The sequence below is a fragment of the Streptosporangium sp. NPDC002721 genome (genome assembly GCF_042888905.1).
In the GTDB taxonomy this organism is placed as follows: Bacteria; Actinomycetota; Actinomycetes; order Streptosporangiales; family Streptosporangiaceae; genus Streptosporangium.
In genome coordinates this window covers 3,268-185,823 of the sequence record NZ_JBIAQI010000022.1, presented here as the reverse complement: position 1 = coordinate 185,823, position 182,556 = coordinate 3,268, and the positions used below count along the sequence as shown (strand labels likewise).

Sequence of the window (182,556 nt, the reverse complement as noted above, 5' to 3'; positions counted from 1 at the left end):
CGCTGAAACAGCTCCCACAACTCGTCAGGGACCAGTCGCTGAAGGAATGCATCCACGTTGTATCCAACGACTGATCGCCAAATGAGTCACGATCTTAGGCGCCTACTCAGGCTCGCCGAACGGTGAGGACCTTCCCATGTCCCCGTACGGCCTCAGTCCTGAACTCCCACTGAACTTCAGCCGTCCCGCGATCGCCCCTGGTGTAAGAATCGAGACATGGCGGAACTCAACGGGGCACCAGTGACCTCGGAAGCTTTGCAAGCACTGGCCCTCATCAACTATGGCCACTTCACGTCTATGCGTGTTCAGGATCAGCAGGTAAGGGGCTTTTCCCACCATATAGACCGTCTCGCGAACGACTGTCAACTTTTATTCAACACGAGCTTGGACAGGGAGCGAGTACGCGAATTCGTTCGACATGCCGTCAGGGAAGAGCGCGGGGCATTCGTCGTTCGAGTGACCATTTTTGACCCCGCTCTTGAGCTTGGCCACCCCACGTCTTCGGCGGAACCGAGCGTACTCATCACCACACGACCGGCTATGCCGTTGCCCCCTTCTCCGATTCGCGTGCAAACGGTCAGCTATCGGCGTGACCTGCCCGAGGTGAAGCACGTTGGATTGCTAGGGCCGGTATGGCATCGACGGCAAGTTCAGATGCATGGATACGACGACGCTCTTTTTATCGACAATGCCTCTTTCGTGTCCGAGGGAGCAACGTGGAACATCGGATTCTTCGACGGAGAGCGAGTCATCTGGCCAAACGCCGAAGTACTCCCAGGGGTGACGATGAGGCTACTGAACCAGGTTCACGATAATACGATAACCGCACCGGTCAATATCCGTGACGTCCCCGTCATGCAGGCTGCGTTCGCCACGAACACAACAATAGGCGTACGAGCAATCAGCGCCATCGACAGAATAAAGCTGACTGACAACCATCCCATTTTCGAGACCCTCCGGAAAGAGTACGAGGAAATCCCGCCGGAACAACTGTAGGGAGGCAAAAGTGATTCCGATAGTTCAGATATGGTCCGGCGTAGAGATACGAGCCCTCCGGGAGGCGAAGCGGATGAGCATCCGCGCGTTCGCCGCACACCTCGGAGTGAGTGAGCGCATGGTGTCGAAGTGGGAGGCAGGGGGCGAGGGCATCCATCCCCGCCCGGTCAACCAGGCCGCTCTTGATTCATCGCTGGCCGCCTCAAGCTCCGACGTCCAGGCAAGGTTTTCCAGCCTCATCACCACCCCCGGCATGCAAACATCCGGCGAGGCTACAGACGTGATGTCTCCCGGCTCAGAGCCCCCTCTGCCCATCGGTCAGCACCAGGTGCGCCACCCCATTGACGGTAAACTGATGACGCTTATTGACGCCGGGGTCCATCTCCATGGTCCCGCTAATGAGCCGATCTACCTTCCAGCATTTTACAGCGACGTATTTCCTACGACCAACGCTGATTATGCGCGCTTCATAACGGCCACCGAACACAGAAAACCCCAGCATTGGGGAAGCAACGGCGGACCTTCAGACGAGATCTTTGATCACCCGGTTGTGTTCGTCACATGGAATGATGCGTCCGCCTATGCGGAATGGACAGCTAAAACCCTGCCGACCAGCCAGCAATGGGAGAAAGTCGCACGAGGCGTCCGAGGAGATGTCTATCCGTGGGGAAATCAACTCACCCCCGCAAAGTGCAACGTCCGTGAAGCAGGGATCAACAAGACCACGCCGGTAAACCGCTACCACAGCGGCGCCAGCCCGTACGGCGTTTATGACATGTGCGGCAATGCCTGGGAATGGTTGTCCACCAGCTCCAGCCAGGACCGATGCGAACTCAAGGGCAGCGCTTTCACAAGCCCCTTCGTTAGAGCCACTCCATCCACATTTAATGATGCGTCGATTGACATGATGGATGATGACACTGGCTTTCGATGTGTTACGCCCGCCGAAACAATGCGTGCTCTACTGAAGATGACCAGGTAATCCCCGCCGTTGTGTTTGAGGCCTCCAGTGAGAAGCTCCGCACCGGGGTGATCGACAGCGCGGGTTCACGTGGTGGAGCGGTCGATGCCCGCTTGACAATCCTGTCCGCGTCACTCCGGGTAGAGCCTGGCAGCCTGGTGGCGGGTGGGACGAACCGGTTGAAGTCGGCGGTCGTAGGGTGGAGCCCGAGGTCTTGGAGATCTGGAGGTTTGTCATGGAGTACGTGCGCCTGGGGTCCACCGGGATGAAGGTGTCGAGGGTCTGCCTCGGCATGATGAGCTACGGCGACCCCGCCAAGTGGGGCGAGTGGGTGCTGGACGAGGCCGCCTCCGAGCCGATCGTGCGCCGGGCCGCCGACGCGGGGGTGACGTTCTTCGACACCGCCGACGTCTACTCCTTCGGCGCCAGTGAGGAGGTCACCGGCCGGCTGCTCGCGAAGATCTTTCCCAGCAGGGACGACTACGTGCTGGCCACCAAGGTGTTCATGCCGATGGGCAAGAGCGTCAACTCCGGCGGCCTGTCACGCAAGCACATCCACTCCGCGATCGACGCCTCGCTGCGCCGCCTGGGCACCGACTACGTGGACCTCTACCAGATCCACCGCTGGGACCCCGACACGCCGATCGAGGAGACCATGCAGGCCCTGCACGACGTCGTACGCTCCGGCAAGGCCCGCTACCTCGGCGCCTCCAGCATGTACGCCTGGCAGTTCGCCAAGGCCCAGCACGTCGCCGAGACCCACGGCTGGACAAAGTTCGTATCGATGCAAAATCACTACAATCTGCTCTACAGAGAGGAAGAGCGGGAGATGAATCCGCTCTGCCTCGACCAGGGGGTCGGCCTGATCCCGTGGAGCCCGTTGGCCAGGGGGCTGCTGGCCCGTGCCGGATCCGAGGAGAAGACCGTCCGGGCGGGCAGCGACCCGCGCATCGACTCCCTGTACGACGACGCCGACAACGACCGCCTCATTCTCGACCGGGTCGCCCAGGTGGCGAGGGAACGCGAGGTCGCCCCCGCGCGGGTGGCGCTGTCGTGGCTGCTCCACCAGCCCGGCCTGTCGGCCCCGATCGTGGGCGCGACCAGGAACGAGCACGTGGACGACGCGGTCGCCGCGGTGGACCTGTCCCTCACCGAGAAGGAACTCGCCTTCCTCGCCGAGCCGTACCGCCCCCGGCCCGTCAGGCAGTGACCTCGCCGCCCCGGCCCCGCTTCGGCGGGGCGTGAGGCGCGTGCGACGTACGCGGCCCCCGTGCGCGGACGCCTTCCGGGGGCTCAGGTGCCCGAGGCGGCGATCACCTCGGAGACCAGGCGCGGGGAGGTGATCAGGCGGCTGTACTCGGGCTGGCGCAGTTCCCCGCCCATGAACGGGTGGGGGTTGCGGTGCACGGCGGGGCTGGGCGCGTCGACGAGGGCGGCGAAGTGGATCTCGGAGGCTCCGGTCGCCTCGACCACGCGCTGCACGTTGCGGGGTGTGATGCCGCCGCCGGGCATGACGATCAGGTCGTCGCCCGCCCGCTCGACCAGGGAGGCGACGAGCGGCGCGCCCTCCAGGGCGGTGACGTCCTGGCCGGAGGTGAGGACCCGGTCGACGCCCAGGGAGGCGAGGGTGTCCAGGGCGGCGAACGGGTCGGCGGTCATGTCGAAGGCCCGGTGGAAGGTGACCGAGAGGCCCCCGGCCGCGCCGATGAGGCGCTTGGCCACCTCGACGTTCACCTCGCCCGACGGCGTCAGCACGCCGATCACCACGCCCTGCGCGCCCGCGTCCCTGATCGTGGCCACGTCGCGCTCCATCGCCGCGACCTCGTACTCGTCGTAGATGAAGTCGCCACCCCGGGGGCGGACGATCACGTGGACCCGGATCGTCGAGACCGCGGCGAGGGTCGCCTCGACGGTGCCCAGGGTCGGGGTGAGGCCCCCCTCGAAGAGCGCCGAGCACAGCTCGACGCGGTGCGCCCCGGCCTGCTCGGCCGCGAGCGCACCCGCGGTGCTGTCGATGCAGATTTCATAGTTAAGGCTCATTTTTCCTCCAAAGCATGGATTTCACCGACTGGCCGGCCCCCGCCCAGTACCGGGACGGTCGCGAAGTCCGCCGCTCCCGCGACGTCCCCGCCGGCCGCCCTGAGCGCGGCGAGCGCGATCGCGCTCGTGGCCCGCGGGCTCCCGTCGATGACCTTGACGGCCGCCGCGTGCCCGCTGGCGAGCGCGACGACGAGGACCCCCTCGGCCCCGCCCTTGGCCACCGCCCCCGGCAGCGCCCGCATCAGCGAGGTGTTGACGTGCCCGGTCCCGCCGACGTACTCGGGGTGCTCGCGCATCGCGTCGGCGACCGCGCGCTGCGGGGTTCCCGGCTCGGCGACGACCAGGGCCCGTACGGCCCGCGCCAGCCCGGCCAGCGACAGCCCGAACAGCGGGGCGCCGCACCCGTCGACGGCGACGTGGGCCGCCTTCTCCCCCGACAGCTCCTCGGTCACCGCGCGCACCCGCCGCTGCAGGGGGTGGTCGGCGTCCAGGTAGGAGGCGGTCTCCCAGCCGGAGGCGACGGACGCGGCGAGCATCGCGGCGTGCTTGCCCGAGCAGTTCATCCGCTCGCGCGAGGCCCTCAGGCCCGCCCGGATCAGCGTGTGCCGGGTGGCCTCGTCCTCCGGCCAGTCCTCTGGGCAGCCGAGGGCGTCGAAGCCGAGCCCGGCCCCGGCGAGGATGTCGGCGACGAGCCGTACGTGGAACTCCTCGCCGGTGTGGCTGCCGGCGGCGATCGCCAGGCCGGGGCCGCTCAGGTCCGCCCCGGACAGCAGGCAGGCCAGCGACTGGAAGGGCTTGGCCGACGAGCGCGGCAGTACCGGCGCGTCGACCGCTCCCCTGGCGACGGCCACGGTGCCGTCGGGCGCCAGGGCGACGGCGCTGCCGAAGTGCACGCTCTCCACGAATCCGGAGCGCACCACTTCGGCGAGCGGGACGAGTTCAGGCACGGGCGGGTCTCCTTCTGAGGCGGCGGGCCCCCGGGGTGTCGCGGGCGTCGAGGGTACGGGCGAGTTTGGACAACGACGCGTTGACCACCAGATAGATCAGCGCGACGACGATGTAGGTCTGGATGAGCAGGCCGTTGAAGGTCGCCAGCACCTTGCCGCTGTAGAGCAGCTCGGCGTAGCTGACCACGAAGCCCAGCGAGGTGTCCTTCAGCAGGCCGACCGACTGGCTCACGATCGAGGGCAGCACCCGCCGGGCCGCCTGCGGCAGCACGATCAGGCGCATGGTCTGGCCCTGGGTGAGCCCGACCGCGAGACCGGCCTCGCCCTGGCCGCGTTCCACGGACAGGATCCCGGCGCGGAAGATCTCCGCGAACGCCGCGGCGTTCGAGATCGCCAGCGGCACCACGAGCTTCCAGAACAGCGGCAGGTCGAGCCCGTAGCGGGGCAGCGCGAACAGCACGACGTAGACCAGCAGCAGCGCCGGGACGGTCCGCACGACCTCCACGTACGTGGCCGCGGGCAGGCGTACCCACCTGTGCCGTGACAGCCGCCCGAGGGCGAGGGCGAGCCCGGCCGCCATCGCGAGCGCGGCCGAGACGACGGCGGCGAGCGCGGTGGCCCACAGCCCGTTCAGCAGGTAGCGCCACATCGGCCAGGTCGCGTACGGCGACCAGCGGTCGGCGTCGAGCTGGCCGTTGGCGGCGAACTGGCGGACCGCGAGCGCCAGCAGGAGCAGGACCGCGACCGCCCCCACCGCGGTCGCGATCCTTGTCCTGCGCCGGGCACGCGGCCCCGGCTGGTCGAAGAGGAGATTGCTCACCGGACCACCACCAGCCGTCGTTCGAGCCGGCCGGTGACGAAACCGGCGCAGGCGGCGATCAGCGCGTAGGCCAGGCCCGCCCCGACGAAGATCGGGATGGGCTGCGCCTCCGCGAGGTTCACCCTGTTGGCCGCGGCGGTCAGGTCGACGACGCCGACCGCGGCGGCGAGCGAGGTGTTCATCGTCAGCGCGATGAAGATGTTGCCGACCGGCTGGATCACCGTGCGCAGCGCCTGCGGCAGGACCACGTGGCGCAGGGACTGGCCGAAGGTCAGCCCGAGCGCGCGGGCCGCCTCGCCCTGCCCGGCCGAGACCGCGTTGACGCCGGAGCGCAGGGCCTCGGCGATGTAGGCGGCCTCGTAGAGCGCGATGACGATCATGGCCGTCACCAGCAGGTCGGCCTTGAGCCCGATCTCGGGCAGGCCGAAGACGGCGAGCACCAGCAGCACCAGCAGCGGCAGGTTCTGGAAGGTCTCCACGTAGACCGTGCCGATCCCGCGCAGGACGCCGACCGGGCTCACCCGCATGGCGGTGATCACGAGCCCCACGACCGCGGCGCCGGCGAAGGACGCCGCGGTCAGCTGGAGGGTCACCACCAGTCCCTGCCACAGCTCGGGCAGGTGGTCCAGGAGGGCGGACATCAGGACCCCGGCACCGATCCGATCTGCGGCGGGGTGGGAGCCTCGCCCTGCACGACCGTGCCGAGGGAGTTCTTCCAGGTCTTCTGCCAGAGGCCGTCGGCCTGGATCTTCTTCAGCCAGTCGTTGACGAACTTCTTGAACTGGTCGTCACCGTGCTTGAGGCCGATGCCGTACGGGTCCTCGGTGAACGGGCTGCCGACGACCTGGACCGAGGGGTCCTTCTGGGCGTTGGCGACCAGGAGCGTCTCGTCCTGGACGTAGGCGTCGCCGCGCTCCTGCTTGAGGGCCTGCATGCACTCGGGGTCGCTGCCGAAGGTCACGATCTTGGCCTGCGGGGCGAGCTTCTTGATCGCCGAGACGGCCGGGGTGTTGGCTCCGGCGATGACGGTCTTGCCGTTCAGGTCCTCGGGCTTGGTGATGCCCGTGGTGCCCTTCCTGACCGCGAGGCTCAGCCCGGAGGAGTAGTACGGCCCGGCGAAGGCGACCTGCTCGGCCCGCTCCGGGGTGATCGTGTAGGTCTGGAAGACGACGTCCACGGTGCCGTTGGACAGCAGCGCCTCGCGGGTCTCCGAGGCCGAGTTGACGATCTTCACCCTGGGCTCGCCGATGATGTACTTGGCGAGCGCCTTGCCCATGTCGGCGTCGAACCCCTCGACCTCGCCGGTCGTCGGGTTCTGCTGCGACAGCAGCGGCGCGTCGAGCGACCCGCCGACGAGCAGCTCGCCGCGCTGCTTGATCTTCTCCATGGTGGAGCCGGGCAGGATGTCCGCGGCGGCGGCGACCGGCGCCGAGGCGATCAGGTCGTTCCCCTTGGCCTCACCCGGTACGGCCGGGCTTCCCGAATCCGTACCGCCACAGGCCGAGAGGCCGAGCATGGACACAGCGGCGACAGCGACCAGCCGCTTCATGGACACCATCGGGCCCACCATCCTTTTCGATCGATCTGATCAGTGAGTGAGAACTTTGGCCAGGAAGTCCCTGGCCCTGTCTGTCCTGGGAGCCTCGAAGAAGGCGGCGGGCTCGCCCGTCTCGACGATCTGGCCCGCGTCCATGAAGACCACACGGTCGGCGGCCCTGCGGGCGAAGCCCATCTCGTGGGTGACGACGACCATGGTCATGCCGTCGGCGGCGAGCCGGACCATCACGTCCAGCACCTCGCCGACCATCTCCGGGTCGAGCGCCGAGGTGGGCTCGTCGAAGAGCATCACCTTGGGCCGCATGGCCAGCGCGCGGGCGATGGCGGCCCGCTGCTGCTGCCCGCCGGACAGCTGGGCGGGCAGCTTTCCCGCCTGCTCGGCGATGCCGACCCGCTCCAGCAGTTTCCGCGCCGCGGCCTCGGCCTCGGCGCGGCCGTCGCCGCGGACCTTCATCGGCGCGAGCACGATGTTCTCCAGCACGGTCTTGTGCTGGAAGAGGTTGAACGACTGGAACACCATGCCGACGTCGGCCCGGAGCCGGGCCAGCTCGCGGCCCTCCACCGGGGCGGGCACGCCGTCGACGAGGATGTCCCCCGACCCGGCCGTCTCCAGCCGGTTGAGGCAGCGGCACAGCGTCGATTTGCCGGACCCCGAGGGGCCGACGACCACGACGACCTCGCCCCGCGCCACATCAAGGTCGATGTCGCGCAACACGTGATGATCGCCGAACCACTTGTTCAACCCTTTGACCTGAATCATTGCCATCTTCCTTCGAAATCGAAGATAAAGCGGAAGGTAACGGATGATTCTCACGCAAGTCAACACGTTGCCGTAGTAAGTACAGACGTGGTATTCCTCTAGTTCATGTCAGGCAAAGAGCGGCTGCTGGTGCGGGGAGCACAGGGGGACCTTCTGCGTCTCGTCGCCACCGGTCACGCCGAGTCGCGCGCCCAGCTGGCCCGCGTCTCCGGCCTGGCGGCGTCGAGCGTCTCCCTGCGCGTCGAGGAGCTGATCGACACCGGCCTGCTCGTCGAGGAGGGCTCGGGGACCTCCAGCGGCGGGCGGCGGCCCCGGCGGCTGCGGGTCAGCCCGGCCGCCGGCCTGCTCGCGGTGGCCGACCTCGGGGCGCACCACGCCCGCCTCGGCCTGCTCGACCTCAGCGGCGTCCCCCTCGTCGTCGAGGAGCGCGCCTGCGACATAGCGCTCGGCCCCGAGGCGACCCTCGACTGGATGGCCGCCGCGTTCGACGACCTGCTGGCGACCCACGGCCCGGCCGGCGTCCCGCTGCGCGGCGTCGGCACCGGCGTCCCCGGCCCCGTCGACCCCGGCAGCGGCCGGGTGGTCTCCCCCTCGCGCATGCCCGGCTGGAACAACTTCCCCGTCGCCGAGCACCTCGGCGCCCACTACGACCTGCCGGTGCTCGTCGAGAACGACGCCAACCTCCTGGCCGTCGGCGAGGCCCGCTCCTGGCCGGGGTTCGACAACCTCATGGTGCTCAAGGCCGGCAGCGGCATAGGGTGCGGCGTGATCGTCGACGGCCGCCTGCACCGGGGCAGGGGCGCGGCCGGCGACATCAGCCACGTCCGGGTCAGGACCGACTCCTCCACCACCATGTGCTCGTGCGGCCACCCCGACTGCCTGGAGGCCTACGCGAGCGGCGCCGCGCTCATGGACGCCCTGTCCGGGCTCGGCATCGCGACGCGACGCCCCTCCGACGTCGTCGCCCTGGTCGAGGACGGCGTGCCCGAGGCCACCGCCCTGGTCAGGAACGCGGGCCGCCTCATCGGCGAGGTGCTCACCGTCCTGGTCAACTTCATCAACCCCGACGCCATCGTCGTCGGCGGCAGCCTCTCCACCGCCGAGCCGCTGATCTCCGCCATCCGCGCCGCCGTCTACGAGCGCTGCCTGCCCCTGGCCACCCGCGACCTGGAGATCTCCGTGACCCGGGGCGGCCCGGACGCCGCCCTCCTGGGCGCGGGCTCCCTCCTGCTGGACGCCGTCCTCAGCTGAGGGTCCACGGGCGGCAGGTCCTCCCGGACCGGGGGATCACCGACGGTGTGCCCGCCCTCTGAGCGGTACGGGGAAAGCGTTGCGGCTCCCTTGTCCAACGGGACCAAATATGACCTTTTAGCAGGATTTACCACTTATCCCGCCATATCGCCCTATATGTGCATAGACAAGGGAGAGGAAGGTGCTAGCCCCGACCGTGGACCGATCGACGGAGGATTCGATGGTTCGAACAATGATCATTCTGCTGGCCGTCGTCGTGGCCCTGATGTCCGGCACGGCCGGTGCCGCCACCGCCCCCACTCCCAACTCTCTCAGCCAGCAGGACAGGGATTTCCTCATCATGTCGCACCAGGGCAACCTGGCCGAGATCGAGGCGGGCCGGGCCGCCACCCGGAAGGCCGACGACCAGGACGGCGGGAAGGCCGGCCAGGCCGTCCGCGATCTGGGAGAGCACCTCGTCGTCAGCCACATGAGACTCGACAAGATCTTGCAACAGGTGGCCCGGGAACTGGGCGTCGAGCTCCCCGACGGGCCCAGCGCGGCACAGCGCAGGCAGCTCGAAGAGGTGATGGCGCTGAACGGGCGGGAGTTCGACAGGGCCTGGATCAGCATGGAGATCGAGAACCACCGCCAGGCTCTCATCCTCGTGCGGAAGCAGATAGAGAGCGGCTCCGACCCGCAGGTGAGGAAGGTCGCCCTCTACGCCCAGCACGTCGTGCTGGACCACCTGAAGATGTTCCGCGACGCCCAGAAGTCCCTCTTCCCCAGCCCCGCGGCGACCTCCAGCCCTTCGAGCTGAGGCGGGCGGAGATCCAGGCGGCGTACGGGGGCACGGCACGCGTCGTTTCCCGCCGTGCGCGCCACCTCGTAGCCGGCGAAGCCTTCAGACGCGGACCGGCGATAACCGGCGAGAAGCCCGCATTCGAGTCAGCCATGACCGGCGGAACCCTTAAACACGGGTCGGCCTTGACCGGCGGAACCCCGCTCGGATCAGCCGTGACCGGCGGGGCCTCCGGGTCAGGCGAGACCGGTGAAGCCCTCGGGCGGGGCCGTGGAGCCACGTACGACCAGCTCGGTGGCGAGTTCGACGTGATGGGAGTCGACCCGCTCGCCCGCCGCCAGGCGCATGGCCGTGCGCACCGCGACGCCGCCCATCTCCCGCAGCGGCTGGCGGACGGTCGTCAGCGGGGGCGAGGCCATCCGGGCGACCTGGGTGTCGTCGAAGCCGACGATGCTGAGGTCCTCGGGCACGCGCAGCCCCCGCGCCCTGGCCGCCTCCAGCACGCCGAGCGCGATGTCGTCGCAGCCGGTGAAGATCGCCGTGGGGACCTCGGGCAGGTCGAACAGGGCCGCGCCGCCCGTCACCCCCTCCTGGTACTGGAAGTGCCCCTCCCTCACGTACTCCGGGGGGATCCGCGTGCCCGCGGCCTCCATCGCGGCGCGGTAGCCGTGCAGCCGGGCCTGCTCGCAGGCGGCGGTGGCCGGGCCGCCGAGGTAGGCGATCCGGCGGTGGCCGAGCGCGAGCAGGTGCTGCGTCGCGGCCAGGCCCCCGGCGAAGTTCGTCGAGCCGACGCTGGTGACGCCCCTGGTCTGCGGCAGGTTCAGCGGGTCGATCACGACCAGCGGCAGGCGGGCGCGCGACAGGGCGGCGAGCTGCCCGGCGGTCAGGTCGCTGGTGATGGCGATCACGGCCCGCCGCCCGGCCGTGGCCAGGCCGCGGGCCCAGGCCCCGCCGCGGTCGGCGGTCGTGCGGATGCTCACCACGATCGCCGCGTCGAGCTCGGCCCCGGCGCGCACCGCGCCCTGGACGATCTCGGTGGAGTAGGGGTTGAGGTCGGCGTCGAGCTCCACCTCGATCGTGGCCGGCACGGTCGCGTCGTCCCGGTCGCCCCGGCGGCGCTGCGGTGGCGCGACGTAGTCGTGCTGCTCCAGCAGCGACTCCACCAGGGAGCGGGTCACCGGAGAGACGTCACCCCGGCCGTTGAGCACCTTCGACACGGTCGCGATCGACACGCCCGCCGAGGCCGCGACCGTGGCCAGCGTGGCCCGTCTAGGACTGGCCGGCATCTGTTCCTCCCTGCTGTTCGGCGAAAGAGCCCGGTGCCGGTTCCACGTCCACGCGGGTGACCAGTCGCCGCCCCACGCCGACGTGACGCAGCGGGCCGGTCAATCGTATGCGGCCCCGGCAGGGCAGGTCGGACGCCGACGCGCCCACGAACACCTCGACCTCCCCCGGTTCGACGACGCGCCGCAGGTCACGCCCGGTGAACGCGGTCAGGTCCGCGGGCACGGTGAAGGTCACCACGGCGCTCGCGCCGGGCTCCAGGGGGACCCGGGCGAACCCGGTGAGCTGCAGCACCGGCCGGGTCACCTGGGCGACCACGTCGTGCAGGTAGAGCTGGACGACCTCCTCGCCCGCCCGTCCCCCGGTGTTGCGCACCCGCGCCGACACGGTGAACTCCCCGTCGGTGGGCACCTCGGCGTCGCCGATCCTCAGGGAGTCGATCGTGAAGGAGGTGTACGAGGCGCCGTGCCCGAACGGGAACAGCGGGGTCGGGTCGAGGTTGCTGATGCCCTCGCTGTCGGTCCCCAGCGGCGGCTGCAGGTAGGTGCCCGGCTGCCCGCCGGGGCCGCGCGGGATCTGCACCGGCAGCTTCCCGCCGGGCTGCACCCGCCCTGACAGGACCCCGGCGACGGCCGCCCCGCCCTCCTCCCCCGGCATGAACGACTGGACGAGCGCGGCGGCCGCCCTGGACACCTCGCCCAGCGCGTACGGGCGGCCGGAGACGACGACCACCACGACCGGCGTGCCGGTGGCGGCGAGCTCGGTGAGCAGGTCCTCCTGCGCGCCGGGCAGCCGCAGGTCCTCGGCGTCGCAGCCCTCGCCCGAGGTGCCCAGCCCGAACATCCCCGCCAGGTCGCCGACGACGGCCACGCACACGTCGGCCTCCCGGGCCGCCCGCAGCGCGGCGGCGAAGCCGGAGCGGTCGTCGCCCCGCACCTCGCAGCCCGGCTCGTGGACCACCTCGGCGCCGGGCAGCTCGGCCCGCAGCGCGTCGAGCAGGCTGGGCGCGGCCACGCCGAGCCCGAGCCCCGGGTGGCGGGGCAGCACGTGGTTGGGGAAGGCGTAGCAGCCCATGAACGTGCGCGGGTCGTCGGCGCAGGGGCCGACCACGGCCACCCTGCGCGGCTCCGGACGCCCCTCGCCGAGCAGCGGCAGCGTGGTGCCCGCGTCGAGCAGCACGATCGACCGTTCGGCCACCTCCCTGGCCAGTGCCCGGTTGGCCGGGGAGTCGAGGTCCACGGCCCCCGCCCCGGCCACCGACCTCTCCGGTGTCCAGTCCGGGTCCAGCAGCCCGAGTTCCACCTTCTGCGTGAGCAGGCGCCGGGCGGCCCGGTCGACGAGGGACTCCGGCAGCTCGCCCCGGCGCACCCGCCCGGTGAGGTGCGGGCCGAAGCCGAGCGTGTCGGGCAACTCGACGTCGACGCCCGCGGCCAGCGCCCGCGCCCCGGCCTCCTCTGCGTCGGCGGCGACCCGGTGCATCGTCGCCAGGAACGGGATCGCCCAGTAGTCCGACACGACCGTCCCGGTGAAGCCCCACTCGTCGCGCAGCAGGTCGGTGAGCAGCCACGCGTCGGCCGCGGCGGGGACGCCGTCCAGGTCGCAGTAGGAGTTCATCACCGAGCGCGCGCCGCCCTCGACGATGGCGGCCTCGAACGGCGGCAGGATCATGTCCATCAGCTCGCGCCGGCCCATCGGCACCGGGCCGTGGTTGCGGGCCGCCCGGGAGGCGGAGTAGCCGGCGAAGTGCTTGAGCGTGGCGATGACCCCGGCGCCCTCCAGGCCGCGCACGTAGGCCGCGCCGAGCGTCGCGACGAGGTACGGGTCCTCGCCCATGGTCTCCTCGACCCGGCCCCAGCGGTAGTCGCGCACCACGTCCAGCACCGGCGACAGGCCCTGGTGGACGCCCACCGCGCGCATGTCCCGCCCGATGGCGGCGGCCATCCGCTCCACCAGGTCGGGGTCGAACGTCGCGCCCCAGGCGATGGCCGCCGGGTAGACGGTCGCGCCGTAGGTGGTGAAACCGGTCAGGCACTCCTCGTGGACCAGCGCGGGGACGCCGAGCCGGGAGTGCTTGACCACCTCCGACTGCAGGCGCGCCACCTCCGCGGCGCCCTCCGCCGCGGTCACCGGGGCGCTGCCGAAGACACGTGTCAGGTGGCCGAGCCCGTGGCGGACCGCCTCCTCGAACGGCACCGTCCCCGAGGCCGCGAAGAGGTCCTGCAGCGGGGCCACGTTCGCCGTGCCCTCGGCCCCCTCCCCCGGCTCCCCCACCTGATCCGCCTGGTCGGTGCCCATGGTGTTGCCGAGCCACCGGCTGCCGAGCTGGCCGACCTTCTCCTCCAGGGTCATCTCCGCGAGCAGGGCGTCGACCCGCTCGGCCACGGGGAGTGCCGGGTCCTGCCACGGCCGGTGGATCCGGTCCGCCGCGGAGGTCCCATCTAGCGCCGTCATCTGCTCTCCTCAAGAAGATCGCTCCGGCAACTCTTCGAAATATTTCGACGAGTTGCGGTAGTCCTGCCCACATCCTGGCGTACCCGAGGTGACCAGGAAAGTCCCAGATGGGAGCGCCTTGATTCCTTCGCATACCAAGCTCATGCCGAGATGGGATCACCCCTTGACAGGCCGGTAGTAGAAATCTAAATTGACGTGCCACGCGGCCTGTTTCGGAAATGTTTCGACATGCTGGGCTCGGGGGGACGGACGCCCGGCAGCGGAGGTGCCGATCCACGACCGACGGCCACCGTCACCGATGTTTCACCTGAAGTTCCCGCTCAGCCCCGCCCCGGCACTCGACATACGGAGATCAGCGTGGAGTCAACGACACCATCCCGCCGCACCTTCCTCGCCCTGTCCATGGGCATCCCCCTGAGCGCCGCGCTGGCGGCCTGCGGCGGCACGTCCGGCCCCGCCCCGGCGGGCGGCGGCGCGAGCGCCGGAAGCGGCGGGAACGCCGCGAGCAAGGCCAGCTACTGGTTCCTGTCGGTCCAGCCGCAGGAGGGGGTGCGCACCAGGGCCGTGGAGCGGTTCAACAAGGCCAACCCCAGCACGCAGATCGAGTTCACGGCCATGCAGAACGACGCGTACAAGACGAAGATCAAGACGGCGATCGGGGCGGGCCAGGCGCCCACCATCATCTGGGGCTGGGGAGGCGGCACCCTGCGCACGTACGTGCAGGCGGGGCAGGTGGAGGACCTCACCCCGTGGTTCGAGCAGAACCCCGCCATAAAGGACCGGCTGTTCGCCTCCTCCTTCGGGGCGGCCACGATCGACGGCAAGATCTACGCGATGCCGGCCGAGAACATGCAGCCCATCGTCCTGTTCTACAACAAGAAGGTCTTCGATCAGGTCGGAGTGAAGCCCCCGGAGTCGTGGGGCGACATCATGGCCCTGGTCCCCAAGTTCAACGCCGCCGGCATCGCCCCGTTCTCCCTCGGCGGCCAGTCCCGCTGGACGAACATGATGTGGCTGGAGTTCCTCTTCGACCGCATCGGCGGCCCCGAGGTGTTCCAGGCCGTGTTCGACGCCAAGAAGGACGCCTGGTCCCACCCCGCCGCCATCGATGCCCTGACCAAGATCCAGGAACTCGTCAAGGCGGACGGGTTCATCAAGGGCTTCTCCTCGATCACCGCCGACTCCAACGCCGACCAGGCCCTGCTCTACACCGGCAAGGCCGCGATGATGCTGCACGGCGGCTGGACGTACGGCAGCATGTCGACCGACGGCGGCGACTTCGTCTCCGGCGGCCACCTCGGCTACATGAACTTCCCGCCGGTCGAGGGCGGCAAGGGCGACCCCGGCAACACCGTCGGCAACCCCGGCCAGTACCTGTCGATCTCCTCCAAGGCGACCCCCGAGCAGAAGGAGATCGCCAAGAAGTTCTTCGCGACCGCCGTGCTCAACGAGGACGACGTCAAGGAGTGGGCGGGCATCGGCGCGGTGCCGATCGTCAACGGCGCCGAGAGCGCGTTCGCCGGCGCCAAGGACGAGGACTTCCTGAAGTTCGTCTACGGCATCGCCAGCAACGCCAAGTCCTTCGCCCAGTCCTGGGACCAGGCGCTCAGCCCCACCGCGGCCGAGGTGCTGCTCGACAACATCTCCAAGCTGTTCCAGCTGTCGATCACGCCGGAGCAGTTCGTGTCCAACATGAACGCGGTCATCGGCAGTTGAGCGCGCTCGCCACCCCCTCCCGGACAGGGAGGCCGCCGGCCACCAGGCGGAGGGCGCACAGCCGCCTCCTGCCCTGGCTGGCCGTGCCGGCCCTGGTGATCTTCGTCGCCTTCGGGGTCGTTCCGCTGGTCGGGGTCCTGTTTCTCAGCTTCACGTCCTGGGACGGACTCGGCGAGATCCAGATGTCCGGGTTCACCAGCTGGCGGGCCGTGCTCGCCGACCCCGGCCTCCTGCACGCGCTGTGGATAACGCTGCTGGTGATGGTCGCCTCCTGGGCGGTCCAGACGCCGATCAGCATCCTGATCGGGGTGTTCCTGGCCGGACGGCAGCGCTACCGCGCGGTGCTGGCGGTGCTGTACTTCATCCCGCTGCTGCTCAGCCAGGCCGCCATCGCGATCGCCTACAAGGCGCTGCTCGACCCGAACTTCGGGCTCGGCGCCGGGCTGGGCATCGACCTGCTCGTGCAGGACTGGCTCGGCGAGCCCGTCCTCGCCTTCGGTGTCGTGATCTTCGTGGTGTCGTGGCAGTTCGTCCCCTTCCACTCGCTGATCTACCAGGGCGGCGTACGGCAGATCCCGCGCTCCATGTACGAGGCCGCGGAGATAGACGGCGCGGGCCGCGTCCGCAAGTTCTTCAGCATCACGCTGCCGCAGCTCAAGTACACGATCATCACGTCCTCCACCCTGATGGTCGTCGGGTCGCTGACCTTCTTCGACCTGATCTTCGTGCTCACCGCGGGCGGTCCCGGCGACGCCACCCGGGTCCTCGCCCTGGACATGTACAAGCGCGGGTTCCAGGCCAACCTCATGGGACCGGCCAGCGCCATCGCCGTCATCCTCGTCCTCGTGGGCCTCGCCCTCGCGTTGCTCCTGCGCCGGCTCGGCGGCCGCGACGCCAACGCCAGCCAGATGGAAGGGGCCTGACCATGGGCATGACCTGGACGACGGGCCCCAAGACCACGGGATCCAAGACGACGGGGCCCGGGCGGACCGAGACGCTCGGACCGGGACCGCGCGGGCACCGCCGCCGGCCACGGGCGGGCGACGGGCAGCGGACGCGGGCGCTCGGCGAGCGCCCCAACTGGCTCGGCGGGACCGTGAGCTGGCTGTGGCTGCTGATCGTGATCGTGCCGGTCTACTGGATCGTCATCACCAGCTTCAAGGAGCAGAGCAGCTACTACGCCACCAACCCGCTGGCGCCGCCCACCGAGCCGACCCTCGGCAACTACCGGATGGTCGTCGAGTCCGACTTCCCGCTGTACTTCCTCAACAGCCTCATCGTGACCGTCGGCGCGGTCGTGCCGTCGGTCGCGGTCTCCTTCATGGCGGCGTACGCGATCGTCCGGGGCGGCGGCCACCGCTTCCTGCGCTGGGTGAACGCGCTCTTCCTCATGGGGCTGGCCATCCCGCTGCAGGCGACCATCATCCCGATCTACCTGATCATCATCCGGCTGAGCCTCTACGACTCGCTGTCGGCGCTCATCCTGCCGTCCATCGCCTTCGCGATCCCGCTGTCGGTGCTGGTCCTGGCCAACTTCATCCGTGACGTGCCCAAGGAGCTGTTCGAGTCGATGCGGCTGGACGGCGCGGGCGAGCTGGCGACGCTCTGGCGCCTGGCCCTGCCGCTCACCATGCCGGCCGTGGTGACGGTGACGATCTACAACGCGCTGACGATCTGGAACGGGTTCCTGCTGCCGCTGATCCTCACCCAGAGCCCCGACAAGCGCACGCTGCCGCTCGCGCTGTGGACCTTCCAGGGGCAGTACAGCGTGAACGTCCCGGCCGTGCTCGCCTCCGTCGTGCTGACCACGCTGCCCATCCTGCTCCTGTACGTGGTCGGCCGCCGCCAGCTGCTCAGCGGCCTGACGGCCGGTTTCGGCAAGTGACCGGTTCCGACATGTGACGGCGTTCCGCCGCCCGGCGAGCCGGGCGGCGGGTCCGTCACTGCCCGGCCAGGCCGGTGTGGGCGACGCCGCGGATGATCTGGCGCTGGAAGAGCACGAAGACGACGAGCAGCGGCAGGCCGGCCAGGACCACCGAGGCCATGATCTGCGCGTAGCGCACGCCGAAGGTGCCCTGCACGACGTTGGCCAGCCCCACCGGCAGGGTCATCGTGTTCGGGTCGGTGGAGACCAGGAACGGCCAGAGGAAGTTGTTCCAGGTCGTGATGAACGTGAAGATCGCCACCGCGGCGAGCACCGGGCGCGAGAGCGGGAGCACGATGGTGAAGAACACCCGCCAGCGCCCGGCCCCGTCGACGAACGCGGCCTGTTCCAGCTCCGGCGGCACGGCCTGGAAGAACTTGTAGAGGATGTACACGATGACGGGCGCGGCGACCTGCGGCAGGATGACGCCCCACCAGGTGTCGACCAGCCCCAGCGCGACCATCTCGGCGAACAGCGGGGCGATCAGCACCTGCGGGGGGACCATGATCCCCGCGAGGATCGCGGCGAGCAGCACCCGCCGCCCCCGGAAGCGGGTGCGCGCGAAGCCGTACGCCGCCATCGCCGAGAACAGCACGGTCATGAGCGTCACGACGACCGCGGTGACGGTGGAGTTGATCGCCCACTTGACGATGCCGCCGGTGCCCAGGACCAGGCCGTAGGCGTCGAGGGTGACCTCGCTGCCGACCCATCGCAGCGGGACCTGGTTGGTGTCTGCCTCGGGCTTGAGGGAGGTGGCGACGGCCCAGGCGAGGGGCGCGAGCCAGACCACGGCGAGCGCCCCGGTGACGGCGAGCAGGACCAGCTGGCCGGGGCCGAACCGCTTTGTCATCGGAGAGACTCCTCGCGCTTGCGGAACAGCCGCAGCTGCACCAGGGAGACGGCGACGATCAGGATGAAGAGGATGTAGGAGACGGCCGAGGCGTAGCCGACGCGGTATCCCATGAAGCCGATGTCGTACGCGTACTCGATGATCGGGCGGGTGGAGTTCTCCGGGCCCCCGCCGGTCATCAGGTAGATCTGGTCGAAGACCTTCAGCGAGGCGAGCAGCTGCAGCACCACGATGAGGCCGGTGGTGCGGCGGAGCAGCGGCAGCGTGATCGAGCGCAGCTTGTCCCAGGCCGAGGCGCCGTCGATCGAGGCGGCCTCGTAGAGCTGCTCGGGAATGCTCTGCAGCGCGGCCAGATAGAGCAGGAAGTTGAATCCGACCGTCCACCAGACGGTGGTCATCACGACCGACCACATCGCCAGGCCCGGATCGCCCAGCCAGAGGATGTCGGTCCCGAATGTCCCGTTCAGCAGGCCGAAGTCGGGCTGGTAGACCATCTGCTGCCACAGCAGCGAGACCACCGCGGAGGGCAGCAGGAACGGCGCGAAGAACGACAGCCGCCACAGCCAGCGCACGAAGCGCAGGTTGTGCACCAGCAGGGCGAACACCAGTCCCAGGACGACCAGGGGCACGGTGCTCAGCACGGTGAACCGCACGGTGTTCCACAGCGAGCGCCACATCCGGGGATCGGCGAACGCCTCGGTGTAGTTCGCGAAGCCGACGAACCCGTCGCTGGTCCCGGCGATGTTGACACCGGTGAGGCTCATCCTCAGGCCCAGCAGCAGCGGCCAGACCAGGAAGGCCACGTAGACCACGAGGAAGGGCACGACGAACAGCAGCCCGTGCTGGGTCCAGCGGCGTACCACCCCGGTCTCCGCGGCCGGCGAGGCGGTGGCGGGGGCTGCGACGGTGGTCGTCATCGGGGCTCCTCGGGGAAGGGGTTGGGGGCCTCCATCAGCCCGCGCAGCGCGGCCTTGGCCAGGGCCAGGCCCTCCTCGGGCGTGCGCGTTCCGGCGATCACCGGGGAGAACGCCTCACCGAACTCGATCCACAGCCTCGACGCCGACCCGGTGAACCACACCTGCGGGTCGAGCGCCACCTCGGTGATGACCGAGCGGTACTCCGACTGCGGGCTCAGCGACAGGTAGTCCGGCTCCCGCAGCGCGGGGAGGTAGGCGGGGACGTGACCGGCCACCGCCCAGTCGGCGCTGTTCTTGACCAGGTAGGCGATGAACCGGTAGGTCTCCCGCTCGATCCGCGGGTCGCGGTCGCGCTGGTGGGGCACGACGAAGACGTGGCAGTCGGCCTGGGCCGAGGCTCCGCCGAAGACCGAGGGGAAGCGCGCCATGCTGAACGGCGTCCTCGCCAGCTTGAACGTCGTGGTCTCCCAGTCGCCGTTCCACAGGAAGGCCGTGTCCCCGCTCTGGAAGGCGGCGACCGAGGACGCGTAGTCGGTGGTGGGGTCGCACAGTCCCTCCGTGCCCAGCGTGCGCATGAAGGAGAGCGCCTCCAGCGCCTTGGCGTCGTCGATCGTGATCGTGGCGCCGTCGTCCGACAGGAGGGTGCCTCCGCTCTGGGGGTACAGCGACCACCACACCCGCCACGGCCCCACCGTCCCGAGGCCGAGCGCGTCGAAGGCCAGCGGGGGCTTGCCGCCGAGGGCGTCCCTGGCCTTGCGCAGCGACTCCAGCAGCTGGTCGGGCCCCTTGGTCGCCAGCAGCTTGCCGTCGCCGCCGAGCAGTCCGGCCCGGCCGCAGACGTCGGTGTTGTAGTACTGGACCATGGGGTGGGCGTCGAACGGCACCGCGTACAGGACCCCGTCGACGTGGGCGCGTTCCCAGATGGGAGGGCTGAAGTCCTCGGGCCGCAGGCCGTTCTCGGCGAGCAGGTCGAGGTTGATCGGGTCCAGGATCAGGCCGGGACCGATGCCGGGCAGCCTGGCGAGGTGGAAGGTCGCGAGATCGGGGGAACGGCCCCCGGCTCCCGCCATCGCGACCTTGGTGTAGAAGGCCTCGCCCCATTCGAGGACGTTCTCCTCGACGAACAGGCCGGGGTTCTCCCTGGCGAACGCGCCGACCATCTCGTTCATGATGACGCCGTCGCTCGCGCCGAGGAAGTGCCAGTACCTGATGCGGGTCCGGGCGGAGCCCAGGTCCACCGGGAGGGAGCATCCGGAGCCGAGGAGGCCGAGGGCGAGGGCGCCGCCCAGCAGGTTCCTGCGGGTGATCCGGGACGGGACCGACGAGGTCGGCGGGGTCGGCGGAGTGCGGGGTGGGGTCGCTGGAACGTCGTCCACTGCTGCCTCCAGGCGTCTGCGGAAGTCTTTGAGTGTCTCCGGGGGTCTGCGGGTGTTTGCGGGGGGCTGCGGGGAGTGGGACCGGGCGGGGCTACGGGCGGATGAGACGGATCACGTTCCACGAGACGGCGGGCAGCGTGACCCGCAGGGTCCCGCCGTCGAGGCGGGCCTCGGCGTTCGTACGGGGGGCCACCGTGTCCGGGGCGTCGGCGGTGTTGCGGGCGTAGGGGTCGGGACCGGACAGCACCGTGGCCCCCGCGAGCCCCACCGGGCCGAGGGCGCGCAGGTCGGCGGTGAGGGTGAGCGGCCGGTCGGCCGAGCGGTTGACGGCGAACAGCGTGGTGGCGCCGCTCTCCTCGTCGTGGGTGGCGACGGCGTCGAGCGCGGTGACCTCCCCGAACCTCGCGGTCTCGTGCGTCGGCGAGTCGGGCTCGACCCGCAGCACCTGGCCCCTCGCGTACCGGGAGGCCTGGGCGAAGGGGTGGAAGGTGGTCTGCCTCCAGGCCCTGCCGCCCGGCTCGGTCATGATGGGGGCGATGACGTTGACCAGCTGGGCCAGGCAGGCGGACGTCACCCGGTCGCTGTGCCGCAGCAGCGAGATCAGCAGCCCGCCGAAGGTCACCGCGTCGGCCAGGTGGTAGTGGTCCTCCAGCAGCGGCGGGGCCACCGGCCAGTCGCGCGGCGGTTCGGCGTTCTGGAAGCGTGACAGGTACCAGACGTTCCACTCGTCGAACGAGATGTTGATCTTCTTCTTGCTCCTGAGGCGGGCGCCCACGCTGTCGGCCGTCGCCACCACCGCGTCGACGAAGTGGTCCATGTCCGCCGCCGAGGCGAGGAAGCTCACCAGGTCGCCGTCGTGCTCCTCGTAGTAGGCGTGGCAGGAGATGAGGTCCACCACGTCGTAGGTCTCCTCCAGCACCGTGGCCTCCCACGCGCCGAAGGTCGGCATGCTCGAATGGGAGCTCCCGCAGGCCACGAGTTCCAGGTCCGGGTCGATCATGCGCATCGCGCGGGCGGTCCCGGCGGCGAGCCGCCCGTACTCGCGGGCGGTTTTGTGGCCGATCTGCCACGGGCCGTCCATCTCGTTGCCCAGGCACCACATCCGCACGTCGTGCGGCTTCTTCGCGCCGTGGGCGATCCGCAGGTCAGACAGGTGGGTCCCGGACTCGATGTTGCAGTACTCCAGCAGGTCCAGCGCCTCGGCGATGCCCCGGGTGCCGAGGTTGACGGCCATCATCGGCTCCACCCCGGCCTCGCGCGTCCAGGCGACGAACTCGTTCAGGCCGAACTCGTTGGTCTCCGTGCTGTGCCAGGCCAGGTCGAGCCGCCGGGGCCGCCCGGCCCGGGGGCCGACGCCGTCCTCCCAGCGGTGTCCGGACACGAAGTTCCCGCCGGGGTAGCGGACCGTGGTGACGCCCAGCTCGCGGGTGAGCTCCAGCACGTCGCGACGGAAGCCCTCCTCGTCCGCGGTGGGGTGGCCGGGTTCGTAGAGGCCGGTGTAGACGCACCGGCCGAGGTGTTCGACGAATGTACCGAAGGTGCGCCGGCGGACGGGGGCCACCGTGAACGCGGGGTCGAGCGTGAGGTGCGCGGACAGCACGAAGGTCTCCTCAGGTGCGACCCGCGCGGGCTTCCGGCGCGAGATCGCCAGGCTCTTGGATTACCGGGGGGAACGGGCTCGTGGGTTGCCGGGGATTGGGCGGGCTGAGTTGTTAGCGTTAACATCACCAAAGGCCAACCGCTACTTGGCGTGAGTGTTAACGCTCCCATAGAGAGAGTCAAATCACGAAACGGTAACGGCGACGGATTCCCTGCTCATCGCACATGACGTACGACCTGTCGCTTTCATCCGCGCGAACCCCGACCTGCCCCCACGACCGCGAACACGCGACGTGACCGGAACCGGGCCCGCTGCTTTCGCGTTCCGGCGCGGATGAGCGTTTCCGGGCTGATTAAGGAATTCCTTAGGTGGCTGTTGACAGTGTCACCGGCCGGGGGTCCACTGAGCTGCCAAGCACCGGACGAAGGGGTGTCGCATGCAGGTCCCGGCCCCGCTGGAATACGAGCGTGCCACCAGTGTCGACCACGCTCTCGGGCTGCTGGAGCGGCTGGGGAGCTCGGCCCGCCTCCTCGCGGGCGGCCACAGCCTGCTCCCGATGATGAAGCTCCGGCTGGCCAACCCGGAGTACCTGATCGACATCAACGACCTGCACGGCGAGCTGGGCTACATCCGGGTGGAACCCTCCCGGGTCCGCATCGGTGCGATGACCCGCCACCGCGAGCTGCTGGAGTCGGACGCGCTCGCCGGGGCGTTCCCCATCTTCCGCGACGCCGAACGGGTCATCGCCGACCCCGTCGTCCGCAACCGCGGCACCCTGGGCGGCTCGCTGTGCCAGGCCGACCCGTCGGAGGACCTGTCGGCCGTGTGCACCACCCTCGGGGCGAGCTGCGTGATCCGCAACCGGACCGGCGAGCGGGTCGTGACGATGGAGGAGTTCCATCGCGGCCCGTACGAGACGGCGGTCGGGGACGGCGAGATGCTGGTCGAGATCCGCGTCCCGGTCCGGCCGAACGGGTCCAGCGCCTACGAGAAGGTCGAGCGCCGCGCGGGCGACTGGGCGATCGTGTCCGCGGGCGCGGCCGTGTGGCTGGACGGCGAGGTGATCGCCGACGCCCGGGTCGGCCTCGCCGCGGTGGGCCCGAACACGACGGGACTGCCCGCGGTCTCCGAGGCGCTGCGCGGGAGGCGGCCGTCCGAGGACCTCTACGAGCGGGCCGGTGCCCTCGCCGCGGAGAGCTGCGACCCGGTCACCGACATGCGCGGCAGCGCCGACTACAAGCGCCACCTCGCCGGGGAACTCACCAGACGGGCCCTGCGCCGGTCCGTCGCCCGGATCGACGAGAGGATCTGACGTGCAGGTTTCCATGACCGTCAACGGCGAGGAGGTCACCGGGGAGATCGAGGGCCGCCTGCTCCTGGTCCACTTCCTGCGTGACCACCTCGGGCTGACGGGCACCCACTGGGGCTGCGACACGAGCAACTGCGGCACCTGCGTGGTGTGGCTCGACGGCGAGCCCGTCAAGTCGTGCACCGTGCTCGCCGCGTCGGCCGGCGGCCACGAGGTGCGCACGGTGGAGGACCTCGAACGGGACGGCGAGCTCGACCCGGTACAGCGGGGGTTCATGGAGTGTCACGGCCTGCAGTGCGGGTTCTGCACGCCCGGCATGATGATGACCGCGCGGGCCCTGCTCGACCGCAACCCCGACCCCTCCGAGCGGGAGATCCGCGAGGCGATCTCCGGCCAGATCTGCCGCTGCACCGGCTACGCGACCATCGTCCGCTCCGTACGGTGGGCCGCCGTCCACGAGGCCACCCGGAAAACCACCCGGGAAGCCGCTCACGAGGCCGCCGACCAGGCGGACTCGCCGGCGGCCGTCACCACCGGGACCGCGTCATGACCACCGTCGACCAGCGGCCGTCCGCCGAGTTCGAGAACAACGACCAGAAGCCGGTCGGCCACGGCCGGATGCTCCGCAAGGAGGACCCCCGGTTCATCCGGGGCAGGGGCCGATACTGCGACGACGTGCGGCTGCCGGGCATGCTGCACCTGGCGATCCTCCGCTCCCCCGTCGCGCACGCCCGGATCGTGAGCATCGACACCAGCGCGGCCGAGGCGCACCCGAAGGTGAAGGCCGTCGTCACCGGAGCCGCCCTGGCCGAGCTGGGACTGGCCTGGATGCCGACCCTCTCCGGCGACGTGCAGGCCGTGCTGGCGACGGACAAGGTCCGCTTCCAGGGGCAGGAGGTCGCCTTCGTCGTGGCGGAGGACCGCTACGCGGCCCGCGACGCCCTGGAGCTGATCGACGTCGAGTACGACGTCCTCGAACCGGTCGTCGACGTCCGCAGGGCCCTCGACCCCGGCGCGCCCGTGATCCGCGACGACCTGGACGGCAAGGAGAACAACCACGTCTTCGACTGGGAGACCGGCGACGAGGCGGCCACCGAGGCGGTGTTCGCGGCGGCCGACGTCGCCGTCACCCAGGACATCGTGTACCCCCGCGTGCACCCCGCGCCGATGGAGACCTGCGGATCCGTCGCCGACTACGACCGGATCGACGGCAGGCTGACCCTGTGGTCCACGACCCAGGCACCGCACGCCCACCGCACGCTGTACGCCATCGTCGCCGGCCTGCCCGAACACAAGATCCGGATCATCGCGCCGGACATCGGCGGCGGCTTCGGCGGCAAGGTCCCGATCTACCCCGGCTACGTCTGCTCCATCGTGGGGTCGATCGTCACCGGCAAGCCGGTGAAGTGGGTGGAGGACCGCTCGGAGAACCTCGTCAGTACCGGCTTCGCCCGCGACTACATCATGCGCGGCGAGATAGCGGCGACCAGGGACGGGAGGATCCTCGCCGTCCGCACCAACGTGCTCGCCGACCACGGCGCCTTCAACGGCGTCGCGGCGCCGGTGAAGTACCCGGCCGGCTTCTTCGGCGTGTTCACCGGCAGCTACGACCTCCAGGCGGCCTACTGCAAGATGACGGCCGTCCACACGAACAAGGCGCCCGGCGGCGTCGCCTACGCCTGCTCGTTCCGGATCACCGAGGCCGTGTACCTCATCGAGCGCCTGGTCGACTGCCTGGCGTACGAGCTCGGGATGGACCCGGTCGAGCTGCGCGTCAAGAACTTCATCCAGCCCGAGCAGTTCCCGTACCGGACCAAGACCGGCTGGATCTACGACTCGGGCGACTACGAGCCGACCATGCGCAAGGCCATGGAGATCGCCGGTTACGACGAGCTGCGCGCCGAGCAGGCCGAGAGGCGGGCCCGGGGCGAGCTGATGGGGATCGGCGTCTCCTTCTTCACCGAGGCGGTCGGCGCGGGCCCGCGCAAGGACATGGACATCCTGGGGCTGGGCATGGCCGACGGGTGCGAGCTGCGCGTCCACCCGACCGGCAAGGCCGTCGTGCGCCTGTCGGTGCAGAGCCAGGGGCAGGGGCACGAGACCACGTTCGCGCAGATCGTCGCCGAGGAGATCGGCATCCCACCCGCCGACATCGACGTCGTCCACGGCGACACCGACCAGACGCCGTTCGGCCTCGGCACCTACGGCAGCCGGTCCACCCCGGTGTCCGGAGCCGCCGCGGCCCTGGTGGCGCGCAAGGTGCGCGACAAGGCGCGCCTCATCGCCTCGGGGATGCTGGAGGTCTCCGTCGCCGACCTGGAGTGGCAGAAGGGGGCGTTCCACGTCAAGGGCGACCCGTCGAAGTCCGTCACGATCCAGGACATCGCGATGCGGGCGCACGGCGCGGGCGACCTGCCCGAGGGTGTCGAGGGCGGGCTGGAGGCGCAGATCTGCTACAACCCGGAGAACCTGACCTACCCGCACGGCGCCTACATCTGCGTCGTCGACATCGACCCGGGCACCGCCGAGGTCAAGGTGCGGCGGTTCATCGCGGTGGACGACTGCGGCACCCGGATCAACCCGATGATCATCGAAGGCCAGGTGCACGGCGGCCTCACCGACGGCGTCGGCATGGCCCTGATGGAGATGATCGCCTTCGACGAGGACGGCAACTGCCTGGGCGGGTCGCTCATGGACTACCTCCTCCCGACCTCGCTGGAGGTCCCCGACTGGGAGACGGGGTTCACCGTCACCCCCTCGCCGCACCACCCGATCGGCGCCAAGGGCGTCGGCGAGTCGGCGACGGTCGGTTCGCCGCCGGCGATCGTCAACGCGGTCGTCGACGCGCTCAAGCCGTTCGGCGTCCGACACGCCGACATGCCGCTCACCCCCTCGCGGGTGTGGGACGCCATGCGCGGCGTGCCCCGGCCACCGATCTGACCGAATCGGAGCGTTCATGCTTTCCGGCATCTCGACGCGAATGAGGGAACTGGTCGCCGACCGCGTCCCGTTCGTCCACGCGGTCGTGGTCCGCGCCCACTTCCCGACGGCGGTCAACGCCGGTGACGACGCGATCGTCCTGCCCGACGGCTCCATCGAGGGCTTCGTCGGCGGCCGGTGCGCCGAGAGCTCCGTGCGCACGGCGGCGCTCGGCGCGCTCCAGGACGGCCGGTCCGTGCTGCTGCGCGTGCTGCCGGAGGGCGAGCTGGACTTCCCCGAGTCCCCCGGCGCCCAGGTCGTGGTGAACCCCTGCCTGTCCGGCGGCGCGCTGGAGATCTTCCTCCGGCCGCTGCTCCCGCCGCCGGTGCTCTGGATCGCCGGCCGCTCGCCGATCGCCGAGGCGCTGGCCGAGCTGGCCGCACCCCTGGACCTCGCCGTACGGCGGGCGTCGGACGGGCAGGGGTCGAGGAGCGATCAGGGCCCAGTCGGAGGCCAGGGCCCGGTTGACGATCAAGGGCCGGTGGGCGCCACCGCGGTCGTGGTGTGCGGCCACGGACGCGACGAGATCCCCGCGATCCGCGCCGCGCTGGACGCCGGGGTCGGGTACGTCGGCCTGGTCGCCAGCCACCGGCGCGGTACGGCGGTGCTGGCGGAGATGGACCTGACCGAGGCCGAACGCGGGCGGATCCGTTCGCCGGCCGGGCTCCCGATCGGGGCCCGCACCGCGCACGAGATCGCCCTGTCGATCCTGGCGGAGATCATCGCCGCGATCCGCACCCGGGGACCGACCCCGGCACCTCCCCCCTCGACCACCGGTGGATCCACCACTCCGGACCTGCCGGACAACGAACCGGCCACTCCCGCCGCACAGGGCGGCGGACCCGTCGCACCCGCCCCGTCCGACGCCCCGGACAGCGGGCCCGACGCCCTGGACAGCAGACTCGCCGCTCCCGGCCCGCCGGACAGTGGACCGGCCGCTTCCAGCCCTCCGCGCGACGGGCCAGGGGAGGGTCCGAGCGTGCGAGCCGTCGACCCGGTCTGCGGCATGACCGTGACCGTCTCCCCTGACACGCCTCACCTGACCGTCGACGGCGAGGACGTGTGGTTCTGCTGCCCGGGATGCCGCCGTCGTCACGCGGAGAAGGGACGACCACCACGTACCGGCACCGAGGCCACGCCGTGACCCGCGCCCCGTACCGGAGCCGCGTCCTGGACCCGGGCCGGCACCGGATCCGCAGCGGGGCCACGTCGTGACCCCGGCCTTCGCCGACGCCGACGAGGTCCGGCGGCGTCTGGACGAGATGGACTACCTGGTCGACGAGGGCACCGCCTCGGCACTGTTCTTCGCGCTGACCCTCGGCCGGCCCCTGCTGCTGGAGGGCGAGCCCGGCGTCGGCAAGACCACCGCGGCCAAGGCCCTGGCCCGTGCCCTGGTCACGCCGTTGATCCGGCTGCAGTGCTACGAGGGGCTGACGGCGGGCGAGGCGCTCTACGAGTGGAACTACCAGCGGCAGCTGCTCGCCATCCGGCTGGCCGAGTCGCGGCGGGACAGCCTGACCGACGCCGACCTGTTCAGCGAGGAGTTCCTGCAGGAACGCCCGATCCTGCGGGCCGTCCGGCACAGCGGGCCGGTGCCCCCGGTGCTGCTGATCGACGAGATCGACCGCGCCGACGACGAGTTCGAGGCCCTGCTGTTCGAGTTCCTCGGCGAGTCCTCCATCACGATCCCGGAGCTCGGCACGTTCACGGCGAAGCGCCCGCCGATCGTCGTCCTGACCTCCAACCGCAGCAGGGACCTGCACGACGCTCTCCGGCGGCGCTGCCTGTACCACTGGATCGACTTCCCCTCGCCCGAACGGGTCGCGGAGATCCTGCGCCGTTCGGTGCCCGCCGCCAACGAGACGCTGATCCGCTCGGCCACCGAGTTCGTCGGCCACGTACGCCGGTTCGACCTCGACAAGGCGCCCGGCATGGCGGAGACGATCGACTGGGTCTCCGCGCTGTCCGCGCTCGGCGCGACCGAACTGGTCCGGGAGGACGTCGTCCGGACGCTGAGCAGCATCGCGAAGACACCGGACGACCGCGACGCGATCACCGGCGCGCTCGGCCAGGTGGGCCACGCCCCCGGTGCGACCACCGGATCAACGGCTCGGGGATCCGACAGCACAGGGAGAGCCCATGAGGATTGACAACGAGTTCACCGTCGGCGTTCCGATCGACCAGGCGTGGGCGGTGCTCACCGATCTGGAGGGCATCGCCCCCTGCATGCCGGGCGCCCAGCTGACCGGCGTGGACGGCGACGTCTACTCCGGCAAGGTGAGGATCAAGGTGGGCCCCGTCGTCTCCGAGTACGCCGGCACGGCCAGGTTCGTCGAGAAGGACGACGCGGAGCATCGCGCGGTCATCGACGCCAGGGGCCGTGACTCGCGAGGGGCGGGCAACGCCTCGGCGCTCGTCACCGCGCGGCTGCGGGCCGACGGCACGCGTACCGTCGTCACCGTCGACACGGACCTGAAGATCTCCGGCAAGATCGCCCAGTTCGGCGGCGGAATGATCAAGGAGGTCTCCGGGAAGCTGCTCGGCCAGTTCGTGGACTGCCTCGAAGGAAAGCTCACCGGCGGCGTCCCCGGGCCTCCGGCCGCGGCCGCCGCTTCCCCCGAAGCAGCCCCCGAGGCTCCAGCCGGGACCGGCAACACCGGCGAGGCACCTCGGGAAACGGCCGGAACCGGCACGACACCCCGGGAGACGGCCGACGCGCCGCCCCCGGCGACGGACGAGGCCGCGCCCCCGGGCAGGCGCGTCATCGTCTCCGAGGCCGACGCCGAACCGCTGGACGTGGTGGGCATCGCCAGGGGATCGATCTACAAGCGCGCGCTTCCGGTCGTCGTCGTCCTGATCCTCGCCGCCGCCGTCGTCGTCTACCTCGTCGTCTCGTAAGGATGTCCGGCGACCACCCCGTCCCGCCGGCGCTGTTGCCGGCCGTCGACCGCGCGGCGTTCGCCGTCGCGCTCGCGGCCCGGCTTCGGCAGCGTGGCGTGCCGGTCGGCTTCACCGCCGTCGAGAACTTCGTCCGGGCGCTGGGGGTGTCCCCTCCGGGCTCGCTGCCGATGCTGTACTGGACCGCCCGCATCACCCTCGTACGGCAACGCTCGGAGATCGACGTGTTCGACGCGGTGTTCGCGGCGGTGTTCGGCAGTATGGCGCTGGCACTCGACCCGCACGCGCGCCACCGGCCCCGGACCACCACCGGCGGCCGGGAGGGCGACGCCTTCGCCTCCCTGCCCGCGAACTCCACGGACCTGCGGGAGGAGAACGCGCTGCCCTGGGTGACGCTCCCCCCGGTGGTCGCCGACGCCGAGGCCTCGGACAGCCCTCCGGCCGTGCCCGAGCGCCTGCCGAACGACGTCTCCGGGCTGGCGGAGGTGCCCTTCGAGCATCTCGACGCCCGGGAGATGGACCTGCTCGGCACGTGGCTGCGTTCGGCCGTGGCCGACTGGCCCACCAGGAGGAGCAGGCGGCTCGCGGCGGACCCCCGGGGCCACCGCGTCGCGGTGCGGGCCACCGTACGGCGCTCTCGCCGGACCGGCTGGGAGCCGCTGCACCTGGTGCGCGAGCGGGCGGTCGACAAGCCGCGACGCGTCGTCATGCTCTGTGACGTCAGCCAGTCCATGCAGGCGCAGGCGCAGGCCTACTTCCACCTGATGCGCGCCCTGGCGCTCGCCGCCGACGCGGAGGTGTTCGCCTTCGCGACGTCGCTGACCCGGCTGACCACGGTCCTGACCCACAAGTCGGCGGCCGTCGCCGTCGAGCGGGCCACGGACAAGGTCACCGACCGGTTCGGCGGGACGCGGATAGCGACCAACGTGCGGGCGCTGCTCTCCTCCCACCACGGGGGAACGCTCCGGGGCGCCATCGTGATCATCGGCTCGGACGGCTGGGACAGCGACCCGCCGGAGGCCCTGGCGACCGCGATGGCACGCCTGCGACGGCGCGCGCACCGCGTGATCTGGATGAACCCGAGAGCGTCCGCCCCGGGCTTCGAACCACGCGTCGCCGCCATGGCCGCCGCCCTCCCGTACTGCGACCGGCTGCTGCCGGCGGACACCTTCCGGTCCCTGCGACGTGTGATCGCCGAGATCCCGCGTCTCCGCTAGCGCCTAGCCCGGAAACGATCAGCGTGCCGACATGCGGAACACGAAAGTTTCGAAATCAAACAGAAACTTGCCATAGATCCTTTAACTGTCAATAATTGACGATGTAAGCAAGTGCAGGCGTCCGAAGCACAGGCATCAGGGAGGCAACCGTGAATAAGATCCACCGTGCCGCCAGGCTGGCACTCGGCGCGACGGCCGGGCTGGCGCTCGCGCTGCCCGGCACGACACCGGCCTCGGCGGCGACGTGGGAACTGCGCGCCTCCGGCCAGCAGATCTGCGTCCACTCGAACGGCGGCCACCCCGGCACGTACTTCCTCGCCCCGGTCGTCGGAAGCTGGTCGACGCCCGTCCAGATCGAGCTGCGGAACCTGCCCCCCGGTGTGACCAGCGCGGGCGGCACGACGATCCCGCCCGGATCCAACTACCCCAACCCCGGTAACGGGGCGACGACGGTGAACGGCTTCGTCCAGATATCGATCCCGTCACTCCCGGTCGGGGTGTACACCCCGCTGCTGACGGCCTCGGACCACGCGGAGACCCAGTCCGTCCCCGTCACCATCAACGTGAAGCAGAGCTGCTACTAATCGTTCCTTCCGCCTGGTCATGAGTCGCGGGGGCGTCCGGCGCCGTCCTCGAACGCCGGCGCCGGACTTCCCCGTCTCGCTCGCGCGGGTGACCCCCGCGACCGGCACCTACGCGGTGGTACGCCGCCGGACCCGTTCCCTGCTCTCCTCCGGCAGCGCGTCGGCGGCCAGCAGCCGCGGCAACAGCTGCGGTTCCAGCGTCATCGCCCGGAAGAAGAGCTCGACGGTGACGTCGTGGGCGGGCCGGTGCACGATCACGATCGGGTCGGCGGCGCGGATCTCACCGGGTTCGATCACCCGGAGGTACGCGCCCGGCCGGGCGGCCCGCGTGAATTGCTTGATCCAGCCGTCACGCTCCAGCCGGCCCTCGAACGTCGCGCACGGCAGACGCGCGCACGACACCTCCAGGACGACGTCCGGCCCGATCCGCCACCGCTCACCGATCAGGGCGCCGTTGACGTCCACCCCCAGGGTGGTGAGGTTCTCCCCGAAGAGCCCGTTCGCGAGCGGCCTGCCGAGTTCGGACTCCCACTCGTCGAGGTCCTCGCGAGCATGGGCGAGGACGGCCTGGTCGGAGCCGCCGTGGTGCTTCACGTCGTGGGCCCGGTCACCGGCGAGGCCGACCGCGCCGGTGCCCTTGGGGCCGGGGTCGGTGACGGCGACCGGGCCGTCGACGGGCCGCTTGTCGATGCCCGTCGAGGGCAGCCCTTTCCACGGGTTGGGGCGAGGGTGGCCGATGTTGACGGAGAGCAGCTTCATAACGGCGACGGTACGTTCCGCCGCCCGTCCCCGGGCGACACGTTTTCCTACCACCTTCCTGCCACCGGACACCGCCCGCTAGCTCCAGAGGGTGACGTGGACGGAGGGCCGGAACCGGCCGACATTGACGCCCGGACCGCGCAGCATGGCCTGCGTGGCACGCGGGTTGGTGACGAACCGGACGAGTTCGGCCGCCGCCGACGACGCGTCGCGTTCGGCCGGGCTCAACGCGGCCCACACCCCGTCGAACCGCAGGGCCCGCCCGGCGACGCGGACGAGATGGCCGTTGGCCAGGTCCTGCGCCACCGCGAAGGAGACCGTCGGCGCCACGCCGTTGCCGCGCTTGACCTCCTCCAGCGCCGCGGCGTGGCTCTGGAAGATCTGCTGGTGCTCCTCGGGGACGTTGACGCGGCGCAGCAGCGCGGGAATCACGCCGACGTCCGCCGCCGCCGACGGGCCGAGCAGCCACGTCTCCTCACGCAGCTGGTGGGGCCCGGCGTCGAGGTTGGCGAGCGGGTGGTCCGGGCCGGACACGACGATCACCTGGTAGTTGAGAAAGGGCCGGCACGTCAGCGACTCGTCCGGGGTCCCCGCCCGGGGCCCGATCGCCACGTCCACCGCCCGCGAGCGCAGCAGGGCGCCGAACTTCCGGGGGTCGTGCACGCTCAGCTCCACGTCGAGGTCGGCGGCCCGGCCGGCGAACAGCCCGATCAGGCCGGGTGCCGCGTACTCGGCGAACAGGCTCGACGCGGCGACGCGCAGCAGCCGACGGCCGCGGCTCGCCTGGCTCACCTCGACGATCGTGCGCTCCTGCAGGCTGAGCATCTCCGCCGCACGGCTCGCGAGCCGCAGGCCGCCGGGGGTGAAGGCGAGCCCGGACGCGGTCCGCGTGAACAACCGGTCGTCGAACTCCTTGCGCAACTGGCCGATGTGCAACGAGACGGCGGCCTCCGACACGCCGAGCTCGACCGCCGCCTCCTTGACCGAACCGAGCCGCACCACGGCGACGAACGCGCGCAGCTGGGTCGGTGTCACGCGTGGAACGCTACTGCACCGAACTCCCGGTCGACAGTGATGGCTTCGAGAAGAACGAACGCCGGAAAGCCGGATCCAGCGGCGGACCCGGCCCGCCGTTCGCGTACGTCGCCGACCAACGCTTCACGGTCTCCCGCCAAGGCACCGACGCGCAGCCCCGGCAGACGACCGCTGCTCCCGATGCGACGATCGACTTGGATCGACGCTCGATAATGTAGATTGAATCTTAGTAATACTCGATATTACTAAGGTGGAATCGATGAAGTTTGCGGGCAGGTCCTTCGACCTTGACCAGCTGGGCGCGCAGTTGCGGCTCGTGCGGGAGGGGAAGGGAGGGACACGAGGCCGGGCGGTGATCGTCACCGGCCGCAGGCGGGTGGGCAAGTCCCGCCTGGTGCAGGAGTTCTGCGATCGCTCCGGCCTGCCGTACGTCGTCTTCCAGGCGACCAGGGGGCGCGGCCCCGCAGCGGAGCGGAGCGACTTCGCCGAGGCCGTCGCCTGCTCCGGGCTCGCGGGTGGCGAGCTCGTCCAGGGGACGGTGCCACAGGACTGGAACCACGCGCTGCGGTCGCTGGCACTGGCCGCGGGCGACGAGAGCCCGTGCGTCGTCGTCCTCGACGAGGTCCCCTGGCTGATCGAGCAGGACGGGGAGTTCGAGGGGGCCCTGCAGACGATCTGGGACAGGCATCTGTCCACCCGGCCGATCCTGTTGATCCTGGTCGGAAGCGACCTGTCGGTGATGGAGTCCCTGCAGGACTACGGCCGCCCGTTCTTCGGCCGGGCCGCTCGCATGACGTTGAAGCCCCTCGACCTTCATGACGTCGCCGACATGACGGGGCTGCCCGCCGCCGACGCCGTGGACGCGCTCCTCATCACCGGAGGCTTTCCCGAAGTGGTCCGCTCGTGGGAGCGAGGTCTGTCCAGGGTCGACTTCCTGCGCGACAGCCTCGCCAGCCCGCTGTCCGCCCTGCTCGCCTCCGGGGAGTTGTCCCTGCTCGGCGAGTTCCCGTCGGCGACCCATGCCCGGGCCGTGCTGGAGACCATCGGGGCAGGAGAGCGCACCTTCGGCGCGATCGCCGCCAACGTGGGAGGAGCGACGCCGTTGCCGTCCGGCACCCTGGCGCCGATCCTCACGAACCTGGTCGCCAAACGGGTGGTGGCGGCCGACCTCCCCCTCTCCGAGAGGCCCGACACCAAGAACAAGCGGTACCGGGTGGCCGACCACTACCTTCGGTTCTGGCTCGCGTTCCTGCGGCGGGCCATCGCCGACAGCGAGCGCGGCCGTCCGGATCTGGCACTGCGGCGGATCGAGCGTTCGTGGACGACCTGGCGAGGCCGCGCGGTGGAGCCGCTCGTGCGCGACTGCCTGGCCAGGATGCTTCCGGACGACGAATGGCCGGACACCGAGGTCGTGGGCGGGTGGTGGAACCGCCAGAACAATCCCGAGATCGACCTCGTGGGCGTCGACCGGGAACCTGTGGCGAGCCGGATCCACTTCGTCGGATCGATCAAGTGGCTCGACGCGCGCCCCTTCGACCGCCACGACTACGACGCCCTGGTGCAGGGCTCCGCCGCCGTCCCCGGCGTGACCGCCGACACGCCGAAGGTGGCGGTCTCCAGAGCGGGATTCGAACCGGGGCTCCCACTGGCCGCGGCCTGGACACCGGAAGACCTGCTGGCGGCCTGGCGGCACTGAGGCCATCGCCGGCTCCGCTCGTACGCTGGACGAGGCCCCCGCGTGATTCTCTAGGCTCTGCGCATGATCCACCCAGGGTGAGAGGGGACTTCCGTGGCGGAGGAACTGGCAAGGCTGACCGGCCTGCTGTACGAGATGGGGCTGCTCAAGCGGTACAGGCGCACGGGCTGGCTGGTCGCGGGCGTACGGGATCCGGAGAGCATCGCCGACCACTCCTTCCGTACGGCGATCATCGCGAGCGTGATCACCGCGCTGGAGGGCGGAAACCCGGAGCGTGCGGCGTTCATGAGCCTGTTCCACGACACCCAGGAGACCCGGATCACCGACATCCACCACCTCGCCAAGCGCTATCTCACCGCGCCTCCCAACGAGGACGTCACCGCCGACCAGGTGCGCGGGCTCCCCGGGCCGGTGGCGGAGATGGTGAGCGGCGCGGTCGGCGAGTACGAGGAGAAGGCCACCCTGGAAGCCGTCTGCGCCCGTGACGCGGACAAGCTGGAATGCCTGATCCAGGCCATCGAGTACCGCGAGCAGGGACACCAGAACATGCAACCGTGGATCGACAGCTCACTCGCGGCACTGAAGACACCCACCGCCAAACGCCTCGCCGACGAGGCGCTCGGCACGGGCTCGCTGGAATGGGTGACCCGCCTCTTCGGCGAGAACCGGGACACCTGACCCCGAGCGAGACCGGCGAGCGCCGACCCGGCCAATCCGAACAGCGAGATGCCACGAACAGGGAGAAAAGCGACCGGCGGGAAAGCCGGTCATCTCCTGGGAGTTCTCGTGGGTGATCCGCCACCGAAGTCGTGCGCCCAGCGAATCGTCGTCGGCCGCGCGGGCGAACTGCCGGCGTGGCTGCTCGACGGTATGTTCCGCCTGCGTCACGAAGTGTTCTACAAGCGCCTGCGCTGGGACGTCGACAGCGTTCACGGCAGGGAACGCGATCTCTACGACGGCTGCGATCCGGTCTACGTGATCACCTATCGGGTGAACTGCCAGGAGGTCACGGGGTGCTGCCGGCTGCTGCCCACCGACGGCCGTTACATGCTCCCCGAGGTCTTTCCCGAGACGTTGCGCGGTGGCGCCGCTCCTCGTGACCCGGCCGTCTGGGAGCTGAGCCGCCTGGCCACCGGCCGGAGCAGGTCCCGTACCGTGGCGGCGGGTCTTGGCCCCCTCGCCCGCGCGCTGCTCTGGGAGGCGTTCCGCTGGGTCGATCAGCACGGCGAAGCGGTGGTGGCGGTCTCGGGCGTGGCCCTGGAGCGCAGCGTGAACGCGATGGGCGTTCCCACCCGGCGACTGGGCGACGGCAGAGCGGCGCGCCTCGGCAGGCTTCTCTGCTCCGCCTACATCACATCGACCAGGGATTTCCTGGAGAACGCGCCCCCTGCTCCGGAAATGAAGACCGGCTGTCATGGCGGTTGTGCTGCCGCTCGGGACTGAGAGGCGACACGGAGTGCCGTAGGCACCACAGCCGATACGTCCAAGGCTTTGAAGGATGCGCGCAATGCCTTTCAGGCATTCGACCGGCGGCCGAGGGCGTACTCCCCTGGCACACGCCCTCGGAGTCATGTTCTGTCGCCCTCACACAGCGCGATGTACTCGCCGGAGAACATCGCGATCGGCCTGGAGCAGCCCGAGGTCAACACCCTGGTGACCGGCAAGTTCGTGCTGGAGGTGACCGAGGACGCCGAACGCGACCGCCGGCTGACGGTCACCGTCGAGCTGGCGCCCGGCCCGCGCGGCTCCGAAGAGGCCGCTGAGCGCATCGGGCTCTCGATCCTGACCCAGCTGCGCCGCCTCAACAGCGAGTTCGCCAACTACGTCCCCGCGACGAAACAGCCCCCGGTCATCCGTCTCCGTGAGGCGGGTGACCCCGAGTACTTCCCGCCCGGCGCCAAACACCGCTACACCAGGGCGTGATCACTCGTCAGACCACGCGTTCTTTCGTCAGTGCAGCAGATCGAAGGGGTTGACCACGGACACACCCGTCCCCTCGAAGTCCTTGACGTTCCTGCTGACCAGGGGCCATCCGTTCACCCTGGCCGTCGCGGCGATCAAACCGTCTGCCGTAGGGAGCGGGCGGACGGCGTTCAGACGTCCCCACTCCTCCGCGACCTCAGGGGTGACGGGAACAATGCGGTCGCTGAACTGCCGGTGAAGCCCGTGGAGCCAGCGTTCCAGAATCGTCGCCTGCGCGGGATCGCTGCGTCGGCGGCGCTCGACCCCGCAGCGGATCTCACCGACCGTCAGACTGCTGAGGTAGAGCGTGGGCCCATGAGCACCGCCTATCCAGTCCTTGACGTGCGAGTTCCCGTTTCGCTTGCGTACTTCGGAGACCACGTTCGTGTCGAGCAGGTAGCCGATGCCCATCAGTCGAAATCCACCTCTCGGGGAAGGTCCCGGTTCCGGGGGAACTCGATGTCGTCGTCCCAGTCGGGGGCAGCGAGAAGGAACCGCCCGAAGTCGGGAGTCTCACCCCTGAGGCGGCGGTACTCGGCGATGTCGATGACCACGGCCACCTCCTCCCCGTGCCGGGTGACCACCTGGGGCCCCTCACTCACCGCCCGCCGGACGACCTCGCTGAAGCGCTGCTTCGCCTCCTGAACCTGCCACCCGCCCATGAAAACCCCCTGTCTAGACTGTCTAGACTCAGGATAGAGCAATACGAGATCACATACAGCGACAGGCGGCGCTCGGTCGATGCTGATTTGTCAGGTCGCCGTTGATCTGGCCGATTCCGCGGTGATGTGGCCAAGTAGGTGGCCAGTTCGGGGAGATGTGGCCAGGATGATGATCGGGGGAGCGGCGTGTTCACTGGATGTGGTCGAACGGTTTCGAGGCGACGTACGTCGGCGTGGATGGCGTTGAGCGCCGGGTCATGAACAGCGGCCAGATCAATCCGGAACTGACAGTTTGAGCCGGATGGCTCCTTCGCGGTCGATCCGGTCGAGCGATTGGCCCGCACTCCACTGCGGCAGTCGGCCCCGCGCATTGTTAGGATACGACTGTATCCATTCGGGAGATGAGGCCACCATGCGCATGCCTGACCGACCGTCCGCCTTCACCAGCGACTCTGCCCGTGACAAGTACTACGCCGTCTATGACCGGGTGCTCGGCGAGCTGTGGCCGGTGCCGGTGGACGCCATCGACGTGGAGACCCGCGCCGGCACCGTGCGGATCCACCGGGCCGGGCCCGCCGAAGGGGATCCCGTGGTCCTCCTGGCCGGTGCGGGCGGGAACGCGCTGGCCTGGTACCGCTACATCGAGCCGCTGGCGCGCACGCGCCCGGTCCTTGTCGTCGACCCGATCGGCGAGCCGGGCCGCTCGGTCCAGAGGCGACCGCTCGCGACCGGTGCCGAGGTCGGCGGCTGGGTCACCGACGTACTGGCCGCGGTTGGAGCCGAGCGCGCGCACCTGGCGGGTTTCTCCGCCGGCGGCTGGGCAGCGGTGGAACAGCAACTCGGCGGGGGCGGCCGGGTCGCGGCACTGACGCTGGTGGACCCGGGCGGCTTCGCGCCGTTGCCCAGGCGGTTCATCCGCTGGGCCCTCGCCGGCGCCATCGCCTCCACGCTTCCTCGTACGCTGCGACACCGCATGGCCGACGTAGTGGACAACGGGCTGCTGCACGAGGATGGGCTGGTGGAGCTGATGCGGGCCGGCTGGTCCTTCCGCCGGCGTGTGCCCATCCCGCCCGCCTACACCGACGAGCAGATACGCGAGGTGTCAGTGCCCGTGCAGGTGCTGCTGGGCGCCCGCAGCGCACTGCTCGACGCGCGGGCGCTGGCCGCGCGGCTGGCCGACATCGCGCCGTCCTGGCGGGTGGAGATCGTGCCCGGCACCGGACATTCGCTGCCCGTCGAAGCTCCGGACCTGGTCGCCGAGCGGATCCTCACCTTTCCCAGCCAGGCGCGGCCCGGGAGCACACCTCCGAAGCACGGCACGAACAACAGGTAGGAAACGGGCATGCCCCGACAGGTGGATCATGATGAGCGGCGGCGCCAGTTGACCGAGGCGCTGCTGCGCATCGCCAGCACCCGCGGCCTGCAGGCGGTGTCGATGCGTGAGATCGCCGCCGAGGCCAGCGTCTCACTGCGCGTCGTCCAGTACTACTTCACGAACAAGCAGGCCCTGCTTGAGTCCGGCCTCACCGAGCTGGGTGCCCGCATGGACCGCCGGGTGAAGCAGCGGGCCGCCGCCATGGGCGAGCTGACATCACGAGGCGTTTTCGCCGCCGTCCTCGGCACGATCCTGCCCTTCGATGAGCAGAGCACACTGGACTCTATGGCCTGGACCGCCTACTACACCGCCGCCCTCACCGACCCGGCGCTCGCTGCGGTCGGGCTCACCCTGCCCAACGCACTGGAAAACTTCCTCACCGTACGGTTGACCGCCGCACAGCAGGCCGGGGACATCGCCCCCGATCGTGACCCGCGTACCGAAGTCGCCAGCCTTCTGGCTCTCGCCAACGGCCTGACCTCCAGCGTCCTCAGTCAACAGCGTAGCCACGAGGCCGCCACCAAAATCATCGACTACCACCTGGACCGCCTGTTCGGACCGGCGATCTCTTGATCCACGGTACCTCTGATCAGGGAAAATTCTGCTCGTTTGGGGCTGGCGGCACGTTCGTTGGCGGCACCCCGGGTTCTGTGGGCAGGGGCCCGCTCGCCCGAAGGGCGATCACGCGGCAGCTCGGCTGGCCCTTGGGGATTGTACGGTTTTCGGTGTAACTCCTGATCAAGGGGATACACCTGATGAGCACTGTGATTCAGGCATCCGCAGATACGGACCTGGAGGAAGCCGCGGTGACGCGGAAAGACGAGGCGTCGGATCGAGAGCTGGTCGGCCGGCTGGTTGACCAGGCCCGTTCCGAGGGCTTGGAGTTGGTGGGTGAGAACGGGCTGCTGGGCCGGCTGACCAAGCTGGTGCTGGAGTCGGCGCTGGAAGGTGAGATCACCGACCATCTCGGCTACGACAAGCACGATCCCGCCGGTCGCGGAGCAGGCAACTCCCGCAATGGCGCCCGATCCAAGACGGTGTTGACCGATGTCGGCCCGGTGGAGATCACTGTGCCGCGGGATCGAGACGCTAGCTTCGAGCCAAAGATCGTGCGCAAGCGCCAACGGCGGCTGTCGGGCGTTGATGAGATGATCATCTCCCTGTCGGCCAAGGGGCTGACCACCGGGGAGATCTCCGCGCACCTGGCCGAGGTCTATGGCGCGGAAGTCTCCAAGCAGACCATCTCCACCATCACCGACAAGGTGCTGGAGAGCATGGCTGAGTGGCAGAACCGGCCGCTCGATGCCGTCTATCCGGTGATCTTCATCGATGCCATCCATGTCAAGATCCGCGATGGTCAGGTCGCCAACCGGCCCATCTACGTGGCATTGGCGGTCACCGTCGACGGCGAGCGCGACATCCTCGGCCTATGGGCCGGCGATGGCGGAGAGGGCGCGAAGTTCTGGCTGCACGTGCTGGTGCACTCAACCCATCAGCGAGGAGTTCGGCCGTTTCCTGACCGGTCTGGACATCCGCCGCTCCGTCGGCCGCACCGGGGTCTGCTACGACAACGCGATGGCCGAGTCGTTCTTCAGCGTGCTCAAGAACGAATGGCTGCACCGCTTCGTCTTCACCACTCGGGCTACGGCAAGACGGCAGGTCATCCGCTACATCGAAGGGTTCTACAACCGCCGGCGCCTGCACTCGGCGCTCGGCTACCGGCCGCCTTTGGAAGTACTCAACGAGTCCCTTTCCACCCAAACAGCCGCCTAGGCTACGCCCATAAGACGACTGTCCGGAATCACCGTGGCCCCTCAGGGCGTAGATGCCGCCGGACGGCCGTACGCCGTCCAGGACGAGCTGGGACGGCCGGTCCAGGACGTGGCCGAGCTGCCGCCAGTGCACGAGGTCGCGGCTGTGGAAGATCGGGACCCCGGGGAACCACTCGAAGGACGAGGTGACGAGATAGTGGTCCGCGCCCACCCGGCACACCGAGGGGTCGGGGTGGAAACCGGGGATGACGGGATTGGTGTACACGAGACTCCCTTGGTCTGGCCTGGTCTTTCTTCGAGGGCTCCTGCCGCTAAGGAGCCAGGTCCGCGTACGAGGGAATCCTCGCCGGCCCTTCTCGGAGGCAGGTTGAGACGGGCGTGTGAGGGATCCGCCCTGGTTCCTCGGCACGGGTGATCCTCCGGCCGTGGATTTCCGGAGGGAAGTGCCGGGCCCACCCCCCTTAAGGCCGAGCCCGGCACCCCCCGAGGCCGGGTCCCGTCTCAGGAGGGGGACGGGCCCGGCGGTCCGGTGGTCTTGGCTACCTGGCGAGCCGGAGCACCCCCCACCTGGACGTGTCGACGTAGCTCCGCCCGGTCGGGTCGTTCCAGGTCGCGGCGGCCGTGCGGGCGGTGCCCGTGGCGTCGTTGACCTGGACGTCGAAGCCGAGCAGGGCGTCCTGCGCCAGTGTCACGGTGGGCAGCCGGATCGCCGCCTCGACCACGTAGCCTCCGGGGACGAGGGTGGCCGCGCCGGTCAGGTTGTCCTTGACGGCGAAGGCGTCGAAGGTGCCGCCGACGGTCTTCCTGCCGGTGAAGCTGATCCGGTACTGGCCGTCGTCATCGTCGTAGCCCCTGGTCTTGTTGTTCTCCGGGTCCACGAAGATCTCGACGGAGTCCTGTTCCCAGGCGTTCGGCGACTCCTCGCTGAGGACGGGGTCGGTGACGCGGGCCAGGACGTGGAGGGTGCCCGCCTTCCACATCGCCCTCACCCTGGCGGTCGCCCCGGAGGTGCCCTGGATCCGGGTGCCGGTGGTGACCTCCGGGACCCTGCTCCAGGCGGCGTCCATGACGCCGTCCACCACGGGGGTGCCCTTGGGCGCGGTGGTCGTCCTGATCGCCGGGACGGGGACGAGCTCGCCCGTCCAGACGGTCTCCGTCCCGGCCGCGTCCGCCACGGCGACCCGGACGCCGGTCGCCGTGCCGGACGGGAGCAGCGCCTCGACCCGGTAGCCGGTGGCGGTTCTCCTGGTGTGCGCCCTGAAGCCGTGGGCGTGCGTGCCGCCCCGCTGGATCCGGTCCAGAGCTCCGTCCCGCTGGATCCGGTCCGAAGTTCCGTCCCCCTGGATCCGGGACAGGGTGCCGTCCCGCTGGATCCGGTACGGGGTGCCGCCGACGGTGAACGTGACGGTGTCGGTCCTGTTGTCCGTGGCGTCGGTGACCTCGGCCAGCACGTACAGGCCGGTGGAGGTGGTGCGCGCCTGCCAGGACGCCGACAGGTGGCCGGTCCTGGCGACGGGCGCGTCGGGCAGCAGGTCCCACTGCTCGTCCCGCCTGCCGTCCACCGTGACCGTGCCCGCGGGCGCGTTCAGGCGGCGGCTGACCGGGGGCAGCCTGGCCGGGTCGGCGATGCCCCAGTACGCGGGCTTGGCCTGGAGCTCGTCGTCGAAGGGCAGCGGCGGGTTGAGGCGGGTGATCGGGAAGGACGACAGCCAGGTCGCGTCGTCGGCGACGCCCCAGATCGTCACCGACGACAGGTGCCCGGCCTGGCGGCGGAAGACGTCGAAGATCTCCCTGTACCGGTGGCCCTGCAGCGCCAGGACCTCGGCGGGCACCGTCTCGTAGGAGCTCGTGAAGTCGGTGTAGACGCTCACGTCCAGCTCGGTGACCTGCTGGTCGACGCCCAGCCGGGCGAACTTCTCGATCGTGTCCTCGATGTACGAGGCGGGCGGCTGCTCGACGTTGACGTGCAGCTGGTGGCCGACCGCGTCGATCGGCACGCCCTCGGCGCGCAGCTTGCGCACCAGGTCGTACAGGGCCTGCCGCTTGCGCGGGAACTCGGTGTTGTAGTCGTTGATGACGAGCGTCGCCTCCGGGTCCACCTCACGGGCGACCCGGAAGGCGGTCCTGATGTAGTCGAGCCCGGCGATCTCGAACCACGGGGAGCGGCGCAGCCCGTCGGGCCGGTTCTCGTCGACGACCTCGTTGACCACGTCCCAGGTGCCGATCCTGCCCTTGTAGCGGCCCATCACGGTGCGGATGTGGTTCTCCAGCCGCCGCAGCAGGACCTCCTTGGTTGCGCCCTCGAACACCCAGGCGGGGGTCTGGCTGTGCCAGACGAGGGTGTGGCCGCGGAACTCCAGGCCGTTGGCGGTCGCCCAGTCGACCAGGTGGTCGCCGTCGGCGAAGGTGAACTCGCCCTCGGCCGGTTCGGTGGCGTCCCACTTGAGGCTGTTGCCGGGGGTGACGCTCTCGTAGTGCCGGGTGATGAGCCTGGCGTGCTCGCCCAGGGTGGCTCCCCGGTAGAAGGCCGCGCCGACGGTGAACGGCACCGTGTCCTTCAGCGGGGGGATGTCCGTCTGGATGGGCTTCGGCTCGACGTAGGCCATCCGGAAGTCGTCGACGTCGAAGGGCGCCGTCCCCTCAGCCGACTCGACGTAGACGCTCAGGAAGTCCACGTCGTGGGCGAGGGTGTAGGTGCCCGCGAGCTCGGTCCACTCCCCCGCGGCCAGGGCCCTGGGCGCGGCCACCCGCTCGTAGGCGGGGGTGGCGCCCTGCCGCCGCTCGACCGACAGGCCCAGGCTCTGGGCCTCGGCCGTGCGCACCCACACCGACAGGGTGTACTTCGCCCCCTTGGCCATTTTGCCCAGGACGTTCCGCGACGGGCCGTCCCAGGAGGCCTGCCGGTTCGCGACGCCCAGGCCGTAGGAGCCGGTACGGGCGGAGGCGGCACCGGCAGTGAGGGCCGCGCCGCCGCGCGCGGTCCACTCCTGTACGGTGCCGGTCTCGAAGTCGCTGGTCAGGCCGGAGCGGGTGGGATCGGTGTCGGCGGTGACCACGATGTCGTCGAGCAGGAACGCGACGCTCTCCCCTGAGCTCTCGGCGTACAGGGACAGGGTCGAGTCGGCCGCGTAGGTGTAGGCGCCGGACAGCTGGACCCAGGCGGCGTCGGTGACGACGGCCGCCGCGACCCGCTCGTAGACGGCCTCGCCCCCGGCGGGGGTGCGCTGCACGGTGAGCGCGACCGTCGAGGACGGGCTGCCCTCGGCGGCCCGCGCCCACGCCGTCACCCCGTAGGTGACGCCCTTCTCGAACGGCGGCGTGACGGCCGCGCCGTGCCAGGTCGCGGTACGGCCGGTGGTGAGCAGGGCCCCGGCGCCGCCGTGTACGGGGGTCGTGGTGGTGGCGACCGAGACCCCGGAGCCTCGCGGCCCCCAGCCCTGGGTGCCGGACTCGAAGTCGTAGGTGGCGATCGTGGCGGCCGTGGTGACCGTGGCGGCCCGTGCGGCGGGGACCGCCGACAACATGCCCGCCACCAGGGACAGCGCGAGGGAGAGCAGGGCGAGGACCGCCGATCGCGGCGTCCTCACGAGCGGCGTTCCCATGAGCGGCGTTCCCATGAACGACGTCCTCACAAGCGACGTCCTCACGAACGGGATCCTCGCGAGCGGCCGGGGGGTGCGCATCTTTCCTTGGCTCCTCGGTCAGGTAGGAGTGGCGCCCGCGTCAGGCGCCGCGCAGGTTCTCGGCGAGCAGGTCCAGCAGCGGCTGCCGCCGGACGCAGCGGGCGAGGGCGAAGGAGTCGGCCAGGGCGGTCAGCTCCTCGTCGGAGCAGCCGCGCAGCAGCTCGGCGTACTCCGGAAGCAGCGCCTGCGCGATGAGGATGTGCCGGATCAGGTCGTCGACCTGGTAGCGGGCGCCCCACGGGTAGGGGTTCCAGGACGGGAACTCGGTCTCCATCAGCCGGTGCAGCGGGGCCAGCTCGCTCGCCGACTCCTCCATCGTCGAGCCCCACCGGTCGGCGCCCAGCCGTCCCTTCTTCGCGATGAACTCGCCGAACCGGCTCATGTACGGCTCGCCCGCGCTGACCAGGCCCTGCAGCCCGACGTCCTTGTAGGTCCACAGCGACCAGCCGGCCTCGTAGGAGTCGAAGATCTCCAGCTGGTCGCGCAGGATCTGGTAGCGCTGCCGGTCGATCTCCGGGTCTCCGGTGTAGACGGGCCCGAACTCGCCGACCCAGATGGGGGTGCCGGTCTCCCGCTGGAAGATCGTCCGTCGTTCGAAGGATCGCTCCAGCTGCTCCCGGTCCACCCACTCGCCGCGGGTGTGGCCGGGGTAGGGGCCGCCGTGCGCGAACCCGGCCAGGGCGTAGTCGTGGCAGACGAAGACCGTGTTCTCGTACACCTCGCGGAAGATCGAGAAGTCGGTGGAGTAGGTGTTGCCGTCCAGGAACAGCACGTGTTTCGGGTCGACGGCGCGGACGGCCTTGACCAGGCGGTCGTAGAAGGGGCCGACGACCCGGCCGCTCCGGTCGCCCGGCTCGTTGATCGGGTTGTACCCGGCCACCCAGGGGTTGTCCCGGTAGCGGTCGGCCACGGCCTCCCACAGGTGGACGGCGCGGTCCTGGAAGTGCCGGTGCTGCCAGAACGCGGCGACGTGGGTGGGGTTGTCGGAGTGCCAGTGCTGGTTCTGCGCGCCGGGCAGGGCGTGCAGGTCGATGACGCTGCGGATGCCGTGCTCGGCGAGCAGGGCGATCACCCGGTCCAGGTGGCGGAAGCCGTGCTCGACGATCTCGAAGGGGCGCTCGTCGGACTCCAGGTGGCGGTAGTTGACCGGGATGCGCACGCAGTTGGCGCCGAGCCCGGCGAGCAGCGCGGCGTCGTCCGGGCCGAAGAACGAGGTGAGCAGGCGGTCGAAGAACAGCTCGGCCCGGGCCTCCCCCAGCACCTCCCGCACGGCCTCGCGCATCGCGGACTCGTTGGCCGGGTAGCCGGTGATGAAGTTCTCCATGTTCAGCCAGCCCCCGAGGCCCACTCCACGCAGCCGTACCGGGGTGCCGGCCGAATCGACGAGACGGGATCCGGCGACACTCAGGGTCATGGTGTCTCACTCTCTTTCGACGTGGAATCCGGGTCAGCCCTTGGTGGCGCCCGCGGTGAGGCCGCTGATGAGCTGGCGCTCGGCGACGGCGTAGAAGGCCAGGGCCGGGACCATCGAGACGATGACGTAGGCCAGGATCTTGGCCGTGTCGGCCATGTACTCCCCCTGGAACTGCTGCACGCCGAGCGGCAGGGTCCACAGGCCGGGATCGTTGAGGACCACCAGCGGCAGGAAGAAGTTGTTCCAGCTGGCCACGACCGCCAGCACCGAGACGGTGGCCAGGGCGGGCCTTGCTATCGGCAGCAGCACCCGCCAGAAGAAGCCGAAGGGGGTGCAGCCGTCGATGATGGCGGCCTCCTCGACCTCCCTGGGGATGGACCGGAAGAACGTCCGCAGGATGATCACGGTCAGCGGTAGGCCGAACGCGGCCTGCGGCAGGATCACCCCCAGCGGGTTGTCCAGCAGGCCGAACGTGCGCAGCAGGACGAACAAGGGCAGGATCGCCACCGCGAACGGGAACATCAGCCCGACGGCGAACAGCGTGAACAGGAACTCCCGGCCCCGGAAGGCGAACCGGGCGAAGGCGAAGGCGGCCATCGCCGACAGCCCCACGACCAGCACGGTGGTCGCCACCGCGACGAACAGGCTGTTGAGCAGCTGGCGCCAGAACGCGCCGGTCGTGATCACGTCGGTGTAGTTCTCGGTGACCCACGGGGAGGGCAGGCCCAGCGGGTTGACGGAGAGCTGGTCGGAGGTCTTGAAACCGCCGAGCAGCCCGTACAGGAAGGGGATGACGATGAAGACGGCCGCCACCCAGATGACCGCGTGAATCGGGTACGTGCGCAGCCGGGCGATCATCGGCGGTCTCCCATGGTGGTGCTGGCCCCCTCCACGTCCCGGCGCAGGACGAACCGCTGGTAGCCGAGGGCGAAGACGAGGCTGATCAGGAACATGACGATGCTGATCGCGCTGGAGTAGCCGATCTGGGACCGCTTGAAGCCGTACTCGAACATGCTGACGGCCATGGTCTCCGAGGCGTGCGAGGGGCCGCCGCCGGTGAGGATCCAGACCAGGTCGAAGAGCTGGATCGTGCCGATGACGGACAGGAACACGCTGATCCGGATGGTGGGGCCGAGCAGCGGCAGGGTGACGTGGCGGAAGACGGCCCAGCTGCCGGCGCCGTCGATCCTGGCCGCCTCGCCCAGCTCCTTCGGGATGCCCTGCAGGCCGGCCAGGTAGATGATCATGTGGAAGCCGAAGTACTTCCAGGTGATCACCAGGAACAGCGAGAACATCACGGTGTCGGGTTCCGACAGCCACGACCAGGGCTCCAGCCCGAAGGAGATCAGCAGCTGGTTGGCCAGGCCCGCCTCGGGCGACAGGACCAGCGAGAACAGCACGGCGATGATCGCCTCGGAGAGCATGTACGGCGCGAAGAACAGCAGCCGGTAGAAGGCCCGCCCCCGGATGCGCTGGTTCAGCATCACCGCCAGGCCCAGCGAGAGCGGCAGCTGCACCGCCAGGCCCAGCGCGATCAGGATGGCGCCGTTGCGCAGGTCGCCGAGGATGATGTCGCTCTGGAACAGCCGGGTGAAGTTGTCCAGCCCGATGAAGTTGCTCGGCGGGCCGATGCCGTTCCACTTGTAGAAGCTGGTGTAGCCGGCCACCAGGATCGGCACCAGCACCAGGAGGGTGAACAGGATCAGCGCGGGGAGCACGAACAGGATCGCGGTGACCCAGCCGCGTCCCCGGCGCGGGCCGCCCTGTCCCCGTCCGTGCCCCCGCCTCGTGGCGGGCTTCCCCGCGTGCGGGGCCGGACGTGTGCCCGGCCCTGTCATCGTCTCCATCCGGTCGGCTACTCCGACTCCGACTTGGCCGTCTCGGTGACAGCCTGGACGACCTCCTGCGGCGTCTTGGTGCCCCCGATCAGCTCGGCCACGGCGTCGTTGACCTCCTGGCCGACGGCCGGCGGGTACTCCTGGTCGAGGTAGAGCTGGAAGCCGCTCGCGCCCGCCAGGGTCTCGGAGACCGCCTTGATGTGGGGGTCGGTGACGGCCGCCTCCTCACCCGTCTTGAGCACGGGCAGGACCGCGCCGGCCTTGACGGCCCTGCTGTGGTTCTCCGGCTTGAGCGCGAACTTCAGGAAGTCCAGCGCGGCGGGCGGGGCGTCGACGCTCACGGCCAGGCCGCCGCCGCCGCCGAACGCGTCGCCCGCGGCGCCCTTGCCCCCCTCGACCGCGGGGAAGGGGAAGAACCCGAGGTCGTCGCCGAGCCCCTTGCCGGCGTCGGCCTGCACGGACGGGGCCCACTGGCCCATCAGCTCCATGGCGGCCTTGCCGTTGCCCATGGTCGCGCCCTGCCCGTCGGGGGTGGCGTAGTCGGCGCCCAGGAAGCCCTTCTGGAACGGCTGCAGGTCGACGAGCTCCTTGAGCTTCTGCCCGGCGGTGACGAAGTCCGGCCCGGTGAAGTCGTTGGTGGTGCCGGCCTGCTTGAGCGCGTCCAGCCCGGCCACCCGCATCGCCAGGTAGGCCCAGTAGTAGTGGCCGGGCCACTTGGCCTTGCCCGCCAGGGCGATCGGGGTGGTCCCGTCCGCCTTCAGCTTCTTGACCGCGTCCAGATACTCGGTCCAGGTGGCGGGCGGGGTGGTGATGCCGGCCTTCTTGAACAGCGCCTTGTTGTACCAGAAGCCGACCATGCCGATGTCGGTGGGCAGCCCGTAGGTCTTGCCGTCGAACTGGTAGGCGGCCAGGGCCGCCGGGGTGAGGCCGCCGATGACGTCGCCCGCCTCCGACGACAAATCCTTTACCAGGCCCGCCTCGATGTGCTGCTTCAGGACGCCGCCACCCCAGGTGGAGTAGAGGTCGGGCGCCTTCCCCGACTGGGTGAGCGTGGCGAGCTTCGGCTTGTAGGAGTCGTTCTCGATGGCGATGTTCTTGATCGTCACATTCGGGTTGGCCGCCTGGTACTCCTTGATGAGGTCGGCCCAGAACGTCTTGAGAGGTTCGGCCGTCGCCAGGTTCCAGAACTCGAAGGTGACCTTCTCCGAGCCGGTGCTCGCGCCGGGCTGTGCCGCGCCGCCGTCCCCGCTCGTGCTGCAGGCTCCGAGAAGCAGGGCGGACACCGCCAGAGCCACCACGCCTCGCCGACTCAGCATGGGGATCCCCTTTCGGGAGGTTGATTGAAAAGTTTCATTTATTCCCCGAATATTTCGTGATCCGGAGAATAGGTAAATTCCCGGTTACCCGTCAATAGCCCCGCGGTAGCGATCCCGGACGGCGACGGCCACCTCCCCGAGTGGTCTCCGAAAGGTTTCAGTTAGTATTCGCCGCATGCCAAGCAAGCCGCGCGTGACGATCGCCCTGATCGCCGAGGAGGCCGGGGTCTCCGCGCCCACGGTCTCGAAAGTCATCAACGGGCGGCCCGAGGTCGCGTCCGAGACCAGGCAGCGGATCGAGCACCTGCTGCACAAGCACGGCTACCGGCGCAGGACCGGCCAGGGCGACGCCCCGGTCGGCCTGGTCGACCTGGTCTTCACTGAGATCGAGAGCCCCTGGGCGATGGAGCTGGTACGCGGCGTGGAGACCGCGGCCCGCGAGGTCGACGCCGGGGTGGTCGTCTCGGTCCTGCACACCCACGCGGGCCCCGGCAGGGACTGGGTGGAGCGGATCGCCGCCCGGCGCACCGACGGGGCCATCCTGGTCGGCTCCCGCATCAGCGCCGACCAGCACGGCCAGCTGGCCGCCAGGTCCATCCCGTTCGTGGTGGTCGACCCCGAGGGCGAGCCGCCACCCGGGGTCGCCTCGGTCGGCGCCACCAACTGGAACGGCGGCCTGGCCGCCACCCGCCACCTGCTGGAGCTGGGCCACCGCAGGATCGGGATGATCGGCGGCCCCGCCGACATGCTGTGCAGCCGGGCCCGCGTCGACGGCTACCGCGCGGCGCTGGAGACCGCGGGGATCGCGGTGGACGCCGCGCTCATCAAGTACGGCGACTTCCTGGTCGGCTCGGGCCGCGACCACGGCCACGCCCTGCTGTCCCTGGAGGAGCCGCCCACCGCGATCTTCGCGGGCAGCGACATGCAGGCGTTCGGCGTCTTCGAGGCGGCCAGGCAGCGCGGCCTGCGGGTTCCCGACGACCTGTCGGTGGTGGGCTTCGACGACCTGCCTCTGGCACGTTCCGCGTGGCCCCCGCTGACCACCGTGCGCCAGCCGCTCCAGGAGATGGCGGCGCTGGCCACCCGGATGGTGCTCGGCCTCGACCGCGGCGGGCACGAGCCCCGGCGGGTGGAGCTCGCCACCGACCTGCTCGTCCGCGAGAGCACCGCCCGCCTGACCGTCTGACCGCCCGACCTCCCCGCCGTCCCGCCCGGCCCCGGCCCCGGCTTTGGCTTCGGCTTCGGCCGTCCCGCCGGGCGACACCGTTCGATCGCCCCCGCCGGGCGGACCCGCCCGGCGGCATCGCCCGGTCGTCCCCCGGCCGCCCCCGGTGCCTCGATCGGCTGTTGACGACTACTGCTGAAACATTTACGGTACTCGACACGAAATGTCTCGGCAATCTTGTGAAACTTTCGGAAAGCGGGTTTCCGCATGTCTCGACGTCACAGGGCACTGCTGGCACCGATTCTTCTCCTCCCCCTCCTCGGATTCAGTCCCGTAACCATGGAAAGCGCTCCTCGTATCCGGGTGGACCACCACGGCGTCCTCCAGCGGATCGACGGCTTCGGCTTCTCGCAGGCGTTCCGGCGCAACGAGCTGGTCCGCGCGCTGCCCGCCGCCAAGCAGCGCGAGATCCTCGACCTGTGGCTCAGCCCCGAGAAGGGCGCCGGGCTCAGCATCCTGCGTCTGGGCATCGGCTCCTCCCCCGCCGGCAGCCCGTACGACCTGATGACCTCCATCCAGCCCGAGGACCCCGGCGGGCCGGCCGCGCCGCCGAAGTACGTCTGGGACGGCGAAGACGGCGGCCAGGTCTGGCTGGCCAAGGAGGCCAGGCGCTACGGCGTGAACCGCTTCTACGCCGACGCCTGGAGCGCCCCCGGCTACATGAAGGACAACGGCTCCGACAGCAACGGCGGGAAGCTGCTCCCCGAGTGGCGGCAGGCGTACGCGAACTACCTCGTCCAGTACGCGAAGTTCTACGCCAAGGAGGGCATCAGGATCACCGACATCGGGTTCACCAACGAGCCCGACCTCACCGTCTCCTACGCCTCGATGCGGTTCACCCCCGCCGAGGCCGCCGAGTTCGTCAAGGTGCTCGGCCCCACCGCGGCCCGTACCGGGCTCAAGGTGATCTGCTGTGACGCCGCCGGCTGGTCCCAGCAGCGCGAGTACACCGCGGCCATCGAGGCCGACCCCGTCGCGCGGCGGTGGGTCGCCACGCACGCCGGCCACCCCTACGTCAGCCCGGTGGACGGCCCGCTGCCCACCGACCGGCCCGTGTGGATGTCGGAGTGGTCGCCCGACGGGACCACCTGGAACGAGGCGTGGGACGACGGCAGCGGCTACGACGGCTTCGCGGTCGCCCAGCAGATCCACGACTCGCTCACCCTGGGCAAGGCGAACGGGTACGTCTTCTGGTTCGGCGCCTCGCGCGGCACCACCCGGGGGCTCATCCAGATCGACGAGGCCACCGCGACCTACCGCGTCTCCAAGCGGCTGTGGGCGCTGGCCGCCTACAGCCGCTTCGTGCGGCCCGGCGCCGTCCGGCTCTCCGTCGCCTCGGCCGACCCGGCGCTGAAGGTCACCGCCTTCCGCAACGCCGGGGGCTCGGAGGTCGTCGAGATCCTCAACACCGCCACCGTCCCCGTCACCACCTCGATCACCACCCGGCCGGGCCGGGCCACCGCCTACCTGACCGACGGCGACCACTCGCTCGCCGCCACCCCGCTTCCCGGGCTGAGGTCCGGCAGGACCCTCACCCTCGCCCCGCGCTCCCTGACGACGGTGGTGGTGCGGTGACGCGCCCGCCCCCGGACAACGGTGGTGACGCGGTGAGGCACCCGCCCGCGGGCGGTCTCCGGGTCTCCGGTCGCGCATCGTGCTCCCCGCGACCGGAGGCCGGGAGCCCGCCCGCACCCTCCGCGCCTCCCGCACCGTCCGGGCCTCCCGGACCGCCCGAGCCCCTCGCACCGGGGGGAGCCGGATGATCCGGGTGGCGGTCGTGGGCACCGGGGGCATCGCGGGGATCTGCCACCTGCCCGCGCTGCGCGCCCAGGCGCACCGGGCGCGGGTGGTGGCGGCCATGGACGTGGACGAGGCTCGGGTGAGGGCGTTCTGCGCCGAGCACGCGATCCCGGCGGCGTACACCCGCCTGGAGGCGATGCTCGACGCCGAGCGGCCCGACCTCGTCCACCTGTGCACCCCGCCGCACCTGCACGCCGCCCAGGCGGTGACCTGTCTGGAGGCGGGTGCCTGGGTGTGGATCGAGAAACCCGCCTGCCTGTCGCTGGCCGAGTACGACCTGGTCACGGCGGCCGAGGGACCCGGCTACGCCTCGGTGGTCTCCCAGCACCGGTTCGGCTCCGGCGCGCGGCACCTGCGCGCCCTCGCCCCCGAGCTGGGCCGCCCGCTCGTCGCGCTCTGCGTGACCGCCTGGTACCGCGACCACGCCTACTTCGACGTCCCCTGGCGCGGCCGGTGGGAGACCGAGGGCGGCGGCCCCACGATGGGGCACGGCATCCACCAGATGGACCTGATGCTCTCGGTCCTCGGCGACTGGTCGGAGATCCGCGCGATGACCGGCACGCTGGACCGCCGGATCGAGACCGAGGACGTCTCGATGGCCGCCGTCCGCTTCGCCTCGGGCGCGATGGCCTCGGTGGTCAACAGCGTGCTGTCGCGGCGCGAGGAGAGCTACCTGCGCTTCGACTACACCGAGGCGACCGTGGAGCTGCGCCACCTGTACGGCTACCGCAACGCCGACTGGACCTCCACCTCGGCGCGCTGGAACCCGCCCGAGGACCTGCCGAGCTCGCACGAGGCGCAGCTGGCGGAGCTGCTGGACGCCCACGAGCGCGGCGAGCGACCCCCCATGAGCGGCTCCGAGGGACGCCAGGCGCTCGAACTGATCACCGGCCTGTACGCGTCGGCGTTCACCGGCGGGCCGGTGCTCCGCGCCGACCTCACCCCCGGCCATCCCGCCTACCGCCGCCTGGACGGACACGCATGGACCTGACCCACCGTCTGAACGAACACGCATGGACCTGACCCACCGCCTGGACGGACACGCATGGACCTGACCTTTACCGAGCGCGGCGTCGAGATCCTGCGCTACGTCCACCTGCCGGACACTCCGGTCTTCGAGTCGCCCAAACCGTACTTCCACCCGATCAGGACCCTGGCCGGAGACGTGGTCAGCGCCTTCCGCCCGCACGACCACCGCTGGCACAGGGGCCTGCAGATGACCGTCTCGGACCTGTCGGGGGAGAACTTCTGGGGCGGCGGCAGCTACGTCCGCGAGGCCGCCGGGTACGTGGACCTGCCGAACAACGGGACCATGCGGCACGAGGGGTTCCCCTCCCCCGGCGTGCAGCGCCTGACCTGGCACACCCAGGGCGGCGAGCACTGGGTGGACGAGCTGAGGACCTTCGGGGTGCGGGACGTGCTGGAGGACTCCTGGGCGCTGGAGCTGTCCACCGCGATCACCAACGTGCGCGGGCGGGAGCTGGTCTTCGGCAGCCCCACCACCAACGGCCGTCCGATGGCCGGCTACTGCGGCCTGTTCTGGCGCGGGCCCCGCTCCTTCGAGCACGGGCGGGTGGTCGCCGAGAGCGGCGAGGGGCCGGAGATGATGGGCCGGGAGTCGGCGTGGCTGGCCTACAGCGGCCATCATGACGAGGTGGACCGCTCCTCCACGCTGCTGTTCCAGAGCGCGCCGCCCGCCGTCTGGTTCGTCCGCACGACGCCGTTCGCGGCCGTCAACCCGTCCATCGCCTTCCACCGCGAGCTGGTCCTGCCGCCTGGCGCGACGCTGCGCCTGGGCTACCGGGTGGTCGTGGCCACCGGCGCGTGGGACCGCCCCCGGCTGGAGGCGTACGTCAAGGAGCACCCGTGCCCGGAACCGGCGTGAACCGGTCTCGCGCCACGCCCGGCGGGGTACGACCGCCCCCGAGCCGGGGCGTCCGGTGGAAACGCCCGGCGACAGGGATTCTCGACAGGGAGGAGCACCCGTGTTCGGCACCGGCGTGAGCGACCTGACCGTCTACGACTGGCCCACCGAGGACGGCCTGCGCGGGGGTTCGCCCCACCTGCACACGCTGTGCGCCGAGGCGTACACCGTGGTGGCCGGTTCCGGCGCCGTCCAGACCCTGACCTGGAGCGGGTACGAGGAGACGGCGCTGGCCCCCGGTTCCCTCGTGCGGTTCACCCCCGGCACGGTCCACCGCCTGGTCAACGGCGGCGGCCTGCGCATCGTGGTCCTCATGCAGAACAGCGGCCTGCCCGAGGCCGGTGACGCCGTCCTCACCTTCCCTCCCGACGTCCTCGCCGATCCCGCCCGCTACGACCGTGCCGCGCGCTCGGACCCGCGCGAGCGCCGCGACCTGGCCGTGGAGGGGTTCCTGCGGCTGCGCACCGAGGGCCGCCCGGCCTTCGCCGCCTTCCTGGAGGCCGCCGCCGCGATCGTCGCCCCCCGCCTGGACGCCTTCGAGTCGCGCTGGCGCGAGGGCCCGCTGCGCGCCGCCGAGGCGACCGGCGCCCAGTTGGAGGCTCTGCGCGGCGGCGACCTCGCCCACCTGCGCGAGGCCGCGGTCACCCGGGTGCCCGCCGTGCCCCGCGACGGCATGTGCGGCCACCTGATGACCTACCCGGCACACTCCCGCGACCTCCCGGACCGGGACCGGGCCCAAGAGACCCGGGGGGCGTGACACCGGGCGGCGCGGCGGCGCGCGCCGCCCGGTGTCGCGTGACGCCGGGACCGGGAAATGTCGGTGCGATCTTCTAGGCTGGGGCCATGGCACGAGCTAACGACGGCGTCGCCGCCGCCCTGGAGGAGTACGCCGAGCTGTTCGCCATGAGCGGCGGCGACGCGTTCCGGGTCCGCAGCTACCAGAAGGCGGCCAAGGCGATCGCGGGCTTTCCCGACGACATCGCGACGGTGCCGGTGCGGAGCGTGTCCGGGGTGGGCGAGGCGATCGCCAAGAAGGTCGAGGAATACCTGGAGCGGGGCAGCTTCCGCCAGCTCGACGACCTGCGGGAGAAGGTCCCCCAGGGGGTGCGCCGGCTGACCCGGGTGGCCTCGCTGGGCCCGAAGAAGGCCGTCTTCCTCTTCCAGGAGCTGGGCATCGACTCCCCCGAGGCCCTGGTGGAGGCCATCGGGGAGGGGCGCCTCGACGGCGTCAAGGGCTTCGGCGCCAAGACCGTGGAGAACCTGCTCAAGGGCGTCGAGCACCTGGCCGAGCACAGCGCCAGGATGCACACCGGCACGGCGATGGACCTCGCCGAGCGGGTCGTCGCCTCGCTGCCCGGCGCCGAGCGGATCGCCTACGCCGGGTCGCTGCGCCGGATGAAGGACACCGTCGGCGACATCGACGTCCTCGTGGTCGGCCCCGAGTCGCTGATGGACGACTTCAAGGCGCAGCCCTACGTCGCGGAGGTCGTCGCCTCGGGGGCGAAGAAGACCTCGATCCGCACCGCCCAGGGCGTCCAGGTCGACCTGCGCCTCGTCCCCGCCGAGTCGTGGGGCGCCGCGATGATGTACTTCACGGGGTCCAAGGAGCACACCGTGCACCTGCGGGAGATCATCGTGAAGAAGGGCTGGAAGCTGTCTGAGTACGGCCTGTTCGACGGCGACCGGGTGATCGCGGCCGCGACCGAGGAGGAGGTCTTCGCCGCGCTCGGCATGGAGTGGATCCCGCCGACCCTGCGCGAGGACGGCGGCGAGATCGCCGCCGCGCTCAAGCACGAGCTGCCGAGGCTGGTCACCGTCGAGGACCTCAGGGGCGACCTGCACACCCACACCGACCTGACCGACGGCATCGCCTCCCTGGAGGACATGGTCGCCGCCGCCGCGGCCCGCGGCTACTCCTACTACGCGGTGACCGACCACGCGCCCGATCTGGCGATGCACCGGATGAAGCTGGACAAGGCCCTGGAGCAGCGCGAGCGCGTCCGCGAGCTGCAGAAGAGGTATCCCGGGATGCGGCTGCTGCACGGCAGCGAGCTGAACATCGCCCCCGACGGCTCGGTCGACTGGCCGGCCGAGGTGCTGGAGGGCTTCGACGTGTGCGTGGCCAGCGTCCACTCGCACTTCAACCAGTCGCGCGCGGAGATGACCCGGCGCTTCGTCGCCGCGTGCGAGAACCCGCACGTGCACATCATCGGCCACCCGACCACCCGCAGGATCGGCATCCGCCCGCCGGTGGACGCCGACTGGGACGAGGTGTTCCGCGCCGCGGCCCGCACCGGCACCGCGATGGAGATCGACTCCTTCCCCGACCGCTCCGACCTGCCCGCCGACCTGGTGCGGCTGGCGCGCCACCACGGCGTGAAGTTCTCCGTCGACAGCGACGCCCACGCGGTCCCGCACCTGGACAACCAGCGGTTCGGCATCGGCGTCGCCCAGCGCGGCTGGCTCACCGTCGACGACGTGATCAACACCTGGCCGCTGGAGCGGCTGCTCGCCTTCCTCGGCCGCTGAGGCGGCGTCCGGGAGACGTGGGCGTGTCCCCCTTCCCATATTACCCTGTTTGTTGGTAGGAAATACATGTAAGATGGGCGGCACCGGACACCCACGGACGGGTATCACCTTCGGAAAAGATCGCCGGGACGCCTCGCCCTGGAAGCATGTCTACCGTGTGAAATGGGAAGATTACGGAAAGTGATGATCGACAGGTCTCCGCGCCTCGCCTGAGGACGTCGAAAAGACGCCGGAGGTCCTACGGAGGAAACGAGAGGGAAACGTGCCGACGTGATGATGGCAACACGTGTTCTCCGAATTCTCGCATTTTCCGCCAGGAGGCCCGGCCGATGCGCCAGCTGACCGCGCTCGACGCGCAGTTCCTTCACGCCGAGTCGGCGACCACGGCGGCCCACGTCGCGGGCCTGGCCATCCTCGACCCCGCCTGCTCCAGGCTCGGCGCCCTCACCCGCGAGTGCCTGGTCGGGCTGCTGCGCGAGCGGCTGCACCTGGCCCCGGCGCTGAGGCTGCGCCTGGTCACCGTGCCGTTCGGCCTCGACCGGCCGTACTGGACCGAAGATCCCGACCTCGACGTCGCCGGCCACGTCCACGAGGTGACCCTCGCCGGCCCCGGCGACGAGGCCCAGCTCGCCGAGAAGGTGGCCAGGATCCACGAGCGGCACCTCGACCGCGACCGCCCGCTGTGGGAGATGCACCTCATCCACGGCCTGACCGGGGGGCGCGTCGCCCTGTACGCCAAGGTCCACCACTGCGCCATCGACGGGGTGTCGGGGGCCGAGCTGCTCGCGGCGCTGCTGGACCTCACCCCCGAGCCGCGCGCCGTCGAGCGGCCCGCGCACCAGCCGCGGACCACCGCCCCCGGCCTGGCCGGCATGCTCGCCGGGGCCGTGGCCAGGACGGTGCTCCAGCCCGCCAGGACGCTGTACTCCCTGGGCCGCATGGCCACCGAGCTCGACACGATGCCGCTCACCTCCGCGCTGCCCGGCGCCCGGCAGGTGGCCGCCGCCACCCGGATGATCGCGGGCAGGGCTCCGGAGCCCTCGGAGCCGTCGGAGCCGCCCATGCTGACCGCGCCGCGCACCCCGTTCAACGGCCCGATCGGCGCCGAGCGGCGCTTCTCCTACGGGTCGATCCCGCTCGCGGACGTCAAGCGGGTGGCCAGGAGCGCCGGGGCCAGCGTCAACGACGTGGTCATGACGCTGTGCGCCTCGGCGCTGCGCGCGTGGCTGCGCGAGCGCGACGCGCTGCCCGACCGGCCGCTGATCGCCGCGGTCCCGGTCGCGGTCCGCACCGCGAGCGCGCGGGAGGTGGTCGGCAACCAGATCTCCGTCATGGTCACCCCGATCCCGACCGACCTCGACTGCCCCCGCGAGCGGCTGCGCGTCATGGCGGGCTCGATGCTCAGCGCCAAGCGGCGCTTCGCCGGGGCCCCCACGGCCTGGCTGGGCGAGCTGTCGTCCATGCTGCCCTCGGCCGTCACCGCGCTGGCGACCTCCGCGGTGTTCCGGCTGGCCTCGATCGTGCTGCCGCCGATCAACCTGATCGTCTCGAACGTGCCGGGGCCACAGCTCCCGCTGTACCTGTGCGGGGCCAGGGTGCTCGCCTACCACCCCATGTCGGTGCTGACCGACGTGAGCGGCGGGGTCAACATCACCTGCTTCTCCTACGACGGCTCGCTCGACTTCGGCATCCTGTCCTGCCCGGACCGGGTGGCCGACGTGTGGCGGCTCATGGGCCACCTGCGGGAGGCCATGGACGAGCTGATGGAGCAGGTCGACCCGGCCCCGGCCGCGCGGATCGGCCCCGTGGAGCAGGCCGAGCCCACCACGGCCGCGCGGATCGGCCCGGTGGAGCGGTCCGCGCCGGCCAGGGAGATGGTGCCCGCCTGAGAGGCCCACCCTCCCCGGCGCGGTCCGGGAGAGCGATGCCCGCCTGAGCATCCCCGCCGTCCCCGGCGCGGTCCGCGAAGACGGCGCCCGACTGGGAGATCCCGTCGTTCCCGGCGCGGTTCAACCACGCGACAGGTCAAGAAATAGAGTTGGCCCATGAGCTTTTCTGAGCTGAACCTGTTCCCGCTCTGCCTCGGTGGCAACGTATTCGGCTGGACCGCCGATCGGGACAATTCCTTCGCCGTCCTGGACGCCTACGCGGAGGCGGGCGGAAACTTCGTGGACACCGCGGACGTCTACTCCCAGTGGGCTCCCGGGCACGTCGGCGGGGAGTCGGAGACCGTGATCGGCGAGTGGATGGCCTCCCGCCGTAACCGCGACCGGATCGTGGTCGCGACCAAGGTCGGTTCGCTGAACGGCCGCACCGGGCTGTCGGCGGCCAACATCCGCGCGGCGGCCGAAGACTCGCTGCGACGGCTCCGTACGGACCACATCGACCTGTACTGGGCCCACATCGACGACGCGGCCACCCCGCTGGAGGAGACCCTCGGCGCGTTCGACGAGCTGATCACCGAGGGCAAGGTCCGCAACATCGGCGCCTCCAACTACAGCGCCGAGCGGCTCGCGGAGGCGCTGGCGATCTCCGAGGAGACCGGCCTGGCGCGCTACGGGGTGCTGCAGCAGCACTACAACCTCATCGAGCGCGACTACGAGGGGCCGCTGCGCGACGTGGTGGCCGAGGCCGGGCTGACCAGCACCCCCTACTTCGGCCTGGCCCGCGGCTTCCTGACCGGCAAGTACCGGCCGGGGGTCACGGTCGACAGCCCGCGCGCGGGACAGGCGTCGGCCTACCTGAAGTCCGAGCGCGGCCCGCGGGTGCTGGAGGCCCTGGACAAGGTGGCCGCCGCCCACGACGCCGCCCCGGCCACCGTCGCGCTCGCCTGGCTGGCCGCCCAGCCCACGGTGGCCGCGCCGATCGCCAGCGCACGCGACGTCGAGCAGCTCCGGCCGCTGCTCGCGGTCGCCGACCTGACGCTGTCGGAGGAGGAGCTGATTCTGCTCGACGAGGCGTCCCGCTAGCCTCCCTGCCCCGGCGGGCCGTGGGTCTCCCCACGGCCCGCGCCGGGCGCGTACGGGCTCGCAGGGGCGTGTACGACGACGGGGCCCGGCCGCGACGCGGCCGGGCCCCGGGTTCCCGCACCTCCGCACGAGGTGTACGGGGGGTCTGGTACGGGCTCTAGTGGGAGGCGGACTTCTCGGCACCGATGCCGGTGAGCGAGCGGACCTCGATCTCGGCGTACTTCTCGCCGCTGTACTCCTTGCTGAGGCGGGCGCCGATGAACCCGGCCAGGAAGCCGAGCGGGATCGAGACGATGCCGGGGTTGCTCAGCGGGAACCAGGCGAAGTTCGCGTCGGGGAACAGCGCGGTGGCGCTGCCCGAGACGACCGGCGAGAAGATCACCAGGACCAGCGCGGAGACCAGGCCACCGTAGATCGCCGAGACCGCGCCCGCGGTGTTGAACTTCTTCCAGAACAGGCTGTAGAGGATCGCGGGCAGGTTGCCCGAGGCCGCCACGGCGAAGGCGAGCGCGACCAGGAAGGCCACGTTCTGCCCCTGGGCGAGGATGCCGAGCCCGATCGCGACCGCGCCGATGACGAACGCCGAGATCCTGGCGACCAGGATCTCCTCCTTGTCGGTGACGTTGCCGCGCTTGAACACGTGCGCGTACAGGTCGTGGGCGAAGGAGGAGCTGGAGGCCAGCGTCAGGCCGGCGACGACCGCGAGGATCGTGGCGAAGGCGACCGCCGCGATGATCGCGAGCAGGATGGTGCCGCCCACGTCGCCGAAGATGGCCTTGCCGACCGCCTCGGCGAGCATCGGCGCCGCCGTGTTGCCCGCCTTGTCCTGCGCCACGATCGCCTGGCCGCCGACCAGCGCCGCCGCGCCGAAGCCGAGCACGAGGGTGAGCAGGTAGAAGGTGCCGATGATGCCGATGCCCCACAGGACCGACTTGCGGGCCTCCTTGGCGGTGGGGACCGTGTAGAAGCGGATCAGGATGTGCGGCAGGCCGGCGGTGCCGAGGACGAGCGCCAGGCCCAGGCTGATCAGGTCGATCTTGCCCGCGAGGCCCTGCGCCTCGGTGCCGTACTTCTGGCCCGCGTTGAGGAAGGCGTCGCCCTTGCCGCTCTGGGCGGCGGCCTCGCCGAGCAGGCTGGACAGGTTGAAGCCGTAGTGGCCGAGCACCAGCAGGGTGACCAGGGTCGCGCCGCCCATCAGCAGCACGGCCTTGACGATCTGCACCCAGGTGGTGCCCTTCATGCCGCCGACGACCACGTAGACGATCATCAGGATGCCGACGCCGACGATCGTGAGGGCCTTGCCCGTCGGCGAGGTGACGCCGAGCAGCAGGCCGACCAGCGCGCCCGCGCCGACCATCTGGGCCAGCAGGTAGAAGATCGACACCGTGATGGTGGAGACGCCCGCCGCCGTACGGACCGGGCGGGGGCTCATCCGGAAGGCCAGCACGTCGGCCATCGTGAACTTGCCGGAGTTACGCATCAGCTCGGCGACGAGCAGCAGCGCCACCAGCCAGGCGACCAGGAAGCCGATCGAGTACAGGAAGCCGTCGTAGCCCGACAGGGCGATGATCCCGGCGATGCCCAGGAAGCTCGCGGCCGACATGTAGTCGCCGCCGATGGCGAGACCGTTCTGCACGCCGCTGAAGGACCGGCCACCGGCGTAGTAGTCGGTGGCGTCCTTGGTGTTGCGGCTCGCCCAGAAGGTGATGCCCAGCGTTCCCGCGACGAACAGCAGGAACAGGATCGTGGAGAGGGTCTGGTGGCTCATTCGGTCTTCCCCTCGACCTCGTGGCGGATCTCGTCGGCCAGCGGGTCAAGCTTCTTCTCGGCGAAACGGGAGTAGGCCCAGGCGATGCCGAACGTCGACACGAACTGGAGCAGGCCGAAGATCAGCGCCACGTTGATGTTGCCGAAGAGCTTCGTGCCCATGAAGTCGCGCCCCCAGGCGGACAGGACGACGTACAGCAGGTACCAGGCGAGGAACGCCGCGGTCATCGGGAACGCCCAGGTCCGGAAACGCCTCTTCAACTCCTGGAATCGTTCGTCGGTCTGGATTTCTTCGTAGACCGATGAATCATGTTGCCTGGCGGTCACGGGACCTCCCAAAATGTGATCTGGATCACGGACAACGTAGGGCCGGACGCTACCCGTGGAGGAGACCCGCACGCGGACTCTTCGCCGAGGCGCCGCCGAGTCGCGTTCAGTTGGGCCGGGCTTGCGGTGAAAGGTCTGTCTCGTACGCCGAACGGTTCGCGGCGGAGCCCGTTCTCACCTCCCCGGCTCGACAGCCCTCACCTCGTACGGCTCACCCGCGCCGAACGGTTCGCGGCGGAGCCCGTTCTCACCACGGCCCGCCCCGCAGGGCGTAGACCCCGGCGCAGCAGACCGTCAGGCCGACCACCGCCAGCAGCAGGCGGTAGTCGACGAGCGAGACCAGCACGGCGCCCGCGAGCAGGGACAGCAGCTGGGCGAACCCGGCCAGCGACTCGAAGGCGGTGGACACCCGGCCGACGAGGTGGCCGGGGCTGCGGCGCTGCAGCAGGGTCGTCCTGGCCACCCCCTCCAGGGTCAGCCCGGCGCCCGCCAGCATCATCGCCCCCAGCACGACCGTCTCGGCGGGGACCACCCAGCACAGGACCGCCACCCCGTACAGGCCGATGCCCGCGCCGATCGCGAACAGCTCGCCCCGGCGCGCGATCGTCGTGGCGCTGCGCAGTCCCCCCGCGATCGCGCCGAGGCCCATCGCGGTCGAGGTGAACGCGGTGAACTCCGGCGACCTGGCCAGACCGTGCTCGATGACCGCGAAGATCAGCGACTCGGTCGCCCCGGCCAGCGCGAACATCAGGCAGAGCGCCACGGCCGCGCGGCGCAGCGGCGGGTCGGCGGACAGGTGACGGGCCCCGGCCCAGAACTCCTCGCGCCACCGCCCGGAGGCGGCCGGAGAGGCGGGCACGGGGGCTTCCGGCGCGGGGAGCATCATGAAGACCCCCGCGGCGACCAGGAAGGTGATCATGTCGAACAGCACGAGCGCGCCGAGCCCGAAGCCGGTGTAGACGGCCACCCCCAGCAGCGGCCCGAACAGGCGCAGCCCCTGCCGGGTGGTGTGCAGGGCGCCGTTCGCCTCGGCCAGCAGGTGCTCGGGCAGGATGACCTTGAGCAGCCCGCCGAGCGCGGAGAAGATCACCGCGTACGAGCACCCCATGGCCGCCGACACCGGATAGATCAGCCACACCGTGTCCGGCCCGGTGACCGCGACCAGCGGGGCGAGCGAGATCCCCGACAGCACGCAGGTGACGACCAGGAGCCTCCTGCGGTCCACCCGGTCGATCAGGTAGCCGAACAGGGGCGAGAAGCACAGCGGCAGCGTGAAGAAGAACAGGGTCAGCCCGGCGGCGGCGTCGGAGCCGGTGAGGCTCTTGGCCAGGATGCCGGGCACCAGCAGCAGCGAGGCGTCGCCCAGCAGGCTGACGGCCATCCCGAAGTAGATGAGCCGGAACCGGGGCCGGCGCAGGACCTCCGGCATCACCGCTGACCGGCGGACCGGCTCGCCGCCCGGCTGTCGGAGAACGCGACGGCGAGCCAAGATCCTGACCGCTTCCCGAAGAACGCGACAGTGGACCGAAGTCCCGACCGGCTCCCGGGTAGCACGGCAGTGGCGTCGCCGACCTCGGCGAGCGCCTCATCACCGGAGCCGGCGAGTAACAAATCTAGTCAGAACAACCGAAATGTCGGTCCATAAGCGTCATTTCGTCACACCTCGCCGGGACCGTCAAGAGGACCGGGGCCGCCAAGAGGGCCCGAGCCGCAGGAGCGCCAGGACCGCCGGGAGAGCCTGAGCCGTCAGGAGGACCGAGGCGCCAGGAGGAGCCAGGCGTCAGGAGGACCGGGGCCGCCAGTCACCCCGGTCCAGGTTGAGGATCTCGGGGGTGTGCAGGCGCACCATCGTGCGCGCCACGTTCGGCGGGATGCGCCCCGGCGTCAGCAGCGAGACCACCACCATGACGAGGAAGGCGATCGGCACCGTCCACGCGGCGGGCTGCGCCAGCAGGGCACCGACCAGGCCGGTGTGCGGCCCCCCGCCGATCGTCATCAGCACCGCGCCGCAGGCCAGACCACCACCGGCGAGCAATCCGGCCATCGCGCCGGCCGGGGTCAGCCGCCGCCACCAGATGCCCAGCACCAGCAGCGGGCAGAAGGAGGAGGCCGCCACCGCGAACGCCAGGCCCACGACGTCGGCGACCGGCAACGTACGCGCGAAGACCGCGAGACCCAGCGGAACGATCACCGCCAGCACCGCCGCCGCCCGGAACGACCGCACCCCGCCCTTGAGGATGTCCTGCCCGATGACCCCGGCGACCGAGACCGTCAGCCCCGAGGACGTCGACAGGAACGCCGCGAACGCCCCGGCCGTCACCAGCGCCGTCAGCAGGTCCCCGGCCACGCCGCCGATCAGCCGCCCCGGCAGCGACAGGACCACCGTGTCACTGCCCTCTAGCTCCGGGACGTAGATCCGGCCCAGCGCGCCGTACACCGCCGGCAGCAGGTAGAAGGCGCCCAGCAGCGACAGGACCACCAGCGTCGTACGGCGCGCCGCCCGGCCGTCCGGGTTGGTGTAGAAGCGGACCAGCACGTGCGGCAGCCCCATGGTGCCCAGGAACGTGGCCAGGATCAGCGAGTAGGTCGAGTAGAGGCCGTACTCCCTGCCGGTCGCCAGCGGCAGCGCCCATGTGGCCGCGTCCCGCGCGCTCAACCCGGGCGCGCCGCCGCTGCGCCACGCCAGCAGCAGGAACACCAGCGGCACGGCCAGGGCGGTGAGCTTCAGCCAGTACTGGAAGGCCTGCACGAACGTGATCGACCGCATGCCGCCGGACATGACGTTCACCGCGACCACGGCCGCCACCAGCAGGCCCCCCGCCCACTCGGGGGCCCCGGTGATCGCCCGCAGGACCAGCCCCGCGCTCTGGAACTGCGGCATCAGATACAGCCAGCCGATCAGCACGACCAGCACCCCGGCCATCCGCCGCACCGCCATCGACTCCAGCCGCGCCTCGGCGAAGTCGGGCAGCGTGTACGCGCCCGAGCGGCGCAGCGGCGCGGAGACCAGCACCAGCAGCACCAGGTAGCCGCCCGTCCAGCCGACCGGCAGCCACAGCATGTCGGCGCCGTAGGTGAGGATCAGCCCGGCGATGCCCAGGAAGCTCGCGGCCGACAGATACTCCCCGCCGATGGCGGAGGCGTTCCACAGCGGGGAGACCGTGCGGGAGGCGACGTAGAAGTCGGAGGTGGTCCGCGACAGCCTTATCCCGAACGCGCCGATCAGCACCGCCGCCAGCACCACCAGCACCACCGCCGTCACACCGTACGCGGTGCTCATCCGGCGCCTCCCCCGAGGCCTTCCATGCCATCCCCCATGACGTCTTCCGCGAGGTCGCCCATCGCGGGAAGCTCAGGCTCCAGCCGGGAGCCCTCGGCCCCCGGGACGGTCCGCCGCCCGGTCAACGGGCCCTGTCCACCAGTTCGGCGAAGTGCCGCTCGTTGCGTTCCGCCTGCCGTACGTAGAGCCAGGCGCCGATCACGAACGCCGGATAGATCAGGCCGCCCAGCACCGCCCAGGGCAGCGGGATCCCCAGCACGTGGACCGCGCGCAGCTCCGGCACCAGCAGGAACATCAGCGGCAGCCCCGCCACCACGCACCCCAGCACCGTGCAGACGAACAACGCCAGGCGGAACTGGGTGCGGACCAGCGAGCGCATGTAGACCTCGCCCAGCCGGGTCTGCTCGTCGATCTCGCGGCTGACCGGGTAGCGGGGGTGGCGGGGGGCCATCGTGCGAGGACTCGTCACCACCTCACGCCGCGGCCGCTCGTCCCTACGCGAACGCTCGGCGTCCCTGCGCGACCGGTCGGCGATCCACCGGCGCGGCTCGGACGGCTTGGACGATCCAGACGGCTTGGACGGCCCAAATACTCCAGACGGCTCAGACGGCTCAAACGGTCCAGACGGCTCGGACGGCTCGGACGGCCCTGAAAGCCCGGAGAGCCCGGACGGCTCGGACGGCCCTGAAAGCCCGGAGAGCCCGGACGGCTCGGACCCCTCCCCCGCACCGGGGTCGCGGCTCATTCGGGCCTGCCCCGGCGCGCCCTGCGGACCAGCAGGTCGCGCAACTCGCGGGTGTGACGGCGGCTGACCGGGATCTCGGTCTCGCCGATGCGCACCACGCACCGGCCCGAGTCGATGTGCAGCTCGTCGATGTGCTTGACCGCGACCAGGTGGCTGCGATGCACCCGTACGAACCCCGCGGAGGACCAGCGCTCCTCCAGCGTGGCCAGCGAGATGCGCACGAGGTGGCTGCCACCAGCGGTGTGCAGGCGGGCGTAGTCGCCCTGCGCCTCCACGTACCGGACCTCGGTGCTGGCCACGAACCGGGTGACACCGCCGAGCTCCACCGGGATCGTGTCGGGGTCGGCGCGGCCGGGCCCCTCCGTCTCCGGCAGCTCCGCGGAGACGAACACCCTGCGGATCGCCTCGGCCAGCCGCTCCGGCCGTACCGGCTTGAGAAGGTAGTCCTCGGCCTTGATCTCGAAGGCGTCGACCGCGTGCTCCTCGTAGGCCGTCACGAACACCACCCGCGGCGGGTTGGCGAACTGCGAGAGCAACCGGCCGAGCACCACCCCGTCCAGGCCGCGCATCCGGATGTCGAGGAAGACCGCGTCGATCGGCCGCCCGTCGGCGATCGCCCGGTCCAGGACACGCAGCGCCGCGGCCCCGTCCCTCGCGATGGAGACCTCCCCGATGCGGGGGTCGTCGCGGAGCAGGTAGGCCAGGTCCTCCAGCGCGGGAAGCTCGTCGTCCACCGCCAGGACGCGCAGGCCGGTCACGGTCACTCCTCCAGGTCGTTCACGAGGGAATTTCTAGAGGGTGATGAATCAGGCATCGCCTGTCAACTTTTTGGTACGGGGGAAGGGGCGGGCTCAACGGGCGGAGACACCCGGATGATACTTGGGCAGGCGCACACTGACCTTCGTTCCGGCCCCCTTGGCCGTCTCCGCCACCAGGCCGTACTCGTCACCGTAGACCTGACGCAACCGCTCGTCCACGTTCACCAGCCCCACCCCCCCGGCCCCCGAACGCTCGTCGGCGTCACCGGCCAGGATGCGGCGCAGCCGGTCGGGCTCCATGCCGACGCCGTCGTCCTCCACGCTGATCCGGCACTCGGCCCCGGCGTCCTCGGCGACGATCGAGATGCGCCCGATCCCCGGCTTGCTCTCCAGCCCGTGCTGGACCGCGTTCTCCACCAGGGGCTGCAGGCACAGGAACGGCACCGCGACCGCGAGCACCTCCGGGGCGATGCGCAACGTCACCTGGAGCTGGTCGCCGAAACGGGCACGCTCCAGGGTGAGGTAACGGTCGATGGAACGCAGCTCCTCGGCCAGCGTGGTGAACTCCCCGTGCCGCCGGAAGGAGTAACGGGTGAAGTCGGCGAACTCCAGCAGCAGCTCGCGGGAACGGTCAGGATCGGAACGCACGAAGCTCGCGATCGTCGTCAGCGAGTTGTAGATGAAGTGCGGGGAGATCTGCGCGCGCAGCGCCCGCACCTCGGCCTCCATCAGGCGCGTCCTCGACCGGTCCAGCTCGGCCAGTTCCAGCTGCGAGTCGACCCAGTTCGCGACCTCGTGGGCGGCCCTGACCAGACCCGCCGAGGCGTGCCCCCCGTACGCGGCGAGGGAGCCCACCACCCTGCCGTCGGTGGTGAGCGGCGCCACCACGGCGAACCTGATCGGGCACTCGGGAAGGTCGCACGAGACGACCTCGGGCCCCAGCACGCGCGTCCGGCCCCCGGCGAGCGTCTTGGCGGCGTGGGCGAACGCCTCGCGGGCATGGTGGTCGCCCTCGCCGTCGTAGACCAGCAGCCGCTCCTCGTCGGTGATCGCCAGCGCCGGGGAGCCCAGCAGCTCCCGCAGGTAGCGGGACGCCTTCAGCGCCCCCGCCTCGGTCAGCCCCGCCCGCAGCGGCGGCGCGGCCAGGGACGCGGTGTGCAGCGTCTCGAACGTGGCCCGCTCAGCGGGACTGCTGCCCAGCTCCCTGCGCCCGCGCAACACCCGCCACAGCACCAGGGCCGGTACGCCGACCAGTGCGGCGACCAGCAACACGGCAACGAGGGGTTCCACGCTCCGGACCTTATACGCCCGGCCACGTCCGCGCCTCGTCCCCGGAGATCGCGCGAGACCACATCGGGACCTTCACCGCACGATCCTTGACATCGTCGACCGGCCCGGCGCCTGTACAAAGTAGATCAAAACGCCCATCGGAGACGGCCGGACGGTTCAGAGCGCCTCACGGACGCGGCGGGCGTACGACTCGGCCTCGGCGGGGTCCTCGTATTTCGTACGGGGCCAGAAGAAGCCGCGCAGGCCGTCCTTGCGGTTGCGGGGAACGACGTGGGCGTGCAGGTGCGGGACGCTCTGGCTGACCCGGTTGTTCATCGCGACGAACGTACCGGCCGCCTCCAGGCCCTTCTCGACGGCGACGGAGAGCGCGCGGACGCGCTCGAAGAACGGGCCGACCATCGGCACCGGCAGGTCCGCCAGCGTCTCGACATGGACCAGTGGGACCACGAGGACGTGCCCCTTGAAGACCGGCCGCGTGTCCAGGAAGGCGGCGGCCACGCCGTCGGAGAGGACGACGTGGGCCGGTCGCTCCCCCGCAGCGATGGCACAGAACAGGCAGTCGTCACCTGGCACCGCATCAGAAACCGGCATCACGTCAGCATAGGAGGCACCGGGCGGCCGTACGACCTCCCGGCACACGCCCCCGGCGGCCGGTCTTCCGGCGCACGACCTCCCGGCGCGGAAGCGGGCCGCGCCACCGGCCGCGTCACCGGCCGCGTCACCGGCCGTGTCACCGGCCGCGCCACCGCTCCTGTCACCAGCCGAGCTTGGCCGCGCCCGAGATGAGGGACCTCGCGATGACCATCCGCTGGATGTCGTTGGTGCCCTCCCCGATGGCCATCAGGGGCGCGTCCCGGTAGAGGCGTTCGAGGACGAACTCCTGCGAGTAGCCGTAGCCGCCGTGGATCCGCATCGCCTCGGTGGTGGCGCGCAGCGCGACCTCGGAGGCGAAGTACTTGGCCATCGCCGCCTCGGAGTTCACCGCGCCGCTCTCGGAGCGGACCGCGGCCCAGTAGGTCAGCAGCCGGGCCGCCTGGATGTCGGTGGCCATGTCGGCGAGCTTGAGCTGGATGGCCTGGAAGTCGGCGATGGGCTGCCCGAAGGCGTGGCGCTCGCGCGAGTAGCTCAGCGCGGCGTCGTAGGCGCACTGGGACAGGCCGACCGCGCGGGCGGCGATGTTGACCCGGCCGAGCTCCAGGGCCGACAGGGCCTGCTGCATGCCCCGCCCCTCGGTCCCGCCGAGCAGCGCCGACACCGGGACGCGCACGTCCTGCAGCACGATCTCGCACGTCTCGGTGCCCTTGTAGCCGAGCTTGGGCAGGTCGCGGCTGACGGTGTACCCGGGGGTGCCGGCCTCGACGAGGAGGAGCGACATGCCGCGGTGCGCGGGGTCGGTGACGGAGGTCTTGACCAGGACGGGCATCGGGTCGGCGTGCCGGGCGTTGGTGATCCACGTCTTGGTGCCGTTGATCACGTAGTGGTCGCCGTCGCGGACGGCCCGCGTCTGGATGCCCTGCAGGTCGGTGCCCGCCGCGGGCTCGGTCAGCGCGATGCCGGTACGGCGGGCCCCGGTGGCCAGGTCCGGCAGGTAGGCGTCCTTCTGCTCCTCCGTGCCGTAGCGGGCGATCATCCAGGCGGCCAGGGAGTGCGAGCCGAGAACCCCGGCCACGCCCATCCACCCGCGCGCTATCTCCTCGAAGACCAGGGCGAACGACACCCGGTCCAGGGCCAGCCCGCCGTACTCCTCGGGGATCGTGATCCCGAACAGCCCCATCTCCTTGAAGCCCTCGACGATCTCCGTGGGATAGCGTCCGGTCCGTTCCCACTCGGAGGCGACCGGCACGATCTCCTTGTCGACGAACTCCCGCAGGGTCCGGCGGAACAGCTGCTGCTCCTCGTTGAGCTCGAAGTCCATCACGGCGTCCTTTCCGCGAAACGGCCGTCAGGGGGAAGCGGCCCTCAGGGGGTGAGCGGGCCGGTCCTGGCCCGCGGGAAGTAGTTCTTGTCCTGCGGCGCGTCGCGGCGGTAGACCATCACCGTACGGCGCCAGGACATGACCTCGTCGCCGTCCTGGTTGAGGCCGCGGGTCTTGCAGGTGACGATCCCGGCGTAGGGCCGCGACCGCGACTCCCGTTTCTCCAGCACGATCGACTCCGCGTACAGGGTGTCGCCCAGGAAGACCGGGTGGGTCAGCCTGATCTCGTCCCAGCCGAGGTTCATCAGGGCGGTCTGGCTGACGTCGATCACCGAGATGCCGAGCACGATCGCGACGGACAGGCCGGAGTTGACGATGATCTTCCCGACCGGGGCGCGCTCGGCGAAGTGGGCGTTGAAGTGGTTCTGGTTGGTGTTCATCGTCAGCAGGGTGAACCAGGTGTTGTCGGCCTCGCTGATCGTACGACCCAGCGGGTGCTGGTAGACGTCGCCGACGACGAAGTCCTCGTAGTACCGGCCGAGGCCGGGTTCGTGCACGGTCACGGTCTCTCCCCTGGACGCCGGGACCTCGACGCTAATCGTCTGACGTTTCGGCGGTCAATGATCCGTTCCGCCGGGACGGCGTGGTGACGCGGCGGCGCGGACCGGCGGGCGAGCACCCGGGAAGCGCGGTCACCGGGAGATCTTGAGGGGAACGCCGCGGTCAGGGCACGCGCCCGCGCAGGAACGCCGCCGCGATCTCCACCACCCGCCGGGCCTGGAAGTCCATCGCCTCCAGCTGCACCTCACCGGGCGGGATCGTGCCGTTGTCGGAGGTGTGGCTGGTGCCGTACGGGTTGCCGGAGCGGAACTGGACGGGGTCCGCGTAGCCGGGCGGCACGATGATCGCCCCCCAGTGGTAGAAGGTGTTGTTCATCGCGAGGATCGTGCTCTCCTGCCCGCCGTGGGTCGTCGAGCTCGCGGTGAACGACGACACGAACTTGTTCACCAGCAGGCCCTGGGCCCACAGCCCGCCGGTGGTGTCGATGAACTGCCGCATCTGGGCGGTGGGGTTGCCGTAGCGGGTGGGCGTGCCGAACAGGAGCACGTCGGCCCACCTCAGGTCCTCCAGCGAGGCCTCCACGACGTACTGGGTGGCCGCGGCGTGGGCGGCCCAGCCCTGGCTGGACGCGATGGCCTCGGCCGGCGCGAGTTCCCTGACCTTGCGCAGGCGCACCTCGGCACCGGCCTTCTCGGCGGCCGCGGCGGCGGCCTTGGCCAGCGCGAAGATCGTGCCCGTGGCCGAGTAGTAGATGACGGCGGCGTTGACGACCGGTCCGGTCACCACCTCTTCCGTCATCCCCTCATCGGTCACTGCCTCTTCGGTCAACTGCCCCACATCCCTCCGGGCGCCCTTCCGGGATCGTCCTGCCGGAACGTGCCCGACGATCCCCAGGAGAACCCGTCCCGGCCTGCAAAGACTCCTTGACCTGGGTGATCACGGAACGCGCGGGACCGCCGCGCCCCGGGCCCCGCGGAGTTAGCATTCACGCTGATCGAGACACCGAGACACCGAGACACCGAGACACCGAGACACCGAGACACCGAGGAGAGGCCCGTGGAGCAGACCCCCCAGGACTATGACGAGTGGCGCGCGAGTGCCGTCGATCCCGCCTTCAGCGAGTGGCTGCGCTCGCTGAGCGAGCCGGAGTGGACGGCGGTGGTGAGCCACCCGTTCGCCGCGTCGATCACCCGGGGGGACGTGCCCGACGACGACATGCGCCGCTACCTGGTCCAGGACTTCCAGTTCGTCGACTCCTTCACCGCCCTGCTCGGGGCGGCCGTGGCCTGCGCGGACAGCTTCGAGTCGCGGGTGCCGTTCGGCCAGTTCCTGGGCGAGATCGCCACCACAGAGGAGCTGACCTACTTCCACCGGGCCCTCGCCGCCCTCGGCGCCACCCCCTCGGACATGACCTCGCCCGAGCTGGAGCCGGTCACGGCGGACTTCCGCGCTCTGATGGACGAGGCCAGGATCAGCCTGGACTACCCGCTCGTCCTGGCGGTGCTGTGCGTGGCCGAGTGGGCCTACCTGGGCTGGGCCTCCCGCGCCGAGGAGCCGCTGCCGGACAACTTCGTGCACCGCGAGTGGATCGAGCTGCACGAGGGCCCGGCCTTCCGCGCCTGGGTGCAGTTCCTGCGCGGCGAGCTGGACCGGCTGGGCCCCGAGCTGGACGAGGAGGGGCGGCTGCGCGTGCTCGGCTTCTTCCGCCGTGCCGTACGGCTGGAGCTGCGCTTCTTCGACATGGCCGCCGGTTCCTGAGCCCCGCGCCCGCGTGGAGAGGGACCTGTCAGCCCTGGTCCAGATCGCGGGCCGGGGTGGCGTAGGGGGCCTGGCCGGGGCGGTAGACGCCTTCGGTGCCCACCTGGGCGGCGTGGACCTCCTCGTCCGGGGCGTACAGGCGGATCTGGACGCCGTCGGGGTCGGTGAAGCCCATCGCGTGGCCCGAGGAGGCCCGGAAGACCGGCCCGTGCGGGACGTCGAGGGCGTCGAGCCGGGCGGCCCACTCGTGAAGCCCCTCAAGGGTGACCTGGAGCGCGAAGGGGTCGGCGTCGAAGAGCGCCCTGGCCAGGTCGGGGTTCTCGCGCAGCGCGATCTGGAAGGCCGCGCCGGGGACCGTGAAGCTCATGCCCCGGATCACGCCGTCGTCGTCCTCGAAGCTGGTGTGGTGCTCCAGCCCCAGGACCCGTTCGTACCAGGAGCGGCTCCGCTCCAGGTCGCTCACCCAGATCTTGAGGTGGTGCACACCGGTCAGTACGGCGTTCAACTCGTCTCCTCAGGGGGCCTGCGTCGTCGTGACGGTCGTGGTGAAGAGGTGCTCGCAGAATCTCTCCCGTGCCTGCGCCCGGCTGAGACCGAGCTCGGATTCCTTCCTGTCGAGCCCCTCGAAGCTGTCGAAACCGAGCCTGGCCACGGCCCTGGCCTCGGTGCCGGGCGCGAGGCGGGCCGTGAAGACGATCCGCCCCCGGTGCGGGAGGTGGCTCCCGGCGGGGCACCAGACGCCGTCGGAGCGCTCGCGGCAGCGCAGGACGGCGATCCGCTCGCCGGAGCCGTCGAGCAGCACCGCCCGGGTGGGACCCCGCGCGCCCTCGGGGAACCGTCCGCCCACCCAGAAGGCGCCCCAGTAGGGCGCGAAGGAGGGGGTCCAGGTCATGGAGTAGTCGATGGTGTAGGAGACCCGGCCCGCCGAGTCCGGGCGCGGCACGGCCCCGGCCGTCACCTCGATGCCGATCAGCGGCTTGCCCTGGCACTTCCTGGCCTCGGTGACGCAACTGGCCTGGGCCTGTGGCAGCGGTGACAGGGCGGCCGCGATGAGGGCGAGGCCCGCGGCGATCCCGAGAGCGCGGCGCATGAGACCTCCTGTGTGTCCTGCCCCGAGAATCGTTTCCTGCCCGAGAATCGTGTCCTGTCCGAGAACGCTACATGCGCCCGGCTCTTCGCGTGCCCGAGATCAGCATAGTTCGCCTTCCGGGTCGGAAACGTGGACCTGACGGGGCGTCGATGGCGGGAAGGTCCGGGCGGGCGGAGAGGAGGGGGTCCGCCGCCCACCCGGAAACGGTCAGATTACCCCGACAGACATGAGTTTGGCTCGCCTGCGCGCACAGGACTCGGCCGGATCTCCGGTGACCGCCCGCTTCCCGGCGCTCCGGGAGGGACGGCCACCGGGATCGAAGGCGTCCGGCCGTGCCCGGCCGGCGGCCGGGCACGGCGTTCGCGGGAGCCCTGGAAGCCGTCCGGCCCGCCACCGGGGCGATGTTCGTGAGACCCCGGAGGACCGGCGGCCGGGCCGGCGTGCCACCGGGGTCCGGGCCGGCGTTCGCCGGGGCCCGGGTCAGCGTTCGCCGGGGCCCGGAAGGGGGCCGCTCTCGTGCTCCGCCTCGTCCCTGGGCTCGGCGTACGGCTCGCTCTCGGGCGGGTGGCCCCCGGCGATCCGGCGCTCGCGCATGAGCTCGGCGTCGAACTCGGCGCCCAGCAGGATGGCCATGTTGGACAGCCACAGCCAGACCAGGAACACCACGGCGGCGCCGAGCGTGCCGTAGGTCTTGTCGTAGGAGCCGAAGTTGGCGACATAAGCCGCGAACCCGGCCGAGACGACGACCCAGAGCAGCACGGCCAGCAGCCCTCCGGGGCTGATCCAGCGGAACCCCGGCTGGCGGACGTTGGGCGCGGCCCAGTAGAGCAGCATCACCAGGCCCGCGGCGATCAGCACCAGGACCGGCCACTTGGCGTACCCCCAGACGGCGACCGCGGTCTGGCCGACCCCCAGGGCCTCGCCCGCCACCTCGGCGAGCCTTCCCGTGAAGGTGACGGCCACCGCCGACACGGCCATCAGGACGACGAACACCAGGGTGAGCCCGATCCGCAGCGGGGTCAGCTTCCACAGGGGACGCCCCTCCCGGATGTCGTAGATCGCGTTCCCGGCCCTGACGAAGGCGGCGATGTAGCCGGAGGCCGACCAGAGCGCCACCAGCAGACCGGCGATCGCCAGGAAGCCCCTCGCGCTCCCGCTGCCGCGCACCTGGTTCACCTGGTCCGTCACCAGCTTCGTGACGTCGCCGGGGGCGAGCGCCGCGACCTGGGACAGGATGGTGGAGATCACGTCCTGGCCGACCAGCCCGAGCACGGACACCAGCACGATCAGGCCGGGGAAGATCGACAGCACCGCGTAGTAGGTGAGGGCCGCGGCCCAGTCGGGCAGGCCGTCTCGCTGGAACTCCAGGACGGTCCGCTTGAGGACCCCCCACCATGCCCCCCGGGACAGTTGCGAGGGGGTTTCCGGGACAAGGGCGAGCCGCCCCCGCGAATCGTCGGGGGCGGCCCTGTCGGTGCTGCGGGTCATCTACTTCTTCTTGCCTCGCCGCAGGATACGGAAGACGACCAGGGCGAGCGCGGCGAGCGCCGCGATGGTCACGACGGGGCGCTTGCCCGCCTCGGTCGTGACCCTGCCCGCCGCGTCCTTGATCTCGACGGGGGTCACTTCCTTGACCCGGCCGACGACCTCGGGGGCCGCCTCCCTCACCTTCCCGACCATCTCGGGAGCGGCCACCTTGACCCGCTCCACCATCTCGGTGGCCGTGGTGGCGGTCGCCGCCCCCACCTTGCGCAGGTCGTCGCCCACCTGGGCGGCGGTCTCCTGGAAACGGCCCTTGACGTCGGTCTTGTGCACCAGTGCCTCCACTGTGTCCCCTAGTTCGCGGCGGGCTTCCTCGATGTCCCGCCGCACGCTTTCCGTGTCGTTCCCGTCGTTTCCGACGGTCTTGCCGGTCTTGCCGGTCTCCGTCACGCCGCCGGTGGCACCGGTGTTGGCGTACGGGGTGGTCGCCACCGTGGTGTCCGGAACGGCGGCGAGCGTCGTGTCCCCCGGGAGCCGGGGCGTGCCGTCGCGTTCGGACTCGGTGACACCGAGGTCCTCGCCGGGCGTGCCGTCCGGCTGGTTCGGCGGGATGTTCAGCGATCCGCTCTCCTCGGGCGTCACCGGTTCGTCGACGCCCTTCCTGCGGGATCCGGTGGTTCCGGCCACGGCCTGAGGCCGCTCGGGTCCGCCCGGGTCTGTCTCAGTCATCGGTGCGCCCTCTCTTTCACCGCGTCGATGTCGTCCTTGACGCTCTCGATGGTCCGTTCGGGAGTCGGCGGGGCGGCCTCGGCGACCTGGCGCTTGCCGAAGAACCCGAGCGCCCCGGCCACGACCAGCAGCACTCCGCCCACGAGCGCGGCCGCCGCCCACGGGGGCATGACCTGCGCGAGTAACAGGATCACCGCGGCGACCAGGGAGGCCGCCCCGAACAGGGCCACGACCCCGGCTCCCCCGAACAGCCCCACGCCGATTCCGGCGTGTTTGCCCTTCTCCGTCAGCTCGGCCTTGGCCAGGCGAAGCTCGTCCTTGACGAGACGCGAAACCTGCTCCGACATCTGCTTGATCAGCTCGGACGTCGGAAGTGATTCCTTGGTGTTGGTCATGGGCCGCCTCCTCCCCTACAGGAAAGGACGTCTACCCACTCCTCCCCCGGCAAACATGGGCCTGGCTGCGATGATCACAGGGGGTACGGGCACGACACCGCTTCCCGGCCCGCGTTCCACCCGCTCCTCCGGGGCCCGGGAGGCCCGCGACCTGCCCCCGGCCATTCTGCGGCGCCGCGCCCTCTGCCACCGTTACACCGATCACCCTTGCCGTTTCATCGACCGATCGCGAGGCGACCATGGCGAACATCGTGCTCACCGGAGGCACCCGGGGCATCGGCCTCGGCATGGCCGGTGCCTTCCTGGAGCGCGGCCACCGCGTCGCGCTGTGCGGCACCCGCGCCGGGTCGGTGGAGCGGGCCCTGGCCGAGCTGTCCGGACCCGCCGGGCCGTCCCGACCGGACGGGCGGGACGGGCAGGACGGGCGGGACGGTCCGGACGGGCGGGACGGTCCGGACGGGCGGGATGGGCGGGACGTCCTGGCGATGGTCGCCGACGTCGCCGACCGGGGTCAGGTCCAGGCGCTGTGGGACGCGGCGGCCGGGACGTGTTCGGCGGGAGCTGAGCCCCGCACCTCGTGCGGAGCCCCCTGCCGAGCCCTCCGGAGAGGCCGATCACTCTCGCGGCCTGGATACGCCATGATCATAGGGAGGCTCGCGTGTCCAGTGGTGGAAAAGTAGAGGTACGGGCGAAGATGAGCCTCTTGGGATACTGCGTGGCACGATGAGCGCGATCAGGAAGGCGGCACGCTAGAGATGGCACAGATCGTCGGCGGCGGAAGCCCGGTCAACGACGCCGAGCGACGGGTCATCGCGCACCTGCGAGACAACGCCCCGGACGACTGGCTGCTGCTGCACAACATCGAGGTGCCCCGCGGGGACGACACCTTCGAGGTGGACGTGATCGTCCTGACCGGTCACTCGCTCTGCGTCATCGACGTCAAGGGCACCCGAGGCCGGATCGAGGTCGCGGGAACCCGCTGGTTCCCGTTGCGCCGGGAGGCGTTCGGCTCCCCCGTCGCCAAGCTGCGCGGCAACGGGCGCGCCCTCAAGGGCCTGCTCACCCAGGCTCGCCGCGAGCTGGACCGGGTCTACGTCGACAGCCTCGTGGTGCTCACCGGGGCCGACGCGGAGCTGGTCGACCCCGCCGGCCGCGACTCGCGGCACGTCACCGACCTCGCCGGGCTGATCGGCACGCTGAGCGACGTCTCCCGCGTGCGGCGCGGCCACACCACGGACACCGCGCCGTACGGCACCGCGATCATCGAGGCGCTCAACGGGAGCGTGCGGCGCTCCACGGCGCCGCCGCGCTTCGGCAGCTGGGAGGTGGAGGAGCAGCTGGGCGGCGACACCCGGGTCACCGAGTACCGCGCGATCAACGCGACGGTCCCGGGCAGCGAGACGGTCCTGCTGCGCGTCTACCGGGCCGACCCGCTGGCCGAGGAGGAGCCGAGGGCCGCCGAGCGGCGGCTGATCACCAACGCCTACCAGGCCCTCACCAGGATCCCCCCGCACCCGTGCGTGGTGCGCGCCCGCGACTTCTTCGCCATCGACGACGAGAGCCGGTTCGTGCTCGTCCTCGACGACGTGCACGGCCAGGCGCTGCACCTGCACCTCACCGCCGCCCCCTCCCCGTCCACGCTCTCCACCTCGGCCAGGCTGGACGTGGTGGAGGACATGCTGCTCGGCCTGGCCCACGTGCACGCCAACAACGTGATCCACCGGGCGCTCAGCCCCGCGTGCGTGCTGGTGACGGAGGAGGGCCGGGCCATGCTCACCGGGTTCGACTACGCCAAGCCGGGGCCCCGCGCGCACACCGTGGCCAACGAGCTGCCCAACATCCTCGACACCCACTACGCGGCCCCCGAGTGCCAGGCGATGCCGGAGCGGATGACGGCCGCCTCCGACGTGTACGCGGCCGGGGTGATCGCCTTCCAGCTGCTCACCGGGAAGCTCCCCCCGGTCACCCCCGACGCCGAGCCCGCCCCCGGCGAGGCGCCCGTGGAGGTGATGGACCTGCTGCGGCGGATGCGCGACCACGCGACGGGCAAGCGTCCGAGCGCGGCCGAGGCCCTGGATGAGCTGCGGCGGGCCCGGCGGCCCCGCCCTCCGGACCCCCCGGACCCCGCCACGCGGCACTCCGGCGTACCGGATCCCCGCCCCCAGGACGCCCCGCCTCAGAGTCCTCAGAACCCTCCGTCCGAGGGTTCAGGTGCCGAACACCCCGGCCCCCCTGAGGCCCGGGCCCCCGAGGACCCCGTCCCCGAGACGCCCGGTGCGGCGGGCGTGGGGCGGCCGGAGGATCACGGGCCGGAACACCACCCTCGGGACGCCCGTCTCCAGGCGCCCGCTCAGCACGAGGACGAGCCCCACCAGAGCCTGCCGGCCCAGGAGCCGCTGTTCGACAGGCTCAGGACGAGATTCCGGCGTATCACCGGAAAACAACCCTGAAAACGGCCCAGAAACGGCTCTGAGAACGGCCCCGAAACGGCCTTGGGAACGGCTCTGAAACAGCCTTGAGAACGGCTCCGAGAACGGTTCTGAAAGCGAAACGCCCGCGCGGGAGCCGGGCCCCAGGCTCCCGGCCGGGGCCCGGCTCACCGCCGGGCGAGTGGGTCGGCGACGGATCAGCGGCGGGTGTGGCCGCCCCGGAAGCGGGCGAGGAGCCCGCGCAGCTTCTGCTGGTGGCGCGGGTCGCGGGCCATCGCCTTGGCCTTCTCCAGGTTCCGCTGCCCCTGCGGGGTGCGCAGGTAGTGTCGGACCCGGTCGATCAGCGATGCCATGGTGTCCTCCATCTGTCGGAAACCTCCGCCTACCCGGTGAGACCGGTTCCAATCACCACGGGCACCGGCTTCGTCGGGTTCAGGAGTCGACGAAGTCGTCCGGGACCATCACCCGCAGGCCGTTGGGGACCGTACGGATCATGATGGGGGTCATCAGGCGGACCTCGCCGTCGACGTCGGCGGCCATCGGCGGGTCGGTCTCCAGGTACATCTCCCGGCCCACGACGAAGGGGCCTCCCGCCAGGCTGCGCCAGCGGCCGCTACCCGCGCGGACCATGGTCTCCAGCAGCAGGCGCAGGCGCTTGCCCGAGCCGAGCTGGTACGCGACCAGGCGGCCGTTGTCGATGCTGATGTCCCTGGCGACCTGCCAGCCGCCGTGGAAGCGGCCGTTGGCGATGTTGAGCTGGTGGGTGAGCAGCTCGTGGCGGCGCCCGTCGACGGTGAGGAAGGCCCGGAACGGCTGGTGGCCCGGGAGGACCGTCAGGGCCGTGAGCGGGTAGGCGGCGCGGCCCAGGAGGCGCTTCACCCCGTGCCTGACCTTGCCCGCGACCTCCACCGAGACCCCGAAACTGGCCAGGTTGGCGAACTCGCGGTCCCCGGCGACGCCCAGGTCGATGTCGGCGACCTTCCCCGTACGGAGGACCCCGATGGCCCTGGCGAGGTCGAGGGGGACGCCGAGGCTGCGGACGAAGTTGTTGGTGGTGCCCAGGGGCAGCACGCCGAGGGCGACGTCGCGGTGGGCGACGTGCTTGACGGCGGCGCTGAGCGTGCCGTCCCCGCCGCCCACGACGAGCAGGTCGGGCTCGTCGGCCAGGGCCTGCTCCAGGGTGGCGCGCAGGCGTTTGGTGTCGACCACCGGGAAGAAGCGGATCGAGTCGAACCCCTGGGCCCGCAGCGCGCGGACCACGGCGGGGTAGTGGCGCCGGCCCCGGCGCGAGCGCGTGTTGACGACCACGCAGACCCTGCCCTTGGTCCGGATGGCCTCGGTGTGCTCGGCCTTGCTTCGAAGCTCTCCCACGCTGCCCCTATCCGATCGGGTGGTTGCCCGTTCAAATGGTAGGGCCCCGCCGTCGGTGACGGCGGGGCCCGGTTACCGGTGGGGCTTTCCTACTGCTTGGGCGGGGTGACCTGCACGATCGCGCCGAGGTTGCCTGGGAACGGGGTGACCAGCTTGAGCTTCACGCCCAGCGCCTTGCCCTCGTCACCGGGGTTGCCGGAGCCGAGGACGTGGCCGTTGCCCATGTCGGTCCCGTACAGCTCGGTGGCCGGGGTGCCGTCGGCGTTGACGACCCGGGTGCTGTAGGTCTGGTCGCCCTTGGAGGGGACGACCGTCGAGGCGTCGAAGTCGCGGTAGAACAGGCTGGTGCCGCGCGCCTCGAACCCGGGGTACCAGGTCTTGGCGTCGGTGAACTCCGAGACGCCCTTCTGCGCGGCCACCTTGGTGCAGTACTCGCTGAAGGGCTCGCCCGGCCCCTCGAAGCACTCGGTGAAGGGGTAGGTCTTGGAGAAGGAGAACGCGGCGTTGGAGGTCTGCACGCGGCCGTTCATGTTCTTGAGCGTGGTGGTGTCCTTCTCCGCCGCCGCCCCGGTCCGCCGCAGCGGGTCGAAGTGGGAGTCGACGAGGATCAGGCTGCCCTTGGAACCGATGCTCGGGGCCAGTTCGAGGTTGTTGGCGACCGAGTTGTTGCTGTAGTTCGAGTCGCGGTACCACACGAGCAGGCCGGGGGCGTTGTACTTGACCTTCTCCACCTTCCACGCGCCGTCGCGGGAGTAGTTGGTGGTGTAGGTGTACTGCAGGCCCTTGTCGAACCCGTCGAAGTTGCGCCACTCGGCCAGGTAGAACCGGGAGACCTCGCGCTTGCCGTCGTTGACGGTCCAGCCCGCGCCGGTGGTGCCGTTGAAGGTGCCGCCGTTGGCGGTCCAGCCGGTGGCGCCGCTCTCCAGGTCGTCGCTCCAGACGGTCTGGGTGCCGTTGGTGAGCGCGAAGTCGTCGACGTGCCAGCCGCGCGGGGTGAAGGCGGCGTCGGTGTTGTAGGTCAGGCGCAGCTTGACGGTCTTGCCGGCGAACGGGGCGAGGTCGACGTAGTCGTGCCGCCAGCCGTCGGTGTTGCCGGTGAGGCCGTACTTCTTGTTGCCGAACGCCGCGAGGTTCTTGTTGGGGTCGGTGTAGTCGTCGTCGGTGGAGACCAGGGCTCCGCCCTCGGTGTAGACCTTCTGCTGGGCCCAGGTCGTGCCACCGTCGGTGGAGATCTCGACGAAACCGTAGTCCCAGTCTTCCTCGATCTCGTAGTTGTTCCACATCCAGAACTTCAGGTCGGTCCCGGCGGGCACCTGGACGTCACGGCCGATCTTGACGTTGGCCCATTCCTGGTCGAAGTTGGACCAGAACGTCTTGGTGCCGCTGTGCGGCTCGACCATCGTGACCGGGGGGCTCGTCAGGTTGACCCTGACGCCGTCCTGGGTGAGCTTGGGCGTGCGCGAGGCCTGGCCGATCGTCACCAGACCGCCGCGGTCGCCGGGGTTGAAGACCTTGGGGTTGGCCCAGCCGAGGACCCACTTGCTCCAGATGCTCATGTGGGAGGGCATCGACTGGAAGATCGGGCCGCTGTGCGAGCCGCTGGACATCAGGTCCCAGAAGTCGACCGCCGAGGAGGCCTGGCCGCTGGTGTCGTAGAGGTCCGGCAGGCCCAGGTCGTGGCCGTACTCGTGGGCGAAGACGCCGACGCCGGAGTCCTCGGGCTGCACGATGTAGTTGGAGATCTTCACGTTCTTGCCGGGCACCTGGTAGCCGCCGGCCACCGCGCTGGAGTGCGCCCAGATCGCGTAGGTGCCCTCGGCGCCGCCGTCGGAGGACTTGTCCTTGCCCGCGTGGACCAGGACCAGGTGGTCGACCACGCCGTCGGGCTCGGCGAAGTTGCCGTCGCCGTCGGCGTCGCCGACGTCCTCGAGGTCGTAGTCGGCCCACGGGAAGTTCGGGTCGGAGGCGGCCAGGGTGTTGACCGCGTCGATGGCGAGCTGGCCGGCCCCGAGCGGGTTGTCCGGGTGGCCGCTCATGTCCTGCACCGGCTGGCCGCAGGCGCGCGCGCCGTAGTAGGCCTCGGAGTGCGGGACCTTGATCCACGGGCTGGCCTGCCCGGTGACCGTGTAGGCGCCCTTGGACATCTCCTCGTACATGTTCTTCATGGTGTGGCCGGAGATGTCGATGCCCTTGCGACCGTCCCGGGGGTCGGTCAGGTCGGTGCGGACCCGCTGGGTGATGCCCTGCTTGGTGTAGAGCATCTTGTTGAAGTGGTCGGGGCTGAAGTCGGGCACCCAGAAGCTGTTGTTGTCCTTGTGGGACAGGGTGGCCGGGTTGGGGATCCTGTTGTGCAGCGGGCCGTTGAGCAGCGTGCCCGGCGGCTCGGTGACGCACTCGGCCGGGTCCTCGCTGTCGACGCCGCCGGGCCGCGAGAAGCCGGAGAAGTCGTCGTCGGCCTTGTCGTTGAACTCCACCAGCAGCGTGAGGAGCTTGGCCGTCTTGACGGTCTTCGACTTCTTGAAGATGAAGTCGGCGGGGTTGATCCCCGTCCTGATCGCCTCGGCCTCGCGCTTGGCCAGCACCCGCGCGGCGACGGGGTTGCCCTCGGAGTGCTTCTCGGCGAACTTCTTGGACGGGCTGACCTTGCGCGCCTTCGCCGACGGCACGGCCGGGTCGTCGACCTCGGGCTCGTCCCTGGGGGGCGCGTAGTTGATGTAGTAGTCGGCCGCGGTCGGCTGGTACCGCGCGACCGAGGTGTCGCTCTCGGCCGACGCACCGCCCACGGCCAGACCCGTGACGGCCAGGCCGATCACGGGGACTATCGCGAGAAGCCGCCTTCCGGCGCCTCCGCCGCTGACTCTGCCGGACAAGGTGTCCCCTTCCCTGCGCCCGGGTTGGCCGGACGCGTCACACTCACCGGCCCGCCGTATGAGCGTGCCGAACCGGGAGATTAGACGAGAAGGTAAAGTTAGAGTCAAGAGTCCAAATGATGTTGCGAAAATGCAATAAAGCGTGTTTTGTCCGGAGAGGGCACGTTGGCGCAGGCCGTACAGTCCAACGTGTGACCGCTATCTCCGAACTCGTCGCAGCGCTCGCACCGGAGAAGGTGCTGACCGACCCCGACGTGACCGACTCCTACGCGCGGGACCGCACCTTCCTGGAGCCGGGGAGACCCCTGGCCGTGGTGCTCGCCCACACCAGGGACGACGTGGTGGCCGTGATGAGGTGGGCCACCGAGCACCGGGTGCCCGTGGTGCCCCGGGGCGCCGGGACCGGCCTGGCGGGCGGGGCGACCGCCGTCGAGGGGTGCGTCGTGCTGGCGCTGCACAGGATGGCGGCCATCAGGGAGCTGTCCCCCGCCGACGAGACGGCCGTGGTCGAGCCGGGCGTCATCACCGCCGACCTGGACCGGGCCGCCCGCGAGCACGGGCTGATGTACGCCCCCGACCCCTCCTCGTACGAGATCTCCACCATCGGCGGCAACCTGGCCACCAACGCGGGCGGGCTGCGGTGCGTGAAGTACGGCGTGACCCGCGACTCGGCGATGGGCCTGGAGGTCGTGCTCGCGGACGGGCGGGTGATCAACACCGGCAGGCGCACCGTGAAGGGCGTGACGGGCTACGACCTGACCGGCCTGTTCGTCGGCTCCGAGGGGACGCTCGGGGTCATCACCGCGGCGACGGTACGGCTGCGCAGGGCCCCGTCGGTCTACCCGGCGACGATCGCGGCCGAGTTCACCTCCCTCAGGGACGCCGCCGCCGCCGTCTCGGCGATCATCGCGGCCGGGTGCCAGCCGTCGCTGATGGAGATGCTCGACCGCAACACGCTCAAGGCCATCGACGACTGGCGGAACATCGGGCTGGAGGAGTCGACCCGGGCGATGCTGATCGCGCAGTCGGACGCGGCCGACGGCCCCGCGGTCTCCGAGCGGATGGCCGAGCTCTGCACCGCCAACGGCGCGGCCTTCGTGGCGGTGTCGTCGTCGGCGCAGGAGGCCGAGGAGCTGATCGGGGTCCGGCGGATGGCGTACCAGGCCAAGGAGCGGCTGGGCAAGTGCCTGGTGGAGGACGTGTGCGTGCCGCGCTCCGTGCTGCCCGACATGATCGAGAAGATCGAGGCGATCGCGGTCAAGTACGACGTGCTGATCACCACCGTCGCCCACGCGGGCGACGGCAACCTGCACCCGGTCTTCATCTTCGACCACGCCCTGACCGAGCCGCCGCCGCAGGTGTGGGCGGCGGCCGACGAGCTCTTCAGGGAGACCCTGGAGATGGGCGGCACGCTCACCGGCGAGCACGGCGTCGGGCTGCTGAAGCGGCGCTGGCTGGCACTGGAGACCGGGCCGGTCACCGAGGAGATCCACCACGGCATCAAGCGGGTCTTCGACCCGCTCGGCATCCTCAACCCGGGCAAGGCCATCTGACTCGATTCCCGAGCGCTCGATTCCCGGGCGTACTTTCACGCCGCGGACTTCCACGCCGCGCATTTCCGCGTCGCGGGCTTCCATGCCGCGTATTTCCACGTCGTGTGGTTGCACCCCGCGGGCTTCCGGGGCGGGGGCTTTCGGTCGAGGGCTTTCGCGTCGAGGGCTTTCGCGCCACGTGCTTCCGAGCCAGGGACTTCCGCGGCACGTGCTTCCGCGTCACGGCAGATCTCCGTCAGCACTCACGCTGGTAGCGTTCTGCCGCACATAAACCATTTTTTCGGGGCTTGTTCGGGGTTTGTTTCGGGGGAAGATCATGACAGAGCCGCTCACCGGGGAGGATCCGTCGCGGCTGGGCTCGTTCGAGCTGGTCGGACGGCTCGGCGAGGGCGGCCAGGGGGTCGTCTACCTCGGGCGGGGGCCCGGGGGCGAGCAGGTCGCCGTGAAGCTCCTGCACCACGGGCTGGCCGGTGATCCCGAGGCCAGGGCCCGCTTCCTGCGCGAGGTGTCGGTCGCGCAGCGGGTGGCCCGGTTCTGCACCGCGGCCGTGCTGCACGCCGACCTGGCCGGCAGCCGCCCGTACATCGTGAGCGAGTACGTCCCGGGGCCGTCCCTGCGCCAGCTGGTCGACCGGGAGGGGCCCCGGCGCGGCGCCTCCCTGGAACGCCTCGCCGTCAGCACGGCCACCGCGCTGTCGGCGATCCACCGCGCGGGCATCCTGCACCGCGACTTCAAGCCCGCCAACGTGCTGATGGGCCCCGAGGGGCCGGTGGTGATCGACTTCGGCATCGCCAGGGCGCTGGACTCGCCGGGGATGACGGCGACCGGGGTGGCGATGGGGACCCCGTCCTACCTCGCGCCCGAGCAGCTCGGCTCCGGCGAGGTGACGCCCGCGGCCGACGTGTTCGCCTGGGGTGTAACGATGGTCTTCGCCGCGACCGGTACGCCCGCGTTCGGCCAGGACTCCATCGCCGTCGTGATCAACCGGATCCTGAACGCGGAGCCGGAGCTGGGCACGCTGGAGGGGCCGCTGCGCGACCTGGTCGCGGCCTGCCTGTCCAAGGACCCGGCCCGGCGGCCCACCGCCGAGCAGCTCGTCAGCCACCTGATGGGCGCGGGTCCCACCGCCCCTGTCCCCCGCCCGGCGCCCTTCCCACTCCCCGGTCCGGGAGCCGTATCCGGTCACGGAGCCGTACCCGCTCCCGGGGCCGTACCCAGGACGACCGCGAGGCAGGCCGGACCACCGGTGACCGGGCACGACACGCGGGGCGGATCGGGGCAGGGCAGGCCGGGGCCGGACGCGAGGAAGGCGCCCCGCCCTGTGGGGCTCCTGCTCGCCGGGGTGGCGGTGGTGACCGCGCTCGGCGTGGCGGCCGGGGCAGTGGTGCTCCTCCAGGAAGACGGGAAGGCCTCGGCGGCGCGACCGGCGACGACCCCCGCCGTGTCGGAGGCCGCGGACCAGGAGCCGACGCTCGTCCCCGACGCTCCTGAGGAACCTTCCCGGCCATCCGACGCGGCCTCGGGGGAGGAACCCGGGACGGTCTCCGCGATCACGCCCCACCCGTCCCGGCGCACCCCGCGGCCGTCCTCCGGGCCGACCGGGGGTCAGGACCACTCCACGGGGAAGCCGACGCCGAAGCCCGGCGGATCCCCCTCGCGGACCCCCGAGCCGACGGCCACCACCGCCAGGCCGACCCCGTCCACGAAACCGACGACCAAGCCGACGATCAAACCGACCACCAGGCCGACGACCTCGCCGAAGCCGAGTGACACCCCCAAGCCCTCGTCGTCCCCGAAGCCGAGCTCCAGGCCCACCACCGCGAAACCGACGGCGAAGCCCACCGTCACCGCCAAGCCGAGCCAGAAGCCCAACCCCTACACGGCCACCGCCGTCTGCGGGAGCGGCTACAAGGTGGTCAACTCCAGGGCCCTGGGCAGCGCGGCGACCGTCTACCTGCTCTACAACGCCGCCCAGGCCAAGAACTGCGTCGTCACCATGTCCAGGTACGTCTTCCCCTCCAAGATCGCGATGAACGCGACCCTCCAGGTGCAGGGCGGCTCCAGCGCGAGCAACCCCGGCAGGTTCACGGTCTACGCGGGCCCCGTACGCCTGCCCGCCGCCAAGAAGTGTGTGATCTGGGGCGGCTCACACGGATCGCTGTCCTGGAAGAGCGGCTGGAGCCACTGCGGCTGAGCACCGGTTCTCGTCGCCTGCGGGCCGGCGTCTTCCACGGTCTAAGGGGACACGGTCTAAGGGGACACGGTCTGACGGGACACGGTCTGACGGGACGGCGACAGAACGGGGTGGCACCGGTCCGCGGAAGGCTACGGACGCCCGTCTGCCAGCGGAAGCCGGAGGACGAACCGGGCGCCACGCGGTGAGTCCTCGATCGTGAGGGTGCCGCTGTGGGCGTGGGCGATGCCTCGCGAGATGGCCAGGCCGAGCCCGCTCCCTCCCGGCTCCCTGCGCCGGCCCTCCTCCAGCCGGACGAAGCGCTCGAAGACCCGCTCCCGGTGCTGCGGCGCGATTCCGGCGCCGTCGTCACATACGGTGATGACGGCCGAGCCGTCCACCCGTCCCACGGTGACCTCGACCTTCTTGTCCGCGTGTCGCCGGGCGTTGACCAGGAGGTTGTCGATGACCCGGATCAGCTGGATCCGGTTGCCCGGAACGTTCACGTCCCGGCTCGCGCCGACGTGGACCGGCACGCCACCCGCCATGGCCGCCACCTCCTTCACCACCAGCGCGCCCACGTCGATCGGCTCGTACGCGGCCGGCTCCCCGGCACGGAGCCGGGCCAGCACCAGCAGGTCGTCGACGATCGTCTCCAGCCGGTCGGTGACCGCCAGCGCCTCCCTGATGGTCTCGTGCGGGTCGACGTCGGCGGGGTAGAGCAGCGCCTCCTCCAACCGGGCGCGGAGCCCGGAAAGCGGCGTCCTGAGCTCGTGAGAGGTGGAGGAGGCGAACCGGCGTTGCTCCTCGAACATGTCCCCGTTGTCCACCGCGAGCCCGGCCCGGCTGGCGATGTCGCTGACGAGGGACAGATCGGCCGAGTCGTACGCCAGGGAGGTCTCGTACCGGGCCAGGGTGAGCGCGCCCAGCACCCGGCGCGGCGTGCACAGCGGTGCGACGATGATCGAATGGGCGCCCAGTTCCTCGTACGGCCGCGACCGCTGGACGCCGCACTCCTCCGGGTCGATCCGCCCGGCCAGATCCGCGGGGCCGAACAGCACCGCGGGGCCGCCGCGCAGCACCTGCGCCATCGGCGCCTGGAAGATCTCCGCGAGCGGCCCCTCCCACCGCTCGCACTCGACACCGTCCCGGCCCTGCTTGACCACGACCGCCACCCTGTCCACCCTGTCGCCACCGGGGCCGAGCAGGTCGATCATCGCCCAGTCGGCCAGCCGGGGCACCACCAGACGGGACAGCCGCCGCAGCGCCTCGTCCACCTTCAGGGTGGAGGCCAGCACGGTGCTGATCTCGGCCATCAGCGACAGCCGGTCGGCGAGCTTCTCCAGTGCCGCCAGCGCGACCGCCTGCTTGTGTTCCACGGCCTTGTGCCGCGACAGGTCGTAGAACAGGACCACCGAGCCCATGTCCTCCCCGCCCAGCGGGAGCGGGGCCGCCATCACGCCCACCGGGATCAGCCCTCCGGACCCGCGGGTGAACCACGCCTCCTCGCTGCGGACGTACACCCCCTCGGCGAACGCGGCCAGAACCTGGCAGTCCTCCCGGGGCACCGGGCTCCCGTCGGCGTTGCGGTGCAGCAGGTCGTGGGGGTCGACCCCGATCAGCTGCCGTGCGGGGCGATCGAGCAGGCTCTCGGCGTACGGGTTGACCATGAGGATCTTCCCTTCGGGGCTGACCACGTACAGACCCACGCGCAGACCGTGGAACAGGGCCCTGACGAGTCCCTCGCTGAACCCGTACCTCGCCCAGTCCTCCAGGTCGTTGCCGACTGTCACGGCAGCCCCCCTTACCCACCTCCTGCCGAACCCGCCAAAACGGCGACTAACCCCCCTTAAGGGTATGTACTCCGAAAGAGACTGCCGTATGCACCGGGGAGATCCTTCATAGATCGTTTGCGACCCGCGAGGCGCGTACACCCCGGTGGTCAGACCCGGCGCAGGCGGCGGATCGGCGGGATGAGGAGCAGCGCGGCGCAGACGGCGGCGGTGACGCCGGTCGAGACGAACAGCAGGTCCCGGGGCTCGACGACCGAGGAGACCGGGCCGACGAGGGCCTGGCCCACGGCCACGCCCGAGACCGAGCCCGCGACCTCGTAGGCGGTCACCCGGTTGAGGACGTCCGGGGCCACCTGCGTCTGGACGCTCGTCGACCACATCACCGACCAGAACGCCCAGGAGGCGCCGCCGAGCAGGTGGCCCGCCATCAGCGGGGGAAGCGGGAGCTCCAGGGCGACCGACAGCGGGATGCAGATGAAGCCGATCATGGCGACCGCTCCCGCGGCCAGGGGGCGGACGGGGCGGAAGCGGATCGCGACCAGGCCGCCGATCACGGTGCCGGCGCCGAGGGCGGCCATCGCCCAGCCGTAGGCGGCCTCGCCCAGGCGGTCGCCGATCAGCCGGGAGCCGAGCGGGATGTACGGGCCGAAGACGAACATGCCGAAGAAGACCCAGACCAGGATCACCGACCACATCCAGCTGCGGGAGCGGAACTCCACCCAGCCGCGCCGCAGGTCGAGCAGGACCGTCGAGGATCCCCCCGTCCTGGCCCCGGGGGCGACCCTGATCAGGACCAGGCAGAGGCCGCTGACCAGGAAGGTGGCCGCGTCGAGGGCGTAGACGGCGCCCGCGCCGGTCAGCGCCATCAGCAGCCCGGCCAGGACCGGGCCGCCGAGCTGGGTGGCCGCGTCAGCGATCTTGAGGGTGCCGTTGGCCCGCTGGGGGTCCTTCGCGACCAGCGGGACCATGCCGTTGACGCCGGGCTGGAACATCGCGGCGGCCGTACCGGACAGCGCGGAGGCGACGATCAGCAGCCACAGCGGCGGGGTGCCGGTGAGGAACGCGACGGCGAGCACACCCTGGGTGACGATCCGCACCAGGTCCGCGCCGACCATCATGGCCCGCGCGCCGAACCGGTCGGAGAAGACCCCGCCGAACAACACGAACAGCACGAAGGGCGCCGTCCAGACGGCGAGAACGTACCCCACGCCCGAGACCCCGTAGACGGCCCCGACCGCGAGCGCCGTCGCGACCGGCATCATGGCGTCGCCCAGCAGCGACACCACCCGGGCCGCGAAATAGAAGGAGAAATCCCTGGTCCAGAGCGTGGGCGGGGCGCTCGGGGCATCTTCACGATCGAGAATCGCGGTCATGTGACGAACTCCATGACCACTCATTCTGGATATCGGCACCTGTCCCCACAGACGCCCCGCATGACATTAATAGGTACATTCTTGCCATGAGGCATCGCGTGGTCGCCCTGGTCGGTCCCGTCCAGGAGATGTATCCGGTGACCTGCGCGTCGGCCGTGTTCGGCCACCACGGTCCCGACATCCCGCAGTTCTACGACTTCCGGCTCTGCGCCGAGCGGCCCGGCCCGATCCCGACCACGCTGGGCGCCGACATCGTCGTCCACGACGGCCTGGAGGCTCTGGCGGAGGCCGACACGGTCCTCATCGCGGGCTGGTGTCCCGGACCGGACTTCTCCCCCGAACTCGGCGCGGCGGTCCTCGCCGCCCACGGCCGCGGCGCGCGGATCGTCGGGATCTGCGCGGGCGTCCACGTCCCGGCGGGCCTGGGCCTGCTGGACGGCCGGGGCGCCGCGGCCCACTGGGAGCTCACCCACGAGCTGGGGCGGCTCTACCCCAGGGTTCGTGCCGACGCGACCGTCCTGTACGTCGACCACGGCGACGTCGCGACGGCGGGCGCCACGGCCACCACCGTCGACCTGTGCCTCAACCAGGTCAGACGCGAGCACGGCGCGGCCCTCGCCATGCGGATCGGCCGGCAGCTCTCGGCGGCCCCGCACCGGGAGGGCTGCCAGCGCCAGTACCCCGCGCTGCCGACGACCGGGCCGGTCCCCGACTCCCTCGCCCCGCTCCTGGACTGGATAACCGCCAACCTCGACCGGCCGCTCACCCTGGAGGACATGGCGGCCCGGTCGGGGATGTCGGCGCGCACCCTCAGCCGCCACTTCACCGAGCAGCTCGGCATCTCCCCCGGCCGCTGGCTGCTCGACCGGCGCATCGCGGGCACCCGCGCCCTGCTGGAGGAGACCGACCTCCCGGTGGAGACGATCGCCCAGCGCGTCGGCCTGTCCTCGGCGGTCAACCTGCGCCGCCGCTTCCACAAGGCCCTGAGCACCACCCCGGCCGCCTACCGGCGCTCCTTCCGCTGACCGGCGTCCGGCTTGGTTCGCCGCGCGTACGGCGGCGAACCGCGCCGCCGCCTAGCCCCGACATACCGCTCGTTGAGCCGGGTCGGTCGCCACGGCGGCAGCGGTGCTCCGGGCGGACGGGGACGACTTCTGGAGCATGACGGCAGCACACCACCTCGCCCCCGCATCACAAGGATTGGACAGTTCGCCGACGAGCGCCTGTCCGGGTGCCCACACGCGAGGCAACAGCAGACAGGTAAAACCGCCGAACCTCTACGTCCCGCAGTGTGGCGGCTGTGGCCATGGTGCAGGTCCGCGCGTACTGATGCCGTACGAGGGCCGAGACAAGCCTCAGTCAAAAAGCCGGGGAGGCCGTCTCCACCGGCGACCGGCTCGACACCGACTACCTGCACGGCTTCCCGCGCAGTACCACGAACAGCCGACGCTCCACCGGCACCAGCGGCACCTTCCGCAGCGATGTCCGCAGCTCGCGCATTCCGCAGATGAGCATCGACGACCAACGGCTGTGCGGCACAGCCTTCCACGCCCTCGACGAGTTCGAACGGCGTGTCCGGGAACTCACCGAACCGACAACCGCGCCACTTCCCTGGCCCGCGGCGGCCTCACCGGCGGAGTCCTGCACCCCACACCGACCGGTGAGAGGCGGGGCATCTCCCCACCGGCGTGTCCGGCTCCGGCCAGAGCAGCGGTCAACGGGCCGGGAGCCTTTACCGGCTGGCCACACCGGGTAAAAGTCCGCTGGTGCAAGTTCGTGCATACTCCCGATGGCGGAGGTCATCATGGCGCTACGGTTTCTGGGCATCAATCCCGGCACTCCGAACGACGGCTCTCCGACGATCTGGATCGACGAGGAGACCGGCGACTACATCGTTCAGTCGTACAAGGTGGACGAAGCGATATTGGAGGAGTGCAGGAAGACCGGCGACATCCCCGGCCACGAGACGGTGATCCGGCTCCCAGCGGTGATGATGCAGTTCTTCCCCGAGGTGAACGGCATGACAGAGGCGGCGAGCAATGACATCGGACATCCGTGACGGGCTCAGAGCAGCCCAGTCCTCAGCCGTGCACCTGGAGCTCCGGGACGTCTACACCCCGAACGATCCCGACTACCTCGCCTGGATGACAGGAGACCGGTTCGACCCGGCCGAACGCTGGAGCGACTGGTTCGATCTGATCGTCGCGACGGTCGCCCGGGGTGTCCGGGTACGGCGGGCTCGGATCGTGTCCGAACCGGTGACCGACTACATCCGCTACGAGTACGACATCACCGCCGCACACAACATCGCCGCAGGCGAGGAAGTCCGGTGGCTGCCCCGGCGGCAGGCCGCCGACCTGCTCGTTCCGGGCAGTGATCTGTGGATCTTCGACGGATCCGTGGTCGTGTTCAACCACTTCACCGGCGACGGCACGTGGCCCGCGGACGGGGTTGAACGGCGAGCCGACGAAGCTCTGGCCAAGCGACTTCTGGACGCGTTCGACACGATCTGGGAGCGGGCGACACCCCACCAGGACTATCGGCCCACCTGATCGTTTAGTGTCCTCTCGTGCCCTCGTCCGTCTCCTCCAGCGCCCGCGCGGCCAGGAAATCCCTGGCCGGCCGACTGAGGGAGATCCGCCTCGATGCGAGTCTCAGCGCACGAGCGCTGGCGGCGGCGGCCGGATGGCATGAGTCGAAAACCTCCCGCATCGAGAACGCGAAGACGTCGCCCGCCGACGCCGACATCCGCGTCTGGTGCCGGGTGTGCGACGCCGAGGACCAGATTCCCGACCTGATCGCCGCGGCGCGTGAAGTGAACTCGATGTGGGTCGAGTGGAAACGGATGGAGCGGGCCGGTCTGCGGCAGGCACAGGAGGCGCAACTGCCGCTGTACGAGCGGACCCGTCGCTTCCGTAGTTACGCGCCCAGCCTCGTCCCCGGGATCATCCAGACGCGCGCCTACACCACCGCGGTCCTACGGGCGATCATGCAACGACGGTCGATCCCCGATGATGTGGATGCCGCTGTCGCGGCCCGGATGGAACGGCAACGCGTTCTCCACGAAGGCGGTCATCAGTTCGCTTTCCTCGTGGAAGAGGCGGTGCTGCGCTCGGTGATCGGGGGCAGGGAGGTGATGGCCGCCCAGCTCGACCACCTGACCGTGGTGGCGTCCCTGCCGTCTGTCAGCCTCGGCGTCATTCCGCTCGGCTCGGATCGGACTCCGATGCGATGGACCGTCGAGGGGTTCTGGATCTTCGGCACCGAGCAGGTGTCGGTGGAGCTTGTGTCGGGATACTTGACGGTGACGCGGCCCAGCGAGATCGACATGTACGACCGCGCTTTCACCGAGCTTGCCGAACTCGCGGTGTACGGCGCCGACGCGCGGGCACTGATCTCGGCCGCGCTGCATGCTCTTACCCGATGAATTGTGCAAGCACCTGCAAGTTCGTTGAACCTCGCACGCGCTGATTTCTACCGTCAGGAGCATCCGCTCACCTGCCGCCGCACATCGCCTTCGCTTGCACAACGGCTCCGTCACACGCAGCCGAGAGCCACGGCCACAGCGGCGCCCCTCCCGGCAAAGGGTGGAGTCGCACTACAGCGCACCTCACGGCACGGCACGTTCCCCTGACCGGAAAGGGCACATGATGGTCACCGATCCTCTTTCCCCGCTCACACCGGCCTCCGTGGAGTTCCTCGAACTCGAACTCACGAACCGCTGCCAGCTCGTCTGCGCGCACTGTTACGCCCGCTCCGGCCCCACCGAGAGCCACGGCACCATGAGCACCGCCGACTGGCAGCAGCTCATCTCCTCCGCGCCCGCCGCCGGCATCCGCAAGATCCAGTTCATCGGCGGCGAGCCGACCATGCACCACGGCTTCGCGCATCTGCTCAACCACGCGATCAGCAACGGCTTGCAGGTCGAGGTGTTCTCCAACCTCCTGCACATCCCCCCTCCGCTGTGGCAGGCGCTCTCCCAACCCGGCGTCGAACTGGCGACGTCTTACTACAGCGACGATCCTGCCGAGCACGACCGGCTCACTCGGCGAGCAGGCAGCCATGCCCGTACCCAGGCCGCGATCATCGAGGCACTCGACCGCGGCATCCCTCTCCGAGCCGGGATCATCGATCTCGGCGATGGGCAGCGCACCGAGCAGGCTCGTGCTGAACTGGAGCGGCTCGGCGTCGCCCGGATCCGCGTCGACCGGGTGCGTGGTGTCGGCCGAGGTGTCGTACCGGCAGGCACAACGCCGACCGTGGCAGAGCTGTGCGGCCGGTGTGGTGACGGTCGCGCCGCCGTCTCCTGCGACGGCGAAGTCCGCATGTGCGTGCTCTCGCGGTTCCTGCCCTCAGCGGGCGACGTCCGCCGGACTCCGCTGGCGGACATCTTCACGGACGCCGCGTGGCGGAACCTGCTCGCCCAGGTGCCGCGCCGACGCCCCGTCACGGCGTGCAACCCCGACAGCGACGGCAACGACTGCTCCCCGGCCGAGACCGTCGCTCCGCCTCCGCTGCTGTTGCCGGTCACCATCCCCCGCCGCACAGTGGTGACGGCCGGTACGGTGGTAGCAGACTCCTGAGCATGGACTGGATCCCGCACGCCTCCGCGCTCGCCGAGCATGCCACCCGCCCCGGATCACCGTGGCGGACCCCCATCACGGACACACCCCGGCACACGTTCGTACCCCGCTGGTGGAAAGCCACCGGCAACGGAGCGTGGACCCTGCAGGACGGGCCCGGCGACGCGGAAGCCTGGATGGCCGCCGCCTACAGCGACCGCAGCCTCGTCACCCAGGTCGGCACGTCACACGCCGACCACGCCAGGCCGCAGGACCATCCGACCGGGAAACCGACGTCCTCGTCCACCCTGCCGACCCTGGTCGTGCAGATGCTTGAGCACGCCGCCATCGAGGACACCTCCACCGTCCTGGACGTGGGCACCGGCTCCGGGTACGGAACGGCGCTGCTGTGCGCCCGTCTCGGCGCGGCCCGGGTCACGTCGATCGACGTGGACGCCTACCTCGTCAAGGCGGCCGGGGAACGACTGGCCGAACTCGGCCACCAGCCGTCCATGGTGACCGGCGACGCCACCGGCTCTCTGCCGGGGCCGGTGGATCGGATCGTCGCCATGGTGTCGGTACGGCCGGTCCCCACCTCCTGGCTGGCAGCGCTCCCGGCCGGGGGACGGCTCGCCACCACCATCACGAACACGTCGATCATCCTCACCGCCACCAAAACCGAGGACGGCGGCGCGATCGGTCGCATCGAGCGAGACTGGGCCATGTTCATGCCCACCCGCGCCGACGCCGACTACCCGCCCCGGGATCGGGCCCTCCTGAAACGAGCCCGAATCGAGGACGGCGAGGACGTCGGCCCAGGCAGGTTCCCGGTGCTGGATGTGATCGAGTCGTGGGAGGTACGGTCCATGCTGGAACTCGCCGCCCCCGGCATCGAGCACCACCACGAGACCGACGGCGACACCCGCACCGCGCTCATGCTCCACACGGACGGGTCATGGGCACGCGCCGAGCAGACCGGGCAGGCGCCACCAGTGGTGCATCAGGGTGGCCCGCGTCGCCTGTGGGACCTGCTGGACGAGGTCCGTGACCACTGGCTGCGGCATGGGCGACTCCCGCTGTACGGCGCCCTGGCCCGGGTCACTCCGGACGGGACGATCCACCTGCGGCGCGGCACCTGGAACGCCGTCATCGGCTAGGCCGACGAGCCTGGAAGAGGAGAACGACCCGGGTGTGGCTCGTGGTCGCCCGCTGAGCAGGACGGGTTGCACAGCACGTCGACCCAGATGTCGGCGACCGGCGCGGTGATCTGCTCGACGGTCTCGGCCGGGATCACGTCGTCGGTGACATCGGCCCAGATCAGGCGTACCGCCGCCGCCAGCGTGACGATGTGGGTTCCGCACCCCGCACACAGGCGCACCCCGTCGGACAGGTCCACGATGGGCAGCGGACCGCTCACCGAGACCTCCACTCCGCGCAGACGAACCAGACGGTCTTGCCGTCCGCCGGCTTGCCCTCCGACGCCGGTACGACGCCCCACCGGTCGGCGTAGGCCGTGACGATCGCCAGCCCGCGACCGTGCTCCTCCTCCGGACCGGCCGGGACCGGGTTCGGCCACCCGGCGCTGTGGTCGGTGACCTCCCCACGGACCACCCTCCCGTACAGGTACAGGGCGAGGGTGATCGGCGCCCTGCCGTGCAGGATCGCGTTGCTCACCAGCTCGGACACCACCATGGTCACGTTCTCCTCCACGGAGGACATGTCCCAGGCGGCGAGGGTCTCCCGCACGAGGCCGCGCGCCTTACCGACCGCTTCGGGATCGGCGGGCAGATCCCAGTACGCCTCAAGGGCGTTTCGAGGTGTCTTCATAAGTGCTCCAGCGAGGGCGAGGCCGACAGAGGGAGTGCCGCACTTGGCGTGCGCGCTCAGAGAAAGGACCGATCTCCATCACCGGTGAGCCGAATCCTGCTGTGTCATCGCGGGATGGAGAGGCCGGCGTCCCGGACGAGTGGAGATCAGGCCCGTGGACGCCGGCCTTTGTACGCTCCACGTCCGGCAAGGGAGACCGCAGATGTGGACCGGCCCCGGGTTCGGCGGATCGGGCGGTCTTCGACGTCGCGGAGCCGTACACGGAGGCGCCGTGCTCTCGGCTCTTCAGCCGGTTCCCGCAGTGCCCGTTGAAGGGCTTCCTGGCCGACACGTTCTCGGTTCATGCCGCTGACCGTACGACGGGCCTTGGACGGAGAACCCAACCAGCGGTTGGGGGTCGCTATCCGATGAGGCGGGCTCGGGCGGCGAGATCGAGGAGGGGGCGTGCGGGGCGGCGCTGTTTCTCGATCATCTGTGTGATGGTCTGCCGGGCGACCGGACTGAAGACGATCGTTTCCGTGGAGTGCCGTTCGGACATCAGCAGGCACGTCAGCGCCTGGTCGGGGTCGCGGCGGTGGAGTTGGCCGCGTGCCAGGTCGATGAGGTGCTGCGCGCGGCGGTTCGACGAGGGGATGGTGGAGATCGAGATCGCCTTCGCGCGGTCGACCGCTGCGGCAGAGCAGCCGACCTCCACCTCGATGGCGACGGCGTAGATGGCCACGTTCGTTTCCCCGAACATCGTCAGCGGGTTGTGGTGGGTGGGTCCCAGCGTGGTCGCCGCGCGGTGTGCGAGGTCCCAGTGCCGCCAGGCGTTCGCGGTCTGTCGATTTTTCGCGTACGTGATCGCGGTGAACAGCTGAAGAGAGCCCCACGCGGACAGCGCGTTGCCGGACGTGCCAAGAGCGGGCCGCAGATGGTCGGCCGCCGTCGTGGCGATCTCGCATGCCTCGTCGATCTGGTCACGGCCCAGGGCGGCCATGGTCGAGGTCCAGGCCGAGGTCGCGATCAGGACCGGGTCGTCGGTTTCCTCGGCGGCGACCATCGCGCGATCAGCAGCGCGGGCCGCGAGTTCGGGCTCACCGACGCAGTAGAGGAACCGCTGGGCCAACTGGAACACCTCGGCCAGGATCGCCCAGGTTTGGGGACGTTCGGAGTGCTGCGCCGACCGGTGAAGACCGAGGGTGTCTCGCAGCAGTCCGGGAGCCACGATGCCCAGCGCCGTGTACGGCCGGGCGGACCGATGCCAGGCCGACCAGGCCATCGCCAGCCGACGCCGTACCCTGCCGATCTCGATCGTGAGGTCACTGACCGGCTGGGCGGGAAAGGTCGGGGTGGAGAGCACATTCCGGATGGCAGGCACCGCCTCGTGCTGGAGTCTGCCGCCCTCGCTGCGGCTGCAGGTCAGCCCGTCCAGGCGGTTCTCCACGATGAGGGCAAGGTCGCGGACTCCGAGCACGTGAGCCAGGCCGACCAGTGTGGAGAGCTTGTCCAGGCGTTGTTCACCGCGTTCGACCTGGCGGAGCCATTCTTCGGTGCGTCCGCAGAGTTCCGCGCAGGCTCGCAAGCCGAGTCCTCGGCGTAGCCGGAGCGCGCGGACGCGTTGGCCGATGAGCCGGTCCGCCTCGCCGGGATCTTTGTGTCGCGTCGCCATGGCAGGACCTCGGCCCTCGGACGTAGTGTTCGCCTGGGCTCACAGTAGCCCTGTCGCTACGTCATCGGGTGACAACGTTAAGTGATTTCTGCAGTGAGGAGAGCGGCGGAACATGACGAGCGGCAAGCCGGTTCTGTATGTGATCGCGTGTGGAGGGCGACCGGCCGCGGAGCTTCCCCGTCTCGTGGGCCAAGCCCAAGCGCAGGACTGGACCGTCTGCGTGGTCACCACACCGTCGGCGACGAAGTTCGTCGACACGACACGGCTCGCACAGCTCACCGGATACCCGGTGCGAAGCGACTACAAGCGCCCCGAGGAGCCGGACGTCCTTCCCCCTGCTGATGCGATGGCCGTGGTGCCCGCCACCTTCAACACGATGAACAAGTGGGCCCAGGGCATCAGCGACACCCTCGCCCTGGGACTGCTCAACGAGGCGCTCGGGCTCGGACTGCCGCTCGTGGCCGTGCCCTGGCCCAACATCGCACTCGCCCGCCACCCTGCCTTCGCCAACAGCCTGGCCCTGCTGCGCGAGTGGGGCGTGCGGGTCATCTTCGACGTGGAGCGGCTCCCCGCCCCCAACTCGGGCGAGCCCGGAGCGGTCACCTTCCCCTGGGACGAGCTTCGCGAAGAACTTCAGGAAGTACGATCCGCCTGCAAACCTTGATCACCGCTGCACACGAGACCGAGCTTCTCTCTGACGGGCATCGGCTGTACGGGCATGACCGTGACCAACCGCCGGGCCAGGGCTTTCAAGCCCGGCCGGCGGCTGGTCAAGACGGAGGCGCCGCGCAGCACGAGTTCGGCCAGGCGCGGCGCGTTCTGGTGGCGGGCGTCGAGCCGAGTGGGCCGTCAGACGGGCAACTCGTGACCGCGTGAGGGCAGAGTGGTGTCGACCGGCCGGACATGCAGGCGCAGCAGTCTGGCGCGGACGTCAACGCGGGGGTTTGTGCGGGTCGATCACGTCACTGCCACCCGACCATGTCATTCCACAGACGGGGCAGTGGACGTACCAGTCCTCCCATCCGTCCCGGAACTCCATGCGCCCCTTCTGCCCGGTCCCAGGACACACTTCGGGGGTTGGAGGCTCCTCCGATACTTCGAGATCGATTTGGGGGGCCGCTTCGGGTGCTTCGCCGATCACGGACTCGCTCTCCGGGCCTTGGAAGGTCGTGGTGGTCAACTGTTTGAGGTGGCGAGGGCCGTGGCCGGGGGGCGGGGTGAGGGTGGAGGTGTAGTTCTCGCCGTCTAGCAGGGGGGTGGTGAGGCTTACGCCGGATGCGGCCATGCGGTCGTACTCGGCGAGGACGAGGTCCTTGGTGCGGTACGTGCCGTATTTGGCGATCTCGTTGTTCTTAAGGCCGCCGTTTTCGGTCTGGAAGGTCTCCAGGATGTAGTCCACGTCGGGGCGGTCGATACCGTAGAGGTGGAAGAAGTAGGCGTCCAGCTCGGCACGGATCTGGACGCGGCGCTCCTCGTCCCATCTGAAGGGGGCGCCGAAGTCGTCGAGGTCGCGAGCGAGTCCGGCCATGTCGTGGGCGGTGTAGACGAGTTCAAGGACGCGAGGGACGAGGAAGGGGGTATGGGGTTCCAGTGTTCGAGGCGCGGGGACAGGAAGCTGCTTCCATGTCATGAGGGCCATGTGAATGCCACCTACCTTCTGGCGGCTCACGAAGTCGAAGACCAGAGAACTCTGAGCAGCGACGAGGGCAGCGACGAGGATGGGTGAGACGCGCGGCAACATCAGGGGGTATGTGTGCCCAACAGCCGTACGCGGAAGGAAAGCGGGGATGGCGGTGCGCTCATCGGTGGTACGGCACACGTCACGCCAGCCGCAGAGCCAATCCCGGTCCCAGTTCACATCTTCCAGACGCAGGGTGACACCCGGGACCTCCACCCGCTTGTTCTTCCTGACGGTTGAGATGAGCCCGTTCTCCGCGATCCAGTAACGTGAATCGGCTACCGCTGACGGGTTCTGCTTCTCGATGAGAGAAAGGCGGTGGCGGTCTTCGTTTCCTGTGCCGTAGTAGGAGTTCCAGCGATGGTCGAAGTGGTGGACCATCTTTCCCTCATATAGGGGCAGCATCCTCTCCTCGTCCCGAACGAACACGTTGCCGAGCATCTTCCACCCCTCCGCCTCCAGTTCCTCTCGTGTGCGGAAGAGGTCGCCATCATTGGCATTCCGGAAGAGATACTTGAAGTCGACTGGCCACAGGCCGTCGCTCTTCACGACGTCATTGCTCAGCACCGGCAGACGCCGATAGATCGCAAGCGTGAGATCGGCGTCTCGTCGAGCACGAAAGATCGGGAGCGATCCGGTGTTAGGACTGATGATGGCAATCTCGTCAGGGCTGAGGGAAAAGATACGCTCGGCATCGCCGAGGTCAGCTGGGTCTTCGAGAAAGAAAGCAAACTTCGCCACCGGTTCGCTTAGATCCTGGCCAGTCAGTGATAGCAGACAGAACTTGTAGCGGGAATCCACCCCAACGAACAGCGGCTTACGGTTCTCAAAGTCGTATAGGGAGGCGATAGCTCCACGCCGAGCGAAGTCACTGAAGAGGTGCTGTGATCCTGCGCTCGTTGCAATAGCGGTCGGGACAACGCACCCGAACCGTCCTTTCGGGGAGGAAATGGTAGCAAACCACTCGGCGAACAACTGGTCCACCTGTAGTTTGGTGACGCCACCGGTCGTTAGCCCTCTCGCGCACAGTGGAAATACTCCGGAGCTGCTCGCGAACAGAGATGTCGACTTCAACTTGCGACGCTCAGCCTGATAACGCGCTCCTGCCTCGGGATTTTCCTTCTCCCAAGCCGAAATACGCCTGCCTCGCGCCGCGCCAGCGATTTCGGCGATCGATAGATCGACAGTACTGAAGTACTTCTTGTCCTCGAACTCCAACCTGTCCCACGGCGGATTACCCAGAACACACGAGAAACCGCCCACCCAGCCGGTTGCCGGATCTATGCCCCTGTCAGACCCGCTGTCTGGGACGGTGAAGACGTCGGGAAACGCCAAGTGCCAGTGGAAGAAACGGTACTGCTTGCGGAGCCGTACGATCTCATCATGGGTCGCTCCCGAGGCGGCTGCAGCGTCCGGGTCCTGGAGGGCTTGAAAGACGTCATGGGTGATAGCGGGTGGCGCGTTCTTGGTCTTATGCCACATGAACGCCGCGCACCACGCGTCGGCCACGTGCAGGGCTTTGACGTACGCGGCGGAGGTCTCCCACTCACGGTAGGCCGAGGCCTGCCGGTGGACCTCTTCGAGGGTGTCTGAGGGGGCGTCGGCGATGCGGCGCAGGCCGGAGGCAAAGGCGGTGTTGGCCACCTTCGCCTTCTCACCCAGGTCGAATAGGCCGCCCTGTCCCGCCCGCTCCTTGTCGTTCTGCCTCTCCAGGAACGCCGCGTACTTGGCGTCGTCCCCCTCGACCGCCTTGAACGCCTTGTTCGGGATGCCGCCGCGCAGCAGGGCCGGTGTCGCCCCGATCAGGCCGTTGCCGTGCTTGATGTGCGCGTCCAGGAAACCGAGCGGCTTGCCCGGTTCCAGGGCCTCCAGCCAGAGCGACACCTTGGCCAGCTCGACGGCCATCGGGTTGAGGTCGACGCCGTACACGCAGCGCGCGATCACCTCGTGCAGCGCGTGCCGGACCGCGTCCAGGGTGGGTTCGGGGTTGCGTTCCCGTACGGCGGCGACGCGCTTGGCGATCCGGCGGGCTGCGGCGACCAGGAAGTGGCCGGAGCCGCAGGCCGGGTCGCAGACCGTCAGCGAGAGCAGCTCGGTGACGATTGCCTCGGCCGGGTCGGGCTCGCCCGCCGCCGACGCCTTCAGCTCACCGCGCTTCTGGGCGTCGTCGATGACCGGGTCGAGGGTGGAGTCGAGCAGGGTCTCGATCAGGGAGCTCGGCGTGTAGTACGAGCCGGTCTTCTTCCGGTCGTTGCCGAGGCGGTTGACCAGCTCGAAGGTCCGGTCGACGGCGCTGTGCTTGGGGACGAGCTCAAGGAGCGACTCGTAGATGGAGCCGAGTTCCTCCGAGCCCATGTTGCGGTAGTCCACCTGACGCCAGCGGGCCGAGTTCACGTCGCGGACCCGGTCGAGGTGGCGTACGGCCTCCAGCAGATGGACGTTGGAGAGCGAGAGGCCGTGCAGCGGGGCGTCGGCGGCGGTGTCGTCGAAGAGCCCGCCGAGGCCGGGCAAACCCAGTTTCCGGTGGCCGTTCTCGTTACCGAGCGCGTCGAGCACGATCCGCAGGGTCCGGTAGAGATCGGTGTGCGTTGTGCCCCGGCGACGGTTCGCCTGGTGGCGCAACCTGCGAGAGGAGAAGTACGCGGCGTAGCGCCGACGCTCCTCCTCGCTCGCCGTGGGCAGGTGGAGCGCGTCCCGGTCCTCGGTGACGAAGAGGAAGATCAGCCGGTAGGCGAGGCGGAGCAGCGCGGCGTGGAAGGCGTCGACGTCCAGGTTCTCGCGGAGGGCCTTGTTGTCGGGATGCTTGAGGAAGCCGGTGCCGAGCGCGGTGATGGCCTTCTGGACCCCTTCGCGGTGGTTCTCCAGTGCCCGTGTGCCGGACGCGATCGCCTCGATCCGCCATTTCTCCAGCCAGCACGTCGACGGCGCCGCCCCCTCCTCGACCTTGAAGCGGGTGAAGTGCAGCAGCCGGTAGAGCAGGACGAACTCGCTGAACAGCTCGCCGTCGAAGATGGCTTCCAGGTCGAACTCGACGTACGAGGCGGTGGCGAGCGCGCTGGAGTCGCGCAGCAGGCGCAGGCGGCGGCCGTTGGTGAGCACTCCCCACAGCTGGGCGTCGGTGCGGTTGAGGCACTCCTGGAGCAGGGACTGCGGCGGGACGGTGCCCGCGCCGCCAGGACGCTTGTCCAGGGCGGCGTTCCAGGCGACCAGGTGCAGCGGGACGTGACCCCAGCGGTGGCTGATCGCGAAGGTCTTGCCGCCGTCGTCGGACGGGATGCCCGACGCCCCGACCGCCGCAAGGTCACCGAAACCGAGCTCCGCGAAGAGCGGTTCGAGCCACTGTTTGATCGCGAGACCGGTGGGGTCGGACGGGGCCTCGACCTCCGGGGCGACGAGGAGCTTCTCGCGCAGTTCCTTCCAGATCGACTTGAGGTAGTCCCAGTGGCGCTCGGCGTCGTCGCGTACCGAACGGGAGCCGACGGCGCGGTAGTCGGCGGGCAGCGAGCCCTTCACGTCCCGGCCCTCGGAGATGCGGACCAGCATGTCGGCGGGGAGCAGGCCGCCGATGGTGTGCACGGCGGAGAAGACCTGGTTGCGGACGGTGGCGGACATCAGGCTGCTCCTCCGGCGACGGCGACAGTGGCGGCGGGGGTGGGAGTGGGGGTGACCGCGCCGGAGGCCGGCAGGTAGACGTAGACGCCGAGAATGTCGGCGGGTTTCTGCGCGGTGACGTCCACGCCACGGACGATCTCGCCGGAGGCGCTGCGGACCCGGCGGTGCGAGGCGAGGAGTTCGTCGGCGAGCTCCTCGCCGTACGCCTCCAGACGCGCCTTGATGGCGGGCAGGCCGTCCAGGACGCGGCTCATCGTGCGCTCACCGAAGGCGGGGGCGGTGTTCTCGTCGGCGGTGGCGTCGAGCAGGCCCAGTGCCTTCTCGGCGGGCAGCCAGACGGCGTTCGCGGGTGAGCCCTCGAAGGCGAGCAGCCGGGCGTCCTCGGCGACGAGCTCCCGCTCCCCCGACCTGGACGGCAGCGTGAGGTGGAAGCGGTAGCGGACCAGGAGCAGCGTGGTGCGGTCGCCGACGGCGTTGGTGCGGATCACTCCGCAGCGGCGGGCCGGGCGAGGTCCTTCGGCCTTGGCGTCGAGTGCGGCGTTGAGGACGTAACCGGCGAGCGCGCCGACCACGGGATCGGTGCGGACCAGGGCGGCCTCACCGCGTGCCACCGCGGCCGTCGTACGGAACGGGACCGGGCGGCCCAGCTCGACGGCGTCGCCGCCGAGGACGGGGGCGAGGACGTCGCGGAGCCCGGCGGGGGCGCCGCTCACCTCCGCGGTGAAGTCACCGGCGCCGCTCGCGTCGTCGCGCAGGACGCCGTCGAGGGCTGACAGGGAGTGTCGGACGAAGTCGCGGGTCTCCGCCGAGCGTCCGAGGGTGTCGCGGATCGCGGCGACCTCGCGGGCGACCTCCTCGGGGTGGATGGAACGCTGGGCGAAGCGGGAGCGGGAGGTCTTCTCCCGTTCGGCGGCGGACTTCCACTCCGTCTCCAGCTCGGCGGCCCTGTCGTCGATCGCGCCGAGTTCCTCCAGGCCGAAGAGCGTCTCCTGGCCGCGTTGCCGGTCGCGCATCAGCACCCATTCGACGATCGCGTCGGTCACCCCGGAGGAGGCCGCGTCCGGGACGGAGACGGAGATGCCGAGGTCCTTGCGGATCTGGCGGTGCTTCTTGATCAGGACTTCGAGGACCTTGCCGTCGATGCCGTTGTCACTGCCCCAGAGAGTGATGATCTTGACGATGTCCCGCTTCTGGCCGTAGCGGTCGACGCGGCCTTCGCGCTGGTCGTGGCGGGTGGGGTTCCATGCCAGGTCGTAGTGGACGACGGCGTCGAAGTGGTGCTGGAGGTTGACGCCTTCGGAGAGGCAGTCGGTGGCGATCAAAACGCGGCGGGCCGCGCTGTCGTCGCCCGCCTCGTCGGCGAGTTCCTCGATGCGCTGCAGGCGCTGCTGCGGGGAGAGGGTCCCGGTGACGGCCCGGACGACGGTCTTCTTGCCGAGCTTGCCGTCCAGGTGTTCGGCGACGTACTCGGCGGTCGGGATGTAGCGGCAGAAGACGATCGGGTGGTAGCCCTCGTCGAGCAGCTTCTTGAGGTGCCTGACCAGCGCCGCCAGCTTCAGGTCGTCGGCCGTTCCCTCCAGGCGGGCCGCCCGGTCGGCCAGTTCGGCGAGCCGTGCGTCCCCCTTTCCGGTCTTCGCGACCTCCGCGATCTCCGCGCCGGTCCCCGTGACCTCCGTGATCTCCGCGATCTCAGCGCCGGGGGCGACGTCGAGACCTTCCAGGGCGTCGTTCTCCGAGGAGTCGCTGGTCAGGGGTGCGCCGAGCCTGTCGGCCTCCTCGGCGGTGGTGGCCTTCGCCGCCGCGGAGCGGGTGCGCAGCGTCTGAGCTGCGGCACGCGGTGAGGAGACCAGGGAGCGGAGCAGCGCGATCGCCGACCACCAGGCGATCCGGGTCTCACGCCTGCCCCGGTCACCGGCGGCGGTCACCCGCTCGCGTGCGTAGGCGATGGCGTCGTCGAGGAGTGCCTGGTAGGCCGGGGAGAGCTTGTAGGTCTCGTCCTTGAAGTACCGGTCCGAGGGGAACGAGGTCTCCTCGGCCAGGCTGTCGTCGGCCAGCCCGTCGTTCACGGTGAGGAACTGGCGGACGTCGGCTCGCTTTCGGTGCACGAAGTGCGCGGCGAGCAGCCTGCGGCCCTCCTCCGAGCCGAGGTCGACCTCGGCGAGCTCCGGCCGCACCAGGCCCAGCAGGTTGCGGAACGCGCTCTCCTTGCCGCTGTGCGGGGTCGCCGTCACCAGCAGCAGGTGACGGTCGGCCTTGGGGTCGGCGATGCGTCGCAGCAGCTCGTAGCGCAGCTGGTTCTGCGTGGAGCTGTTCTCGTCGGCGGCGACGCAGGTGTGGGCCTCGTCGACGATGACCAGGTCTGGGCAGTGCCGGACGAAGTCGTCGCGATGCCGGGTGGACTTGATGAAGTCGGTGGAGACCACCACGTGGGGGTGCCGGTCGAAGAGGGACTGGCCCAGGTCCAGGCCGCGTTCCAGCCTGGAGACCGTGGAGGCCAGCACCAGTTCGGCGTCGATGCCGAACTTGGTGCGCAGCTCCTGCTGCCACTGCTCGGCCAGCGCGGGTGAGCAGAGCACGGCGAGCTTCTTCGCGCCGCCCTGGGCGAGCAGCTCGCTCGCGATCAGACCGGCCTCGATGGTCTTGCCGATGCCCACGTCGTCGGATATCAGCATCCGTACCGTCTTCTGGCGCAATGCCATCATCAGCGGTACGAGCTGGTAGGCGCGGGGATCGACGGCGATCCCGGCCAGCGAGCGGAAGGGACCGGCTCCGGAGCGGAAGCCGATGCGCAGGGCCGAGCGGAGCAGGCCCGCGGCGTGCGCGTCGCCGAGGTCGGTGGCTGCCGGGGGTGCGAACTCGGCGCTCGTGACCTTCTCGAAGTCGGGGAAGACGGCCGCGATGTCGTCGTCGGCTCCGCCGAGGGGACGCAGGACGAGCATGTCGGGGGCGCTCTCGGGGAGCACCACCCAGTCACGGCCTCGGGCGGAGACCAGGGAACCGACGGTGGGGGGAGTCGTCATCGAAAGGGGGGATCCTTGGCTAGTTGATCGCTGTCGGTTTCCTGGTTCAGGCGCCGGTCCCGAAGTAACGCCCGAACTCCGCCACGATGGCGGACCAGTCGGCGTCGTGGGGGAAGCGGACCACGTCCCAGCCCTTGTCGAACAGCCGCTCCTCCGCCTCGCGGTCGCGTTCGGCGACCGAGGCGTGCTCGTGGACGGGGCCGTCGACGAAGACCGCGACGTTGGCGCCGGGCAGCCGGTAGACGTAGTCGGGCCGGGCATGTGCCTCGGCGACGAGGGTCTGCGCCTCGTCGGGCAGGCGCAGTCCCCGCTCCTTGAGCCAGGTGATGAGCCTGGTCTCCAGCGCGGTGTCCGACTGCGCGGTCAGCCGCGCCAGCTGCTCGGAGCGGGACTCGCCCCTGCCGGTCGTACGGGCCGTCGAGCCCGCGATCCGCAGCAGCAGGTCGCGCATCGAGTGGCGGTCGATGAGGGCGTGGTTGAACTGGTTGCCGTAGGTGAGCAGGCATTCGTAGCAGCCCTTGGCGCAGGGGCGGTCGGGGTGCGGTCCGCCGAGATCGTTGCCGTCGGCGTCGAAGTGGCAGATGGCGAGGGCCTCCGCGGCGGCGCGGGCGAGCGCTCCGGACTCGGACTGCATCAGGCGCAGCACGCCGGCGCCGCCCTCGGCGGCCTCGGTGAACAGCATCCGGTCGCGGGGACCGTCGTCGGGGGGCAGCAGTTCGCTGCTCAGCTCGGAGTCCTCCAGCTCGAAGGCGGCCTCGATACCGCGTTCCAGCGCGTACATGAGCGAGAGCGCGACCGGTTCGTCCAGCGGTTCGTCCAGCTTCAGCACCAGGATGTTGCGGCTGTCCTGGACGTAGGGGATGACCCGCTTCTTGCGCCGCTTCTCGTTGCCGTCCGCGTCGATGACGGGCATCTCGCCGGAGTCGCCGGAGGCCTCACCGGCGTCGCGCTCGTTCATCCAGCGGCCGTCGGCGGGGTCGAGCCAGAAGCCGTCCGGCTCGGTCGGCTTGGCTCGCACCCGGCCGACGTTGGTGATGCGGACGGTCGCCGAGTCGCCGTAGGACAGGATGGCGAGTTTGTCTCCGGCCTCGAAGACGAGGGCGTCCTGACGGCCGGAACGATCACCGTGATCCTGGAAGCTGTAGGAGGTCACCAGCCGGAACCCGGCCCTGCGCCGCTCCTCCTCGTCGGAGGAGATCCGCTCACGACGCCTGGTGTAGACGGTGTGCAGCTGGAGCAGCCCGTAGGTGGTCTCGCCCAAGGGTTCCTTGCACATCTTGCAGCGGTCGTCGCGGTCGTGGACGTCGTGGTGGTAGCCGCACCCGGCGCACCTGCGGGCGCTGCTGGTGACGACGTCGCCCGTCGCGTCCGGCGGCAGCTGGATGCGGGTGACCTGGTAGCGGGCCCCCTCGTGGTAAATGAGCGCTCCGGGCCCGAACTCGCGGATGGCCAGGAAGCGGGGACGCTGGAGGTAGTCGCCGTCGCCGAACCGGCTGCCGGTCGTGGGGATGTAGGCGGCGAGCGGCAGACGCGGGAAGGAGTAGCCGGGCAGGAAGCCCTCGCCGGCGAGGTAGCGGTAGGGGTTGAAGTCGGAGAGCACCGACCTGCTGTCCGCGCTCTCGTTCTTGAGGAGGTTGAGCTGGGTCTCGGCCTCCCTGCGGCGGCCGACGGCGATCTTGCGGTCGCGCTCTGAGAGGGTGTGGTCCAGGACCCGCCGGTTCTGCTCGGCCTGGTCGACCAGGGCCGCCCTGAACAGGCCACGCCAACGGTCGAACGCCCGGTCGAACTCCTTCGGAGCCAGGCGGATCGCCGCCTCGATCCACCGGTCGTCCCACCAGGTGGTGGCCGCGAAGTCGGTCAGCAGTCCGCCGAAGACCTTCTGTGCGGCCTGTAGCGCACGCTCCTGCGCGGCGGTGTCGCGCAGGGCCTCGTCGATGTGGTCCTGCAGGGCGAGTGCGGGATTGGGGACGCGGGCGTCCTCGGCGTAGCCGATGTCGATGATGTTGGGGATGGCGTTGCCCAGTTTGAGCCCGGCCTCGGCCAGCCAGATGGCCTGGACGTGCGAACGGACCAGGTCCTCGTTGGCGAGGTCGAGACGGGGTGGGGCGACGGCTCCCGCGACCATGCGCTCGGAGCGGCGGAAGTAGTACTGGTCGTGGCTGTTTCCGGTCGCGCAGTAGGTGGTGACGAGCGCGGGCTGCCCGGACCGGCCCGCCCGGCCGCTGCGCTGCGCGTAGTTGGCCGGGGTGGGCGGCACGTTGCGCATCATCACGGCGTTGAGCTCGGAGATGTCGACGCCGAGTTCCATCGTCGGCGAGCAGTAGAGCAGCTTCAGCTCGGCCTTGCGGAAGGCCTCCTCGCGTCGCTCCCGCTCCTCCGGGGTGACCTGGGCGGTGTGCTCGCGGGCGACGAGGCCCCCGAGGGCACCGGCCGCGCCCCGGTAGAGGTCGCGGAAGAAGGCGTTGACCCGGGGGCCGTCGCCGCTGGCGTAGGTGCGGGTCAGCGGGTCGTGGGTGCCACTCTCCCCCGTTCCGGCCCGCCAGATGAGGGCCGCGGCGGAGATGCGGTAACCGGTGACGGCCGGCCCTGAGCCGCTCCGGAAGCGGCCCGCGCGCTGCGGGGTCGTGGCGATCTCCTTGACCAGTCCTGCCTTGGCGAGCACCTTCAGCAGCTCCGCGATGATCAGCTGGGCGTCGTCGACCGGCAGGTCCTGGCCGAAGTGCACCCGCCGCAGGTACTTGCCGAACTTGCCTCGGCCGGACAGGAAAAGACCCGACCGGTCCAGACCGGGCCTGGAACCCTGCGGGTAGGCGGTGCCGACCTTGGGACGGTCGCTCGCGGCGAGTACCCAGGGATCGACGAGGCGCTCCTCGCTGGCGCGCTGGAGGGTGTCGAAGTCCTCACGGAAGTGCTGCACGTCGATGGCGAGGGCCCGGCGCATCTCGTCCAGCAGTGCCCGCATGATCTCGACACGCTGGCCGGGGGCCGCCTCGCGCAGCTTCCGGTGGGTCCCCGACCACCGGTCCTGTTGCTCGGCGAGCCACTGCAGATCCGCGTAGTGGATCTCCAACAGGCCGGTCTGCTCCAGGTTGGGCATGGTGATGCGCCAGCCGCGTTCGAGATCCAGGTAGAGGCGGAAGGCGACGACGTCCTGGAAGGTCTTCGCGGCGTTGCGCGCCATCGAGGGAGGCAGGTCCGCGCTGCCCGCGTAGTCGGCGAGCTTCAGGCCCAGGGCGACCGAGACGCGGGAGGCGAGCTCCTCGTGGTTGACGCCCTCCTCGCCCGCCCCCCCCGCCTCGACGGCCGCGTGGTAGAGGGCCCCGCGCAGCTGGGTGATCTGGACGAAGTCATTGAAGTGACCGGCCTGCAGGGAGGCGTCCTGCCGGTTGTCGACGAAAGTGAGCAGCTTGCGGGCCTCCTTCTTGAGCGCCTCGGCGGGCACCTCCTTGAGGGAGCGGACGATGGAGGCGGAGACGAGGGAGGTCGCCGAGGAGCGGCCTTCCTGGTCGAGGGTGGCGAGCTTGGCGAAGTCCTTCCCCCTGACCTGCTCGTAGCTCACCCCGCAGTGCATGCAGAAGAGGAACGGCGAGGGGATGAAGGCCGCCTTCAGCTCGCCCTGGCCCTCGACCCCGTACGCGTCGACGGTGACGGCTCTGGGCAGCCGGACCCGGTAGGAGGCGCGTATCACCTCCTGTCCCCGCTCGTCGATCTCCAGCCAGGACTCGGGCAGCCGGCGATCGGCGATGACGTCCTCCGGCGTGCTCGGCCAGGGCCGGTCGGAGTCGACGTAGAGGTAGCCGTCCCCGGCGCGGCCACCGGTGGCGGCGGTGTCGCGGCGAGGCTCGTAGACGACGCGACCGTCCTTCTCGGTGCGCCACACGGTCGGGTACTCCTGGCCGCACTCGCGGCAGAAGGCGAGCGGCAGCAGGATCTTGCCGTCCGAGCCGGGCTGGACGAGCTGGTAGTCGCGCGTCAGGTGACGGACCGGCTTGTCCTCAAGGGTGACGTAGACGGTGTCGCCCTTGGAGAGGAACTGGTGCAGCCGGAAGGCGAACAGGGGGCGCTCGGTGACGGGGTTTCTCGCCTCGGAACCGGCCTCCAGCGTGCGGCGGATCGCCCGCACACACTCGGCGACGGTCAGCCCGCTGTCTCCGGCGAGTTCGAGGGCCGCTTCCTCGATCTTGGCGGGTCTCTGCCGGACCAGGCGCCCCGTCTCGTCCGTGGTGAGACCGAAGCGCGTCTCGATCCAGCGGGCGAGAGGGTCCTTCACCAGGTCGGCGTAGGCGCGCGGCGCGCCCGGGGCTCGGAGGCGCTCGACCGGGACCGTGCCGGGGGCCTCGTCGGTGGCGCGCACGAGGGTCTCGCCGATGATGTTCTTGGGTCCCACCGTGGTGCCGAAGAGGGTGGTGGCGACGCGGCCGACGGCCTTCCGCTGCTCTTCCGCGGTGCCCTCGCTGGACATGGTGGCGGAGGTGCCGATGCACTGCAGACGCGTCGCCTGGCAGGCCTCACGCACCCGGCGGATGAGCAGGGCCACGTCCGCGCCCTGGCGGCCTCGGTAGGTGTGCAGCTCGTCGAAGACGAGGAACTCCAGTCCCTTGGCCATCTTGATGAGAGAGCGCCGGTCACCCGGTCGGGTGAGCATCAGCTCCAGCATCACGTAGTTGGTGAGCAGGATGTCCGGTGGGTTGTCGCGGATCTCCTTGCGCTGCTCCTCGTTCTCCTGGCCGGTGTAGCGGGCGTAGGTGACCGGCTCGCGGCCGGGGCCGTAACCGTCGCGCAGATACTTGTCGAGCTCCTTGATCTGGCTGTTGGCCAGCGCGTTCATCGGGTAGACGATGATCGCGCGGACCCGCTTGCGCGCCTCGGGTCCCTGCCGCTCGCGGTCCCTCAGCACCTTGTCGACGATCGGCACGATGTAGGAGAGGGACTTTCCCGAGCCGGTTCCGGTGGTCAGCACGTAGGAGGCGCCGGACTTGGCGGTGTCGATCGCCTCGCGCTGGTGGCGGTGCAGGGTGAGCGGGCGGCCGTCGCACACCGTGCCGTCCTCGGTCTTCCCCGCCTGGAAGATGCGCGCGCACTCCGGATGCAGCACCCCTGCGGTCGCGAGTTCGAGGACGGTGCCGCCCGAGGCGAAGAACGGGTTCAGCGACAGCCAGGGGTCGGGCCACTGGGACTTGGCGTCCAGGTCGTTCTCGACGAAGGCCGCGATCCGGTCGTCGCGGATGACCGTGCCGCCCTCGGTGAACGAGCGGTAGTCCTTGATGAGCTTGCGGTGCAGCCCGAAGACGTCCATCCCGGACCCGGAGGTCTGGGGCTCGGGGGTGTCCGCGGGTTCAGTGGCCGGCTGGGAGAGGCGGCTCTCCGCGCGTACCTTCGCCAGGTGTCGTACCGGGTCGAGCCCGTCCCAGCCGAGGACGCGCTCCTCCCCCACGGCGAACGGCAGCAACGTCTCGCGGACGGTGACGGCGTCGGCGGGCCGGTCGGCCGGGTCCTTCGCGAGCAGCCGTTCGATGAGCCTCTCCAACTCCGCGGGAACGTCGGAGCGGAGCAGCCGTACCGGGGGCGGCGGCTCCGTGAGGTGTTTCCGACCGAGCTCGTACGCGGACTCGCTGTGGAACGGCGGGACACCGGTGAGGAGTTCGAACAGCACGCAGCCGAGGGCGTACAGGTCGGCCGCCTGTGTCACCGTCGAGGCGAGGAACTGCTCGGGGGCCATGTAGCGGGCGGTGCCGACCGTGACACCGGTGCTCGTCACCTTGCCCCCCTCGATGTCGTCGAGGATCCGCCCCATGCCGAAGTCGAGGACCTTGACCACTCCGCCGCGCAGCAGCATCACGTTGGCGGGCTTGAGGTCGCGGTGGATGACACCGGCGGTGTGCGCCGCGGACAGTCCGTCCGCGATCTGGGCGCCCAGCGCCGAGACCCAGCCGATGGGCAGCTGCGGATGCTCGCTCACCAGGTCTTTCAGGGTCTCCCCGTCGAGAAGTTCCATCGCGATGTAGGGCAGGCCGGTGGCGTCCACGTCGCCCGCGATGATCCGGGGAAGGTTGCGGTGGTCGAGCCTGCGCATGATGCGCATCTCACGGCCGAACCGCTGGACCGCCTTGTCGTCGGCGCGCGAGTCGATGATCGCACCGGAGCGGTTGCGCAGGATCAGCTTCACCGCGACTACGCGGTCCCGGTCTTCGGTGTCCGCCTGGAGGTCCTCGGCGCGGTAGACCTCCCCCATGTTGCCCTTGCCCACGGCCTCCAGGAGACGGAAACGACTCGCCACCCGGTCCAGGTTCACAGGCACTCCGCGTTCTCCCCATGCTCTGAGCTGGGAACGCGCCCCAGCGGCCGTCAGCGGGCTCCGATGCTGCGGTTAGGCAAAACCCCACTATTTCCGGCAGAGTAACATGTTGTTTCAAAAATAAGACAAGCTTTCTCTCTTGACTTAGTTAACAGATTTATAGTCTGCTTGCAGCCTGGCGGCCTCGAATTCGAAGCCGCCAGGCTGACCGCGATGGCAGGGAAGCTGTGTGGAGAGGCTGCATGCCCGTGATATCAGGGCTTGGAGGGGGGAAGGTTACGTTGCATGTACTGATTGTTATGAACCCGAAGCCTTCTTCAAGGGCTGTCCGCCCATAAAAATAGGTTCGTCCTGGTTCTTCTGTTCAACATGGCGAGCGCAACCTTGGCGGTGGACTGGACAACCTCACGGACGTGGCGAGATTTGGAACTACTACGTCCTAATTTTGATCGCAGCCGAAAACACCTAGCGGCGCCCGAATCAGGCCTTGGACGGCGTGCAGACCGTCGACTCCGCAAGGCTCAACCGAATCCGGCATGCGCTTCCCGCAAGGACTCCGGCGGCACACCGGTGAGAGCCGGATCGATTATCCCGACGATCGCCTGCCTCACCGGCATCGACTGACTGGAGCTCCCATGGCAGGTCCCAGGAAGCCGAACCTGGTCACCGTCATCCAGAGGACACTGGCGAACGGGCCCGTGGCGGTCGATGACCTGCTCACTGCGGTCCATCAGGCCGGACTGCGGCGAACCGACTCCGGGGCACTCTGGGAAATCTGCGCCACCCACGGCCTCGCCGATCTTCGTGACGGCATGTGGGTACCGCGAGGATGGGCTGCTCTCCCTGCCGTACAACCTCGCCCTCGGGAGTCTGTCGAGGAACGAGCCGCAGCGGAGGCCACACGTATGGCCATGTCGCTTGGCCTGCCCGCGCACGAGCCCCTGCCGCCCGCTGGCCCCATGTCGCCCCAGTGGCCCGAAGCCGCCAGGAAGGCGGCGGCCGCGCTTCGTCACGAACTGACGGCCGTCTCCAAACGCCGAGTACAGACCGATGTGCCGCTGATCGCAGTCGCGGGCTCGGCAGTGTCAGGAGGCAAGCTGCGACGTTTCGAGGCGCAGGGCGAGATCGGCGCCGGTGAGGGCACCTCTGCCATATTGATCATCAAGGACAAGCAGTTCCAGGTGGAGGTCGTGTCGGTGTTCGGCAGCGTTGTCACACTGTCGACACCACCCGACGCACCGGTGGTGACTGAGGCGACGCTGCGCACGGACCTGTCGTGGCTGCTGACCGAGCAGAGCAAGCGGCTCAACGAGCTGGTCGAGGGCGGCCCCGGTTTCAACGCCGTAGCCGCCCTGGCCGCTGTGACACCGCCTGAGACCGGAGCACCCATACGTCCGGCGAAGTCAGCCGGCCCCGCAGACCTCAACCAGGGGCAGCGGACGGCAGTTCATCTCGCGCTCACGCCTGGCGTGACCTGGCTCTGGGGCCCGCCGGGCACCGGCAAGACGACAACGGTCGCCGCCCTGATCTCCGAACTGTGCGCACGTGGGCAGCGGGTGCTGCTGGCGGCGCCGACCAACGCGGCCTTGGACGTGGCGATCCAGGCACTGCTCAGGCGTCGGCCCGGCTTGACCGATGGTGCGCTCGTCCGGATCGGCCAGCCCGCCGACCCGTCCCTGACCCGCAAGGTCCTCGTCGAGGAGATCGCCGCTACCCGAGGGGCTCCCCTGGCCCAGCACCGCGTCGAGAAAGGCCGTCAGCTACGCGAATGCCGCAAAGATCTCAATGCGCTCAAGCAGCGGGAGCTGACCCGGGCCGAGGAAACCGAACGGCTGCGGCTGGAGACACAGATCGCCGAGTTGCAGGCGCTCCTGCGTGAGCTGGACAGCAGACTCGGTCAGGTCCGGCGCCAGGTCTGCCGGGAGGCCACCGTGGTGGCCGCCACCGCTCATCAGCTCGCGTTGGAAACCCTCAAAAATCTCAGCTTCGACGTCGTGGTCCTCGACGAGGCGAGCATGACCACAGCCGCGCTCGCCATGCTCGTGGCTGGAGCGGGTAGTGGGCACACCATCATCGCGGGTGATTTCCGGCAGTTACCGCCTGTGGTGATCGCCGACACTCCTGAAGCACAGGAATGGCTGCGCCACAGCCCGTTCGAGAAGGCGGGCATCCCCGTGGCCGTGTCGGAGCACAAGGATCCACCTCGCCTGGCCGCCCTGACCGAGCAGTACCGCATGCGCCAGACCATCGGCGACGTCGTCAGCACCGCCTTCTACGGCAGCCGGCTTTCAACAGCGCCCGGCACGGCGAGCAGAACCGTCCGCAGCCGGGCGTCATGGGCCAAAGCCGAGCTCGTCGTCATCGACACCGCCTCCATGCGCAGCCGTACGGCACGCAGACAGGGCAGCCTGTCGCGATACAACCTCGCCCATGCCCAGCTGGCCGCCTCGCTCACCGGCGGTGCCACCGCGACAGCAGCGGACCTCGGCCTGATCACGCCCTTCGCCCCGCAGGCCCGTCTGCTGGAGTCGCTTCTGCCAGAGGATCATCTGGAGGATTGGGCGGCCTCCACGGTCCACCGCTTCCAGGGTGGCGAAAGAGACATCGTCATTTACGACACCGTCGACACCGGCCGTGGCGTCTCGCCGCTCAACCGCTGGTTCACCGAGGGCCACGCCGGCAGTGAGGGCGCCCGCCTGCTCAACGTGGCGGCCAGCCGGGCGCGTGACCACCTCGTGGTGATCGGTGCGCTGGACGCCCTGCACCACCGTTCTGCCGCCTCCCGTGACCCGGTGTGGACATTCTTCGCCCACCTCATCGACACTGCGGCACCGATGCCGTGGCAGACGGCACTCTCTACCGGAGTGACCGAGCGCATCGATGAGAACCTCGTGGAACGGCTGCGGGCCGACATCAGACGAGCCGCTACGGTCGACATGTGGCTGCCTCGCGGTTCCCATCGCGTTCTGCCGTCGCTCCTTCCCGAACTCACCTCCGTCCACGGCGACGGCTCGGAAGCGGTGACGATCTGGATGGAGCCGGAGCGAGATGGTTACCTTTCCGTCGAAGCCCTCCAGGCCCGGCGGGAGGGAGTCAACATCCGGCCCTGCCTGCCCATCCTCGAATCCAGTGCCATCATCGGCGACGTCGTCTGGTCCTCGTCGACATCTTTGCTCGGGATGGAGCCGGGGCTTGTGCTCCGTACCGAGCACCGTGCCTTCGCCGATGCCGCACGCCGAGCCCAGCGGCGGCGTTCCGGCGCGGGAGCCCCGGGAAGCGGGCAGCTCGGTGATGACTGCGGCCGCTGCCGCCGGATGCTGATCCGTTACGAGCAGGACCGTCGCGGCAGGACCGGTCTCCGTTACGAATGTGCGGCCTGTGGGGCATAGCACCGAATTCGCAATTCGCGTCGACGATGCAGCCCACCGTCACCGCCAAGCCGAGCCAGAAGGCCAACCCCTACACGGCCACCGGCGTCTGCGGGAGCGGCTACAAGGTGGTCAACTCCAGGGCCCTGGGCAGCGCGGCGACCGTCTACCTGCTCTACAACACCGCGCAGGGCAGGAACTGCGTGGTCACCATGTCCAGGTACGTCTTCCCCTCCAAGATCGCGATGAACGCGACCCTCCAGGTGAAGGGCGGCTCCACCGCGAACACCCCCGGCAGGTTCACCGCCTACGCGGGCCCCGTACGCCTGCCCGCCGCCAAGAAGTGCGTCATCTGGGGCGGCTCGCACGGGTCACTGTCGTGGAAGAGCGGCTGGAGCCACTGCGGCTGAACACGAGGTTCGGCCACACTCCCTGTCAAACGCCGGCGGCTCGGAGGGGGGCGGCTTCCTCCCGGGCGGTCCAGAGCCGCGCGGACATCCACGCGATGCCCACGGCCGCGATCACCAGGCCCGTCAGGTAGACCGGTACGGGCACCAGGTTCCGGAGCGAGCCCGGGATCATGCCGACGGCGTAGAAGGCGATCGCGACGGCCGGGAGGGCTCCCGAGCGCAGGGCCGCGGCGCTGAAGGTCAGGACTCCCGCGATCAGGACGGCCGAGGTGACGAGGAAGGCCCGTCCGGTGCCCCCGGCCAGCAACTCGTCGATCACGGACCTGCCCAGCAGCGGGAAGACGTAGTGCAGGGTGTACTCGATCGCGAACGCCCCGGCCAGGCCGGCCGCGTTGAGCAGGTAGCCGACGAGGCCGAGCCCTCCGGCCGTACCGCGTATCAGCAGGTAGAGGCCGGTGATCGCGAGCAGCCCGGCGAGCGCGCCGAACGGTGCGACGGCGTGGGTGAGCGTGTTCTCCGGCAGCGCGCCCGCGCGGCGCAGGATGTTGACCAGCAGCAGCACGGCACAGACGAGACCGGCGGCCCCGGTGGCCCGGTAGAGAGCCGAATGACGCATGGGAACACTCCATTCCTGTCGGTCATGACGCTCGTCATCGTGCGCGCTGCCGGCAGCCGTTTTAAGGGGGTACGCGCAGACGTAAGCACCCCGAAAGAACCGGGCCGACCGCGCCGCGAACCACTCGACGCGGGCCCGCGCCGCCCGCCGTCATCAGACAGGGTGTTCGCTGTCGTGTTCCCGTCCACACCCGCGCCCGCTCGGTCGGTATGTACCACCGTGGCCGCTAGCATCGGGCGGAAGATCCTTTCCGTACTAGCCCGTTGGACGTGTCGAATGAACGCGCACACTCACGGTTCCGGAAGCCGCGGCGAAGACGACACGCGGGATTCGATCTGGGACGTCCTCGCGCGGCCCTACTCCGGTGAGGCCGGGTCGGCTCCCCCGTGGATCGTCAAGTGCCTGGACGGCTCCAACGCGCCGGGGGATCGCATACGCCTGGGCGATCCGGCGACCGGGACGTACGTCATGCTGAGCAAGTTCATGGACAGGTACATCTGCGCGGAGATCTTCGAGGCGCGCGGGCTCTCCGACGTCCAGCGGGAGCGGCTTCAGGCGCTGGGCTGGAGGCTGGAGGCCACCGGGACCTCGCAGATCCGTCCCACCTGGACCGTCGGCTGGACATGGTACGAGAGCGACTTGGAATTCCTCATGGGTCGCGCCGAGGCCGTCATCGGCGCGTTGCGTGACGTGCTCGCCGTGCCTCCGGAGCGGTTGCGGTGCTGGTCGTGGGGTGACGACGGCCCCTTCAACGCCCCGTACCTCCTGAAGGACCGCGACGAGCGGCCCACGGCCACCGGCGCTCCCGCCGACTGCACCGACTGGGAGGATCTGCGGCGGCGCCTGGACTGGGTGCTGCAGACCCTCCCCACCGACAGCGCCGTGATCCTGACCAGCGGGGAACTCGGCGGGGTGCAGTTCATGACGGATCATCTTGGTTTCGCGAGCACCGGCGCCCTCGACTACCGGCCGGTGTCGGCGGAGAAGCCGGATCCGGACAACCCGAGGAACGACCGCGAGCGGCGGATGTTCGAGCTCGGCTGGACTCCGGACATGGTCACCAAGAAGTGCGTCAGCTGGACGGTCGGCAGCCCGGTCGTCTGGGCGGACATCGGGCCGCTGGCCACGCAGGCGGTCGAGGCACTGCGGACGCTCGGTTTCCACGACCCCTCGGAACTCGCCGTCACGACCTTCCGCAACGGCATGGGCGACGAGCACGTGAAGCACGTCGCCGAGGAGCTGGGCATCCGCCCCGAGAAATCCTGACCCGCCCTCCTGGCCACCGGCAACGCGGTAAGCGGACAGGATGCGACCGCCGCCGGGTGCCGCCGGACCGCACCCGGCCCCCGGACGGCGGACAGGTGAGAGCCTCGGAAGGCTTACCCGGTGACGCCGGACCCGCCGCGCACGCGCCGTACGAGGTCAACGGCGGCCTCATCGTCCCTGCCACCGTGAGCGGCGAGACTTCGTCCCCGAAGAGCGGCGGTGCGGGGACGGCGTCACCGTCGGTCGACGACGTAGGCATCGCGCCTGTTCCCCGATCCGGAGACGCGACGGGCGGGTGTCATGGAACGACCACGCAACCGGCACCGCAGGGGAAATGTCGGTGATCACGGTTACGGTCCCGATCATGACCAACGCGGTGCCGGCGTACGCGTGCGCCGGGCGTCGAGGACGACGAGGACCGTGCGAGCACGCGCTCGCCGTGGAGACCATGAAGGGACCCCGGGCATGACCGCGTGGGACGACGTACGCGACCTGATCGACAAGTGTGACGCCGACGGCGTCGCGAGGCTGGTCGTGACCCTGGACGGTGACGCCAGGCGCGAGGTCGCCAGGCGGTTGCCGGGGCATCTCAAGGAGATCCGGCTCCATCTCGACTCCTGGCGCGGCGCCGGAGGGCGGGCCGAGGCGTTGCGCGCGGCGGGCGCCGGCACGATCGCCACCGCGACCGCCGTCGCGTCCTGGCTCACCCGCCGCGGCCTGGTCGGCGCCGACCGGAGGATCGGCGACACTCAGCGGCTGCTCGATCTGGTCGGCACCCGCCCGCACACGTGGCAGGCCGATCTGGCGGCGCGGCTGGCGGGCAGGCTCCGCGGGCGCGACCCGAGTTACGAGCTGGCCGCGGCCCTGATCCACCGGACGGGCGTCGAGCCGCCGGCCGACGACGGTTTCGTCGTGGGCTGGGTGTCTGCGGCGCCCGGCCACGGGCGGGTGGCCGACGTGCTGGCCGCCGACCCGCTGCTGGACGCGCTCCTGCCGCGGATCTTCGACGCCCAGGGGGTCGGCGAGGCCCTGCAGTGGGACGGCGACCCCACCTCCGACCGCACCTGGCTGGGCGGGCTTCGTACGCTGGCCGCCGAGGGCCGGGTCGACCGCGCGATGCTGCTGGACGGGTGCGTCGGCCGCTTCCTGCGCGGCGGCACCGCGCTGGAACTGCGCTTCTTCGTCCGTCTGCACCGGGCGCTCGAACCCACCCGGGCCGAGCTGACGTCCCGGGCCCGCGACTACCTGCGGCTGCTGCCGTCCGCGCCCGGTACGGTCGCCGAGCTGGCCCTGGGCCACGTACGCGAGCTGCCCGGCGTGTCCCCCGGCGACTTCGCCGAGGCCGTCGAGGCGCTGATGTACCGGCCGGAGAAGAAGCTCGTGCGCGCCGGTCTCTCCTGGCTCGACCGGTCCGTACGGCTGTCGCCGGAGCACGCCGGGGCGGCGGCCGGGGCCCTGACGACCGCCTTCGCCCACGACGCCTCCGACGTGCAGGAACGCGCCGTGCGGCTCGCTGTCAGGCACGCCGCGCACCTGGACCCGGAACCGCTCCGCGAGGCGGCCGCCTCCCTGCCCACCGATCTGCGCGCCGATCTGCGTGCCGGCCTCGGCGTCGCGGAGCGGCCGGGAGAGGAGGAGGAACCGGTTCTCCTGGTCGCCCCGCGACTTCCCGTGGTCGAGCTCCCGCCGCCCGTCACCACGGTGGCCGAGCTCGGCGCGGAGTTCGCCCGGCTCGCGGCCGACCCCTACAGCCGGCTCGGCTGGCTGGAGACCGAACGGCTGACGGCGGGGCTCGTCGAGCTCACCCACCGCGACCGCGAGGCCGTGCGGGCGGCCCTGAGCGCGGTTCCGGTCCGCGAGTGGGGATGGAGCGAGAACGCCGACCCGCTGGCGTGGCTGTGGGCGGCCATGCGGGCCGTCGCCTTCCCGTCGCGGCCCTCGTCCGCGCCTCGCTTTCCGGGACCGGGCCATGTCTCGGTGCCGCACGCGCTGACCCTGCGCCGGATGGCCGAGCTCGTCACCGCGGCGCGGGCGGACGCCCTGCCGCCGGTGCTGCTGGCCACCCCGACGAGCGCCGGCGGCCATGTCGACCCCGCCGAGCTTCTCGCCCGTCTCGAACGGCTGGAGGCCGTGGGCGTGGATCCGCCGGACGCCGACCTGCAGCAGGCGCTGTTGCGGATCCCCCGGCGGGTCGACGCCGAGGTGGCCGCGAGGGCCGCCCGGCTCACCACTCCCGCCGGGCGGCTCGTGGCGCGGTGGATGGCCGGGGAGGGACTGGCCGATCCCGTGGTGACGGTCCGGTACAGCTACGCCGCAGGCGCCTCCCGCCGCTGGTTCGACGAGGGAGAGCCGCCGTACCACTCCAACGCGCGTGCGGCCTCGTTCGTCGCGGCCTCACCGGTCGAGCTCGACCTGGTCGATTCGCTGTGCCGCGATCCCCAGACCTACGTCCACGGCCGTGACGGGTACATAAGCTGGTGGGCCGGGGTCATGCCCTCCCATCGCGAGGTCGTCGCGGCCCACCTGCTGCCGTTCCTCGACTGGGACCAGCCCGAGCGCGGTCCCGGCCTGTCGATCCTGCACGATCTCGCGCGGGCGGACGGCCCCCTCGGCCCCGCCTTCGCGACCATGCTGGCCTTCCACCTGAACGACGAGGACCCCGCCGGTCGTACGGCGGCCCTGGACCTGTTCCTCGTCCTCTCCGCGACCGGCGACCTGCCCGCCGCCGACCTGGGAGACCGGCTCGGCCACCTGTTCAGGACCGGCATGGCGACGCTGAGCCGCGTCATCCCGTCGCTGGCCGAGGCGGAACGGGCGGGCGCGGGCGCGCAGGTGTGGCGGACCGTCGCGGCCACCCTTCCGCACCTGGTGCCCATCGACAGGGAACGGCCGCTCAGCGGCCTGGCCGACCTCATCTCGCTCGGCGTCAGGAGCGCTCCCCCCGGTGACACCACGCCGGTCCCCGGTCTGGCCGTGATCGCCGCGCGCGGCGGATCGAGCCGGACGGTCCGCGAGGCGCTCCGCCTCACCCGGCTGCTCTCCCCCTGGCTGTTCCCCGCCTGACTGTTCTCCCCTGAGGAACATCTGGAAGACGACCCCCAGGGCGGGCGTCCCACGGATTGCAAGCGGGTGTCAACCGGTCCGGGGGACCGTGGTGCTTCTCATCAGGAAGCGACCGCGAGGAGACCGGCACCGATGGACACACACGAGACGGCCGCCCCGCCGGGGCAGGGGGGACGGTCGCGGGTGCTGCCGCCCCGGCCGGGCAGGGGGCTGATCGCCGCTCTGGCGGTCTCCGGGATCTGCGTGCTGATCGCCATGGGCATCGTCCTGGCGAACGGGGGCCCCGCCGGTTTCGGCGTCTCGTTCGCCCTGGGGCTGGCGCCGCTGCCGATCCTGCTCGCCGCCGTGCTCGCGCTCGACCGGCTGGAGCCCGAGCCCCGGCTGAACCTGCTCTTCGCGTTCGCCTGGGGCGCCGGTATCGCGGTGGTCCTCGGCGTCGTCCTGGAACTGGGCGGCACGCTGGTGCTGGTGCGAGCCTTCGACGTGGGCGAGCGGGCGGCCGAGACCGTGACACTGGTGGCGGTGGCCCCCGTGGTCGAGGAGGCGCTCAAGGGCGCCGCGCTGCTGTGGCTGATCTGGCGGTGCCGTCGCGAGATCGACGGCCCGACCGACGGCATCATCTACGCGTCCATGGTCGGCCTGGGGTTCGCCGCCGTGGAGAACATGGTCTACTACTCCGCGGCGTTCACCGAGGCGGGCACGGAGGGGGCGGTGGGCCTCTTCGTGCTGCGGGGGCTGGTCTCGCCGCTCGGGCACCCTCTCTTCACCTCCATGATCGGGCTCGGTGTCGCCTACGCGGTCACCTCGCGCCGCAGGGGCGCCTTCCTCGCCGTCCCGCTGGGTTATCTCGGCGCGGTGCTCCTGCACGGCCTGTGGAACGGGACCTCGGCACTGGACTCGCTGCCCGCCCTCGGGGCCGCCTACCTCCTGGAGCTGGTCGTCATCTGCGCGCTCGTCGTCGTCACCGTGCGGGAGCGGCGGCGGCTGGTGGCCATGATGAGTGTGTATCTGCCCGCCTACCTGCCGACCGGCCTGGTCACGCCGTACGACATCGGCATGCTCGGCTCGCTGGGCACCCGCAGGCAGGCCCGCCGGTGGGCCAGGGGGATCGGGGCGGGCCGCGCGATGTCCGACTACCAGCAGGCCGCGACCGAGCTGGTCATGCTGCACCAGCGCGCCGAGCGCGACGGCACCGCCCCCGGGAACCCCGGCGGCCTCGGGAACCCCGGAGACCTCGGCGGCCTCGCCGCCGAGCGCGACGCCCTGCTGGCGGTCATGGCGCGCTCGCGGGAGAGCTTCGTGCCGCGCTCCCCGTCACAGCGTCAGCCCGCGTAGGACGGCGTGCGCGCTCTTTGCGGCACGCGCTCTTTCCGGTATGTGCTCTTGGCGGTATGCGCTCTTTGCGTACGCGTCCCACACCTCTTTGCGGTACGCGCTCTCTCTGGTGCGCGCCGGGCGTCGTGCGGGCGGGCCGGCTCGCACGACGCCCGGCGCGGACCGGGGGTGTTCACCCCTCGGTTTTCTTCCGGCCGGTCACGAAGGCCACTCCGAGCCCGGCTCCCATGGCGATCCCGATGCCGATGCCGATGGCCAGGTTGCCGAGCGCGACTCCCAGGGCGGCGCCGATGGCGACGCCGACGGCGATACCGATGGAAAGACCGGTGGCGGCCTTCGACGCGTCGTCCGACTTCTCATCCATGTGCTGCCGACTTCCCCTGTCCTCGTGGAACATGCGCCCGGTCAGCGTGTCATCTCGCCGCACCGGCCGTCCCCGGAACCCGGGGCTTCCCGGCCACCCCGACCGTGAGCGGGGGAAGCGCGTCCCTGGCGGGAGCGCCGGTTGTGGGCTACCGTACCTGACGTGATCGTCAAGTCTGAGACCCTCAGCAGCCGGGGGCGGCGCACCCGGGCGGCGCTCGTCCAGGCCGGGCGGGAGGCGTTCGAGGAGCGGGGCTACGACGCCGTGCGCGTCGACGACGTCTGCGCCCGCGCCGGGGTCTCGCACGGCACCTTCTACACCTACTTCGGCTCGCGCGAGGAGCTCTTCCGCGAGGTGGCGGCGACCGTGGTGGGCGAGATGTTCACCGCCAGCGTGGTCGGGCCCGCCGCCCCCGGCGACCCGTACGCCCGCATCGAGGCCGCCAACCTGCTCTACCTGCGCGCGTGGGCCGCCAACTCCCGGCTGGTACGGATGCTGGAGCAGGTCGCGGCCACCGACGAGAGCTTCCGCGGCCTCCTGCTGGAGCTGCGCGAGGTCTTCGTGCGGCGGGGCGCGGAGGGGCTGCGGCGCCTGCAGGAGCAGGGGCTGGCCGACCCGTCGCTGGACCCCCGGCTGACCGCCGTGATGCTGGGCGGGATGGTCGAGCACTTCGCCCACGTCTGGCTGGACCTCGGCGAGCACGCCGACGAGCGGACCGCCGTCACGGCCCTCTCCACGCTCTGGGCCCGTGCCATCGGCCTGACCCCGGCACCGGCACCGGCACCGGCACGGACAAGCCAGGTCATTGACATGACGCCCGCGTCAACCAAGGGAGCGAGTTCATGAGCCGCCTGGACACCTCCGGCGAGGACTACCTGGCGCGGCGCGAGGCGATGCTCGCCAAGCTGGCCGAGCTCGACGCCGAGCAGGCCAGGGCGGTGGCGGGCGGCGGCGGGAAGTACGTCGACCGGCACCGCGCGCGGGGCAAGCTCCTGGCCAGGGAGCGCGTCGAGCTGCTCGTCGATCCCGACTCGGCGTTCCTGGAGCTCTCGCCGCTCGCGGCCTGGGGCAGCGACTTCCCCGTCGGGGCGAGCGTGGTCACCGGCATCGGGGTGGTCGAGGGCGTCGAGTGCGTGATCGTCGCCAACGACCCGACCGTGCGGGGCGGCTCGTCCAACCCGTGGACGATGCGCAAGACGCTCAGGGCGGCCGACATCGCCTTCGAGAACCGGCTGCCGCTGATCAACCTGGTGGAGTCCGGCGGGGCCGACCTGCCGACCCAGAAGGAGATCTTCATCCCCGGCGGACGGATCTTCCGCGACCTGACCCGCCTGTCGGCGGCCGGGATCCCCACGATCGCCCTGGTCTTCGGCAACTCCACGGCCGGCGGGGCGTACGTGCCGGGGATGAGCGACCACGTGGTCATGGTCAAGGAGCGCGCGAAGGTCTTCCTGGGCGGACCTCCGCTGGTCAAGATGGCCACCGGGGAGGAGTCCGACGACGAGTCTTTGGGCGGCGCCGAGATGCACGCCCGCGTCAGCGGCCTGGCCGACTATCTCGCCGCCGACGAGTACGACGCGCTGCGGATCGGGAGACGGATCGTCAAGAGCTTGAACCGGCGTGGGCCCGGCGTCTCCCCCGCTGCCGTGCGCGACCCGCTGTACGACGAGGACGAGCTGCTTGGCATCGTGCCGGAGGACCTGAAGATCCCGTTCGACCCGCGCGAGGTGATCGCGCGGGTGGTGGACGGCAGCGAGTTCGACGAGTTCAAGCCCCTGTACGGCGGGAGCCTGGTGACCGGGTGGGCCCGCCTGCACGGCCGTCCGATCGGGATCCTGGCCAACGCCAGGGGCGTGCTGTTCAGCGAGGAGGCGCAGAAGGCGGCGCAGTTCATCCAGCTCGCCAACCAGGTCCGCGTCCCGCTGGTCTTCCTGCAGAACACCACCGGCTACATGGTCGGCAAGGACTACGAGCAGGGCGGCATCATCAAGCACGGCGCCATGATGATCAACGCGGTGTCCAACTCGTCCGTCCCGCACATCACGATCGTGATGGGCGCCTCGTACGGGGCGGGCAACTACGGGATGTGCGGCAGGGCCTACGACCCCCGCTTCCTGTTCAGCTGGCCCAGCGCCAAGTCGGCCGTGATGGGGCCCGCCCAGCTCGCCGGGGTGCTGTCCATCGTCGGCCGGGCCGCCGCCCAGGCCCGGGGCCAGGTCTACGACGAGGAGGGCGACGCGGCGATGCGGCAGCTGGTCGAGGCGCAGATCGAGGCCGAGTCGCTGCCGTTCTTCCTGTCGGGCCGCCTCTACGACGACGGGGTGATCGACCCCCGCGACACGCGGACGGTCCTGGGCCTGTGCCTGTCGGCCGTCAGCAGTTCCACCGTCGATACCGCCCCGCAGCCCTCGGGCTTCGGCGTCTTCCGGATGTGACCATGTCCCTTTCACCGATCCGCCGCCTGCTCGTCGCCAACCGGGGCGAGATCGCCCGCCGCGTCTTCCGTACCTGCCGCGACCTCGGCGTCGAGACCGTCGCGGTCTTCTCCGACGCCGACGCGGACGCGCCGCACGTGGCCGAGGCCGACCACGCCGTACGGCTGCCTGGGGTCAGGCCCGCCGACACCTACCTGTCGGCGGAGAAGATCATCGAGGCGGCCCGGGTGTCGGGGGCCGACGCGGTCCATCCCGGGTACGGCTTCCTGTCGGAGAACGCCGCCTTCGCGCGGGCCGTACCCGAGGCCGGGCTGACCTGGGTCGGTCCCCCGGCCGAGGCCGTCGCCGCGATGGGTTCCAAGATCGAGGCGAAGGCGCTGATGGCCGAGGCCGGGGTCCCGGTGCTGCCGGGCTTCGTCGCGGGGCCCGGCTACTCGATGGACGACCTGGAGGGCGACCTCGACGCCGTGTTCACCCGGATGAGCGGGGGCGCCTCCGGGTGGGCCGTACCCCTGCTGGTGAAGGCGTCCGCCGGGGGCGGCGGGCGCGGGATGCGCGTCGTGCGGCTCACCGACGACCTGCCCGAGGCGGTCGAGTCGGCGCGCCGGGAGGCCACGTCGGCGTTCGGGGACGGCACGGTGTTCGTCGAGCCCCTGCTGGAGGGCGCCCGGCACATCGAGGTGCAGGTCCTGGCCGACGGGCACGGGACGGTGTGGGCGCTGGGCGAGCGGGAGTGCTCGATCCAGCGGCGGCACCAGAAGGTGGTCGAGGAGACCCCGTCCCCGGCGATCTCTCCGGCGATGCGGGCGCGGCTCCTCGACGCGGCGGTCACCGCCGCGCGGGCCATCGGGTACGTCGGCGCCGGGACCGTCGAGTTCCTCGTCAGGGACGAGACGGTCGCCTTCCTGGAGATGAACACCCGCCTGCAGGTGGAGCACCCGGTGACCGAGTGCGTCCACGGCGTCGACCTCGTCGAGTGGCAGCTGCGGATCGCCGAGGGCGCCCGGCTCCCCGCGTCGCCGCCCGAGCCGTCCGGGCACGCCGTCGAGGTGCGCCTCTACGCCGAGGACCCGGCCCGCGACTGGCTCCCGCAGAGCGGCGTCCTGCACCGCTTCGAGGTTCCCGGCGTGGACTCCCGCTTCGGGGCAGTGCCCGGCGGGCGGTACGGCCTGCGGCTGGACTCCGGCGTCGAGGACGGTTCGGAGGTCGGCGTCCACTACGACCCGATGCTCGCCAAGGTCGTCTCCTACGGCGCGAGCCGCCCCGACGCCGTGCGGAGGCTGGCCGCCGCGCTCGCGGGGGCGAGGATCCACGGCCTCGTCACCAACCGGGACCTGCTGGTCGAGGTCCTGCGCCACCCGGCGTTCCTGGCCGGGGACACCCACACCGGCTTCCTGGAGGAGCACGGGCTCGCCGGTCCTCCCGCGACCGGCCGGAAGGACACCGATCTCGTGCGCCTGTCCGCGCTCGCCGCCGCGCTCGCGGGGGCGGCGGCCAACCGGGCGGCGGCGACCGTGCAGGCGGGGCTGCCGAGCGGGTGGCGCAACGTGGTGTCGCAGCCGCAGCGCACCGCCTTCGCGGAGGCCGAGATCTCGTACCGGATCACCAGGGACGGCCTGCGGGCGGAGGGGTTTCCCGATACGGTCCTGGTCGGTGCGACGCCCTCGCTCGTGGTGCTGGAGACCTCGGGCGTGCGGCACCGGTTCGCGGTCGCCCGCTACGACGGCGTGACGCACGTGGACTCCCCCCTCGGTTCCGTACGGCTCACCCCGCTGGCCCGCCTGCCGGAGCCGGTGGAACACGTGCTGCCCGGCTCCCTGGTGGCGCCCATGCCCGGTACGGTGCTGCGGGTCGACGTCAAGGCCGGCGAGGCCGTCGGGGCGGGGCAGGTGGTCGTGGTGCTCGAAGCCATGAAGATGGAGCACCGGATCGCCGCGTCCGCGCCGGGCACGGTGGCGGCGGTGAACGTGACGCCGGGCCGCCAGGTCGAGGCGGGGGCCGTACTGGCCGTGATCGAGGAGCGGACGTGACCTTCCCCCGGGTTCCCAGGGGCCAGGAGGGGTCTTGACGATGGAAGGACCGAGATGAAGACCGACGGGGGCTGGCCGGTGGAACGCCTGGTGCGCAAGGAGGTGTCCGGCGGGGTGGCGACGATCACCCTCGACTCCCCCCGCAACCGCAACGCGCTGTCGGTGCGGCTGCTGGGCGACCTGGAGGACCGGCTCAACTGGGCGCTGGCCGAGGAGAGCGTACGGGTGATCGTGCTCACCGGGACCGGGCCCGTGTTCTGCGCGGGCGCCGACCTGAAGGAGCAGCGGGTCGCGCCGGGCGGCGCGCACGAGGCGCCGGTGACCGCGTCGTTCCCGGAGATCATGAGCCTGATCTGGGAGAGCCCGAAGCCGGTCGTCTGCAGGCTGAACGGTACGGCGCGGGCCGGGGGGCTCGGCCTGGTGGCGGCCTGCGACTTCGCTATCGCCCCGGACTCGGCGTCGTTCGCGTTCACCGAGGTGCGGCTCGGCGTGGTGCCCGCGATGATCTCGGTGACCGTGCTGCGGCGGCTCGACCCGCGCGCCGCCGCCGAGTACCTGCTCACCGGGGAGACGTTCGACGCCGCCCGCGCCACGGAGATCGGGCTGCTCACCCGCGCCGTGCCCGAGGAGGAGCTGGACGCGACGGTCGCCCACTACACCGGCATGCTGCTGCGCGGCGGCCCCGAGGCGCTCGCCCTCACCAAGCAGCTGGTACGGACCGTGCCGGGCCTGAGCGTCGAGGAGGGCATGCGCCAGATGGCCGAGCTGTCCGCGCGGCGCTTCACCTCCGCCGAGGGGCAGGAGGGCATCGCCGCCTTCATGGAGAAGCGGCCCGCGTCGTGGATCCCCGCACCGGGGGCGAGCTGATGCCGCACGGCGGCACGTTCCGGACCGGGGAGAGCTGATGCCGCACGGCGAGACAGGGGCGCGCGACGGCGTGTCCCGGACCGGGGAGAGCTGATGTTGCGCGTCGCCAACTGCTCCGGCTTCTACGGTGACCGGCTGTCGGCCGCCAGGGAGATGGTGGAGGGCGGCCCGATCGACGTGCTCACCGGCGACTGGCTCGCCGAGCTGACCATGCTGATCCTGGCCGGGAACCGGCTGAAGGGCCGCCCCGGCTACGCGCCGACCTTCCTGAGACAGCTGGAGGAGGTCCTCGGGACGTGCCTGGAGCGGGGCATCAAGATCGTCTCCAACGCGGGCGGGCTCGACCCGGCCGGGTGCGCCGAGGCCGTGCACGAGCTGGCCGGGCGCCTTGGGCTGCCGGTGCGGGTCGCCCACGTCACCGGCGACGACCTGACCGGCCGCGACCTGGGCGGCGCCCTCAACGCCGACACCGGTGAGCCGCTGCCCGCCCCCGCCCTGACCGCCAACGCCTACCTGGGGGGCCGCCCGATCGCCGCCGCCCTGTCTGCCGGGGCGGACGTGGTGGTGACCGGCCGCGTCACGGACGCCGCCCTGGTCACCGGGCCGGGGATCTGGCGGTACGGATGGGGGCCGGACGACCTCGACGCGCTGGCCGGTTCGGTGGTCGCCGGGCACGTCATCGAGTGCGGCTGCCAGGCGACCGGGGGAAACTACGCGTTCTTCGGCGAGGTGCCCGACCCGGCACGCTGCGGGTTCCCGCTGGTGGAGCTGGAGGCCGACGGCTCCGGCGTCGTCACCAAGCACCCGGGGACCGGCGGGCTGGTCTCGGTGGGCACGGTCACCGCGCAGCTGCTGTACGAGATCGGGTCGCCCCGCTACCTCGGGCCCGACGTGGTCGCGCGCTTCGACACGATCCGGCTGGAGCAGCAGGGACCCGACCGGGTTCGCGTCTCGGGGGTGCGCGGCGAGGCGCCTCCGGACACGCTCAAGGTCGCCGTCAACTACCTGGCGGGTTACCGCAACACGATGACGCTCGTCCTGACCGGCCTGGACATCGAGGCCAAGGCCCGGCTCGCCGAGGAGGCCATCTGGTCCCGGGTGCCGAGGGAGTCGTTCGACGAGGTCCACGTGGAGCTCACCCCGCTCGCCGGGACCGCCCCGCCCACCGGGACCGTCTCGCTCCCCGTGGCCGCTTCACCCGCCGGGACCGCCCCGCCCACTGAGGCCACCTCGCTTCCCGGGACCACCTCGTCCGCCGGGACCGCCCTGTTGCGCGTGACCGTGATGGACGCCGACCGGCGGCGGGCCGGCCGCGCCTTCTCCTCGGCCGTGGTCGAGACCGGCCTGGCGAGCTATCCCGGTTTCTACGGCCTCACCCCTCCCGGTGACGCCTCGCCGTACGGGGTCTACTGGCCCACGCTCGTCCCGGCGGAGACGGTACGGGCCCGCGTCTGGCTCGACGGCCGCGAGCTGCCGGCCGTACCGGGCACGCCCGACGTCACCGGCACGCCCGACCTGACCGGCACGCCCGGCGTCACCGGCACGCCCGGCGTCACCGGCACGCCCGACGTCACCGGCACGCGCGACGTACAGGACACACACGACGTCACCGGCGCGCCCGACTCCCCTCTCCCGGAGGTGACGGCCGCGCGGGCCGTGAGCGGCGAGGGCGGGACCGCTCGGGTCGCGCTGGGCACGATCGTGGGCGCCCGTTCGGGGGACAAGGGCGGCAACGCCAACCTGGGGGTCTGGGTCCGCACGGCGGAGCGGTTCGGGTGGCTGGAGGGCTACCTGACGGTGGAACGGCTGGCGGAGCTCCTGCCGTTCACCGCGGGCCTGAAGGTCGAGCGCTTCGAGCTGCCCAACCTGCTCGCCCTCAACTTCGTCGTGCACGGCCTCCTCGGCCGGGGCGTGGCCGCGAGTCCCCGTCTCGACGCCCAGGCCAAGGCCCTCGGGGAGGAACTCCGCGCCGGACTCGCCGACATCCCGCGACACCTCCTCTGACCCGGCCGTACGCCACCCGCCCGAGTGCCGCGGGCACGGGGGCGGAGGGAGGCGCTCAGGGGATCTGCCCGGGGTCGTCCACGACCCCGGCCGCGACCTCGGCGGTCGCGTAGAAGCTTCCCTTCGGGAAGGCCAGTTCGCCGCCCAGCATCTTGTCCTCCAGGTAGTCCACGCGGCTGCCGAGATAGCGGTAGGTCGTGGGGTCGAGGATGACGTACGACCGTGTGACGGCCCGGCCGTTCGCGTCACGCTGGATGCCGTCGCCGGGAACGTCCGCCTCGTAGGTGAGGCCGATGCCCGGCCTGCCCAGCGCGTCGAGCACGCCGGCGGTCGTCCTGACTCCCTCGATCCTGGCGAGGGCCCGGAAGATCGCCGCTTCGAGATCGGACGGCATGGCCACCTCCTGGCCGAGATAGAGCGACAGCACGCGGAACGCCCGCGCGTCCGGGTGCTCCCCGGCTCCCGGATCGCCCTCCGGCTTCGTCGCCCAGTGCCGGTCCCCCCTGACGTGGTCCAGCAGCCTGTCCGGGTCGGCGGGCAGGTCGGCCAGCTTGGCCGCGTACTGCCGCGGGGTCAGGTCGTCGTCGGCCGGATCGGGCTCGATGGTCCGCATGTCCATCTCCTCCCCGTTCTGGCGGAACGCCTGCCGGGTGCCGTCGTACCGCGTCCAGTACTCCTGGACGTCGTTCACGGTGTCGGCGGGCTGCTTGACGGCGACCTTCCGATACATCCACTGGTCGGGGCGCGGCTCGGCGGCCCGCTCGCGCCTCTCGGCCATCAGTGCCGCCCGCTCCAGCACGATCCCCGCCTCCACGGGGACCACCTTCACCGGTGGTGACGACACCGGTGCGGCGGACCGCCCTCCTGTCCACCCGGTGCCGTTCACGGCCACCACCGCCACGGCGGCGGCCGTGGCCACCGCCGCCAGCGAGGGCCCGAGCCGGAACCGGAACCGGAACCGGCGCGGGCGCCCGGTGGAACGCGCCCGCAGGGAGCGCAGCCGGTCGGCGTCGGGCTCGGGCGCGTCCGCGCGAAGGCCGCTCAGCGTCTTCAGGTCATCCACGGCCGGACTCCTCCTCCACGGCGGACGGGTCGACCCCGCCCAGGGCCTCACGGGTCTTCCTCCTGGCGCGGTGCAGGCGCGAGCGCACCGTGCCGATGGGGATGTCCAGCGCCCGCGCCACCTCCTCGTAGCTGAGGTCCGCCCAGGCGATCATCAGCAGCACCTCGCGGTCCTTCGGTGACAGCACCGCGAGCGCCCCCGCCAGCTCGCGGTGCGCCGCCGAGGCCGGCACCCGGGCCTCCACCCGGTCGGCGTAGCTCTCCGCCACCTCGTCCACGCCGGTCCTGGCCAGGGCGAGATCGGGCTCCGTTTCCTCGGTACGGTCACCCTCTTTCACCCGGTGTCCGGAAACGAGTTCTCGCGGCGCGGGCGCCGTCTCCTCCGGAGGGAGAGGCTATTGACCGTCGCGGGCGGGAATCATAGATTCACCCCACCTAGAACATAATTCGGTCAGGGAGGGCGCATGACGTCCACGCACATCGACGTCACCGCGATCGACTTCGGCGTGCTCGGTGCGTGGATGGACGCGCGAGGGCTGCCCGAGGGGCCGTTCGAGCGGGTCACGCCGGTGGCGGGCGGGACGCAGAACGTCATGGTGCGCTTCGAGCGGGGCGGGGCGTCGTACGTGCTGCGCAGGCCGCCGCTACACCCGCGCGCCCGGAGCAACGAGGTGCTCCGCCGGGAGGCGAGGGTGCTCGCGGTGCTGCGCGACACGCCGGTGGCGGCGCCGCGCCTGGTCGCGGCCTGCACCGACGAGAGCGTCATGGGCGCCGTCTTCTACCTGATGGAGCCGGTACGGGGGTTCAACGCCACCGTCGAGCTGCCCGAGCCGCACGCGAGCGACCCGGCGATCCGGCACCGGATGGGACTGGAGACGGCCTCGGCGCTGGCCGACCTCGGGCGGGTGGACCACGGCGCACTCGACGGGTTCGGCCGCCCCGAGGGGTTCCTGGAGCGCCAGGTGCCCCGCTGGATGGGCGAGCTGGACGGCTACGGGGCCCTGGAGGGATATCCGGGGCCCGACATCCCGGGACTGGAGGAGACCGCGGGCTGGCTGGAGCGCAACCGGCCGAAGGAGTTCACCCCGGGGATCATGCACGGCGACTACCACCTGGCCAACCTCATGTTCGCCTGCGACGGGCCCAGGGTGGCCGCGATCGTCGACTGGGAGATGTGCACGGTGGGCGACCCGCTGCTGGACCTGGGGTGGCTGCTGGCGACCTGGCCGACCCCCGACGGCGTGGGGGTGATCTCCGGCGGGATCACCGGGCTGGCCACGGCCACCGAGCTCGTCGACTGCTACGCGGCCCTGTCCGACCGGGACCTGTCGGCCGTCGACTGGTACGCGGTACTGGCCTGCTTCAAGCTCGGCATCGTCCTGGAGGGCACGCACGCCCGCGCCTGCGCGGGCAAGGCCCCCAAGGAGATCGGGGACCTGCTCCACGCCACCACGCTCAACCTGTTCGCCCGCGCCAGGACGTTCATGTGACATGCAATGAAATAACGGAAATATGCGTCAACCGGCGATGAAACCTTCATGCAACCTTCCGCGTTCCAGGATTGCTCGCAATTGCTTCCGAATATGGTTCGGGGAAGGATTCAGTCATGCGTCTCCGGTTTCTTGGCTCCACCTCCGAGGCGGGGGCCTGTCCCTCCCTCTACGAGACCGACCGCGGGACCATCGTGGTGCAGGGTCTCCGGGTGACCGACGCGCGGGCACTGGCCGACCTGCGCCACGTCCTGGACGGCGAGACCGCCGTCGAGGTACCGCGTGAGCTTCTCGCGGACATCGCCCGCCGAGTACTTTCTGTAAATATTGGTCACGATTAGGAGTGCTCTATAGCTTGATCCACACGCTCGGGTCTAGCGTCGTGCGCACCATGCGGGAGGTGACGTGAGCACGCGGGCAGCACAGGCGCGCGGTGGCCGCCGTCCCCGGCTCGCGCGAACGGCCGAGGAGAGCGTGTGACCGGGTTCCAGCAGGCCAGAACCGACCTCGGCGCCCGGCTGCGGCACCTGCGTGAGGCCGCTCACCTGTCGGGCAAGGACCTGGCCGAGCGGCTGAGGTGGCAGGCCTCCAAGGTCTCCCGGATCGAGAACGCCCGCCAGACCCCCACCGAGGACGACGTCACCCGGTGGGCGCGGGCCCTGGACGCCTCCCCCGAGATCACCGGGGAGCTGGTGGAGCAGGCCGCGGGCCTCCTGGACCGCCAGGACTCCTGGCGGCAGCGGCACCGCAGCGGGCTGGCCGCCCTCCAGGAGGACATCCGCGACATGGAGGCGCGGACCACCCAGCTGCGGGTGTTCGAGCCCGGCGTGGTCATCGGGCTGCTGCAGACCACCGAGTACGCCCGGAGCATTTTCACCCGGATCAAGCGCCTCTACCGGGCGCCCGACGAGATCGACGCGGCCATCCGGGTGCGCATGCAGCGCCAGGACATCCTCTACGACCAGAGCAAGCGGTTCAGGTTCGTCATGCCGGAGGCGGCGCTGCGCCACCGGCTGGCCCCGCTGGACGTGATGCGCGGGCAGCTCGACCGGTTGCTGGCGGTGACGGCGCTGCCGAACGTGGAGTTCGGCGTGATCCCCTTCGAGGCGTCCCTGCCCTCGGCTCTGCTCAACGGCTTCTGGATGTACGACGAGGACCACGTGGCGGTGCCGACCCGGACGAGGGACCTGCTGCTGCGCGACCCGGAGGACGTCGCCTTCTACGCGCGGACCTTCGAGGAGTTCTGCGAGGTCGCGGCCTTCCGGGAGGATGCCAGATCGGTGATCGTCCGAGTACTCAGCGATTTCTCAGGACAATCGGAGGACTAAACACCGCAATTGCTTGATTAGCATCCCAAGATCGTGCAATTCTCTGTCGAGACGGAGGTGACGCACGATGCTGGACACGCTGTCTTGTCTCGAGAGGCTCGTTGCCGCGATACGACTGCACGCCGACCTTTCCGTGCAACGGATCTCGTTCGGCGATCCCGCCTACGTCTACGTGCGCAACCGTTTCAGCAGCACGCTGGCCGAGACCGTGACCTGCTCCCAGGACGGCGGCTTCATCACCTCGTGGGGCTACCGGCTCGGCAGCAGCGAGAACATCGACGACGCGGCGGCCCGGCTGGCCTACCTCCTCGCCGCCCTGCCCACCCCCCGGGTCTGACCTCCCCCGGACGAGTACGCGGCGTCCGCCCGCCTCCGTCAGGCGGCCGCGCGCTCGGCGACCGGTCGCCGGCGGAGCGTGGCGCGCTGGAGCGCCGGTGGGACGTAGGCCGCGTCGAGCTGACCGACGTCGGTGCCGGGCGCGACGATCGCGTCGATCTCGTCGAGGATCTCCTCGTCCAGGACGATGTCGGCGCCGGCGAGCAGGTCGTCGAGCTGTTCCATGGTGCGCGGCCCGATGATGGCCGAGGTGACGCCGGGGTGGGCGATCGCGAACGCCATCGCGAGGTGGGTCAGCTTCATTCCGGCCTGTTCGGCGAGCGGGATGAGCCGCTCGACGACATCGAGGCGGCGTTCGTCGCCGTAGTGCTTGAAGCCGTATTTGGCGCGGTGGGTGTCGGCCTGCCGGCCCTTGCGGAAGCGTCCGGTGAGCATGCCCTGGGCCAGCGGGCTCCAGACGAGCGTTCCCATGCCGTGGCGTTCGGTGACGGGCAGGATCTCGCGCTCGATGCCGCGGTTGAGTATCGAGTAGGCCGGCTGCTCGGTGCGGAACCGCTCGAGGCCGCGGCGCTCGGCGGCCCACTGCGCCTCGACGATGTCGGAGGCGGGGAAGCACGACGATCCGATCGCGCGGACCTTGCCGCCGCGCACGAGGTCGGTCAGCGCGGACAGCGTCTCCTCGACGTCGACCGTCGGGTCGGGGCGGTGGACCTGGTAGAGGTCGATGTGGTCGGTCTGCAGACGGCGCAGCGAGTTCTCGACCTCGGTGACGATCCAGCGCCGCGAGTTGCCGCGCCGGTTCGGGTCCTCACCCATCGGCCCCCACACCTTCGTGGCGAGCACGACGTCGTCGCGACGGCCCTTCAGCGCCTTGCCGACGATCTCCTCGGACTCACCGCCGGAGTACATGTCGGCCGTGTCGACGAAGTTGACGCCGGCGTCCAGAGCCTTGTGGATGATGGCGACGGAGTCGTCGTGGTCCGGGTTGCCGATGGCTCCGAACATCATCGCGCCCAGACAGTAGGGGCTGACCTGGATTCCCGTACGTCCCAGCGTGCGGTAGTGCATGGTTCTCCTCGGGTGGCATATCATGAACGAAGCGGAACGCTTTCTCACTTCGCACTATACGGAACACCTTCTCACTTATGCAACCGGAGGCCTTGGGTGAGCGCGGCCACACCTGACCGGGCACGTCGCGTACGCGCCGACGCGCAGCGCAACATCGACGCGCTGCTCGACGCGGCCAGGGAGGTCTTCGCCGCCTCGGGCGCGGACGCCCCGGTACGTGAGATCGCCGCCAGGGCCGGGGTCGGGCTCGCCACCTTCTACCGTCACTTCCCGGAGCGCTCCGACCTGATCGGTGCCGTCTTCCGGCACGAGGTCGACGCCTGCGCCGACACCGCGGCCACCCTGGCCGCCGAGCACGGGCCGCTTGAGGCCCTGACCCGCTGGCTGCGGCGGTACACCGAGTTCATCGGGACCAAACGCGGGCTCGCCGCGGCCCTGCACTCCGGCGACCCCGCCTACGAACCGCTGCCCGCCTACTTCCGGCAGCGCTTCGAGCCCGCCCTCGGATCGCTGCTGGCCGCCGCGGCCGCCGCCGGTGAGATCCGCGGCGACGTCGAGCCCATGGAGCTTCTGCAGGCGGTGGCCAACCTGTGCCTGCCGGCCGAGGTGGACCCCGCCCGTACCGGACGCATGGTCGCCCTGCTCATCGACGGACTGCGCTACGGAGCCGAACCAGGGCCTCAGCCCGCCGACTCCTAGTCGTCGTGGGCCGCGGGCGGTGTTTCGAACACCGAGATCGCTCGTCGGTGCGCGTCCACGCCGAAGTCCGCCCGTCGCCGGCGTAGCCGGTTCACCGCGGAGGGAACCGCCGCGGTGTGGCGCTCAGGAGCCGCCGATCAGGACTCCATGACACGGCCGGCTCGGGCCGGCCGGCTCGCCCCGGAGCCGTTCGATCTCCTCCGGGTCCGCAGGAGCGGCACGCCGCACCCGACAGCCAAGGCCGGATCAACCCGCGAAGTCCTACTGGGAGCCCTCGTGGAAGCTCTCGACCGGCGCGTCGGGGAAGTCGGAGAGTTCCAGGCCGACCTCGCGGGCGGCGGCGACCCGGGCGTGGTGGAGCATCCGGCTCCGCGACATGTTGCCGGTGTGCAGGGTGTACCGGACCACGAGGCCGTCGAGCATGCCGTCGATCCGCTCGGCCGAGCCCAGGGGGTCGTCGCAGGTGAACTCGCCCGAGGCCACGCCGTTGGAGATCACCTGGCTCAGGATCTCGATCCAGGAGCCCTCGAGCTCCAGCAGGATGGCGCGGACGTGCTCCTCGCGCACCCCGACGGCCCAGGCGTCGACCCAGAGGATCCAGCTCTGGTCGGAGCGGGAGGCCGGGATGTAGAAGCGCAGGACGCGGTCGAGAAGCTGGACGGCGGTGCCCGGGCCCGCGACGATCTCCTTCAGCCGCTGGACCTCGGAGTCGCTGGTGCTGCGGAGCATCTCGGTGATGAGCTCGTCCTTGGTGGCGAAATGGTAGTGGATCAGCCCGCCACTCACGTTCGTCGCCTTGGCGATGTCGGCGACGCGGGTGCTGGCCAGCCCGCGCTCCAGCACGACTCGCCTGGCGGCTTCAAGGAGCTCCGCTCGACGCTGGTCGGCCTGGTCTGCGCGGCTGCTGCGCGCCCCTCCTCCGCTGTGCACGGCGCAAGACTACAGCAGCACGAAGCCACCGCCTCACTACTCTTGATTGGCTGGTCAGTCAATAGATTTGCCCCGGCCCAACCGGCCGCATCCGGTCACCGTACGGGCGGAGCGCGGTGACCGGATGCGACGACGACCGCCGGAACGTCCGAGATCTCGGGACCACCGGGACACGTCCCGGACCGTCGTGACATCCGGTACGCGTCCCGAGGGGCCGGGCCCACCGCGACGCACGGGACCGTCGCGGTGAGGTCAGCCGCAGCGGTGGAGGGACTGCTGGCCGGTGGACTGGTCGGTGGAGCCGCCGTAGTCCGACGCCTTGACGGCGGCGCAGTTGGCCCGCACCCACTCGGTCACCTGGGAACCGCCCCCGTCGGGCCCGCCCCTGCCGCCGCCCCCGGTCATCACGTACCTGAGCCGTCCCGAGGAGACGAGTTCCTTGAGCCGGTCCACGGTCATGGCCGGGTCGCCGCCCGTGAAGCCGCCCATGGCGATGACGGGCAGCCCGGTCGACAGGATGGCCGAGGAGGCGCCCTGCGCGCTGCCCACCGCCACCAGCCAGGTCGCGCCGCCCCGGTTCCTCCTCAGGTAGTCGATCATCCGCTGGTCCATGGCCCCGCCGAAGCCGCCCCGCGCCCCACCGGGGAAGCCGTAGCGCACGCGCGGGGCGCCCTGCCCCGGCCCCCCTTCCGGATTCCTCTGCGGCCCGCCACCGGGAAGGCCGTTCCCGGGGTCGTCCTGAGGAGCACTCCGCGAGCCACCCGGGAGGTCGCTCCGGGGGCCGCCGGGAAAACCGGAGGAACCGGGGGAACCGGGGGGACCGGGGAAGCCGCCCCGCATGCCGCCGAGGCCTCCGCTCCCCGCCGGGCCCGCGGTGGGGTTGGTGCCGTTGACGGGCGAGCCGAGAGGGGTGAGCGCGTAGGCGGCCGGTCCGGCGAGGACGGCGACCAGCCCGGCCGCCACCGCGACCGCGGCGATCCGTGTTCCAAGCCGTGTTCCAAGCCGCGTTCCGGGCCGCGTTCCGGGCCGCCGCCCGAGACGGGCCAGGAGCAGCCCGGCGACCGCCACGACGGTCGCGCCGGCCACCACCCAGGCCAGCCAGGGCACGAAGCCCCCGGCATTCCCGGCATCCCCGGCATCCCCGGCATCCCCGGCATCCCCGGTGCGCCGCAGCAGCGTGAACGCCCACGCCCCGGTGACCGTGATACCGACAGGCAGTACCCACGACCAGGCCATGGACTCCCGCTGGGCTCGCCACACGAGCACCCCGCCGAGACCGGTCAGGGCGGCGATCGCCGGGGCCATCGCCGTGGTGTAGTACGGGTGGAAGGTGCCGCTGGAGAAGCTGAACACCACGTAGTGGACCGCGAGCCAGCCGCCCCACAGCGTCAGGGCGATCCTGGCGTCGCGGAACGGGCCGCGCGCGGCCAGGACCAGGCCCGCGACGAGGGCGATCACGGAGAGGGGCAGCAGCCAGGAGATCTGCCCGGCCATGACGTCGTTGAACAGCCGCCCGGCCCCCGCCTCACCACCGAACCCGCCGAACCCGCCACCGCCGGGCGCGCCACCGCCGCCGGGCCCGCCGCTCCCGCCGAAGACCCGGCCGAGGCCGTTGTAGCCGATGACGAGGTCCCTGACGGAGTTGTCGGTGCTGCCACCGACGTAGGGCCTGCTCGACGCGGGCCACAGGTCCACGACCACCATCCACCAGGCACTGGAGACCACCAGCGCGGCACCCGCCGCGAGCAGGTGCCCGAGGCGGCGGAGCAGGGATCCGGGAGCCATGGCCAGGTAGAGCGGGGCGAAGACCGGGAGCACCAGATACGCCTGGAGCATCTTGGTGTTGAACGCCAGCCCGACGAGCACCGCCGAGACGACGAGCGCGCGCAACCGGCCGGCGCGTACCGCCTCCTGGCAGAACCAGGCCGCGAGCACCAGCAGCAGGACGAGGAGTGTGTCGGGGTTGTTGTCCCGGTTGATGGCCACGGTGATCGGGGTCAGCGTCATCACCAGGGCCGCGACCAGCGCGGCGGCATGACTGTATGCCCCGGACGGTACTCCGGGCAGCGTCCCGGGCAGTGCCCTTCGCACGGCCGAGTGGAGCACGGCGACGGCGGCGATCCCGGCGACGGCCTGGGGCAGGAGCATGCTCCAGGTGCCGAACCCGAAGACCCTCGCGGACAGCCCCATCACCCACAGCGCGAGCGGCGGCTTGTCCACGGTGATGAACGACCCGGCGTCCAGGGCCCCGAAGAAGAACGCCTTCCAGCTCTGGGTGCCCGACAGGATCGCGGCGGCGTAGTAGTCGTTGGCGTGGCCGTTCCGGCCGAGCGCCCACACGTGCAGGACCGCGGCGAGCGCGAGCACCCCCCACAGGCCCGGCCGCGCCCACCGGGGGTCGCCGGGGCCGCCGAGGAACACCCGCCGCACCGCACCGCCGAACCCGCCGTCCCGCGCCGCGCGGCCCCACCCGGAGAGCCGCGGGGAGGTCGTCGTTCCGGGCGCGGACGTGGAGGACGAGCGCGTGGAGAACAGGGACGTGGAGGACGGGGACCCCGCGTCCCGCGAAGTATCGGTGGTCATGGAGTGGTCTCCTTGGCGCGACGGGGGGCGAAGACCCAGGCGCGGAGCATCAGGAAGCGTACGAGGGTGGCGAGGGCGTTGGCCGCCACGACCGCGGCGACCTCGGCGGCGGTGGACGCCGCGGGCGCCAGGAGGTCGAGCAGGGCCAGGCCGCCGGTGCTCAGCAGCAGGCCGACGAGGAAGGCCAGGCCGCCTTCGAGCTGGTGGCGGAGGGCTCCGGCACGGCCGGTGACGCCGAAGGTGAAGCGACGGTTGGCCGCGGTGTTGGCGACGGCGGTGACGAGCAGGGCCACCCCGTTGGCCACGACGGCCGGCATCGCCAGGCGCAGGGTCACGAACAGGGCCAGGTGCGCCAGGGTGCAGACCGCGCCGACGACGGCGAAGCCGGACAGCTGGCGGGCCATGCCCCCGGGCAGCCGCGCTCCCCGCACGCGCGGCGGCACCGGGATCCCGGCCGCCCCCGACAACGTCCTCCGCGCCACCCTGGCCATCCCCTTGAGGTCGTCCACGGCGGTCCTGGCGATGTCGACGCGGCTGTCGGGGTCGTCCACCCAGTCGACGGGCACCTCGTGGATGCGCAGCCCGTGCCGCTCGGCGAGGAGCAGCAGCTCGGTGTCGAAGAACCACTCCTCGTCCTCGACCGCGGGCAGCAGCGCCTGCGCGATCTCGGTGCGGACCGCCTTGAAACCGCACTGCGCGTCGGAGAAGCGCGCCCCCATCGCCGACCGGAGCAGCAGGTTGTACGTCCGCGAGACGAACTCCCGCTTCGGTCCCCGGACGACGTTGGAGCCCCTGGACAGCCGGGTACCGATGGCCAGGTCGCTGTGGCCGGACAGCAGCGGGGCCACCAGCGGCAGGAAGGCGTCCAGGTCGGTGGAGAGGTCCACGTCCATGTAACCGACCACGTCGGCGTCGCTCGCCGACCACGCCCGGCGCAGCGCGCGGCCCCGGCCCTTGGCCTCCAGGCGCAGGGCCCGCACGTGGGGCAGCTCGTCGCCGAGGGCGGTGGCGATCCGCCAGGTGGCGTCGGTACTGGCGTTGTCGGCGATCGTGATGCGGAAGCCGTAGGGGAAGGTTCCCGTGAGGTAGGCGTGCAGGCGCCGGACGCTCTCGCCGAGCACCCGCTGCTCGTTGTGCACGGGGACCACGATCTCGACCAGCCGGGTGCGCGCCGGTGCCGTGGCCCGCTTCACGCCGCCCTCCGGGGGCGGGGGCTCGGTTGTCTCATGCCCTCACAGTGGTCGTGTGATCTTGAGCGATCCTGAGGCGATCATTAACACCGGGTGAGAAAGGGACACGCCCGGTCCTTGACGGCGAGCGGGCGCGGTTCTCAACAGCGAGCGGGCGCGGCCGAGCCGCTCACACGACCGGAGAGCCGGGAGACCGGGCGGGAGAGCCGGCAGACGGAAACGGGCAAGCCGCTACGCGACCGGAGAACCAGGAGACCTGGTGGGAGAACCCGGCAGGCGGACGCGGGCGAGGACGCCGCCCCCGGCGGCGTTCTCCAGGTTCACCTCTCCCCCGGCGTCGCGCACGGCCTTGGCCACGATGGCCAGCCCCAGTCCCGAACCGGGCATGCCGCGGGCCGAGGACGAGCGCCAGAACCGGTCGAACACGTACGGCAGCTCCTCCCCCGGGATGCCGGGGCCGTGGTCCCTGACGGTCAGCTCGCCGTCACGGAGCCGCACGCTCACCGGGCCGGCCCCGTCCGCCGAGAACTTCACCGCGTTGTCCAGCAGGTTCACCACGGCCCGCTCCAGGGCGGCCTGGTCGCCCAGCACGTACCAGGGGCCCAGCTCCACCTCGATGGAGGTGTCGGGGGCGCGCGGCCGCGCCCTGCGCACGGCCGCCTCGACGACGTCGTGGAAGGCGACCTCGACGTGCGGCTCGTGCTCGTCCTCGGAACGGGAGAGCTGGAGCAGGTCCCCGACGAGCGTGGACATCTCCTCGAACTGGGCCTTGAGGTTGGCCAGCAGCCTGCGTTTGGGAGCGGCGTCGAGGGGGCGTCCGGTGTTCTCGCTGCGCAGCAGCAGGTCGACGTTGGTACGCAGGCTGGTGAGCGGGGTGCGCAGCTCGTGCCCCGCGTCGGCGATCAGCCTCCGCTGGCGCTCGCGGGACCCGGCCAGCGCGGTGGTCATCGCGTTGAAGGAGACGCCGAGCCTGGCGATCTCGTCGGTGCCCTCGACGGGGATCCTGGTGCCGAGGTCCTCGGTCCTGGCGACGTACTCGACGGCCTCGGTCAGACGGCCGACGGGGCGCAGCGCCGTACGGGAGACGAGCAGCCCGGCCGAGGCGGCGCCGAGCACGCCGAGGGCGGTGACCCCCGCGAGGATCCAGGCGAGCGTGGCGAGGGTGGCGTGGACCTCCTCCAGGGAGCGGGACTCCATGACCGCGACGCCGGGACGGACGTTCTTCGTCATCACCCGGACCTCCTCGCCGCCGTCGGTCACGCCGTTCCTGAACGCCCGCCCGCCCGGGGGGCCGTGGGTCAGCGCCAGGTCCGCCGGGGTGACCCTGACGGGCGTGGAGCCCACCACGCACCGCCCGCCGTCGGCGTAGACCAGCTGGATGGGCGGGAGGCGGGGCGGCAGCCTGCGACCGGTGATCTCTCCCGGATCCCCCGGGACTCCGGGGCAGTACGGCCCGATCCAGTCGACGCCCTGCGGCCGCCCGTCCAGCGAGCGCTCCACCTGCCGCAGCAGCTCGGCGCGTACGACGAACCAGCACAGCACCGCGCACACCGCGATCGCCAGCGTCACGGCCGCCGCCACCAGCAGGGTCAGCCGGGAGCGCAGCGAGCGGCGAGCGCTCACGCCGGGGCCCGCAGCACGTAGCCGACGCCCCGGACGGTGTGGATCAGCCGGGGGCGCCCGCCGGTCTCGGTCTTGCGCCGCAGGTACATGACGTAGACGTCGAGGGAGTTGGAGGACGGCTCGAAGTCGAAACCCCACACCTCGCCGAGGATCTGCTCGCGGGTGAGCACCTGGCGGGGGTGGACCATGAGCAGCTCCAGCAGCAGGTACTCGGTACGGGTCAGCTCCAGCGGCTCACCGCCCCGGGTGACCTCGCGACCGGCGACGTCCATCCGCAGGTCGCCGAAGGTCAGGGCCGCGTCGTCCTCGGCCGCGGGCGCGCTCAGGGCGCCGCGCCGCAGCAGCGCCCTGACCCGCGCCAGCAGCTCGTCCAGCTCGAACGGCTTGACCAGGTAGTCGTCGGCCCCCGCGTCCAGGCCCGACACCCGGTCGCCCACGGCGTCGCGAGCGGTGAGCATGAGGACCGGCAGGTGGTTGCCGGCCGCCCTGAGCCTGCGGCAGGCGGTCAGCCCGTCCAGCCGGGGCATCATGACGTCGAGCAGCACCAGCTCGTACGGCTCCCTGTCGATCGCCTCCAGCGCCGCCTGGCCGTCCGAGGCCACGCCGACACGGTAACCCTCGAACTCCAGGCTGCTCTGCAGCGCCTCCCTGAGCGCGGGCTCGTCGTCCACGACCAGCACCCGCGCCGCCTCACCCTCGGCCATGGCCTCCACGGTAGACGCCCATCATGAGAGCGGGATGAACGCCTCCGGCCTCTTGTCCCGACCGGGCGTCAGGTGAGCAGCGCCATGGCGGCGTTGTGGCCGGGGATGCCGCTCACGCCGCCGCCGCGCCGGGCGCCCGCGCCGCAGAGCAGGACGCGCTCGAACTCGGTCTCCACCCCCCACCGCCCCGGCTCCCCGTACGGCCAGGACAGGTCGCGGTGGAAGATGTGGCCGCCGGGCAGGCCCGCCTCGTTCTCCAGGTCGACCGGGGTCTTCGCCTCCAGGCAGGGAGTGCCGTCGGGGGCGCGCAGCAGGCAGTCCTCGACGGGTTCGGCGAGAACCGCGTCCATCGAGGCGAGCGTGGCGCGCAGCGCGGCCTCGCGCGCCCCCGCCGGATCCTCCCTGAACAGCCTGGCGGGCATGTGCAGGCCGAACAGCGTCATCGTGTGGGCTCCGGCCTCGCGCAGTTCCGGGCCGAGGATGGAGGGGTCGGTCAGCGAGTGACAGTAGACCTCGGCCGGGGGCAGCGAGGGGACGCGCCCGGCCGCCGCCTCCGCGTACGCGCGGGCGAGCTGGTCGCGGCCCTCGTTGATGTGGAACGTGCCGCTGAACGCCGCCGCGGGGTCCACGCCGGGGTCGCGCAGGCGCGGCAGCCGCGAGAGCACCATGTTGACCTTGAGCTGGGCCCCCTCGGGGACGGGCTCGTCGCCGCCGAGCAGCCGGGCGAGCACGGCGGGCGGCACGTTGGCGAGGATCCGCTCGCCCGTCACCGCGTGCTCCCCGTCCGCGTCGCGGAAGGCGACCTCGCCCGAGGGGTCGACCGCGAGGACCTCGGCGCCGGTGAGGATCTCCGCCCCCGCGGCGCGGGCGGCGTCGGCGAGCGCGCCGGACACCGCGCCCATGCCGCCGACGGGGACGTTCCAGTCGCCGGTCCCGTCGCCGATCACGTGGTAGAGGAGGCAGCGGTTGGCCAGCAGGCCCGGGTCCGAGGGGTCGGCGAAGGTGCCGATGAGGGCGTCGGTGAGGACCACGCCGCGCACGGTGTCGTCGGCGAACCGCTCGTCCACCACCTCGCCGACCGGCCGCTCGAACAGGTCGCGCCAGGTCTCCTCGCCGACGAGGCGCCGCATCGTCGCCCGGTCGGCGAGGGGCTCCAGCAGCGTCGGCGCGACCCGCTCGGCCACGTCGGCGGTCATCCCGTAGAAGCGCCGCCACGCCCCCAGCTCGCCGTCGCCGCCGGTCACCCGCGCGAAGGAGGCCGCGGTCCGCGCGGCGTCGCCGTTGTCGACCAGCAGCCCGGTGTCGCCCACCGGCGTGTACGAGGCGTACCTGCGGCGGCGCAGCGCGATCCTGAGCCCCAGGTCGGCGACGACCTTCGAGGGGAGCAGGCTGACCAGGTACGAGTAGCGCGAGAGCCGGGCGTCGACCCCGGGGAACGCCCGCGCCGACACGGCGAGGCCGCCGACGTGGCCGAGGCGTTCCAGGACGAGGACGCGCCGTCCGGCGCGGGCGAGGTAGGCGGCGGCGACCAGGCCGTTGTGGCCGCCTCCGACGATCACGGCTTCGTAGCGAGAGCGGAGCACGGGACTTCCCGACGGGGGTGAGGTTCGGTGAGGGGACGCGGGGCCGGGGTCGCGGCCGCTCAGAGACCCGTCTGCCAGTGCGGCTCGGGACAGAGCACGCTCGGCGTCTCGACCATCACCATGCACTCCACCATATCCCGAAATATCGCCAAATCATCAGCCCCCGCTCACCCCGCTCACCCCGTTCACCCCGCGGGCGTCCGGATCACCGCCGCTCCCGGGCGGCGGAGAGGGTGATCGTGAGCAGGGTGGCGGCGGGGCCGGTGGGGGCGCGGCCGTGGCGCCAGACCGCCCGCAGGCGTCGCGTGAGGTCGATGTCCCGGGTGGGCACCTCGACCAGGCGGCCGGTGGCCAGCTCCGCCTCCACCGCGTAGCCGCTGAGCACCGCGGGGGCGGCGCCCTCGCGGGCGGCGCCCTTGACCGCGGCGTTGGAACCGAGCTCCAGCTTCGGGGCGGCGGCGGCGTGGCCGGTGAGCGCGAGGTCCAGCGTCTCGCGGGTGCCCGACCCCCGCTCGCGGACGACCAGCGGGGTGGCGGCCAGCTCGGCGGCGAGCAGCGGGGTGCGGCGGCGCGCCCACGGGTGCCCCGGCGCGACCACCACCACGAGCCTGTCGGTGGCCACCACCCGCGACACCAGCCCGGCCGGGACCGAGGGCCCCTCCACGAACCCGAGCTCGATCTCCCCGCCGATCAGCTTCGCCACCTCGGCCGAGTTCTGCACGTCCAGGCCGACCTGGACCTGGGGCTCGCGGTCCTGGAGCTCCCCCAGCCAGCGCGGCAGCAGGTACTCGGCCACCGTCATGCTGGCGGCGATGTGCAGGTGCGCGGCCCGGCCGCGCCGTACCGCCTCCGCCCCCCGCATGAGCTCCTCCGCCGCCGCCAGCACCTGCGTGGCCCAGGCCGAGACCATCACGCCCTGCGGGGTGAGGGTGGACCCGCGCGGGGTGCGTTCCAGCAGGGGCAGCCCGAGACGGCGTTCCAGCAGCGAGATGCGCTTGCTCACCGACGGCTGCGCGATGCCCGCGGCCCGGGCCGCCTGGCCGAGGCTGCCCAGGCGTTCCACATCGACGAGCAGGCGCAGGGACTCCAGATCGGGCAGCTCGCTCATAGCGCCAGGCTATGACCTTCCAGGAAGGTGACGGGTACCGGCCTCCCCCCGCCGCGCCGAAACTCGGGGGATGCCCGTCTCCCCGCCCACCCGCCCCCCCGGCTCCGCCACACGTCCCCCCCAGGCACCCGTACGACAGGCACCGGCACCATCACCGGCACCGGCGGCGGGACCCGGAGTGCTCGGAGTGCTCGGAGTGCGCGGAGTGCGCGGAGTGCTCAAGGCGCTCGCGCCGGGGCTCGGGGTCGCGGCCCTCGCGGTGGTCCTGGCGACGGCCGCGGCCCGCGTCGTCCCCGGGGTGAGCGCCGCCGTGATCGCGGTGGTCCTCGGGGTCGCGCTCACCAACCTCGGCGGCCTGCGCCGGTCGCTGGCCCCCGGGCTCGCGTTCGCCTCCCGCCGGGTGCTGCGCCTGGCGATCGTGCTGCTCGGCCTGCAGATCGCGGTGCCGGAACTGCTGGCGCTCGGCTGGCGGGCGCTGGCGCTGGTCGCCGTGGGGACCGGCGTCACCTTCGCCGCGACGCGGTGGATCGGGGGCCTCGTCGGAGTGAGCCCGCGCAGGTCCCTGCTGATCGCGACCGGCGTGTCCGTCTGCGGGGCGGCGGCGGTGGCCGCCATGCACGAGGTCGCGGAAAGCGACGACGACGACGTGGCGGCCGCGGTCGGCGTGGTCGTCCTGTACGGCAGCGTCTCAATCGTCACGCTGCCCCTGCTCGCCGGGGCGCTGGGACTGACCCCGCGGCAGCTGGGCCTGTGGGCCGGGGCCTCGGTCCACGAGGTCGCGCAGGTGGCGGCCATCGGCGCGGCGGCCGGAGCGGGGGTGCTCATGAGCGCGGTGGCCGTCAAGCTGGCCCGGGTCGTCCTGCTGGCCCCGATCGTCGGGCTCACCTCCATCTCCCTGCGGCGCACCCCGCCCTCCCCGCGCCGTACCGGAACGGACCGCACCGAAACCAACCTCACCGATATAGACCAGACCGAGACGGACCACACCGAAGCCGAGCACACCAAGGCCGACCGTCTCGAGGCCGGGAAGGCGGCGCGGCGCCCGCCGGTGGTGCCGTTGTTCGTCGCCGGGTTCGTCGCGGCCGTGGCGGTGCGGAGCCTGGGCGTGGTGCCGGCCGGGATCACCCGGGTGGTCCCCGACCTGACGGCGGTACTGCTCGCGGCCGCGCTCTTCGCCCTGGGAACCGGTGTCGATCTTCGGAAGCTCGCGCGGGGCGGGCGATCGCTGCTCCTGGGCGGGATCGCCACGGCCATCATCGGCGGGATCTCACTGTTCGGAGTGCTGGTCATTGGCTGATCTTTGAGTGGACGTCTCCCGGCAACCGCCGTAACGTGCTCTTTTTGGGGAAGACGGTGTCGTTTACACCGTTCCAAAAGCAAGCAATGATTACGACCTCGGACAAGGAGACAGAACCAGCTCATGCGTACCACCCGACAGCCCCTCTCCGGCATGCTCCGCCCCTCCAGCGAGGTGGCCGAGGCGCTGGAGCAGGGTGCCCCGATCGTGGCGCTGGAGTCCACGATCATCTCTCACGGCCTGCCCCAGCCCCGCAACCTGGAGGTCGCGGTGGAGCTGGAGGGGATCGTCCGGGAGGCCGGGGCGGTGCCCGCGACGATCGCGGTGCTGGACGGCGTGGCGCGCATCGGTCTCGACAAGAGCGAGCTGGAGCGCGTCGCCGGCGAGCGGGGGCTTCGCAAGCTGGGCTTCCGCGACCTGCCCGCCGCCGCCGCGCTCGGCGCGAGCGGGGCGACCACGGTCTCGGCCACCTCGTTCCTCGCCGCCAGGGCGGGCATCCGGATCTTCGCGACCGGCGGTCTCGGCGGCGTGCACCGCGGGTGGACCGAGAGCCAGGACGAGTCGGCCGACCTCGACATGCTGAGCCGGACCCGCATCACCGTGGTCTGCGCGGGCGTGAAGTCGATCCTGGACGTCCCGGCCACCCTGCAGCGGCTGGAGACGCGCGGCGTCACGATCGCGGGGTTCCGCACCGACGAGTTCCCCGGCTTCTACCTGCACTCCTCGGGCGAGCCGATCGACTGGCGGATCGAGACCGCCGACGAGGCCGCGGGCATCATGCGGGCCCAGGACGCGCTCGGCGGCCCGGAGACCGCGCTGATCGTCGCCAACCCGGTGCCGCTGCCCGAGCAGCTCGACCCCGAGCTGCACGACCGGGTCCTGGCCGGGGCCCTCGCCGAGGCGGAGCGGCGGCGGATCACCGGCCAGGCCATCACCCCGTTCCTGCTGGGCTACCTGGTGCGCGGGACCGACGGCGCCTCACTGGAGGCGAACCTGGCCGCGGTGCGGGGCAACGCCCGCGTCGCCGGGCAGATCGCGGCCTCCTGGAGCCGGGGAGACTGAGGACACCGTGGCCGGAACGGGTCTGCTGGTCATCGGCGACGTGGTGACCGACGTCGTCGCACTTCACGGTGGGTCCGCCCGGAGCGGCCTGGCCGTCGGGACGGACACCGTCGCCGACATCGTGCTGCGGCCCGGCGGTTCGGGGGCCAACACGGCCTCCTGGGCCGCCCGGCTGGGCGCCGACGCGCGGATCCTGACCCGCGCCGGCTTCGACACCGCCGACTGGCACGCCGCCGAGCTGCGGCGGTTCGGGGTACGGCCGCACCTGCGGGTCGACCCCGACCGGCCCACCGCGGTGGTGATCGCGATGGTCGACGTGACCGGGGAGCGTTCCATGCTCACCAACCGGGGCGCGGGCGGGCACATCGGCACGGGCGACTGGGACGAGAGCCTGCTCGACGGGGTGGGTCATCTCCATCTGTCCGGATACACCTTGTTCGCCGAGCCGGGGCTCCAGCTTTCCCGGCTGGCCATGGCCGAGGCGTCCCGGCGCGGCGTCTCGATCAGCGTGGACCCCGCCTCGACCGGTTTCCTGCGCTCGTTCGGCGTCGAGCGGTTCGTCCAGGAGACCCTGACCGCCCAGCTCATCATCCCCAACCTGGACGAGGCGCTGCTGCTCACCGGCGAGACCGGCGCCGAGAGGGCGGCCGAGAGCCTGAGCCTCCGCTACGGCGCCGCGGCGGTGAAGCTCGGATCCCGTGGCGCGCTGATGGCCAGGGAAGGAAAGTTGGCCGCCCGGGTTCCCGCGCTCACCACCGAGGTGATTGACTCCATTGGAGCGGGGGACGCGTTCGCCGCCGGGCTGCTAACGGCCCTGCTGAGCGGGGCCGCCGACGAGGCCGCGCTGGACGCCGGACGCCGCGCCGGAGCGGAGGCCGTGACGGTCCTGGGTGGACGTCCACGTGTCCTTCCGTCTGATTTGGGTACCAAGGAGCTTTACCCTCTTAACACCAATTGATAGCTTGCGGCGTAAGCTGCACCATTAGCCACACGCGTCACTTTGGGGAGGTTACGGTCCGCCGATGGATGCCGAGTCATCGATCTGCCTGAGTGATCTGGTCCCGGCCCTGCGCTGGAGCCGTCCCCAGCAGGTCGCCGAAGCCCTGGCCGACCCCCGGCTGCCCGCCGGCTGGTGGTCGTCGGTCACCCTGCCCAAGGCCCTCGGCGCCGCGGGGCTCGACTGGGTCTGCGACAGGCTGGCCCGGCTCTCGCTGGCACGCTGGGACCATCTGCCGTTGAGCGACGTGCTGCCCGCGCTGCACGTCCACACGGTCGACCCCACCCTGCCCGGCTGGCCGGAGCCCGCGCGCTCGGCCATCGCCGGTCTCGGCGGCTGGAACCGCCTGCGCCGCCTGACCGCGGGAGACCTGGGCGGGTCCGCCACCGGGCCCGCCGCGTCCTCCCCCGAGCTCGTGGTCACCGCCGTGTTCCGCGAGGTGCTCGGCCACATCCCGGGCATCGCCGAGCACGCCGCGCCGGCCGCCGCCCACGCGCAGGTCCCGCTCCAGGAGCGGGTCCAGGACCCGGCGCAGGCACCCGTGGCCGTGCCGCAGGTCCCCGCCCAGCCGTCGGCGCCGCAGGAGCAGCGGCAGGCGCCGGTCCCCGAACCGGCCGCCCCGGAGCCGGTCGCCCCCAGCCCCCAGACCGTTCTCAGCGACTACCCGCTGGTCCGCCTGGTCGACAACATGTTCCGCGACTGGAGCCCGCTGGAGCGCGCGGTCGCCGTCGAACGGCTCTTCGCGGTCGACCCGATCAGCCTGCGCGCGCTCGCGCACAAGCTGAACGCCGACCGCGACTCGCTCTCGGCGGCCCAGCGCGCCGCCGAGGAGCGCATCCTGCTGTGGCTGCGCTCCTCGGAGTCCGCTCCGCTCACCGGGCACATGTTCGGGCTGACCGAGTGGCTGGGCTCCGCCGCCACCAAGGAACAGCTCATCGGCGCCGACCCCGCGCACCCGATCGAGGTCCCCACCCTGCGGACCCCGCTGTGGAGGGTGCTGGTCACGCTCATGCCCGACCGGCGGCTGCAGGACGACTGGCTCGTCGTCGGCGACCTGGGCGGCCTGCGCGAACGGACCCGCCAGCTCCTGGCGGGCAAGACGATCGACAGCGACGCGCTCAGGCTCATGGAGCACCAGCTCGGCATCCGGGCCCACTCGGTCCAGGCCTGGCTGGACGCCCTCGCCGCGAGCGCCACGCAGGAGGCGGCCCCGCAGGAGAACACCGCCGAGGTCAGGCAGCTGCCGCGCCGCACCCCGGGGGCCAACGGCCACCACCACCGCGGCGGGCAGCCGATCCCACAGGTGAACACCGGCGCCATCGACCCCCGCGCCGCCCTGGCCACGCTGTCGGCCCTCGCGAGCGGGAACTCCAGGCCACACCTGATCACCAGCCAGCGGGTCCCGATGCACCCGCCCGCGAGCCCGTCGTCCGACCCGACCCGCTGGCAGCGCATCGAGGTGACCAGCGACCACCTGCGGGGCGGCCCGGTCGCCGTGCCCGAGGGGTACGCCACCCAGCTGGGCATGCGCCCCGGCACGCTGCTGTCGGTCACCGGCCCCGGTGACAACGCGGTGGTCCTGGTCTGGCGCGACCACCCGGTCTTCGACTCCCTGCAGCCCGTCCTGATGCGCCTGAACGCCCGTCCGGGCGACCAGGTCTACGTCACCGTGGACGGCTACCGCCTGGACGCCCAGCTGCCGGCCTGACGACCTTCCGCCCACCCTTCCCCGGAGTCGCACCCCCGGGGGAGGGCAGGCACGAGCACAGCAATCCGGCGAACACCGGCGGAGCGGGCGACCTTGATTCATTTATGTGAATCAGCGCTATGCTTGGGCCTCCCGAGGCCGGAATTAACAATGGGACCCGAGCTCCAGGGGTCCCATTGGTCGTTTTCATGTCAACAAAATCCCATTTCTGCTCTTCCGTCGGCGATTTTGACGGCCCACCTCGCAAATCAGTTGTCAGCTGTTGTCCAATGGCTGACACGAGAACAGGAATGCGCGAACTGTGGGGGACGGACCGGCCCAGGCGACCCGGACACGCGACAGCAAGGACCTCAGGTTGGCGTGGGCCGGATCCGCGCTTTCCATGACCGCGTTCCGGACCCTCGGCGTCTCCTACCCGCTCATCGCCCTGGCGCTCACCGGTTCCCCGATGGCCGCCGGATGGGTGGGGTTCGCCTCGACCGTTCCCGGTCTCCTGCTGTACATCCCGGCCGGCGCCCTGATCGATCGCTTCAACCCGCGCCAGGTCATGCTGTGGACGGAGGCCGCCAGGGGGATCGCCGCGGCCGGCGTGTTCGTGGCCCTGCTCTGCGGGACGGCCTCGCTGACCCAGCTGATGGTGGCGGCCGTCGCCGAGGGCGCGCTGTGGGTTCTGCACTCGCTGGCGGAGAACGCGCTGATCCCCTCGCTGGCCGGCCGCGACGGGCTCCGCCGCGCGCTCGCGCGAAGCGAGATGAGTTTCCACACCGCCGTCCTGGCGGGAAGGCCCCTCGGCGGGTTCCTGCTGGGAATCGGACAGGCGATACCGTCCGCCGTCAACACCGTGCTCTTCTTCGTCTCGTTCGGCTTTCTGCTGCGAATGGACGCGAACGGTGTCCGGCGAGAGGCGCGCCCGCTGGTCAAAGTCGGCGAAGGGCTGCGCGAGGTGGCCCAGCGGCCTTTCCTTCGCACCGCGATGGCGCTGACCGCCCTCAGCAATCTGATGATCAACGCGTTGACCATGGTCTTCCTCGCGAGCTCGGCGGAGCTGCCGCCGCTGGTCGTCGGGGTCGTGCTCGCGGGAGGCGGGCTGGGAGGGGTCCTGGGGTCCCTCCTCGTCCTGCGCGTCACACCGCCGCCCTTCATGCTGTTCGCGCAGGTGTGGATCTGGGCGTTCGCGCTCTTCATCGCCGCCTTCGGCGGGCATCCGGCCTCCTTCGCCCTGGCGACGCTGCTGACCGGGTGCAGCGGGGCCCTCAGCAACATCAGCATCAGGACCTTCGAGGCCCACGAGATCGGCTCGGACAAGATCGCGAGAGTGGCGAGCGTGTCCCGGCTCACCAGCCGCCTGGCGATATCGGTGGCGGCACCGCTCGGCGCCCTTCTCGTCGCCTGCTTCGGCGGCGACGGGGCGACCGTGGTCCTCTTCGTCACGATGGTCGTCATCGCGCTGGTCGTCACGGCCGTTCCCGCCCTGCGCGGCGGCCTGATACCGGGCGGGGAGAGACAGGCGCACCCCTGAGAGGCCCGGTCAGGCGAGCCGGACCAGGCGCTCCGCCTCCACCGCCAGGTGGGCCGGGAGCGCGGGTGTCCTCGCCGCTCGCGCCCGTCCGGCCAGCGCGGCCGCCGCCGCCACGTCACCGGCCAGTTCCTCGATCCTGGCGGCGTACAGCAGGACCGGGCCGTGGTCTCCCGCCTCGGCCGGCACCGCCCCGATCTCACGCCTCGCCTCGGCGAGCCGGCCCAGCGTGGCCAGCGCGAGCGCGTGGGCGGCCCGGGTGGACGGCCACTGCAGCGGCCGGACCCGGTCGAGATCCCTCAGCGCCGCCTCCGCCCGGCCGAGCCCGGCGAGGATCTCACCCCGGGCGCGCAACGCCTCGGTGAGGTTTCCCTCCCTGCCCAGGACGTCGTTGAGGACGTCGCGCGCCGCGTCGGGGTGGCCGTCGTACCAGAGCGCCCAGGCCAGCTCGGTCTGGATGTGCATGTCGTTGGGCACGCGGCGTATCGCCGAGTACAGCTCCCGCACCGCGGCCGAGGAGCGTGCCTGCGCCAGCCGCAGCCTGCCGATCCCGGCGAGGAGCCCGCCGACCGCGGAGGTCGCCCCCAGCGTCTCGAAGAGGACCGCGGCGGTGCGGTAGTGGGAGACGGCCTTCTCGAAGTCCTCCCGCCGGTGCGCGACGTTGCCGAGGAAGGACTCGATCTCCGCCCGCATCCTGGTGTTGTCACCGCAGCGCTCCAGAGCCTCCTCGGCCTGCTTGGCGGCGAGCGCGAACTCCCCGTCGCGGAAGGAGAGCTCGGCGGCCCGCAGGTAGTCGTCGGGGAAGGAGCGGCTCTCGGCCGGCACGACGAGGTGGTCGTTCTGGAGGATCGGCTGGATCAGGCGCTCGTGCGACAGCTCGCACCACCGCGTGCCCGCCTTGATGTCCTCGCGCAGGATGTGGCGGTCGACCAGTGCCCTGACCACCGCGTTGGGCATGCCGGCGGTGACGGTCTCCCCCTGGTAGACGACCTCGCGGGTGCCGAGCTCGGTGATGAAGCAGCGGCGCAGCCAGCTCCTGAGCTCGGCGACGTCCTCCCCGAAGTGGTCACGGGCCACCTCGGCGATCATCCGTTCGGAGAAGTTGGTGAGCGACCGATCGGCGTTGGCGAACCTGCGGACGTGATCGGAGGAGATGACCCGCACGTCGCCGGGCAGGGAACGCCACATGGCCGAGCACACGACCTGCAGCTGGACGGGCTCGACCACCTTGGCGTCGGCGACGACCTCCTCGCCGAGCGCCCTGCCGACCCTGATCATGCGCAGGTCGTCGACCAGGCCCCGCGCCGCGCCGGGGGCGAACGAGCGGCCGGTCCCCTCCAGCGGGCCCTCGGTCGCCCGGACCGCGGCGGCCGTGTCGAGGGCGGTCAGCGAGAAGCGGCTCCTGGCCATGCCCGCCAGCTTCGGCTCGTGGGGAAGGATCGCGGCGAGGTAGTCCTCCCGGATCGAGACGAGGAGGCGCAGGTTCGGATCCTCGTCCAGCGCCTCGACGAGCTGGCCGATGAACCACTCGCGGTACGGCTGGCGGTGGGCGAAGTCGCCGAAGAGCTCCTCCGCCTGGTCGATCGCCGCCAGGGTGAGCACCGGGTCGCCGTACGGGTCCTGGCGCGGCGGGCGCCGGCCCAGGAACTCGCGGATCGTCAGCCCGGCCAGCCTGGTGGGCGTCTCCAGCGGGGCCCACGACGACAGCAGCGCGAACACGTGCGGGTTGTGCCGCGAGAGTGCGGCGGAGGGGAAGGGCGAGCCGTGCGACACCCGGCCGATCGGCAGGACGTCGGTCTTCCCCGCGTCCAGCAGCGGGAGCACCCCGGCCTGGATGAGCGAGGTCTTGCCCACGCCGGACGGCCCGTACAGCACGGTCAGGCGCCCGGCCTGCCACAGGTCGGAGACCTCGCAGGCCTCCCTGTCGCGGCCGAAGAACTTGGAGTCGTCCTCGCGGCGGAAGGCCCGCAGGCCGACGTACGGCTGGTCGGCCGCGTCGGACCGCTCGTGGTCGGGGGTCACGGCACCGGTCCCATCCGCCGGCGCAGCTCACGGCAGAACTCCTCCGCCGTCCCCCAGAAGATGGAGATCCGCCAGTCTTCGTAGTATCTGGCCAGCTGGCGCTGGACTTCCAGCACGTCCGCCCTCGTGCTGGCGAGCGAGGGGGCGAGCTGGACGCTCACGTGCCTGCGGCGGTTGATCCCGGGAACGGCCTTCAGCAGCCCGTGGAAGAGCACGCGGAACGTCCAGTCCTGCAGGCTGTAGCCGATGAACAGCAGGGGTCTCCTGGTCAGCGCCGCGAGGATGGAGGTGGGCAGCATCCGCTGGCCGCCCGCGACGCCGTCCACCGCGAGGTTGGTGAGGAACTCCAGGTAGTCGTCCTCGGCCAGCACGATGGACGCCGGATCCTGCAGGTTGCCGTGCAGGTGGTAGATGAGCGGGGCGTCAGGTCTGGGGTTCCAGCCCGCCTCGCTGCTGAACAGATCCTCCGCGTAGGCCAGCCCCTTGTTCCACGGGCAGATGGCCACGTTCGGCCTTTTCCCCACCGCTTCGAGCGAGCGCAGGATGAAGTCGTCGTAGTTCGTCGTCAGGTACACCGGAAGCGGGAAGCTCGCGAGCAGGCCGTGCGGTTCGAGGGGGTCCAGGAAGTCGGGCGCGATCCCGGCGTCGAGCTCGTCGCAGATCCGCCTCTTCACATATACGGAATCCCCGTATCTCATCACCGCGAACTGCGTCACCCGTGGGAGATCGTGGTCGTCGTCGAAGGGATAGTCCCATCGGCGTGCCATGTCGCGGCTCAGCGCCGTCCCCGTCGGAAGAGTGCTCGCGCACGCCCCGGACCCCAGGAAAGGTGTGCAGTCCCCGCTGTTCAACTGGTCGAGCAGGCGTTCCCACTCGGCCTCCCCCATATTGTGCACGCAGGGCACCACCTCACCGGCCGAAGGCCCGTCCGGAAAGCGGACCCGATGCCGAACGACTCTATTGCCACAGTCAACCCCGGGCGGGCCGTGCCTGCGCGCCTGACTTACCGATCGCCGGGAAACGGGCGGATGTCTCACGTTTATCTTTCTGTCGCGGTCTGCCCGGAACCACAAGGCGATCTCTTATATCGAGCTGTCGAAACCCGCGCTCGGCTCCAGGTCCGCGCCGTGCTCGAAAAACTCCTCCAGCACCCTTCTGAGGGAGGCGCTGCCGACCTTCTCCAGATCCCTGAACGAAAGATCGGTGATGTCGATGGAGACCGTCGACGCCGCACCGTCAAAATGCATTTGCGCTCCCTACTCGGCGACCCTGCCGTCGGCCTGTTTTCGGTCATCCCAAACACGATGCGACGACGTTCCGCCGTACCCGTGGAATTCGAGATGCGCCCGTCATTTATTTGATTCTGTTATGCCCGGCTTCTCGAATCAAGCTCTAGGATGGCGGCAGAATCCTTCGGATCGGACAGGGTGGAGGCCATAGGTGGTAGAGCTTTCACACGCGGCGAACACCGTTCCCGAACGGCAGCCCGAGATCTGGGAGAAGGTTCCACCCCGCAACAGGAACTTCACGGGGCGAGACGATCTTCTTCTCAAGCTCCGCCAGGGCATCAGCACCGTCACCGCCGTGGTCCCCCAGCCCCAGGCCCTGCAGGGCTGGGGCGGCGTCGGCAAGACCCACCTGGCCATCGAGTACGCCCACCGCTACCGCTCGCACTACGACCTCGTCTGGTGGATCCCCGCCGACCAGCGCGTGCTGGTGCCCTCCGCCCTGGCGGCGATGGCGCCCCACCTGGGCCTGCCACCGGTGTCGGCCACCGGCGTCGAGGAGGCCGCGGAGGCCGTGCGCAGGACGCTGCAGAGCGGCGACCCCTACCGCCGCTGGCTGCTGATCTTCGACAACGCCGAGGAGCCGGGACAGGTCGAGGAGTTCATCCCGCGCGGGCCCGGCCACGTCCTGATCACCTCGCGCAACCCCAAGTGGGAGGATCACTTCGAGACCCTCCAGGTCGACGTCTTCACCCGCGAGGAGAGCGTGGCGTTCCTGAAGAAGCGCCTGCGCAGAGAGGTCCCCGACGCCGACGCCTCGCGGCTCGCCGAGCAGCTCGGCGACCTTCCGCTCGCCCTGGAGCAGGCCGGCGCGCTGCAGTACGAGACCGGCATGTCGGTCGACGAATACCTGGAGCAGCTCGACGAGCAGGCGAGCCGGCTGCTGGGCGCGAACCGGGCGCCGGGATACCCGCTGTCGATGACCGCGGCCTGGAAGGTGTCGGTGTCCCTCCTGGAGGACCGTCTCCCCGAGGCGATCACGGTCCTGCGGTGCTGCGCCTTCTTCGGCCCCGAGCCGATCCCGCGCGACGTGTTCCGCAAGGGCAACAAGGCCGTCGTCCCCCGGCTGAGCGCGATCCTGTCCGACCCCATCCTCCTCGCCACGGCGCTGAGCGAGCTCAGGCGGTTCGCCCTGGCCCGGATCGAGCCGGCGACCCGCACCATCCAGGTCCACCGCCTCGTCCAGGCCCTCCTGCGCGACGACCTGCGTGAGGAGGACCAGCGGGAGATCCGGCACGAGGTCCACGTGCTGCTCGCCGGCAGCGCCCCGAACGATCCCGACGACACCGACAGGTGGCGCGGTTTCGAGGAGCTGGTCGCCCACGTCGCCCCCTCCGGCCTGGAGGAGTGCACGGACCGGCGGGCCAGGTCGTTCGCCATGAGAATGGTCCGATACCTGTACCGGTCGGGCAACTACCAGTCGGCCCACTCGTTCGTCACCAGCTTCATCGAGAGATGGACCGAGGTCAGCGGGCCGGACCATCCGGACGTGCTCGTCGCGCACAGGCACCTCGGCAACATCCTGCGAGGTCTCGGGCAGTACGCCACGGCGTACGAGGTCGACCACAAGACCCTCGACAAGATGAAGGAGATCCTGGGCCCCGAGCACGCGGAGACCCTCTCCACGATCAACGGCTACGCCGCCTCGCTGCGCGCCCGGGGCGACTTCCTCGCCGCTCGCACGCTGGACCAGGAGTCGCGGGTCACCTACATGAACGGCCCGGAACCGACCTCCGCCTCCGCCCTGCGCGTGGTGTACAACCTGGCCCTCGACTACGCGCTGACCAGTGACTACACGGAGGCGCGCAGGCTGCACCAGGAGACCTACCTCGCGCAGAGCGACGCGACCGACGGGATCAGCAAGGGCACCCTGCTGCTGTCGTGGAACAGCCTGGCCAGGGCGGTGCGGCTCTGCGGCGACTACACCGAGGCCTGTGACCTGGGCGAGGAGGCCTACGCCTACGGCGTCCAGGAGCTGACCCTCGACCACCACTACACCCTGCTCGCCGCCAAGGACCTCTCCATCGCGAAGCGGCGGGCGGGAGAGATCTCCGAGGCCCTGGAGCTCGCGCACGACACGCACACCCGCTTCCAGCGGTTGTTCGGAGACGGGCACCCCGACACCATGGCGGCCGCGATCAACCTCTCCAACGCCCTGCGGGCGGCCGGGAACATCGACGAGGCGTTCGCGATCGCGGAGAAGGCCGTCGCCCGATACCCGGCGGTGTACGGCCCCGACCACCCCTACACCAACGCCTGCATCGGCAACCTGGCGATCCTCCACCGACTGCGAGGGGACGCCGCGGTGGCCCGCGCCCTGAACGAGAAGGCCAGGGCGGGCCTGATCACGAAGGTCAGCCGCAACCACCACTACTCCCTGAGCTGCGCCATCAGCCTCCAGAGCGACCTCGCGGCCCTGGGAGAGAGCGACGAGGCCCGCGAGATCGGCGAGGACACCCTGGGAAGGCTGCGCGACCTCCTCGGCGAGAACCACTTCCTGAGCCTGGCCTGCGCCGGCAACCTCGTCCTCGACCTGCGGGCGACGGGCGCGGAGAAGGAGGCCGAGACCCTGTACGCCGACACGATGCGAAAGTACGAACGGCCGCTGGAGATCGGTCACCCCGACGCCCTGTTCGCGAGCCAGGGCCGTCGCATCGACTGCGACTTCGACCCCCCGCCGATCTGACCACTCCCCCTCCAGGAGTTAAGGCCGTCCGGCCGGCACCGCGCGAGCCCCGGACCGGCGGCCCGCCGGTCCGGCCGCTCCCCCTTCAGGAGTTCCGGCGTCTCCAGGTCGTGAGGTGCTGGTCGGCCTCGCGGCGCGCCTGCGCCGCCACCGCGAGGTCCACCGGCTCCTCCAGCCAGCTCTCCAGGGTGCCCCTCATCGCCTTCACGAACTCCTCGCCGCGCCCGGTCAGGCCCCCGCCGGCCATGAGCGTGCCGGTGACGCGGTGCGCTGCCTCCCTCCAGCGCGCGAACTCGACCTGCCCCCGGAAGGCGCGGGCACCCTGCTCAAGGTCGTGCTGGCGTCTCCAGAACCCCGCCACCCCGAGATAGGCGTACGCCCCCTGCAACAACCCGTTGACGGGACGGGGGTCGCTCCGCCACGGCGCGTAGTACCGCCGCCCGTCCTCGGGCCGGGTCAGGTCGACCATGTCGGTCAGCGCCGTCAGCTTCGCGTGCTGGATCTCGTGGGCGAACGTCGCGGCCATCCCCAGGCCGTGCTGCGGCTCCGACAGGGCGACGGTCCCGAACGTCTCGCGGGAGGTGGCGCTGTTCTGCCCGAAGGCCGGGGCGTGGATGGGGGTGAGCACCGAGATGCCGGAGGTCAGCTCCGCGGCGACGGTCCAGTGCCGGGCGGTCAGCACGCGCCACGCGTCGCGCAGGCACGAGGCCCAGTGGCCCAGCTTCGCGTCGCCCAGCCGCGGCTCGGTGACGTGCCCCGCCGGCCACCGGTAGGGATCCGCGTCGTCGACGACGAGACTGAAGCCGGGCCCCACCGGCAGCCGGCGCAGGACCTGCCAGCCGGTCCCGTCGCGAAGCGGGTCGACGCGGACCGTCGAGCGGCCGAGGTCGAGCTCGGCCCCGCCCGCGTCCGGCCGTACGGTGACGTCGAGCACCCCGCGGGCACCGGCCGGCACGGTGAGGCTGCCGAGGGCCGGCAGGACGAGGGTGTCCTCCTCTACGGCGAGGCGGACCCGGCAGGCGATCCCGGCCCTGACCGCGATCGCGACGGCGAGGGCGGCCAGCCGGCCGGGATCGTCCTTCACCCCCGTACCGGCCCTGAGCGAGAGGTAGGTCCGCAGCGCCCAGGCGCCCACGGCCGGGTGGCACAGCTCCGATTCGACCCGCTCCCTGTCCTGGGCCTCCATCTCGGCCAGGAGGTCGTAGGCGCGGGCCGAGAGGGCGGCGTGGGGGTGGCCCGCCGCCTCCGCCTCCACGACGAGCGCGCGGACGAGGAGCCTGTTCTTGAGAACCTGCGTCGCGCGCAGCTCGGCCATGGCCCCGGCCCCGCCCCCGCCCTTCGCGAGCACGGAGAACGTCTCGTCGGACACCGGACGCGAGGTGAGCCTCATCCGCTTCCCTTCAGCCGGGCGACGTCGCGTACGAGCCGCGCGCGAATGTGATCTATGAGCCGGTAGAGGTCGGGGCAGTAGACCGAGGGGCCGAGGAATCCGCGGGTCTCGCTGTAGCGGTGCGGGTAGAGGCCGCCGCCGCAGACGGAACGGATGTCGCAGGCCCGGCACACGGGCGCCAGCGCGAGCTCGCCGATCTGCCGGGCCACGATGGACGGGTGCCCGAGCACCGTGTCGAAGGAGTCGCGCAGGACGTGCAGCAGGGTCGCGGGGGCGCCGTGGTAGCTGGACTTGAGGATGTCCGACTGCTCGATGCTGCCGTCCGTCTCGACGACGACCATCCGCGCCGGGGAGAGGCCGATGGCCTCGGTGCGGGAGGCGCGGCCGGTGAGCAGGCGGACGATCTCGTTGAAGAACCTGATCTCGGTCTCCTCGACCGCGGCCCCGTACCAGCGCTCGAAGATCGGCAGCAGCCAGTCGGCGTACGGCGTGGCGGCCGAGCCGGGGTCGCGGAAGGGAGGAGGGGTGAGCCAGTTGCCGTGCGGCAGGAGGAAGTCGACCGCCGGCGGGTCGAACTCCAGGAGCGCCTCGTAGGTGGCCAGCGGATCGTTGCGGACGTCGATCGTGCACAGGAGGCCGCTGAAGAGGTGGTGGAAGGGTCCCGCCGTCAGCCTCCGCAACGAGGCGGCGACCTTGGCGTGGCTCCCCTTCCCGCCGGCGAAGAGCCTGTGCCGGTCGTGGGCCGCCTCGTAGCCGTCCAGGCTCACCCCGACCCGGATCTCCAGGCTGTCGAAGAGCCGCAGGTAGGTCTCGTCCAGGCGCAGCCCGTTGGTCTGCACGCCGACGTGGACGCGGGTCCCGACATCGGCGGCCGCTCCCCTGATCGTGCGCACGGCGTGGGAGACGAGGTCCGGCCCGGCCAGCAGCGGTTCCCCGCCGTGCAGGATGACCTCCACCTCCGCCAGCTCGTGGGCGAGGGCGTGCTCCGCGATGCGCTGTGCCACCCGCTGGACGATCGCCCCGGACATGCGCCGCGGCTGGGCCTTCCAGGACTGGTCCGCCATCTCGTAGATGTAACAATGGCGGCAGGCGAGGTCACATCTGCTGTGGATCTTCAGGATGAACTGCCGGAAGGCGAACGGCCTCCATCCTGAAGCCAGCAGTCCGGCCACGTCGAGTGTGGCCGGAAACACGTTTTCGGCCGACAGAATCTTCGGTTCCGACTTCTCTGACAAATGCGGCACGCCTCTCTTGCGCCATTCCCATCTCGCACCACTTTGTGCCGTTAGTCAAGATTAAATCTCGTAAAGCTTGCTTCAGTCGCACGCCACAGTCATACAGTGCGATGAGTTCTTCCACTGCGAGGAGACTCCCTATCCCTCTACCCTGTAGCAGGCTTTCGGGTCTTCCGCATATCACCGCGCCAAGGTGGGGGCTGATCGACGGTGCGCGATTGGCCGTCGGACCCGGATACCGAGGGATCGGCCACCGCCGGCCTGAGGTCCACCCCTTTTCGCCGGTTCGTGGTGAAGATCCACGGCAGATGCGATCCCGCATGCGAATATTGCTATATCCACGAAATGGCGGACTCCGGTCGCCGGAACCGCCCGAAGCGCGTGCCACGGGAGATCCGCCGCGACACGCGAGAAACGCCGGACGCGTCCACGACCTCGACAGCGTCGAGATCCTGCCGTACGGCGGAGAAGCACCACTCGACCGAAGGGGGCGCGATGAATCTGCGCGAGCACCGGATTCCGGTGAAGGTGTTCTCGGAACTGGCCCGCGGCGGTGGTGGCGCCCCCGCGGTCAGCCGCCTCTCCGCCGCCCAGTACAGCAAGCACGTGCTTCTCGTACGCGGGGTGATGGAGACGGCCCGCACGACCGGCCACGCGGAGGCGGCCGCCGCGCGCCGCGCCTACGACCTGCTCGCCACCGTCCAGCGCCGTCACCCCGGCGCCGTCGACACCGTGCTGCGGCATTCGTCGGTGGGCGCCTGGGCGCGCCGGACGATCAGGATGCTCCGCGCGGGCGACGCCCGCGCGGCACCGGGACAGCTCTCGGCGCTCGCCGCCGCGGCGGCGATCCATTCCGGCACGGCCTGCGACGTCGACGTGCCCGCGGTGGACGGGGTGGTCACGCTGCCGTCGCTGGGGCAGGCGGTCCTGTCGCCGACCGTCTCCCGGGCCACGGTCGAGTGCGCCGCCGAGGGCGCCGAGGTCACCGCGGACCGGATGGTCGTCCGGATCCCCGGCGACCCGCGCCGGGACGCGCCGGGGTGGCGGGGCCTGCGCTCGCTGTCCGCCGAGACGGACGGCATGCCGCTCCGCCTGGTCGTCGACGACGTCGACCCCTACCGGATGCCGGGGACGACCAACGTCGGCGGGCGGCTCGGCGGGGCCGAGATCGAGCGGTGGCAGTCGACGCTGCACACGGCCTGGGACCTGCTGGTACGGCACCACAGGACCGTGGCCGAGGAGGTGTCCACGGCGATCACGGTCCTCACCCCGCTGGTCGCGCCCACCAGGGGCCTGGCGAGCTCGTCCTCACGGGAGACCTTCGGCTGCGTGGCCCTGTCGACGCCGCCGGACGCCTCCTCGCTCGCGGTCACGTTGACGCACGAGACACAGCACGCGAAGCTCTCGGCCCTGCTCGACCTCGTCCCCCTGACCCTGCCCGACGACGGCTCCCGTCACTACGCCCCCTGGCGCGAGGATCCCCGCCCCGTGCCGGGGCTGCTCCAGGGGGCGTACGCCTTCCTGGGCGTGGCGGGCTTCTGGAGGCGCCAGCGCGGCCTGGAATCGGGGGAGGCGGCCCTGCGCGCGAGCGCGGAGTTCTTCCAGTGGCGCGAGGCCTCGCACCTGGTCACCGGCACCCTCCTCGGCAGCGGGCGGCTCACCCCCGCCGGGGAGAGTTTCGTGACCGGGATGGCGCGGCGCCTCGACGACTGGTCGCGGGAGAGCGTGCCCGCCCGCGCGCGGGCCCTGGGCCGCGAGCGCGCGGACGCGCACCGCGCGCGCTGGCTCGAACGCAACGGCTGACGCCGGACCCGCGGGTGCCACGACGCCTCCGCCGGAACGTGGTGTTCACAGGGCGGGCGGATCGAAGTCGAAGTCGAGCCGCTCGCCCCTCAGGGCGACCTTCGTGTCGGGATGGTCGTTGCCGAGCACCCGCTGGTAACGCTCGAAGGTGTCGGTCTCCAGCAGCCCCGCCTCCTCCTCGGCCCCCTCCACCCGCAGGTCAATGATCAGGTTGTTCGCGCCCGCCAGGGTGAGGGGGTGGTCCACCCCCAGGAGTTCCCGCAGCTGGCCGAGGGTCTCCTGGCCCAGCTCCCTGGCCCTGCGGGTGTCCCCCCTGGCGGCGAGGTCGCTGGCGAGGTTGATCGCGCAGGTGAGCGAGTAGTGGTGCTCGCGGCCGAGCGTGCGGTCGAAACCCTCCAGGGATCTCAGGTCGAGCCGGTTCGCCTCCTCGATCTCCCCGTTGACCCGCAGGAGCAGCGCCAGGTTCATGTCGCAGCCGAACGTGAAGGGGTGCTCGTCGCCGTACCTCTCGGGGTAGCGGGCCGCGGTGTCACGGAGCAGCTCCAGCGCCTCGACGACCTCTCCCCTGGTGCGCTGGGCGTTGGCCAGGCACAGGGCCGCGGCGAGCGTGTCGTGGTGGTCGCGGCCGAAGATGCGGTCCTGGCGCTCGTACGTCCGCTGGGCGATCTCGAACGCCTCCTCGACGAGCCCCGCCCTGCGTTTGGCGATGGACAGGTCCTTGGCCGCCCGCAGCGTCCAGGGATGGTCGGGCCCCAGCTCCTGCACACCGAACTCGTAGGCGTCCTCACCGAGGTCACAGGCCTCGGAGTAGTCGCCCCTGAGCCTGACGATGCGGGCCAGGCCGTTCCGCGAGGCCAGCATGACCAGCGGGCTCGACTTCGAGGTCGAGGAGTGCTGCTTGGTGTAGAGCACCTTCTGCAGCTCGAACGCCTGCCGGTAGTCGCCGAGCAGCATGTAGTCGACGGAGAGGTTGTTCATGGCGCGCAGCGTCCTGCGGTGGTCGGATCCGAACACCTCCCCGTGCCGGCGCAGCGACTCCCTGTCGTGCTCCAGCGCGCCCGCGAAGTCGCCCCGCATCCTCATGTCGGCGCCGTGGCTGTTGACGAGGAGGAGGGTCTCCTCGTGCTCGGGCCCCAGGACCGCCCGCATGCGTGCCAGGGTGTCGCGGTTGAGCTCGAAGGACGCCTGGTAGTCGCCGAACTCCCGCAGGACGATGCCGAGGTGCCGCTGCGCGGAGAGCACGTTCTGGTCCTCGGCGCCGCTGTCGTCCCGCCACCTGCGGATGAAGCTCCCCACGAGATCGACGGCCGACTGGTAACCGCCCGACGAGTAGAGGTAGCGGACGACGTCGAGGGCGAACCGGCGGATGCGGGGGTCCTGGCTCTCCTCCACCATCGAGGGCCTCACGTGACTGAGCAGCTCCCCGTAGCGCTGCCAGGAGGCGTTGTCGTCGGGCAGGCCGGGTGTCGCCGCCGCCAGCAGGAGGTGGGCCTCCCTGCGGAAGGACACGTGTTCCTCCTCGGTCAGCTCGTCACGCAGGAGCGCCTGGATCAGCCGGTGCACCTGGATGGTCCGGTTCTCCGAGTCGATCCGCACCAGGGCGTAACGCCCCAGCTCCCTGATGGCCTTGCTCAGCAGGATCGGGTCGGCGAGGAGCGAGCCGAGACGCGACTCCGCCGCGAACTCCTCGGGGAGTATCCCGAAGACGTCGCGGGGGATCGGGTCCGGGCCGAAGAAGGCGCAGCAGCGCAGGAGCCGCACGGCCTCGGGCAGCTTCGCCTTGAGCTGGGACACCGACAGCGACCACGCCGCGGTCATGGACAGCGGGTAGTCGGAGGCCTTGTTGGCGTCGAGCAGCTGGACGGTCTGCTCCTGGAGCAGGTGGAGGTACTGGCCGACGGACATTCCCGTCTCCGTCTGCAGCGCTCCCGCCTGCTCCAGCGCGAGCGGGAGGTCGCCGAGCTGCTCGGCCAGCCGGTTCCTGTCGTCGGAGGTGGTCGACCTCGGGACGCGCTTGCTGAGGAAGGCGATGCTCTCCGCCCGGGTGAAGACGTCGACGGGCACGGTGTCGACCACGCTCTGCCAAGCGTGGTTGCGCGAGGTGATCAGGACATGTCCCGGGCCGCGTGGGACGATCTCGTTGATGTCCTCCGGCTGCTCGGCGTTGTCGAAGACGAGCAGCCACCGGGAGTACGGCTCGCCGCGGCGCAGGGCGTCGAGCACGGCCCTGGAGGCCTCCTCCACCCCCATCGCGGCGGACGACGACACGCCCAGGTGCGGGGCGAGCGCGGCCAGCGAGGAACGCACCAGGATCGGCTGGTCGGCGGGGATCCACCAGACCAGGTCGTACTCGTGCCGGAAGCGGTAGGCGTACTCGATCGCGACGTGGGTCTTGCCGACACCGCCGAAGCCGTGGAGGGCGTGCGGCACCACCGCGGTGACCTCGGAGGTGACCCCGGTGTGCAGCTTGTCGAGAAGATCTTCGCGACCGGTGAAATTCTTGTTCTGCTGCGGGACCTTGCCCCAGATCCGGGGCTGACGTCCCGGTGGCCGGGGAATTCCCGAAGGCCCTGAAATGGACATTCGACCACCTCCGCTACAGCCGATTGTCGTTCAGCCTAGACTCCCGGCCGGGCCAAGTGCATGGACGGGGAAGTCAGACTCTCATGGCGACATGCCAAACAGAGGATAAGACGTGAATCATTCTCTATCTTGTGATGCCAAGATAACCGGATACCCTGGGTTAGAAGTGCTCGGCGAGGGTGGAAAGATGATGGTGTAAGTGGTGCGCGCGGCGCGAGTGGCTCGCGTGAGCCGGGCCACGGGCAGGGGAGTTCACATGGGCGAGGAAGTCGTCGCGGACGAGATCGATTCCATCGGGAGCAATCTCATCGATGTCACCGGGCTGAGTTTGAGCGACCTTGATCAAATAGATAATCCCCATCTTAAACGCGCATTAAGGCGGATACTTGAGGACGACAGCGCCGGCACGGCCGCCGGATTCACATCGTCCATATGAAAAAACTTGACTTTCGCGCAGTCGTGACGGGAAATAGAGTCTTATAAGGGACAGTTTCCCGACAACCAGGGTGGCCCATGGACGATGTCGACTGGGAACGTCTGATCGACCAGCTCGGCAGGGGCGACTGCGCCCCTTTCCTCGGAGCGGGAGCCTGCGCCGGCACCCTTCCCACCGGCACCGTCCTCAGCAACCAGTACGCCCTCCGCTACGGCTACCCGTTCTCCGACGTGGGCGACCTGGCCCGCGTGATGCAGTACGGCGAGGCCGTGGTGCGCGATCCCGTCGACCTCAAGGAGACGGTCTGCGTCCACCTGCGCTCGCACGGGCGGCCTCCCTCGGGTGACCCCGGGGAGCCGCACCGGCTGCTCGCCGGTTTCCCGTTGACGACGTTCCTCACGACGAACTACGACGACTTCCTCGCCGAGGCGTTGCGGGCCGAGGGCAAGGAGCCCCACGTGGCCGTCTCCCGCTGGTGGGACACCGACCCCGTCGCGGCCCTCCCGCTGCCGGAGCCGACGGTGGAGCGGCCCGTCGTCTACCACCTGCACGGAAGCTGGGCCGAGCCCGCGTCGCTGGTGCTGACCGAGGCCGACTATCTGACGTACCTTGTGAACATGGTGGACGCCGTCGCGACCGACGGGCGGCATCCGCTGCCGACCCCCATCCTGCGGGCGATGACCACCCGGCCGCTGCTGTTCGTGGGCTACAGCCTGCAGGACTGGACGTTCCGGGTGCTCTTCCACGGCCTGGTGCGCAACACGCCGCGCAGCAACAAGCGGCGGCACGTGAGCGTGCAGCTCATGCCCGAGATCAACGGGGCGGCGGGCGACCCCGGGAGCGCCGAGGACAAGGCCAGGCGCTACATCACCCACTATCTCGACCGCTGGAACATCTCGATCTTCCTGGGGACCGCCTCGGAGTTCTGCGCGGAGCTCCAGCGGAGAATGGGAGGAATGCCATGACGACCGCGACCCGCGGCGGCGACGCGACCATCCGGCCGTACGTGGGGCTGCGGCCCTACGAGCGGAGCGAGCACGCGCTGTTCTTCGGGCGGGAGCGCGAGGCCCGCGACATCGCCACCATCTGGCAGGCCACCGGCCTCACCGTGCTGTTCGGGGCGTCGGGGGTCGGCAAGACGTCCCTCCTGCACGCGGGCGTGCTGCCGCGCGTCGAGCCCGAGCGCGCCGACGTGCTGCCCGTCGCCCGCGTGTCGCCCCGCGGCATCACCTCGCTGCGCCCGAGGGTGTCCGGCAACCCCTACGTGCTGGCGCTGCTGTCGGCCTGGGCGCCGGACCTGCCGCTGCCCGCGCTGGCCGGGCTGACGGTCTCGGAGTTCCTGGCGCGGCGTCCCGAGCGCGTCGACCGGTACGGCGACCCCGTGCCCGTCCTGGTCGCCGTCGACCAGGCGGAGGAGCTGTTCGGCGGCCCGCTCGACCTGGAGGAGGAGCGCCAGGGGCTGCTGCGCCAGCTGGCCGGGGCGGTGGAGGAGCACGACGGCCTCCACCTGCTGCTGTCGCTGCGCGAGGAGTACCTCGCCTCCGTCCTGCCGCACGAGCGCCCGCTGGGCCGGGGCTCGCGGGCGCGCTTCCAGCTGCTGCCGTTCACCCGGGCCGCGGCGCTCGACGCCACCGTCAGACCTCTCGGGGGCACCGGCCGGTCCTTCGCCCCCGGCGCCGCAGAACGGCTCGTCGACGACCTGCGCACCGTCCCGATTTCCAACGACGAGGGGCGGACCACCACTCTGACCCTGAACACCGTCGAACCCGTCCAGCTGCAGGTCGTCTGCTCCGCGCTGTGGGAGTCGCTGCCCCCCGGCCTCCGGGAGATCAGCGTGGAGCACGTGAACCTGCACGTGAACGTCGACCGGTTCCTGACCGGCTTCTGCGAGCGGATGCTCACGCGCGTCTCCGCCGAGTCCGGTGTCACCTCCGGCGAGATCCGCTCCTGGTTGCGCAAGGCCTTCGTCACCGAGCACGGGACGCGCAACACCGTCTACGAGGGCCTGCACGAGACGGCCGGCATGCCGAACGCCGTCGCCAAGTCGCTGGAGGACTCCCACATCCTGCGGGGCGAGCACCGGCTGGGAATCCGTTGGTATGAGCTGCAGCACGACCGCCTGATCGGCCCGGTGCGCCAGTCGCGGCACCCGGCCGCCTGTCTCGAGGACGCGAGGCTGGCGCTGGCAAGGCGGAGCTGGGAGACGGCCCGCGGGCTCGCGGAGGAGGCGGTCCGCGCCTCGGGGACCGGCGAGACGTGGGTGCGCGCCGAGGCCCTGCTGATCCTGGGCGAGGTGGCGGCGGCCGGAGACGAGACGGAGAGCGCGCGGAGCCTGTTCGAGGAGGCGGCCGACCTGTTCGCGACGCTCCAGCGGTTCAACGGGGTGGCCGCCGCGCTGACCGGGGAGGGACGGCTCTGGCTGTCGCGGGGACAGCACGACAGGGCGGTCGAGCGGCTGCGCGCGGCCCTGTCCTGGGTGCCCAACGACCTGCGGGCGCACCTGGCACTCGGACAGGCCCTCTGGCACCTGGGACAGCCGCGCGCCGCCCTCGCCCTTCTCAACGGGGCCGTGGCGCTCGCGGACGAGCCCCCCGCCGAGGCTCTCGCGCTGCGCGGCGAGATCCTGGCCGACCTCGGCAAGGCCGCGGAGGCCCTGCGCGACCTGGATCTCGTACGCAGGCACCAGCGACCGGCCACGATCGCCGCCAGGGCGTTGGCGCTGGCCCTGGAGCGGCGGTTCGACGCCGCCCAGCAGGAGATCCTCGACGCGCTCGCCGACGAGTCCGACAGCGGTCCCGTCCTGGTGCGTGCCGCGCGGGTGCACGCCCTGCTGGGGCGGGCCGCGACCTCGGAGGGGCTCGCCGCGCGAGCGCTCGGCGCGGTCACTCCTGGGCTTCCGCCACATCTGCGGAAGCAGGCCGAGGAACTTCTACGGAGGACGGCGTGACGTCGTCGCGCCTCGCCGCCTCCCACATGTGGTCGAACTGGTTCAGCCAGTAGGTGAACCAGCGCTCGTCGCGACCGCGGGTCAGCTCCAGGTGCATTCGCGAGGACGTCGACGCGTTGTGGAAACCGTGAATCTCCACGATGACGCGGCCCCGGGGGGTTTCCGGGTCGACGAGCACGAGGCTGAATCCCGGGCTGTAGGAAAGCAGGCGGTATTCGAAGCCGCCCGCCGTTCTCCAGCCGCGCATCAGGCGAAGGCGTTCCATCGTGCTGTCCAGCGCGGCCGGAAGCCGCTGCACGGGAAACTCGATCGAATCGTCCAGCTGCCTCGCGGCCTGCCGCACGGCCGTCTTCTCCAGGGGGTCGAGAATGACGATCCTGACCTTTCCCCTCTCCCGCGCGAGCACCGTGTTGCGCATGAGCTCGCAGGTCTGCGCCGACAGCAGGTTGACCGCGGACGGCGCGAACACGCGCACGTCGCGCGCCTCGGCGAGCAGCGACGACAATGGCACCACGTCGTACACGGAACGGTCGTGCAGGAGGCCGGCCGGCGACTCGGCGGGCTCGTCGGGCAGGGTGAGCCGGTAGAGGAGCAGGCCGACCCCGGAGAACAGCACGGCCCATCTGAGGTTCTCGTCCAGCGAGTCGCTGAAAATCGAAAGAAACGCGAAAGCGAAAACGACGACCGTGAGAGCGTACGCGTCCATATGTTGCCGCGCCTTGAAATCCCTGCCGATTCTTCGCAGCCAACGCACACCGACCCCCAGTTCTTGGGCGCTGTCGAAATAGCTATGCCCATTGTCCGGGGTGGGATCTCGCGATGTCCGATGTTTTGAATTCCGGTCGGCCGGGCCCTTCCTTTGGGGAAAGGCCCGGCATCCGTAATCCCGGCTCCGGCGGCGTCGAGGTCCGCGGCCGGACCGGTGACCGCTTCGTCCTTTGAGCGCATCGGCCGGGGGCTGGGCGCCAGAGCCGGCCGAACGATCAGACGGCGGCCGGCTGGCGGCGGCGCTGCCAGAGGGTGTCGACGGCGAGGGCCCCGCCGCCGCTGAAGGCGACGGCCAGGGTGCCGGCGGCGAGGGCGAGGACGAACTCGTAGCCGCCCTCCCCCACCGAGAAGCCGTTGGCGAGGTGGACGAAGGCGATGGCGCCGAGCATGTTGAGCGCGAGCAGGACGCCGAACACGGGCAGGGCCGCGCCCAGGATGAGCGCGATGCCGCCGACGACCTCCAGGACGGCGACCGCGGGCGCGACGACGGCCGCGAGCGGGATCCCGGTGGACTCGAAGAAGCCAGCGGTCTGGCCCAGTCCGTTCATGAACTTCTGCGCGCCGTGGACCAGGAAGATCACGCCGAGGGCGATGCGCGCCAGCAGCAGGACGTAAGGACGTACCTGGTCAAGCATGATGACTCCTCTTGTCATTCGAATTTGCACCAAACCATAGCGGGTAGTTCAAATTTGAACAAGCCGTACAATATTCCGGTGAACGACACGAAATGGCTCAATGACAGCGAGATGGCCGCGTGGGTGGCCTACGTGGCCGCGACGCACCTCCTGGAGCGCCGTGTCGAGGATCAGCTGAAAGCCGACTCCGGCCTGACCCACGCCCAGTACGAGATCCTGGCGAAGCTCTCCCAGCACCCCGGCGGGCAGATGCGGATGACCGAGCTGGCCCATCGGCTGATCGTTTCGAAGAGCGGTCTCACCTACCAGATCGGGCAACTGGAGCGGAGAGGGCTCGTCAAGCGGGCGGCGTGCCCGTCGGACGAGCGGGGGGTCCTGGCCGTGCTCACCGAGGAGGGCGTGCGCTGCCTGGAGCGGACCGCGCCCGGACACGTGGCCGTGGTGCGCGCCTTCCTGATCGACCGCCTCACCCCCGAGGAGGTCGAGACCATGCGACAGATCATGACAAAGGCCACAGCGGCCATGGAGGCGGCTCCGGCGGGCCCGCTCCGCGCGCACCGATCGGGCAAAAGCCCAGGGTAACGCGCGGGACGGGCCCCCGGGACCGGTTCTCCCTTTCGGCCACGGGAGCGCGGGGAAGGCGGAAGAATCCGGTACGGCTCGCGCGGGGGGCATACCGCGCGAGCCGCACCTGATCATGGCCGCGTGCCGGGTCAGGCGGCGGTGCAGCTGACCGAGGAGGGCGTGCCGTTGCTCCCCGACCAGTTACCGGTGAACCCGAAGGAGGCCGAGGCGCCCGGGGAGAGGTTGCCGTTGTGGGCCACGTTCCGCACCGAGACACTCGCGCCGCTCTGGGTGTGCTGCCCGTTCCAGAGCTGGGTGATGCTCTGGTTGCCGGGGAAGGACCAGTTCACCGTCCAGCCCGTGACGGCCGCGCTGCCGCTGCTCCGCACGCTCACCTCGGCCTGGAAGCCGCCCTGCCAGGAACTGACCAGCTTGTAGGCGGCCGTGCAGGCCCTGCCCACGCCCGGCGTCGGGGTGGGGGTGGGGGGCGGCGTCGGCGTCGGCGTCGGCGTCGGCGTCGGCGTCACGGTGGGGGTCGGGGTCACGGGCCCGGCCGCCACGGCCAGGTCGTAGGCCCGCTGCGGGACGAACTGCCCGGCCCCGGCGATGCAGCCGTCGGCCTCACCCGGCAGCTTGATCCACAGGAAGGCGTCGATCGCCGAGTCGCCGGTGGCGTTGGTGCTCGGCGTGCCGATCGCCCGGCCGCCCGGGTCGCACCACTCGCTGCCCTGCGGGCCGTTGCCGTTCCGGCTGGTGTCGATCACCGCGCGGAGCCGGGAGACGCCGGTGGCGGAGATGATGTTCTTGGCGTACGAGATCTCGGTGGAGGTCCACCGGTAGTTGGAGACGTTCAGGGAGATGCCGTCCGCGCTGTTCGCCACGTCCGCGGCCCGCAGGCGGTTGGCGGCCTCCGACGGCGACAGCCATCCCGAGTGCCCGATGTCGAAGTAGACCCTGGCCGAGGACGAGGCGGCCTTCAACTTCTTGCCCGCGTACGCCATGGAGGCGTTGGTCTCCTGCTGCTGGGAGGAGTTCATGCAGTTGGTCATGATCGGGAGCACGTCGGGCTCCAGGATGATCGACGCCGGGCGTCCCTGGAGACCGGCGGCCAGCTCGTCGATCCACTGCCGGTAGACCGTGTGGTTGGGCGCGCCGCCCGTGCTGGCGCCGCTGCAGTCGCGGTTGGGGGTGTTGTAGACGACGAGGATCGGGATCTTACCCGCCGCCGCGGCCGCCCCGACGAACGACGACACCTGGCCGCGTACGGCGGAGGTGTTGGTGGTGGTGAACCACCGGGCCTGCGGCACGGAGGCGATCCGGTCACGGATGACCGGGGCCCTGGAGTCTCCGGGGTTGGCCGCGACCCACTTGGCCGCGTTGGTCTCCGGATCGACGTAGAACGGGGAGTCGGCGGCGGACGCGCCGGAGGCGACGGCGACCGCGGCACCTGACACGATCACCAGAGCCGCGCAGAGCGTGGCCAGGATCGACCTTCTTGGCATGGATCGGCCCCTTCAAGGGAGATGTGGGAGCGCTCCCACCATAGGCGGCACGCCCCTTCCGCACGTAGTGCGCGTCGGCGCCGCCTCACACCGGGGCACGCTGACCTGTGCGAACACCCTCGGCGTCCGTTGAAAGTTTCACCACCTCAGGCCCCGTTCGCTTGATCGGCGAGACGGTCCCAGGGCTTGGGCCCTCGCGACGGCGAGGGGGAGGGCCGCGAGCGGCCGTACTCCCCCTCGCCACGGTTCACCCGTCGGGATCGTCGCGGCCGCAGCGACCACCGCCGCAGCACGCGCGGTCCGTGATCTCCTGGCCGTCGGCGTCGACGATGGCCTCGAAGACGAAATCCGGCTCCATGTCCTCGCGAGTAATGTCGTCGTTCACGATGTCTCTCCCTCCAGGAGCGCCTGCCGGGGCAGGGCGAGGTGGCGGCCCGATGCCGGGCCGGTTTCCCCGCGTACGGCACACCGGGTGCGCCGGGCGCGGAGGATCGGTGGCGACGCCTGGAAGCCGTCGCGGGACGGGGACGTCCCGTCCGGTGCCGCCTCCCGCCGGGGGTGACGGCCTGCCGCGATCACGCGAGGGCGGGGGCGGACCCTCCCGGCGGGCGGCGCGTGAGAGGTCAGGATCGCGGCCACACCAGACCGGCCAGCGCCAGCTCGGCGAGCGTCTCCGCGGCGCGGGCGCGATCGCCCCCCACCACGGCGATCACCTGGCCCGCGTCACGGGTGCCGTCACAGCCCTCCAGCAACGCGGCGGTGCCGTCACCGATCCGGTAGGCCCGCACGACGGGCGACCGCCACCGGCGCTGCAGCAGCACTCGCGTCCGCACGGCGGGCAGCTCACCGATCGGCGGCCCCGCGGTGACGTCATGGGTGTAGGTCCCGACGCGGGCGGCGGCCGACAGCCGGAGCGCGCCGCCCGGCGGCCGGTCGGCCGGGGCCGCCGGGGCGGCGGCACGGGCGGCCAGCGCGGCGTCCCGGTCGTGGGCCAGCGCGGCGCGCGCCAGCTCGTACCGGGCGTAGGCGGCCAGCCGCGGTGTCGCGCGGGTCGCCAGCCAGGCCGTCAGCCGCTCGGACTCCCACATCCCGAACGGCCGCTCCACCGGCTGCGGGCGGCGTACGAGGCCCCGGGCGAACTCCTCCCACAGGGGCCGGTGACGGCCGAGGAGCTCGGCGACCGTGTCCGGCAGGCGGGCGGCGACCGCCGACCGCAGCTTGCCCCGCACTCCGTCGTACGTCACCCGGTAGCCGTCGGGCGCGGCGCCGCGCAACATGGCCAGCTCGGCGTCGCTCAGCTCGTACCGCCGCTGCAGCCTCACCGGGTCCTCGCGCAGCAGGGCGGCCTCCGCCTCGCGGGTCAGCAGCGCCGCCAGCGCGTCCTGCACGCCCATCACGCGCCTCCGTTCCGCACGCCCATCACGCGCCTCCCGCCGGTTGCGCCACCCACCGATCGGCCGGTCGGCGGGTGGTACGGGAGCCGCGGAAACGCAGCGCGGCCCGCGCGCGGTCGACCTCGGCCAGCAGGTCGCCGAAGTCGTCGGGGAAGTCCTGGTCGCGCTCGACCAGCGTGGCCTTGACGGGCGTCCGCGACACCAGCTCCGCCAGCAGGTCCCACACCCGGTCCGGGATCGCGGCGCCGTGACTGTCGAGGGACATCGCGTCCCCGTCCCCGTCGGCGCCTCCGGCCAGGTGCACCTGGACGACCCGTTCGAGGGGGATGTCGTCGAGGAACCCCAGCGGGTCGAAGCCGTGGTTGCGCGCGTTGATGTCGAGGTTGGCCAGGTCCAGCAGCAGGCCGCACTCGCAGTGCTCCATCACCTCGGTGATGAACTGCGCCTCGGTCAGCGGGGCGGCCAGGTCCACGTAGTAGGTGATGTTCTCCAGCAGGAACGGCCTGCCCACCGCCTCCTGCACCCGCCGCGCCCTGCGCCCCAGCCGCCGGGCGACCTCCCGGGTCCGCGGCAGCGGCACCAGCAGCCCCACGTCGACGCTGTCGGTACGGGTGAAGCACAGGTGGTCGCTGAACCAGGGCGCGTCGACGTCGGCGACCAGCTGGGCCAGCGCCTCCACGTACGCCGCGTTCGGCTCCCCCTCCGAGCCGATGGACAGCTCCACCCCGTGCGGCACGACCGGGAACCGGCGGACCAGCTCCCGCAGGCGCTCGCACTCGTCGGCGGGGGCGAACAGGTAGCGCTCGGTGATGACCTCCAGCCAGTCGATCCTGTCGGCGTGCGCCTCGATCGCCTCGGCCAGCTCCACGCGATGTCCCAGGCCGGATCCCAGTGCGGGCAACCCTGTCAGCATGTGGTTCTCCCATCACCTCACAGTGATGTTCACGAACACTGCGCAACCGCTGTACCCCGCAGCGTGCCCGACGGGATCCGGGACCACGCCGGGCCCCCGCGTCAAACTTCCGCAAAGCGGCGGCCCGGCCGCGCCGCCACACGCGGCGCCGTCACGCGCGGCACTGTCACACGCGGCGCCGGTGCCGGAGGCGAAGGGGCAGGGGCGAGGGGTCAGAGGCCGTTCAGTCCGAGCTCCCTGGCGATCAGCATCCGCTGCACCTCGCTGGTCCCCTCGCCGATCTCCAAGATCTTGGCGTCGCGGTAGAAGCGGCCCACCGGGTACTCGTTCATGAACCCGTACCCGCCGAAGATCTGGGTGGCGTCGCGGGCGTTGTCCATGGCGGCGTCGCCGGCGACGAGCTTGGCGATGGCGGCCTCCTTCTTGAACGGCTCCCCGGCGAGCATCTTCTCGGCCGCGTGGTGGTAGGCCAGGCGGGCGGTGTGGGTGCGGACCTCCATGTCGGCGATCTTGAACTGGATGGCCTGGTAGTGGCCGATGGGGTGGCCGAAGGCGTGGCGCTCGCGGACGTAGCGCAGCGACTCGTCCACGCAGCCCTGGGCCAGGCCCGTGGACAGGGCGGCGATGGCGACGCGGCCCTCGTCGAGGGTCTGCAGGAACTGCGCGTAGCCGCGCCCGCGCTCGCCGAGCAGGTTCCCCGCCGGGACACGGCAGTCGTCGAAGGAGAGCTCGCGGGTGTCGGAGCAGTTCCAGCCCACCTTGGAGTACTTCTTCGACACGGTGAGACCGGGGGTGCCGGACGGCACCAGGATGGTGGAGATCTCCTTCTTGCCCCCGGCCCGCTCGCCGGTGATCGCGGCCACGCCGATGACTCCGGTGATGTCGGTGCCGGAGTTGGTGATGAACGCCTTCGTACCGTTGATCACCCACTCGTCGCCGTCCAGCACCGCGGTGGTACGCATGCCGCCGGGCACGTCGGAGCCGCCGCCGGGCTCGGTGAGGCCGAAGGCGCCGAGCATCTCGCCCGAGGTCAGCCGGGGCAGCCACTCGGCGCGCTGCTCGGGCGTGCCGAACCGGTAGATCGGCATCGCGCCCAGCGACACCGCGGCCTCGACGGTGATCGACACGCTGGAGTCGACCCTGGCCAGCTCCTCCAGGGCCAGGCAGAGCGCGAAGTAGTCGCCGCCCATGCCGCCGTGCTCCTCGGGGATCGGCAGCCCGAACAGGCCCATCGCCCCCATCTGCCGCACGATGTCGTAGGGGAACTGCTCGCGTTCGTAGAGGTCCCCGATCACCGGGGCCACCACGTCGCGGGCGAACGCCTCGACGGTCTTGCGAAGCTCCTCGTACTCCTCGGTCAGCTTGGGCATGGTCACTCCTCGACGTTCGGTGCGGTGGTGCGGGACGGGTTCTCGCCCAGGGCCTGGACGACCCGCGACGGGCTGGGGCGGCCGAGCCTCGCGGCCAGCCAGGTGCTGGTCTCCACCAGCGAGGGAAGGTCCAGCCCGGTCTCGACGCCGAGGCCGTGCAGCATCCAGACCAGGTCCTCGGTGGCGAGGTTGCCGGTGGCGCTCTCGGCGTACGGGCAGCCGCCGATGCCGCCGGTGGAGGCGTCGACGACGGTCACCCCCTCGCGCAGCGCGGTGAGGGTGTTGGCCAGGGCCTGGCCGTAGGTGTCGTGGAAGTGCACCGCGAGCCGGGAGGGCCCGCCGAAGGCCTCGATCAGCGCGGCGACGTGGCCGGGGGTGCCGACCCCGATGGTGTCGCCGAGCGAGAGCTCGAAGCAGCCCAGGTCGAGGAGCCTGCGCCCGACGGAGACGACCTGCTCGACCGGCGTCGGGCCCTCCCACGGGTCGCCGAAGCACATCGAGACGTAGGCCCGCACCCTCAGGCCGTTCGCCAGCGCCCGCGCGACGACCGGCTCGAACATCTCGAACTGCGACTCCAGCGTCCGGTTGAGGTTCTTCCCGGCGAAGGTCTCGGTGGCGCTGGCGAAGACCGCGATCTCCTCGACGCCGTGTTCGAGGGCGCGGTCGAGGCCGCGCTCGTTGGGGACGAGCACCGGGTAGCGCACCCCGGGCACCCGTTCCATGACCGACAGCAGCTCCGAGGCGTCGGCCAGCTGGGGCACCCACTTGGGGTGCACGAAGCTGGTGGTCTCGATCACGCGGTGTCCCGCGGCGGCCAGCCGGGCGACGAACTCGGCCTTGACCTCGACGGGCACCACCGCGGCCTCGTTCTGCAGCCCGTCGCGCGGGCCGACCTCGTAGATCGTGACCCGCTCGGGCAGCCCCGCCGCCCGGACCCGCTGTGGCTCGCGCATCACGACCTCCTCTCCCGCCCGGACGGCACGGCCGCCCCGGCCCTCTCCGGCTCGCGCGTCACGCTTCCCGTCACCTGCCCGGACGGCCCAGCCGCCCGGACCCGCTCCGGCTCGCGCGTCACGGCCTTCTCCCCGGCCCGCGCCGCACGGTTCCCGCGATCCCCTCGAGCGCGGCGATCCCCGCGGCCGGTGTCGCGACCTCGGCGACCCATCCGGCCGTGACCTCGCCGTCTCCGTGCGTCACGGCCCATCTGACCGTCCGCGTCGCGATGTCCCGGCGGTCCCGTACGGCCTCCGCGACCGGCGCGGCGCCCGTCACGGCTCCTCCCCCCGGACCACGGCCAGCACGGCGTCCATCGCGACCGCCTGGCCCGCCCGAACCCGCAGCTCGGTGACGACCCCGGCGATCGGCGCGGTCACGGTGTGCTCCATCTTCATCGCCTCCACGATGAGCAGCGGCTGCCCCTCGGCGACCCGCTCCTCCAGGCCCGCCTTCACCACGAGGACGGTGCCCGGCATCGGGCTGCGGACCAGCCCGTCCCCGGGGCCGCCCGCGCCGGCCCCGTCACCGGGATCGCCCAGGTGGCGGCGGGTGAGCGCCCAGGCCTCGCCGTCGCGGCCGAGCCAGATCGTGTCGCCGCCGTCGCCGCCCCTCGCGACGGCGTAGCGCCTCGCGGTCTCGCCGAGGGTGACGAGCAGGTCGCCGCCCCCGCCGCTCTCGTACCCCCTGCCGCCCCCGCCGCTCTCATGACCCCTGCCGCCCTCGTCGGCCAGCCGTGCCCGTACGGCCTCGGCGCCGGGCAGGTGGACCTCGGCTCCCGAGGCGGGCAGGCCGCGGACCCTGACCTCGGAGACGCCCTCGCGGGTCTCCAGCCGGTAGACCGTCCAGGCCGCCTCGCCCAGCCGCCAGCCGTCGGGGACGTCCCACGGGTCGGCGGGGACGGCGGGCACGTGCTCGCGGTGCAGGACCAGGGCGGCCGCGGCCAGGACGTCGCCGGGGACACCCTCGTCAGGGACCAGCTCGCCGAGATGGCGCTCCACCAGACCGGTGTCGAGGTCTCCGGCGACCACGGCGGGGTGGCCGATCAGTGCCCTCAGGAAGGCGATGTTGGTCGGCACGCCGAGCACGGCCGTGGCCGCGAGCGCGCCGTCGAGCCGCCGCAGGGCCGCCGCCCTGTCGGGGCCCCAGGCGATGACCTTCGACAGCATCGGGTCGTAGTCGCTGCCGACCAATCCTCCGGCCATCAGCCCTGAGTCGACCCGCACCCCCGGCGGCTCGCGCAGCGCGAGGACCCGGCCGCCGGTCGGCAGGAAGCCCCTGGAGGGGTCCTCGGCGTAGACGCGGGCCTCGACGGCGTGGCCGTCGAGGCGCACCTCGTCCTGGGTGAGCGGGAGGGGCTCGCCCGCGGCGACCCTGAGCTGGAGCTCGACCAGGTCCAGGCCGGTGACCAGCTCGGTGACGGGGTGCTCGACCTGCAGGCGGGTGTTCATCTCCATGAAGTAGTAGTCGCCGGTCTCGCCCTGGACGATGAACTCGACCGTCCCGGCGCCGGTGTAGCCGACGGACCTGGCGGCCTCGACCGCCGCCGCGCCCATCGCGGCCCTGGTTCCGGCGTCGAGGAGCGGGGACGGCGCCTCCTCGACGATCTTCTGGTGGCGGCGCTGGAGGCTGCACTCGCGCTCGCCCAGGTGGATGACGCCGCCGTGCGCGTCGGCCATCACCTGGATCTCGATGTGCCGGGGGTTCTCCACGAACCGCTCGATCAGCAGGGTCGCGTCACCGAACGCGGCGGCGGCCGTGCGCCGGGCGGAGGCGAGCGCCTCCGGCAGCTCCGCCGCGGAGCGCACGAGCACCATGCCCTTGCCCCCGCCGCCCGCAGAGGGCTTGATCAGCGCGGGGAAGCCGACCCGTACGGCCGCCTCGGCGAGGTCGTCGCCGGGCTCGGCGCCGCCGGGGACGACGGGGACGCCGGCCGCGGAGACGGTGGCCTTGGCGCGGATCTTGTCGCCCATCGCCTCCACGGCCTCCGGCGGCGGGCCGACGAAGACGAGCCCGGCCTCCGCGCAGCGCCGGGCGAAGGCCGCGTTCTCGGCGAGGAAGCCGTATCCGGGGTGCACCGCCTGGGCGCCGGTCGCCCGGGCGGCGGCGAGGACGCCGTCGGCGTCGAGGTAGCCGCCCGGCAGCCGCACCGCGACGTCGGCCTCCAGGACGTGCCGCGCCCCGGCGTCGGCGTCGCTGTGGACGGCGACGGAGCGGATGCCCAGCCTCCTGAGGGTACGGGTGATCCGCAGCGCGATCTCGCCCCGGTTGGCGACGAGGACGGTGTCGAACATCCGGCGGGGTGCGGGTGAGATGGTCATGGGTGCGGTCACATCCGGAAGACGCCGTAGCCGACGGGTTCGAGGGGGGCGTTGGCCGAGGCGGACAGGGCCAGGCCCAGGACGGTACGGGTGTCGAGGGGGTCGATGACCCCGTCGTCCCAGAGCCGGGCGGTGGAGTAGTAGGGGTTGCCCTGCTCCTCGTACTGCGCCCGGATGGCGTCGGGGTCGGCGTCGCCGACCGTGGACAGCACGTTGGCGGCCTGCTCGCCGCCCATCACCGAGATGCGGGCTCCCGGCCACATCCACAGGAACCGGGGCGAGTAGGCGCGCCCGGCCATCGCGTAGTTGCCGGCCCCGAACGAGCCGCCGACGACCACGGTGAACTTGGGCACCCGGGCGCAGGCGACGGCGGTGACCATCTTCGCGCCGTGCTTGGCGATGCCGCCCGCCTCGTACGCCCTGCCGACCATGAACCCGCTGATGTTCTGCAGGAACACCAGCGGGGTGTTGCGCCGGTCGCACAGCTCGATGAAGTGGGCGCCCTTGAGGGCCGACTCGCCGAACAGGATGCCGTTGTTGGCGACGATCCCGACGGGGTGGCCGTGGATGCGGGCGAACCCGGTGACGAGGGTGGCGCCGTACTCGGCCTTGAACTCGCCGAACCTGCTGCCGTCGACGATCCGGGCGATGACCTCGCGGACGTCGTACGGCGTGCGGGTGTCGGCGGGGACGATGCCGTACAGGTCGCGGGGGTCGTGCGCGGGCTCCTCGGAGGGGGCGCGCTCCCAGGGGGAGGGCGTGCGCGGCGCGAGGGTGGAGACGATGTCGCGGACGATCCGCAGCGCGTGGCGGTCGTCGTCGGCGAGGTGGTCGGTGACGCCGCTGACGCGGGCGTGCAGGTCGCCGCCGCCCAGCTCCTCGGCGCTGACCTCCTCGCCGGTGGCGGCCTTCACCAGCGGCGGGCCGCCGAGGAAGATCGTGCCCTGGTTGCGGACGATCACCGCCTCGTCGCTCATCGCCGGGACGTACGCGCCGCCCGCCGTGCAGGAGCCGAGGACCGCGGCGATCTGCGGGATGCCGCGCGCCGACATGGTGGCCTGGTTGTAGAAGATCCGGCCGAAGTGCTCGCGGTCGGGGAAGACCTCGTCCTGCCTGGGCAGGAACGCGCCCCCCGAGTCGACCAGGTAGACGCACGGCAGATTGTTGTGGAGGGCGACCTCCTGGGCCCGCAGGTGCTTCTTGACGGTGACCGGGTAGTAGGTGCCGCCCTTGACGGTGGCGTCGTTGGCGACGACCACGCACTCGCGGCCCGAGACGCGGCCCACCCCGGTGATGATCCCGGCGGCGGGGGCCGCGTCGCCGTACATCCCGTTGGCGGCCAGCTGGGAGAGCTCCAGGAAGCGCGAGCCGGGGTCGAGGAGGGAGTCGACGCGGTCGCGGGGCAGCAGCTTGCCCCGGGAGACGTGCCGGGAGCGCGACCTCTCCGGGCCGCCCAGTCCCGCCACGGCGACGCGTTCCCTGAGGTCGGCGACGAGGCGCTCGTTGACCTCGGCGTTGCGCTTGAAACCCTCGCCACCCGGGTCGCAGGCGCTTCGCAGCACCGGCCAGCCACTCATGCGAGCCTCCCCGTCCGGTCCGCCCGGCCTGTCTGATCCGTATCGGTCTGATCTACGTCTGTTCGATCTACGTCTGTTCGATCCGCGTTCGTTTGACCCGCGTCCGTTTGATCCATCCGGCCTCGCCGCCGCTGGGTCATCGGTTGTCAACTCCACCGCAGATGTTAGTCATTATTAACGTTACCGTCTACCATGCGAGGGTGACGACTGCTCAGCCCTCCACCCGCAACCGCGGCTCACGACGCGCGGAGATCCTGGACGCCGCGGCGGGGCTGTTCGCCGCGCGCGGCTTCCACGGCGTCTCGATCGAGGACATCGGCGGCGCGGTCGGCACCTCGGGCCCGGCCCTCTACCGGCACTTCAGCGGCAAGGAGGCCCTGCTCGCGGAGATGCTGCTGGACGTCAGCGAGCGCCTGCACGCCACGGGCGCGCGCCGGGTGACCGAGGCCGCCGACGCCGAGCAGGCGCTGGACGCCCTGCTCGGCTGCCAGATCGAGTTCGCGCTCGGCCATCCGGCCCTGATCACCGTGCACGACAGGGAGCTGGGCAACGTCCCCGAGCCCGCCCGGCGGCGGATCCGCCGGCTCCAGCGGCTGTACGTCGAGGAGTGGGTCACCGTGCTGAGCGAGCTCTATCCCGGACGCCCGCAGGCCGAGCTGCGCGCCGCGACCCATGCGGTCTTCGGGCTGCTCAACTCCACCCCGCACAGCGCGGGCGAGCTGCCGCCCGCGGCGATGGCCGGGCTGCTGCGCGGCATGGCCCGCGCGGCGCTGGCCGCCACCCAGGGCCCCCGGAGCGCTTAGGACGCCTGGCGCCGGGAAGCGCTCGGAGTTAGGAAACGTTAACTTCTGACGAGGCGTTCCCGTCGTGGGGAGGCCTGCCGCGCCTGCGAAGGGGTCACCACGATCGTGCACGGCGCCTCGCGCAGCATCACCCGGCAGACCGGGCCGATGGCGGGGTCCACCGGGTCGTCGTGCTCGCGGTCGGCGACCACCAGCAGGTCCGAACGGTCGGCCGCGTGGCGGAGCACCTCGACGTGGGACCGCGTCTCGATCAGGGTCTCCACCTCGACCGTGGGGTACCTCTCCTCCCACATCGCGACGCTGGTGTTGAAGCGGACGGCCGCCTGCCTGGTGTCGCGGGCGTTCTCGGGGCAGAGGCAGATGATCAGCAGTGCCGCCCTGCGCAGCCTCGCCTCCTCGAAGGCGACGGCCAGCTCCTGCGAGTCGGGGGTGGCTTCCTCCACCTCCATCGCGATCGCCACCCGGCCCGCACGCGGGTGGCCGGACCTCCTGACGACGGCCACCGGGCAGCGGGCGTGCGCGGCGACCTCGACGGTCGAGCCGATCCTCAGCTCGTCGGGGCCGCCGGTGCCACGCGGGCCGATCGCGATCAGCTCGGCGGCTCTCGACAGGCTCACCAGGGCCGCGGCCGGGGTCCCCTCCACCAGCTGCCCGCGTACCCGCAGCCTGGGCGCCAGCTCGTGCGCCGTCGTCAGCCCGCTGTCAAGGACGCGCCTGCCCATCCGGCGTACGACCTCGGTGGTCTCGGGGGCGAGGGAGAGCCTGGGGTAGGGCCACTGCCAGGCGTGGCAGACGAGCAGCGGGAGAAATCTCAGGCGGGCCTCCTCGACGGCCCACCGCAGGGCCAGCCGGCTCTCCGCCGAACCGTCGTATCCGGCGACCACAGGTCGCCCGTCGTCCTGTACCGGCATTGCGGTTCCCCTCCCGCGTTCTCCCCCGTCACTCCTTCCCATCCTTCTCCGATCCGCCTGACGAGAAGGGCGTGCTTTCACAAGACTTCTCGTGTTTTGCGGCTCGTATCGGCAAAGACGCCTTCTCCCGCCCGGGGGCGGCGGGAGGGCGTTCACGACCGGCCGGGGCCGGGCCACGGGCCGCACGGGCCGCACGGGCCCGCCGGAACGGCAGGGCGACCGGTCACCGGCACGGTCGCCGACGTGTCATCGTCATGACCACCGGCATGTCATCGGTACGGGGCGGTCACGGGCACGAACGGCCCGTCACAGGTCCGAACCGTCATGGGCACGAACTCGTCGCAGGAGGGCTCTCACAGGCACGAACCCTCACGGGAACGGGTCCTCACAGGCACGAACCGACCACCGTCGCGACGCCGACCGGGGTGCAGAGCGTGCCCACCCAGCCGGCGACGGGCGACGTGAACACGAGCGGGGTACCGGGAGCGGCGAAGATCACCGGCGTCGGGACGACGAACGGCGGCACGGCCACGGGCGGGGTGACGACCGGCGGGACGGCCACGGGCGGGACGGCCACGGGCGGCGGGACGGACCCGGGCGGCGGGACGGACCCGGGCGGGAGACCGTCGGACGGCGGGATCACACCGGGCGGAGTACCGGGCGGCGGAACAGAACCCGGCGGGAGACCGTCGGACGGCGGCGGAACAGAACCCGGCGGAAGGCCGTCAGACGGCGGCGGAACAGAACCCGGCGGAAGGCCGTCAGACGGCGGCGGAACAGAACCCGGCGGAAGGCCATCAGACGGCGGCGGAACAGAACCCGGCGGAAGGCCATCAGACGGCGGCGGAACAGAACCCGGCGGAAGGCCATCAGACGGCGGCGGAACAGAACCCG

General features: G+C 71.0%; 152 protein-coding genes and 3 pseudogenes. 73 read left to right on the top strand and 82 right to left on the bottom strand.

Features of this window, described 5'->3' with window-relative positions:
* Window positions 1-216 precede the first annotated feature (216 nt).
* From ACFYWM_RS30115 to ACFYWM_RS30105, 3 genes are all read left to right on the top strand, one after another.
* Window positions 217-996 (top strand): aminotransferase class IV family protein, encoded by a 780-nt coding sequence (locus ACFYWM_RS30115; protein ID WP_389920299.1) that lies wholly within the window; start codon window positions 217-219, stop codon window positions 994-996.
* A 73-nt stretch (window positions 997-1,069) separates the two neighbouring features.
* Window positions 1,070-1,978 (top strand): SUMF1/EgtB/PvdO family nonheme iron enzyme, encoded by a 909-nt coding sequence (locus tag ACFYWM_RS30110; RefSeq protein WP_389920296.1) that lies wholly within the window; start codon window positions 1,070-1,072, stop codon window positions 1,976-1,978.
* 214 nt (window positions 1,979-2,192) lie between these two features.
* Window positions 2,193-3,167, top strand: a complete 975-nt coding sequence (locus ACFYWM_RS30105; RefSeq protein ID WP_389920295.1) for an aldo/keto reductase — start codon at window positions 2,193-2,195, stop codon at window positions 3,165-3,167.
* Between the two features lie 83 nt (window positions 3,168-3,250).
* Here ACFYWM_RS30105 and ACFYWM_RS30100 read toward each other — a convergent pair whose 3' ends face one another.
* Genes ACFYWM_RS30100 through ACFYWM_RS30075 form a run of 6 tightly spaced genes read right to left on the bottom strand, consistent with a single transcriptional unit; the run spans window position 3,251 to window position 8,081 of the window.
* Window positions 3,251-3,997: a copper homeostasis protein CutC gene (locus tag ACFYWM_RS30100; RefSeq protein WP_389920292.1), complete on the bottom strand. Its 747-nt coding sequence runs from the start codon at window positions 3,995-3,997 to the stop codon at window positions 3,251-3,253.
* Complete coding sequence (locus ACFYWM_RS30095) at window positions 3,994-4,944, bottom strand: asparaginase (RefSeq protein ID WP_389920290.1); 951 nt, start codon at window positions 4,942-4,944, stop codon at window positions 3,994-3,996. Before ACFYWM_RS30095 ends, ACFYWM_RS30100 begins: the two co-directional genes overlap by 4 nt.
* Window positions 4,937-5,764 (bottom strand): amino acid ABC transporter permease, encoded by an 828-nt coding sequence (locus ACFYWM_RS30090; RefSeq protein WP_389920287.1) that lies wholly within the window; start codon window positions 5,762-5,764, stop codon window positions 4,937-4,939. The genes ACFYWM_RS30095 and ACFYWM_RS30090 overlap by 8 nt, the downstream gene beginning before the upstream one ends.
* Window positions 5,761-6,405, bottom strand: coding sequence for an amino acid ABC transporter permease (locus ACFYWM_RS30085; RefSeq protein WP_389920284.1), 645 nt, complete (start codon window positions 6,403-6,405; stop codon window positions 5,761-5,763). The genes ACFYWM_RS30090 and ACFYWM_RS30085 overlap by 4 nt, the downstream gene beginning before the upstream one ends.
* Complete coding sequence (locus ACFYWM_RS30080) at window positions 6,405-7,322, bottom strand: glutamate ABC transporter substrate-binding protein (RefSeq protein ID WP_389920281.1); 918 nt, start codon at window positions 7,320-7,322, stop codon at window positions 6,405-6,407. The genes ACFYWM_RS30085 and ACFYWM_RS30080 overlap by 1 nt, the downstream gene beginning before the upstream one ends.
* 30 nt (window positions 7,323-7,352) lie before the next feature.
* Window positions 7,353-8,081 carry an amino acid ABC transporter ATP-binding protein gene (locus tag ACFYWM_RS30075; RefSeq protein ID WP_389920279.1) on the bottom strand — a complete coding sequence of 243 codons (729 nt, stop codon included), beginning with the start codon at window positions 8,079-8,081 and terminating at the stop codon, window positions 7,353-7,355.
* Between the two features lie 105 nt (window positions 8,082-8,186).
* Between ACFYWM_RS30075 and ACFYWM_RS30070 the strand changes: the two genes are divergently transcribed.
* Both ACFYWM_RS30070 and ACFYWM_RS30065 read left to right on the top strand, forming a co-directional pair.
* A complete protein-coding gene (locus ACFYWM_RS30070) occupies window positions 8,187-9,332 on the top strand; it encodes an ROK family protein (RefSeq protein ID WP_389920276.1) in 1,146 nt (381 codons plus the stop codon).
* A gap of 232 nt (window positions 9,333-9,564) precedes the next feature.
* On the top strand, window positions 9,565-10,131 hold the full coding sequence (locus ACFYWM_RS30065; RefSeq protein ID WP_389920273.1) for a DUF4142 domain-containing protein: 567 nt from the start codon (window positions 9,565-9,567) through the stop codon (window positions 10,129-10,131).
* Between the two features lie 218 nt (window positions 10,132-10,349).
* Here the strand turns inward: ACFYWM_RS30065 and ACFYWM_RS30060 are convergent, their stop codons facing one another.
* Together ACFYWM_RS30060 and ACFYWM_RS30055 are read right to left on the bottom strand one after the other, a co-directional pair.
* Window positions 10,350-11,399 (bottom strand): LacI family DNA-binding transcriptional regulator, encoded by a 1,050-nt coding sequence (locus ACFYWM_RS30060; RefSeq protein ID WP_389920270.1) that lies wholly within the window; start codon window positions 11,397-11,399, stop codon window positions 10,350-10,352.
* On the bottom strand, window positions 11,383-13,848 hold the full coding sequence (locus tag ACFYWM_RS30055) for a glycoside hydrolase family 3 N-terminal domain-containing protein (protein ID WP_389920267.1): 2,466 nt from the start codon (window positions 13,846-13,848) through the stop codon (window positions 11,383-11,385). Before ACFYWM_RS30055 ends, ACFYWM_RS30060 begins: the two co-directional genes overlap by 17 nt.
* 357 nt (window positions 13,849-14,205) lie before the next feature.
* On the opposite strand from ACFYWM_RS30055, the gene ACFYWM_RS30050 reads away from it, so the two are divergent.
* The 3 genes from ACFYWM_RS30050 to ACFYWM_RS30040 are packed head-to-tail and all read left to right on the top strand — an operon-like array spanning window position 14,206 to window position 17,449.
* A complete protein-coding gene (locus ACFYWM_RS30050; protein WP_389920264.1) occupies window positions 14,206-15,564 on the top strand; it encodes an extracellular solute-binding protein in 1,359 nt (452 codons plus the stop codon).
* Entirely contained in the window at window positions 15,561-16,487 is a 927-nt protein-coding gene (locus ACFYWM_RS30045; protein WP_389920262.1) for a carbohydrate ABC transporter permease, read from the top strand. Before ACFYWM_RS30050 ends, ACFYWM_RS30045 begins: the two co-directional genes overlap by 4 nt.
* 2 nt (window positions 16,488-16,489) lie before the next feature.
* Entirely contained in the window at window positions 16,490-17,449 is a 960-nt protein-coding gene (locus ACFYWM_RS30040; RefSeq protein ID WP_389920259.1) for a carbohydrate ABC transporter permease, read from the top strand.
* 55 nt (window positions 17,450-17,504) lie between these two features.
* Here ACFYWM_RS30040 and ACFYWM_RS30035 read toward each other — a convergent pair whose 3' ends face one another.
* The 4 genes from ACFYWM_RS30035 to ACFYWM_RS30020 form a co-directional block, all read right to left on the bottom strand.
* Window positions 17,505-18,338 carry a carbohydrate ABC transporter permease gene (locus ACFYWM_RS30035; protein ID WP_389920256.1) on the bottom strand — a complete coding sequence of 278 codons (834 nt, stop codon included), beginning with the start codon at window positions 18,336-18,338 and terminating at the stop codon, window positions 17,505-17,507.
* On the bottom strand, window positions 18,335-19,255 hold the full coding sequence (locus ACFYWM_RS30030; protein ID WP_389920254.1) for a carbohydrate ABC transporter permease: 921 nt from the start codon (window positions 19,253-19,255) through the stop codon (window positions 18,335-18,337). Before ACFYWM_RS30030 ends, ACFYWM_RS30035 begins: the two co-directional genes overlap by 4 nt.
* Window positions 19,252-20,631 (bottom strand): extracellular solute-binding protein, encoded by a 1,380-nt coding sequence (locus ACFYWM_RS30025; RefSeq protein WP_389920251.1) that lies wholly within the window; start codon window positions 20,629-20,631, stop codon window positions 19,252-19,254. The genes ACFYWM_RS30030 and ACFYWM_RS30025 overlap by 4 nt, the downstream gene beginning before the upstream one ends.
* 91 nt (window positions 20,632-20,722) lie before the next feature.
* On the bottom strand, window positions 20,723-22,231 hold the full coding sequence (locus tag ACFYWM_RS30020) for an alpha-N-arabinofuranosidase (RefSeq protein WP_389920249.1): 1,509 nt from the start codon (window positions 22,229-22,231) through the stop codon (window positions 20,723-20,725).
* A gap of 436 nt (window positions 22,232-22,667) precedes the next feature.
* On the opposite strand from ACFYWM_RS30020, the gene ACFYWM_RS30015 reads away from it, so the two are divergent.
* The 8 genes from ACFYWM_RS30015 to ACFYWM_RS29980 all read left to right on the top strand — a co-directional run bounded on the left by ACFYWM_RS30015 (window position 22,668) and on the right by ACFYWM_RS29980 (window position 31,218).
* The gene (locus tag ACFYWM_RS30015; RefSeq protein WP_389920247.1) at window positions 22,668-23,543 is read left to right on the top strand and encodes an FAD binding domain-containing protein; all 876 of its coding nucleotides are present in this window, start codon (window positions 22,668-22,670) and stop codon (window positions 23,541-23,543) included.
* A gap of 1 nt (window position 23,544) precedes the next feature.
* Window positions 23,545-24,090: a (2Fe-2S)-binding protein gene (locus ACFYWM_RS30010; protein WP_389920245.1), complete on the top strand. Its 546-nt coding sequence runs from the start codon at window positions 23,545-23,547 to the stop codon at window positions 24,088-24,090.
* Window positions 24,087-26,480: an aerobic carbon-monoxide dehydrogenase large subunit gene (locus ACFYWM_RS30005; RefSeq protein WP_389920242.1), complete on the top strand. Its 2,394-nt coding sequence runs from the start codon at window positions 24,087-24,089 to the stop codon at window positions 26,478-26,480. Before ACFYWM_RS30010 ends, ACFYWM_RS30005 begins: the two co-directional genes overlap by 4 nt.
* 40 nt (window positions 26,481-26,520) lie before the next feature.
* On the top strand, window positions 26,521-27,663 hold the full coding sequence (locus ACFYWM_RS30000) for an XdhC family protein (protein ID WP_389920239.1): 1,143 nt from the start codon (window positions 26,521-26,523) through the stop codon (window positions 27,661-27,663).
* 67 nt (window positions 27,664-27,730) lie between these two features.
* Window positions 27,731-28,669, top strand: coding sequence for an AAA family ATPase (locus ACFYWM_RS29995; RefSeq protein ID WP_389920237.1), 939 nt, complete (start codon window positions 27,731-27,733; stop codon window positions 28,667-28,669).
* Window positions 28,659-29,417, top strand: a complete 759-nt coding sequence (locus tag ACFYWM_RS29990; protein ID WP_389920234.1) for an SRPBCC family protein — start codon at window positions 28,659-28,661, stop codon at window positions 29,415-29,417. The genes ACFYWM_RS29995 and ACFYWM_RS29990 overlap by 11 nt, the downstream gene beginning before the upstream one ends.
* Window positions 29,418-29,419: 2 nt before the next feature.
* The gene (locus ACFYWM_RS29985; RefSeq protein ID WP_389920233.1) at window positions 29,420-30,634 is read left to right on the top strand and encodes a VWA domain-containing protein; all 1,215 of its coding nucleotides are present in this window, start codon (window positions 29,420-29,422) and stop codon (window positions 30,632-30,634) included.
* A 149-nt stretch (window positions 30,635-30,783) separates the two neighbouring features.
* Entirely contained in the window at window positions 30,784-31,218 is a 435-nt protein-coding gene (locus tag ACFYWM_RS29980) for a DUF5980 family protein (protein WP_389920230.1), read from the top strand.
* Window positions 31,219-31,326: 108 nt separating this feature from the next.
* Here ACFYWM_RS29980 and ACFYWM_RS29975 read toward each other — a convergent pair whose 3' ends face one another.
* Together ACFYWM_RS29975 and ACFYWM_RS29970 are read right to left on the bottom strand one after the other, a co-directional pair.
* A complete protein-coding gene (locus ACFYWM_RS29975; RefSeq protein ID WP_389920228.1) occupies window positions 31,327-31,977 on the bottom strand; it encodes an MOSC domain-containing protein in 651 nt (216 codons plus the stop codon).
* Window positions 31,978-32,055: 78 nt separating this feature from the next.
* Window positions 32,056-33,012: a LysR family transcriptional regulator gene (locus ACFYWM_RS29970; RefSeq protein WP_389920225.1), complete on the bottom strand. Its 957-nt coding sequence runs from the start codon at window positions 33,010-33,012 to the stop codon at window positions 32,056-32,058.
* 2 nt (window positions 33,013-33,014) lie between these two features.
* Here ACFYWM_RS29970 and ACFYWM_RS29965 point away from each other — a divergent pair, with 2 nt between their 5' ends.
* The 5 genes from ACFYWM_RS29965 to ACFYWM_RS29945 all read left to right on the top strand — a co-directional run bounded on the left by ACFYWM_RS29965 (window position 33,015) and on the right by ACFYWM_RS29945 (window position 36,631).
* The gene (locus ACFYWM_RS29965) at window positions 33,015-33,230 is read left to right on the top strand and encodes a hypothetical protein (protein WP_389920222.1); all 216 of its coding nucleotides are present in this window, start codon (window positions 33,015-33,017) and stop codon (window positions 33,228-33,230) included.
* 41 nt (window positions 33,231-33,271) lie between these two features.
* Window positions 33,272-34,708, top strand: coding sequence for an ATP-binding protein (locus ACFYWM_RS29960; protein ID WP_389920219.1), 1,437 nt, complete (start codon window positions 33,272-33,274; stop codon window positions 34,706-34,708).
* A 93-nt stretch (window positions 34,709-34,801) separates the two neighbouring features.
* The gene (locus tag ACFYWM_RS29955; RefSeq protein WP_389920216.1) at window positions 34,802-35,386 is read left to right on the top strand and encodes an HD family hydrolase; all 585 of its coding nucleotides are present in this window, start codon (window positions 34,802-34,804) and stop codon (window positions 35,384-35,386) included.
* A gap of 108 nt (window positions 35,387-35,494) precedes the next feature.
* Entirely contained in the window at window positions 35,495-36,151 is a 657-nt protein-coding gene (locus tag ACFYWM_RS29950) for an acyl-homoserine-lactone synthase (RefSeq protein ID WP_389920213.1), read from the top strand.
* 153 nt (window positions 36,152-36,304) lie between these two features.
* Window positions 36,305-36,631, top strand: coding sequence for a hypothetical protein (locus ACFYWM_RS29945; protein WP_389920210.1), 327 nt, complete (start codon window positions 36,305-36,307; stop codon window positions 36,629-36,631).
* A gap of 27 nt (window positions 36,632-36,658) precedes the next feature.
* On the opposite strand, the gene ACFYWM_RS29940 is transcribed toward ACFYWM_RS29945, so the two are convergent.
* Together ACFYWM_RS29940 and ACFYWM_RS29935 are read right to left on the bottom strand one after the other, a co-directional pair.
* Window positions 36,659-37,081 carry a type II toxin-antitoxin system VapC family toxin gene (locus tag ACFYWM_RS29940; protein WP_389920207.1) on the bottom strand — a complete coding sequence of 141 codons (423 nt, stop codon included), beginning with the start codon at window positions 37,079-37,081 and terminating at the stop codon, window positions 36,659-36,661.
* Window positions 37,081-37,332: a type II toxin-antitoxin system Phd/YefM family antitoxin gene (locus tag ACFYWM_RS29935; protein WP_089207040.1), complete on the bottom strand. Its 252-nt coding sequence runs from the start codon at window positions 37,330-37,332 to the stop codon at window positions 37,081-37,083. Before ACFYWM_RS29935 ends, ACFYWM_RS29940 begins: the two co-directional genes overlap by 1 nt.
* Window positions 37,333-37,744: 412 nt before the next feature.
* Here ACFYWM_RS29935 and ACFYWM_RS29930 point away from each other — a divergent pair, with 412 nt between their 5' ends.
* The 4 genes and pseudogenes from ACFYWM_RS29930 to ACFYWM_RS29915 all read left to right on the top strand — a co-directional run.
* Entirely contained in the window at window positions 37,745-38,665 is a 921-nt protein-coding gene (locus ACFYWM_RS29930) for an alpha/beta fold hydrolase (RefSeq protein WP_389920204.1), read from the top strand.
* A gap of 9 nt (window positions 38,666-38,674) precedes the next feature.
* The gene (locus ACFYWM_RS29925) at window positions 38,675-39,280 is read left to right on the top strand and encodes a TetR/AcrR family transcriptional regulator (RefSeq protein WP_389920201.1); all 606 of its coding nucleotides are present in this window, start codon (window positions 38,675-38,677) and stop codon (window positions 39,278-39,280) included.
* Window positions 39,281-39,462: 182 nt separating this feature from the next.
* Window positions 39,463-40,215, top strand: a pseudogene (locus tag ACFYWM_RS29920) (IS256 family transposase); the annotation flags it as partial.
* A 22-nt stretch (window positions 40,216-40,237) separates the two neighbouring features.
* A pseudogene (locus ACFYWM_RS29915) lies at window positions 40,238-40,480 on the top strand (integrase core domain-containing protein); the annotation flags it as partial.
* A gap of 45 nt (window positions 40,481-40,525) precedes the next feature.
* Here the strand turns inward: ACFYWM_RS29915 and ACFYWM_RS29910 are convergent.
* The 6 genes and pseudogenes from ACFYWM_RS29910 to ACFYWM_RS29885 all read right to left on the bottom strand — a co-directional run.
* Window positions 40,526-40,744, bottom strand: a pseudogene (locus ACFYWM_RS29910) (family 43 glycosylhydrolase); the annotation flags it as partial.
* Between the two features lie 274 nt (window positions 40,745-41,018).
* Window positions 41,019-44,066, bottom strand: coding sequence for an endo-1,4-beta-xylanase (locus ACFYWM_RS29905; RefSeq protein WP_389920199.1), 3,048 nt, complete (start codon window positions 44,064-44,066; stop codon window positions 41,019-41,021).
* A 136-nt stretch (window positions 44,067-44,202) separates the two neighbouring features.
* Window positions 44,203-45,576: a glycoside hydrolase family 5 protein gene (locus tag ACFYWM_RS29900; RefSeq protein ID WP_389920196.1), complete on the bottom strand. Its 1,374-nt coding sequence runs from the start codon at window positions 45,574-45,576 to the stop codon at window positions 44,203-44,205.
* Between the two features lie 33 nt (window positions 45,577-45,609).
* Window positions 45,610-46,434 (bottom strand): carbohydrate ABC transporter permease, encoded by an 825-nt coding sequence (locus ACFYWM_RS29895; RefSeq protein ID WP_389920193.1) that lies wholly within the window; start codon window positions 46,432-46,434, stop codon window positions 45,610-45,612.
* Window positions 46,431-47,423: a carbohydrate ABC transporter permease gene (locus ACFYWM_RS29890; protein WP_389920190.1), complete on the bottom strand. Its 993-nt coding sequence runs from the start codon at window positions 47,421-47,423 to the stop codon at window positions 46,431-46,433. Before ACFYWM_RS29890 ends, ACFYWM_RS29895 begins: the two co-directional genes overlap by 4 nt.
* 8 nt (window positions 47,424-47,431) lie before the next feature.
* Window positions 47,432-48,730 (bottom strand): extracellular solute-binding protein, encoded by a 1,299-nt coding sequence (locus tag ACFYWM_RS29885; protein ID WP_389920188.1) that lies wholly within the window; start codon window positions 48,728-48,730, stop codon window positions 47,432-47,434.
* A 175-nt stretch (window positions 48,731-48,905) separates the two neighbouring features.
* Between ACFYWM_RS29885 and ACFYWM_RS29880 the strand changes: the two genes are divergently transcribed.
* The 8 genes from ACFYWM_RS29880 to ACFYWM_RS29845 all read left to right on the top strand — a co-directional run bounded on the left by ACFYWM_RS29880 (window position 48,906) and on the right by ACFYWM_RS29845 (window position 59,177).
* Entirely contained in the window at window positions 48,906-49,916 is a 1,011-nt protein-coding gene (locus ACFYWM_RS29880) for a LacI family DNA-binding transcriptional regulator (protein ID WP_389920185.1), read from the top strand.
* Between the two features lie 318 nt (window positions 49,917-50,234).
* The gene (locus ACFYWM_RS29875) at window positions 50,235-51,530 is read left to right on the top strand and encodes a glycoside hydrolase (RefSeq protein ID WP_389920182.1); all 1,296 of its coding nucleotides are present in this window, start codon (window positions 50,235-50,237) and stop codon (window positions 51,528-51,530) included.
* A gap of 184 nt (window positions 51,531-51,714) precedes the next feature.
* Window positions 51,715-52,746 (top strand): Gfo/Idh/MocA family protein, encoded by a 1,032-nt coding sequence (locus ACFYWM_RS29870; protein WP_389920179.1) that lies wholly within the window; start codon window positions 51,715-51,717, stop codon window positions 52,744-52,746.
* 54 nt (window positions 52,747-52,800) lie between these two features.
* A complete protein-coding gene (locus ACFYWM_RS29865; RefSeq protein WP_389920177.1) occupies window positions 52,801-53,640 on the top strand; it encodes a PmoA family protein in 840 nt (279 codons plus the stop codon).
* 100 nt (window positions 53,641-53,740) lie between these two features.
* Entirely contained in the window at window positions 53,741-54,436 is a 696-nt protein-coding gene (locus ACFYWM_RS29860) for a cupin domain-containing protein (RefSeq protein ID WP_389920175.1), read from the top strand.
* 86 nt (window positions 54,437-54,522) lie between these two features.
* Window positions 54,523-56,208 (top strand): DNA polymerase/3'-5' exonuclease PolX, encoded by a 1,686-nt coding sequence (gene polX / locus ACFYWM_RS29855; protein ID WP_389920172.1) that lies wholly within the window; start codon window positions 54,523-54,525, stop codon window positions 56,206-56,208.
* 329 nt (window positions 56,209-56,537) lie between these two features.
* Window positions 56,538-58,097, top strand: a complete 1,560-nt coding sequence (locus ACFYWM_RS29850; protein WP_389920169.1) for a wax ester/triacylglycerol synthase family O-acyltransferase — start codon at window positions 56,538-56,540, stop codon at window positions 58,095-58,097.
* Between the two features lie 156 nt (window positions 58,098-58,253).
* Window positions 58,254-59,177, top strand: a complete 924-nt coding sequence (locus ACFYWM_RS29845; RefSeq protein WP_389920166.1) for an aldo/keto reductase — start codon at window positions 58,254-58,256, stop codon at window positions 59,175-59,177.
* Between the two features lie 157 nt (window positions 59,178-59,334).
* On the opposite strand, the gene ACFYWM_RS29840 is transcribed toward ACFYWM_RS29845, so the two are convergent.
* The 11 genes from ACFYWM_RS29840 to wrbA all read right to left on the bottom strand — a co-directional run bounded on the left by ACFYWM_RS29840 (window position 59,335) and on the right by wrbA (window position 70,618).
* On the bottom strand, window positions 59,335-60,945 hold the full coding sequence (locus ACFYWM_RS29840; protein ID WP_389920164.1) for a cation acetate symporter: 1,611 nt from the start codon (window positions 60,943-60,945) through the stop codon (window positions 59,335-59,337).
* The gene (locus tag ACFYWM_RS29835; RefSeq protein ID WP_389920161.1) at window positions 60,942-61,271 is read right to left on the bottom strand and encodes a DUF485 domain-containing protein; all 330 of its coding nucleotides are present in this window, start codon (window positions 61,269-61,271) and stop codon (window positions 60,942-60,944) included. Before ACFYWM_RS29835 ends, ACFYWM_RS29840 begins: the two co-directional genes overlap by 4 nt.
* Before the next feature lie 247 nt (window positions 61,272-61,518).
* The gene (locus ACFYWM_RS29830; protein ID WP_389920159.1) at window positions 61,519-62,700 is read right to left on the bottom strand and encodes an MFS transporter; all 1,182 of its coding nucleotides are present in this window, start codon (window positions 62,698-62,700) and stop codon (window positions 61,519-61,521) included.
* Window positions 62,701-63,051: 351 nt separating this feature from the next.
* Complete coding sequence (locus tag ACFYWM_RS29825) at window positions 63,052-64,551, bottom strand: cation acetate symporter (protein ID WP_389920156.1); 1,500 nt, start codon at window positions 64,549-64,551, stop codon at window positions 63,052-63,054.
* A gap of 121 nt (window positions 64,552-64,672) precedes the next feature.
* On the bottom strand, window positions 64,673-65,020 hold the full coding sequence (locus ACFYWM_RS29820) for a hypothetical protein (protein ID WP_389920154.1): 348 nt from the start codon (window positions 65,018-65,020) through the stop codon (window positions 64,673-64,675).
* A gap of 272 nt (window positions 65,021-65,292) precedes the next feature.
* A complete protein-coding gene (locus ACFYWM_RS29815; RefSeq protein WP_389920151.1) occupies window positions 65,293-66,054 on the bottom strand; it encodes a LytR/AlgR family response regulator transcription factor in 762 nt (253 codons plus the stop codon).
* Window positions 66,055-66,147: 93 nt separating this feature from the next.
* Window positions 66,148-67,344, bottom strand: coding sequence for a sensor histidine kinase (locus ACFYWM_RS29810; protein WP_389920148.1), 1,197 nt, complete (start codon window positions 67,342-67,344; stop codon window positions 66,148-66,150).
* A 156-nt stretch (window positions 67,345-67,500) separates the two neighbouring features.
* On the bottom strand, window positions 67,501-67,935 hold the full coding sequence (locus tag ACFYWM_RS29805) for an HIT family protein (RefSeq protein WP_389920146.1): 435 nt from the start codon (window positions 67,933-67,935) through the stop codon (window positions 67,501-67,503).
* A 163-nt stretch (window positions 67,936-68,098) separates the two neighbouring features.
* A complete protein-coding gene (locus tag ACFYWM_RS29800) occupies window positions 68,099-69,259 on the bottom strand; it encodes an acyl-CoA dehydrogenase family protein (RefSeq protein ID WP_389920143.1) in 1,161 nt (386 codons plus the stop codon).
* 44 nt (window positions 69,260-69,303) lie between these two features.
* Window positions 69,304-69,822 carry a MaoC family dehydratase gene (locus ACFYWM_RS29795; protein ID WP_389920140.1) on the bottom strand — a complete coding sequence of 173 codons (519 nt, stop codon included), beginning with the start codon at window positions 69,820-69,822 and terminating at the stop codon, window positions 69,304-69,306.
* Between the two features lie 160 nt (window positions 69,823-69,982).
* Window positions 69,983-70,618, bottom strand: a complete 636-nt coding sequence (wrbA, locus tag ACFYWM_RS29790) for an NAD(P)H:quinone oxidoreductase type IV (protein WP_389920137.1) — start codon at window positions 70,616-70,618, stop codon at window positions 69,983-69,985.
* Window positions 70,619-70,876: 258 nt separating this feature from the next.
* Here wrbA and ACFYWM_RS29785 point away from each other — a divergent pair, with 258 nt between their 5' ends.
* Window positions 70,877-71,578, top strand: coding sequence for a TenA family protein (locus ACFYWM_RS29785; protein ID WP_389920134.1), 702 nt, complete (start codon window positions 70,877-70,879; stop codon window positions 71,576-71,578).
* A 28-nt stretch (window positions 71,579-71,606) separates the two neighbouring features.
* Here the strand turns inward: ACFYWM_RS29785 and ACFYWM_RS29780 are convergent, their stop codons facing one another.
* The 5 genes from ACFYWM_RS29780 to ACFYWM_RS29760 all read right to left on the bottom strand — a co-directional run bounded on the left by ACFYWM_RS29780 (window position 71,607) and on the right by ACFYWM_RS29760 (window position 75,274).
* Window positions 71,607-72,083: a VOC family protein gene (locus ACFYWM_RS29780; RefSeq protein WP_389920131.1), complete on the bottom strand. Its 477-nt coding sequence runs from the start codon at window positions 72,081-72,083 to the stop codon at window positions 71,607-71,609.
* Window positions 72,084-72,092: 9 nt separating this feature from the next.
* Window positions 72,093-72,668: a hypothetical protein gene (locus ACFYWM_RS29775; RefSeq protein ID WP_389920129.1), complete on the bottom strand. Its 576-nt coding sequence runs from the start codon at window positions 72,666-72,668 to the stop codon at window positions 72,093-72,095.
* A 480-nt stretch (window positions 72,669-73,148) separates the two neighbouring features.
* Window positions 73,149-74,156 (bottom strand): YihY/virulence factor BrkB family protein, encoded by a 1,008-nt coding sequence (locus ACFYWM_RS29770; protein ID WP_389920126.1) that lies wholly within the window; start codon window positions 74,154-74,156, stop codon window positions 73,149-73,151.
* Window positions 74,157-74,879: a DUF3618 domain-containing protein gene (locus tag ACFYWM_RS29765; protein WP_389920124.1), complete on the bottom strand. Its 723-nt coding sequence runs from the start codon at window positions 74,877-74,879 to the stop codon at window positions 74,157-74,159.
* Window positions 74,876-75,274: a phage holin family protein gene (locus ACFYWM_RS29760; RefSeq protein ID WP_389920121.1), complete on the bottom strand. Its 399-nt coding sequence runs from the start codon at window positions 75,272-75,274 to the stop codon at window positions 74,876-74,878. The genes ACFYWM_RS29765 and ACFYWM_RS29760 overlap by 4 nt, the downstream gene beginning before the upstream one ends.
* Window positions 75,275-75,513: 239 nt before the next feature.
* Between ACFYWM_RS29760 and ACFYWM_RS29755 the strand changes: the two genes are divergently transcribed.
* Window positions 75,514-75,954 (top strand): SDR family NAD(P)-dependent oxidoreductase, encoded by a 441-nt coding sequence (locus ACFYWM_RS29755; RefSeq protein WP_389920118.1) that lies wholly within the window; start codon window positions 75,514-75,516, stop codon window positions 75,952-75,954.
* Window positions 75,955-76,029: 75 nt separating this feature from the next.
* Window positions 76,030-77,724, top strand: a complete 1,695-nt coding sequence (locus ACFYWM_RS29750; RefSeq protein ID WP_389920116.1) for an NERD domain-containing protein — start codon at window positions 76,030-76,032, stop codon at window positions 77,722-77,724.
* A gap of 176 nt (window positions 77,725-77,900) precedes the next feature.
* Here ACFYWM_RS29750 and ACFYWM_RS29745 read toward each other — a convergent pair whose 3' ends face one another.
* The 3 genes from ACFYWM_RS29745 to ACFYWM_RS29735 form a co-directional block, all read right to left on the bottom strand.
* A complete protein-coding gene (locus ACFYWM_RS29745) occupies window positions 77,901-78,056 on the bottom strand; it encodes a hypothetical protein (RefSeq protein WP_389920113.1) in 156 nt (51 codons plus the stop codon).
* Between the two features lie 79 nt (window positions 78,057-78,135).
* A complete protein-coding gene (locus ACFYWM_RS29740; protein ID WP_389920110.1) occupies window positions 78,136-79,074 on the bottom strand; it encodes a diacylglycerol/lipid kinase family protein in 939 nt (312 codons plus the stop codon).
* 89 nt (window positions 79,075-79,163) lie between these two features.
* Window positions 79,164-81,887, bottom strand: coding sequence for an immune inhibitor A domain-containing protein (locus tag ACFYWM_RS29735; protein ID WP_389920108.1), 2,724 nt, complete (start codon window positions 81,885-81,887; stop codon window positions 79,164-79,166).
* A 248-nt stretch (window positions 81,888-82,135) separates the two neighbouring features.
* Here ACFYWM_RS29735 and ACFYWM_RS29730 point away from each other — a divergent pair, with 248 nt between their 5' ends.
* Together ACFYWM_RS29730 and ACFYWM_RS29725 are read left to right on the top strand one after the other, a co-directional pair.
* Window positions 82,136-83,497: an FAD-binding oxidoreductase gene (locus tag ACFYWM_RS29730; RefSeq protein WP_389920106.1), complete on the top strand. Its 1,362-nt coding sequence runs from the start codon at window positions 82,136-82,138 to the stop codon at window positions 83,495-83,497.
* A gap of 316 nt (window positions 83,498-83,813) precedes the next feature.
* Complete coding sequence (locus tag ACFYWM_RS29725) at window positions 83,814-85,691, top strand: serine/threonine protein kinase (RefSeq protein ID WP_389920103.1); 1,878 nt, start codon at window positions 83,814-83,816, stop codon at window positions 85,689-85,691.
* Window positions 85,692-85,822: 131 nt separating this feature from the next.
* Here the strand turns inward: ACFYWM_RS29725 and ACFYWM_RS29720 are convergent, their stop codons facing one another.
* Both ACFYWM_RS29720 and ACFYWM_RS29715 read right to left on the bottom strand, forming a co-directional pair.
* Window positions 85,823-87,463, bottom strand: a complete 1,641-nt coding sequence (locus tag ACFYWM_RS29720) for an ATP-binding protein (protein ID WP_389920100.1) — start codon at window positions 87,461-87,463, stop codon at window positions 85,823-85,825.
* A 149-nt stretch (window positions 87,464-87,612) separates the two neighbouring features.
* Entirely contained in the window at window positions 87,613-88,836 is a 1,224-nt protein-coding gene (locus ACFYWM_RS29715) for an MFS transporter (RefSeq protein ID WP_389920098.1), read from the bottom strand.
* Between the two features lie 86 nt (window positions 88,837-88,922).
* Between ACFYWM_RS29715 and ACFYWM_RS29710 the strand changes: the two genes are divergently transcribed.
* Window positions 88,923-89,861 (top strand): GlxA family transcriptional regulator, encoded by a 939-nt coding sequence (locus ACFYWM_RS29710; protein ID WP_389920096.1) that lies wholly within the window; start codon window positions 88,923-88,925, stop codon window positions 89,859-89,861.
* A gap of 382 nt (window positions 89,862-90,243) precedes the next feature.
* Here ACFYWM_RS29710 and ACFYWM_RS29705 read toward each other — a convergent pair whose 3' ends face one another.
* Window positions 90,244-90,375 (bottom strand): hypothetical protein, encoded by a 132-nt coding sequence (locus tag ACFYWM_RS29705; RefSeq protein ID WP_389920094.1) that lies wholly within the window; start codon window positions 90,373-90,375, stop codon window positions 90,244-90,246.
* Window positions 90,376-90,625: 250 nt separating this feature from the next.
* On the opposite strand from ACFYWM_RS29705, the gene ACFYWM_RS29700 reads away from it, so the two are divergent.
* The 5 genes from ACFYWM_RS29700 (at window position 90,626) to ACFYWM_RS29680 (ending at window position 94,555) form a co-directional block, all read left to right on the top strand.
* Window positions 90,626-90,895, top strand: coding sequence for a hypothetical protein (locus ACFYWM_RS29700; RefSeq protein WP_389920091.1), 270 nt, complete (start codon window positions 90,626-90,628; stop codon window positions 90,893-90,895).
* Window positions 90,876-91,388, top strand: a complete 513-nt coding sequence (locus ACFYWM_RS29695) for a DUF6879 family protein (protein WP_389920089.1) — start codon at window positions 90,876-90,878, stop codon at window positions 91,386-91,388. The genes ACFYWM_RS29700 and ACFYWM_RS29695 overlap by 20 nt, the downstream gene beginning before the upstream one ends.
* A gap of 17 nt (window positions 91,389-91,405) precedes the next feature.
* Window positions 91,406-92,263: a DUF5753 domain-containing protein gene (locus ACFYWM_RS29690; protein ID WP_389920086.1), complete on the top strand. Its 858-nt coding sequence runs from the start codon at window positions 91,406-91,408 to the stop codon at window positions 92,261-92,263.
* A gap of 223 nt (window positions 92,264-92,486) precedes the next feature.
* The gene (locus ACFYWM_RS29685) at window positions 92,487-93,419 is read left to right on the top strand and encodes a radical SAM protein (protein WP_389920084.1); all 933 of its coding nucleotides are present in this window, start codon (window positions 92,487-92,489) and stop codon (window positions 93,417-93,419) included.
* A gap of 2 nt (window positions 93,420-93,421) precedes the next feature.
* Entirely contained in the window at window positions 93,422-94,555 is a 1,134-nt protein-coding gene (locus ACFYWM_RS29680; RefSeq protein ID WP_389920081.1) for a methyltransferase domain-containing protein, read from the top strand.
* Here ACFYWM_RS29680 and ACFYWM_RS29675 read toward each other — a convergent pair.
* The 3 genes from ACFYWM_RS29675 to ACFYWM_RS29665 form a co-directional block, all read right to left on the bottom strand.
* Window positions 94,552-94,815 carry a hypothetical protein gene (locus ACFYWM_RS29675; protein ID WP_362693183.1) on the bottom strand — a complete coding sequence of 88 codons (264 nt, stop codon included), beginning with the start codon at window positions 94,813-94,815 and terminating at the stop codon, window positions 94,552-94,554. The genes ACFYWM_RS29680 and ACFYWM_RS29675 overlap by 4 nt on opposite strands.
* Complete coding sequence (locus tag ACFYWM_RS29670) at window positions 94,812-95,225, bottom strand: ATP-binding protein (RefSeq protein ID WP_389920077.1); 414 nt, start codon at window positions 95,223-95,225, stop codon at window positions 94,812-94,814. The genes ACFYWM_RS29675 and ACFYWM_RS29670 overlap by 4 nt, the downstream gene beginning before the upstream one ends.
* Before the next feature lie 400 nt (window positions 95,226-95,625).
* Window positions 95,626-96,876, bottom strand: a complete 1,251-nt coding sequence (locus ACFYWM_RS29665; RefSeq protein ID WP_389920074.1) for a helix-turn-helix domain-containing protein — start codon at window positions 96,874-96,876, stop codon at window positions 95,626-95,628.
* 112 nt (window positions 96,877-96,988) lie between these two features.
* On the opposite strand from ACFYWM_RS29665, the gene ACFYWM_RS29660 reads away from it, so the two are divergent.
* Both ACFYWM_RS29660 and ACFYWM_RS29655 read left to right on the top strand, forming a co-directional pair.
* Complete coding sequence (locus ACFYWM_RS29660) at window positions 96,989-97,540, top strand: flavoprotein (RefSeq protein ID WP_389920071.1); 552 nt, start codon at window positions 96,989-96,991, stop codon at window positions 97,538-97,540.
* A 54-nt stretch (window positions 97,541-97,594) separates the two neighbouring features.
* A complete protein-coding gene (locus ACFYWM_RS29655) occupies window positions 97,595-97,744 on the top strand; it encodes a hypothetical protein (RefSeq protein ID WP_389920068.1) in 150 nt (49 codons plus the stop codon).
* 63 nt (window positions 97,745-97,807) lie between these two features.
* Here the strand turns inward: ACFYWM_RS29655 and ACFYWM_RS29650 are convergent, their stop codons facing one another.
* The 3 genes from ACFYWM_RS29650 to ACFYWM_RS29640 are packed head-to-tail and all read right to left on the bottom strand — an operon-like array spanning window position 97,808 to window position 111,484.
* Complete coding sequence (locus tag ACFYWM_RS29650) at window positions 97,808-102,166, bottom strand: Eco57I restriction-modification methylase domain-containing protein (RefSeq protein ID WP_389920066.1); 4,359 nt, start codon at window positions 102,164-102,166, stop codon at window positions 97,808-97,810.
* Window positions 102,166-105,186 (bottom strand): DEAD/DEAH box helicase, encoded by a 3,021-nt coding sequence (locus ACFYWM_RS29645; RefSeq protein WP_389920063.1) that lies wholly within the window; start codon window positions 105,184-105,186, stop codon window positions 102,166-102,168. The genes ACFYWM_RS29650 and ACFYWM_RS29645 overlap by 1 nt, the downstream gene beginning before the upstream one ends.
* 46 nt (window positions 105,187-105,232) lie before the next feature.
* Window positions 105,233-111,484, bottom strand: coding sequence for a protein kinase (locus ACFYWM_RS29640; protein WP_389920061.1), 6,252 nt, complete (start codon window positions 111,482-111,484; stop codon window positions 105,233-105,235).
* A gap of 902 nt (window positions 111,485-112,386) precedes the next feature.
* Here ACFYWM_RS29640 and ACFYWM_RS29635 point away from each other — a divergent pair.
* A complete protein-coding gene (locus tag ACFYWM_RS29635; protein ID WP_389920059.1) occupies window positions 112,387-114,870 on the top strand; it encodes a DEAD/DEAH box helicase in 2,484 nt (827 codons plus the stop codon).
* A 26-nt stretch (window positions 114,871-114,896) separates the two neighbouring features.
* A complete protein-coding gene (locus ACFYWM_RS29630; protein ID WP_389920056.1) occupies window positions 114,897-115,259 on the top strand; it encodes a hypothetical protein in 363 nt (120 codons plus the stop codon).
* Window positions 115,260-115,284: 25 nt separating this feature from the next.
* Here the strand turns inward: ACFYWM_RS29630 and ACFYWM_RS29625 are convergent, their stop codons facing one another.
* A complete protein-coding gene (locus ACFYWM_RS29625; RefSeq protein ID WP_389920053.1) occupies window positions 115,285-115,875 on the bottom strand; it encodes a hypothetical protein in 591 nt (196 codons plus the stop codon).
* Window positions 115,876-116,151: 276 nt separating this feature from the next.
* Between ACFYWM_RS29625 and ACFYWM_RS29620 the strand changes: the two genes are divergently transcribed.
* The 3 genes from ACFYWM_RS29620 to ACFYWM_RS29610 all read left to right on the top strand — a co-directional run bounded on the left by ACFYWM_RS29620 (window position 116,152) and on the right by ACFYWM_RS29610 (window position 121,539).
* Window positions 116,152-117,141 carry a hypothetical protein gene (locus ACFYWM_RS29620; protein ID WP_389920050.1) on the top strand — a complete coding sequence of 330 codons (990 nt, stop codon included), beginning with the start codon at window positions 116,152-116,154 and terminating at the stop codon, window positions 117,139-117,141.
* Window positions 117,142-117,606: 465 nt separating this feature from the next.
* On the top strand, window positions 117,607-120,204 hold the full coding sequence (locus ACFYWM_RS29615) for a DUF6493 family protein (protein WP_389920047.1): 2,598 nt from the start codon (window positions 117,607-117,609) through the stop codon (window positions 120,202-120,204).
* Between the two features lie 132 nt (window positions 120,205-120,336).
* Complete coding sequence (locus tag ACFYWM_RS29610) at window positions 120,337-121,539, top strand: PrsW family intramembrane metalloprotease (protein WP_389920044.1); 1,203 nt, start codon at window positions 120,337-120,339, stop codon at window positions 121,537-121,539.
* Between the two features lie 172 nt (window positions 121,540-121,711).
* Here the strand turns inward: ACFYWM_RS29610 and ACFYWM_RS29605 are convergent, their stop codons facing one another.
* On the bottom strand, window positions 121,712-121,936 hold the full coding sequence (locus ACFYWM_RS29605; RefSeq protein WP_389920041.1) for a hypothetical protein: 225 nt from the start codon (window positions 121,934-121,936) through the stop codon (window positions 121,712-121,714).
* 129 nt (window positions 121,937-122,065) lie between these two features.
* On the opposite strand from ACFYWM_RS29605, the gene ACFYWM_RS29600 reads away from it, so the two are divergent.
* The 5 genes from ACFYWM_RS29600 to ACFYWM_RS29580 all read left to right on the top strand — a co-directional run bounded on the left by ACFYWM_RS29600 (window position 122,066) and on the right by ACFYWM_RS29580 (window position 129,239).
* Window positions 122,066-122,749 (top strand): TetR/AcrR family transcriptional regulator, encoded by a 684-nt coding sequence (locus ACFYWM_RS29600; protein ID WP_389920038.1) that lies wholly within the window; start codon window positions 122,066-122,068, stop codon window positions 122,747-122,749.
* Window positions 122,746-124,338, top strand: coding sequence for an acyl-CoA carboxylase subunit beta (locus tag ACFYWM_RS29595; RefSeq protein ID WP_389920036.1), 1,593 nt, complete (start codon window positions 122,746-122,748; stop codon window positions 124,336-124,338). Before ACFYWM_RS29600 ends, ACFYWM_RS29595 begins: the two co-directional genes overlap by 4 nt.
* A 2-nt stretch (window positions 124,339-124,340) precedes the next feature.
* The gene (locus ACFYWM_RS29590) at window positions 124,341-126,368 is read left to right on the top strand and encodes an acetyl/propionyl/methylcrotonyl-CoA carboxylase subunit alpha (RefSeq protein WP_389920035.1); all 2,028 of its coding nucleotides are present in this window, start codon (window positions 124,341-124,343) and stop codon (window positions 126,366-126,368) included.
* A gap of 54 nt (window positions 126,369-126,422) precedes the next feature.
* A complete protein-coding gene (locus ACFYWM_RS29585; RefSeq protein ID WP_389920033.1) occupies window positions 126,423-127,235 on the top strand; it encodes an enoyl-CoA hydratase-related protein in 813 nt (270 codons plus the stop codon).
* Window positions 127,236-127,328: 93 nt separating this feature from the next.
* The gene (locus ACFYWM_RS29580) at window positions 127,329-129,239 is read left to right on the top strand and encodes an acyclic terpene utilization AtuA family protein (protein ID WP_389920031.1); all 1,911 of its coding nucleotides are present in this window, start codon (window positions 127,329-127,331) and stop codon (window positions 129,237-129,239) included.
* Window positions 129,240-129,294: 55 nt separating this feature from the next.
* On the opposite strand, the gene ACFYWM_RS29575 is transcribed toward ACFYWM_RS29580, so the two are convergent.
* Entirely contained in the window at window positions 129,295-130,302 is a 1,008-nt protein-coding gene (locus tag ACFYWM_RS29575; protein WP_389920029.1) for a CU044_5270 family protein, read from the bottom strand.
* Complete coding sequence (locus tag ACFYWM_RS29570) at window positions 130,295-130,639, bottom strand: RNA polymerase sigma factor (protein WP_389920025.1); 345 nt, start codon at window positions 130,637-130,639, stop codon at window positions 130,295-130,297. The genes ACFYWM_RS29575 and ACFYWM_RS29570 overlap by 8 nt, the downstream gene beginning before the upstream one ends.
* A gap of 126 nt (window positions 130,640-130,765) precedes the next feature.
* Between ACFYWM_RS29570 and ACFYWM_RS29565 the strand changes: the two genes are divergently transcribed.
* The 4 genes from ACFYWM_RS29565 (at window position 130,766) to ACFYWM_RS29550 (ending at window position 133,456) form a co-directional block, all read left to right on the top strand.
* Window positions 130,766-131,791 carry a phosphotransferase family protein gene (locus ACFYWM_RS29565; RefSeq protein ID WP_389920022.1) on the top strand — a complete coding sequence of 342 codons (1,026 nt, stop codon included), beginning with the start codon at window positions 130,766-130,768 and terminating at the stop codon, window positions 131,789-131,791.
* A 116-nt stretch (window positions 131,792-131,907) separates the two neighbouring features.
* Window positions 131,908-132,132, top strand: coding sequence for a hypothetical protein (locus ACFYWM_RS29560; RefSeq protein WP_389920019.1), 225 nt, complete (start codon window positions 131,908-131,910; stop codon window positions 132,130-132,132).
* Window positions 132,133-132,267: 135 nt separating this feature from the next.
* Window positions 132,268-133,119 carry a helix-turn-helix domain-containing protein gene (locus ACFYWM_RS29555; protein WP_389920016.1) on the top strand — a complete coding sequence of 284 codons (852 nt, stop codon included), beginning with the start codon at window positions 132,268-132,270 and terminating at the stop codon, window positions 133,117-133,119.
* Between the two features lie 133 nt (window positions 133,120-133,252).
* Window positions 133,253-133,456: a hypothetical protein gene (locus tag ACFYWM_RS29550; protein WP_389920013.1), complete on the top strand. Its 204-nt coding sequence runs from the start codon at window positions 133,253-133,255 to the stop codon at window positions 133,454-133,456.
* A gap of 38 nt (window positions 133,457-133,494) precedes the next feature.
* Here ACFYWM_RS29550 and ACFYWM_RS29545 read toward each other — a convergent pair whose 3' ends face one another.
* Window positions 133,495-134,523, bottom strand: coding sequence for an aldo/keto reductase (locus ACFYWM_RS29545; RefSeq protein WP_389920010.1), 1,029 nt, complete (start codon window positions 134,521-134,523; stop codon window positions 133,495-133,497).
* A 96-nt stretch (window positions 134,524-134,619) separates the two neighbouring features.
* Here ACFYWM_RS29545 and ACFYWM_RS29540 point away from each other — a divergent pair, with 96 nt between their 5' ends.
* Complete coding sequence (locus ACFYWM_RS29540) at window positions 134,620-135,222, top strand: TetR/AcrR family transcriptional regulator (RefSeq protein WP_389920007.1); 603 nt, start codon at window positions 134,620-134,622, stop codon at window positions 135,220-135,222.
* A gap of 261 nt (window positions 135,223-135,483) precedes the next feature.
* Here the strand turns inward: ACFYWM_RS29540 and ACFYWM_RS29535 are convergent, their stop codons facing one another.
* The 7 genes from ACFYWM_RS29535 to ACFYWM_RS29505 all read right to left on the bottom strand — a co-directional run bounded on the left by ACFYWM_RS29535 (window position 135,484) and on the right by ACFYWM_RS29505 (window position 144,943).
* Entirely contained in the window at window positions 135,484-136,152 is a 669-nt protein-coding gene (locus ACFYWM_RS29535) for a TetR/AcrR family transcriptional regulator (protein ID WP_389920004.1), read from the bottom strand.
* 252 nt (window positions 136,153-136,404) lie between these two features.
* Window positions 136,405-138,735, bottom strand: a complete 2,331-nt coding sequence (locus tag ACFYWM_RS29530; protein ID WP_389920002.1) for a glycosyltransferase family 39 protein — start codon at window positions 138,733-138,735, stop codon at window positions 136,405-136,407.
* A complete protein-coding gene (locus ACFYWM_RS29525) occupies window positions 138,732-139,928 on the bottom strand; it encodes a glycosyltransferase (RefSeq protein WP_389919999.1) in 1,197 nt (398 codons plus the stop codon). The genes ACFYWM_RS29530 and ACFYWM_RS29525 overlap by 4 nt, the downstream gene beginning before the upstream one ends.
* A 228-nt stretch (window positions 139,929-140,156) precedes the next feature.
* Window positions 140,157-141,548, bottom strand: coding sequence for a sensor histidine kinase (locus ACFYWM_RS29520; RefSeq protein WP_389919996.1), 1,392 nt, complete (start codon window positions 141,546-141,548; stop codon window positions 140,157-140,159).
* On the bottom strand, window positions 141,545-142,252 hold the full coding sequence (locus tag ACFYWM_RS29515; protein WP_389919993.1) for a response regulator transcription factor: 708 nt from the start codon (window positions 142,250-142,252) through the stop codon (window positions 141,545-141,547). The genes ACFYWM_RS29520 and ACFYWM_RS29515 overlap by 4 nt, the downstream gene beginning before the upstream one ends.
* 68 nt (window positions 142,253-142,320) lie before the next feature.
* Window positions 142,321-143,835 carry a phytoene desaturase family protein gene (locus ACFYWM_RS29510; RefSeq protein WP_389919990.1) on the bottom strand — a complete coding sequence of 505 codons (1,515 nt, stop codon included), beginning with the start codon at window positions 143,833-143,835 and terminating at the stop codon, window positions 142,321-142,323.
* A gap of 205 nt (window positions 143,836-144,040) precedes the next feature.
* The gene (locus ACFYWM_RS29505) at window positions 144,041-144,943 is read right to left on the bottom strand and encodes a LysR family transcriptional regulator (protein ID WP_389919988.1); all 903 of its coding nucleotides are present in this window, start codon (window positions 144,941-144,943) and stop codon (window positions 144,041-144,043) included.
* A 196-nt stretch (window positions 144,944-145,139) separates the two neighbouring features.
* Between ACFYWM_RS29505 and ACFYWM_RS29500 the strand changes: the two genes are divergently transcribed.
* The 5 genes from ACFYWM_RS29500 to ACFYWM_RS29480 all read left to right on the top strand — a co-directional run bounded on the left by ACFYWM_RS29500 (window position 145,140) and on the right by ACFYWM_RS29480 (window position 151,526).
* The gene (locus tag ACFYWM_RS29500; RefSeq protein WP_389919986.1) at window positions 145,140-146,240 is read left to right on the top strand and encodes a YeiH family protein; all 1,101 of its coding nucleotides are present in this window, start codon (window positions 145,140-145,142) and stop codon (window positions 146,238-146,240) included.
* A gap of 123 nt (window positions 146,241-146,363) precedes the next feature.
* A complete protein-coding gene (locus ACFYWM_RS29495; RefSeq protein WP_389919984.1) occupies window positions 146,364-147,302 on the top strand; it encodes a pseudouridine-5'-phosphate glycosidase in 939 nt (312 codons plus the stop codon).
* Between the two features lie 7 nt (window positions 147,303-147,309).
* Complete coding sequence (locus ACFYWM_RS29490; RefSeq protein ID WP_389919982.1) at window positions 147,310-148,260, top strand: carbohydrate kinase family protein; 951 nt, start codon at window positions 147,310-147,312, stop codon at window positions 148,258-148,260.
* A gap of 64 nt (window positions 148,261-148,324) precedes the next feature.
* Entirely contained in the window at window positions 148,325-150,007 is a 1,683-nt protein-coding gene (locus ACFYWM_RS29485) for a hypothetical protein (protein ID WP_389919980.1), read from the top strand.
* Window positions 150,008-150,308: 301 nt separating this feature from the next.
* Entirely contained in the window at window positions 150,309-151,526 is a 1,218-nt protein-coding gene (locus ACFYWM_RS29480) for an MFS transporter (protein ID WP_389919977.1), read from the top strand.
* Between the two features lie 9 nt (window positions 151,527-151,535).
* Here the strand turns inward: ACFYWM_RS29480 and ACFYWM_RS29475 are convergent, their stop codons facing one another.
* From ACFYWM_RS29475 to ACFYWM_RS29465, 3 genes are all read right to left on the bottom strand, one after another.
* A complete protein-coding gene (locus ACFYWM_RS29475; RefSeq protein WP_389919974.1) occupies window positions 151,536-153,545 on the bottom strand; it encodes a hypothetical protein in 2,010 nt (669 codons plus the stop codon).
* Complete coding sequence (locus ACFYWM_RS29470; protein WP_389920305.1) at window positions 153,542-154,432, bottom strand: SIR2 family protein; 891 nt, start codon at window positions 154,430-154,432, stop codon at window positions 153,542-153,544. The genes ACFYWM_RS29475 and ACFYWM_RS29470 overlap by 4 nt, the downstream gene beginning before the upstream one ends.
* Window positions 154,433-154,627: 195 nt before the next feature.
* Complete coding sequence (locus ACFYWM_RS29465; protein ID WP_389919971.1) at window positions 154,628-154,792, bottom strand: hypothetical protein; 165 nt, start codon at window positions 154,790-154,792, stop codon at window positions 154,628-154,630.
* Between the two features lie 193 nt (window positions 154,793-154,985).
* On the opposite strand from ACFYWM_RS29465, the gene fxsT (ACFYWM_RS29460) reads away from it, so the two are divergent.
* On the top strand, window positions 154,986-157,517 hold the full coding sequence (gene fxsT / locus ACFYWM_RS29460; RefSeq protein WP_389919969.1) for an FxSxx-COOH system tetratricopeptide repeat protein: 2,532 nt from the start codon (window positions 154,986-154,988) through the stop codon (window positions 157,515-157,517).
* An 85-nt stretch (window positions 157,518-157,602) separates the two neighbouring features.
* Here the strand turns inward: fxsT (ACFYWM_RS29460) and ACFYWM_RS29455 are convergent, their stop codons facing one another.
* A complete protein-coding gene (locus ACFYWM_RS29455) occupies window positions 157,603-158,907 on the bottom strand; it encodes an HEXXH motif domain-containing protein (protein ID WP_389919965.1) in 1,305 nt (434 codons plus the stop codon).
* Entirely contained in the window at window positions 158,904-160,100 is a 1,197-nt protein-coding gene (locus ACFYWM_RS29450) for an FxsB family cyclophane-forming radical SAM/SPASM peptide maturase (protein WP_389919962.1), read from the bottom strand. The genes ACFYWM_RS29455 and ACFYWM_RS29450 overlap by 4 nt, the downstream gene beginning before the upstream one ends.
* 537 nt (window positions 160,101-160,637) lie before the next feature.
* Between ACFYWM_RS29450 and ACFYWM_RS29445 the strand changes: the two genes are divergently transcribed.
* Window positions 160,638-161,945 (top strand): HEXXH motif domain-containing protein, encoded by a 1,308-nt coding sequence (locus ACFYWM_RS29445; protein WP_389919959.1) that lies wholly within the window; start codon window positions 160,638-160,640, stop codon window positions 161,943-161,945.
* Window positions 161,946-161,990: 45 nt separating this feature from the next.
* On the opposite strand, the gene fxsT (ACFYWM_RS29440) is transcribed toward ACFYWM_RS29445, so the two are convergent.
* Window positions 161,991-164,528: an FxSxx-COOH system tetratricopeptide repeat protein gene (gene fxsT, locus ACFYWM_RS29440; RefSeq protein WP_389919956.1), complete on the bottom strand. Its 2,538-nt coding sequence runs from the start codon at window positions 164,526-164,528 to the stop codon at window positions 161,991-161,993.
* A gap of 256 nt (window positions 164,529-164,784) precedes the next feature.
* Between fxsT (ACFYWM_RS29440) and fxsA the strand changes: the two genes are divergently transcribed.
* The 3 genes from fxsA (at window position 164,785) to ACFYWM_RS29425 (ending at window position 167,911) form a co-directional block, all read left to right on the top strand.
* Window positions 164,785-164,964 carry an FxSxx-COOH cyclophane-containing RiPP peptide gene (gene fxsA, locus ACFYWM_RS29435; protein WP_389919953.1) on the top strand — a complete coding sequence of 60 codons (180 nt, stop codon included), beginning with the start codon at window positions 164,785-164,787 and terminating at the stop codon, window positions 164,962-164,964.
* Between the two features lie 77 nt (window positions 164,965-165,041).
* Window positions 165,042-165,929, top strand: a complete 888-nt coding sequence (locus ACFYWM_RS29430) for an SIR2 family protein (protein ID WP_389919950.1) — start codon at window positions 165,042-165,044, stop codon at window positions 165,927-165,929.
* Window positions 165,926-167,911, top strand: coding sequence for a tetratricopeptide repeat protein (locus tag ACFYWM_RS29425; RefSeq protein ID WP_389919947.1), 1,986 nt, complete (start codon window positions 165,926-165,928; stop codon window positions 167,909-167,911). Before ACFYWM_RS29430 ends, ACFYWM_RS29425 begins: the two co-directional genes overlap by 4 nt.
* Here the strand turns inward: ACFYWM_RS29425 and ACFYWM_RS29420 are convergent.
* Together ACFYWM_RS29420 and ACFYWM_RS29415 are read right to left on the bottom strand one after the other, a co-directional pair.
* A complete protein-coding gene (locus ACFYWM_RS29420) occupies window positions 167,847-168,665 on the bottom strand; it encodes a hypothetical protein (RefSeq protein ID WP_389919945.1) in 819 nt (272 codons plus the stop codon). The genes ACFYWM_RS29425 and ACFYWM_RS29420 overlap by 65 nt on opposite strands.
* Before the next feature lie 229 nt (window positions 168,666-168,894).
* Window positions 168,895-169,314, bottom strand: coding sequence for a DoxX family protein (locus ACFYWM_RS29415; protein WP_389919942.1), 420 nt, complete (start codon window positions 169,312-169,314; stop codon window positions 168,895-168,897).
* Window positions 169,315-169,392: 78 nt separating this feature from the next.
* On the opposite strand from ACFYWM_RS29415, the gene ACFYWM_RS29410 reads away from it, so the two are divergent.
* The gene (locus ACFYWM_RS29410) at window positions 169,393-169,896 is read left to right on the top strand and encodes a MarR family winged helix-turn-helix transcriptional regulator (RefSeq protein ID WP_389919939.1); all 504 of its coding nucleotides are present in this window, start codon (window positions 169,393-169,395) and stop codon (window positions 169,894-169,896) included.
* 131 nt (window positions 169,897-170,027) lie between these two features.
* On the opposite strand, the gene ACFYWM_RS29405 is transcribed toward ACFYWM_RS29410, so the two are convergent.
* From ACFYWM_RS29405 to ACFYWM_RS29365, 9 genes are all read right to left on the bottom strand, one after another.
* Window positions 170,028-171,380: a glycoside hydrolase family 6 protein gene (locus tag ACFYWM_RS29405; RefSeq protein ID WP_389919936.1), complete on the bottom strand. Its 1,353-nt coding sequence runs from the start codon at window positions 171,378-171,380 to the stop codon at window positions 170,028-170,030.
* A 247-nt stretch (window positions 171,381-171,627) separates the two neighbouring features.
* Window positions 171,628-171,765, bottom strand: coding sequence for a hypothetical protein (locus tag ACFYWM_RS29400; protein ID WP_389919933.1), 138 nt, complete (start codon window positions 171,763-171,765; stop codon window positions 171,628-171,630).
* A gap of 238 nt (window positions 171,766-172,003) precedes the next feature.
* Complete coding sequence (locus ACFYWM_RS29395) at window positions 172,004-172,774, bottom strand: hypothetical protein (RefSeq protein WP_389919931.1); 771 nt, start codon at window positions 172,772-172,774, stop codon at window positions 172,004-172,006.
* A gap of 25 nt (window positions 172,775-172,799) precedes the next feature.
* The gene (locus ACFYWM_RS29390; RefSeq protein ID WP_389919928.1) at window positions 172,800-173,687 is read right to left on the bottom strand and encodes a DUF692 family multinuclear iron-containing protein; all 888 of its coding nucleotides are present in this window, start codon (window positions 173,685-173,687) and stop codon (window positions 172,800-172,802) included.
* 212 nt (window positions 173,688-173,899) lie between these two features.
* The gene (locus ACFYWM_RS29385) at window positions 173,900-175,057 is read right to left on the bottom strand and encodes an acyl-CoA dehydrogenase family protein (protein ID WP_389919925.1); all 1,158 of its coding nucleotides are present in this window, start codon (window positions 175,055-175,057) and stop codon (window positions 173,900-173,902) included.
* Window positions 175,058-175,059: 2 nt separating this feature from the next.
* A complete protein-coding gene (locus tag ACFYWM_RS29380) occupies window positions 175,060-176,010 on the bottom strand; it encodes a hydroxymethylglutaryl-CoA lyase (protein WP_389919923.1) in 951 nt (316 codons plus the stop codon).
* Between the two features lie 118 nt (window positions 176,011-176,128).
* A complete protein-coding gene (locus ACFYWM_RS29375; protein WP_389919921.1) occupies window positions 176,129-176,329 on the bottom strand; it encodes a hypothetical protein in 201 nt (66 codons plus the stop codon).
* Window positions 176,326-178,344 (bottom strand): acetyl/propionyl/methylcrotonyl-CoA carboxylase subunit alpha, encoded by a 2,019-nt coding sequence (locus tag ACFYWM_RS29370; protein WP_389920302.1) that lies wholly within the window; start codon window positions 178,342-178,344, stop codon window positions 176,326-176,328. The genes ACFYWM_RS29375 and ACFYWM_RS29370 overlap by 4 nt, the downstream gene beginning before the upstream one ends.
* 35 nt (window positions 178,345-178,379) lie before the next feature.
* Complete coding sequence (locus ACFYWM_RS29365; RefSeq protein ID WP_389919918.1) at window positions 178,380-179,948, bottom strand: carboxyl transferase domain-containing protein; 1,569 nt, start codon at window positions 179,946-179,948, stop codon at window positions 178,380-178,382.
* Window positions 179,949-180,148: 200 nt separating this feature from the next.
* Between ACFYWM_RS29365 and ACFYWM_RS29360 the strand changes: the two genes are divergently transcribed.
* The gene (locus ACFYWM_RS29360; RefSeq protein ID WP_389919915.1) at window positions 180,149-180,751 is read left to right on the top strand and encodes a TetR/AcrR family transcriptional regulator; all 603 of its coding nucleotides are present in this window, start codon (window positions 180,149-180,151) and stop codon (window positions 180,749-180,751) included.
* 38 nt (window positions 180,752-180,789) lie between these two features.
* Here ACFYWM_RS29360 and ACFYWM_RS29355 read toward each other — a convergent pair whose 3' ends face one another.
* The 3 genes from ACFYWM_RS29355 to ACFYWM_RS29345 all read right to left on the bottom strand — a co-directional run.
* Complete coding sequence (locus ACFYWM_RS29355; RefSeq protein WP_389919912.1) at window positions 180,790-181,662, bottom strand: universal stress protein; 873 nt, start codon at window positions 181,660-181,662, stop codon at window positions 180,790-180,792.
* Between the two features lie 385 nt (window positions 181,663-182,047).
* Complete coding sequence (locus ACFYWM_RS29350) at window positions 182,048-182,239, bottom strand: hypothetical protein (RefSeq protein WP_389919909.1); 192 nt, start codon at window positions 182,237-182,239, stop codon at window positions 182,048-182,050.
* A gap of 62 nt (window positions 182,240-182,301) precedes the next feature.
* On the bottom strand, window positions 182,302-182,556 hold a 255-nt coding region (locus tag ACFYWM_RS29345; RefSeq protein WP_389919908.1), incomplete at its 5' end, for a hypothetical protein.

What these genes read in the sequence shown, in the direction of transcription:
- ACFYWM_RS30115 (WP_389920299.1), top strand. Translation starts at nt 217, where the DNA reads ATGGCGGAACTCAACGGGGCACCAGTGACCTCGGAAGCTTTGCAAGCA.
- ACFYWM_RS30110 (WP_389920296.1), top strand. Translation starts at nt 1,070, where the DNA reads ATGAGCATCCGCGCGTTCGCCGCACACCTCGGAGTGAGTGAGCGCATG.
- ACFYWM_RS30105 (WP_389920295.1), top strand. Translation starts at nt 2,193, where the DNA reads ATGGAGTACGTGCGCCTGGGGTCCACCGGGATGAAGGTGTCGAGGGTC.
- ACFYWM_RS30100 (WP_389920292.1), bottom strand. Translation starts at nt 3,997, where the DNA reads ATGAGCCTTAACTATGAAATCTGCATCGACAGCACCGCGGGTGCGCTC.
- ACFYWM_RS30085 (WP_389920284.1), bottom strand. Translation starts at nt 6,405, where the DNA reads ATGTCCGCCCTCCTGGACCACCTGCCCGAGCTGTGGCAGGGACTGGTG.
- ACFYWM_RS30080 (WP_389920281.1), bottom strand. Translation starts at nt 7,322, where the DNA reads ATGGTGTCCATGAAGCGGCTGGTCGCTGTCGCCGCTGTGTCCATGCTC.
- ACFYWM_RS30075 (WP_389920279.1), bottom strand. Translation starts at nt 8,081, where the DNA reads ATGATTCAGGTCAAAGGGTTGAACAAGTGGTTCGGCGATCATCACGTG.
- ACFYWM_RS30070 (WP_389920276.1), top strand. Translation starts at nt 8,187, where the DNA reads ATGTCAGGCAAAGAGCGGCTGCTGGTGCGGGGAGCACAGGGGGACCTT.
- ACFYWM_RS30065 (WP_389920273.1), top strand. Translation starts at nt 9,565, where the DNA reads ATGATCATTCTGCTGGCCGTCGTCGTGGCCCTGATGTCCGGCACGGCC.
- ACFYWM_RS30060 (WP_389920270.1), bottom strand. Translation starts at nt 11,399, where the DNA reads ATGCCGGCCAGTCCTAGACGGGCCACGCTGGCCACGGTCGCGGCCTCG.
- ACFYWM_RS30055 (WP_389920267.1), bottom strand. Translation starts at nt 13,848, where the DNA reads ATGACGGCGCTAGATGGGACCTCCGCGGCGGACCGGATCCACCGGCCG.
- ACFYWM_RS30040 (WP_389920259.1), top strand. Translation starts at nt 16,490, where the DNA reads ATGGGCATGACCTGGACGACGGGCCCCAAGACCACGGGATCCAAGACG.
- ACFYWM_RS30035 (WP_389920256.1), bottom strand. Translation starts at nt 18,338, where the DNA reads ATGACAAAGCGGTTCGGCCCCGGCCAGCTGGTCCTGCTCGCCGTCACC.
- ACFYWM_RS30030 (WP_389920254.1), bottom strand. Translation starts at nt 19,255, where the DNA reads ATGACGACCACCGTCGCAGCCCCCGCCACCGCCTCGCCGGCCGCGGAG.
- ACFYWM_RS30015 (WP_389920247.1), top strand. Translation starts at nt 22,668, where the DNA reads ATGCAGGTCCCGGCCCCGCTGGAATACGAGCGTGCCACCAGTGTCGAC.
- ACFYWM_RS30005 (WP_389920242.1), top strand. Translation starts at nt 24,087, where the DNA reads ATGACCACCGTCGACCAGCGGCCGTCCGCCGAGTTCGAGAACAACGAC.
- ACFYWM_RS30000 (WP_389920239.1), top strand. Translation starts at nt 26,521, where the DNA reads ATGAGGGAACTGGTCGCCGACCGCGTCCCGTTCGTCCACGCGGTCGTG.
- ACFYWM_RS29990 (WP_389920234.1), top strand. Translation starts at nt 28,659, where the DNA reads ATGAGGATTGACAACGAGTTCACCGTCGGCGTTCCGATCGACCAGGCG.
- ACFYWM_RS29985 (WP_389920233.1), top strand. Translation starts at nt 29,420, where the DNA reads ATGTCCGGCGACCACCCCGTCCCGCCGGCGCTGTTGCCGGCCGTCGAC.
- ACFYWM_RS29975 (WP_389920228.1), bottom strand. Translation starts at nt 31,977, where the DNA reads ATGAAGCTGCTCTCCGTCAACATCGGCCACCCTCGCCCCAACCCGTGG.
- ACFYWM_RS29960 (WP_389920219.1), top strand. Translation starts at nt 33,272, where the DNA reads ATGAAGTTTGCGGGCAGGTCCTTCGACCTTGACCAGCTGGGCGCGCAG.
- ACFYWM_RS29945 (WP_389920210.1), top strand. Translation starts at nt 36,305, where the DNA reads ATGTACTCGCCGGAGAACATCGCGATCGGCCTGGAGCAGCCCGAGGTC.
- ACFYWM_RS29940 (WP_389920207.1), bottom strand. Translation starts at nt 37,081, where the DNA reads ATGGGCATCGGCTACCTGCTCGACACGAACGTGGTCTCCGAAGTACGC.
- ACFYWM_RS29935 (WP_089207040.1), bottom strand. Translation starts at nt 37,332, where the DNA reads ATGGGCGGGTGGCAGGTTCAGGAGGCGAAGCAGCGCTTCAGCGAGGTC.
- ACFYWM_RS29930 (WP_389920204.1), top strand. Translation starts at nt 37,745, where the DNA reads ATGCGCATGCCTGACCGACCGTCCGCCTTCACCAGCGACTCTGCCCGT.
- ACFYWM_RS29925 (WP_389920201.1), top strand. Translation starts at nt 38,675, where the DNA reads ATGCCCCGACAGGTGGATCATGATGAGCGGCGGCGCCAGTTGACCGAG.
- ACFYWM_RS29900 (WP_389920196.1), bottom strand. Translation starts at nt 45,576, where the DNA reads ATGACCCTGAGTGTCGCCGGATCCCGTCTCGTCGATTCGGCCGGCACC.
- ACFYWM_RS29895 (WP_389920193.1), bottom strand. Translation starts at nt 46,434, where the DNA reads ATGATCGCCCGGCTGCGCACGTACCCGATTCACGCGGTCATCTGGGTG.
- ACFYWM_RS29890 (WP_389920190.1), bottom strand. Translation starts at nt 47,423, where the DNA reads ATGGAGACGATGACAGGGCCGGGCACACGTCCGGCCCCGCACGCGGGG.
- ACFYWM_RS29885 (WP_389920188.1), bottom strand. Translation starts at nt 48,730, where the DNA reads ATGCTGAGTCGGCGAGGCGTGGTGGCTCTGGCGGTGTCCGCCCTGCTT.
- ACFYWM_RS29880 (WP_389920185.1), top strand. Translation starts at nt 48,906, where the DNA reads ATGCCAAGCAAGCCGCGCGTGACGATCGCCCTGATCGCCGAGGAGGCC.
- ACFYWM_RS29875 (WP_389920182.1), top strand. Translation starts at nt 50,235, where the DNA reads ATGGAAAGCGCTCCTCGTATCCGGGTGGACCACCACGGCGTCCTCCAG.
- ACFYWM_RS29870 (WP_389920179.1), top strand. Translation starts at nt 51,715, where the DNA reads ATGATCCGGGTGGCGGTCGTGGGCACCGGGGGCATCGCGGGGATCTGC.
- ACFYWM_RS29865 (WP_389920177.1), top strand. Translation starts at nt 52,801, where the DNA reads ATGGACCTGACCTTTACCGAGCGCGGCGTCGAGATCCTGCGCTACGTC.
- polX (WP_389920172.1), top strand. Translation starts at nt 54,523, where the DNA reads ATGGCACGAGCTAACGACGGCGTCGCCGCCGCCCTGGAGGAGTACGCC.
- ACFYWM_RS29850 (WP_389920169.1), top strand. Translation starts at nt 56,538, where the DNA reads ATGCGCCAGCTGACCGCGCTCGACGCGCAGTTCCTTCACGCCGAGTCG.
- ACFYWM_RS29845 (WP_389920166.1), top strand. Translation starts at nt 58,254, where the DNA reads ATGAGCTTTTCTGAGCTGAACCTGTTCCCGCTCTGCCTCGGTGGCAAC.
- ACFYWM_RS29840 (WP_389920164.1), bottom strand. Translation starts at nt 60,945, where the DNA reads ATGAGCCACCAGACCCTCTCCACGATCCTGTTCCTGCTGTTCGTCGCG.
- ACFYWM_RS29830 (WP_389920159.1), bottom strand. Translation starts at nt 62,700, where the DNA reads ATGCCGGAGGTCCTGCGCCGGCCCCGGTTCCGGCTCATCTACTTCGGG.
- ACFYWM_RS29825 (WP_389920156.1), bottom strand. Translation starts at nt 64,551, where the DNA reads ATGAGCACCGCGTACGGTGTGACGGCGGTGGTGCTGGTGGTGCTGGCG.
- ACFYWM_RS29805 (WP_389920146.1), bottom strand. Translation starts at nt 67,935, where the DNA reads ATGCCGGTTTCTGATGCGGTGCCAGGTGACGACTGCCTGTTCTGTGCC.
- ACFYWM_RS29800 (WP_389920143.1), bottom strand. Translation starts at nt 69,259, where the DNA reads ATGGACTTCGAGCTCAACGAGGAGCAGCAGCTGTTCCGCCGGACCCTG.
- wrbA (WP_389920137.1), bottom strand. Translation starts at nt 70,618, where the DNA reads ATGACGGAAGAGGTGGTGACCGGACCGGTCGTCAACGCCGCCGTCATC.
- ACFYWM_RS29775 (WP_389920129.1), bottom strand. Translation starts at nt 72,668, where the DNA reads ATGCGCCGCGCTCTCGGGATCGCCGCGGGCCTCGCCCTCATCGCGGCC.
- ACFYWM_RS29770 (WP_389920126.1), bottom strand. Translation starts at nt 74,156, where the DNA reads ATGACCCGCAGCACCGACAGGGCCGCCCCCGACGATTCGCGGGGGCGG.
- ACFYWM_RS29765 (WP_389920124.1), bottom strand. Translation starts at nt 74,879, where the DNA reads ATGACTGAGACAGACCCGGGCGGACCCGAGCGGCCTCAGGCCGTGGCC.
- ACFYWM_RS29760 (WP_389920121.1), bottom strand. Translation starts at nt 75,274, where the DNA reads ATGACCAACACCAAGGAATCACTTCCGACGTCCGAGCTGATCAAGCAG.
- ACFYWM_RS29755 (WP_389920118.1), top strand. Translation starts at nt 75,514, where the DNA reads ATGGCGAACATCGTGCTCACCGGAGGCACCCGGGGCATCGGCCTCGGC.
- ACFYWM_RS29750 (WP_389920116.1), top strand. Translation starts at nt 76,030, where the DNA reads ATGGCACAGATCGTCGGCGGCGGAAGCCCGGTCAACGACGCCGAGCGA.
- ACFYWM_RS29745 (WP_389920113.1), bottom strand. Translation starts at nt 78,056, where the DNA reads ATGGCATCGCTGATCGACCGGGTCCGACACTACCTGCGCACCCCGCAG.
- ACFYWM_RS29725 (WP_389920103.1), top strand. Translation starts at nt 83,814, where the DNA reads ATGACAGAGCCGCTCACCGGGGAGGATCCGTCGCGGCTGGGCTCGTTC.
- ACFYWM_RS29715 (WP_389920098.1), bottom strand. Translation starts at nt 88,836, where the DNA reads ATGACCGCGATTCTCGATCGTGAAGATGCCCCGAGCGCCCCGCCCACG.
- ACFYWM_RS29710 (WP_389920096.1), top strand. Translation starts at nt 88,923, where the DNA reads ATGAGGCATCGCGTGGTCGCCCTGGTCGGTCCCGTCCAGGAGATGTAT.
- ACFYWM_RS29700 (WP_389920091.1), top strand. Translation starts at nt 90,626, where the DNA reads ATGGCGGAGGTCATCATGGCGCTACGGTTTCTGGGCATCAATCCCGGC.
- ACFYWM_RS29695 (WP_389920089.1), top strand. Translation starts at nt 90,876, where the DNA reads ATGACATCGGACATCCGTGACGGGCTCAGAGCAGCCCAGTCCTCAGCC.
- ACFYWM_RS29685 (WP_389920084.1), top strand. Translation starts at nt 92,487, where the DNA reads ATGGTCACCGATCCTCTTTCCCCGCTCACACCGGCCTCCGTGGAGTTC.
- ACFYWM_RS29680 (WP_389920081.1), top strand. Translation starts at nt 93,422, where the DNA reads ATGGACTGGATCCCGCACGCCTCCGCGCTCGCCGAGCATGCCACCCGC.
- ACFYWM_RS29670 (WP_389920077.1), bottom strand. Translation starts at nt 95,225, where the DNA reads ATGAAGACACCTCGAAACGCCCTTGAGGCGTACTGGGATCTGCCCGCC.
- ACFYWM_RS29665 (WP_389920074.1), bottom strand. Translation starts at nt 96,876, where the DNA reads ATGGCGACGCGACACAAAGATCCCGGCGAGGCGGACCGGCTCATCGGC.
- ACFYWM_RS29660 (WP_389920071.1), top strand. Translation starts at nt 96,989, where the DNA reads ATGACGAGCGGCAAGCCGGTTCTGTATGTGATCGCGTGTGGAGGGCGA.
- ACFYWM_RS29655 (WP_389920068.1), top strand. Translation starts at nt 97,595, where the DNA reads ATGACCGTGACCAACCGCCGGGCCAGGGCTTTCAAGCCCGGCCGGCGG.
- ACFYWM_RS29650 (WP_389920066.1), bottom strand. Translation starts at nt 102,166, where the DNA reads ATGTCCGCCACCGTCCGCAACCAGGTCTTCTCCGCCGTGCACACCATC.
- ACFYWM_RS29645 (WP_389920063.1), bottom strand. Translation starts at nt 105,186, where the DNA reads ATGACGACTCCCCCCACCGTCGGTTCCCTGGTCTCCGCCCGAGGCCGT.
- ACFYWM_RS29635 (WP_389920059.1), top strand. Translation starts at nt 112,387, where the DNA reads ATGGCCATGTCGCTTGGCCTGCCCGCGCACGAGCCCCTGCCGCCCGCT.
- ACFYWM_RS29630 (WP_389920056.1), top strand. Translation starts at nt 114,897, where the DNA reads ATGCAGCCCACCGTCACCGCCAAGCCGAGCCAGAAGGCCAACCCCTAC.
- ACFYWM_RS29625 (WP_389920053.1), bottom strand. Translation starts at nt 115,875, where the DNA reads ATGCGTCATTCGGCTCTCTACCGGGCCACCGGGGCCGCCGGTCTCGTC.
- ACFYWM_RS29620 (WP_389920050.1), top strand. Translation starts at nt 116,152, where the DNA reads ATGAACGCGCACACTCACGGTTCCGGAAGCCGCGGCGAAGACGACACG.
- ACFYWM_RS29615 (WP_389920047.1), top strand. Translation starts at nt 117,607, where the DNA reads ATGACCGCGTGGGACGACGTACGCGACCTGATCGACAAGTGTGACGCC.
- ACFYWM_RS29610 (WP_389920044.1), top strand. Translation starts at nt 120,337, where the DNA reads ATGGACACACACGAGACGGCCGCCCCGCCGGGGCAGGGGGGACGGTCG.
- ACFYWM_RS29605 (WP_389920041.1), bottom strand. Translation starts at nt 121,936, where the DNA reads ATGTTCCACGAGGACAGGGGAAGTCGGCAGCACATGGATGAGAAGTCG.
- ACFYWM_RS29595 (WP_389920036.1), top strand. Translation starts at nt 122,746, where the DNA reads ATGAGCCGCCTGGACACCTCCGGCGAGGACTACCTGGCGCGGCGCGAG.
- ACFYWM_RS29590 (WP_389920035.1), top strand. Translation starts at nt 124,341, where the DNA reads ATGTCCCTTTCACCGATCCGCCGCCTGCTCGTCGCCAACCGGGGCGAG.
- ACFYWM_RS29585 (WP_389920033.1), top strand. Translation starts at nt 126,423, where the DNA reads ATGAAGACCGACGGGGGCTGGCCGGTGGAACGCCTGGTGCGCAAGGAG.
- ACFYWM_RS29580 (WP_389920031.1), top strand. Translation starts at nt 127,329, where the DNA reads ATGTTGCGCGTCGCCAACTGCTCCGGCTTCTACGGTGACCGGCTGTCG.
- ACFYWM_RS29565 (WP_389920022.1), top strand. Translation starts at nt 130,766, where the DNA reads ATGACGTCCACGCACATCGACGTCACCGCGATCGACTTCGGCGTGCTC.
- ACFYWM_RS29560 (WP_389920019.1), top strand. Translation starts at nt 131,908, where the DNA reads ATGCGTCTCCGGTTTCTTGGCTCCACCTCCGAGGCGGGGGCCTGTCCC.
- ACFYWM_RS29545 (WP_389920010.1), bottom strand. Translation starts at nt 134,523, where the DNA reads ATGCACTACCGCACGCTGGGACGTACGGGAATCCAGGTCAGCCCCTAC.
- ACFYWM_RS29530 (WP_389920002.1), bottom strand. Translation starts at nt 138,735, where the DNA reads ATGACCACCGATACTTCGCGGGACGCGGGGTCCCCGTCCTCCACGTCC.
- ACFYWM_RS29515 (WP_389919993.1), bottom strand. Translation starts at nt 142,252, where the DNA reads ATGGCCGAGGGTGAGGCGGCGCGGGTGCTGGTCGTGGACGACGAGCCC.
- ACFYWM_RS29505 (WP_389919988.1), bottom strand. Translation starts at nt 144,943, where the DNA reads ATGAGCGAGCTGCCCGATCTGGAGTCCCTGCGCCTGCTCGTCGATGTG.
- ACFYWM_RS29495 (WP_389919984.1), top strand. Translation starts at nt 146,364, where the DNA reads ATGCGTACCACCCGACAGCCCCTCTCCGGCATGCTCCGCCCCTCCAGC.
- ACFYWM_RS29485 (WP_389919980.1), top strand. Translation starts at nt 148,325, where the DNA reads ATGGATGCCGAGTCATCGATCTGCCTGAGTGATCTGGTCCCGGCCCTG.
- ACFYWM_RS29470 (WP_389920305.1), bottom strand. Translation starts at nt 154,432, where the DNA reads ATGGGGGAGGCCGAGTGGGAACGCCTGCTCGACCAGTTGAACAGCGGG.
- ACFYWM_RS29465 (WP_389919971.1), bottom strand. Translation starts at nt 154,792, where the DNA reads ATGCATTTTGACGGTGCGGCGTCGACGGTCTCCATCGACATCACCGAT.
- ACFYWM_RS29455 (WP_389919965.1), bottom strand. Translation starts at nt 158,907, where the DNA reads ATGAGGCTCACCTCGCGTCCGGTGTCCGACGAGACGTTCTCCGTGCTC.
- ACFYWM_RS29445 (WP_389919959.1), top strand. Translation starts at nt 160,638, where the DNA reads ATGAATCTGCGCGAGCACCGGATTCCGGTGAAGGTGTTCTCGGAACTG.
- fxsT (WP_389919956.1), bottom strand. Translation starts at nt 164,528, where the DNA reads ATGTCCATTTCAGGGCCTTCGGGAATTCCCCGGCCACCGGGACGTCAG.
- fxsA (WP_389919953.1), top strand. Translation starts at nt 164,785, where the DNA reads ATGGGCGAGGAAGTCGTCGCGGACGAGATCGATTCCATCGGGAGCAAT.
- ACFYWM_RS29430 (WP_389919950.1), top strand. Translation starts at nt 165,042, where the DNA reads ATGGACGATGTCGACTGGGAACGTCTGATCGACCAGCTCGGCAGGGGC.
- ACFYWM_RS29425 (WP_389919947.1), top strand. Translation starts at nt 165,926, where the DNA reads ATGACGACCGCGACCCGCGGCGGCGACGCGACCATCCGGCCGTACGTG.
- ACFYWM_RS29415 (WP_389919942.1), bottom strand. Translation starts at nt 169,314, where the DNA reads ATGCTTGACCAGGTACGTCCTTACGTCCTGCTGCTGGCGCGCATCGCC.
- ACFYWM_RS29405 (WP_389919936.1), bottom strand. Translation starts at nt 171,380, where the DNA reads ATGCCAAGAAGGTCGATCCTGGCCACGCTCTGCGCGGCTCTGGTGATC.
- ACFYWM_RS29395 (WP_389919931.1), bottom strand. Translation starts at nt 172,774, where the DNA reads ATGGGCGTGCAGGACGCGCTGGCGGCGCTGCTGACCCGCGAGGCGGAG.
- ACFYWM_RS29390 (WP_389919928.1), bottom strand. Translation starts at nt 173,687, where the DNA reads ATGCTGACAGGGTTGCCCGCACTGGGATCCGGCCTGGGACATCGCGTG.
- ACFYWM_RS29385 (WP_389919925.1), bottom strand. Translation starts at nt 175,057, where the DNA reads ATGCCCAAGCTGACCGAGGAGTACGAGGAGCTTCGCAAGACCGTCGAG.
- ACFYWM_RS29380 (WP_389919923.1), bottom strand. Translation starts at nt 176,010, where the DNA reads ATGCGCGAGCCACAGCGGGTCCGGGCGGCGGGGCTGCCCGAGCGGGTC.
- ACFYWM_RS29370 (WP_389920302.1), bottom strand. Translation starts at nt 178,344, where the DNA reads ATGTTCGACACCGTCCTCGTCGCCAACCGGGGCGAGATCGCGCTGCGG.
- ACFYWM_RS29365 (WP_389919918.1), bottom strand. Translation starts at nt 179,948, where the DNA reads ATGAGTGGCTGGCCGGTGCTGCGAAGCGCCTGCGACCCGGGTGGCGAG.
- ACFYWM_RS29355 (WP_389919912.1), bottom strand. Translation starts at nt 181,662, where the DNA reads ATGCCGGTACAGGACGACGGGCGACCTGTGGTCGCCGGATACGACGGT.